The organism is Streptomyces sp. NBC_00631, assembly GCF_045206895.1.
Classification (GTDB): Bacteria; Actinomycetota; Actinomycetes; order Streptomycetales; family Streptomycetaceae; genus Streptomyces.
Genome location: NZ_CP107734.1, coordinates 6,333,317 through 6,560,347, shown reverse-complemented (window position 1 = coordinate 6,560,347; position 227,031 = coordinate 6,333,317). Strand labels below are relative to the sequence as shown.

General features: G+C 70.4%; 210 protein-coding genes, 3 rRNA genes and 5 pseudogenes (2 of these 218 only partly in view). 91 read left to right on the top strand and 127 right to left on the bottom strand.

Annotated features, from left to right (window positions below):
• The 3 genes in view from OHB00_RS30135 to OHB00_RS30125 are tightly spaced (at most 11 nt apart) and all read left to right on the top strand, a layout consistent with a single transcriptional unit that may run on beyond the window.
• On the top strand, positions 1-301 hold the 3' portion of the coding sequence (locus OHB00_RS30135) for an ABC transporter permease (RefSeq protein WP_406439339.1). 614 nt of this gene lie to the left of the window's left edge; 301 of the gene's 915 nt are visible here — the last part of the coding sequence; the start codon falls outside the window, past its left edge; its stop codon occupies positions 299-301.
• On the top strand, positions 285-1,055 hold the full coding sequence (locus OHB00_RS30130) for an ABC transporter ATP-binding protein (RefSeq protein ID WP_406439337.1): 771 nt from the start codon (positions 285-287) through the stop codon (positions 1,053-1,055). Before OHB00_RS30135 ends, OHB00_RS30130 begins: the two co-directional genes overlap by 17 nt.
• An 11-nt stretch (positions 1,056-1,066) precedes the next feature.
• Complete coding sequence (locus tag OHB00_RS30125) at positions 1,067-3,838, top strand: fumarate reductase/succinate dehydrogenase flavoprotein subunit (protein ID WP_406439335.1); 2,772 nt, start codon at positions 1,067-1,069, stop codon at positions 3,836-3,838.
• Between the two features lie 34 nt (positions 3,839-3,872).
• Here OHB00_RS30125 and recQ read toward each other — a convergent pair whose 3' ends face one another.
• Positions 3,873-5,888 carry a DNA helicase RecQ gene (gene recQ, locus OHB00_RS30120; RefSeq protein ID WP_406446045.1) on the bottom strand — a complete coding sequence of 672 codons (2,016 nt, stop codon included), beginning with the start codon at positions 5,886-5,888 and terminating at the stop codon, positions 3,873-3,875.
• 267 nt (positions 5,889-6,155) lie between these two features.
• Between recQ and OHB00_RS30115 the strand changes: the two genes are divergently transcribed.
• Positions 6,156-6,671, top strand: coding sequence for a hypothetical protein (locus tag OHB00_RS30115; protein ID WP_406439333.1), 516 nt, complete (start codon positions 6,156-6,158; stop codon positions 6,669-6,671).
• A 148-nt stretch (positions 6,672-6,819) separates the two neighbouring features.
• Here the strand turns inward: OHB00_RS30115 and nuoN are convergent, their stop codons facing one another.
• The 14 genes from nuoN to OHB00_RS30045 are packed head-to-tail and all read right to left on the bottom strand — an operon-like array spanning position 6,820 to position 22,809.
• On the bottom strand, positions 6,820-8,469 hold the full coding sequence (gene nuoN, locus OHB00_RS30110) for an NADH-quinone oxidoreductase subunit NuoN (protein ID WP_406439331.1): 1,650 nt from the start codon (positions 8,467-8,469) through the stop codon (positions 6,820-6,822).
• Entirely contained in the window at positions 8,466-10,037 is a 1,572-nt protein-coding gene (locus OHB00_RS30105) for an NADH-quinone oxidoreductase subunit M (RefSeq protein ID WP_406439329.1), read from the bottom strand. The genes nuoN and OHB00_RS30105 overlap by 4 nt, the downstream gene beginning before the upstream one ends.
• 5 nt (positions 10,038-10,042) lie before the next feature.
• Positions 10,043-11,989: an NADH-quinone oxidoreductase subunit L gene (gene nuoL, locus OHB00_RS30100; protein WP_406439327.1), complete on the bottom strand. Its 1,947-nt coding sequence runs from the start codon at positions 11,987-11,989 to the stop codon at positions 10,043-10,045.
• Positions 11,990-12,003: 14 nt separating this feature from the next.
• Positions 12,004-12,303 (bottom strand): NADH-quinone oxidoreductase subunit NuoK, encoded by a 300-nt coding sequence (nuoK, locus tag OHB00_RS30095; protein ID WP_046726439.1) that lies wholly within the window; start codon positions 12,301-12,303, stop codon positions 12,004-12,006.
• Positions 12,300-13,142, bottom strand: a complete 843-nt coding sequence (locus tag OHB00_RS30090; protein WP_406439325.1) for an NADH-quinone oxidoreductase subunit J — start codon at positions 13,140-13,142, stop codon at positions 12,300-12,302. Before OHB00_RS30090 ends, nuoK begins: the two co-directional genes overlap by 4 nt.
• Positions 13,139-13,747 carry an NADH-quinone oxidoreductase subunit NuoI gene (gene nuoI / locus OHB00_RS30085; RefSeq protein WP_406439323.1) on the bottom strand — a complete coding sequence of 203 codons (609 nt, stop codon included), beginning with the start codon at positions 13,745-13,747 and terminating at the stop codon, positions 13,139-13,141. The genes OHB00_RS30090 and nuoI overlap by 4 nt, the downstream gene beginning before the upstream one ends.
• Positions 13,740-15,104 carry an NADH-quinone oxidoreductase subunit NuoH gene (gene nuoH / locus OHB00_RS30080; protein ID WP_406439321.1) on the bottom strand — a complete coding sequence of 455 codons (1,365 nt, stop codon included), beginning with the start codon at positions 15,102-15,104 and terminating at the stop codon, positions 13,740-13,742. The genes nuoI and nuoH overlap by 8 nt, the downstream gene beginning before the upstream one ends.
• Entirely contained in the window at positions 15,101-17,605 is a 2,505-nt protein-coding gene (locus OHB00_RS30075) for an NADH-quinone oxidoreductase subunit G (RefSeq protein WP_406439320.1), read from the bottom strand. Before OHB00_RS30075 ends, nuoH begins: the two co-directional genes overlap by 4 nt.
• Positions 17,602-18,948 (bottom strand): NADH-quinone oxidoreductase subunit NuoF, encoded by a 1,347-nt coding sequence (nuoF, locus tag OHB00_RS30070; protein ID WP_406439318.1) that lies wholly within the window; start codon positions 18,946-18,948, stop codon positions 17,602-17,604. The genes OHB00_RS30075 and nuoF overlap by 4 nt, the downstream gene beginning before the upstream one ends.
• Positions 18,948-19,826, bottom strand: coding sequence for an NADH-quinone oxidoreductase subunit NuoE (nuoE, locus tag OHB00_RS30065; protein WP_406439317.1), 879 nt, complete (start codon positions 19,824-19,826; stop codon positions 18,948-18,950). The genes nuoF and nuoE overlap by 1 nt, the downstream gene beginning before the upstream one ends.
• Entirely contained in the window at positions 19,823-21,145 is a 1,323-nt protein-coding gene (locus OHB00_RS30060; RefSeq protein ID WP_406439315.1) for an NADH-quinone oxidoreductase subunit D, read from the bottom strand. Before OHB00_RS30060 ends, nuoE begins: the two co-directional genes overlap by 4 nt.
• On the bottom strand, positions 21,142-21,885 hold the full coding sequence (locus tag OHB00_RS30055) for an NADH-quinone oxidoreductase subunit C (RefSeq protein WP_234533923.1): 744 nt from the start codon (positions 21,883-21,885) through the stop codon (positions 21,142-21,144). The genes OHB00_RS30060 and OHB00_RS30055 overlap by 4 nt, the downstream gene beginning before the upstream one ends.
• Entirely contained in the window at positions 21,882-22,436 is a 555-nt protein-coding gene (locus OHB00_RS30050; protein ID WP_152885510.1) for an NADH-quinone oxidoreductase subunit B family protein, read from the bottom strand. Before OHB00_RS30050 ends, OHB00_RS30055 begins: the two co-directional genes overlap by 4 nt.
• 13 nt (positions 22,437-22,449) lie before the next feature.
• Positions 22,450-22,809 (bottom strand): NADH-quinone oxidoreductase subunit A, encoded by a 360-nt coding sequence (locus tag OHB00_RS30045; protein WP_007383963.1) that lies wholly within the window; start codon positions 22,807-22,809, stop codon positions 22,450-22,452.
• 769 nt (positions 22,810-23,578) lie between these two features.
• Between OHB00_RS30045 and OHB00_RS30040 the strand changes: the two genes are divergently transcribed.
• Both OHB00_RS30040 and def read left to right on the top strand, forming a co-directional pair.
• Positions 23,579-24,394 (top strand): C40 family peptidase, encoded by an 816-nt coding sequence (locus tag OHB00_RS30040; RefSeq protein ID WP_406439312.1) that lies wholly within the window; start codon positions 23,579-23,581, stop codon positions 24,392-24,394.
• A gap of 229 nt (positions 24,395-24,623) precedes the next feature.
• Positions 24,624-25,250: a peptide deformylase gene (def, locus tag OHB00_RS30035; RefSeq protein WP_406439310.1), complete on the top strand. Its 627-nt coding sequence runs from the start codon at positions 24,624-24,626 to the stop codon at positions 25,248-25,250.
• Positions 25,251-25,256: 6 nt separating this feature from the next.
• On the opposite strand, the gene OHB00_RS30030 is transcribed toward def, so the two are convergent.
• Positions 25,257-26,591 carry a geranylgeranyl reductase family protein gene (locus OHB00_RS30030; protein WP_406439308.1) on the bottom strand — a complete coding sequence of 445 codons (1,335 nt, stop codon included), beginning with the start codon at positions 26,589-26,591 and terminating at the stop codon, positions 25,257-25,259.
• Between the two features lie 48 nt (positions 26,592-26,639).
• Here OHB00_RS30030 and OHB00_RS30025 point away from each other — a divergent pair, with 48 nt between their 5' ends.
• Both OHB00_RS30025 and OHB00_RS30020 read left to right on the top strand, forming a co-directional pair.
• A complete protein-coding gene (locus OHB00_RS30025) occupies positions 26,640-27,176 on the top strand; it encodes a GNAT family N-acetyltransferase (RefSeq protein WP_406439306.1) in 537 nt (178 codons plus the stop codon).
• Between the two features lie 110 nt (positions 27,177-27,286).
• Complete coding sequence (locus OHB00_RS30020) at positions 27,287-27,595, top strand: PASTA domain-containing protein (protein ID WP_406439304.1); 309 nt, start codon at positions 27,287-27,289, stop codon at positions 27,593-27,595.
• Between the two features lie 15 nt (positions 27,596-27,610).
• Here the strand turns inward: OHB00_RS30020 and OHB00_RS30015 are convergent, their stop codons facing one another.
• From OHB00_RS30015 to OHB00_RS30000, 4 genes are read right to left on the bottom strand one after another with little or no spacing between them, the layout of a single operon-like run.
• Entirely contained in the window at positions 27,611-28,306 is a 696-nt protein-coding gene (locus OHB00_RS30015; protein ID WP_406439302.1) for a demethylmenaquinone methyltransferase, read from the bottom strand.
• A gap of 24 nt (positions 28,307-28,330) precedes the next feature.
• On the bottom strand, positions 28,331-29,710 hold the full coding sequence (locus tag OHB00_RS30010) for an acyltransferase (protein ID WP_406439300.1): 1,380 nt from the start codon (positions 29,708-29,710) through the stop codon (positions 28,331-28,333).
• Positions 29,710-32,109 (bottom strand): bifunctional polysaccharide deacetylase/glycosyltransferase family 2 protein, encoded by a 2,400-nt coding sequence (locus tag OHB00_RS30005; protein ID WP_406439298.1) that lies wholly within the window; start codon positions 32,107-32,109, stop codon positions 29,710-29,712. The genes OHB00_RS30010 and OHB00_RS30005 overlap by 1 nt, the downstream gene beginning before the upstream one ends.
• 21 nt (positions 32,110-32,130) lie before the next feature.
• A complete protein-coding gene (locus OHB00_RS30000) occupies positions 32,131-32,514 on the bottom strand; it encodes a hypothetical protein (RefSeq protein ID WP_406439296.1) in 384 nt (127 codons plus the stop codon).
• A gap of 305 nt (positions 32,515-32,819) precedes the next feature.
• Between OHB00_RS30000 and OHB00_RS29995 the strand changes: the two genes are divergently transcribed.
• On the top strand, positions 32,820-33,875 hold the full coding sequence (locus tag OHB00_RS29995; RefSeq protein WP_406439294.1) for a chitinase: 1,056 nt from the start codon (positions 32,820-32,822) through the stop codon (positions 33,873-33,875).
• A gap of 107 nt (positions 33,876-33,982) precedes the next feature.
• On the opposite strand, the gene OHB00_RS29990 is transcribed toward OHB00_RS29995, so the two are convergent.
• The 5 genes from OHB00_RS29990 to OHB00_RS29970 form a co-directional block, all read right to left on the bottom strand.
• Positions 33,983-34,432: an imidazolonepropionase-like domain-containing protein gene (locus tag OHB00_RS29990; RefSeq protein ID WP_406439293.1), complete on the bottom strand. Its 450-nt coding sequence runs from the start codon at positions 34,430-34,432 to the stop codon at positions 33,983-33,985.
• 7 nt (positions 34,433-34,439) lie between these two features.
• The gene (mqnC, locus tag OHB00_RS29985; RefSeq protein ID WP_406439291.1) at positions 34,440-35,639 is read right to left on the bottom strand and encodes a cyclic dehypoxanthinyl futalosine synthase; all 1,200 of its coding nucleotides are present in this window, start codon (positions 35,637-35,639) and stop codon (positions 34,440-34,442) included.
• 84 nt (positions 35,640-35,723) lie between these two features.
• Complete coding sequence (locus OHB00_RS29980) at positions 35,724-36,665, bottom strand: prepilin peptidase (protein ID WP_406439289.1); 942 nt, start codon at positions 36,663-36,665, stop codon at positions 35,724-35,726.
• Positions 36,662-39,631 (bottom strand): BTAD domain-containing putative transcriptional regulator, encoded by a 2,970-nt coding sequence (locus OHB00_RS29975; RefSeq protein WP_406439287.1) that lies wholly within the window; start codon positions 39,629-39,631, stop codon positions 36,662-36,664. The genes OHB00_RS29980 and OHB00_RS29975 overlap by 4 nt, the downstream gene beginning before the upstream one ends.
• A 267-nt stretch (positions 39,632-39,898) precedes the next feature.
• Positions 39,899-40,249 (bottom strand): SsgA family sporulation/cell division regulator, encoded by a 351-nt coding sequence (locus OHB00_RS29970; protein ID WP_406439285.1) that lies wholly within the window; start codon positions 40,247-40,249, stop codon positions 39,899-39,901.
• A 198-nt stretch (positions 40,250-40,447) separates the two neighbouring features.
• Here OHB00_RS29970 and OHB00_RS29965 point away from each other — a divergent pair, with 198 nt between their 5' ends.
• Positions 40,448-42,043, top strand: coding sequence for a sigma-70 family RNA polymerase sigma factor (locus OHB00_RS29965; RefSeq protein WP_406439284.1), 1,596 nt, complete (start codon positions 40,448-40,450; stop codon positions 42,041-42,043).
• On the opposite strand, the gene OHB00_RS29960 is transcribed toward OHB00_RS29965, so the two are convergent.
• Genes OHB00_RS29960 through OHB00_RS29920 form a run of 9 tightly spaced genes read right to left on the bottom strand, consistent with a single transcriptional unit; the run spans position 42,040 to position 48,535 of the window.
• Entirely contained in the window at positions 42,040-42,501 is a 462-nt protein-coding gene (locus OHB00_RS29960; RefSeq protein ID WP_406439282.1) for a TadE/TadG family type IV pilus assembly protein, read from the bottom strand. The two genes, OHB00_RS29965 and OHB00_RS29960, sit on opposite strands and share 4 nt — an antisense overlap.
• Positions 42,498-42,917, bottom strand: coding sequence for a TadE/TadG family type IV pilus assembly protein (locus OHB00_RS29955; RefSeq protein WP_406439281.1), 420 nt, complete (start codon positions 42,915-42,917; stop codon positions 42,498-42,500). The genes OHB00_RS29960 and OHB00_RS29955 overlap by 4 nt, the downstream gene beginning before the upstream one ends.
• Complete coding sequence (locus tag OHB00_RS29950) at positions 42,918-43,379, bottom strand: TadE family protein (protein WP_406439279.1); 462 nt, start codon at positions 43,377-43,379, stop codon at positions 42,918-42,920.
• Between the two features lie 43 nt (positions 43,380-43,422).
• Positions 43,423-43,674, bottom strand: a complete 252-nt coding sequence (locus OHB00_RS29945; RefSeq protein ID WP_406439277.1) for a hypothetical protein — start codon at positions 43,672-43,674, stop codon at positions 43,423-43,425.
• Positions 43,675-43,723: 49 nt separating this feature from the next.
• Entirely contained in the window at positions 43,724-44,644 is a 921-nt protein-coding gene (locus OHB00_RS29940; RefSeq protein ID WP_406439275.1) for a type II secretion system F family protein, read from the bottom strand.
• The gene (locus OHB00_RS29935) at positions 44,641-45,615 is read right to left on the bottom strand and encodes a type II secretion system F family protein (RefSeq protein ID WP_406446043.1); all 975 of its coding nucleotides are present in this window, start codon (positions 45,613-45,615) and stop codon (positions 44,641-44,643) included. Before OHB00_RS29935 ends, OHB00_RS29940 begins: the two co-directional genes overlap by 4 nt.
• 30 nt (positions 45,616-45,645) lie before the next feature.
• The gene (locus OHB00_RS29930) at positions 45,646-46,953 is read right to left on the bottom strand and encodes a CpaF family protein (protein WP_406439273.1); all 1,308 of its coding nucleotides are present in this window, start codon (positions 46,951-46,953) and stop codon (positions 45,646-45,648) included.
• The gene (locus OHB00_RS29925) at positions 46,950-47,789 is read right to left on the bottom strand and encodes a hypothetical protein (protein ID WP_406439271.1); all 840 of its coding nucleotides are present in this window, start codon (positions 47,787-47,789) and stop codon (positions 46,950-46,952) included. Before OHB00_RS29925 ends, OHB00_RS29930 begins: the two co-directional genes overlap by 4 nt.
• A 17-nt stretch (positions 47,790-47,806) precedes the next feature.
• Complete coding sequence (locus OHB00_RS29920) at positions 47,807-48,535, bottom strand: hypothetical protein (protein WP_406439269.1); 729 nt, start codon at positions 48,533-48,535, stop codon at positions 47,807-47,809.
• 518 nt (positions 48,536-49,053) lie between these two features.
• On the opposite strand from OHB00_RS29920, the gene OHB00_RS29915 reads away from it, so the two are divergent.
• A complete protein-coding gene (locus OHB00_RS29915) occupies positions 49,054-49,743 on the top strand; it encodes a hypothetical protein (RefSeq protein WP_406439268.1) in 690 nt (229 codons plus the stop codon).
• Here OHB00_RS29915 and OHB00_RS29910 read toward each other — a convergent pair.
• Genes OHB00_RS29910 through OHB00_RS29890 form a run of 5 tightly spaced genes read right to left on the bottom strand, consistent with a single transcriptional unit; the run spans position 49,733 to position 53,581 of the window.
• On the bottom strand, positions 49,733-50,329 hold the full coding sequence (locus OHB00_RS29910; RefSeq protein ID WP_406439267.1) for a hypothetical protein: 597 nt from the start codon (positions 50,327-50,329) through the stop codon (positions 49,733-49,735). The genes OHB00_RS29915 and OHB00_RS29910 overlap by 11 nt on opposite strands.
• The gene (locus OHB00_RS29905) at positions 50,329-50,946 is read right to left on the bottom strand and encodes a hypothetical protein (protein WP_406439265.1); all 618 of its coding nucleotides are present in this window, start codon (positions 50,944-50,946) and stop codon (positions 50,329-50,331) included. The genes OHB00_RS29910 and OHB00_RS29905 overlap by 1 nt, the downstream gene beginning before the upstream one ends.
• Positions 50,947-50,969: 23 nt before the next feature.
• Positions 50,970-51,809 (bottom strand): hypothetical protein, encoded by an 840-nt coding sequence (locus OHB00_RS29900; protein WP_406439264.1) that lies wholly within the window; start codon positions 51,807-51,809, stop codon positions 50,970-50,972.
• 60 nt (positions 51,810-51,869) lie between these two features.
• Positions 51,870-53,282, bottom strand: coding sequence for a hypothetical protein (locus tag OHB00_RS29895; RefSeq protein ID WP_406439262.1), 1,413 nt, complete (start codon positions 53,280-53,282; stop codon positions 51,870-51,872).
• Positions 53,279-53,581 carry a hypothetical protein gene (locus OHB00_RS29890; RefSeq protein WP_406439260.1) on the bottom strand — a complete coding sequence of 101 codons (303 nt, stop codon included), beginning with the start codon at positions 53,579-53,581 and terminating at the stop codon, positions 53,279-53,281. The genes OHB00_RS29895 and OHB00_RS29890 overlap by 4 nt, the downstream gene beginning before the upstream one ends.
• A 363-nt stretch (positions 53,582-53,944) precedes the next feature.
• On the opposite strand from OHB00_RS29890, the gene OHB00_RS29885 reads away from it, so the two are divergent.
• Positions 53,945-54,607: a hypothetical protein gene (locus OHB00_RS29885; RefSeq protein ID WP_406439259.1), complete on the top strand. Its 663-nt coding sequence runs from the start codon at positions 53,945-53,947 to the stop codon at positions 54,605-54,607.
• Positions 54,608-54,633: 26 nt separating this feature from the next.
• On the top strand, positions 54,634-55,635 hold the full coding sequence (locus tag OHB00_RS29880) for a hypothetical protein (protein WP_406439257.1): 1,002 nt from the start codon (positions 54,634-54,636) through the stop codon (positions 55,633-55,635).
• Positions 55,636-55,718: 83 nt separating this feature from the next.
• On the opposite strand, the gene OHB00_RS29875 is transcribed toward OHB00_RS29880, so the two are convergent.
• Positions 55,719-56,015, bottom strand: coding sequence for a GntR family transcriptional regulator (locus OHB00_RS29875; protein ID WP_406439255.1), 297 nt, complete (start codon positions 56,013-56,015; stop codon positions 55,719-55,721).
• A gap of 157 nt (positions 56,016-56,172) precedes the next feature.
• On the opposite strand from OHB00_RS29875, the gene OHB00_RS29870 reads away from it, so the two are divergent.
• Together OHB00_RS29870 and OHB00_RS29865 are read left to right on the top strand one after the other, a co-directional pair.
• Positions 56,173-56,520: a hypothetical protein gene (locus OHB00_RS29870; RefSeq protein ID WP_406439253.1), complete on the top strand. Its 348-nt coding sequence runs from the start codon at positions 56,173-56,175 to the stop codon at positions 56,518-56,520.
• Positions 56,517-56,924 (top strand): hypothetical protein, encoded by a 408-nt coding sequence (locus OHB00_RS29865; protein WP_406439251.1) that lies wholly within the window; start codon positions 56,517-56,519, stop codon positions 56,922-56,924. The genes OHB00_RS29870 and OHB00_RS29865 overlap by 4 nt, the downstream gene beginning before the upstream one ends.
• A 265-nt stretch (positions 56,925-57,189) precedes the next feature.
• Here the strand turns inward: OHB00_RS29865 and OHB00_RS29860 are convergent, their stop codons facing one another.
• Positions 57,190-57,624 carry a cupin domain-containing protein gene (locus OHB00_RS29860; RefSeq protein WP_406439249.1) on the bottom strand — a complete coding sequence of 145 codons (435 nt, stop codon included), beginning with the start codon at positions 57,622-57,624 and terminating at the stop codon, positions 57,190-57,192.
• 725 nt (positions 57,625-58,349) lie between these two features.
• On the opposite strand from OHB00_RS29860, the gene OHB00_RS29855 reads away from it, so the two are divergent.
• Both OHB00_RS29855 and OHB00_RS29850 read left to right on the top strand, forming a co-directional pair.
• Positions 58,350-58,676 (top strand): hypothetical protein, encoded by a 327-nt coding sequence (locus tag OHB00_RS29855; protein WP_406439247.1) that lies wholly within the window; start codon positions 58,350-58,352, stop codon positions 58,674-58,676.
• Between the two features lie 29 nt (positions 58,677-58,705).
• A complete protein-coding gene (locus OHB00_RS29850; RefSeq protein WP_406439246.1) occupies positions 58,706-59,158 on the top strand; it encodes a hypothetical protein in 453 nt (150 codons plus the stop codon).
• 89 nt (positions 59,159-59,247) lie between these two features.
• Here the strand turns inward: OHB00_RS29850 and OHB00_RS29845 are convergent, their stop codons facing one another.
• Genes OHB00_RS29845 through OHB00_RS29825 form a run of 5 tightly spaced genes read right to left on the bottom strand, consistent with a single transcriptional unit; the run spans position 59,248 to position 62,687 of the window.
• Positions 59,248-59,811 (bottom strand): hypothetical protein, encoded by a 564-nt coding sequence (locus OHB00_RS29845; RefSeq protein WP_406439244.1) that lies wholly within the window; start codon positions 59,809-59,811, stop codon positions 59,248-59,250.
• Positions 59,808-60,476 carry a hypothetical protein gene (locus OHB00_RS29840; RefSeq protein ID WP_406439242.1) on the bottom strand — a complete coding sequence of 223 codons (669 nt, stop codon included), beginning with the start codon at positions 60,474-60,476 and terminating at the stop codon, positions 59,808-59,810. The genes OHB00_RS29845 and OHB00_RS29840 overlap by 4 nt, the downstream gene beginning before the upstream one ends.
• Positions 60,473-61,051, bottom strand: coding sequence for a hypothetical protein (locus tag OHB00_RS29835; protein ID WP_406439240.1), 579 nt, complete (start codon positions 61,049-61,051; stop codon positions 60,473-60,475). Before OHB00_RS29835 ends, OHB00_RS29840 begins: the two co-directional genes overlap by 4 nt.
• A gap of 50 nt (positions 61,052-61,101) precedes the next feature.
• The gene (locus tag OHB00_RS29830) at positions 61,102-62,385 is read right to left on the bottom strand and encodes a putative T7SS-secreted protein (protein WP_406439238.1); all 1,284 of its coding nucleotides are present in this window, start codon (positions 62,383-62,385) and stop codon (positions 61,102-61,104) included.
• On the bottom strand, positions 62,382-62,687 hold the full coding sequence (locus OHB00_RS29825; RefSeq protein WP_406439236.1) for a type VII secretion target: 306 nt from the start codon (positions 62,685-62,687) through the stop codon (positions 62,382-62,384). Before OHB00_RS29825 ends, OHB00_RS29830 begins: the two co-directional genes overlap by 4 nt.
• A gap of 237 nt (positions 62,688-62,924) precedes the next feature.
• On the opposite strand from OHB00_RS29825, the gene OHB00_RS29820 reads away from it, so the two are divergent.
• Positions 62,925-63,458 (top strand): hypothetical protein, encoded by a 534-nt coding sequence (locus tag OHB00_RS29820; protein WP_406439234.1) that lies wholly within the window; start codon positions 62,925-62,927, stop codon positions 63,456-63,458.
• Positions 63,459-63,524: 66 nt separating this feature from the next.
• Here the strand turns inward: OHB00_RS29820 and OHB00_RS29815 are convergent, their stop codons facing one another.
• The gene (locus tag OHB00_RS29815) at positions 63,525-63,827 is read right to left on the bottom strand and encodes a WXG100 family type VII secretion target (protein WP_181801676.1); all 303 of its coding nucleotides are present in this window, start codon (positions 63,825-63,827) and stop codon (positions 63,525-63,527) included.
• 243 nt (positions 63,828-64,070) lie between these two features.
• Between OHB00_RS29815 and OHB00_RS29810 the strand changes: the two genes are divergently transcribed.
• Positions 64,071-68,645: an FtsK/SpoIIIE domain-containing protein gene (locus OHB00_RS29810; protein ID WP_406439231.1), complete on the top strand. Its 4,575-nt coding sequence runs from the start codon at positions 64,071-64,073 to the stop codon at positions 68,643-68,645.
• 55 nt (positions 68,646-68,700) lie between these two features.
• On the opposite strand, the gene OHB00_RS29805 is transcribed toward OHB00_RS29810, so the two are convergent.
• Both OHB00_RS29805 and OHB00_RS29800 read right to left on the bottom strand, forming a co-directional pair.
• Positions 68,701-70,410 (bottom strand): protein kinase domain-containing protein, encoded by a 1,710-nt coding sequence (locus OHB00_RS29805; RefSeq protein WP_406439229.1) that lies wholly within the window; start codon positions 70,408-70,410, stop codon positions 68,701-68,703.
• 44 nt (positions 70,411-70,454) lie between these two features.
• A complete protein-coding gene (locus tag OHB00_RS29800; protein WP_406439228.1) occupies positions 70,455-71,303 on the bottom strand; it encodes a menaquinone biosynthetic enzyme MqnA/MqnD family protein in 849 nt (282 codons plus the stop codon).
• A 317-nt stretch (positions 71,304-71,620) separates the two neighbouring features.
• Here OHB00_RS29800 and OHB00_RS29795 point away from each other — a divergent pair, with 317 nt between their 5' ends.
• Positions 71,621-71,824: a cold-shock protein gene (locus tag OHB00_RS29795; RefSeq protein ID WP_003992177.1), complete on the top strand. Its 204-nt coding sequence runs from the start codon at positions 71,621-71,623 to the stop codon at positions 71,822-71,824.
• Between the two features lie 107 nt (positions 71,825-71,931).
• Here OHB00_RS29795 and OHB00_RS29790 read toward each other — a convergent pair whose 3' ends face one another.
• A complete protein-coding gene (locus tag OHB00_RS29790; RefSeq protein WP_406439226.1) occupies positions 71,932-72,504 on the bottom strand; it encodes a helix-turn-helix domain-containing protein in 573 nt (190 codons plus the stop codon).
• A 71-nt stretch (positions 72,505-72,575) separates the two neighbouring features.
• Here OHB00_RS29790 and OHB00_RS29785 point away from each other — a divergent pair, with 71 nt between their 5' ends.
• The 3 genes from OHB00_RS29785 to OHB00_RS29775 are packed head-to-tail and all read left to right on the top strand — an operon-like array spanning position 72,576 to position 74,251.
• Positions 72,576-73,262, top strand: coding sequence for an AzlC family ABC transporter permease (locus tag OHB00_RS29785; protein ID WP_406439224.1), 687 nt, complete (start codon positions 72,576-72,578; stop codon positions 73,260-73,262).
• Positions 73,259-73,573, top strand: coding sequence for an AzlD domain-containing protein (locus OHB00_RS29780; RefSeq protein ID WP_406439222.1), 315 nt, complete (start codon positions 73,259-73,261; stop codon positions 73,571-73,573). The genes OHB00_RS29785 and OHB00_RS29780 overlap by 4 nt, the downstream gene beginning before the upstream one ends.
• A gap of 39 nt (positions 73,574-73,612) precedes the next feature.
• The gene (locus OHB00_RS29775; protein ID WP_406439220.1) at positions 73,613-74,251 is read left to right on the top strand and encodes a class I SAM-dependent methyltransferase; all 639 of its coding nucleotides are present in this window, start codon (positions 73,613-73,615) and stop codon (positions 74,249-74,251) included.
• A 123-nt stretch (positions 74,252-74,374) separates the two neighbouring features.
• On the opposite strand, the gene OHB00_RS29770 is transcribed toward OHB00_RS29775, so the two are convergent.
• On the bottom strand, positions 74,375-75,235 hold the full coding sequence (locus OHB00_RS29770; RefSeq protein WP_406439218.1) for an NAD(P)H-binding protein: 861 nt from the start codon (positions 75,233-75,235) through the stop codon (positions 74,375-74,377).
• Between the two features lie 89 nt (positions 75,236-75,324).
• On the opposite strand from OHB00_RS29770, the gene OHB00_RS29765 reads away from it, so the two are divergent.
• A complete protein-coding gene (locus tag OHB00_RS29765; RefSeq protein ID WP_406439216.1) occupies positions 75,325-76,044 on the top strand; it encodes a TetR/AcrR family transcriptional regulator in 720 nt (239 codons plus the stop codon).
• Positions 76,045-76,065: 21 nt separating this feature from the next.
• Here the strand turns inward: OHB00_RS29765 and OHB00_RS29760 are convergent, their stop codons facing one another.
• From OHB00_RS29760 to OHB00_RS29750, 3 genes are all read right to left on the bottom strand, one after another.
• Positions 76,066-77,274 (bottom strand): cytochrome P450, encoded by a 1,209-nt coding sequence (locus OHB00_RS29760; protein ID WP_406439214.1) that lies wholly within the window; start codon positions 77,272-77,274, stop codon positions 76,066-76,068.
• Entirely contained in the window at positions 77,274-78,272 is a 999-nt protein-coding gene (locus OHB00_RS29755; protein WP_406439212.1) for a DUF1259 domain-containing protein, read from the bottom strand. Before OHB00_RS29755 ends, OHB00_RS29760 begins: the two co-directional genes overlap by 1 nt.
• A gap of 119 nt (positions 78,273-78,391) precedes the next feature.
• Positions 78,392-80,296 carry an AMP-dependent synthetase/ligase gene (locus OHB00_RS29750; protein WP_406446042.1) on the bottom strand — a complete coding sequence of 635 codons (1,905 nt, stop codon included), beginning with the start codon at positions 80,294-80,296 and terminating at the stop codon, positions 78,392-78,394.
• Positions 80,297-80,657: 361 nt separating this feature from the next.
• On the opposite strand from OHB00_RS29750, the gene OHB00_RS29745 reads away from it, so the two are divergent.
• From OHB00_RS29745 to OHB00_RS29735, 3 genes are all read left to right on the top strand, one after another.
• Positions 80,658-81,962, top strand: coding sequence for a 3-oxoacyl-ACP reductase (locus tag OHB00_RS29745; protein WP_406439210.1), 1,305 nt, complete (start codon positions 80,658-80,660; stop codon positions 81,960-81,962).
• A 127-nt stretch (positions 81,963-82,089) separates the two neighbouring features.
• Positions 82,090-82,929: a MaoC family dehydratase gene (locus OHB00_RS29740; protein WP_406439208.1), complete on the top strand. Its 840-nt coding sequence runs from the start codon at positions 82,090-82,092 to the stop codon at positions 82,927-82,929.
• Positions 82,930-83,142: 213 nt separating this feature from the next.
• Positions 83,143-84,444 carry a DUF6716 putative glycosyltransferase gene (locus OHB00_RS29735; protein ID WP_406439206.1) on the top strand — a complete coding sequence of 434 codons (1,302 nt, stop codon included), beginning with the start codon at positions 83,143-83,145 and terminating at the stop codon, positions 84,442-84,444.
• A 13-nt stretch (positions 84,445-84,457) separates the two neighbouring features.
• Here the strand turns inward: OHB00_RS29735 and OHB00_RS29730 are convergent, their stop codons facing one another.
• The 9 genes from OHB00_RS29730 to OHB00_RS29690 form a co-directional block, all read right to left on the bottom strand.
• Entirely contained in the window at positions 84,458-85,132 is a 675-nt protein-coding gene (locus tag OHB00_RS29730) for a TetR/AcrR family transcriptional regulator (RefSeq protein WP_406439204.1), read from the bottom strand.
• Positions 85,133-85,171: 39 nt separating this feature from the next.
• On the bottom strand, positions 85,172-85,507 hold the full coding sequence (locus OHB00_RS29725) for a DUF4229 domain-containing protein (protein ID WP_406439202.1): 336 nt from the start codon (positions 85,505-85,507) through the stop codon (positions 85,172-85,174).
• Positions 85,508-85,587: 80 nt separating this feature from the next.
• On the bottom strand, positions 85,588-86,112 hold the full coding sequence (locus OHB00_RS29720) for a GNAT family N-acetyltransferase (protein ID WP_406439200.1): 525 nt from the start codon (positions 86,110-86,112) through the stop codon (positions 85,588-85,590).
• Positions 86,113-86,152: 40 nt separating this feature from the next.
• Positions 86,153-86,806 carry a UdgX family uracil-DNA binding protein gene (locus OHB00_RS29715; protein WP_406439198.1) on the bottom strand — a complete coding sequence of 218 codons (654 nt, stop codon included), beginning with the start codon at positions 86,804-86,806 and terminating at the stop codon, positions 86,153-86,155.
• 203 nt (positions 86,807-87,009) lie between these two features.
• Positions 87,010-88,173 (bottom strand): aminofutalosine synthase MqnE, encoded by a 1,164-nt coding sequence (gene mqnE / locus OHB00_RS29710; RefSeq protein WP_406439196.1) that lies wholly within the window; start codon positions 88,171-88,173, stop codon positions 87,010-87,012.
• A 38-nt stretch (positions 88,174-88,211) separates the two neighbouring features.
• Positions 88,212-88,667, bottom strand: a complete 456-nt coding sequence (locus OHB00_RS29705) for an Lrp/AsnC family transcriptional regulator (protein ID WP_073901832.1) — start codon at positions 88,665-88,667, stop codon at positions 88,212-88,214.
• A gap of 81 nt (positions 88,668-88,748) precedes the next feature.
• The gene (locus tag OHB00_RS29700; protein WP_406439194.1) at positions 88,749-89,399 is read right to left on the bottom strand and encodes a UbiX family flavin prenyltransferase; all 651 of its coding nucleotides are present in this window, start codon (positions 89,397-89,399) and stop codon (positions 88,749-88,751) included.
• Positions 89,400-89,534: 135 nt separating this feature from the next.
• Positions 89,535-90,437: a menaquinone biosynthesis prenyltransferase MqnP gene (gene mqnP, locus OHB00_RS29695; RefSeq protein WP_406439192.1), complete on the bottom strand. Its 903-nt coding sequence runs from the start codon at positions 90,435-90,437 to the stop codon at positions 89,535-89,537.
• Between the two features lie 97 nt (positions 90,438-90,534).
• Complete coding sequence (locus tag OHB00_RS29690) at positions 90,535-91,992, bottom strand: menaquinone biosynthesis decarboxylase (protein WP_406439190.1); 1,458 nt, start codon at positions 91,990-91,992, stop codon at positions 90,535-90,537.
• Between the two features lie 63 nt (positions 91,993-92,055).
• On the opposite strand from OHB00_RS29690, the gene OHB00_RS29685 reads away from it, so the two are divergent.
• Entirely contained in the window at positions 92,056-92,604 is a 549-nt protein-coding gene (locus OHB00_RS29685) for a TlpA family protein disulfide reductase (RefSeq protein ID WP_406439188.1), read from the top strand.
• A gap of 9 nt (positions 92,605-92,613) precedes the next feature.
• Here OHB00_RS29685 and OHB00_RS29680 read toward each other — a convergent pair whose 3' ends face one another.
• The gene (locus OHB00_RS29680) at positions 92,614-93,105 is read right to left on the bottom strand and encodes a DUF3515 family protein (RefSeq protein WP_406439186.1); all 492 of its coding nucleotides are present in this window, start codon (positions 93,103-93,105) and stop codon (positions 92,614-92,616) included.
• An 83-nt stretch (positions 93,106-93,188) separates the two neighbouring features.
• Between OHB00_RS29680 and OHB00_RS29675 the strand changes: the two genes are divergently transcribed.
• The gene (locus OHB00_RS29675; RefSeq protein WP_406439184.1) at positions 93,189-93,455 is read left to right on the top strand and encodes a PLD nuclease N-terminal domain-containing protein; all 267 of its coding nucleotides are present in this window, start codon (positions 93,189-93,191) and stop codon (positions 93,453-93,455) included.
• A gap of 44 nt (positions 93,456-93,499) precedes the next feature.
• On the opposite strand, the gene OHB00_RS29670 is transcribed toward OHB00_RS29675, so the two are convergent.
• Positions 93,500-94,096, bottom strand: a complete 597-nt coding sequence (locus OHB00_RS29670; RefSeq protein WP_406439182.1) for a LamG-like jellyroll fold domain-containing protein — start codon at positions 94,094-94,096, stop codon at positions 93,500-93,502.
• Between the two features lie 451 nt (positions 94,097-94,547).
• Between OHB00_RS29670 and OHB00_RS29665 the strand changes: the two genes are divergently transcribed.
• Positions 94,548-95,735 (top strand): hypothetical protein, encoded by a 1,188-nt coding sequence (locus OHB00_RS29665; protein WP_406439180.1) that lies wholly within the window; start codon positions 94,548-94,550, stop codon positions 95,733-95,735.
• Positions 95,736-95,784: 49 nt separating this feature from the next.
• Here the strand turns inward: OHB00_RS29665 and OHB00_RS29660 are convergent, their stop codons facing one another.
• A complete protein-coding gene (locus OHB00_RS29660; protein ID WP_406439178.1) occupies positions 95,785-96,135 on the bottom strand; it encodes a winged helix-turn-helix transcriptional regulator in 351 nt (116 codons plus the stop codon).
• 123 nt (positions 96,136-96,258) lie between these two features.
• On the opposite strand from OHB00_RS29660, the gene OHB00_RS29655 reads away from it, so the two are divergent.
• From OHB00_RS29655 to OHB00_RS29645, 3 genes are all read left to right on the top strand, one after another.
• The gene (locus OHB00_RS29655) at positions 96,259-96,909 is read left to right on the top strand and encodes an FMN-dependent NADH-azoreductase (protein ID WP_406439176.1); all 651 of its coding nucleotides are present in this window, start codon (positions 96,259-96,261) and stop codon (positions 96,907-96,909) included.
• A 130-nt stretch (positions 96,910-97,039) separates the two neighbouring features.
• Entirely contained in the window at positions 97,040-97,282 is a 243-nt protein-coding gene (locus tag OHB00_RS29650; RefSeq protein WP_406439174.1) for a chaplin, read from the top strand.
• A 152-nt stretch (positions 97,283-97,434) separates the two neighbouring features.
• Positions 97,435-98,823 carry a purine-cytosine permease family protein gene (locus OHB00_RS29645; RefSeq protein WP_406439172.1) on the top strand — a complete coding sequence of 463 codons (1,389 nt, stop codon included), beginning with the start codon at positions 97,435-97,437 and terminating at the stop codon, positions 98,821-98,823.
• A gap of 131 nt (positions 98,824-98,954) precedes the next feature.
• Here OHB00_RS29645 and OHB00_RS29640 read toward each other — a convergent pair whose 3' ends face one another.
• Positions 98,955-99,932: a CorA family divalent cation transporter gene (locus OHB00_RS29640; protein ID WP_406446040.1), complete on the bottom strand. Its 978-nt coding sequence runs from the start codon at positions 99,930-99,932 to the stop codon at positions 98,955-98,957.
• Positions 99,933-100,116: 184 nt separating this feature from the next.
• Between OHB00_RS29640 and OHB00_RS29635 the strand changes: the two genes are divergently transcribed.
• Positions 100,117-100,668 (top strand): hypothetical protein, encoded by a 552-nt coding sequence (locus tag OHB00_RS29635; protein WP_406439170.1) that lies wholly within the window; start codon positions 100,117-100,119, stop codon positions 100,666-100,668.
• Here the strand turns inward: OHB00_RS29635 and OHB00_RS29630 are convergent.
• Complete coding sequence (locus tag OHB00_RS29630) at positions 100,665-101,924, bottom strand: PucR family transcriptional regulator (RefSeq protein WP_406439168.1); 1,260 nt, start codon at positions 101,922-101,924, stop codon at positions 100,665-100,667. The two genes, OHB00_RS29635 and OHB00_RS29630, sit on opposite strands and share 4 nt — an antisense overlap.
• 111 nt (positions 101,925-102,035) lie before the next feature.
• Between OHB00_RS29630 and OHB00_RS29625 the strand changes: the two genes are divergently transcribed.
• The 4 genes from OHB00_RS29625 to OHB00_RS29610 all read left to right on the top strand — a co-directional run bounded on the left by OHB00_RS29625 (position 102,036) and on the right by OHB00_RS29610 (position 107,202).
• Positions 102,036-102,485: a nucleoside deaminase gene (locus OHB00_RS29625; protein WP_406439166.1), complete on the top strand. Its 450-nt coding sequence runs from the start codon at positions 102,036-102,038 to the stop codon at positions 102,483-102,485.
• A 1-nt stretch (position 102,486) separates the two neighbouring features.
• On the top strand, positions 102,487-103,452 hold the full coding sequence (locus OHB00_RS29620) for an isopenicillin N synthase family dioxygenase (protein ID WP_406439164.1): 966 nt from the start codon (positions 102,487-102,489) through the stop codon (positions 103,450-103,452).
• 151 nt (positions 103,453-103,603) lie between these two features.
• Positions 103,604-105,652, top strand: coding sequence for a hypothetical protein (locus tag OHB00_RS29615; protein ID WP_406446038.1), 2,049 nt, complete (start codon positions 103,604-103,606; stop codon positions 105,650-105,652).
• The gene (locus OHB00_RS29610) at positions 105,652-107,202 is read left to right on the top strand and encodes a hypothetical protein (protein ID WP_406439162.1); all 1,551 of its coding nucleotides are present in this window, start codon (positions 105,652-105,654) and stop codon (positions 107,200-107,202) included. The genes OHB00_RS29615 and OHB00_RS29610 overlap by 1 nt, the downstream gene beginning before the upstream one ends.
• 69 nt (positions 107,203-107,271) lie before the next feature.
• Here the strand turns inward: OHB00_RS29610 and OHB00_RS29605 are convergent, their stop codons facing one another.
• The 8 genes from OHB00_RS29605 to hemL form a co-directional block, all read right to left on the bottom strand.
• Entirely contained in the window at positions 107,272-107,670 is a 399-nt protein-coding gene (locus OHB00_RS29605; RefSeq protein WP_406439160.1) for a hypothetical protein, read from the bottom strand.
• A 25-nt stretch (positions 107,671-107,695) separates the two neighbouring features.
• Entirely contained in the window at positions 107,696-108,790 is a 1,095-nt protein-coding gene (gene ccsB, locus OHB00_RS29600; protein WP_406439158.1) for a c-type cytochrome biogenesis protein CcsB, read from the bottom strand.
• Positions 108,787-110,496: a cytochrome c biogenesis protein ResB gene (locus tag OHB00_RS29595; protein WP_406439156.1), complete on the bottom strand. Its 1,710-nt coding sequence runs from the start codon at positions 110,494-110,496 to the stop codon at positions 108,787-108,789. Before OHB00_RS29595 ends, ccsB begins: the two co-directional genes overlap by 4 nt.
• A 3-nt stretch (positions 110,497-110,499) precedes the next feature.
• On the bottom strand, positions 110,500-111,276 hold the full coding sequence (locus tag OHB00_RS29590; protein ID WP_351708595.1) for a cytochrome c biogenesis protein CcdA: 777 nt from the start codon (positions 111,274-111,276) through the stop codon (positions 110,500-110,502).
• A gap of 1 nt (position 111,277) precedes the next feature.
• Positions 111,278-111,868, bottom strand: a complete 591-nt coding sequence (locus tag OHB00_RS29585) for a TlpA family protein disulfide reductase (RefSeq protein ID WP_406439153.1) — start codon at positions 111,866-111,868, stop codon at positions 111,278-111,280.
• Positions 111,869-111,935: 67 nt separating this feature from the next.
• The gene (locus OHB00_RS29580) at positions 111,936-113,189 is read right to left on the bottom strand and encodes a hypothetical protein (RefSeq protein ID WP_406439151.1); all 1,254 of its coding nucleotides are present in this window, start codon (positions 113,187-113,189) and stop codon (positions 111,936-111,938) included.
• A 111-nt stretch (positions 113,190-113,300) separates the two neighbouring features.
• Positions 113,301-113,984 (bottom strand): histidine phosphatase family protein, encoded by a 684-nt coding sequence (locus OHB00_RS29575; RefSeq protein WP_406439149.1) that lies wholly within the window; start codon positions 113,982-113,984, stop codon positions 113,301-113,303.
• A complete protein-coding gene (gene hemL, locus OHB00_RS29570) occupies positions 113,981-115,309 on the bottom strand; it encodes a glutamate-1-semialdehyde 2,1-aminomutase (RefSeq protein ID WP_406439147.1) in 1,329 nt (442 codons plus the stop codon). The genes OHB00_RS29575 and hemL overlap by 4 nt, the downstream gene beginning before the upstream one ends.
• A 315-nt stretch (positions 115,310-115,624) precedes the next feature.
• On the opposite strand from hemL, the gene OHB00_RS29565 reads away from it, so the two are divergent.
• Positions 115,625-116,308, top strand: coding sequence for a hypothetical protein (locus tag OHB00_RS29565; RefSeq protein ID WP_406439145.1), 684 nt, complete (start codon positions 115,625-115,627; stop codon positions 116,306-116,308).
• Positions 116,309-116,375: 67 nt separating this feature from the next.
• Here the strand turns inward: OHB00_RS29565 and OHB00_RS29560 are convergent.
• From OHB00_RS29560 to OHB00_RS29550, 3 genes and pseudogenes are all read right to left on the bottom strand, one after another.
• A pseudogene (locus tag OHB00_RS29560) lies at positions 116,376-116,564 on the bottom strand (site-specific integrase); the annotation flags it as partial.
• Positions 116,565-116,815: 251 nt separating this feature from the next.
• A pseudogene (locus tag OHB00_RS29555) lies at positions 116,816-116,989 on the bottom strand (YdcF family protein); the annotation flags it as partial.
• Positions 116,990-117,096: 107 nt separating this feature from the next.
• Positions 117,097-117,714, bottom strand: a complete 618-nt coding sequence (locus tag OHB00_RS29550) for a TetR/AcrR family transcriptional regulator (protein WP_406439143.1) — start codon at positions 117,712-117,714, stop codon at positions 117,097-117,099.
• A 137-nt stretch (positions 117,715-117,851) separates the two neighbouring features.
• Between OHB00_RS29550 and OHB00_RS29545 the strand changes: the two genes are divergently transcribed.
• The 4 genes from OHB00_RS29545 to OHB00_RS29530 all read left to right on the top strand — a co-directional run bounded on the left by OHB00_RS29545 (position 117,852) and on the right by OHB00_RS29530 (position 121,140).
• Positions 117,852-118,775 carry an SDR family oxidoreductase gene (locus OHB00_RS29545; RefSeq protein WP_406439141.1) on the top strand — a complete coding sequence of 308 codons (924 nt, stop codon included), beginning with the start codon at positions 117,852-117,854 and terminating at the stop codon, positions 118,773-118,775.
• Between the two features lie 144 nt (positions 118,776-118,919).
• A complete protein-coding gene (locus OHB00_RS29540; protein ID WP_406439139.1) occupies positions 118,920-119,909 on the top strand; it encodes an alpha/beta hydrolase in 990 nt (329 codons plus the stop codon).
• Between the two features lie 171 nt (positions 119,910-120,080).
• The gene (locus OHB00_RS29535) at positions 120,081-120,566 is read left to right on the top strand and encodes a nuclear transport factor 2 family protein (RefSeq protein WP_406446036.1); all 486 of its coding nucleotides are present in this window, start codon (positions 120,081-120,083) and stop codon (positions 120,564-120,566) included.
• A gap of 25 nt (positions 120,567-120,591) precedes the next feature.
• Entirely contained in the window at positions 120,592-121,140 is a 549-nt protein-coding gene (locus tag OHB00_RS29530; protein WP_406439137.1) for a TetR/AcrR family transcriptional regulator, read from the top strand.
• Between the two features lie 617 nt (positions 121,141-121,757).
• On the opposite strand, the gene OHB00_RS29525 is transcribed toward OHB00_RS29530, so the two are convergent.
• Positions 121,758-122,492 (bottom strand): NADPH-dependent F420 reductase, encoded by a 735-nt coding sequence (locus tag OHB00_RS29525; protein WP_406439135.1) that lies wholly within the window; start codon positions 122,490-122,492, stop codon positions 121,758-121,760.
• 132 nt (positions 122,493-122,624) lie between these two features.
• Entirely contained in the window at positions 122,625-123,221 is a 597-nt protein-coding gene (locus OHB00_RS29520) for a TetR/AcrR family transcriptional regulator (RefSeq protein ID WP_406439133.1), read from the bottom strand.
• A 268-nt stretch (positions 123,222-123,489) separates the two neighbouring features.
• Here OHB00_RS29520 and OHB00_RS29515 point away from each other — a divergent pair, with 268 nt between their 5' ends.
• From OHB00_RS29515 to OHB00_RS29500, 4 genes and pseudogenes are all read left to right on the top strand, one after another.
• On the top strand, positions 123,490-124,191 hold the full coding sequence (locus OHB00_RS29515) for an SDR family oxidoreductase (protein ID WP_406439131.1): 702 nt from the start codon (positions 123,490-123,492) through the stop codon (positions 124,189-124,191).
• A gap of 28 nt (positions 124,192-124,219) precedes the next feature.
• The gene (locus tag OHB00_RS29510) at positions 124,220-125,098 is read left to right on the top strand and encodes an alpha/beta fold hydrolase (protein ID WP_406439129.1); all 879 of its coding nucleotides are present in this window, start codon (positions 124,220-124,222) and stop codon (positions 125,096-125,098) included.
• A 63-nt stretch (positions 125,099-125,161) separates the two neighbouring features.
• Positions 125,162-126,259, top strand: coding sequence for an NmrA family NAD(P)-binding protein (locus OHB00_RS29505; RefSeq protein ID WP_406439127.1), 1,098 nt, complete (start codon positions 125,162-125,164; stop codon positions 126,257-126,259).
• A gap of 176 nt (positions 126,260-126,435) precedes the next feature.
• Positions 126,436-126,735: pseudogene (locus OHB00_RS29500) on the top strand (nuclear transport factor 2 family protein); the annotation flags it as partial.
• Positions 126,736-127,334: 599 nt separating this feature from the next.
• Here the strand turns inward: OHB00_RS29500 and OHB00_RS29495 are convergent.
• Positions 127,335-128,210 (bottom strand): alpha/beta fold hydrolase, encoded by an 876-nt coding sequence (locus OHB00_RS29495; protein ID WP_406439125.1) that lies wholly within the window; start codon positions 128,208-128,210, stop codon positions 127,335-127,337.
• Between the two features lie 656 nt (positions 128,211-128,866).
• Between OHB00_RS29495 and OHB00_RS29490 the strand changes: the two genes are divergently transcribed.
• The 9 genes and pseudogenes from OHB00_RS29490 to OHB00_RS29450 all read left to right on the top strand — a co-directional run bounded on the left by OHB00_RS29490 (position 128,867) and on the right by OHB00_RS29450 (position 138,300).
• Positions 128,867-129,436, top strand: a complete 570-nt coding sequence (locus OHB00_RS29490; RefSeq protein ID WP_406439123.1) for a TetR/AcrR family transcriptional regulator — start codon at positions 128,867-128,869, stop codon at positions 129,434-129,436.
• Positions 129,437-129,958: 522 nt separating this feature from the next.
• Positions 129,959-131,256 (top strand): annotated as a pseudogene (locus tag OHB00_RS29485) (DUF3533 domain-containing protein).
• 190 nt (positions 131,257-131,446) lie between these two features.
• Positions 131,447-132,016, top strand: a complete 570-nt coding sequence (locus OHB00_RS29480) for a TetR/AcrR family transcriptional regulator (protein ID WP_406439121.1) — start codon at positions 131,447-131,449, stop codon at positions 132,014-132,016.
• Between the two features lie 779 nt (positions 132,017-132,795).
• The gene (locus OHB00_RS29475) at positions 132,796-133,443 is read left to right on the top strand and encodes a hypothetical protein (protein WP_406439119.1); all 648 of its coding nucleotides are present in this window, start codon (positions 132,796-132,798) and stop codon (positions 133,441-133,443) included.
• Positions 133,440-134,798 carry a copper resistance protein CopC gene (locus tag OHB00_RS29470; protein WP_406439117.1) on the top strand — a complete coding sequence of 453 codons (1,359 nt, stop codon included), beginning with the start codon at positions 133,440-133,442 and terminating at the stop codon, positions 134,796-134,798. The genes OHB00_RS29475 and OHB00_RS29470 overlap by 4 nt, the downstream gene beginning before the upstream one ends.
• Positions 134,799-134,859: 61 nt before the next feature.
• Positions 134,860-135,942, top strand: a complete 1,083-nt coding sequence (locus OHB00_RS29465) for a plastocyanin/azurin family copper-binding protein (RefSeq protein WP_406439115.1) — start codon at positions 134,860-134,862, stop codon at positions 135,940-135,942.
• A 104-nt stretch (positions 135,943-136,046) separates the two neighbouring features.
• Positions 136,047-136,571: a hypothetical protein gene (locus OHB00_RS29460; RefSeq protein ID WP_406439113.1), complete on the top strand. Its 525-nt coding sequence runs from the start codon at positions 136,047-136,049 to the stop codon at positions 136,569-136,571.
• Complete coding sequence (locus OHB00_RS29455; protein WP_406439111.1) at positions 136,559-137,293, top strand: plastocyanin/azurin family copper-binding protein; 735 nt, start codon at positions 136,559-136,561, stop codon at positions 137,291-137,293. The genes OHB00_RS29460 and OHB00_RS29455 overlap by 13 nt, the downstream gene beginning before the upstream one ends.
• A 284-nt stretch (positions 137,294-137,577) precedes the next feature.
• A complete protein-coding gene (locus OHB00_RS29450) occupies positions 137,578-138,300 on the top strand; it encodes a dienelactone hydrolase family protein (RefSeq protein WP_406439109.1) in 723 nt (240 codons plus the stop codon).
• Between the two features lie 15 nt (positions 138,301-138,315).
• Here the strand turns inward: OHB00_RS29450 and OHB00_RS29445 are convergent, their stop codons facing one another.
• Positions 138,316-138,438 carry a hypothetical protein gene (locus tag OHB00_RS29445; RefSeq protein ID WP_406439107.1) on the bottom strand — a complete coding sequence of 41 codons (123 nt, stop codon included), beginning with the start codon at positions 138,436-138,438 and terminating at the stop codon, positions 138,316-138,318.
• Positions 138,439-138,708: 270 nt separating this feature from the next.
• Here OHB00_RS29445 and OHB00_RS29440 point away from each other — a divergent pair, with 270 nt between their 5' ends.
• Entirely contained in the window at positions 138,709-139,131 is a 423-nt protein-coding gene (locus OHB00_RS29440; RefSeq protein WP_406439105.1) for a molybdopterin-binding protein, read from the top strand.
• A 27-nt stretch (positions 139,132-139,158) separates the two neighbouring features.
• Here the strand turns inward: OHB00_RS29440 and OHB00_RS29435 are convergent, their stop codons facing one another.
• Positions 139,159-140,196 (bottom strand): cytochrome c oxidase assembly protein, encoded by a 1,038-nt coding sequence (locus tag OHB00_RS29435; RefSeq protein ID WP_406439103.1) that lies wholly within the window; start codon positions 140,194-140,196, stop codon positions 139,159-139,161.
• Between the two features lie 149 nt (positions 140,197-140,345).
• Between OHB00_RS29435 and OHB00_RS29430 the strand changes: the two genes are divergently transcribed.
• The 11 genes from OHB00_RS29430 (at position 140,346) to OHB00_RS29380 (ending at position 155,435) form a co-directional block, all read left to right on the top strand.
• Positions 140,346-140,903 (top strand): hypothetical protein, encoded by a 558-nt coding sequence (locus OHB00_RS29430; protein WP_406439101.1) that lies wholly within the window; start codon positions 140,346-140,348, stop codon positions 140,901-140,903.
• Between the two features lie 171 nt (positions 140,904-141,074).
• Entirely contained in the window at positions 141,075-141,737 is a 663-nt protein-coding gene (locus OHB00_RS29425; protein WP_406439099.1) for a hypothetical protein, read from the top strand.
• Between the two features lie 367 nt (positions 141,738-142,104).
• Positions 142,105-143,079, top strand: a complete 975-nt coding sequence (gene pstC, locus OHB00_RS29420) for a phosphate ABC transporter permease subunit PstC (RefSeq protein WP_406439097.1) — start codon at positions 142,105-142,107, stop codon at positions 143,077-143,079.
• A 2-nt stretch (positions 143,080-143,081) separates the two neighbouring features.
• On the top strand, positions 143,082-144,593 hold the full coding sequence (pstA, locus tag OHB00_RS29415) for a phosphate ABC transporter permease PstA (RefSeq protein ID WP_406446035.1): 1,512 nt from the start codon (positions 143,082-143,084) through the stop codon (positions 144,591-144,593).
• Positions 144,593-146,308 (top strand): phosphate ABC transporter substrate-binding protein PstS, encoded by a 1,716-nt coding sequence (gene pstS, locus OHB00_RS29410; RefSeq protein ID WP_406439095.1) that lies wholly within the window; start codon positions 144,593-144,595, stop codon positions 146,306-146,308. Before pstA ends, pstS begins: the two co-directional genes overlap by 1 nt.
• A complete protein-coding gene (locus OHB00_RS29405) occupies positions 146,308-148,914 on the top strand; it encodes a hypothetical protein (protein WP_406439093.1) in 2,607 nt (868 codons plus the stop codon). The genes pstS and OHB00_RS29405 overlap by 1 nt, the downstream gene beginning before the upstream one ends.
• A 154-nt stretch (positions 148,915-149,068) precedes the next feature.
• Positions 149,069-151,063, top strand: coding sequence for an Ig-like domain repeat protein (locus tag OHB00_RS29400; RefSeq protein WP_406439091.1), 1,995 nt, complete (start codon positions 149,069-149,071; stop codon positions 151,061-151,063).
• A 77-nt stretch (positions 151,064-151,140) separates the two neighbouring features.
• On the top strand, positions 151,141-152,055 hold the full coding sequence (locus OHB00_RS29395; protein WP_406439089.1) for a sortase: 915 nt from the start codon (positions 151,141-151,143) through the stop codon (positions 152,053-152,055).
• A gap of 104 nt (positions 152,056-152,159) precedes the next feature.
• The gene (gene pstB, locus OHB00_RS29390) at positions 152,160-152,981 is read left to right on the top strand and encodes a phosphate ABC transporter ATP-binding protein PstB (protein WP_406446033.1); all 822 of its coding nucleotides are present in this window, start codon (positions 152,160-152,162) and stop codon (positions 152,979-152,981) included.
• 259 nt (positions 152,982-153,240) lie between these two features.
• A complete protein-coding gene (locus tag OHB00_RS29385) occupies positions 153,241-153,504 on the top strand; it encodes a hypothetical protein (RefSeq protein WP_406439087.1) in 264 nt (87 codons plus the stop codon).
• Between the two features lie 131 nt (positions 153,505-153,635).
• Complete coding sequence (locus OHB00_RS29380) at positions 153,636-155,435, top strand: phosphatidylglycerol lysyltransferase domain-containing protein (RefSeq protein ID WP_406439085.1); 1,800 nt, start codon at positions 153,636-153,638, stop codon at positions 155,433-155,435.
• Positions 155,436-155,660: 225 nt separating this feature from the next.
• Here OHB00_RS29380 and OHB00_RS29375 read toward each other — a convergent pair whose 3' ends face one another.
• From OHB00_RS29375 to OHB00_RS29355, 5 genes are all read right to left on the bottom strand, one after another.
• Positions 155,661-157,115, bottom strand: coding sequence for an ATP-binding protein (locus tag OHB00_RS29375; protein WP_406439083.1), 1,455 nt, complete (start codon positions 157,113-157,115; stop codon positions 155,661-155,663).
• Positions 157,116-157,865, bottom strand: a complete 750-nt coding sequence (locus OHB00_RS29370; protein WP_406439081.1) for a response regulator transcription factor — start codon at positions 157,863-157,865, stop codon at positions 157,116-157,118.
• Between the two features lie 370 nt (positions 157,866-158,235).
• Positions 158,236-158,826, bottom strand: a complete 591-nt coding sequence (locus tag OHB00_RS29365) for an FMN reductase (RefSeq protein ID WP_406439079.1) — start codon at positions 158,824-158,826, stop codon at positions 158,236-158,238.
• The gene (locus OHB00_RS29360; protein ID WP_406439077.1) at positions 158,823-159,968 is read right to left on the bottom strand and encodes an LLM class flavin-dependent oxidoreductase; all 1,146 of its coding nucleotides are present in this window, start codon (positions 159,966-159,968) and stop codon (positions 158,823-158,825) included. The genes OHB00_RS29365 and OHB00_RS29360 overlap by 4 nt, the downstream gene beginning before the upstream one ends.
• A 460-nt stretch (positions 159,969-160,428) precedes the next feature.
• Positions 160,429-160,899, bottom strand: a complete 471-nt coding sequence (locus tag OHB00_RS29355) for a hypothetical protein (protein WP_406439075.1) — start codon at positions 160,897-160,899, stop codon at positions 160,429-160,431.
• A gap of 125 nt (positions 160,900-161,024) precedes the next feature.
• On the opposite strand from OHB00_RS29355, the gene OHB00_RS29350 reads away from it, so the two are divergent.
• The 3 genes from OHB00_RS29350 to OHB00_RS29340 all read left to right on the top strand — a co-directional run bounded on the left by OHB00_RS29350 (position 161,025) and on the right by OHB00_RS29340 (position 162,461).
• Positions 161,025-161,357 (top strand): YnfA family protein, encoded by a 333-nt coding sequence (locus OHB00_RS29350; protein WP_234544523.1) that lies wholly within the window; start codon positions 161,025-161,027, stop codon positions 161,355-161,357.
• Positions 161,358-161,535: 178 nt separating this feature from the next.
• The gene (locus OHB00_RS29345) at positions 161,536-162,294 is read left to right on the top strand and encodes an SDR family NAD(P)-dependent oxidoreductase (protein WP_406439073.1); all 759 of its coding nucleotides are present in this window, start codon (positions 161,536-161,538) and stop codon (positions 162,292-162,294) included.
• The gene (locus OHB00_RS29340) at positions 162,294-162,461 is read left to right on the top strand and encodes a hypothetical protein (RefSeq protein WP_406439071.1); all 168 of its coding nucleotides are present in this window, start codon (positions 162,294-162,296) and stop codon (positions 162,459-162,461) included. Before OHB00_RS29345 ends, OHB00_RS29340 begins: the two co-directional genes overlap by 1 nt.
• A gap of 19 nt (positions 162,462-162,480) precedes the next feature.
• Here OHB00_RS29340 and OHB00_RS29335 read toward each other — a convergent pair whose 3' ends face one another.
• Positions 162,481-163,674, bottom strand: a complete 1,194-nt coding sequence (locus OHB00_RS29335) for an RtcB family protein (protein ID WP_406439069.1) — start codon at positions 163,672-163,674, stop codon at positions 162,481-162,483.
• Between the two features lie 228 nt (positions 163,675-163,902).
• Between OHB00_RS29335 and OHB00_RS29330 the strand changes: the two genes are divergently transcribed.
• From OHB00_RS29330 to OHB00_RS29320, 3 genes are all read left to right on the top strand, one after another.
• The gene (locus OHB00_RS29330; RefSeq protein WP_406439067.1) at positions 163,903-164,781 is read left to right on the top strand and encodes a DUF3558 domain-containing protein; all 879 of its coding nucleotides are present in this window, start codon (positions 163,903-163,905) and stop codon (positions 164,779-164,781) included.
• A gap of 132 nt (positions 164,782-164,913) precedes the next feature.
• The gene (locus OHB00_RS29325) at positions 164,914-165,798 is read left to right on the top strand and encodes a DUF3558 domain-containing protein (protein WP_406439065.1); all 885 of its coding nucleotides are present in this window, start codon (positions 164,914-164,916) and stop codon (positions 165,796-165,798) included.
• A gap of 99 nt (positions 165,799-165,897) precedes the next feature.
• Positions 165,898-167,238: a DUF2637 domain-containing protein gene (locus OHB00_RS29320; RefSeq protein ID WP_406446031.1), complete on the top strand. Its 1,341-nt coding sequence runs from the start codon at positions 165,898-165,900 to the stop codon at positions 167,236-167,238.
• A 67-nt stretch (positions 167,239-167,305) separates the two neighbouring features.
• On the opposite strand, the gene lysS is transcribed toward OHB00_RS29320, so the two are convergent.
• A complete protein-coding gene (lysS, locus tag OHB00_RS29315) occupies positions 167,306-169,039 on the bottom strand; it encodes a lysine--tRNA ligase (RefSeq protein ID WP_406439063.1) in 1,734 nt (577 codons plus the stop codon).
• A gap of 331 nt (positions 169,040-169,370) precedes the next feature.
• On the opposite strand from lysS, the gene argS reads away from it, so the two are divergent.
• Positions 169,371-171,128 carry an arginine--tRNA ligase gene (argS, locus tag OHB00_RS29310; RefSeq protein ID WP_406439060.1) on the top strand — a complete coding sequence of 586 codons (1,758 nt, stop codon included), beginning with the start codon at positions 169,371-169,373 and terminating at the stop codon, positions 171,126-171,128.
• A 46-nt stretch (positions 171,129-171,174) separates the two neighbouring features.
• Here argS and OHB00_RS29305 read toward each other — a convergent pair whose 3' ends face one another.
• Positions 171,175-171,966, bottom strand: a complete 792-nt coding sequence (locus tag OHB00_RS29305) for an SDR family NAD(P)-dependent oxidoreductase (RefSeq protein WP_406439058.1) — start codon at positions 171,964-171,966, stop codon at positions 171,175-171,177.
• Between the two features lie 86 nt (positions 171,967-172,052).
• Between OHB00_RS29305 and OHB00_RS29300 the strand changes: the two genes are divergently transcribed.
• Together OHB00_RS29300 and OHB00_RS29295 are read left to right on the top strand one after the other, a co-directional pair.
• Positions 172,053-172,904 (top strand): helix-turn-helix transcriptional regulator, encoded by an 852-nt coding sequence (locus tag OHB00_RS29300; protein ID WP_406439056.1) that lies wholly within the window; start codon positions 172,053-172,055, stop codon positions 172,902-172,904.
• A gap of 214 nt (positions 172,905-173,118) precedes the next feature.
• Entirely contained in the window at positions 173,119-173,892 is a 774-nt protein-coding gene (locus OHB00_RS29295) for a DUF4253 domain-containing protein (protein ID WP_406439054.1), read from the top strand.
• A 114-nt stretch (positions 173,893-174,006) separates the two neighbouring features.
• Here OHB00_RS29295 and OHB00_RS29290 read toward each other — a convergent pair whose 3' ends face one another.
• Positions 174,007-175,203 carry a PLP-dependent aminotransferase family protein gene (locus OHB00_RS29290; RefSeq protein ID WP_406439052.1) on the bottom strand — a complete coding sequence of 399 codons (1,197 nt, stop codon included), beginning with the start codon at positions 175,201-175,203 and terminating at the stop codon, positions 174,007-174,009.
• A 451-nt stretch (positions 175,204-175,654) separates the two neighbouring features.
• Here OHB00_RS29290 and OHB00_RS29285 point away from each other — a divergent pair, with 451 nt between their 5' ends.
• Positions 175,655-175,858 carry a hypothetical protein gene (locus OHB00_RS29285; protein WP_406439050.1) on the top strand — a complete coding sequence of 68 codons (204 nt, stop codon included), beginning with the start codon at positions 175,655-175,657 and terminating at the stop codon, positions 175,856-175,858.
• Here OHB00_RS29285 and OHB00_RS29280 read toward each other — a convergent pair.
• The 7 genes from OHB00_RS29280 to OHB00_RS29250 all read right to left on the bottom strand — a co-directional run bounded on the left by OHB00_RS29280 (position 175,831) and on the right by OHB00_RS29250 (position 183,751).
• On the bottom strand, positions 175,831-176,733 hold the full coding sequence (locus OHB00_RS29280; protein ID WP_406439048.1) for an SAM-dependent methyltransferase: 903 nt from the start codon (positions 176,731-176,733) through the stop codon (positions 175,831-175,833). The two genes, OHB00_RS29285 and OHB00_RS29280, sit on opposite strands and share 28 nt — an antisense overlap.
• Positions 176,734-176,852: 119 nt before the next feature.
• On the bottom strand, positions 176,853-177,845 hold the full coding sequence (gene hemB / locus OHB00_RS29275) for a porphobilinogen synthase (RefSeq protein ID WP_406439046.1): 993 nt from the start codon (positions 177,843-177,845) through the stop codon (positions 176,853-176,855).
• A 253-nt stretch (positions 177,846-178,098) separates the two neighbouring features.
• Positions 178,099-179,805: a uroporphyrinogen-III synthase gene (locus tag OHB00_RS29270; RefSeq protein ID WP_406439045.1), complete on the bottom strand. Its 1,707-nt coding sequence runs from the start codon at positions 179,803-179,805 to the stop codon at positions 178,099-178,101.
• Positions 179,802-180,761: a hydroxymethylbilane synthase gene (hemC, locus tag OHB00_RS29265; protein ID WP_406439043.1), complete on the bottom strand. Its 960-nt coding sequence runs from the start codon at positions 180,759-180,761 to the stop codon at positions 179,802-179,804. The genes OHB00_RS29270 and hemC overlap by 4 nt, the downstream gene beginning before the upstream one ends.
• Positions 180,758-182,443 (bottom strand): glutamyl-tRNA reductase, encoded by a 1,686-nt coding sequence (locus OHB00_RS29260; protein WP_406439041.1) that lies wholly within the window; start codon positions 182,441-182,443, stop codon positions 180,758-180,760. The genes hemC and OHB00_RS29260 overlap by 4 nt, the downstream gene beginning before the upstream one ends.
• Complete coding sequence (locus tag OHB00_RS29255; RefSeq protein ID WP_406439039.1) at positions 182,440-183,195, bottom strand: redox-sensing transcriptional repressor Rex; 756 nt, start codon at positions 183,193-183,195, stop codon at positions 182,440-182,442. The genes OHB00_RS29260 and OHB00_RS29255 overlap by 4 nt, the downstream gene beginning before the upstream one ends.
• Before the next feature lie 280 nt (positions 183,196-183,475).
• Positions 183,476-183,751, bottom strand: coding sequence for a glutaredoxin family protein (locus tag OHB00_RS29250; protein ID WP_406439037.1), 276 nt, complete (start codon positions 183,749-183,751; stop codon positions 183,476-183,478).
• A gap of 148 nt (positions 183,752-183,899) precedes the next feature.
• Between OHB00_RS29250 and OHB00_RS29245 the strand changes: the two genes are divergently transcribed.
• The 3 genes from OHB00_RS29245 (at position 183,900) to OHB00_RS29235 (ending at position 187,587) form a co-directional block, all read left to right on the top strand.
• Positions 183,900-184,823 carry an HAD family hydrolase gene (locus OHB00_RS29245; RefSeq protein ID WP_406439035.1) on the top strand — a complete coding sequence of 308 codons (924 nt, stop codon included), beginning with the start codon at positions 183,900-183,902 and terminating at the stop codon, positions 184,821-184,823.
• 442 nt (positions 184,824-185,265) lie between these two features.
• Positions 185,266-186,099, top strand: coding sequence for an ECF subfamily RNA polymerase sigma factor, BldN family (locus OHB00_RS29240; protein WP_406439033.1), 834 nt, complete (start codon positions 185,266-185,268; stop codon positions 186,097-186,099).
• Positions 186,100-186,333: 234 nt separating this feature from the next.
• The gene (locus tag OHB00_RS29235; protein WP_406439031.1) at positions 186,334-187,587 is read left to right on the top strand and encodes a DUF5667 domain-containing protein; all 1,254 of its coding nucleotides are present in this window, start codon (positions 186,334-186,336) and stop codon (positions 187,585-187,587) included.
• A 143-nt stretch (positions 187,588-187,730) separates the two neighbouring features.
• Here the strand turns inward: OHB00_RS29235 and OHB00_RS29230 are convergent, their stop codons facing one another.
• The 12 genes from OHB00_RS29230 to OHB00_RS29175 form a co-directional block, all read right to left on the bottom strand.
• Positions 187,731-188,834, bottom strand: coding sequence for a lysophospholipid acyltransferase family protein (locus tag OHB00_RS29230; protein WP_406439029.1), 1,104 nt, complete (start codon positions 188,832-188,834; stop codon positions 187,731-187,733).
• A 14-nt stretch (positions 188,835-188,848) separates the two neighbouring features.
• Positions 188,849-189,934: an NAD-dependent epimerase/dehydratase family protein gene (locus tag OHB00_RS29225; RefSeq protein ID WP_406439027.1), complete on the bottom strand. Its 1,086-nt coding sequence runs from the start codon at positions 189,932-189,934 to the stop codon at positions 188,849-188,851.
• Between the two features lie 170 nt (positions 189,935-190,104).
• Positions 190,105-190,203: a 30S ribosomal protein bS22 gene (locus OHB00_RS29220; RefSeq protein ID WP_003948845.1), complete on the bottom strand. Its 99-nt coding sequence runs from the start codon at positions 190,201-190,203 to the stop codon at positions 190,105-190,107.
• Positions 190,204-190,332: 129 nt separating this feature from the next.
• Positions 190,333-190,542: a helix-turn-helix domain-containing protein gene (locus tag OHB00_RS29215; protein ID WP_067299677.1), complete on the bottom strand. Its 210-nt coding sequence runs from the start codon at positions 190,540-190,542 to the stop codon at positions 190,333-190,335.
• A 130-nt stretch (positions 190,543-190,672) separates the two neighbouring features.
• A complete protein-coding gene (locus tag OHB00_RS29210; RefSeq protein WP_406446029.1) occupies positions 190,673-191,500 on the bottom strand; it encodes a phosphatase in 828 nt (275 codons plus the stop codon).
• Between the two features lie 544 nt (positions 191,501-192,044).
• Positions 192,045-193,217, bottom strand: a complete 1,173-nt coding sequence (locus OHB00_RS29205) for an acetoin utilization protein AcuC (protein ID WP_406439025.1) — start codon at positions 193,215-193,217, stop codon at positions 192,045-192,047.
• The gene (locus tag OHB00_RS29200; RefSeq protein WP_406439023.1) at positions 193,168-194,400 is read right to left on the bottom strand and encodes an MFS transporter; all 1,233 of its coding nucleotides are present in this window, start codon (positions 194,398-194,400) and stop codon (positions 193,168-193,170) included. The genes OHB00_RS29205 and OHB00_RS29200 overlap by 50 nt, the downstream gene beginning before the upstream one ends.
• An 81-nt stretch (positions 194,401-194,481) precedes the next feature.
• Complete coding sequence (locus OHB00_RS29195) at positions 194,482-195,225, bottom strand: VC0807 family protein (RefSeq protein ID WP_406439021.1); 744 nt, start codon at positions 195,223-195,225, stop codon at positions 194,482-194,484.
• Positions 195,226-195,318: 93 nt separating this feature from the next.
• Positions 195,319-195,963, bottom strand: coding sequence for an HAD family hydrolase (locus tag OHB00_RS29190; protein ID WP_406439019.1), 645 nt, complete (start codon positions 195,961-195,963; stop codon positions 195,319-195,321).
• A 73-nt stretch (positions 195,964-196,036) separates the two neighbouring features.
• Positions 196,037-196,153: ribosomal RNA gene (rrf, locus tag OHB00_RS29185) — 5S ribosomal RNA — on the bottom strand.
• Positions 196,154-196,245: 92 nt separating this feature from the next.
• Positions 196,246-199,351 (bottom strand): 23S ribosomal RNA (locus OHB00_RS29180).
• Positions 199,352-199,641: 290 nt separating this feature from the next.
• Positions 199,642-201,166 (bottom strand): 16S ribosomal RNA (locus tag OHB00_RS29175).
• The 16S, 23S and 5S rRNA genes sit together here, the layout of an rRNA operon.
• Before the next feature lie 814 nt (positions 201,167-201,980).
• Between OHB00_RS29175 and trpS the strand changes: the two genes are divergently transcribed.
• Positions 201,981-203,033 (top strand): tryptophan--tRNA ligase, encoded by a 1,053-nt coding sequence (trpS, locus tag OHB00_RS29170; protein WP_406439017.1) that lies wholly within the window; start codon positions 201,981-201,983, stop codon positions 203,031-203,033.
• 18 nt (positions 203,034-203,051) lie between these two features.
• On the opposite strand, the gene proC is transcribed toward trpS, so the two are convergent.
• From proC to OHB00_RS29135, 7 genes are all read right to left on the bottom strand, one after another.
• Positions 203,052-203,864, bottom strand: coding sequence for a pyrroline-5-carboxylate reductase (gene proC, locus OHB00_RS29165; protein WP_406439015.1), 813 nt, complete (start codon positions 203,862-203,864; stop codon positions 203,052-203,054).
• Between the two features lie 93 nt (positions 203,865-203,957).
• Positions 203,958-204,749, bottom strand: coding sequence for an ABC transporter permease (locus OHB00_RS29160; RefSeq protein ID WP_406439013.1), 792 nt, complete (start codon positions 204,747-204,749; stop codon positions 203,958-203,960).
• A complete protein-coding gene (locus OHB00_RS29155) occupies positions 204,746-205,555 on the bottom strand; it encodes an ABC transporter ATP-binding protein (protein WP_406439011.1) in 810 nt (269 codons plus the stop codon). Before OHB00_RS29155 ends, OHB00_RS29160 begins: the two co-directional genes overlap by 4 nt.
• A 157-nt stretch (positions 205,556-205,712) precedes the next feature.
• Positions 205,713-206,531 carry a class I SAM-dependent methyltransferase gene (locus tag OHB00_RS29150; RefSeq protein ID WP_406439009.1) on the bottom strand — a complete coding sequence of 273 codons (819 nt, stop codon included), beginning with the start codon at positions 206,529-206,531 and terminating at the stop codon, positions 205,713-205,715.
• Between the two features lie 88 nt (positions 206,532-206,619).
• Complete coding sequence (locus tag OHB00_RS29145; protein WP_406439007.1) at positions 206,620-207,126, bottom strand: EamA/RhaT family transporter; 507 nt, start codon at positions 207,124-207,126, stop codon at positions 206,620-206,622.
• A gap of 54 nt (positions 207,127-207,180) precedes the next feature.
• Entirely contained in the window at positions 207,181-207,471 is a 291-nt protein-coding gene (locus tag OHB00_RS29140) for a peptidase (RefSeq protein WP_406446027.1), read from the bottom strand.
• A gap of 104 nt (positions 207,472-207,575) precedes the next feature.
• Complete coding sequence (locus OHB00_RS29135) at positions 207,576-207,896, bottom strand: SH3 domain-containing protein (RefSeq protein ID WP_406439005.1); 321 nt, start codon at positions 207,894-207,896, stop codon at positions 207,576-207,578.
• A gap of 180 nt (positions 207,897-208,076) precedes the next feature.
• On the opposite strand from OHB00_RS29135, the gene OHB00_RS29130 reads away from it, so the two are divergent.
• Positions 208,077-210,215: a protein kinase domain-containing protein gene (locus OHB00_RS29130; protein ID WP_406439003.1), complete on the top strand. Its 2,139-nt coding sequence runs from the start codon at positions 208,077-208,079 to the stop codon at positions 210,213-210,215.
• Between the two features lie 67 nt (positions 210,216-210,282).
• Here OHB00_RS29130 and ilvD read toward each other — a convergent pair whose 3' ends face one another.
• From ilvD to OHB00_RS29110, 4 genes are all read right to left on the bottom strand, one after another.
• Positions 210,283-212,136: a dihydroxy-acid dehydratase gene (gene ilvD, locus OHB00_RS29125; protein ID WP_406439001.1), complete on the bottom strand. Its 1,854-nt coding sequence runs from the start codon at positions 212,134-212,136 to the stop codon at positions 210,283-210,285.
• A 108-nt stretch (positions 212,137-212,244) separates the two neighbouring features.
• On the bottom strand, positions 212,245-212,862 hold the full coding sequence (locus OHB00_RS29120) for a TetR family transcriptional regulator (protein WP_406438999.1): 618 nt from the start codon (positions 212,860-212,862) through the stop codon (positions 212,245-212,247).
• Entirely contained in the window at positions 212,859-213,683 is an 825-nt protein-coding gene (locus tag OHB00_RS29115; RefSeq protein ID WP_406446026.1) for a sugar phosphate isomerase/epimerase family protein, read from the bottom strand. Before OHB00_RS29115 ends, OHB00_RS29120 begins: the two co-directional genes overlap by 4 nt.
• Positions 213,684-213,773: 90 nt before the next feature.
• Positions 213,774-214,706 (bottom strand): Ppx/GppA family phosphatase, encoded by a 933-nt coding sequence (locus OHB00_RS29110; protein WP_406438997.1) that lies wholly within the window; start codon positions 214,704-214,706, stop codon positions 213,774-213,776.
• A gap of 143 nt (positions 214,707-214,849) precedes the next feature.
• Here OHB00_RS29110 and OHB00_RS29105 point away from each other — a divergent pair, with 143 nt between their 5' ends.
• Positions 214,850-215,653 (top strand): hypothetical protein, encoded by an 804-nt coding sequence (locus OHB00_RS29105; RefSeq protein WP_406446024.1) that lies wholly within the window; start codon positions 214,850-214,852, stop codon positions 215,651-215,653.
• A 402-nt stretch (positions 215,654-216,055) separates the two neighbouring features.
• On the opposite strand, the gene OHB00_RS29100 is transcribed toward OHB00_RS29105, so the two are convergent.
• Complete coding sequence (locus OHB00_RS29100; RefSeq protein WP_406438995.1) at positions 216,056-217,750, bottom strand: BACON domain-containing protein; 1,695 nt, start codon at positions 217,748-217,750, stop codon at positions 216,056-216,058.
• A gap of 207 nt (positions 217,751-217,957) precedes the next feature.
• On the opposite strand from OHB00_RS29100, the gene radA reads away from it, so the two are divergent.
• Together radA and disA are read left to right on the top strand one after the other, a co-directional pair.
• Entirely contained in the window at positions 217,958-219,367 is a 1,410-nt protein-coding gene (gene radA / locus OHB00_RS29095) for a DNA repair protein RadA (protein WP_406438993.1), read from the top strand.
• Positions 219,368-219,447: 80 nt separating this feature from the next.
• Positions 219,448-220,572 (top strand): DNA integrity scanning diadenylate cyclase DisA, encoded by a 1,125-nt coding sequence (disA, locus tag OHB00_RS29090; protein ID WP_406438991.1) that lies wholly within the window; start codon positions 219,448-219,450, stop codon positions 220,570-220,572.
• A gap of 218 nt (positions 220,573-220,790) precedes the next feature.
• Here the strand turns inward: disA and OHB00_RS29085 are convergent, their stop codons facing one another.
• The gene (locus OHB00_RS29085; protein WP_406438989.1) at positions 220,791-221,639 is read right to left on the bottom strand and encodes a hypothetical protein; all 849 of its coding nucleotides are present in this window, start codon (positions 221,637-221,639) and stop codon (positions 220,791-220,793) included.
• A 190-nt stretch (positions 221,640-221,829) separates the two neighbouring features.
• Between OHB00_RS29085 and OHB00_RS29080 the strand changes: the two genes are divergently transcribed.
• The 5 genes from OHB00_RS29080 (at position 221,830) to cseC (ending at position 226,280) form a co-directional block, all read left to right on the top strand.
• Entirely contained in the window at positions 221,830-222,705 is an 876-nt protein-coding gene (locus OHB00_RS29080; protein WP_406438987.1) for an A/G-specific adenine glycosylase, read from the top strand.
• Positions 222,706-222,984: 279 nt separating this feature from the next.
• Positions 222,985-223,524: a SigE family RNA polymerase sigma factor gene (locus OHB00_RS29075; protein ID WP_406438985.1), complete on the top strand. Its 540-nt coding sequence runs from the start codon at positions 222,985-222,987 to the stop codon at positions 223,522-223,524.
• The gene (locus OHB00_RS29070) at positions 223,512-224,180 is read left to right on the top strand and encodes a hypothetical protein (RefSeq protein ID WP_406438983.1); all 669 of its coding nucleotides are present in this window, start codon (positions 223,512-223,514) and stop codon (positions 224,178-224,180) included. Before OHB00_RS29075 ends, OHB00_RS29070 begins: the two co-directional genes overlap by 13 nt.
• Before the next feature lie 31 nt (positions 224,181-224,211).
• Positions 224,212-224,916: a two-component system response regulator CseB gene (cseB, locus tag OHB00_RS29065; protein ID WP_406438981.1), complete on the top strand. Its 705-nt coding sequence runs from the start codon at positions 224,212-224,214 to the stop codon at positions 224,914-224,916.
• Between the two features lie 11 nt (positions 224,917-224,927).
• Positions 224,928-226,280 (top strand): two-component system sensor histidine kinase CseC, encoded by a 1,353-nt coding sequence (gene cseC, locus OHB00_RS29060; protein ID WP_406438979.1) that lies wholly within the window; start codon positions 224,928-224,930, stop codon positions 226,278-226,280.
• Positions 226,281-226,478: 198 nt separating this feature from the next.
• Here cseC and OHB00_RS29055 read toward each other — a convergent pair.
• Positions 226,479-226,681: pseudogene (locus OHB00_RS29055) on the bottom strand (AraC family transcriptional regulator); the annotation flags it as partial.
• Between the two features lie 165 nt (positions 226,682-226,846).
• Positions 226,847-227,031, bottom strand: partial view of an MDR family MFS transporter gene (locus OHB00_RS29050; protein ID WP_406438977.1) — the 3' portion only. It continues 1,435 nt past the right edge of the window; only the last 185 of its 1,620 coding nucleotides appear in the window; its start codon lies off the right edge, out of view; its stop codon occupies positions 226,847-226,849.

Genomic DNA, 227,031 nt, shown 5'->3' with positions numbered 1-227,031 from the left:
TTACCGCACCTGGCAGGACTACACGGTCGTCAACTACCCGGGGGTTTTCGTCGGGATGGTCACGATCGGTGTGCTCGGCTGGGTCACTTCCACGGCGGTGGAACTCCTCGGCCGGTGGCTGACCCGCTGGCTGCCTCGCACGTCGTACGTCCCCGGTGGCCGGCCCCGCGCTGTGGTGCCCGCTGTCGCCGCCGCTGCGGTCGCAGTGCGGGCCGACGGCGAGTCCCAGAAGCAGTCCGATTCCCAGCAGCAGGGCCGCGATGACACCGGCCAGGAGGCGCGCGATGAGCACTACGTCTGAGGTCGCCGCACCAGCGGCGACACGCGGGGCCCGGCTCACGTTCAGTGCGGTCGTGCTCGGCCGTCCGGACGCACCGGTGCTGCACGATGTGGCGCTGGACGTCCGGCCCGGGGAGATCCTCACGGTGGTCGGGCCGTCGGGGTGCGGCAAGTCGACGTTGCTGCGGACGTTCGCGGGGCTGCTGTCCCCGCTGGCGGGGACGGTGTCGCAGGACGGCACGGTGGTGACCGGGCCGTCGGCCGACCGGGCGCTGGTCTTCCAGGAGGACGCGTTGCTGCCCTGGCGCACGCTGCGCGGCAATGTCGAACTGCCGCTGGCCATCAAGGGGGTCGCCCGTTCGGCGCGTCGTGCCCAGGCGGAGTCGTGGCTGGGCCGGGTCGGGCTGGCCGCGCAGGCCGGGCAGTTGCCGCACCGGGTGTCCGGCGGGCAGCGCCAGCGGGCGCAGCTGGCGCGGGCGCTGGCCGGTTCGCCGCGTGCCGTGCTGATGGACGAGCCGTTCGGGGCGCTGGACGCCCAGACCCGTTCCGGCATGCAGGACCTGCTGGTGGAGGTGTTGCGCGGCACGGGGGCGACTGTCGTCTTCGTCACCCATGACGTGGACGAGGCGCTGTTCCTCGGTGACCGGGTCGCCCTGCTCACCGCCGGCCGGGTGGCGTCCGTGCGGGACGTGCCGCGTCCGCGTGAGCGTGGCGCCCTCGACGACCCGGCCCGCGCGGCCTTGCGCCGTACCGTCCTCTCTTCGCTCGGCATCTGAAAGGCATCCCGGTGACCACCCCCGCTGACGCCCCCGCGCCCGCCCCTCTGGAGATTCCCGCCGTCACCGACGCCGAGGAGCTGATCTGTGACGTCCTGGTCATCGGCGGTGGCACCGCCGGCACCATGGCCGCCCTGACCGCCGCCGAGCACGGTGCGAACGTGCTGCTCCTGGAGAAGGCCCATGTCCGGCACTCCGGTGCGCTCGCCATGGGCATGGACGGTGTCAACAACGCGGTCGTCCCGGGCCGTGCCGAGCCCGACGACTACGTCGCCGAGATCACCCGTGCCAACGACGGGATCGTCGACCAGTCCACGGTCCGGCAGACGGCGACGCGCGGTTTCGCCATGGTCCAGCGCCTGGAGTCGTACGGGGTCAAGTTCGAGAAGGACGAGCATGGCGCGTACGCGGTTCGCCAGGTGCATCGCTCCGGTTCGTACGTACTGCCGATGCCGGAAGGCAAGGATGTCAAGAAGGTCCTGTACCGGCAGTTGCGGCGTCGTGAGATGCGGGAGCGGATCCGTATCGAGAACCGGGTGATGCCGGTTCGGGTGCTGACGGCGGACGGTCGTGCGGTGGGTGCGGCGGGGTTCAACACGCGTACGGGAGCTTTTGTCACCGTCCGCGCGGGCGCGGTGATCCTTGCGACCGGTGCAGCGGGGCGGCTCGGGCTGCCCGCCTCCGGGTACCTGTACGGGACGTACGAGAATCCGACCAATGCCGGTGACGGTTACGCCATGGCCTACCACGCCGGGGCGGAGCTGACGGGCATCGAGTGTTTCCAGATCAATCCCCTGATCAAGGACTACAACGGGCCTGCCTGCGCGTACGTCGCCAACCCGTTCGGGGGTTACCAGGTCAACCGGCACGGTGAGCGGTTCGTCGACTCCGACTACTGGTCGGGGCAGATGATGGCGGAGTTCGCCGCCGAGGTGGCCTCCGACCGTGGCCCGGTCTACCTGAAGCTGAGCCATCTCCCCGAGGAGTCGGTCTCCGCTCTGGAGTCGATCCTGCACTCCACCGAGCGGCCCACCCGGGGCACCTTCCATTCCGGGCGGGGGCACGACTACCGGACCCATGATGTCGAGATGCACATCTCCGAGATCGGGCTGTGCGGCGGTCACTCCGCCTCCGGGGTGCGGGTCGACGACCATGCCCGTACGACCGTCCCCCGGCTCTACGCCGCCGGTGACCTGGCCTGTGTCCCCCACAACTACATGATCGGCGCGTTCGTCTTCGGTGACCTCGCGGGTGCGGATGGCGCCCAGTACTCGGCGTACGAGGGGGAGTTGCCGGCCGGCCAGGTGCGTGAGGCGCACGAGTTGATCTATCGTCCGCTGCGCAATCCGGAGGGCCCGCCGCAGCCCCAGGTCGAGTACAAGCTGCGTCGTTTCGTCAACGACTACGTGGCGCCGCCGAAGTCCGGGGCGCGGCTGTCCCTCGCTCTGGAGTCCTTCGAGCGGATGCGGGACGACATCGCCGCCATGGGTGCCCGGACCCCGCATGAACTGATGCGCTGCGCCGAGGTGAGTTTCATCCGCGACTGTGCGGAGATGGCCGCGCGTGCCTCCCTGGCCCGTACCGAGTCCCGTTGGGGTCTCTACCACGACCGGCTGGATCACCCCGAGCGTGACGACGCCTCCTGGTTCCATCATCTCGATCTGCACAAGTCCCCCTCTGGTGCGATGGAGTTCACGGCTCGTCCCGTGGCTCCGTATCTGGTGCCGGTCGAGGAGTTCACCCCGGTCGGCGGTCCGTCCCGGTACATCGGCGAGGTGCGTCCGCTGGACGTGGCCACGGCGGGTGCCCGGGATGTGCCGCCGGTGGCCGCGGGGCCGGTGGCGGCCGCCGCCGCACGGTCGGTGAAGGTCGACCGGGCCGAGCCGGCCTCGCCCCGTCTTCTGGGGCTCCTCGCCCTCGCCGAGGAGGAGCCCGAACTTGCTGCTCTTGAGCCGTACTTGACCGACCTTGATGCTTCGGTGCGCCGTACCGCCGTGTCGGTTCTGACGGAGACGGCTCCGGCGGGGGTCGGGCTGGCGCTGGCGGGTGCGCTGGCGGATCCCGATGCCGGGGTCCGTTCGGTTGCCGCGGCCTCGCTGCGCGAGCTGGTCGAGACGCTTCCGTCCGAGCCGGCGCTGGGCGACGCGCTCGTCGACGCGCTCGGTGTGACCGACTGCGTGGTCCGGGCGGCGGCGCTCGATGTGCTGCGGGCGCTGCACCTGGGCGACGCAGGGCTGTTCGCCGGTTTCCTGGCCGACGTCGATCCGGCGGTGCGGATCGAGGCGGTGCGGGCGCTGGTCTCGGTGGACGCCGCCGATGCCCTCGCGGGTGCGGTCGCCGACCCGTCCCGTGAGGTGCGGGTGACGGTGGCGAAGGCCCTCGGGACGGTGGGGGCCGCCGGTGCCGCCCGGCAGGTGGACAGTGTGGTGGAGGCCCTGACCGCGCTCGTCGGCGACGCCGATGTGCTGGTCCGGGGGGCGGCTTACGAGGCCCTCGCCGGTGTCGGCTGTCCGCCGCCGCTGGCCGACGCCGCCGTGGCCGCGCTGGCCGACCCGGCCTGGCAGGTGCGTGTAGGTGCCGCCAGGGCGCTGGGCGCCGCCGGTGCCGCGGTGGCGGTGCCGGCCCTCGCCGAGTCCCTCGCCGACCGGAACGCCGACGTGCGCAAGGCTGCCGTCCTCGCTCTGACCCGGCATGCCGGTGCCGAGGAGGCCCGTGCGGCTCTGGCCACGGCGACGGCCGATCCGGACGCGGATGTCAGGGCGTATGCGGCGAGGGGGCTGTAGGCGGCTTTGCTACCGCAGGCCCTGTACCGCCGCCCTATATCCAGTCCTCCGGTTCCGGCTCCGCGTCCATCTCGGGCCAGTGGTCGTCCTCGTCCCTGGTCCCCGGCTCCGCGGGGGCCGGGGCGGCGGGTGTCTTCAGGGCGGCCAGCACCCCGAGTACGCCCTCTCCGTACGTCATGAGCTTCTTCTCGCCGACGCCGCCGACGGTGGCGAGTTCGGCGATGGACTCGGGCCACCGGCCGACGATCTCCCGCAGGGTGGCGTCGTGGAAGATCACGTACGCGGGTACGCCCTGATCGCGGGCCTGCTCGGCACGCCAGGCGCGCAGGGCCTCGAAGGCGGGGAGCAGTTCCTCGGGCAGCTCTGCCACAGCCGCCTTCGCCTTGCTCTTGCCGGAGGAACCGGAGGAACCGGACGCGCGTGTGGCCGCCGGCTTCTTCGGCTCCTTGCGCAGCGGGACCTCCCGCTCGCGCCGCAGTACCGTCCCGCTGGCTTCGGTGAGCACGAGGGTGCCGTACTCGCCCTCGACCGCGAGCAGCCCCTGGGCGAGCAGCTGCCGGACGACGCCTCGCCATTCGCCTTCGTCGAGGTCGGTGCCGATACCGAAGACGGACAGCTGGTCGTGGTCGAACTGTATGACCTTGGCGGTGCGCTTGCCGAGCAGGATGTCGACGATCTGGACGGCGCCGAACTTCTGCCCGCGTTCGCGCTGGAGTCGTACGACGGTGGAGAGGACCTTCTGGGCGGCGACGGTGCCGTCCCAGGTCTCGGGCGGGGTGAGGCAGGTGTCGCAGTTGCCGCAGCCCGCCGGGTCGGGTTCCTGGCCGAAGTAGTTGAGGAGTTGCCCGCGGCGGCACTGGGCGGTCTCGCACAGGGCGAGCATGGAGTCGAGGTGGGCCTGGGCGCGGCGTCGGAAGGCCTCGTCGCCCTCGCCGGACTGGATGAGTTTGCGCTGCTGTATGACGTCGTTGAGGCCGTAGGCCATCCAGGCGGTGGAGGGCAGGCTGTCGCGGCCGGCGCGGCCGGTCTCCTGGTAGTAGCCCTCGACTGATTTGGGCAGGTCGAGGTGGGCGACGAAGCGGACGTCGGGTTTGTCGATGCCCATACCGAAGGCGATGGTGGCGACGACGACCAGGCCGTCCTCGCGCAGGAAACGGGACTGGTGGGCGGCGCGGGTGCCCGCGTCGAGGCCGGCGTGGTAGGGGACGGCGTCGATGCCGTTGCGGGTCAGGAATTCGGCCGTGGCTTCGACGGACTTGCGGGAGAGGCAGTAGACGATGCCCGCGTCGCCTTCGTGTTCCTGGCGGAGGAAGGTGAGGAGCTGTTTCTTGGGGTCGGCCTTGGGGACGATCCGGTACTGGATGTTGGGCCGGTCGAAGCTGGCCACGAAGTGCCGGGCGGTCGGCATGTGCAGCCGCCCGGTGATCTCCTGGTGGGTGGCGTGGGTGGCGGTGGCCGTGAGCGCGATGCGCGGGACGTCGGGCCAGCGTTCGCCGAGGAGGGAGAGGGCGAGGTAGTCGGGGCGGAAGTCGTGGCCCCACTGGGAGACGCAGTGCGCCTCGTCGATGGCGAAGACGGCGATCTTGCCGCGGGCGAGCAGGTCGAGGGTGGAGTCCACGCGGAGCCGCTCGGGGGCGAGGTAGAGCAGGTCGAGCTCGCCCGCGAGGAACTGGGCCTCGACCACGCGCCGCTCGTCGAAGTCCTGGGTGGAGTTGATGAACCCGGCGTTGACGCCGAGGGCGCGCAGGGCGTCCACCTGGTCCTGCATGAGGGCGATGAGTGGTGATACCACGACGCCCGTACCAGGTCTGACCAGGGCGGGGATCTGGTAGCACAGCGATTTTCCGCCGCCGGTCGGCATGAGGACGACGGCGTCGCCGCCCGCCACCACGTGCTCGATGATCGCTTCCTGTTCGCCCCGGAAGGCGTCGTACCCGAAGACCCGGTGCAGCGTGGCCAGTGCCTCGCTGTCCGCCGGTCCGTGCGCCTGTGGCGCCCCCGGCGTCTCGGTCGTCCCTGGCATCTCGTCGGTTCCGCCTGTCCCGCCCATCGTCGTGTCCCCCGTACGTCGTCCTTCGACCACTGCCTCCACGATAGGGGTCCGGACCGACAGCGCCGGAGTTGTCCACAGGCTGGCCGCCTGAGAAGGGGGTGTGGGTGGGGGTTCCCCCGTCCGGCGGTGTCCTCAGTCCTTTGGCGGTCTTCGCGTGGCGGCCCGGAATCGGCGCGGGCCATGCTGCACGGGCGGGACCGGGGAGGCCCGCGTTGTACGGAGGCGTCGCGTTCGCGTGCCTCTTCCGCCCCAAGGAGCATCAGGATGTCTCTCAGGTCCCGCGCCGCCGGTGCCGCTCTGGCGCTGGCTGTGCCGTTCGCTCTGGCCGCGGTGCCCGCCGACGCGGCTCCGGTCCCCGAAGCCGACCCGTTCGTGTGGACGGATCTGACTCCTACGTACACGGCGACGGCGGACTACCAGTACGAGCCGTTCGCGGTCACGGACGGGTATGCCCGGACCGACACCTGCGACCGGACCAGTCGGGGAGGCGCGGGCTACCACTACGTCAAGGACGCGAGCGTCGGCAGTCTGGACCCGGCCGATCCCGCGGGTCTCCTCTACGAGACCGACGTCGACGGCGGGCGTGCCCTGGTCGGCGTGGAGTGGATCGTGCGGGCGGTGAGCGGCGGCACCCCGCCGACCTTGTTCGGGCAGTCGTTCGAGGGGCCGACGACGGTTCCCGGGGTCAAGGGGTCCGTGTACACGTTGCGGGCCTGGATCTGGAAGGACAATCCGAGTGGCCTGTTCGCGCTGGGGAACCCGACGGTGACGTGCCCGTAGTGTCCGTGCCCGTAGTGTCCGTGCTCGTAGTGTCCGTGCTCGTAGTGTCCGTGCTCCTGTGACGCGGACGCGCGCCCGCGGGGCCGCACGCGCGCGTGGGCCCCGGCTCCTGTGCGGGGAACCGGGGCCCGGGGCCGTACGGGATGTCTCAGCGCACGAACACGCCCGCCTGGCTGGCGAGGTTCAGGAAGTACTGCGGTGCCACACCGAGTACCAGGGTGACTGCCACGCCGAGGCCGATCGCCGCCATGGTGAGCGGTGACGGCACGGCGACTGTCGGTCCCTCGGGGCTCGGCTCGCTGAAGAACATCAGCACGATCACGCGGATGTAGAAGAACGCGGCGATCGCCGACGAGATCACACCGATCACGACCAGCGGGACCGCCCCGCCCTCGGCCGCCGCCTTGAACACGGCGAACTTCCCGGCGAAGCCCGAGGTCAGCGGGATGCCCGCGAAGGCCAGCAGGAACACGGCGAAGACGGCTGCGACCAGGGGCGAGCGGCGGCCGAGGCCTGCCCATTTGGACAGGTGGGTCGCCTCGCCGCCCGCGTCGCGGACCAGGGTGACCACGGCGAACGCGCCGATGGTCACGAAGGAGTACGCGGCCAGGTAGAAGAGGACCGACGACACGCCGTCCTTCGACGTCGCGATGACACCGGCGAGGATGAACCCGGCGTGTGCGATCGACGAGTACGCGAGGAGCCGCTTGATGTCCGTCTGGGTGATCGCGACGATCGCGCCGCCCAGCATGGTGATGATGGCGACGCCCCACATGACCGGCCGCCAGTCCCACCGCATGCCGGGCAGGACGACGTACAGCAGCCGCAGCAGGGCACCGAAGGCGGCGACCTTGGTGGCGGCCGCCATGAAGCCGGTGACCGGGGTGGGCGCGCCCTGGTAGACGTCGGGCGTCCACATGTGGAAGGGGACGGCGCCGACCTTGAAGAGGAGCCCCATGACGACCATGGCGGTGCCGATCAGGAGCAGCGCGTCGTTGCCCATGGTGTTGGCGAGGGCCGGGTCGACGTTGGTGACGGTGCCGTCGACGACCTGGGCGATGGTGGCGTACGACACCGAGCCGGCGTAGCCGTAGAGCATGGCGATGCCGAACAGGGTGAACGCGGAGGCGAAGGCGCCGAGCAGGAAGTACTTGACGGCGGCTTCCTGCGACATGAGGCGCTTGCGGCGGGCCAGGGCGCACATCAGGTAGAGCGGGAGGGAGAAGACCTCCAGGGCCACGAAGAGCGTCAGCAGGTCGTTGGCCGAGGGGAAGACCAGCATGCCTGCGATGGCGAAGAGCAGGAGCGGGAAGACCTCGGTGGTGGTGAAGCCGGCCTTCACGGCGGCCTGCTCGCTGTCGCTGCCGGGCACGGAGGCGGCCTGGGCGGCGAAGGAGTCGACTCGGTTGCCGTGGGCGGCGGGGTCGAGGCGGCGTTCGGCGAAGGTGAACAGGCCGACGAGGCCGGCGAGCAGGATTGTCCCCTGGAGGAACAGGGAGGGTCCGTCGACGGCGATGGCGCCCATGGCGGCGACGCGCGCCTTGGTGGTGCCGTATCCGTCGGCGGCGAGGGCGACGACTGCCGCGAAGGCGGCGCACAGGGCGACGGCGGAGACGAACACCTGCGCGTAGTAGCGGGACTTGCGCGGGAGGAACGCCTCGACCAGTACGCCGACGATCGCCGCGCCGATGACGATCAGGGTGGGCGACAACTGCCCGTATTCGATCTTCGGCGTGTCGATCTTCGAGATTGGTTCGGCCGCGGTTGTCCACAGGCTGTGGACGGCTGCTGCGCTCACTTGGCCGCCTCCACTGCTGGCTTGGGGTCGGTCTTGTGTACGTCCGACATGGTCTGCTTGACCGCCGGGTTGACGATGTCGGTGACGGGCTTCGGATAGACGCCCAGGAAGATCAGCAGGACGATCAGCGGGGCGACCACGACGAGCTCGCGTACCTTCAGGTCGGGCATCGTGGAGACCGCCGGTTTCACCGGGCCCGTCATCGTCCGCTGGTAGAGGACGAGGGTGTAGAGCGCGGCGAGGACGATGCCGAAGGTGGCGATGATCCCGATCGCCGGGTAGCGCGTGAACGTGCCGACCAGGACCAGGAACTCGCTCACGAAGGGGGCGAGGCCCGGCAGGGACAGGGTGGCCAGGCCGCCGATCAGGAAGGTGCCGGCGAGTACCGGGGCGACCTTCTGCACACCGCCGTAGTCGGCGATGAGCCGGGAGCCGCGCCGGGAGATCAGGAAGCCGGCGACCAGCATCAGTGCGGCGGTGGAGATGCCGTGGTTGACCATGTAGAGGGTGGCGCCGGACTGTCCCTGGCTGGTCATCGCGAAGATGCCGAGGATGATGAACCCGAAGTGGGAGATGGACGCGTAGGCGACCAGACGCTTGATGTCGCGCTGCCCGACGGCGAGCAGTGCGCCGTAGATGATGCTGATCAGGGCGAGGACGAGGATGGTGGGCGTCGCCCACTTCGACGCCTCCGGGAAGAGCTGGAGGCAGAAGCGGAGCATCGCGAACGTGCCCACCTTGTCGACGACCGCGGTGATGAGGACGGCGACGGGGGCGGTGGACTCCTGCATGGCGTTGGGCAGCCAGGTGTGCAGCGGCCACAGCGGCGCCTTCACCGCGAAGGCGAAGAAGAAGCCGAGGAACAGCCAGCGTTCGGTGCTGGTGGCCATGTGCAGGGTGCCGTTCGCGCGGGCCTGCGCGATCTCGGTGAGGGAGAAGTTCCCCGCGACCGTGTACAGGCCGATGACCGCGGCCAGCATGATCAGGCCGCCGACCAGGTTGTAGAGGAGGAACTTCACGGCGGCGTACGACCGTTGCGTCGACGCGGCTTCCTCGCCCTGTGCGTGGGCCCGGTCCCCGAAGCCGCCGATGAGGAAGTACATCGGGATGAGCATGGCTTCGAAGAAGATGTAGAAGAGGAAGACGTCGGTGGCTTCGAAGGAGATGATCACCATCGCCTCGACGGCCAGGATCAGGGCGAAGAAGCCCTGGGTGGGACGCCACCGCTTGCTGCCGGTCTCCAGCGGGTCGGCGTCGTGCCAGCCTGCCAGGATGATGAACGGCATCAGCAGGGCCGTCAGGCCGAGCAGGGCGACCGCGATGCCGTCGACACCCAGCTCGTACCTGACTCCGAAGTCGGCGATCCAGGCGTGGGATTCGGTGAGCTGGTAGCGGGCGCCGCCGGGGTCGAAGCGGACCATGACGACGGTCGCCAGGACGAGCGTGGCGAGCGAGACCAGCAGCGCGAGCCATTTGGCGGCGGTGCGCCGGGCGGCCGGTACGGCGGCCGTGGCGACCGCGCCGACGGCCGGGAGGACCGCCGTCGCTGTCAGCAGGGGAAAGGACATCGGTATCAGACCGCCCTCATCAGCAGGGTCGCGGCGACCAGGAGGGCAGCGCCGCCGAACATCGAGACCGCGTACGAGCGCGCGTAGCCGTTCTGCAGTTTGCGCAGCCGGCCGGAGAGGCCGCCGAAGCCGGCCGCCGTGCCGTTGACGACGCCGTCGACCAGGGTGTGATCGACATACACCAGGGAGCGGGTGAGGTGTTCGCCGCCGCGGACCAGGACGACGTGGTTGAAGTCGTCCTGGAGGAGGTCGCGGCGGGCCGCGCGGGTGAGCAGCGAACCGCGCGGGGCGATGGCGGGCACGGGCCGGTGGCCGTACTGCAGGTAGGCGATGCCGACTCCGATGATCAGGCAGACCATGGTGGCGCCGGTGACCGCGCCCGCGCTGAGCGGGGAGTCGCCCTCGCTGTGCCCGGTGATCGGCTCCAGCCAGTGCAGGAAGCGGTCGCCGATGCTGAAGAAGCCGCCCGCGAAGACCGAGCCGATCGCCAGAGCGATCATCGGGATGGTCATGATCTTCGGGGATTCGTGCGGGTGCGGTTCGGCGTGCTCGCCGTGGTGTTCTGCGGCGGGCTCGGCGCTCGGCGCCTCCGGGGAGCGGGTGGGCTGGTTGCGCCAGCGTTCCTCGCCGAAGAACGTCATCAGCATCACGCGCGTCATGTAGAAGGCGGTGATGGCCGCACCGAGCAGGGCGCAGGTGCCGAGGATCCAGCCCTCGGTGCCGCCCTTGGCGAACGCCGCCTCGATGATCTTGTCCTTGGAGAAGAAGCCGGACAGGCCCGGGAAGCCGATGATGGCGAGGTAGCCGAGGCCGAAGGTGATGAAGGTGACCGGCATGTACTTGCGGAGGCCGCCGTACTTGCGCATGTCGACCTCGTCGTTCATGCCGTGCATGACGGAACCGGCGCCGAGGAACAGACCGGCCTTGAAGAAGCCGTGCGTCACCAGGTGCATGATCGCGAAGACGTAGCCGATCGGGCCGAGGCCGGCCGCGAGCACCATGTAGCCGATCTGCGACATGGTCGAGCCGGCGAGAGCCTTCTTGATGTCGTCCTTGGCGCAACCGACGATCGCACCGAAGAGGAGGGTGACGGCACCGACGACGGTGACGACGAGCTGTGCGTCGGGGGCCGCGTTGAAGATGGCTCCGGAGCGGACGATGAGGTAGACGCCGGCGGTCACCATGGTCGCCGCGTGGATGAGGGCGGAGACCGGGGTGGGGCCTTCCATGGCGTCCCCGAGCCAGGACTGCAGCGGAACCTGGGCGGACTTGCCGCAGGCGGCGAGGAGCAGCATCAGGCCGATCGCGGTGAGCCTGCCCTCGGAGGCGTCGGTGGCGTGGCTGAGGACCGGGCCGAAGGCGAATGTGCCGAACGTGGTGAACATCAGCATGATCGCGATGGACAGGCCCATGTCGCCGACTCGGTTGACGAGGAAGGCCTTCTTGGCCGCCGTCGCCGCGCTGGGCTTGTGCTGCCAGAAGCCGATCAGCAGGTAGGAGGCGAGGCCGACGCCCTCCCAGCCGACGTACAGCAGCAGGTAGTTGTCGGCGAGGACGAGCAGCAGCATCGCCGCGAGGAACAGGTTGAGGTAGCCGAAGAAGCGGCGGCGGCGCTCGTCGTGCTCCATGTACCCGACCGAGTACAGGTGGATGAGCGAGCCGACGCCGGTGATCAGCAGGACGAACGTCATCGACAGCTGGTCGAGGCGGAAGGTGACGTCCGCCTGGAAGCCGGCCACCGGGACCCAGGTGAACAGGTGCTGCATCAGGGTGCGGTCGTCGGCGTTCCTGCCGAGCAGGTCGGCGAAGAGGATGACGCCGAACACGAAGGACGTCGTCGACAGGAGCGTGCCGATCCAGTGGCCTACGGCGTCCAGGCGGCGGCCGCCGACCAGGAGGACGGCCGCTCCGAGCAGAGGCGCCGCGATCAGCAGCGCGATCAGGTTCTCCACGATTCAGCGACCCCTTACAGCTTCATCAGGCTGGCGTCGTCGACCGAGGCCGAGTGGCGGGTACGGAACAGCGACACGATGATCGCGAGCCCGACCACGACCTCCGCGGCGGCGACGACCATCGTGAAGAAGGCGATGATCTGGCCGTCGAGATTGCCGTGCATCCGGGAGAAGACGACGAACGCGAGGTTGCAGGCATTCAGCATCAGCTCGATGCACATGAAGACGACGATCGCGTTGCGTCTGATCAGCACACCGGTGGCGCCGATCGTGAACAGCAGGGCGGCGAGGTAGAGGTAGTAGACGGGGTTCACTTCGACGCCTCCTCGCTGCGCTTGAAGTTCGCGGGCTCGGTCGGGGTCCGCTCCAGCCGTTCCTCGGAGCGCTGTTCCAGGGCCCGCAGATCGCCGAGCGCCTCCGCGGACACGTCACGGATCTGACCGCGGTCGCGGAGTGTCTTGCTGACGGTGAGCTCGGACGGGGTGCCGTCGGGGAGCAGGCCGGCGATGTCAACGGCGTTGTGCCGGGCGTAGACGCCGGGGGCGGGCAGGGGCGGCAGGTGCTTGCCCTCGCGGACGCGCTGTTCGGACTGCTCGCGCTGGGTCTTGGGGCGTTCGGTGCGCTCCCTGTGGGTGAGCACCATGGCTCCGACGGCGGCGGTGATGAGCAGGGCGCCGGTGATTTCGAAGGCGAAGACGTACTTGGTGAAGATGAGGGCGGCGAGACCCTCCACGTTGCCGTTGGCGTTGGCCTGGCCGGTGCCTTGGAAATTCTTCAGGGAGGCGTTGGCGATGCCTGCGAGGAGCAGCACGCCGAAGCCGACCCCGCAGAGAAGGGCCAGCCAGCGCTGACCCTTGATGGTCTCCTTCAGGGAATCGGCGGCGGTCACGCCGACCAGCATCACCACGAAGAGGAACAGCATCATGATCGCGCCGGTGTAGACGACGATCTGGACGATGCCGAGGAAGTAGGCGCCGTTGGCGAGGTAGAACACCGCCAGGATGATCATGGTTCCGGCGAGCGACAGCGCGCTGTGCACGGCCCGCTTCATGAAGACGGTGGACAGGGCGCCGATCACGGCGACGGTGCCGAGGACCCAGAACTGGAAGGCCTCGCCGGTGGAGGTGGCGTAGGCGGCGAGCTGCGGGCTCATACGTCCACCTCCCGCTCCTGCTCGTCGGGCTTCTCGCCCTTGGAGACGGCCACCTGGCGTACGGTCCCGGGCGCGGCCTCGGTGACCAGGCCCCGGTAGTAGTCCTGTTCGTCGGTCCCCGGGAAGATCGCGTGCGGTGAGTCGACCATGCCCTCTTCGAGGCCGGCGAGGAGCTGTTCCTTGGTGTAGATGAGGTTGGCGCGGCTGCTGTCGGCCAGTTCGAACTCGTTGGTCATCGTGAGCGCGCGCGTGGGGCACGCTTCGATGCACAGACCGCACAGGATGCAGCGGGCGTAGTTGATCTGGTAGACGCGGCCGTAGCGTTCGCCCGGCGAGTAGCGCTCCTCGTCGGTGTTGTCGGCGCCCTCCACGTAGATGGCGTCGGCGGGGCAGGCCCAGGCGCACAGCTCGCAGCCGACGCACTTCTCCAGGCCGTCCGGATGGCGGTTGAGCTGGTGCCGTCCGTGGAACCGCGGGGCCGTGGTCTTCTGCTGCTCCGGGTACTGCTCGGTCAGCCGCTTCTTGAACATGGCCTTGAAGGTCACGCCGAAGCCGGCCACGGGGTTCTGGAAACCGGGCTTGGTCTCCTTGGGCTCCTCAGCCATCGGACGCCTCCTTTCCATCCGTAGATCCGTCACTGACAGTGTCCGGTCCGCCACTGACAATCAGCTCCCGCTCCCGGCGGGGGCTGCGCCGGGGCACCGGCGGCAGTTCCTGTCCGGGCAGCGGCGGGACGGGGAAGCCGCCCGCCATCGGGTCGAACGCGGCCGGCTCGGCGGCGGGCTGCGCGGCCTCCTTGCCCTTGTCGCGGAAGATGTCCACGACGAAGGAGAGGAGCAGCAGGGCGAGGACTCCGCCGATGACGTAGAGGGCGATGTCGGCGAAGTCGTAGTTCTGGTTGCGCAGGGTCCGGACGGTCGCGACGAGCATCAGCCAGACGACGGAGACCGGGATGAGGACCTTCCAGCCGAGCTTCATCAGCTGGTCGTAGCGCACGCGCGGGAGTGTGCCGCGCACCCAGACGAAGCCGAACAGCAGCAGGACGACCTTGGCCATGAACCAGAGCATCGGCCACCAGCCGTGGTTGGCGCCCGCCCAGACGGTGCTGATCGGCCACGGGGCCCGCCAGCCGCCGAGGAACAGGGTGGTCGACACGGCGGAGACGGTCACCATGTTGACGTACTCGGCGAGCATGAACATCGCGAACTTGATCGACGAGTACTCGGTGTTGAAGCCGCCGACCAGGTCGCCCTCGGACTCGGGCATGTCGAACGGGGCGCGGTTGGTCTCGCCGATCATGGTGACGACGTAGAGGATGAACGAGACCGGCAGCAGCAGGATGTACCAGCGGTCCTGCTGCTGGGCGACGATCGTGGACGTCGACATCGAGCCGGAGTAGAGGAACACGGAGGCGAACGCGGCACCCATGGCGATCTCGTAGGAGATCATCTGGGCGCAGGAGCGCAGGCCGCCGAGGAGCGGGTAGGTGGAGCCGGAGCTCCAGCCGGCGAGGACGATGCCGTAGATGCCGACGGAGGCGACCGCGAGGATGTAGAGCATCGCGATCGGCAGGTCGGTGAGCTGCATCGTGGTGCGGTGGCCGAAGATGGAGATCTCGTTGTCGGCCGGGCCGAACGGGATGACCGCGATGGCCATGAACGCCGGGATCGCCGCGACGATCGGCGCGAGGATGTAGACGGCCTTGTCCGCGCGTTTGACGACGACGTCTTCCTTGAGCATCAGCTTGATGCCGTCGGCGAGCGACTGGAGCATGCCCCAGGGGCCGTGCCGGTTGGGGCCGACGCGCAGCTGCATCCAGGCGACGACCTTGCGCTCCATGACGATGGAGATCAGCACGGTCACCATCAGGAAGGCGAAGCAGAAGACCGCCTTGAGGACGACCAGCCACCAGGGGTCGCGGCCGAACATGGAGAGGTCTTCAGCGGCGAGGTACGGGCTCATGCCTCCACCTCCTTGGGTGCCTCACCGGCGGTGGCCGCCGGGCCGATGCGGACGAGGGAGCCGGGCAGGGCTCCGGTGTCGGAGGCGACGCCGCCGCCGACCGAGTTCAGCGGGAGCCAGACCACCCGGTCGGGCATCTCGGTGATCCGGAGCGGGAGTTCGACGGTGCCGGAACTCCCGGTGACGGCGATGAGTCCGCCGTTCTCGACGCCCGCCTCGGCGGCGGTCGCCGCGGACACGCGCGCGTGGGCGGCGTGCCGGGTGCCCGCCAGTGCCTCGTCGCCCTCCTGGAGGACGCCCTGGTCGAGGAGGAGCCGGTGCCCGGCGAGCACCGCCTCCCCGGCCGCCGGCCTGGGCAGCGGTGTCGACGTCTCCAGCGGTTCGGAGGCCTTCGCCCCGTCCCAGGCGCCGAGCCGGTCCAGCTCCGCCCGCGCGGTGCGCAGGTCGGGCAGGCCCAGGTGGACGTCCATGGCGTCGGCGAGCATCTGGAGCACGCGCGCGTCGGTGGGTGGGAGCCGCCGGGCCATCTGGTCGGGCTTGAGGGCGGCCTCGAAGAGACGCGCCCGGCCCTCCCAGTTGAGGAAGGTGCCGGCCTTCTCGGCGACCGCGGCGACCGGCAGGACGACGTCGGCGTGTTCGGTGACCTCACTGGGCCGCAGCTCCAGCGAGACCAGGAAGCCGACGGCTTCGAGTGCCGCACGCGCGCGTGCCGGGTCGGGCAGGTCGGCGACCTCGACGCCGGCGACCAGCAGGGCGGAGAGCTCGCCGCGGGCGGCGGCCTCGATGATCTGTCCGGTGTCGCGGCCGTAGCGGAGCGGGAGTTCGGAGACGCCCCAGGCGGCGGCGACCTCCGCACGCGCGCGTGGGTCGGTGGCCGGACGGCCGCCCGGCAGCAGCGACGGCAGCGCACCCGCCTCGATCGCACCGCGCTCACCGGCCCGGCGCGGGATCCACACCAGCCGGGCGCCGGTGGCGGTGGCGGCCCGTACGGCGGCGGTGAGGCCGCCGGCGACCGATGCCAGCCGCTCTCCTGCGACGATCACCGCGCCGTCGGCGCGCAGCGCCTCGGCGGCCCGGGTGCCGGGCTCTTCGAGGCCGACGCCGCTCGCGAGGGCGTCCAGCCACTCGGTCTCGGTGCCGGGAGCGGCCGGCAGCAGCGTGCCACCGGCTTTCTCCAGCCCGCGTGTGGGGTACGTGGCGACGGAGTACACCTGCTGCTTGCGTTTGCGCCAGGCCTTGCGCAGCCGCAGGAAGACGCCGGGCGCCTCCTCCTCCGACTCGAACCCGACGAGCAGGACGGCGGGCGCCTTCTCCAGGGAGGTGTAGGTGACGCCCGTGCCGTCGAGGTCGTGGCCGCGGCCGGCGATCCGGGCGGCCAGGAAGTCGGCCTCCTCGCTGCTGTGCACACGCGCGCGGAAGTCGATGTCGTTGGTGTCGAGGGCCACGCGCGCGAACTTGCTGTACGCGTAGGCGTCCTCGACGGTGAGCCGGCCGCCGGTCAGGACGCCGGCCCGGGAGCGGGCGGCGGCCAGTCCCCGCGCGGCCGCTTCGAGGGCCTCCGGCCAGGAGGCGGGTTCGAGCACGCCCTGGTCATTGCGGACCAGCGGGGTCTCCAGGCGGTCCTTGTGCTGCGTGTACCGGAACGCGAAGCGTCCCTTGTCGCACATCCACTCCTCGTTGACCTCGGGGTCGTTGGCGGCGAGCCGCCGCATGACCTTGCCGCGCCGGTGGTCGGTGCGGGTGGCGCAGCCGCCCGAGCAGTGCTCGCACACGGACGGCGAGGAGATCAGGTCGAAGGGGCGGGAACGGAAGCGATACGCCGCCGAGGTCAGCGCGCCGACCGGGCAGATCTGGATGGTGTTGCCGGAGAAGTACGACTCGAACGGGTCGCCCTCGCCGGTGCCGACCTGCTGCAGTGCGCCGCGCTCCAGGAGCTCGATCATCGGGTCGCCGGCGACCTGGTCGGAGAAGCGGGTGCAGCGCGCGCACAGCACGCAGCGCTCGCGGTCGAGGAGCACCTGGGTGGAGATGGGGACGGGCTTCTCGTAGGTGCGCTTCCTGCCGTCGAAGCGGGACTCCGCGTTGCCGTGCGACATCGCCTGGTTCTGCAGCGGGCACTCGCCGCCCTTGTCGCAGACGGGGCAGTCCAGCGGGTGGTTGATGAGCAGCAGCTCCATCACGCCGTGCTGGGCTTTCTCGGCCACGGGTGAGGTGAGGTGGGTCTTCACCACCATGCCGTCCGTGCACGTGATCGTGCAGGACGCCATGGGCTTGCGCTGGCCCTCGACCTCGACGATGCACTGCCGGCATGCGCCGACCGGGTCCAGCAGGGGGTGGTCGCAGAAGCGCGGGATCTCGATGCCGAGTTGCTCGGCGGCACGGATGACCAGGGTGCCCTTGGGCACGCTGATCTCGATGCCGTCGATCGTCAGCGTGACGAGGTCCTCCGGCGGGACCGCCGCCGTTCCCCCCGAGGAGGGGGAACTCGTGGTCACGGTCATGCGTTCACCTCCGGGCGGTCCGCCCAGGCCGTCGACTTGGCCGGGTCGAAGGGGCAGCCCCGGCCCGTGATGTGCTGCTCGTACTCCTCGCGGAAGTACTTCAGCGAGGAGAAGATCGGGGACGCTGCGCCGTCGCCGAGGGCGCAGAAGGACTTGCCGTTGATGTTGTCGGCGATGTCGTTCAGCTTGTCGAGGTCGGACATGACGCCCTTGCCGGCCTCGATGTCGCGCAGCAGCTGCACGAGCCAGTAGGTACCTTCGCGGCAGGGGGTGCACTTGCCGCAGGACTCGTGGGCGTAGAACTCGGTCCAGCGGGTGACGGCGCGCACCACGCAGGTGGTCTCGTCGAAGCACTGGAGTGCTTTCGTGCCGAGCATGGAACCGGCGGCGCCCACTCCTTCGTAGTCAAGAGGGACGTCGAGGTGCTCGTCGGTGAACATCGGCGTCGAGGAGCCGCCCGGGGTCCAGAACTTCAGGCGGTGGCCGGGGCGCATCCCGCCGCTCATGTCGAGGAGCTGGCGCAGGGTGATGCCGAGCGGTGCCTCGTACTGGCCGGGGCTCGCGACATGGCCGCTGAGGGAGTAGAGCGTGAAGCCGGGTGACTTCTCGCTCCCCATCGACCTGAACCATTCCTTGCCCTTGTGCAGGATGGCGGGAACCGAGGCGATGGACTCGACGTTGTTCACAACAGTCGGGCAGGCATAGAGCCCTTCGACAGCCGGGAAGGGGGGACGCAGCCGCGGTTGGCCGCGGCGGCCTTCGAGCGAGTCGAGCAGTGCGGTCTCCTCACCGCAGATGTACGCGCCGGCGCCGGCGTGCACGGTGAGTTGCAGGTCGAGTCCGCTGCCGAGGATGTTCTCGCCGAGGTAGCCGGCCGCGTAGGCCTCGCGCACGGCCTCGTGCAACCGCCGCAGGACGGGGACGACTTCTCCACGCAGATAGATGAAGGCATGCGACGACCGGATGGCGTGGCACGCGATCACGATGCCCTCGATGAGGCTGTGCGAGTTGGCGAAGAGGAGCGGGATGTCCTTGCAGGTCCCGGGCTCCGATTCGTCGGCGTTGACAACTAGATAGTGCGGTTTGCCGTCTCCCTGCGGAATGAACTGCCACTTCATCCCGGTGGGGAATCCAGCGCCGCCGCGGCCGCGCAGTCCGGACTCCTTGACGTACGCGATCAGGTCGTCCGGTGACATGGCGAGCGCCTTGCGGAGCCCCTCGTATCCTTCGTGCCTTCGGTAGACGTCGAGCGTCCAGGACCGGTCCTCGTCCCAGAAGGCCGACAGCACGGGTGCGAGCAGCTTCTCGGGGCTGGTGTCCTTGAGGTCGGGTACCACCGTCATCACTCCCCCTCCTCGGCGGCAGGCCCTGCCGGGTGCGACGGGTCGGAGGCCGAGGTCTCCTGCGGTGCGTCATGGGAACTGAGGTGCTCGGTCGGCGACGGCTCGTGCACCGGCCGGTCCTGCCGGCCCGGTGTCTGCTCCTGCGGGCCTCCGCGCGGATGGACCACGCGCGCGGGTGCGGCCTCACCCCTTGCCAGGCGGAGGCCGGCCAGCGACGCGGGTCCCGCACTGCCGCTCTCCTCGACGGCCCCGGGCCGCTCGTCGGGGAAACCGGCCAGGATCCGCGCGGTCTCCTTGAAGGTGCACAGCCGGGCGCCGCGCGTGGGCTCGACGTCCCGGCCCGCGCGCAGGTCGTCGACGAGGCGTTTGGCGCTGGCCGGGGTCTGGTTGTCGAAGAACTCCCAGTTGACCATCACGACGGGCGCGAAGTCGCAGGCCGCGTTGCACTCGATGTGCTCCAGGGTGACCTTGCCGTCGCCGGTGGTCTCGCCGTTGCCGACGCCGAGGTGCTCCTGGAGGGTCTCGAAGATCGCGTCGCCGCCCATGACCGCGCACAGGGTGTTGGTGCAGACGCCCACCTGGTAGTCGCCGGAGGGCTTGCGCCGGTACATGGTGTAGAAGGTGGCGACGGCGGTGACCTCGGCCGTGGTCAGCTTCAGGATGTCCGCGCAGAACTGCATCCCGGTGCGGGTGACGTGTCCCTCCTCCGCCTGTACGAGATGCAGCAGCGGCAGCAGGGCGGACCGGGAGTCGGGGTAGCGGGCGACGACGTCGCGCGCGTCCGCCTCCAGGCGGGCCCGGACGTCGTCCGGGTACGCGGGCGCGGGCAGCTCGGGCATGCCCAGGCTGACACCGCGCTCCGAGGAAGAGGTGGTCACCGGTCGACGCCTCCCATCACGGGGTCGATGGACGCGACGGCGACGATGACGTCGGCGACCTGGCCGCCCTCGCACATCGCCGCCATGGCCTGCAGGTTGGTGAAGGACGGGTCACGGAAGTGGACCCGGTAGGGGCGGGTGCCGCCGTCGGAGACGGCGTGCACGCCGAGTTCGCCCTTGGGTGACTCGACGGCCGCGTAGGCCTGCCCGGGCGGCACCCGGAACCCCTCGGTGACCAGCTTGAAGTGGTGGATCAGGGCCTCCATGGAGGTGCCCATGATCTTCTTGATGTGGTCGAGGGAGTTGCCGAGTCCGTCCGGCCCGAGGGCGAGCTGGGCGGGCCAGGCGATCTTCTTGTCGGCGACCATGACCGGTCCGGGCTGAAGCCGGTCCAGGCACTGCTCGACGATCCCGAGCGACTGGCGCATCTCCTCCAGGCGGACCAGGAAGCGGCCGTAGGCGTCGCAGGTGTCGGCGGTCGGGATCTCGAAGTCGTACGTCTCGTAGCCGCAGTACGGCTGGGCCTTGCGCAGGTCGTGCGGCAGGCCGGCGGAGCGCAGGATCGGGCCGGTGGCGCCGAGGGCCATGCAGCCCGCCAGGTCGAGGTAGCCGATGTCCTGCATGCGGGCCTTGAAGATGGGGTTCCCGGTGGCGAGCTTGTCGTACTCCGGGAGGTTCTTGCGCATCTTCTTCACGAACTCGCGGATCTGGTCGACCGCGCCGGGCGGCAGGTCCTGCGCGAGGCCGCCGGGGCGGATGTACGCGTGGTTCATCCGCAGGCCGGTGATGAGTTCGTAGAGATCGAGAATCATTTCACGATCACGGAAGCCGTAGATCATGATCGTGGTGGCGCCGAGTTCCATGCCGCCGGTGGCGATGCACACCAGGTGGGAGGAGAGCCGGTTCAGCTCCATCAGGAGCACCCGGATGATCGTGGCGCGCTCGGAGATCTGGTCCTCGATGCCGAGGAGTTTCTCGACGGCGAGACAGTAGGCGGTCTCGTTGAAGAAGGACGTCAGGTAGTCCATGCGCGTCACGAACGTGGTGCCCTGCGTCCACGTGCGGAATTCGAGGTTCTTCTCGATCCCGGTGTGGAGATAGCCGATGCCGCAGCGGGCCTCGGTGACCGTCTCGCCGTCGATCTCCAGGATGAGACGGAGCACTCCATGGGTGGACGGATGCTGGGGACCCATGTTGACGACGATGCGTTCGTCGTCGGCGCGGGCCGCGGACCGGACGACCTCGTCCCAGTCGCCGCCGGTGACCGTGTACACGGTGCCCTCGGTGGTCTCCCGCGGAGTTGCGTGCTGCGTGCTCATGAGTACGACCTCCGCTGGTCCGGAGCCGGGATCTGGGCGCCCTTGTACTCGACGGGGATGCCGCCGAGGGGGTAGTCCTTGCGCTGCGGATGGCCCTGCCAGTCGTCCGGCATCATGATCCGCGTCAGGGCCGGATGACCGTCGAAGACGATCCCGAAGAAGTCGTAGGTCTCGCGCTCGTGCCAGTCGTTGGTCGGGTAGACGGAGACCAGGGACGGGATGTGCGGGTCGGCGTCCGGGGCGCTGACCTCCAGGCGGATCAGCCGGTTGTGGGTGATCGAGCGCAGGTGGTAGACGGCGTGCAGCTCGCGGCCCTTGTCATGGAGGTAGTGGACGCCGCTGACGCCGGTGCACAGTTCGAAGCGCAGGGCCGGGTCGTCGCGCAGGGTGCGGGCGACGCGCGGCAGGTGCTCGCGTTCGATGTGGAAGGTGAGCTCGCCGCGGTCGACGACCGTCTTCTCGATGGCGTTCTCGGGGAGGAGGCCTTGTTCCTCAAGGGCGCCCTCCAGCTCGTCGGCGACCTCGTCGAACCAGCCGCCGTAGGGGCGGGCCGCCGGCCCCGGGAGTCGGACCGAGCGGACCAGGCCGCCGTAGCCGGAGGTGTCGCCGCCGTTGTTGGCGCCGAACATGCCGCGCTGGACGCGGATCTCCTCACCGCCCTGGCCGCGCTGGCCCGGAAGGTTGTCGGCGGCCAGGTCCTTCTCGGGGTTGACCCCGTTGTGGCCGTTCGCGTCGCTCACCGCAGCAGCCCCTTCATCTCGATCGTGGGCAGGGCCTTGAGCGCCGCCTCCTCCGCCTCCCGGGCCGCTTCCCTCGCGTTGACGCCGAGCTTGGAGGTCTGGATCTTCTGGTGGAGCTTGAGGATCGCGTCCATCAGCATCTCGGGGCGCGGCGGGCAGCCGGGCAGGTAGATGTCGACGGGGACGATGTGGTCGACGCCCTGGACGATCGCGTAGTTGTTGAACATGCCGCCCGAGGACGCGCAGACGCCCATGGAGATCACCCACTTGGGGTTGGGCATCTGGTCGTAGACCTGCCTGAGCACCGGCGCCATCTTCTGGCTGACCCGGCCGGCGACGATCATGAGGTCGGCCTGGCGGGGTGAGCCGCGGAAGACCTCCATGCCGAAGCGCGCCAGGTCGTAGCGGCCCGCACCCGTGGTCATCATCTCGATGGCGCAGCAGGCGAGGCCGAAGGTGGCGGGGAAGACGGACGCCTTGCGCACCCAGCCCGCGGCCTGCTCGACGGTGGTCAGCAGGAATCCGCTCGGCAGCTTTTCTTCGAGTCCCATGTCCAAAGACCCCTCAGTCCCATTCCAGGCCGCCGCGCCGCCACACGTACGCGTAGGCGACGAAGACGGTGAGCACGAAGAGCAGCATCTCCACGAGCCCGAAAACACCCAGGGCGTCGAAGGTGACGGCCCAGGGGTAGAGGAAGACGATCTCGATGTCGAAGACGATGAAGAGCATCGCCGTCAGGTAGTACTTGATCGGGAAACGCCCGCCGCCGGCCGGCGTGGGGGTCGGCTCGATTCCGCACTCGTAGGCTTCGAGCTTGGCGCGGTTGTACCGCTTCGGACCGATCAGCGTGGCCATGACCACGGAGAAGATCGCAAAGCCTGCCCCGAGGGCTCCCAGTACGAGGATGGGCGCATAGGCGTTCACCGCTCCTCGCTCCTCTCAGTCGGCACTGACTGGTGGCGGTTCGGATCGGGCTCCCCACCTGCCTCATCCGTCACGCGAACCTCGCGCGTCCCGGGCGAAGATCGCGAACATGTGAAGCAGGTCACAAGCCCAACTGCCTCGCATCTTATGCCCGCCGCTCTGTGATCTGCGACACGGGGTATTACACAAGCTTTGTGATCTCCACCACCTGACGATCGATCATGAAGTCGGATGAGTAGTGATCTTCGTACGCGAAGCGTTCACCTGATCACCAGAAGTGACATTTACGACCGTTGATGCAGACAGGAGGGGGTTTCGGGCGGGCGTCTCTATATCAAGAGAGTTCCTCTGCATGCAAATTGGTGATGGACAGGGCTCCTTGATAGAGGGCCGCATTCACACATCAGAGGGAGGCGCTGGACGCGATGTGGACGCGTGCACGCGTTCACGAACCCGGAGGGACTCACCACCGGCCCGGCCCCCGCGCGAGACGCACCCCTCCCGGTGACCGTTCCGTGACCTGCACCACATCGATGAGAGGCGTCTGAGAACCGGGCTTGGCCAACCATCGCAACCGATGGTAGGTCGCGGGCAATTCGGACGTAACAGCGAAAGAACGTGATCACGGGCTTGATCATGAGCGTCCGCTATGTCCGTTACGGCGTCAATAAAGAAAGACATTCGAGGGATTCACGGTCTCGATTGAGCAACTGTGGCGCAGCACACGTTTCTTGAAGATATGAAGGAGCCCCTGATACCGGTTGTTCCCATGTCCCACACCGCTCACATACGCAGCCACCGGAAGCCCCGCCGCAGCGCGACGACAAACATCGCCGTGCGCGCCGGAGTTGCCAGTGGCGTCCTCGGCATGGCAGCGGCGGGCGCGGCCTCGGCGAGTGCCGCCGAACCCGTGACGCAGACGCTCGAACTGCCCACGCTGACGGCCGATCTGGCCACCCAGGTGGCCCAGTCCGCCGACGCCACGCAGCAGGCCGCGGCGAACTACACCCTCCAGGCCGAGCGCGACACGGCCGCCGCAAATGCCGCGAAGCAGGCAAAGGCGGACCTCGCCCAGGCGAAGAAGAAGGCCGAGGCGAAGAAGAAGGCCGAGGAGGCCCGCAAGGCCGCCGCCGAGCGCGCCGCCTCCCGCAGCGCCGAGCGGACCACCCTCAGCGCCTCCACGGGCGCCAGCGCCGCCACGAGCACCTCCACGAGCACGTCCACGGCGACCGGTTCCGCCGCCGCGGTGGTCGCCTTCGTGAAGGCGCAGATCGGCGACGCCTACGTCTCCGGCGGCACGGGCCCCAACTCGTGGGACTGCTCGGGTCTCGTCCAGGCCGCCTTCAAGTCCGTGGGCGTCAGCCTGCCGCGCGTCTCCCAGGACCAGTCGACGCAGGGCACCCAGGTCTCGCTGAGCAACCTCCAGCCCGGCGACATCCTCTACTGGGGCAGCGCCGGCAGCGCGTACCACGTGGCGGTGTACGTGGGTGACGGCATGTTCGTCGGCGCGCAGAACCCCTCCAGCGGTGTCGGTGAGCACCCGCTGTCGTACGACCCGCCGACCGGTGCGGTGCGGGTGCTCTGACATCACCGGCAACAACGACAACTCGGGCATCGCACAAGCACGGTAGGGCCGCAGCCGCTCGGGGGCAGCGGCCCTTCCGGCGTGCCCGCCCTTCTCCCGGTTGTCCACAGGCCGCAGGGGAGCGCGAGGGTTTTCCACAGGCCCGCACGTGATCCGGTGACTCCTGGGATGCTCGACGCAGGCCGCTCGCACACGGCGGCGGCCCGAGATCCGAGAAGGAGACACCGCGATGCCACGCGTCTTCGTCCAGGGAAACCCCATGGACTACTACCCCCGGCACGCCCCCGAGGCCCGGCGCGGTTCGGTGCGCCGGATCACCGAGACCGGTGAGGACGTCCTGCACAAGCCGTGCCGGGACGTCACCGAGTTCGGCCCCGACCTCGCCGCGCTCATCGACGACATGTTCCTCACCATGTACATCGCCGACGGAGCCGGTCTCGCGGCCAACCAGGTCGGAGTCGACCTGCGGCTGTTCGTGTACGACTGCCCCGACGACGACGGTGTCCGGCATGTCGGACACATCATCAACCCCGTACTGGAGGCCCAGGGCCCGGCCGGGCGGCGACTGCTGGACGACAGCGAGGGATGCCTGTCGGTGCCGGGTGCCGTGATGGACGTACCGCGGCCGGACCGGGCGGTCGTGCGCGGGCAGGACAAGGACGGCAATCCGCTCACCGTTGAGGGAACGGGGTATTTCGCCCGCTGCCTGGCGCACGAGACCGACCATGTGAACGGGCGCGTGTATCTCGACCGGCTCTCCAAGCGGGAGCGGAAGGAAGCGCTGCGACAGGTGGCGGACCGGCGGGAGGACGTCTACGCCCGCCGGGCCGCCAACATCGAGGCGATCCGTTCGTAGGAGCGGTCAGGCCTTCGGGGCCACCTTGCTCAGGCCGTTGATGATGCGGTCCATCGCGTCGCCGCCGGTCGGGTCGGTGAGGTTCGCCAGGAGTTTCAGGGTGAACCTCATCAGCAGCGGGTGGGTCAGGCCGCGCTGGGCGGCGATCTGCATGACCTTCGGGTTGCCGATGAGCTTCACGAAGGCGCGGCCCAGCGTGTAGTAGCCGCCGTAGGTGTCCTTGAGGACGCGCGGGTAGCGCTGCAGGGCCAGCTCGCGCCCGCCGGCGGTGGCCCGCGCGTGGGCCTGGACGATGACGTCGGCGGCGATCTGGCCGGACTCCATGGCGTAGGCGATGCCCTCGCCGTTGAAGGGGTTCACCAGGCCGCCGGCGTCGCCGACGAGGAGGAGGCCGCGCGTGTAGTGGGGCTGGCGGTTGAAGGCCATGGGAAGGGCGGCGCCGCGGATCGGGCCGGTCATGTTCTCGGGGGTGTAGCCCCAGTCCTCGGGCATGGAGGCGCACCAGGCCTTGAGGACCTCGCGCCAGTCCAGTTCCTTGAAGGAGTCGGAGGTGTTCAGGACGCCCAGACCCACGTTGGAGGTGCCGTCGCCCATGCCGAAGATCCAGCCGTAGCCGGGCAGGAGGCGCTCCTGGGGGCCCCGGCGGTCCCAGAGTTCCAGCCAGGACTCCAGGTAGTCGTCGTCATGACGGGGGGAGGTGAAGTAGGTCCGCACGGCCACGCCCATCGGGCGGTCCTCGCGGCGGTGCAGGCCCATCGCGAGGGAGAGCCGGGTGGAGTTGCCGTCGGCGGCCACGACGAGCGGGGCGCGGAAGGTGACTTCGCGCTTCTCCTCGCCGAGCTTGGCGTGCACGCCGGTGATCCGGCCGGTGCGGTCGTCGACGATCGGGGCGCCGACGTTGCAGCGCTCGAAGAGGCGGGCGCCCGCCTTCTGCGCCTGGCGGGCGAGCTGTTCGTCGAAGTCGTCGCGCTTGCGGACCAGGCCGTAGTCGGGGAAGGAGGCGAGATCCGGCCAGTCCAGCTGGAGGCGGGTGCCGCCGCCGATGATGCGCAGGCCCTTGTTGCGCAGCCAGCCGGCCTCCTCGGAGATGTCGATGCCCATGGCGACCAGCTGCTTCACCGCGCGCGGGGTGAGTCCGTCGCCGCACACCTTCTCGCGCGGGAACTCGGTCTTCTCCAGGAGGAGGACGTCAAGGCCGGCCTTGGCGAGGTGGTAGGCGGTCGTGGAGCCGGCTGGCCCCGCGCCGACGACGATGACATCGGCGGTGTTTTCGGAGAGGGGCTCGGTCACGGCGGGGGCTCCCCAAGGCTCGAAATCTGCGTGCCGACCGGCACTGGACATGGGCAGTCTATTCAGCGGTACTGATCACCCTGCTGAAGGGCTGCCCCTGTGAACCGAGCTCTCCCCGCGGTACGGCTGCGTGTACCCACGCACGAGGACGCGTTCGCCTGGCATCGGGTCTTCGACCACCCGGAGGTCATGGAGTTCTACGGCGGGAGGTCCGCGGAGCTGTCCGTCTACGAGGAGCTCACCGCCCGCCAGCGCCGGCACGACGCGGAGCTCGGTTTCTGCCTGTGGACGATGACCGACGAGTCGGGCCAGGTCATCGGCTTCACCGGTGCCCAGCCGTGGGTGCCGGACTGGGGGCCCAGGGGTGAGATCGAGATCGGCTGGCGGCTCGGGCGGGACCACTGGGGCAAGGGGTACGTGACGGCGGCGGCGCACATGACGCTGGGGCGGCTGCGGGCGGTGGGTGTGCCGAAGGTGGTGGCGATGGTGCGGCCGGGGAACGAGCGGTCGGTCGCGGTCACCCGGCGCCTCGGGATGGAGCTGGCGGAGACGTTCCCGCACCCGCGGCTCCCGGAGGAGGCGCTCTGCTACCGGCTCGACCTGCAGGGCGTCGACGCCGATAGTTACAGAGAGTAGCGATCTGTTACAGAAAGACACCCGGTGCTTCCGGCCGCCATGTGCCGGGGGTTACCCTTCCAGTACCGCTGGGGGTGACATCTGTGCATATAACACCCAAAACACCCGAAGTGCGCGTGCCACGACTGGTCGGACTGATGGCCGTGGACGCGCGCGAGACCGCCCGGGCGCGGGGTCTGTTCCTCAACGCGCCGGACCGGCCGGAATTCCATCTCACAGTTGTCGACTACGTCGTACGCCAGTTCCCGCAGGCCGGTGCCGAGGTGCCGCGGGACTCGATGGTGTACGTGTGGTTCGACTTCGGTGAGGGGGAGGGCGGCGGGGGCGTGCGCGAGCCCCGCATCCCGCGGCCGCCGAAGGGCGGCCTGCAACGGGAGCTGGACCAGCCCGGGGACGCCTTCGAGGTGAGCAGCCTGTGAGTCACCGGCCGGGGCTCAGGCCTCCTTGAAGCCCCGGTGCAGGGCGACGATCCCGCCGGTGAGGTTGCGCCAGGCCACCTTCGACCAGCCCGCCTCACGCAGCCGTCCGGCCAGGGCCGGCTGGTCGGGCCAGGCGCGGATGGACTCGGCGAGGTAGACGTAGGCGTCCGGATTGGAGGAGACCGCGCGGGCGACCGGCGGCAGTGCGCGCATCAGGTACTCGGTGTAGACGGTCCGCAGGGGCGCCCAGGTCGGGTGCGAGAACTCGCAGATCACGACCCGGCCGCCGGGCCGCGTCACCCGGTACATCTCGCGCAGGGCCGCGTCGGTGTCCTGGACGTTGCGCAGCCCGAAGGAGATCGTCACGGCGTCGAAGGTGCCGTCCCCGAACGGCAGCCGGGTGGCGTCGCCCGCGGTGAAGGGCATCCAGGCGTTGCGCCGCTTGCCGACCTGGAGCATCCCCAGGGAGAAGTCGCAGGGCACGACGTAGGCACCGGCCCGGACGAACGGCTGGGAGGAGGTGCCCGTGCCGGCCGCCAGGTCCAGGATCTTCTGCGCGGGGCGCGCGTCGACCGCCTTGGCGACCTCCTTCCGCCACTGCCGGTCCTGACCGAGCGACAGGACGTCGTTGGTCAGGTCGTACCGTTCCGCCACGTCGTCGAACATCGAGGCGACTTCGTGCGGCTGCTTGTTCAGGGAAGCGCGGGTCACGCTCGCCATTCTTGCAGCACGCCCTCAGGGGACGAGCTTCGGCTTCTTCTTCGCGGCCACGTCCTCCACCCAGCCGCACGCCACGATGAACACCGCGATCAGGATCCAGCCGACTCCGAACATGAACCACTGGCTCTCCAGGGGGAGCCATTTCTCGAAGGCGGGCACGTTCCACATCTGGTCGATCAGCGGGACCGCCAGGACGAGGGCGATCTCGTGCCAGAGGTAGATCGTCACCGCCCGGGCGTTGAAGATCGTGACCGTCCGGTCGAGCTTCCTGAAGCGGCTCAGCCAGGCAAAGTCGATCTTGAAGTAGGCCTTCGCCCACATCAGCAGCATCACGAACCCGGCCGACCAGAAGGCCTGAGCGAGGGGGTTCTCGTCCAGGTCGTAGGTGCCGAAGTCGGCCTGGTGCGAGAAGGCGTACCAGCCGCCGTAGCCGACGGCGGCGAGCGAGCCCACGACCACCAGGGCCGGCTTCATCCGCTGGAGCACGCCGTCGCGGTGCGCGAAGCCCAGGATCCAGCAGAAGAGGTACGTCGACAGGTCCCACAGGGCGGAGCCGAACCGGTTGTCCGGGCCCGACCAGACGAAGTTCAGGACCAGGATCGGAGCAAGGGAGAGGAGGAGGACCGGGATCGGAGCCTTGCGGAAGATCCACAGCAGGGCCGGGGAGAGGAGGACGAACCAGAGGTAGGTGCGCAGGTACCAGAGGATCTCCCAGGCCTGCATGCCCCACGCGTTGCCCGGCGGGTCGCCGAGCGGCACGATCCAGTAGACGATCTGCCAGCCCGGCATCCAGTCGTGGATCAGCATCGCCAGGACGACGAAGAAGCCCCAGAACCAGAAGGGGGGCAGCAGGCGGCGGAGGCGGCTCTTGACCACCTTCGGCGCCGGGCGCTCCAGGGACTTCGCCATGAGGGTGCCGGCGAGGCCGAACATGATGCCCATGGAGGGGAACACCATGCCGCACCAGGCCCAGCCGAAGGTGTGGTAGGTGACGACGCGGATGAGGGCGACGGCGCGGAGGGTGTCGAAGTAGCGGTCCCTTGCAGGGGGCTTGGGCTGCGGGTTCGGGTCGGACTCGTGGGCGTCTGCTGGTTCGGCGCCGCCCGGACCTGTCGGCTGCGCCCGCCCTCCCCCACGCTCGGCTTCGCTCGCGCGGGGGGACTGCCATCGCCTTGCGGAACGACTGCCCACAGCAGTGGGCTCCGGTTCCGGTTCCGGTTCCGGTTCCACCAGGGGTAGGGGGGCCGTCTGCTCGGGCGCCGGGGGGTAGCCGTAGTCGACGTACTGCTGTTGCTGGGGGTACGGCTGCTGGGCGTACTGCTGCTGGTCGGCGTAGGGGCCGTAGTCGTAGCCGTTGTAGCCCTGCTGGTACGGATTCTGCTGGTCCCAGGTCATCAGCCGCTCACCCCCGCCGGGGTGCCGACCTCGCCGGTGCGCTTGAGTTTCTGCCAGCGCAGGCGGCCGCCGGTGAGGGCGGTGATGCAGGAGTGGATGAGGACGAGGTACATCATCTGGCGGTAGGCGAGTTGCTGCAGCGGCATCATCGCGAGGTAGCGGTACTTCTCCTTGTCGAGGCGGAACGCGTAGGCGGCGCAAGCCAGTTGGATGCCGAGGACGGCGAGCCAGGCCAACAGGGCCGCCCCGAAGTCGACGAAGATCATCGAGTAGACCGTGAAGACGTCGATGAGCGGGGCGAAGACCGGTGTGACGATCTGGAAGAGGACCACCAGGGGCATGCCGACGCGGCCGAAGCGGCCCGAAGCGCCCTTGTCCGTGAGGGACTTGCGGTGCTTCCACAGGGCCTGCATGGTGCCGTAGGACCAGCGGTAGCGCTGGGACCACAGCTGCTTGAACGAACCGGGCGCCTCGGTCCAGGCCTTGGCGTGCTCCTGGTAGACGACCCGCCAGCCCGCGCGGTGCATGGCGATGGTGATGTCGGTGTCCTCGGCGAGGGTGTCCTCGCTCATGCCGCCCACCTGGAGCACCGCGTCGCGGCGGAACGCGCCGATGGCGCCGGGGATGGTGGGCATGCAGCGCAGCAGGTCGTACATGCGCCGGTCGAGGTTGAAGCCCATCACGTACTCGATGTGCTGCCAGGCGCCGATGATCGTGTTGCGGTTGCCGACCTTGGCGTTGCCTGCGACCGCGCCGACCTCGGGGTCGGCGAACGGCTGCACGAGGTGCCGTACCGTCTCCGGTTCGAAGACCGTGTCGCCGTCCATCATCACGACGATGTCGTAACTGGCGTTGCGCACTCCGTTGTTGAGGGCGGCCGGCTTACCCGCGTTCTCCTGCCGGACGACCCGGACGTTGGTCATGCCGAGCTTGTCGGCGGCGGTGCGGGCGATCTCCGAGGTGCCGTCCGTGGAACCGTCGTCGACGACGATGATCTCGATCGGGTGGGTGCTCCGCGCCAGCGACTCCAGGGTGTTGGCGATGCACTCCTTCTCGTTGTACGCCGGGACGATCACGCTCACCGGCCGGGTGACCGTCGGGCCCCAGCTGAAGCGGCGTTTGTTGCGCTGTCTGTAGTGACGGCGGGCGACGAGCAGCATCATCCCGAAGCGGCCCATCACCGCGACGCCGACGACGAACAGCAGGCCGGAGAGGACGGGGAGGCCCCACTCGGCTATCGCGACCGCCACGATGAGCGCCTTGCCCTCGTAGAGGGTCATGCCGGTGGCCGTGCGGTGGGCGGCCTGGAGGCGGGAGACGGTGGTGGCTCCGGTGCCCGTCCCGGTGCCGGTGCCGCTGCTGGGCGCGCTGCCGCCCTCGCCGTTCAGGCCGGTGCCGCCGGGCTGGGAGCCGGTGCCCGTGCCGGCGGCGGTGCCCGTCACGCCGGCCTCGGTGAGCGTGGTGGAGGTCTGGCTGTCGGAGCCGGTGCTCGCGGCGGCGGCCTGCCGCTCGGCGGCGTTCCGCTTCTCGATGACACCGCTGACGGTGGTGAAGGTGTAGCCCTTCGCCTTCATCTTCTTGATGTACTGGGGCAGTGCCTTGATCGTCTGCGAGCGCTCACCACCCGCGTCGTGGAAGAGGACCGCCGCACCCTTGGTGCCGCTCGGCGTGGCCCACTTGACGATCTTCGAGACGCCCGGCTTCTTCCAGTCGTCGCTGTCGGTGTCGACGAAGACGCTGGTGTAGCCCTCGTCGCCGAGCTTCTTGTAGACCGGCCAGCTGTAGTTGTCGATGGCGTCGGTCTCGGAGGAGTACGGCGCGCGGAAGAGGGTCGTGGTGATCCCGGCCGCGCCCGCCAGCGCGAGTTGCGTCTGCTGCATCTCGCGGTTGATCCGGGCGTCGCTCTGGTACGACAGGTCGACGTGCGTGAACGTGTGGACGCCGACCTCGTTGCCCTGCTGGACCATCGTCTTCACGATGTTCGGGTAGCGCGACACCATCGAGCCGACCAGGAAGAACGTGGCGGGCACGTCGTACTGCTTGAGGATCTTGAGGACCTGCGGGGTGTACGTCGGGTTCGGACCGTCGTCGAAGGTGAGGGCGATGGTCTTGGAGGGGACCGAGACGGCGGTCGCCCGGCCGCCCCTGAAGGTGAGGATCGGGCCGCCGTCGAGGACCTTGTCCGGCACCTTGCTGGAGCTGGCGCCGCTGCGGACCCGCTGGTCGCCGCCGACCTCTGCGCGCAGATAGCCGTCGAGCAGCATCACGCAGGTCAGCGCCAGCAGGAGCAGCAGGGCGAGGATGACACGTGGTTTCTGCAGCGCCGCGGCCCTGCCCGCCGCCCGCTCGATGCGGGAGGGGGCGCGCCTGCGGCCGCGTGAGGACGTCGGTGTAGTCATGGGAAGGGCCTGCGTTTCCGGTCAGTCGGCAGTGGCGGAGGCGGACGCGGACGCGGACGGCGTGGCGGTGGTCGAGGGCGGCGCCGACGGGCGGCCGCTGGGCAGCCCGGCCTGACGGCCGACGCCGCCCTGCGGGCGCTCACCGCCGGGGGCGTTGCCGGCGCGTGCGAAGTTCGGGACCAGCGAGTCCGGGGTGAGCGAGGTTCCCCAGCCCATGAAGGCGGCGCCGAGCACTCCCGTGTAGGCGAGGCAGACGACGCCGAGGAGGAGGCCGACACGCCGCAGCACCTTGGACCGGCGCCCGGAGGAGTCGACGAAGACGGGCCCTTCGGCAGACCCGTTGCCTTGTTTGCGGCGGCGACCACGCCCCGCGGCGCGGCTTTCGATTGCAGGCTCGGATTGCATTCCCCGGATATTAGGGAGCCTTTATGTGATCGCCTTCGGGATTCTTGTGAAGCGCCCATGAGAAACCCCTTAACCTGTCTTTTTGCTGAGAGATTCTGTGAACACCTGCGGCGGCCACCAGGGAGGGGAAACCACCTGAACACCCCTTTTGCGCTGCACCTTTCGCCCTCTTCACACCCTTCATTCCATGAGGTTTCTATGTATTGATCGAACCGTTGAACACAATGAGCGTGTGAGACGTTTTCCTTTTGAATCAGGCTTTGTTTCGAGCCTGAGACACAAATCACGAGAGCGGGTGCATCTTAATGCGGAGTTTCCTCAGGCCGGCTGCCGGGCTTACCTGCCTGTTTGCCATGGCAGTGACGGGGTGCTCCTCGGGCTCCGACGGCACGTCGGACGCTGCGCCCGCGCCGTCGAAGAAGGCGTCGGCCTCGGCGAGCGACGCCGACGGGTCGGACAGCTCGAACAGCTCGGACGGATCCAGCACGGCGTACGCGCCCTACGTCAGCGCGACGGAGGCTGCCGGCACGGACGACGCGGGGTCACCCTCGACGTACAACCTGGCCTTCGTGATCGCCAGTGGCAGCAGCTGCACACCGGCCTGGAACGGAACGGACGCCATCGGCAGTTCGGCCGTGAAGTCGCGGATCTCCAAGCTGAAGGAGAACGGTGCGACGGTCCGGGTGTCCTTCGGCGGGGCCTCCGGGAAGGAGCTGGCGACGACATGCTCCAGCGCGTCGGAACTCGCCGCCGCGTACGGCGCCGCGCTGGACGCCGCGGGCTCCTCCCAGGCCGACTTCGACATCGAGGGCGACACGCTGACCGACTCGGACTCGGTCGCCCTGCGGTCGGAGGCGATCGCGCAGCTCCAGAAGGAACGGCCGGACCTCAAGGTCTCCTTCACGCTGCCCGTGATGCCGTCCGGGCTCGACTCCGACAGCCTCGCGCTGCTGGAGTCCGCGAACAAGTACGACGTGCAGGTCTCGACGGTCGACATCATGACCATGAACTACGGCGAGTCGTACGACGGTGACATGGGCGACTACGCGGTCACCTCGGCGAAGGCCACGCACACACAGCTGAAGAAGGTGTTCGGGCTGTCGGACGCGGGCGCGTGGGGCGGGATGGCGCTGACCTCGATGATCGGGGTGAACGACGTGGACGGGGAGACGTTCTCGCTGTCCGACGCGAAGGACGTGCGGGCGTTCGCGGAGGAGGAGGGGATCGCGTGGGTGTCGATGTGGTCGACGTTCCGGGATGTGCAGTGCGGGAGCGGGACTGCTTCACAGGATGACGCGGCGACCGATTGCAGTGGGGTGACTCAGAGTTCGGGGGCGTTCGGGGAGGCGTTCGCCGGCTGAGTGTCGTCTGCAGGACGGTGGGGGCTGGTCGCGCCCACGCGGCGGAGCCGCATAGTGACACAGCCCGGCGCCCCTGAAAGGGCGCGTTCCTGAAGGACGTTGAGAAATCACCTTCGCCGGTGAACCAGTCGGCCGGCGCATACCGTCGCGAGGCACTCCCCCGCAGCGTCGAAGACCGCCAGGTCCGCTCGGCCGGTCTGGACGAGCGCCGGTTCGCGCCACGAACTCGGCACGACCATGACGTCGTTGCGCTCCGCCGCCGCCCGCAGTTCGGGCGAGTCCGCGTACCGCTCCAGGACCGCCGCCGCCCCCCGCTTCAGCACGGCGTGCACGCGCTCCCGCGGGCTGGGAGCGGCCGGGAGGGGCCCGTCATGGAGGCGGGCGGGGCCCACTGCGCCTGGCCAGGTGCGGACCCGCGCCCGCGGGAAGCGCTCACGCAGGTCCTCGTACGCGCCCACGGCGGCGATCCGGTCCTGCACGACGGCCACGGCGCCGTTCTCGATCGGCTCGGCGTCCCAGGTGACGAAGACCCGGTCCGCCGTGTGAATCGTCTCCACCCGTGCCTCAGTTGGAGGCGAGCAGCTTCAGCTCGGGGTGCGCGGTGCCGCCCTCGATCGCCGTCGAGGAGATGTGGGACATCACCCGCTCGTCGACCGGGTCGTTCGCCGGGTCGTCGTGGACCACGAGGTGCTCGTACGTCGTGGCGCGCTGCGCCGGGACGCGGCCCGCCTTGCGGATCAGGTCGATGATCTCCAGCCGGTTGGAGCGGTGCTTGGCGCCGGCCGAGGAGACGACGTTCTCCTCCAGCATGATCGAGCCGAGGTCGTCCGCGCCGTAGTGGAGCGAGAGCTGACCGACCTCCTTGCCCGTGGTCAGCCAGGAGCCCTGGATGTGCGCGACGTTGTCCATGAACAGGCGCGCGATCGCGATCATCCGCAGGTACTCGAAGAGCGTGGCCTGGGTGCGGCCCTTCAGGTGGTTGTTCTCGGGCTGGTAGGTGTACGGGATGAAGGCCCGGAAGCCGCCCGTGCGGTCCTGGACGTCCCGGATCATGCGCAGGTGCTCGATGCGCTCGGCGTTGGTCTCGCCGGTGCCCATGAGCATCGTGGAGGTGGACTCCACGCCCAGCCGGTGCGCGGTCTCCATGATCTCCAGCCAGCGTTCGCCGCTCTCCTTGAGGGGCGCGATGGCCTTGCGGGGGCGCGCGGGAAGGAGCTCCGCGCCGGCGCCCGCGAAGGAGTCCAGGCCGGCCTCGTGGATACGGGTGATGGCCTCTTCGACCGGCACGCCGGAGATCCTCGCCATGTGCTCGACCTCGGAGGCGCCGAGGGAGTGGATCACCAGCTGCGGGAACGCGTCCTTGATCGCCTTGAAGTGCTTCTCGTAGTACTCGACGCCGAAGTCCGGGTGGTGGCCGCCCTGGAACATGATCTGGGTGCCGCCCAGCTCGACCGTCTCCGCGCAGCGGCGCAGGATGTCGTCGAGGTCGCGGGTCCAGCCCTTGGCGGTGTCCTTGGGGGCCGCGTAGAAGGCGCAGAACTTGCACGCCGTGACGCACACGTTGGTGTAGTTGATGTTCCGCTCGATGATGTACGTCGCGATGTGCTCGGTGCCCGCGTACCGGCGGCGGCGTACCGCGTCGGCGGCGGCGCCCAGCGCGTGCAGCGGTGCGTCGCGGTAGAGGTCGAGCGCCTCTTCCGGGGTGATCCGCCCACCGGCAGCGGCACGGTCGAGGACGGACTGAAGGTCGGCCTTCTCGGTCACCGGGCGCGTCCCTTTCGTAATGGCTTGTGGACGGACCGAACCAGCCTACGCCAGCCCCGCGTCCGCCTTTCGGACGGCCCGGCCTCAGGCCGTGTACGCGCCCACCAGCACTCCCGCGAACGCCCCGGCGATCAGGAACGGCCCGAACGCGATCGCCGTCTTGCGCCCGGCCCGCCGTGCGACGACGAGCGCGCCGCCGTACAGGGCGCCGAACAGGAATCCGGCGAAGGTGCCGAGCAGCACGGTGGGCCAGCCGTACCAGCCGAGGACGGCGCCCGTGCCGAGGGCCAGCTTCACGTCGCCGAAGCCCATGCCGCCGGGGTTGACGAGGAAGAGGACGAAGTAGCCGCCGCCGAGGGCGAGGGCCGCGTAGAGGGAGGTGAGCCAGTCGCCGGCGTGCTCGGGGAGCAGGGCGACGACCCCGAGGAGCGCGAGGGAGGCGGCCGCGAAGGGGAGCGTGAGCGGGTCGGGGAGCCGCTGCACCCGGAAGTCCACCCGCGCGAGCAGTACGGCGACCGGCGCCAGGAGCAGCCAGACGGCCAGCTCCGGACGGGTCCCGGTGGCCAGGGCGAGCGCCGCGCAGACGAGGGCGGTGGCGAGGCCGAGAAAGGATGCGCGGGGGGCAGGTGCGGGTGGCTCCGGCCGGCCGTCCTCGCCGTCGGCGGCAGCGTCTCCGCCGTCGGGTGCGGGCGCGGAGGCCTCGACCGGTTCGGACGCGGGAGCCGCGGAGTCGGTCCCGTGCGCCGGTGGAGCCGTCCCGCCGTCCGCCGGCAGGGCCCTCGCACCCCCCGCCGCCACACCGTCGGACGGCACCCCGCACGCGTTCTGTGGATCCGCGCCCCGCGCGCACCGCGCGCACACCTCGCGGCCCAGCCACCCCCTGACCGGATGCCCGGCGGGGCAGGCCGTCCGCCACTCCTCCCCCGCCGGCGCCGAGAAGCGGTACGCGGCGCGGGGCAGCAGGGCGCCGGCCGTCGCGCCCCAGAGGGCGGCGACGGCCGGGAGGGCGAGGTCCAGGGCGGTCATCCGGTCGCGGCGGCGTCGTCGCGCCAGGTCGGGAGGAGTTCGTCCAGGAGTGCCTCGGTACGCGGGGGCAGGCCGCGCGCCCCGCTGCGGGCGATGAGGTCGGCGGCGAGGGCGCGCAGCCGGTCCGGGTCGCCGGTGGCGTGCGTGGCGCGCAGCAGCTCGTGCCAGAGGCGCTCGTCCGCCGGGGCCGTCCTCAGCGCCGCGCCCAGCGCCTCGATCGCCTTCTCCGCGCGGTCCTTCTCCAGGTGGAACGCGGACAGCGCGAGGCCGATGTCGGCGACCAGGAGCGGGAGCTGGGCGTCGATGATCTCGTGGGTGAGCCATCGGTAGCGGCCCTCCGCGCGGTCGGCGAGCAGCGGGCCGCGGACCAGGACGAGCGCGTCGGTGAGCAGACGGCCGCGGACCGCGCGGCTGTCGACGCCCTTGCCCTGGGTGGCCTCGTGGTAGAGGGAGCGCAGCACGTCCAGGTCGGAGACGACCGACTTGGCGAGCGTGAGACGGCCGGCCGCGTCGGCGCGCAGCCGGGGGCTGCCGTCGGGGTCGGTGCCGAGCCAGCCGCGCAGCCGCTCCAGGAGGGCGTCGCGGACGTCCTCCGTCACGCCCCGCGGCCACAGCGCGGACGACAGCACGCGCGGGTGCACGCCCTCGCGGTGCAGCAGGAGAAGGGCAAGGGCCTCGTGGAGGAGGGGGCTGCGCTCCCCGTCGGGGGTCTCCAGGCCGATGATCTCGTACGGTCCGACGAGCCGCGCGTACACCGCCGGACGGCCCTGTTCGCTGATGTCGACGAGGAACGGCGGGGTGGTGGTGGGCCCGTCCGGGTCGCGCTCGGGGTCGGCCTCCACGAAGAGTTCGACGACCGCGCGCTGCTGGACGGCGGGCAGCAGCTGGGCCTGGAGTTCGAGGCCTAGGAGCGGGGCGAGGAGCCTGCCGTCCGGGGTGATCTCCATCGCCCAGGCGGCGCCGGGCAGGTCGCCGCTCTCGGTGCCGACCAGGTAGCCGATGCCCAGCCGGGCGGCGTCGGCGGCGAGTTCGGCGAGGCGCACCGCGTCCTCGGCGGACGGCTGGGTGGCGAGCAGGACGAGGTTCGGCGCCCAGCGGGTGTGCTGGGCGGGGCCGGTCCGGCCGGTGAGGACCGAGTGGTGGTCGGCGGCGCCGAGCGCGCCCCGGCGCTGCCGGGTCTCGGCCTCCATGGTCTCGAACAGCGCGTCCACGTCGTCGAGATGGCGCAGCCGGTTGGGTGCGAGCGGGGTGAGCTCCGCACCGAAGCCGACCAGGGTGATGGTCATACGGTCCGACCAGCCGTTGGTGGCGAGTTCGGCGGCGACCGAGGCGAAGACGGCGGCCCGGTCGGCCTCGCGGCCGCTCAGCGAGACGATACCGGGCACGGCCTCCAGGTTGAGCAGCAGCCGCGAGTCGTCCATCGTGCCGAGGCTGACGAGCCCCGGGTACGGCGCCGCGGCGTCGGTGTCCTCGTAGCGCTCGGCGTCCGCGCGGGACAGCGTCCAGAACGTCTGGTCCTGGCCGAGCTGCCAGGGCGCCGGGGGTTTGCCGGCCGGCTGGGCCAGCTGCAGATGCAGATCGCCGTGGCTGAGCCAGGCCGCGTAGACGACGGGCAGGGAGCGGGACTCGGCGGTGAGGGCGGCGGCGAGTCCGCGCAGCGACCGGTCGAGCAGGCGTACGCCGTCCGGGTCCGCGCCTACCAGCAGCGCGTCCTGCACGTCCTGGGCGTCACCGGTCGGGATCGGCGGCTCCATGCCGCGGCGGCCCCCGACGGCACCGAGCGCCGACTGCCACAGGGCCTGCCGGCGCCGGCGGCCGAGGGCGGCGAGCAGGCCCGCGGCAAGGAGGGGAGCGCCGAGGAGAGCCTCGGGGAGGCCGAAGGAGGAGTGGCCGGAGCTCTCCTGGGCGTGTGCGGCGGGGGTGGCGGGGCCGGCGGCGTCGCCGGTCTGCCGTGCGCTGGGCACGGTGATCTGGGCGGTGGCACCGTCCTCACCCGCGTGCCGACCGCCGCCCTGCTCCTGGTGCTGCTGGGCGTGGTCGCCGGTCTTCGCGTAGTCGCCGATCTGCTGCTGGACCTCCGGCGAGACATGCGCGTCGGGGTTCTCGACGAGTTCGCCGCCGTGCGCGTCGCCGGGCATCTCCATGATCCAGCCGGGCCGGATGAGGCTGGCCTCCGAGAGCCGGGAGCCGTCGGGCTGGATGCGGTCCTTGTTGAGCTCGTAGATCTCCTTGTACCGGCGGCCGTCGCCGAGGTGGCGCTGCGCTATCTCCCACAGGGAGTCGTGGTGGCGGCCCTCGGGCGGCTGGATCCGGTAGTACTTCGTCGCGCCGTGCGTGGCGGTGGAGCCGTGCTCGGCGTGGGCCGCGGCATGGCCGGCCTGTTCGGCGAGGGCGGCGGCGGTGCTCTTGGCCTGCTCCTGCTGCTGGGCGAGGATCCCGGGGGTGGCCTGCGCGGTGGCCACCGTGCCCTTCTGGTTGCCCTCAAGGCTGTGGCCGAGCTGCGAGAGGCCCGGGGTGAGGCTGGCGGCGGTGGCGCCCACCAGCAGCAGCGCGGCGACGAGCTGACGGGCCAGCAGCTGGCTGGGGCCGGCGCCGGGGACCCGGCCGGGCAGGCCGACGCCCGAGACGGCGGCCTTGACCTCCACGAGCACGCAGGCCGTGAACTGGGCCCAGGCCAGCCAGACGACGACCGTCAGCGCGTTCAGGAACGTCTCGACGTCGATCGGCTGCGACAGCCAGTCCATGCCGGGCGCGCTGCGCGGCAGAGGCCAGCCGACGGTCACGGCGAGGGCGCCGGGGACGCCGACGACGAGAACGACCAGCACCACGAAGGCGAGGAACGCCTTGACGACGTCCCCGAACGTGCGCCGGCGCAGCCGCACCGGCTGCGGGGTCCGGTTGCGCGGACCGGACGGACCGGTCCCCGTCGGTCTTCCCGTCGAGCTTGATGTGCTGCGTCGCGCCATGGCGGGTGCCCCGTGGTCGTGTGTGGAAGGAGTGGACCGGGGGCGCATCGAGCCTGCCGAGGTCCCCTTGCCGATCCTATTGACTGGCACCGACAGCGTCGAAGGGGGAGAACGGCGAACGACCGCCCGAATTCCGCCCTTTCGTCAAGCGGTTCCCGATTGGCCGGAGTTATCGCCGCCCGCGCCCGCACACGCCCTCTCCACACACCTCACACGACACCCTCGTTCTCAGTCGCACACGCTCCTGACGATTCGGCCGGCGCCCCGTCAACCGCCGACCCGCAGCGAGGACAGCAGGAAGCGGGTGAGGGCCGAGGTGGGGAAGGCGATCGCCGCCACGCCCTCCTGCGCCCGCAGTTCCACCACCGTGCGGGAGGGGCCGTACGGGCGTACGTGCACGTTGCCGACGGCGGCCGGGGTCGCCAGGCCCTCCTCAAGGAGGGCCCGCGCGAAGGTCCAGGTGACCTCCTCGCCGTCCAGGGAGATCCACGGCGGGAAGACGAAGTGCACGGCCCGCGGGTCGGCCGAGGTGTAGCGGAGCGTCGCGGGGACCGCGACCTCCTGTTCGTCGGCGGTGAGCAGGCGGGCGCCGGTGGGCTGTTCGAGCGTGATGGGCACGGGTCTTCTCCGGGGTGCGGTGGTGGGCCGTCGTGCTAGTGAGAGCGCCTGGCGCCGGGCCTGATTACGCGGGAAACACAAGCGACTTGAGTGACATGTGTCACTTTCCAATGCGCTTGAAACTTTGCTTGAAAGTTTCGTCATCTACTCTGACAAACCCTTCTCCCGCCCCTATGCCGGCAACTGGAGCGTTCCGCCATGCACGACGGTTCCTCTGCAGTGATCAGCACCACCGCCTACGCCCGGATCTACGAGGAACAGCAGCCGCGTCTCGTCGCGTACGCCCGCTCCCTCACCCGCAACGCCTGGGTGGCCGAAGACCTCGTCGCCGAGGCGCACTTCCGGGTCTGGCGGCGGCTGGCCGAGGGGCACGAGATCGACAACGTGTCGGCCTACCTGACCACGACCGTCCGGCATCTCGCGTACGCCGCGAACGGGGCCCCCCGCGAGACGCCCCGCGACCCGCACGACGACGAGCAGGCCGAGTCCGGCCGGCACGGCGACGACCCGGCCGAGCAGGTCTCCTCCGTCGATCTGCTCGTCCGCGTCCTGGCCCAGTTGCCCGAACGCTGGGTCAAGGCCCTCTGGCTGGCCGAGGCGGAGGGCCAGCCGCTGGCGCAGATCGGGCCCCAACTGGGCACCAAGGAGGGCGCCACCGCCGTACTGCTGCACCGCGCCCGGGAGGGGATGCGGCAGGCCTTCCTGCGCACCCAGACCGGCGCCCCGGACGACCCCGCCTGCCAGGTCCACTGGAGCCGGATGCCCGCGTACGTGCGCGGCGCCGCGACGGAACGTCAGTCCGACCGGCTGCTCGGCCACGTGGACGCCTGCGAGGACTGCCGGATCCGGCTCGCCGCCCTGATGAGCGCGAACGACCGGCTCCCGGCCCTGGTCGGCCCGGCCCTGCTGGTGTTCGCGGTGGGCGGTACGGCCGGCAGGTTCCTGCTGACCCTGACCGCCGCCGGGGCCTCGGCGGGCGGTCACGCGGGCGGCGGCGGAAGCGGGTTGCTGCACGGCGTACGGCGGGCCACCGGCGTCGGCGGCACGAAGGCGCCGGTGGTGGTCGCGGCGGGGGCGATGGCGGCCGGTGCGGCGGCGCTGGTGCTCATACTCGGCCCCGGCCGGTCCGACTCGGTCCCCGCCCAGCGGACACCCGTCGCCGACGCGCCGGTGGCGCAGGTACCGGTGGCCGAACAGCCGGGCACCCCGGCGGACACACCCGCCGCGCGGCCGACGGTGCCACCCGGACAGGACGGCGGGGAGCCGGTACGACGGCAGGGCGCGAGCAACGACGGCGCGGGCGACGGCAGTACCACGGCGGTCGTCCCCGGGCCCGGGACCACGACGCAGTCACCGTCGAACAGCGGCGGCGGCTCGACGGCGGACCCCGGTGGGACGACGCCAGGGAGCGGCGGGGACGGGGACGGCAACGGCGACAGGGGCAGCACTCCGCCGGTGACCACGGAGCCGACGCCGCCCACCGAACCCACGGACCCCGACCCCACTCCCCCGACCCAGCCGGCCGACCCCACTCCCCCGACGGACCCCGCGGACCCAACGGACCCGGCGGACCCGGACCCCGTGGGCACCCCGCCCGTCACCGACCCCGACCCGGCACCGGCCGACCCGGATCCGGTCACTCCGCCCGACGACGACTGCCCGCCCCGGCACGGCCATGGCAACGACGGCAACGACGGCAACGGCAGCTCCCACGGGAGCAGCGGCCACAAAAGCGACGCCGGTGACGACAGCGACGGCAACGGCCACCGCGGCCGCAGCGCCCCCGAGGCCTAGCCGACCTCGTTCTCGGCCGTCGCCTCGCCGTGCACCACGATCGCGCCGCCGTAGAACATGCCGGTGAAGACGGGGTCGTAGGTCAACTGGACCTCGACCTGGACCTGTTGTTCGTCGGCGGAGACGCAGTGGGTGCCGGCGATGTCGGCGGTGGACATGTCCATCTCGCGGGCGAAGGTCTTCACCCGGGCGTCGCAGTCCTGGAAGTTGATCGGAGCGCCGCCCTGGTTCTCGTACAGCTTGTCCAGGTCGATGTCCTGGGCCGCGTAACGGGCCGCCTGTTCCGCGATGTCGGCGGCGCGCTCGCGCTTGGAGATGGACAGGCCGCCGTCGATGACGAACGCGGACAGGGTGAGGAAGACCAGGGCGAAGATGATGACCGCCCCCGCGCCCGAGCCCCGGTCGTCGAGGCGGAGCCGGCGCGCGGTCCACCAACTGCGCAGCACCGCGAGGCTCATGCCGCCCTCCGGAACGGGTCCAGTGGTGAGGAGAAGCTCGCCGTGAGCCTCGTCGGGATGTCCAGGCCGAGCATGGCCAGGCCCCGCACCTGGCAGCTCACCTCGACCGTGAAGATGGAGTCGGGCGCGAAGCCCGCGCTGGTCTGGACGACGGAGACCGGCCCGGAGCAGACGTCCGAGAGGTCCGCCTCGGCGGCCTTCTGGGCCTCCGTCATGGCCGTGGCGTGGTCCTTCTGGATGGACCCGGCGCGGGCCGCGTCCCGCGCGGCGCCGTCCACCGCCCCTCGCCCGTCGACGAGTTGACCGAAGGCGACCAGGACCAGAATGAACAGGATCATGACCGGGGCGAGAATGACGACCTCGACGGTCGACAGCCCCCGGTCGTCGTACCGGACTCTTTCCGCTGCGGAGGACATCTAGTTCTGATCCTCCACGAAACGCTCCACCGGCCCCGCGGACCGTGCGTGCACCGTCAGGTCCAGGCCCGGGAACACCGTCGGGATGCGGGCCGTGATCTCGACGCCGACCGTGTGCTGTTCCGGCTGCACCGTCTGCACGTCGGGCGACAGGACCAGCTGCGGGCCGAGTTGCCTGATGTAGGAGTCGACCACGTCCCGGGCCTCGCCGCGCCAGGCGCCGGGTTCCGCGTCGGCGGTGGCGCGGGCCTTGCGGGCACCGGCCTGGGCGGCCGCCTGCGCCACGTGGTCGGCGAAGAAGTACAGCGCGAACTGCACCGTCGCGAAGATCATGAAGAAGAGAACGGGGGTGAGAAACACGAACTCGATCGCGGTCATGCCCGAGTCGGCCGAGTCGCCGCGCGCGGCGGCCGCCCGGCGGCGTACCCAGCCGCCCAGGCCTCTGCCCACGCCCACAGACATCCCCGTCACCCCCGTCACCCCGTAGCCGTACCCGTACGCCCGCTCAGCAGGTCCCGCTCGCGTTGGCACCCTTGATGCAGTTGCCGACCTTGTTGGCGCCGTCGCTCAACGCGGCGTTGATGATCGCGGCGACCACGCCGACGATCGCCACGACGACCGCGGAGATGATGACCCACTCGACGGCGGAGGCACCGCGGTCGAGTTCGCCGGAGCGGGCCCGCTCCACGCGGGCCTGCAGGAAGGTGACCAGGAAGTCCATCGCCGGGATCCCGGTGCTGAAGTTCCGTCCGTTCATGATGAATTGTCCTCTCGAAACAGCAGTTGGCGAAGGTTCACGCTTCAGTTCACACCTGGAACACCCGCATCGCCGCCGGGAAGATCAGGAAAACCAGGAAGCCGGCGCAGAGCAGCAGCTGGGCGACGAGCATCGACTGGGACTTCTCGCCCGCGCTGCCCTCGATCTCGGCGAGTTCGCGGTGGCGCATGGTCTCGGCGCGGGAGGCGAGGGACTCGCGGACCTTGGCGCCGTCGTCCGCGACCAGGGCGAGGGAGGCCGACAGGTCCTTCAGCTCCTCGACACCCAGCTCCTCACCGAGCGCGCCCAGCGCCTGCCACTGGCTGACGCCGGTGATCCGGGCGTCGGCGAGGGCGTTGCGGATGCGCTGGTTGGCCCAGCCGTCGGAGACCTCGGCGGCCGCCATCAGCGCCTCGGGGAGGCCACGGCCACCGGCGAGGCTCATCGACACCAGGTCGAGGTACGCCCCGATGACCCGCCTGAGGTCCCGGCGCTTCTCGGCCGCGTCCCGTCGTACCTCCAGGTCGGGCAGGAAGAAGAACAGGGCCGCGCAGGCCAGGGCCAGCCAGACCGGGACGACCGGGCTGCGCCCGAAGCCCATGGTGTAGACGACGGCGAAGAGGAAGGGGCCGAACATCAGCCCGGCCGCCGCGAGCAGCACCTTGGTCGCGAGGAACCTCTCCCAGCTGCGGTCGAGGACGGCGAGGTCGGCACGGAGCGAGCGCTGTTCCCAGCCCTGCTGCCGGTAGAACTCGGCGACGCGCTCGCCGACTTCGGCGCGCAGCGAGCCGAACCGGCCGGTGTCCTGCGTCGGCCGGGCCGACTCGTAGGCCGCGCCGCGCGCCCGCATCGCGTCGATCCGGGCGACCTGCGAGACCGCACTGCGCCGGGACGGCATCAGGGCGCGGATCAGGGCGTAGACGCCGAGCCCCAGGATCACGCCGACGAGGATCGGCATCGTGAGGTTCACCGGCGGACCCCTTCCTCGGTGGGGAGCTGCTGCTGGCCCGAAGCACCCGGGGCGCCCGGGGCGCCGGGAGCGGTGCGGGGCGGTCGTACGAACTGCACGGAGGACTGGTCGCGGACCAGGAACCGTTCCGGGGTCTCGATGGTGGACAGCTTGCGCAGCCACCAGAAGCCGAGCGCGAACAGGCCGCAGACCAGGGCGAGTACGAGCTGGCCGACAGCGGTGCCGTACGGCGCCACGAAGTCGCGGTTGAAGACGGCGAGGCCGAGGACGAACGCGACCGACACGGCGACGACGATCTGGACGGAGCGCCGCGTGGACGCCCGCTGGGCCATCACGCGCTGCCGCATGTCGACCTCCTCGCGGGCCGACTTCGCGAGCGCGCCCAGCACTTGGCGCAGACCGGGCCCGCGCAGTCGCGCGTTCAGGATGAGAGCCGCCACGATGATGTCCGCCGACGCGTCGTCGATCTCGTCGGCGAGGTGCTGGAGCGCTTCCGGCAGCGGGGTGCGGGCGCGCAGCCGGTCGACGAGGGCGTCGAGGTGCGGCCGCAGGATCGGCGCGGCGGCGCGGGCCGAGGCCGGGATGGCCTGCTCCAGGCCGACCGCGCCGGCGATGGTGTCGCGCAGCGACTCGGTCCAGGAGGCGAGGGCCTCCACACGCTTCATCGCGGCCCGCTCCTCGGCGGCGCCGCCGAACAGCTTGTCCCAGAAGAAGACGAGGACGCCGGCGGCGATACCGGCCACCGCCCAGCGGGTCAGCAGCAGGACGACGAGGCCGATGATGGCGGCGAGGGAGCCGCGCTGCCCGGCGAACCGGATGAGCTCGGCGGCCCGTTCGTTGGCCTTCTGCTTCTCGTGGTCGGGCTTGGCGGGCAGGCCGCGGATCGCCAGGATCAGCAGCGCGAGTCCGCCGCCGACCGCGACGCCGCTGCCGAGCGCGTAGAGGACCGAGGTGGAGAAGAGGCCGCCCATGGAGCCCAGGGAATCCAGGTTCACGTCACGTCACCCCCACGCCCCGTGCGGCTGGTAGCCGTAGGCCATCAGGTCCTCCAGGCAGGCTATGGGCGCATGCGGCACGATCCGGCCGTCGGGGGCCTCCGCGAACACCTCGCTGGACAGCACCCGGCCGTCGACGCCGTTGACCTCACGGACCGAGGTGACCATGCGCTGGAGACGGCCGCCGGTCTGGTAGTTGTTGCGCCGCTGGATGAAGACGACGAAGTTCACCGCGCCCGCGATCAGCATCTGGCTGGCCTCGATGGGCAGCCGCTCGGAGGCCTGGAGCGCGTAGGTCGAGATGCGGTTGAAGACCTCGCTGGAGCTGTTGGCGTGGATCGTGGAGAGGGAGCCGTCGTTACCCTGCGACATGGCGTTCAGCATGGTGACGATCTCGTCGCCGAGGACCTCACCGACGATGACGCGGGAGGGGTTCATACGGAGGGAGCGCCGGACCAGCTCCGCCATGCTGATGGTGCCCTGCCCCTCGGAGTTGGGCAGCCGCTCCTCGAACGCCACGACGTTCGGATGCAGGTCGGGGAAGGTGTCGAGCCCCAGTTCCAGGGCGCGTTCGACGGTGATGAGCCGCTCGTGCGGCGGGATCTCGTTGGCGAGGGCACGCAGCAGGGTCGTCTTGCCCGCGTTCGTCGCCCCCGCGATCATGATGTTCTTGCGGGCGCGGACGGCGCACGCCATGAAGTGCGCGACCTCGGGTGTCAGCGTGCCGTTGCCGACGAGATCGGAGATGAAGACCTTGCCCATGCGGGCGCGCCGGATGGACAGCGCGGGCCGCCGGGTGACGTCCATGACGGCGGAGAGCCGGGAGCCGTCGGGAAGCCGTAGGTCGAGCTGCGGGTTGGCGGAGTCGAAGGGCCGGGACGACAGACCGGAGTAGGCGCCGAGCACCTGGATGAGCTCGATGAGCTCCTCGTCCGTCTCCGCGACGGGATCCCCGACGGCCTCCCGCCCGTCGCTGTACCCGACGAAGACCTGGTCGCACCCGTTGATGTCGATGTTCTCGACGTCCGGATCGTCGAGCAGCGGCTGCAGCCGCCCCACGCCGAACAGTGCCGCGTGCACGGCGGCCGCGTACTGCTCCTCGGTCTCCGCGTCCAGCGGGGTGCGTCCGGCGTTGATCTCCGCGCGGGCGTACTCCTCCAGGATCTGGGCTATGACCGCGCGGGCGTACTGGCGTTCGTCCTCGGTGGACATCGGCGTCACGCCGGACGCCTGGTCCTGGCGGCGCTGCTCGGCGATGCGGTCGCCGGCGTCCTGCCGGAACCGCTTGACCAACTGGTGGTCGACAGCGGTCATCGGCCGGCCCCCGCGTGGGGCGGCTGCGCCGGTACGGACCAGGCGGCGCCGTACTGCTGGTGGAGGTCGGCGGTGACCTTGCGGGCGGAGCGGATGAGCAGGGACTTGTCGAGACGCCCGCGCTTGCGGCCGGCCAGCTGGTCGGCGCCGGCCGGGTCGTCGGCGATGGTGCCCACGACCCGGGCGCCGGTCTGGGCGTGCACGAGCATGTCGTTGACCTGGTTGACCAGCTTGCCGGCGCCGGCCGGGTCGGCGACCAGGACGACACCGATCAGCGGGGTGGCGAGGGCGGCGGCACCGCGCGGGCCGCCGTGCAGCTTCTGCGCGAGGGCGGCGGCCCGGTCCCGGACCCGGGCCAGCGCCTCGGGTTCGGTCCGCGAGACGAGCAGGACGAGGGCCGCGTGCGGGAACATCTCCACGGCCGGGGTGTCGCCGCTGATCCGTCCGCAGTCGGCGATGACGTCGGCCGGCGCGTTCGGGGAGTCGGCGAGGGCGGCGAAGGCGTGACCGAGGGTGGGCCACAGCCCGGCGAGCCCGGCGGCGTGCTCGGCTATCCCGAGCCCGACGAGCACCTCCAGGCCGCCGCTCAACGGCTGCACGTGATCCCAGAGTTGGTCCGGTACGAGCCCGCGTCGCGCGGTGGCGGCGATGGACAGCATGCCGGTGTTGGGGTTGAGCGGTCCGCCGTGCGCGGCGGCGCTGCGGTAGACGAGGTCACCGCCGGCCGGGTCGGCCTCGGCGAGCAGGACCCGGCGCGGCCAGACCGCGGCCAGCGCGACGGCCGCGGTGGTGACGCCGGGGGAACCCTTGTCGGCGGCGATTGCGATGAGCGCCATGGGGTGGGAGCCGCCTTCTAGTTGCCGTTGCCGGGTACGAGGACGAGGGCGACCTCGCCGTTGGACGCGGCCTCGGCCAGCTCGGCGGCCTTGTCGCTGTCGACGGTGAGCGTGATGGCGTAGTTGGTGCTGCTGACCAGCTCCGAGCTGCTCTTGTCGTCCGGTACGGCACTGACCTTGGCGCTGCCCGTGATGAGCGAGTCGCCGCCGGAGGAGGACGAACCGCCGGAGGAAGAGCCGCCGGAGGAGGAGGAGCTGCTGACGCGGTAGGCGGCGACGGTGTCGCCCACCTCGATACCGCTCGGGTACTGCCCCTCCTTGAGGGCCAGACCGACGGTGGACTTGCCGGCGGGAAGCTTGCTGCCGCTGCCGAACATCTCGCCGACGGCGACGGCACCGGCCGGGATGGTGCTGATGGCCTTCAGCCGCTTCAGGCTTTCCAGCTGGGACCACCTGACGTAGTGGATGCTGGAGTCGTCGGCGACCATGACGGAGGTCACGTTGCTTCCGGTCACGGACGAGCCGGCCGGGATCTCCTGCGTGATCTTTATGACCTCGATCCGCTTGCCGGCCTGCAGCACGAGCGTCGTCGCGCCCAGCGCACCCAGCAGGATCAGCAGCACCGCGAGCGCGGCCAGCGCGGGCTTGCGCTCACGAGGCGCGGTGGGAAGCCGGTCACCGACCGAAGGCTGAGCCGGACCCGCGGAACGACCGGCGCCCGCCCCCGTACGCTCTTGGATCTTCACGCAACCGCTCCCCGTTACAGCCAAGACAGTCTCTGTCGAGAACTCTGAAAACCTGTCAACGCCTGTCGCCGTGCCTGCCGGTACAGCGAAAGCGGACACTCCACACGAAACACCCCGACCCGGCCAAATACTCGGCCGCGGGGTGAGTGTCAAGCGATCGCACCGTATCAGCCACACATAAGCCCCTCAAGGCGCGCCCGGACTCCTTGACCTCACTGAAATCGTCGTTGCGATCTGCAACGTCGGTGGCCTGCACGGCGGTTGGGAGAGGGGACGGGCAGGGGCCCCGAACCGCGCACCGGCGAATCCGGAACACCCCGCTCGCGGCCGGCCCGCCCCCGACACCCTCACCGCGCACCCATGAGGCCTGCACGAAGCGCTCACGTCGGCCCGGCCGCCCACCGGTTCCCGGACGGCGCCCCGAGTAGGATCACGGATCACCCGGCCGGGCGAAGGATTCGCCGCCGTGAACGACCGCCACGACCAACCGTGATGACCGACCGTGAGGGGGGCGGACCGTGACCGTGCCGCAGCGCCGTTCCTGGCAGCCCCCGGCGGGTGAGGAGCTCGTGGCGCGTGCCCCGGTGTCCTTCGCCACCGGCGCGGCACACCGGGTGCAGGGCAGGCGCTGGTTCCGGGACACCGAACGGCGTGACATACAGGGTGATTTGGCGGGCTGGCCGACAGGCCCGGCCTACCGGCTCAGATCACGGGTCGGCCCCGTGGTGTGGACGGTACTGACGGCCGCGTTCCTCCTCGGCCTCTTCGTCCTGACCGTGATCTCCGGAGGCAACGGCCCGACGGGGGGCGGCCCCAACGGCGGGGACCCCCTGGGCAGGAGCGAGGACCCGGAGAACGAGGAGACCGACTTCCCGGTGCTGTGGGCCGCCCCGGGCACGATCGCCCGTACCCTCCCCTGGGAGCTCGACCCGGCCCGCCGCCCCGACACGGACCTCACGCACCTGGTCCTGACCGACCGCCGGCTCCTGGTCCTCGGCGGACTGCGGGACCCCAGGGAACCCTGGGAGGAAGTCCTCTGGGAGACGGACCTGAGCACGGTCGCCGCAGTGGCGCGACGCCCGTTCAGTGTCGGCAGGCGGGACTTCAGGATCACCTTCACGGACGGCTCCTGGTGCCGGCTGACGTCGCTGGAGGGTGAGCCCCTCGTCCGGCACCTGACCGCGGGCGGCCCGCCGGCTAAGCCGTGACCCGGACGGTCCCCGCCAACTCGTCCGTCAGCGCGCACAGTTCATCTGTCCGGGCCAGCGCCTTCCAGGACGTGAGCAGGACGAGCCCCCAAGTCTCGTCGGCCCGGATGCCGTACGCGCACGTCTCCAGCACCGTCCCCAGCCCGTCCCGCCCGACGTCCTGCACGTACGCGTGCCGCACACGCACCGCCGGGCCCGCGGGAAGGGTCCGCAGCTCGGCCTCGGGCGGCCGGTAGGAGACCGGGGTCGGCGCGGCGAGGTAGCGCTGGAGGAGTTCGACGGTCAGCACCGGATGGGTGTCGTCGGCGACCAGCGCGGACAACTCGATCCGAGCGAGCTCCCCGAGGCGCGGCTCGGGAACGTACGACAGCGCGGTGATCGGGCCACGCTCACGGGAGTCGAGGGCGGCTTCGCGGAGTTCGGTGGCGAGGGCGTCGAGCAGCTTCGGCTCGTCGTCGTCCGATTCGACGAGCCGCCGGGCGGCCTCCCCGGCCCAGGCGCCCAGCTCGACGGCGCCGCGCACGGGCAGCGCGACGGCGTCCTCCGGCGTCCGCAGGTGGACCGTGGCGGCGGCGAACTCGGGCATCAGGCCATCCATTGCAGAGTGCGGGCGACGGAGTCGAACAGCGTGACCAGGGCCTCCACCAGTGGCTCCAGCGGCGGCGCGGTCGGCGTCGAGAAGGAGAGCAGCAGCCGCTGGTCGCTGTGCGGGACGGCGAGGTAGACGTCCAGGTGGGCGACGGCGAGCTTGTTGCCGTCCGGGTCGTCGGCTGCGGGTCGGCGGAGGTAGCGGTGGCGTACGGCGGGGCCGGCGGGGAGGTCCACGAGGGTGACGTCGTCGGCCGCGGCGTCGGCGCGCAGGGCGAGAGAGCGGGCGATGTCGCCGAGGTCGCCGGCCTCGGTGCCGGGCGAGGGCCGCAGGACGGTCACGACGAGACCGGCGGAGACCGGCACCTGGCCGAGTACCTGGTTGACGACGTACATCTCCACGCCACCGTTGGCCTGCGCGGCCTCTGCCTGCGCCCGCATGCGCTCCGCGAGCGCGGCCTCCAGCTGCGGGGTGGCCTGCGTCCGCCGCAGCCCCCGCTTGACCAGCTTGTCGATGCGGTGGGCCCAGCGCTCCGGACTGTCCAGCACGATCCGGTCCCAGCCGTCGGGGACGGCCAGGCGGTAGTCGGAGGGGGGCGGGACGGGGGCTGCCACAACGGGGGATTCCGTACGGTCCGTCATACGTCGGTTCCGCTCACAAGGCCGCCCGTCTCGCCCTGCCGACCGAACCGCTCGTTCGACCGGCTCATCACCGCGGCGGTCAGGGGCGCGAGGACGAGGACGGCGGCGGCACCGAGACAGCCGTACGCGGCGGCGATCCCGCCGATGGCGGACTTGCCTCCGAGGACCGGCCGGTAGTGATCCGACGGGTCGACGACCGCGAGAGTCCTGGCGCCGGCCGAGCTCTCGTCCGTGCACCGCGTGTCGTTCCTGAACACACGCCGGACAGTTCCGTCCGGGAGCGTGACACGGCAGTACGTGACACGAACACCGTGCGACGCCTGCTCGTGCAGTGGCTTCGCGTAAGTGACCGTGGTCTCCTGCCCGCGCATGTGCAGGTACCACTCGTCGGCGGCGTACGAGCCGATCCAGATCAGGGCGACATAGGCGACCGCGACGAGGCCGCAGGCCACGAGACCTCCGAAGGACCTGCGGGTCCTGAACCCCGCCCAGGCCACGGCCACGCCGCAGGCCGCACCGACGAAGAGCGCCGAGGAGTTGAGGACATACGTGGACAGCAGGCACAGGACCACGCCGATGACGGCTGCCAGAAGCAGCCGCATCCACGGCCATACCGCTCTGCTCTCGTCCGTGCGCCGATCGCCGTCGAAATCCCACCCGCTGGACGGGCGGGCGTGCTCCGCGAGGATGTGCCGCACGGCCTGCTCACCGCCCTCCTCAAGGGCGATCTCGCGCAGCCTCGACAGGCCGAGCCCTTTCGCTTCGAGTTCGCGCTGTCTGCTTCTCGGGAGCCGGGCGAACTGTTCGTCGACGGTCTGTCCGTCTCCAGGTGCCACTTTCCTCGTTCTCTCCTCGCCCTTGCGGGCCTCGCCGTGATCCGGTGCCGACGTACGCAGTCAGCCCCCGGTGACCTTCCAGTTCCAGTTGTAGAAGGGAATGCCGTTCGCCCCGGCGGGGGCGGTGTGCTTGAGACCGTCGAACTGGTTGCGTTCGATGGAGGTCGGTTCCCAGCCCGCCGCGGGTGCCAGGTTCACGATGCCCGCGCCCAGGGGCAGTACCTGACTCGCGGCGTACAGGCCGCCGGCCGACCATGCCTTGCCCTTGAACACCGAGTCGGAGAGACCGCGCCACTTGGGCAGGTCCTTGGTGAGGATCGGGTCCTCGGCTCCTCGTTCGGCGACGGCCGTGCGGATGTCGCTGAAGTACGCCTTGAAGTTGACGGACTCCTTCACGATCGACTTCATCCTGGGCAGGACGCTGTCCGGCCCCTTCGCGAGGGCTTCGGCGATCTTGCCCGCCTTGACCCCCGAGTTCGCCTGGGCGATCTCCCCGGCCAGTTTCTCGCCCACACCCAGCCCCCGCAGATTCAGGAACTCCCGGAGTGCCGACGAGCCTCGTGCGGCGGTTGCCGCCTCCTTGAACGTCGTCCCGAGGACCCGGCCGGCGCCGAAGGACAGCACGCCGACCACGTCGATGGCGACGTCCAGCCAGGTGCCCTTGCCGTCCAGGGCGGAGACGGTGTCGCAGACGAGGGCGACGACGGAAGCGATCAGAGCAAGAGCCCCCAGCACCTCGCCGAGGATGGGGACCCAGCTCAGCACCAGCGCCAGTAGGCAGAGCACGCCGGCGATGGCCCCCGCCCAGTGGCCGATCGTGGCGACCCAGTCCTTCCAGTCGTCCCACCAGTGGTGCTTGGGATCCTTCAACCCGTCGTGGTCGATGGCGTCCCGTATCGCCTTGGCGGCGTAACCGGCCTGCGTGTCCCGGTAGTCGAGCGCGGCCCGGAGCTCCCGCTTGGCGGCGTCGAGCTCCCCGTCGGAGGCCTCTTTCTGCCGCTTGAGTTTCTGTTTGTCCGGGTGGTTGTCGTCACCGGACGGATGCTGATCGATCTGCTTCTGGTAGTTGCTGCTGTCGGTATCGGCGGCGGCGGCCTTCTTCAGCGCCGCCCGCACCCGGTTCTGCGCGTGGTTGAGGGCGGTCGCCCAGTTCTCCCGCACCTGGTCGGCGATGGGCTCGTACGGCACGGAGGAACCGAGCGCCGCCCCCGCCGCCGCGTACCGCTGATGAGACTGACCGAGCAGCTTGACGGTGTCCCCGGTCTTCGCGGTGAACGCCTTCCCGGCGTCCGAGTCCCACCCGTTCCCGTCGACGAGATTGCGCAGCTTCCCGGCCTGCTCCTCGATCAGCTTGGCGGTGTCGGAGATCCGCTTGCCGAGCCGGGCCACCTCATACGGATCGCCCGGCGTGAACTCCTTGTCGTCGTACCGAGCCGTCTGCCAGTCGACGCCGGAGAAATCGTGATCGCTCACTTGTCCCCCGACTGCGCCTTGAGCAGCGCGTCGGCGAGATGCTGATCGACCCCGTCGTACGCCTTGGCCGCCTCACCCGCGGTCTTCCCGAGAAACTCCAGCCCGTCACAGAGCTGCTTGCGCTTCTTCCTCCAGTCGTCCGCGAAATCCCCGAGCGCGCCGGCCACATCACCGGACCCGATCTCGGAGCCGTACGAGTCGACGAGATCCTTCGCATGCTCAAAGCTGGACTTCAGCTTCGCGACAGACCGGCTGATCTCCCGCAACTCGCTCGTGGACACCCTGACGTGATCCGCCACCACTAACCCCCGTGAACACCTGCCTACCCAGCCACCCCACGAGACGCAGAGGGCCAGGGTCACTGTGTGTCGAGGGTTTTGGGGGCCACAACCAACGGACCGCAAAGGGAGACCAAAGGAGGGGCTGGCGCCCAGCAGGCGATCCAGGCGTCCACCTTATGCCCCCGCAACCTTCACAATGCCCATGCGACTGGCCCGGAGCCGGGGCAAGGCCGTGCCACCACCATGGAGCCCCAGCCCCGAAGGACACCTGGAATGTCCCCGAGCATCACATTTACAGCGAAGTTCGCGGTGGCGAAACCCGTGATCTCACGGATACGGTTTGCAGTCTTGCCGAACTTCATTCTCACGGGGGAGTCCACAGTGAAGCGCCGTACCTTGCCCGTTGCCGCCGCGCTCACCGCGACAGCAGCTCTGCTGCTGACGGCGTGCGGAGGCGGGGACGACAGCTCCAAGGGCAACGACAAGATCGCGGGGGCCGGTACGGGAGGGGCGGGCTCTCCGTCACCTTCGACTTCTGCCTCAGCCTCGGCCGACAAGAACGCGCCGAGCTTCGCCTTTCCGTCCGACATCAAGGTGACGGTCGACAAGGAGCCGACAGGGGACGCGACAAAGGACGCCGTTCTGCGAGACCTGGCGTACGCGGCGCAGGCACGGCTGGAGGGCTTGGTCAAGGGAGACGGACAGACGGCGAACATGAGTCGGTACTACGCCGCGGACGCCCTGGTCTACTTCGACAAGCAGATCACCGAGACCCGGCAGAAGGGGCTCACCAGTACCGGCACCTACCGCTACTACGACTTCAAGGTGCTCGATCTCAACGGCTCGGTCGCGACGGCTCGTTATTGCGAGGACCAACGGCAGGCGTTCGCCAAGGAGATCAAGTCCAACACGGTGCACCGCACAACACCGAGCAACAACGACTTCATCCAGGTCTCGGTCCAGACGGCGAAGGACTCACGCGGTGACTGGCAGGTGCGGCGCGTGAGCTGGAAGAAGGCTACGGCGGAATGCGTACAGGGATGAGGCCCGTACGCCTACCCCTGGCAACCGTGACGGCCGTCGGCCTCGTGCTGGCTCTGGGCACACTCTCTCCGGCACGAGCCGGTGACGGCTCGTGGGGCGGCAGCGGAGGCAACTCCGACACCCCTTCCTCCGGCTCGCCCTCCGGTTCACCGACCGACTCCGGCGGCGATTCCGGCCCCGGCTCCATCGGCGCCCATATCCGCGTCAAACAGAGCAAAGCGGCTTCGAGTGATTCCACCACCGCGACCTCTTCCAACGCCAACTGGAAGCCCCCGGTCTGCTGGTACGAGCCGATGTACACGCCGGACGAGTACGAGGAATTCATCAAGTCCTCGTACAAGGGCGCGCAGGAACCTGCGGCCAGCTATGCCAAGAAGCGCGCCGACGAGGACTACCACAAGGGCGACAAGGGATTGTGGTGGCAGGTGCAGTTCCGGAACGACGACTACACCGAGGCCTGCCCCGTCACCACCGACAACTGGGAGATCTGGGTTCCGCCGGCCCAGCCGAAAGCGGATCCCAACCAGCTGACCCCGGAGATCCTCTCCGAACTCGCCTACAACTCGACGAAGTTGCCGAAGCCACAGGTGGTGCTGAGCCCAAGCGGTGACCGGCTCAAGGTGAACCTCGGTACTCGCGTGAAACTGGACAGCGACTTCGACCGGGTCTGGACGACGGCCAGCATCAACTACAAGGGTGTCGAGATGGCCGCGACAACCGTCGCGACTCCCATGGCCCTCAAGGTCGACGCGGGCACCACGGACGCCGACCCGCAAACGTGCACATACAACCTGGTGAAGAGCGACAGCGGCTACGCAGTCGACAGCAAGGACGCGGCCTGCAACGTCACGTACCGCCGCTCGTCGGGAGCTGGCACCTACCCCTTCAAGGCGTCGATCACCTGGAAAGTCACGTGGACGAACTCGGCCGACCCGGACGGGCCCGCCCAGCAGCCCGGCCTGCCCGACGGCCTGTCGACGTACGAACAGGACGTGACCGTGAAGGAAATCCAGGCGGTCAACCGCTGACGAGACGCGAACGGCCCGCGGAGTTGTAGCCGCCGAGTCTCAAAGACAGCCGAAGAGGCCGCGCGACACGACGCACGGCCTCTTCAGGTGTTCGATTCGTTCTCCGCCGGTGCGTCAACAGCTGGCTGTTCGACGACGAAGGACCCCTTGCCGCGCACCGTGACGATCAGGCCACGCTCTCGCAGTTCCTGTGCGGCGCGGCGTGCGGTGAGGCGTGCCACGCCGTACTCGTCGGCGAGGTGGTTTTCGGAGGGGATGGGCCTGTCCGGCGCCAGATCTCCAGACGCGATCTTCCCGGCGATGACGTCAGCCAACTGTACGTAGAGCGGTCTGGCGCTCATCGGGTCCAGTGGGGTCGTCGGTTCTTCCGTATCGCTCATACGTCCAACGTAGAGCGGTGTTGACCTACACAATCGTGTGGATCCCTCTCTACTTGTATGCAGAGGGATATAGCCAGGTATAGCGTCGAAGACGACAGACCCCGGCGAGGTGGCTAGACCTCCCGGGGCATGGCCAACGCTTTCAAGGAGCGTCGACATGTACGACCTTATCCCCCGCGCCCTCCACTGGCTGCGCCTCCTCTTCACCCCCGGCACCGGGAAGCGGCGGCGCCGTCCTCACCGCCCTCCCTCTCCCCACGTCCACCTCACCCTCGTACGCTGCCCCCTCACCACCGAGCCTCCGCGCCTCCCACGCCACCGGTCGCCGTACGGCCTGGCCACCTTTCTCGACGGCGCCGACTCCGCCACGGTCCGCCCGTACCTCACCGCGCACGAACACGAGGCCGCCCTCCAGCAGCGCCGCCGTCTCGCCCTCGTACTCGCCGCCGACTTCGGGATCGCCCTCGACCAGCACGTGATCGGCGCGCCGGAGGTGGCCGCGTGACGGGGCAGCCAAGCAGCAACGCACCCACCCCCGCCTGCCCACGCCTCCTCCCCTGGCCCACCCCCGAAGGCAAGCCCTGCTACCTGGTCACGGACAACAACGGCGGCTATCTCTCCCGTCTCGCCGACGACCTGGAGTCCGCCCAGCTCGCCACCGGCACCGACGTACTCGGCCGTGCCCGCCAGGTACTGGGCGACCCGATGTCGCCGTACACCGAGATCCGCTACGCAGGCATCCGTCTCGCCGAGTGCCTCACCGACGTACTGCGCGTCGCAGAGTCTCGGGGCATGCGCTTGGTCGTACCGGACGATGCGGAGGAATGCGAAGGGCAGGCCCCCTCTGAAATGCGATCCCGGTCCGACAAGTACCGCCGGCCAGCCGGCCCAGTGGGAGGTGGCGCGTAGGGACATGGCTGAAGGGTGTCCCACGGGCGACCGGCGTGGACGGTTCGGCAGACGGCAGATCAGTCAGTCAGGGACTCGTGGGGTAGAGCACCCGAACGGGAGCTGCGACGAACAGCTCTACCCGACATCGACCACCTCGGACCGGCTGGGCGGGACGACACCGAGACATGGAGAGCCTGGCTGGACGCATGCGGAGCCGACTCGGCGGCCTCGCCGAGTCGGCCGCCTGATACAGAATCGGCAGGATCCCGCGCCTCCGCTGCGGTCAGGCGCGAGGCGCTCGACGATCCTTACGCTCTTCCAGTTCCTCAGCGCTGACCGGGATGAGCATCGGCTGGCCGGGGGCGCAGAACATCGTCACGACGAACTGGGACTCAGCGTCGGTGAGGGCGTTGCCGTCCTGGTAGTGGATGACGTCGCCGCCCGGCTCCCAGAACGTCTCGCCCGCCTTGAGGACGCGTGCCGGCTCGCCCTCCAGCTCGAATACCATCGACCCCTTGATGACATAGCCATAGGCCGGCCCGGAGTGACGGTGCGGCGGGGCACCCTCGCAGCCCGGCGGGAGGGTGACCAGGAGCGTCATCGCCTCGGCGCCCTCGGGTATCTGCGGTGCGCCGGGTACAGAGCCGATCATGTCGATCTGGGGCGGCGGCGTGGTCGAGTTGGGGTTCTCGATGTGGTGCGAGTGTTCGGCGCTCATGGGCGACCTCACCTTGTGTTGGCAATCAAGAAGTTCTTTCGGTGTAGAGACAAGCTGGAGTCGCGATATGTGACAGCCCTCGGCTCCCTCGGCTGGAGACGACGGTCCGTGGCCCGGATACCAGCCGTCGAACCCGACGCCGGACTCCTCGGCGACAGAACCCCGATCACGGGTAGGAACAGCGCGTTCGCGGGACGAGGAGACATCGCAGTGCGACCAGCGCGTTGGAACGACGTGTCCGAGCGTTCATCCAGGGGACGGCGCACACTTCCAGCTTCCCGATCCGGACGCCTTGAACACTCGTGGGTGACCCGCGCTTCGGCGTCGTGCTCTCACCACGAGGACAACGTGAGTTCATCGCCGTGCAGCCCAAGCACCCGCCGCTCACCAGCGGACGCCCGAACGGAGTGGACGAAGCCTCTTGCGGCAGGCGCAGACGGCTGGAATCGCCCGCTGACCGTCTCGCGGCAAACGGTTCGGAGAACCCGATGACAACAAGGTGATTGAGCCGACATTGCACACGTCACTTTTGCAATGCGGCTGTCGGATCCTACTGCTCATGGCTGGCGAGATCACCGCCGGTCGTTCCGTTGCAGCGGACCCGTTACAAGCGGTTGACATGTCGCCTCGGCTTCCCGGCGAGGGGCACATCTGCCGTGCCGACGTCGGCCCAACACTCTCGTGAGCAGTTGCACTTCCCGTAATACGCGTCATACGCTCTAGGCGTGGCCAAGACCAGGATCAGCATCAGCCTCGACCAGGATCAGGCCGAGCGGATCAGGCAGCATGCGGTGCGGGCGGGGATGGACATCTCGGCCTACCTGGTGCACGCCGCCACCCGGCAGATGACGGAGACCGAGGCCATAGAGGAACAGTTCTCGGGAGTCGATGCCCTGATCGCGCGGGCGGAGGCCGAAGCGGAGGGGCTGCCGGCCGAGGCCCATGAGGCGACGCAGGAGCTGTCCGAGCAGGAGCGACGGGACGTCGAAGCCGCGTTGAACCTCGTGTACGGCGAAGACCGCAAGGCGGCCCGCCCCGGGCAGGTCGCGTGACCGTGCGCGTCCCGGTCTACGACTCGGGCATGCTGATCGCCCTGGCAGACCGCAAGGCCAAGGCCGTGGCCCTGCACAACGGCCTAAGGAACACACCGCATCGCGCACTCGTCCTCGGTCCCGTGCTGGCCCAGGTGTGGCGCCCGCGTCCGTGGGTCATCCATGCGCTGGCCGGTGTCCTGAAGGACTGCACCGTGCCGCAGGCCCGGGCATCGGAGCCTCCCATGCGGGACACGTCGGCGGGGCGACCGGAATGCATCGCGTGCGCCACCGGCCCTGACCTCATCGACTGGCGCCGGATCGGTGCGGCACTCGGCGAAGCGGGGCTTCCTGCCAAAAAGAGGGCGGACGCGGTGGACGCCTGGGTGACCCTGTCCGCTGTCAAACACGGCAGTGCGGTGATCTTCACGAGTGATCCGGCTGACATCGAGGCGTATCTGGCCGTGCTCAACCCGGCCGACGTTCACATCGAAGCTGTGTGACGGGGCGCGGCAGGCAGGTCAAACGGTGTTCCGCACGGCATGAGCAGGACGAAGCCTGCCATGGCGGGGAGCGCAGAGAGCCAGTTCCTTCACACGATCCACCGCAACGACTCCGCGATCGAGTCACAGAGCCTGCGCATGGGACCAGTCACTCCGCTGAGCGGTACCGAGAACGACAGGGCCAGATAACCGACGGCACCGGGCATCTGGACGTACAGATCCAGCGTCGTCGGACCTATAACTCGCACCGCCTCCCCCGCCGGAAGTACGACGGTCGAGACCTCCGCCGCGGCCGGGTTCTGCGATTGCTTCGCTCGAAGCAACTCCCGAAGGTCCTGGGGAGTCAGCCGGCCAGGTCGGGGAATCAGGGAGACGATGAGCGAAGCAGGCAGGATGCCGCCGCCTTCCAGCTCCGGTCTGAGGAAGAACTCCAGCGCCCCGGTCCTGACTCCGGCCTCAGCGGTGTTACGCAGGGTCGCCCAGGTCTCCTGCTTGACCTCGGCCGGAACGGTCTTCCCCTCGGCCTGGTGGTCCACGAACGTCTTCAGCTGTGCGCGCCAGCGTTCCTGGGTGAGATCGATACGGAACCAGTCCCGCGGGACCAGAAGCCGGTAGTCCTTGGGCGGTGCCGTGGCGTCGGGCTCCGTAGTCATCGCGGCATCACCATCGGTTTGCCCGACTCGTTGAACAGACGGACGCTCTTCACGACGCCGGCGAACATGGCCGAGAAGACGTCCCAGGCCTGGGGCGTAGGTGTGCCCATCTCCAGGACCAGGACTGTTCCATTGCTCAGCGGTATCTGGACCTGGATGAAGGAGGTCACCACCGGCTCGTCTGTACCGGACGCGGTAAGACTGCCCGGCAGGCTCCCCTTCCGGGTCCCGATGCAGGACACGGCCGGACCGCAGGGCAGCTCGATCTCGCTGACCTGTCCCATGTCGAGGTGACGCATCGTCGAGCCGAGGAAACCGACGGGACGGGTGCCTGCCCTCTCGTCCAAGTCGGTCATGCTCACGGCGACCGTGGCCGTGCAGCGCGCGCCGTCCACCTCGGTCATGACGAACCCGGAGTACTGGATCCCGGCCTCGGCGAACGAGTCATAATGCGCCGCGACCATGACCGCCCACTCCAGTTGCACTTCGAAGGTGGCCTCGGGCATCACGGCACGGGCCAGCTCGACGAGTTGCTCGGCAGTCTCGTCCAGGCTCTCCGCGTCCATCGGGATCTCGAAGAATCCCTCCGGCATGATCCAGCGGACATCGATGCCCGGGCCGCCGACAGCCCCCTGAACGTTCTGCTCTGCTGCTACGGCGCTCACGACAAGCCTTCTCCATCGGTGGTTTCTGCTCGGTCCGCTTCGGGGCGGAAGGTGGCGGCGAACGGGTAAGGGCCGTAGTGCGGATAGTGAGCGGGAATGTCTGCCCCTTCCTCCCGTGCGAGATGCGCCAGTTCGCGGTATCCCCTTGCGCGGGCCCGTAGGTTCTGGCGAACCGGATCGCCCCATTGCACCGCGGCGGTTCGCACGTATACGGCGAACAGGGCCAGTACGACGACGACCGCCGCGCCAGCGAAGGTGAGACGGGAGGCTCCCGATGCCCAGTACTGGGCCACGCCGCCCCAGTACACCGCTGCGCCGAAGCCGACGAGTGCCAGGGGGACGCCGGTTCTGAACCCCGCGTTGAACATCGCGACCTCGTCCTGATGACGGCGCCGAAGCATCCGCAGAACCGAGCGGTCGTCCAGAAAGTCGAAACGCAGTTCCTCGCCCAGCCGCTGCGCTTCCGTCCTGGCTCGGGGAACTTCGGCGATCACGTCACCGGGGACCAGGCGCACGGGGTCCGTACCTCGGCGGCCGACGAATTCCCATTCGCCGAGGTCGGTCGTGTCATCCACTTGTGTCGCCCTCCTTTCCCGGGGTGTCCGTCACTGGCACAGCGCTGCGGTCAGGCGGCCAGAGCCGCGTGGAACGGCTTCGGCGAGGGCTGCGGCGACGGTGAGGGAGTCGGCGAAGGGGCCGGCGTTGACTTGGCGGGCTCCGGCTCCTGGTAACCGGTGGTCCCGCCGTTCTCACCACTGAACATCCGGTGCAGCGCGCTAGCCAGGCCATTGCCCTTGATGACCCCGGTGATCTGCTTTCCCCCGATGGGCGCGAATCTCTCCGGCAGACCTGCGATGTTGAGCCGCTGTCCCAGTTTGAGGCCCTGGGAGAGGACCTTGTTCGTCAAGCTCACGCTCATACCGTTGAGGAAGTTGTGACCGACGCCGTCGAGCCCGCGAAGGCTGGCTTCGCCCCAGGTACCGACCTTGCCGAAAGCCTTGAGCTTGGCCAGCCCCTTGAGCTTGCTTACGGCCTTGAAACCCTTGAGTGCGCCGAGCCCGGGCAGGACTCCGAGAAAGTCGGTCCCCAACTTCAGCCAGTTGACCTTCGCTCCGCGCACCGACATGTCGTAGGCATGTCCGGCCAGGGCCGCCGCGCTGGAGAGCACCGCGAGGGTGGCGAAGATGGGAACCAGGAACTGCAGCGGGGGGATGAATGCGCAGACGACCGCCAGAACAGAGAGGATCGCGGAGATGTTGGAGAACATGTCCGCCCAGTCGGCGAGCCAGTTCATGAATCCGCCCGGGTCGCGCACCGCGTCGTGGTGGACCACGTCCTTGATACGGCGGGCGGCGCGGTCCCCGGCGTCGTCGAAGATGTCCCGGGCGTCCTTGACTTCCTTGCGTGCCTGGCCGATACGGTGCAGCGCCTCGTCGCGCTTCCTCTCCCAGCGTTCATACTCGGGCTTGTCTGCCTCGGGTATCTCGCTGACGAGGTACTTGTCCGTGAACTTCTTCACTTCCCGTTCGGCCAGGTCGTGATCGGACTTGGCCTCCCGGTAATCCGCCAAAGCCTTGTCGGCCTTCTTCTGGGCTCGGTGCAACTCGCCTGCAAATTCACTCGATTCGCCTTCGGCCACCTTGGTACCCACAGCCTTGGACGCCTCGTCGTACCGCTCGAACGCCTTCTTGAGCCGGTCTCCCGCACCGTCGGCGATCTCGTTGAAGGCGCGACCGGCCTCGCTGTCCCAGCCCTCGACCGATGACAGTGCCTTGATGACGCGCGCCTGCTCGTCGATCATGTCCGCCATCTGCCGCAGCTTCCGCCCAAGGGCCGCGACTTCGTCAGGATCGCCCGGAGTGGGATCCCCGTCCCACAGCGGCGGCCAATCACTGGAGCGCCTGCTCACTTCTTGCCTCTCCCCGTGTTCTCGGCAATTGCCTTGGCCAACTCGTGGTCGACCTCTTCGTACTTCTGGGCCGCGGCTCCGGTGTAGTCGGCCAGCTTCTTGAGTTCCTTCGACAGTTTCTTGCGCGTCTTCTTCCAAGTGGTACTGAACTCGTCGAAAGCGTCCTTCAGGCCGCCGTGCCCCAGTTCGTCCTCATAGCCGTCTGCAGGGTTCCCGTGCTGATCAAACTCATTGTGGAGCTTGCCCAGCTTGCGCGAGCACCCCTTGATCATGTCGAGGTCGTACCTGATTCTGTCCGCCATTGAAAAATCCCCCATCATGGACATGAGACACTGCCGCGAGACTTCCTTCGGCAAACGACTTGGAAGGTAGGACGGGTTTTGTCCACGAGCACCGACCGCACCATACGGGACCGACTCGGCGTCACGCCCGACGCAGCAGCCTGGTGCACGATCGGCAAGATTCCCGAGCCACCCGCCGATGTCCACCGGACAGCCGGATCGGGGCCCTTGCGCCCGGCCACCATGAGGCCGCTCGGCATGCTCGGTGTCGCTCTCGGGACACCCCTGCTGTGGATCGGAAAGGTGCTGAGTCTCATCGGCCGCGCCGAAGAGGCCGTCAAACGAGCGCTGTCGACCACCGGAGAACAAGAACGTCACCGTGCCGCGCAGCTCGACAGGAAGCGGCGGGACGAGGCCGTCGTCGAACTCGGCCTGGACAAGGCCTTCGACGGCGACTGGAACGGGGCGGCCGGCCGCCTCCTCCTGCAGTGGTACAGCCATTCCTCCCACCACCAACGCCTGGTCGCACTCGCCGGGAACCGCATTCTGCTCGCCGCTCCGCCCAAGCGCGTCTCCGTCCGACGGGACGCCCTCATGCAGGTCGTCGCCGAGATTCCGGCCGGGGACGCCGTCCTTGCGGACCCGCTCCCCGAGTTCGAGAACGACAGGCTGCTCCTGCGGTTCCAGGACGGCTCATGGCTCACGCTGACGACCGAGGAGTGGCGCAGCGAGCTGCACACGTACCTGGCGCGCCAACAGCAGCCGGGCGACGCCAGAGCCGCCGAGGCCTGACAGCCGGGTGCGACGGAGCACTGCCGCGCTCCGTCGCACCCGATCGTTCAATGACCTCGGACTTTACTAACCCTTGGCCTGCTTCGCCAGCTGCTCGTCCAGCTGCTCGTACGCTTCCTTGGCCTTCTTCAGGAAGTCCGAGAGGCCGTGCAGGCCCTGGATCGTCTTGGTCGCGCCCTTGGTGAAGTCCTTCATGGAGTCGTCGTACGCTCCCGAGGCCTTCTGGGTGGTGAAGCCGTTCTCCACCAGGGCGCTGACCCGCTTCTCCACGTTCTTGATCTTGTCCTCAAGCTCGTGCATGTCCTTGATCAGGTCGCCCGCGACCTTCTCCATCTCGGCATATGTGAGATCCGTGTCTTTGCCGGCCATGACGGCTCCCTCCCGTTGATGCGGCCGCAGGGCCTTCCCCCGTGGCACCGTTCGCGCGGATCCTTGGCCATGGCATGGCCGTCCGCACGAGCAAAGATCCTACGGGGGTGACGCGTGCGACCGCACGGTCCTTCTGCGGCGGAATCGTGAACCGTGCACATCCCGTTGCACCCGGGAAAGAGCGGGCGGCTAAGGTCACTTCCACTGTGTTGGGTGTTCTCGGTGTGTGTGGGGGGACGGAACGTGCGCCTGAGTCTGACCGTCGTGGATCCGGTCGGCGGTGCCACCGCCGACGTGGTGCTCGACGCAGATCCCGAGTCGACCGTCGGTGACGTCGCCAGGGAGCTGGCACGGCAAGTCGGTCCGGGGTACGCGGACGGCGGCGGGAACGGCGGCGCCCAGGTCATCCCCATCGGCGCGCACCGTCAACAGGCCCCCGCCGTCCAGTTCTCCGGCCCGCACGCCTACGTCGACGGCTACGCCCTCGACCCCGCCGCCACCGTCGTCGGCTCGCCCCTGCGGGACGGTGTCGTCGTCAGCCTGCACGACCCCGCCGGGTGCCTGCTCGGCGAGCCCACCGGTGTCGTGGAGTTCCGGGTCGCCGGCGGCCCCGCCGCCGGCGCCGTGCACCGGCTCGGAGTCGGGCGGTACGACATCGGCACCGGCCCCGCCTCCCACCTCCGCGTCGAGGACCCCGAGCTGCCCGCCCGCGCCGCCACCCTCACCATCGCCATCGACGGCACCTGCAAAGCCGAGATACACACCGAAGGAGCCCGGCTGGACGGGGAGGAGGCGCCGAGCGGCGGGGAGTGGCCGCTGAACTCCCAACTCGCCCTCGGGAACACCCTCCTGGAAATCACCGGGTACGCCCCGCCCAACGCCGCTCTCAAGTGGTCCGACGACGGTGCCGGGCTCGACTACAACCGGCCCCCGCGGCTGCGCCCCGCCGACCGGCAGACGCACTTCTCGCTGCCCAACCCGCCCGGCGACTACGAGGCGCGGCCGCTGCCCTGGCTGATGGCGCTGCTGCCGCTCGTCGGCGCCGTCGTCTCCGTGCTGATGTTCGGGCGCTGGTACTACCTGATCATGGCGCTGATGAGCCCCCTCATGCTCTTCGGCAACTACTTCATGGACAAGAAGCACGGGCGCAAGTCCCATGCCAAGCAGCTCAAGGAGTACAAGGAGCACAAGGCGCGGATCGAGGGGGAGGCGCAGGAGGCGCTGGTCGCGGAGAGAACGGAGCGGCGGGCGGCGGTGCCGGATCCGGCCGCCGTACTGACGTACGGCACCGGGCCGCGTACCCGCCTGTGGGAACGGCGGCGCACCGACGCCGACCACCTGCTGATCCGCTTCGGCACCGGGCGCGTGCCCTCCGAGGTCGAACTCGACGACCCCGAGCAGGACGAGCACAAGCGCAAGGTCCGCTGGTACATCGAGGACGCCCCGGTGGGGCTTTCGCTGCGCGACCTCGGGGTGATCGGGGTCGCCGGGCCGGGGGATTCGGCGCATGCGCTGGGGCGTTGGGCCGTCGCTCAGACCGCCGTACTGCACAGCCCCATGGACGTGCAGTTCTACGTGCTCACCGACAACGACGCCGGTGCCCGCTGGGACTGGGTGCGCTGGCTGCCGCACGCCCGCCCGAGCGGCGGCCAGGACGTGAACGTCCTCATCGGCACCGACTCCGAGACCGTCGGTGCCCGGGTCGGCGAGCTCACCCAGCTCCTCGACGGCCGCCAGAAGGCGCTGCAGCAGGGCGGCCGCAGCAAGATCGACGGGCCTGCCTTCTCCGACCCGGACATCGTGGTGGTGTGGGACGGCTCGCGGCGGCTGCGGTCCATGCCGGGTGTCGTACGGCTGCTGAAGGAAGGGCCGGGCGTCGCCATCCGCTCCATCTGCCTCGACGAGGAGGAGCGTTTCCTGCCGGGTGAGTGCCAGGGCGTGGTCGTCGCCGAACCGCGAGCCACCAAGGACGCCCCCGCCGCACAGGTACCGCAGCAGGCGGCCGGCGGCTTCCCGTCCTTCCAGGCCTGGCATCCCCAGCAGGGCGGCGGCGAGGAACAGGCCCCGCAGGACCTGGAGTTGCGGCTGCGCGTCGAGCAGAGCGGGGCGCTGCGCAAGCGGGACGTACGGCCCGACTTCGTCTCCGCCGCCTGGTGCGGGCGGCTCGCCCGCTCGCTCTCCCCGCTCCGGGACATCAGCGGCGAGAGCGAGGACTCCGCCCTGCCCGCCGCGAGCCGGCTGCTCGACGTGCTCCAGCTGGAGCCGCCCACGCGCGATGCCATCGCCGCGCGCTGGCGGATGGGCGGGCAGTCGACGACGGCCGTCATCGGGGAGTCGTACGACGGACCGTTCGGCATCGACCTGCGGCGGGACGGCCCGCACGGGCTCATCGCCGGTACCACCGGTTCCGGTAAGTCCGAGCTGCTCCAGACCATCGTGGCCGCGCTGGCCGTCGCCAACACCCCCGAGAACATGACCTTCGTCCTCGTCGACTACAAGGGCGGCTCGGCGTTCAAGGACTGTGTGAAGCTGCCGCACACGGTGGGTATGGTCACCGACCTCGACGCCCACCTCGTGGAGCGGGCCCTGGAGTCGCTGGGTGCGGAGCTGAAGCGGCGCGAGCACATCCTCGCCGCCGCCGACGCCAAGGACATCGAGGACTACCAGGACCTCGTCAGAAGGGACCCCTCCCGCGCCCCGGTTCCCCGACTGCTCATCGTCATCGACGAGTTCGCGTCCATGGTGCGTGATCTGCCGGACTTCGTCACGGGACTTGTGAACATCGCCCAGCGCGGCCGGTCCCTCGGGATTCACCTGCTGCTCGCCACGCAGCGGCCCTCCGGTGTCGTGTCTCCCGAGATCCGCGCCAACACCAACCTGCGGATCGCGCTGCGGGTGACCGACGCCGGTGAGTCGACCGACGTCATCGACGCGCCCGACGCCGGGCACATCGCGAAGAGCACGCCGGGACGGGCCTACGTCCGGCTCGGGCATGCCTCGCTGGTCCCCTTCCAGTCGGGGCGGGTCGGAGGGCGGCGGCCGGGGGCCGCGGACCCGGCCACGCTCGCGCCCTGGGCCGGGGCGCTGTCCTGGCAGGACCTCGGGCGGGCCGCGCTGCGCAAGCCGAAGTCCGAGGTGAAGGAGGACGACGAGATCACCGACCTGAAGGTGCTGGTCGACGCCGTCCGCGAGGCCAACACCGCGCTGCGGATCCCGGCCCAGCACTCGCCGTGGCTGCCCGCCCTCGACGACATGCTGCTCCTCGACGACGTGCCGGCCGTCCAGGCGCAGGGCGCACTGCCCGCCGCCCCGTACGGTGTCGAGGACCTGCCCGCCGACCAGGCCCGGCGCGCGGTCGCCGTCGACTTCGCGACCTTCGGGCACCTCATCGTCGCCGGTGCCCCGCGCACCGGCCGGTCCCAGGTGCTGCGCACCATCGCCGGTTCGCTGGCCCGCACCAACTCCTGTGCCGACGTGCACCTGTACGGCATCGACTGCGGCAACGGCGCGCTGAACGCGCTGACCCGGCTGCCGCACTGCGGTGCCGTCGTCGGCCGTAACCAGACCGAGCGGGTGGAGCGGCTCATGGCCCGCCTCTCCGGCGAACTGAGCCGTCGCCAGGAGCTGCTCGCCGACCGGGGGTTCGCGGACATCGGCGAGCAGCGTGCGGCCGTTCCGGAGGCGGAGCGGCTGCCGCACATCGTGCTGCTGCTGGACCGCTGGGAGGGCTGGCTGCCCACCCTCGGCGAGCTCAACCACGGTGACCTCACCGACCAGATCATGGTGATGATGCGGGAGGGCGCCAGCGTCGGCATCCATCTCGTGCTCACCGGTGACCGGCAGATCCTGGCCGGCCGGATCTCCTCGCTGACCGAGGACAAGTACGGTCTGCGGCTCGCCGACCGCGCCGACTTCTCGATGCTGGACATCAACTCCCGCAAGGTGCCCGAGGAGATCCCGCCCGGCCGCGCCTTCCGCAGTGAGACGGCCGCCGAGACGCAGTTCGCGCTGCTCGCCGCGGACACCACAGGGCAGGGTCAGGCCGCGGCGATCGTCGCGATCGGCGAGGCGGCCGAGGCCAGGGACGCCGGGGTGGAGCGCTCCCGGCGGCCGTTCCGGGTGGACGTGCTCCCCAGCCGGATCTCCTTCGAGGAGGCCTGGGCGATGCGGGATCCGGCTGCGGCGGCCTCTCCGCTGTGGGCGCTTGTCGGTGTCGGCGGCGACGAACTCAGCGCCTTCGGGCCCGACCTGGCGCAGGGCGTGCCCGCCTTCGTGATCGGCGGGCCCGCCAAGTCCGGCCGTTCCACGGCCCTGTTGGGCTTCGCCCGCTCCTACCTCGCCAACGGCGTGCGGATCGTCGTCGCCGCGCCCCGGCAGTCGCCGCTGCGTGCACTCGACGGCCAGGAAGGCGTGCTGAAGGTCTTCACCGGCCGGGACGTGGACGAGGACGAGCTGACGGAGGTCCTCGCGTCGGCGTCCGTGGCCGAGCCGATCGTCGTCCTGGTCGACGACGCCGAGGTGCTCGACGACTGCGACGCCGAGGACGTCTTCAAGCGGATCGTGGAGCGCGGCGGCGAGGAGGGGCTCGCCGTCGTCATCGCCGGTGACGAGGACGAGATCTGCGACGGCTTCTCCGGCTGGCAGGTGGACGCCAAGAAGGCCCGCCGGGGCATCCTGCTCTCCCCGCAGGAGTCCGGCTCCGGCGAGCTGATCGGCATCCGGACCACCCGGGCCATGGTGGGCGGACCGATCCAGCCCGGCAAGGGCATGCTGCACCTGGGCAGCGGGGAGCACGTCACGGTGACGACCCCGCAGTAGCGCACCGGCCGGAGCGCCCCGGTAGGAGCGGAAGGAGGCAGGGGGCCTGAGGTCCTCAGTCTCCCGACCTCGACATCACCGCCACCGGGTTCCCTTCCGCCGAGCTGTCCGACGTGTAGACGAGGTCGTCGTGGCTCGGGGTCAGGTAGACCGTGTTGGTGCCGGGGTCGCAGCCGTCGTGGTTGCCCTGGTCGCCCGTCGAGGAGGCGACGAGCCTGGTGGCCGTCACCGACCTCAGGGTCAGGATGTCCGTGCAGACCCCGCCCAGCTGGTCGGTCTGCCGCAGGCGGCCCAGCTCCTGGCCGACGGCGGCCTGTTCGACGGTGACCCGGAAGGTGCCGATGGGCAGGTTGCCGGACAGGGCGGTCGCCGAGCCCTGCCAGGTGCCGAGATAGGCGGCCGGGATCCTTCCGCCGCCGGAAGCGGCGGACACCGAGGGCGACTTGGGTGCGGCGCCCGCGTCACTGCTCGGCCCGTCACCGTCGGTCCCGAGGAACGGCTTCACCAGGAAGCCCACCCCGACGGTGACCACCGCCAGCGCCGTGGCCACCGCGAGCACGACCGTGCAGCTCACCCGGCGCCCGCGTCCGCCCTCTCCCGGTACGGCGGTCGCGGCGACGCTCACCGACACCTTCCCGGGCGACGCCGGCACGGCGTCACGCGGCTCCGGCAGGACCGCGGGCGGCTCCGGTACGGCCACGGGCGGCACCGTCGGCGGCGGCCCGAACTCCCCGGCCACGGCGGGGGTGCTGAACTCCACCGGCCCGGACGCCGGTACGGACGCCGGCCCGGACGCCGGTACGGACGCCGGCCCGGACGCCGGTACGGACGGTGGCGTGGACGGCGGCCCGGACGCCGGTACGGCCTCCGTCGCCTCCAGGTTCAGCACCTCCACCGCGCTCCGGCTCACCCGCTCCACCAGCGCCCCCGGCAGCCACCCGCCCGTCACCATCCGCGCCGCTCCCTGGGGCGCCAGCCGCCGGGCCACCTCCGCAGGGCCGGGCCGCCGCCCCGCCTCCTTCGCGAGACACGCCTCCGCCACCTCCCGCAACTCGCCGCTCAGCGTGCCGAGTTCGGGCTCCTCGTGGACGACCTTGTAGAGCAGGGCGGCCGAGGAGTCACCCGGGAACGGCGGCTCCCCGTTCGCCGCGTACGCCAGCACCGCGCCCAGCGAGAAGACGTCCGCCGCGCCGGTGACGCCCTTGCTGAGGATCTGCTCCGGGGACATGTATCCGGGCGAGCCGATCGACACCCCGGACGACGTCAGCGAGGCCGTGCCGTCCGTGGCCCGGGCGATGCCGAAGTCGATGAGGAGCGGGCCGTCGAGGGTCAGGAGCACGTTCGACGGCTTCACGTCCCGGTGCACCAGCCCCAGTTCGTGGACCGCCGCCAGCGCCTCGGCCAACCCAGCGCCCAGCGCCCGTACCGTGTGCGCGGGCAGTGGGCCGCCGTCGGTCACGGCGGCGGTCAGGGAGGGACCGGCCGCGTAGGCCGTGGCGACCCAGGGCACGGGCGCGTCCGGGTCGGCGTCCAGGACGGGTGCCGTCCAGGCACCACCCACCCGCCGGGCGGCCGCCACCTCGCGGCGGAAGCGGCTGCGGAACTCCTCGTCCAGCGCGAGATGCGGGTGCACGATCTTCACGGCGACCGTCCGGCCGCCGGCCGAACGGCCCAGATAGACGCGGCCCATGCCGCCGGAGCCGAGCCGGCCGAGCAGCCGGTACGGCCCGACGGCCGCAGGTTCGTCGCCCGCGAGCGGCTGCATGCGCCCCCACCCCCCAGTCAGTCCGGGCAGCAGCCTATTGCCTGTCAGGCCTCCAGAAGGTCGACCTTCACGTCCGCCGCGAACCCGGTCGTCGGGCCGACCCGGCGGGCGAACTCCGCCACGGCCGCCAGCTGCGGCGCGCCGAAGCTGAAGTCGAGGGTGGTGAAGTACTGGGCGAGGGTGGCCTCGTCGAAGGACTCCCAGCGGGCGGCCTGTTCGGCGACCTTGGCGACCTCCTCCAGGGAGAGGTTGCGGGAGTCGAGGAAGGCGCTGTGCACCTCGCGGGTGATGCGGGGTTCGCGCTCCAGGTAGTCCCGGCGCGCCGCCCACACCGCGAAGACGAACGGCAGACCCGTCCACTCCTTCCACAGGGCACCGAGGTCGTGGACCTGGAGGCCGTAGCGCGGGCCGTCCAGCAGGTTGGCGCGCAGGGCCGCGTCGCCGATCAGCACCGCCGCCTCCGCCTCCTGCATCATCAGGCTGAGGTCCGGCGGGCAGGTGTAGTAGTCGGGCTGGACGCCGTAGCGGTCGGCGAGCAGCAGCTGGGCGAGGCGGACCGAGGTGCGCGAGGTGGAGCCGAGGGCGACCCGGCGGCCGTCCAGCTGGTCCAGCGGCACCTGCGAGACGATCACGCAGGACATCACCGGGCCGTCGCAGCCGACGGCGATGTCCGGGAAGGCGACCAGGTCGCCGGCGTTGCGCAGGAACTCGACGAGGGTGATGGGCCCGATGTCGAGGTCGCCGCGCACCAGCTGCTCGCTGAGCTTCTCAGGGGTGTCCTTGGTCAGCTCGAAGTCGAGGAGGGTGCCGGTTCTCGCGAGCCCCCAGTAGAGGGGGAGGCAGTTCAGGAACTGGATGTGTCCGACGCGCGGCCGGGTGCGAGAATTGTCCACATCGCGAGACTAGACCCCATGGGGTACGGTGCTGGGACCGCCCCCACCCTCGGTGTCCCGATCGTCCGTAGGGTCAACCCACCCGCGAAGTCATTCAAACGTCCGGGTGACGTGATCTTGGCCTCTGTTGCATTCGGCTGCCCACATGCTAGGCTCGCCGCAAGTTGCAGTTTGGTTTCCCTTGCAGTACAGAGCCTGCGGAGCATGTAACCGCGGGCTCTCGTCGTTTTCAGACGAATGCAGTTGTGCGGCACTTAGTTTGTTTTCACACTTGCAGGTTCTGGAGCAGGGCGACCCTTTGAGCCCAAGGAGGGCTTATGGCTACCGGAACCGTGAAGTGGTTCAACGCCGAAAAGGGCTTTGGTTTCATCGCCCAGGAAGGCGGCGGCCCCGACGTGTTCGTTCACTACTCCGCGATCAACGCCAGCGGGTTCCGCTCCCTGGAGGAGAACCAGCAGGTGAGCTTCGACGTCACGCAGGGCCCGAAGGGTCCGCAGGCGGAGAACGTCACCCCCGTCTGATCCCAGACAAACCAAGTCTGATCGCAGACTGAGTGCAGTACCCAAGGAGCCCCGCGCCGTCAGGCGACGGGGCTCCTGCCTTTTCCGCCCCGGCTCCTGCGCCCCGCTCACACGTGCTGCATCACCAGCACGAACGTGGTGCCGGGCACCAGCGCCTCGTACATATGCGGAACATCGCCGCGACAGGTCAGATAATCCCCGGGGTTCAATTCGACGGTTTCTCCGCGTGGCCCCGCCTTAACCTTCCCGCCGCATACGACGAGGTGCTCGACCGTTCCGGGAATGTGCGGCTCGGACTCGCGCGGCGCGCCCGGCTCCATCCGCAGGTGGTAGATGTCCCGCCGGGCGCCGGGCGGGCAGGACGACAGCAGGGTGGCGGCGAAGTCGGCCCGCTCCGACGCGACCGTGGGGCCCTCCCCCGCCCGGATCACCTGGACTCCGGACACCGGCGGCTCGACCAGCGCGCTGAACGGCACGCCCAGCGCCACCCCCAGCGACCACAGCGTCTCCACGCTCGGGTTCCCGCCGCCCGCCTCCAGCTGGGACAGCGTGGACTTCGCGACTCCGGCCCGCTTGGCCAGCTCGGACAGGGAGAGCCCGACCCGGGACCGCTCACGCTTCAACGCCCCGGCGATCCACTCCATCGGAAGCCGGCCGGGCCGGTCGGGTGTCTCGGACATCTGCTCGTTCGCTCCATCGGTACGACCGTTCACCTTGACGAACACCACTCTAGTCGTTCACTGTAAAGAACATGCGTTCGCCAAACCGAACAACCGCGTCGGGGAGGACCGCCTCCCTGGTCCGGGACAGTTCACTCGTCTGGCTGGCCGGCGGGATCGTCGGCGTCTCCTTCGGCGCGGTCAGCGTGGCCGGCGGTCTGCCGGTGTGGGTCCCGGTCCTGATGTCGCTCGTGGTCTACGCGGGCTCGGCCCAGTTCAGCGCGGTCGGCGTGCTGCTCGCCGGCGGCGGCCCGCTGGCGGCGGCAGCCACCGGCCTGCTCCTCAACACCCGCACGGCGGCCTTCAGTCTCGCCGTCGCCGGCCTCCTCGGCCCCGGCCGCGCCACCCGCCTGCTCGGCGCCCACCTGGTCACCGACGAGACGGTCGCCTTCGCCCTGGCCCAGCCGGACCCGGCCCGCCGCCGTGCCGCGTTCTGGATCTCGGGTCTCGGCCTGTTCGCCGCCTGGAACCTCGGGGTGTCGGCCGGCGCCCTCGCGGGCACCGCCCTCGGCGACACCGGCCGCTACGGCCTGGACGCGGCGTTCCCGGCGGTACTGGCCGCCCTGGTCCTGCCCGCCCTCCGCGCGGAGCGGCGCGTACGGCGCGCGGCCCTGCTCGGCGCGGCGATCGCCCTCGCGGTGACCCCCGCCGTCCCGGCCGGGATCCCGGTCCTCCTCGCCCTCCTGGGCCTGTGCACGCTGCCGGGGGTACGACGATGAACGCGACGGTCGTCATGGTCCTGGCGCTCGCCCTCGGCACGTACGCCTTCCGCCTGGTGGGCCCGGCGCTGCACGGCCGGGTGGAGATCCCGGCGCGGGTCCAGGAGCTGGCGGCCGCGGGAGCGATGGTGCTCCTGGTGGCCCTGCTGGCCACCGGCGCGCTGACCGAGAACGGCGGCTTCGCGGGCTGGGCCCGCCCGGCCGGAGTGCTGGCGGCGGGCGTACTCGCCTGGCTCCGGGCCCCGTTCGTGGCCGTGGTCCTGGCGGCCGCGACGGTGACGGCGCTGCTGCGGGCGGCGGGAGTCGCGTAGCTCGGGCGTTGTCAGTGCCGCCCACTAGGGTCCGCGGGCATGACCGCCGACTTCCTCACCGCCACCCGTACCTTCTACGACGCGATCGCCGACGACTACGCCGAGCGCTTCCGCGAAGACGTCTCCAACCGGCCTTTGGACCGTGCCCTGTTGGCCACCTACGCCGAGCTCGTCGGCCCGGGCGGCGAGGTGGCCGACCTCGGTTGCGGCCCCGGCCGCGTCACGGGCCGCCTGGCCGGGCTCGGACTGTCCGTCTTCGGGCTGGACCTGTCCGCGTCGATGCTCGCCATCGCCCGCCGCGAGAACCCCGGCCTGCGTTTCGTCCAGGGCTCGATGCTGGAACTCGCCGTGGCGGACCGCTCGTTGGACGGGGTGGTGTGCTGGTACTCGTCCATCCACACCCCGGACGACCACCTGCCGTCCCTGTTCGGGGAGTTCCGCAGGGTGCTGCGGCCGGGAGGTCACCTGCTCCTCGCCTTCCAGGTGGGGGACGTGGCACGCCGGTTCGAGGAGCCCTGGGGGCATCCGGTGACACTGGACTTCCAGCGGCGGCGACCGGAGGAGATGGCGAGGCTGCTGGCCGAGACCGGCTTCCGGCTCCACTCCAGCACGGTCCGGGAGGCCGACGCGTGGCTGGAGGAGACGAGTCCGCAGGCGTATCTGATCGCCACCTCCTGACCGACCGACGCCGCCCGCCGGTCCAGGGGCTGTCGGCGGACCGTGCAGACGCGAGGGCCGCGCACGCCCACGTCGGCTGACCGCCGCCGCCGCTTTCCTGCGACCTGATCCGCCGGACAGCCCCTAGGCCTGCCGCTCGCGCAGCAGCGTGCGCGCGGAGACGGGTTGACGGCCGAGCAGCCGGGCCAGCGTGGGGTCGGCGGTCGCGAACTCCCCCGCGCGGGCCGCGGTGAAGATGGACAGCAGGTGGCCGGCCGTCTCGGTGCGGACGCCGGTGGCGACCAGGTGGGCGCGGAAGGTGTCGTCCGGGGCGGTGGTCCGGGTGATGGTGCGGCCGGTGAGCTCGCCCGCGAGGGCGGCGAGGTCGGCGAAGGTGAGCGCCTCGGTGCCGGTGAGCGGGGGCGTCGGCCCCTCGAAGCGGGGGCTCTCGTCCGCGAGGATCACCGCCGCCGCCTCCGCCAGGTCGGCGTGGGCAGTCCAGCAGACCGGGCCGTCGGCCGGCAGGGCCACCTCGCCGGAGGCCAGGCCCGGGGCGAGGAAGTCGAGGCCGCTGGAGGCGTGGAAGCCGTTGCGCAGGGAGGTCCAGGGGACGCCCGAGGCGGCGAGGGCCGACTCCGTGGCCGCGTGGTCGCGGCAGGCCTGGAAGCGGGAGGTGGGGCTCGCGCCCATCTGGGCCGTGTAGAGGATGCGGCGGGCGCCGGCGGCGGCGGCCGCGTCGATGGCGGTGCGGTGCTGCCGTACGGTCTCCTCGCCCATCCGGTCGACGGAGACGATCAGTATCCGGGTGGCGCCCTCGAAGGCGTGCGCCAGGCTGTCCGGCTCGGTGAAGCTGCCCCGCCGCACCCGGACGCCCCGGTCCGCGAGGGCCTGTGCCTTCTTCGGGTCGCGGACGCTGACGCCGACGCGGTCCGCCGGCACGCGGGTCAGCAGGGACTCCACGATCCGGCCGCCGAGCTGTCCGGTGGCTCCGGTCACGACGATCACGATGTACCCCCACGGTTGATATCGATGGAAACAGCAGAACAGTAACACCGATACTAACGGTGGAATCAAGTGCGCGGTATCGTTGATACATGCCATCGGGACCACGTGACACGACCGCCTCCGCGGCCTCCGCCGACACCCGGCAGCGCGTCATCGACGCCGCCATCGGGCTGCTGGAGCGGGACGGACGGGATGCCGTCACCACCCGCGCGGTCGCCGTCGCCGCGGGGCTGCAACCCCCCGCCATCTACCGGCTGTTCGGGGACAAGGAGGGACTGCTGGAGGCCGTGGCGGAGTACGGGTTCGCCACGTTTCTCGCGAGCAAGCGGATCGTTCCGGATCCCGAGGACCCGATCCAGGACCTGCGGGACGGCTGGGACCTCGCCGTGCAGTTCGGCCTGGAGAACCCCGCGCTCTACGCGCTGATGTACGGCGACACCTCGCGCAGCGACTCGGCCGCCTTCCGGACCGGGCTCGGGATCCTGCGGGGCCGGGTGCGGCGGCTGGCCGCCGGGGGCCGGCTGCGGGTCGGCGAGGCCCTCGCGGCCAACGTCATCCACGCCACGGCCCGCGGCGCGGTCCTCACCTGGCTCTCCATGCCGGGCGCCGACCGCGACCCGGCCCTGCTGACCACCCTCCGCGAGGCGATGGTCACGGCCGTCACCACCGAGAGTCCGGCCGTACAGACCCCGGGCCCGGCCGGGTCGGCCCGGGCGCTGCGCGCCGCCCTCCCCGACCAGACGGTTCTCAGCGGCGCGGAGCAGCGCCTGCTGCGCGAGTGGCTGGACCGTCTGGCCGACGAGAGCTGAGGCGAGCGGGAGTTCCGGCGCCTACCAGGCGACCGGCAGCTCCAGCGGGAAGCGGCGGATGGTCTTGGTGTCCCAGCGGACCTCCTCGGGCGGTACCGCGAGGCGCAGTGCCGGGAAGCGGTCCAGGAGGCGGCCCACGGCGACCTCCAGTTCGGCCATCGCCAGCGGCACCGCGATGCACCGGTGGCCGCCCCAGCCGAACGTCATGTGGTGGGCGCCGAGACGGCCGGGCACGATCTCGTGGGGATCCGGGAAGCGGGCCGGGTCACGGTTGGCCGCCAGGTACGACACGTGGACGAAGTCGCCGCGCCGGATGAGCACCCCGTCCATCTCGACGTCCTCCAGCGCCACCCGGGGAATGCCCACCCCCTTGCGGAAGGGGATGTAGCGGAGCAGCTCGTGCAGGAAGTCCGTCAGGTTCTCGCGGTGCGCGCGGGCGTACCCCGCCAGTTCCGGCCGGGTCAGCAGCAGATACACGATGTTGCTGATCTGGCAGGTCGCGGTGTCCTGACCGCTGAGTGTGAACGTCAGGGCGAGGACGGCCAGTTCCCTGTCGTCGAGCTGGTCCTCGCCGTCCCGTGCCTCGGCGAGCACGCTGATGAGGTCCGTGCCGGGGCTGTCGCGGCGTTCGGCGACCAGCTCCATGAAGTAGTCCGTCAGGTCCTCCTTCGCCGCGCGCGCGACGTCCCGGTTGCCCGCGCCCAGCACCAGCAGGCGGTGCACACCCTCCTGCATCCGCGGCCACTCGGCGCGTTCGATGCCGAGCAGGTCCAGGATCGTGTGCTGGGGAAGGGTGTCGGACAGGTGGCGGACCAGGTCGGCCGGCGGGCCCTCGGACTCCATCTCGTCGAGCAGCCGGTCCGCGAGGAGGGTGATCCGCTCGCGCATGTGGTCCACATGGCGCTGGGTGAAGGCCTGGGTGGCCAGATGCCGGATCCGGCTGCTGTGCGGCGGGTCCATCACGTTGATGGACTCGGGGGAGACGATCGGCTCCGCCGTGAGGCGCGGATAGTCGTGCCGGATGATCCCGGCCCGGCTGAAGCGGTGGTCGGTGGTCACCTGCTGCACCGACTCGAATCCGGTGACCAGCCAGGCGTCCGGCCGGCCGTACGGCAGCCGGATCCTGGTGAGGGACTCGCGCTCCATCAGGTCGGCGAGCACCGGGTCGAAGTCGAGGGCCTCGCTGAACTGGAAGGGGCAGGTGACCGTCTGGTCGCGGTGAGCCGTCATCAGCCGGTCACCCCCGCCATCGGGACCACGCCGGTGGCGTGCACGGCGTCGCGCAGGACCTTCGCGAGCCGTACGGCGTCGCCCTTGCCCCAGTAGTGCAGGAAGAACAGGCGCGGCTCGTCGGTCAGGTTGTGGTGGTGCAGTTCCACGAGCTCGATCCCGCCCTTGCGCAGGATCCTCAGGACCGCCTGGACCTCGCTCGCGGTCATCACGAAGTCCCCGTTGGTCACGGCCCTCCCGCCGCCCACCGGCTGGAAGTTGACCGTGGTGGTCGCGCCGAGGCCGGGCGGCAGGATCATGTCGCCGTCGAGGATCTGCTCGGCGCGGACCCAGGTGCTCTTGTAGATGCCCTCGTCCTGGAAGCCGGCGGCGCCGAACACGCCGTCGATGGCCTTGGTGTCCAGGTCCAGGCGCGGCAGGGTGGTGGACGGCCGGTCGGGCGGGGTGCCGGTGCGGTCGAAGGCGGCGCGCAGCCCCTTGGCGACCGGTACCGGGTCGTGGGCGTGGGCGTGCAGGTGCAGCCACCAGACGGCGGGTCTGTGGGCGAGCAGATGCTTGTGCAGGGCGGTGATCCCGATGCCGTGGTCCAGGAGGGCGTCGCTGAAGCTCTGCAGCTCCTGCTCGGTGATCACGGCGTCGCCCATCAGCAGATGGGCGCCGTCCTCGTACCGCACGAAGGACACGTGGGTGCCGAGGGCCAGTGCGGTGTCGATCCGCACCCCCTGGGAGACCACGTCGAGGTCCCGGCGGGGCAGGCCGGTGTGGTACATGTACCGCTTCATGTCACCCGGCCGGCCCAGTGCCTTGGTGACCTCGGTCCAGTCGGAGAGCTTGGTCATCGCCGGTTTGATCAGGGCGCGCGGGCGTTCCCGGGGCAGCGCGCGGGCGGCCGGGGTCGCCGCGCCCGCGAGCACGGGGGCCGCGGCGCCCGCGGCGAGCAGGCCGCGCCTGGTGGCGGTGGGGCGGGTGAGGATGGTCCGCTGTCGGTTGTCAGCCATGGTGTACCTCCATCCGCGATGGAAGCACGGGGGATATCCGGGACCTGTGATTCCGCCCGTCAGTGAGGCCAGCTGGCCTAACCACAGCCGACGCCGTGTCACCTGCGCGGCCGTGCGCCCTACTTCGGGTAGAGGCTCGCGATCTCGGCCGCGAAGTCCTTCATGACCGCCTCGCGGCGCAGCTTCATCGAGGGGGTCAGGTGCCCGGCCTCCTCGGTGAAGTCGACGGGGAGCATCTCGAAGCGGCGGATGGACTCGGGGCGGGACACCAGTTTGTTGGCCTCGTCCACGGCGCGTTGCAGGACGGCCCGCAACTCGGCGTCGTCCAGGAGGAGTTCCGGCGGCACCGGATGCTTGCCGTTCATCTGACGCCAGTGGGTGAGGCCGTCCCGGTCGAGGGTGATCAGGGCGCTGACGTAGGGCAGCCCGTCGCCGACCAGCATCACCTGGGAGATGAGGGGGTGCGAGCGCAGCCAGTTCTCCAGCGGGGCGGGGGCGACGGACTTGCCGCCGGCCGTGATGAGCATCTCCTTCTTGCGGCCGGTGATGGTGAGGTAGCCCTCGTCGTCCAGTTCGCCGAGGTCGCCGGTGGCCAGCCAGCCGTCCCGGGTCGCCGGGACGACCCCGCCGGCCTGCGGGTCCCAGTAACCGCGCAGGACATGGTCACCGGCGATCAGGATCTCGCCGTCGGCGGCGATCCGGACCTTGGTGCCGGGCATCGGCCAGCCCACCGTGCCGAGGCGGGGCTTGAGGGGCGGGGTGCAGGTGGTGGCCGCGGTGGTCTCGGTCAGGCCGTAGCCCTCGTAGATCTCGATGCCGGCCCCGGCGTAGAACGCGGCGAGGCGGCGGCCCAGCGGGGAGCCGCCGCAGATGATGTGACGGACGCGGCCGCCCATGGCGGTGCGGATACGGCGGTAGACGAGCGGGTCGTAGAAGGTGCGGGCCGTCTTCAGGGCGCGGCCGGGGCCGCCGCCGGTGCCGGTCTGTTTCGCCTCCAGCGCCTCGCCGTAGCGCTGTGCGACCCCGGTGGCCCGGTCGAAGACCGAGACCCGGCCGCCCGCCTCCGCCTTGGCGCGGGCGGTGTTGAAGACCTTCTCCAGCATGTAGGGGATGGTGAGCAGACAGGTCGGTCTGAAGGCGGCGAGGTCCGGGAGCAGGTCCTCGGCCTTGAGGCTGGGGGCGTGGCCGAGGCGGACCCCGGCACGGATACAGGCGATCGCCACCATGCGGCCGAAGACGTGGGACATGGGGAGGAAGAGGAGGATGGAGACCTCCTCGTCGTTGCGCGCCTTGAAGATCGGGTAGAGGAGTTCGATCGCGTTGTCGACCTCGGCGAAGAAGTTGCCGTGCGACAGGGCGCAGCCCTTGGGGCGGCCGGTGGTGCCCGAGGTGTAGATGAGGGTGGCGAGGGTGTCGGGGCCCAGCATGCCCCGCCGTACGCCCACCTCGGCGTCGGGCACCTGGGCCCCCGCCTCGGCGAGCCGGTCCACGTGCCCCTTCTCCATGACCCACAGATGCCTGAGGTCGGGCAGCCGGTCGAGTTCGGGGCCGAGCGCGGCGGCCTGTGCGGAGCTCTCCGTGACCAGGGCGACGGCACCCGAGTCGTGCATGATCCAGCGGGTCTGGAAGACCGAGGAGGTCGGGTAGATCGGCACGGTCACCAGGCCGGCCGCCCAGGCGCCGAAGTCGAGCAGCGTCCACTCGTACGTCGTCCGGGCCATGATCGCGATCCGGTCGCCCGGCATCAGCCCCTCGGCGATCAGGCCCTTGGCCACCGCCAGCACCTGCTCGGCGAACTCCGCCGCCGTCACATGCTCCCAGTGCCCGTCGCTCTCGGCCTGCTTGCGGCTGAGCACCACGGCACCCGGCTCCGCCTCCGCGTTCTCGAACGGCAGGTCGGCCAGCGACCCGTGCCGCACCGGCGGCGCGAACGGCGGTACGTACGCCTCCCGCACCGCCCCGTCCAGCCGCTGCACGAAGGGCTCGACCAGGATCGGGTTCCCGTCGTAGTCCGTGGCCTGGATCGCCGCGCCGGAGGAGACGGGGACGGCGTTCGGATAAGAGGACGTGGACACGGGGCGGCTCCTCAGGCGTGCAGCGGTGAACTGCTTGCTGCATGACGTACGTGCCTCGCGCACCGAGGCGTTCACCGGCACCGGCCCTCGGAAAGGGGTTACCGGCGGTTCAGGCTGGAGATCGTACGGGGCCGCTGTGGCGGGCTTGTGGGTATTCGGGGGTTGTCCGGGGACGGGCCTGTGCAATCCCGGAGGTTACGTGAGGGTCCTTCACGTTAGGCCCGTTTCCCGATACTTGACAGCTGTGACATAGCCTTACCTACGGTAACCTTACTCCAGAGTCAGGAATCGGGCGACATGGGGGACGCACATGACGGACCGCTATCTGAGCTTCACCGGCACGGCACCCGGCCGTCTCCTCACCCGCCGGCTCGGGCTGCCGCAGCCGGCCCGGCTGGTGCGGCCCGGACAAGCGCCCTCCCCGGCCGGTGAGTTGCTGCACCTCACCGCCGGCAAGTCCGACCTCGACCTGGCGCCGGTCCTGGCCCGGACCGGGCTCACCCCGGACGAGTCGGGCACCCCGGCCGCCGTCGTCCTCGACGCCACCGGGGTACGGGACGTCGACTCACTGGCCGAGGTGCACGCCGCCCTCCATCCCGTCGTACGGTCCGTCGCCGCGAGCGGCCGGGTGGTCGTGCTGGGCGCGCCGCCGGATCCCGCCGACCATCACCAGTGCGCCGCGCAGCAGGCGTTGGAGGGGTTCACCCGGTCCCTGGGCAAGGAGATCGGGCGCGGCAGGACCGTCAACCTGGTCCGGCTCGCCGGGGACCCGGCGGCCGCCGAGTCCACGCTCCGCTTTCTCCTCTCCCCCCGGTCGGCGTACGTCAGCGGGCAGGTCGTCGAGGTCGGGGCGGGCGCCTTCGCCGCACCGGACGACCCGGCCCAGCCCCTCGCCGGACGCACCGCGCTGGTCACCGGGGCCGCGCGCGGGATCGGCGCCGCCGTCGCCGGGACGCTGGCACGCGGCGGGGCGCGGGTCGTCGTCCTCGACGTACCGGCCGCGGCGGCCGACGCGCGCGCGGTGGCGGAGCGGCTTGACGGGAGTGCGCTCACGCTCGACATCACCGACGCGGACGCGGGGGCTCGGATCGCGGACGCGCTGCCGCAGGGGCTGGACGTCCTCGTCCACAACGCGGGGATCACCCGCGACCGGCGGCTGGTCAACATGGCTGCCGAGCGGTGGAGTTCGGTGCTGGAGGTGAACCTCGGGAGTGTGCTGCGCACCACGGACGCGCTGCTGGAGCGGGGGGTTTTGAAGCCCGGCGGGCGGATCGTGGGCACCGCGTCCATCGCGGGCATCGCCGGGAACGCGGGGCAGACGAACTACGCGGCGAGCAAGGCCGGGATCGTGGGGCTGGTGCGGAGCCTTGCGCCGCGGGCGCTCGCGGAGTTCGGGGTGACCGTGAACGCGGTGGCGCCCGGGTTCATCGAGACGCGGATGACGGCCACGGTTCCCTTCCTCATCCGGGAGGCGGGGCGGCGGATGAACTCGCTGGCGCAGGGCGGGGTGCCGGGGGATGTGGCGGAGACGGTGGGGTGGTTGGCGGAGCCGGGGTCGGGGGCGGTGAACGGGCAGGTGGTGCGGGTGTGTGGGCAGAGCTTTTTGGGGGCGTGACGGTTGCGGGGCACGTGCGGGTGCGTTGTGGCTGGTCGCGCCCGCGCGGCGGCAGCCGCACATCAGGCAGCGCCCCGCGCCCCCAAATGCAGGGCACTTCCACCACCGGCATGGAAAGGCAAACCTCGTGATTGTCCTTGACAGCGCACCCTCCCTCGGGCCTCTGCTCGCCCGTGGTGCATTGCGGTCTCCCTTCAAGCGGCCCGCCCCCGACGCCGAATTCCCACGCACCCGTCTCCTCCTCCCCCACCTCCGCCCCGACCTCGAAAAGCTCGCCGCCTACGAGCGGGTCTGCGGATTCGGCACCGGAGACGACGGGTTGCCGGTCACGTACCCTCACGTGCTCGGGTTTCCGCTGGCGATGCGGCTGTTGAGTGCGCGGGAGTTCCCGTTGCCGTTGCTGGGGCTGGTGCACACCTCCATCGAGATCGAGCGGTACGCCGAACTTCCCGGGGACGGGACGTACGACGTCTCCGTGCACGTCGAGAAGCTGAGTCCGCATCGGCGGGGCACCGAGGCCACCGTCGTGACCGGGGTGCGGATCGGTGAGGACGTCGTATGGGAGTCGCGGAGCACGTACCTGGCGCGGCACCGGACGCCGCACTCCGGTGAGACGGCCCGGACCGAGCCCGGCCCCCCGCTGCCCGTCGTCGAGGAGTGGCGGATCGCCGGGGATGTCGGCCGGCGCTACGGGGCCGCCTCCGGGGACCGCAACCCGATCCACCTGCACCCGCTGACCGCCCGCCTCTTCGGCTTCCCCCGGGCCATCGCGCACGGCATGTGGACGGTGGCCCGGTGTCTCGCCGCGCACGGGGTGCCGGCCGCGGCGGACGTGCGGGCCGAGTTCCGGGCGCCGGTACTGCTGCCGGGAACGGTCGGGTACGCCGCCGAGAACGGCCGCTTTCAGCTGCGGAGCGGGGACCGGGTGCATGTGGAGGGCAGTGTGCGCCCGCGCGTTGCCCGTTGATCTGCCAACGCCGTACAAAAAGTGTGTTTCGCCTTTCTGTGCGGATCCTGTCATGCCGGGAGGAATCCGCAGGTGACAGGGTCGGCCGCAGCTCTCCACACACGGGGCGCCCAGCCTGTCCAAGGCTCCGCGCAGGAATCACCCATGCGGTCCTAAGAATGCGTCCTTAGCCTCTGCTCAATTGTGTGAACCATGGCACGAAGGGCACTGAGCATGCCTCCCAGACGCGTCGCAGTAGTCGCCGACTCGGACACCCGTTGGAAATGGGGGGCGTCGGTGGCCCGGCAGATCGCCCCGGAGCACGCGCTGGACGCGTACTTCCTGCGGGGCCGGTCCACGCCCACCGAACGGCAGCTCGCCGAGGTCGGCATCGAACCCGACACCCGGCGCGAGGTACGCGCCGCCGAACTGGTCGACGACGAGGAGCTGGCCGACGCCGACATCGTCGTGTTCGCGGTCCTCGGCGGCACGGTCCTGGCGCTCACCCACAGCCTGGGGCTCGCCTGGGAGGGGCGGCGGCGCCGGCCGATCACGGTCAGCGGATACGTCGGCGTGGTCTACGAGAAGATGGTCGACGGTCTCATGACCCGCGCCGGCACGGATCTCGTGCTCGCCAACTCCGGCCATGACGCGCGGCGTTTCCGCTCCGTCCTCGCGAGTGTGGACGTCGCCCCCGACTCGGTGGTCGAGTGCGCCCTGCCCTTCCTCGGCGGCGCCCCCTACCGGCCCTCCGCCGACCGGCCGTTCACCGTCACCTTCGCGGCCCAGCCGTCCGTGCCCAAGGACCGCGTGTCCCGGCTCGGACTCCTGGAGCGCGCCGCCGGCCACGCCCGCCTGCATCCGGAACGGCTCGTGCTGATCAAGCTGCGCAGCCTGCCCGGCGAGCAGACCACCCACGTGGAGTCGGACCTGTACCAGGTGCTGGTCGAGACCCTCGCCGACCCCGTGCCCGCGAACCTGCAGCTCGTCCACGGCAACATGGCCGACGTGCTGGACGGCACCGACCTGCTGGTCACGGTCAGTTCGACGGCCGCCCTGGAGTCGATGCACCGGCGGATACCCACCGTGATCCTCACCGACTTCGGTGTCCGCGAGGCCCACGGCAACCACTACTTCGTGCACTCCGGCTGCCTCGCCTCCTGGGACGACATCGACGCGGGCGCGCTCCCGCGGCCCGACCCGGAATGGGCGGCGGCACACGGCATCGGCAAGAGCGACCCGTACACCGCGGCCCGGACCCGCATCGCCGAACTGCGCGCCGCCGATCCGCTGCAGCCGTTGCCACCGCTGCGCCCCTACTACACATCGCACAACGCCGGCGTCTACCTCGCCGGTATCCTCCGCAACAACGGTTTCGACGAACAGGGCCGCCCGCTGCCCGTGCCGCTGGGCGCCGACGGCACGGGGCGGGTGAAGAACGCCGTACGGGCGGTCACCAGGCGCGGTGCCAAGAAGCTGTACCGGGTGGGCCACCAGCGACTCGCGCCCGCCCTGCGCCGCTGGGGCGCCGTGTGACGGACCGGGCCGGTCACGGCGCGGACCACGGCCGGCCCTCCATCAGGTTGCCCAGGCCCGCCCAGGCGAAGTTCATCAGGGTCGCCGCCGTCTGCCGGGCCGTTACTCCCGGGGTGGCGTTGGCCCAGGCCGCGAGGGACTCGGCGGCGCCCACCAGGGCCTCGGCGAGGCCGGCGACCTCGCCCTCGCCCAGGTCGGGGTCGCTGGGGGTCCCCCCGCGCGAGCACGTTCGAGAGTGGGGGTGTGCCGCACGGGCGGCGGCGACGATGAGCTGGGTCACGAACGCGACGATCTCCTCGCGCATCGCCGCGACCTCGGCGGCGAACCGCTCGCCGTGCGTACGGGCCTGGATGTGCAGCACCGACCAGCCGTCGGGGTGTTCGGCGGTGTACGTGAAGAACGCCCGCAGCCCGTCCCACAGTTGCCGGTCGGCCGGCAGTTCGCGGTCGACGCCGGTGCGGACCGCGTCGGTCAGCGCGCCGGCCTCACGGCGGATGCAGGCCGTGAACAGGTCTTCCTTCGAGTTGAGGTACAGATACACCAACGGCTTGGAGACACCGGCGAGTTCGGCGATCTCGTCCATCGACGCGGCCATGTAGCCGCGCTGGCCGAAGGTCCGCACGGCGGCGTCGAGCATCTGCTGCTCACGTACCGCGCGCGGCATCCGCTTGGTCCTGACGGTCCCCATGAGGCCAAGCCTAGTTGGGGCCGGAGGCGAGGGAGTCGCTCAGGAAGAGGCCGGGGCCTGCTCGGGTGCCTGGGTCTGCTCCGGGGCCTGGGCCTGCGCCGCCTGGTCGACCGCCTCGTCCTCCTGGCTGCGGTTGGCCTCGATGTTGGCCTTCATCCGGTCCACCCGCTGCGAGACCTGCACCGAGGCACGGTCCCGCTCCTTGCGCAGCACGACGAAGCTGATCGGCGCCGACAGGACGAGGGAGAGCAGCAGGACCCACAGAAGGTTGGAGTCGCCGAAGCCACGCGGGAACGCGCCGGCGTAGACGAGGCCCCAGACGACGAGGAGGCAGCCCGCGAAGATACCGAGGCGCATCAGCGTGTAGCGGAGCATCTCAATCCAGTCTTCCGATGACGAAAAGGGGCACCGTCCAGTGAAGCACGCCGTGGGGCCGATCTTGCAGCGGGGTCCGGTCAGGCCAGGGGGAGCAGCATGGTGATGTCGTCGCGGTCGTCGCCGGGTGCGACACGGACCGCGGCGGGGACCCGGCCGACCTCCTTGTATCCGCAGGAGCCGTAGAAGTTCTCCAGGCCGAGGCCGCCGCGGCAGCTGAGCCGTACGGCGTCGATGCCCTCGAAGCCGCGGGCGGCGTCGGCGGCGGCCGAGAGCAGGTCACGGCCGTGTCCCCGCCCCTGGTGCCTCGGGTGCACCATCACCGTGTACAGCCACACCCAGTGCGTCATCAGCCGGTGCGTGTTGAAGGAGAAGAAGGCGGTGGCGGCGACCTCCCCGGTCTCGTCGTGCCCGACGAGGAGGCGGTGGCGCCCCTCGGCCATCGCGACGAAGTGCCTGACCAGCTCCGGCCGGATGTCCTCCGCGGTCACGGGGGCGACGAAACCGACGGCGCCACCGGCGTTGGACACGTCCGTCCACAGGCCGAGGACACCGTCGCGGAGCGCGGGGGTGACGGCGGGGTCGAGGGTGAAGGTAAGGGGCATGGCCGCATCGTATCTATTACGACCACGATGACGGCAGCGATTACGACAGTTCTTGTGCGGCCACTTCCAGATCCGCGACGAGGCCCCGGTAGGCCTGCTCCCGGTCGTCCGCGCGCAGGACGGAGGAGGGGTGCACGGTGGGCACGAGCCGCTCCGGCCGCCCGTGGATCTCCCGCTCCAGCACGGTCCCGCGCACCTCGCCCACCCGGAACGACGACCCGAGCAGCGCCTTTCCGGCGGTGGCGCCGAGGACGACGATCAGCTCCGGCGCGACGACGCTCAGCTCGGCGGCGAGCCAGGGTCCGCAGGCCGACATCTCGCGCAGGGTGGGGGGCTTGTGGATGCGCCGCTTACGGGTCTCGGCCCAGGTGAACTTGAAGTGCTTGACGGCGTTGGTCACGTAGGCGTCGGCCGGGTCGAGACCGGCCTCTTCCAGAGCCTTGCCGAGCAGCCGCCCGGCGGGCCCGACGAAGGGCTCGCCCTGCCGGTCCTCCTGGTCGCCGGGCTGCTCACCGACGAGCATGAGCCGCGCGTGCGCCTTGCCCTTCCCGAAGACGGTCTGGGTGGCGTCGCGGTGCAGGGGGCAGCCACGGCAGCCGGCGGCGGCCCGCCGGAGGGCGCCGAGGCTCGGCCGGCCGCCGGGGAGGAAGGGGGCCGCGGTGTACGCCTCCTCCGGAGCGCCGGTGGTGGACATGGTTGGCGGGTACCCACCGTGGGGCTGCGGACCCGTCCCGGCCGCGGGCGGGTGGGGGCTGATCGCGCAGTTCCCCGCGCCCCCAAAGGGGCGCACTGCAGCGCCCCTTCCTTTAGGGGCGCGGGGAACTGCGCGACAACCCACGCCGCACCCGCACCCGAAAACGCACCGCCGGCCCGCTCACACCCGCACCGCCGGCCCGCTCACACCCGCATCGGCTGCGGGGACTCCCTGCGCGCCGGGTCCGGGCCGTCGTACTCGCGGATGATCTCGTACCGCGTGTTCCGTTCCACCGGGCGGAAGCCCGCGTCGCGGATGAGGTCCAGCAGGTCCTCGCGGGTGAGCTTGTTCGGCGTGCCGTAGTTGTCCGCGTCGTGGGTGATCTTGTACTCGACCACCGAGCCGTCCATGTCGTCGGCGCCGTGCTGGAGGGCGAGCTGGGCGGTCTGGACGCCGTGCATCACCCAGAAGACCTTGACGTGCGGCACGTTGTCGAACAGCAGCCGCGACACCGCGAAGGTCTTCAGGGCCTCCGCGCCGGTCGCCATCTGGGTGCGGGCCTGGAGCCGGTTCCGTACCTTGCCGTCCTTCATGTCCACGAAGTCGTGCTGGTAGCGGAGCGGGATGAAGACCTGGAAGCCGCCGGTCTCGTCCTGGAGCTCACGCAGCCGCAGGACGTGGTCCACCCTGTGCTTCGGCTCCTCGATGTGGCCGTACAGCATGGTGCACGGGGTCTTGAGCCCCTTCTCGTGCGCCAGGCGGTGGATCCGGGACCAGTCCTCCCAGTGGGTGCGGTGGTCCACGATGTGCTGCCGGACCTCCCAGTCGAAGATCTCCGCGCCGCCGCCGGTCAGGGACTCAAGCCCCGCGTCGATCAGCTCGTCGAGGATCTCGGAGGCCGACAGACCGGAGATCGTCTCGAAGTGGTGGATCTCCGTCGCCGTGAAGGCCTTGAGGGAGACGTGCGGGAGGGCCGCCTTCAGTTCGCGGAGCGAGCGCGGGTAGTACCGCCACGGCAGGTTGGGGTGCAGGCCGTTGACGATGTGCAGCTCGGTGAGGTTCTCCCCCTCCATCGCCCTGGCGAGCTTCACCGCCTCCTCGATGCGCATCGTGTACGCGTCCTTCTCGCCCGGCTTGCGCTGGAACGAGCAGTACGCGCAGGACGCGGTGCACACGTTCGTCATGTTGAGGTGGCGGTTGACGTTGAAGTGGACGACGTCACCGTTCTTGCGGGTGCGCACCTCGTGGGCGAGGCCGCCCAGCCAGGCCAGGTCGTCCGACTCGTACAGCGCGATACCGTCCTCGCGGGTCAGCCGCTCACCGGCCCTGACCTTCTCCTCCAGCTCACGCTTGAGCCCGACGTCCATTCCGACACCTTTCTCCGAAGACTTCGACAACCGTACGGCTAGACCTCTTCGGGCAGTTCCCCGACCCGGTTCTCCCACTTCGTGGACAGCACGATCGTGGTACGGGTCCGGGAGACGCCCTTCGTCCCGGAGAGCCGCCGGATGGTCTTCTCCAGCCCGTCCACGTCCGTCGAACGCACCTTGAGCATGAACGAGTCGTCACCGGCGATGAACCAGCAGTCCTCGATCTCCGGCAGGTCCCGCAGCCGCTGTGCCACGTCCTCGTGGTCGGCCGCGTCGGACAGGGAGATGCCGATCAGGGCGATGACGCCGAGGCCGAGCGAGGCCGCGTTGACGGTGGCGCGGTAGCCGGTGATGACGCCGGCCGCCTCCAGCCGGTTGATGCGGTCGGTGACACTGGGTCCCGACAGTCCGACGAGACGGCCCAGCTCAGCGTACGAGGCCCGGCCGTTCTCCCTCAGGGCCTGGATGAGCTGCCTGTCCACGGCGTCCATGCGATCGAAGCCTTCCGCTGAAGATTCCCGAAGTAGATGAGAGGTGGTGCTCAGGTGGTGCTCAGGTGGTGCCCCAGGGTGCTACCTGTTCGCGCTCGCGCCGCCGAGATCCCCTTCCCAGCGGCGGTAGAGCCGGTGTCCCACACCGGCCGCGTCCAGCACCCGCCCGGCGACGAAGTCGACGAGGTCCTGGATATGGGTCGCGCCCGCGTAGAAGGCGGGTGAGGCGGGTACGACGACCGCCCCCAGGTCGTCCAGGGCCACCAGGTGGCGCAGGGTCTGGCCGTTCAGCGGGGTCTCGCGGACGGCGACGACGAGCGGCCGGCGCTCCTTCAGGGTGACACTGGCGGCCCGCTGGAGCAGGTCCTTGGAGAGGCCGAGCGCGACCCCGGCGACGGCGGCGGTGGACGCCGGCACGACCAGCATGCCCTTCGCCGGATACGACCCGGAGGACGGCCCGGCGGCCAGGTCCCCGGCACTCCAGTACCGCACCCGGGCGAGGTCCGCCTCGAAGGTCCCCGGCTTGCCGTCGGCCCCCCGTGCCAGCCATTCCCCCAGGTCGTCCCGCCAGTGCGCGTCCCGGAAGGAGATCCCGGTCTCGTCCAGCAGGGTGAGCCGCGAGGCCCGGCTGACCACCAGGTCCACGCTCTCCCCCGCGTCCAGCAGGGCACGCAGCACAGCAGCGGCATACGGCGTTCCGGACGCCCCGGACACCCCCACGATCCAAGGCACGCGCTGCGTTTCTCCTGCGTTCACATCTTGAGCGTACCGGCGCGCCGACCGAGGTTCAGGCCGGGTGGGGGGCCTTCGGGCCGACGACGATCAGCTCGGGGCCGTACGACAGCCCCCGGCCGCGGAACTCGTTGTTCAGACGGAGAGCCCCCGAACCAGAAGGTCCAGCAGCGCGCACCCGAACAGGGCAATCCCGATGAAGCCGTTGACGGAGAAGAAGGCCCTGTTCAGACGGGAGAGGTCGTGCGGGCGGACGATGTTGTGCTCGTAGACGAACGCGCCCGCCACGATCACCAGCCCCAGCCAGAAGAACGCGCCCGCGCCGGTGACGACCGCGTACCAGACGAACAACCCCGTCGTCACCGCGTGGCAGACCCGCGCTCCCCAGATCGCCGCCGGGATGCCGAAGCGGGCCGGGACCGACAGGACGCCGATCTCGCGGTCGGTCTCGACGTCCTGGCAGGCGTAGATCAGGTCGAAGCCGCCGATCCAGATGCCGACGGCGAGGCCGAGGATCACCGCGTCCCAGGACCACTCGCCGGTGATCGCCAGCCAGCCGCCGATCGGGCCCATGGCCTGGGCGAGGCCCAGGATGGCCTGGGGGAAGTTCGTGAACCGCTTGCCGTAGGGGTAGACCACCATCGGGATCACGGCGATCGGGGCGAGCGCCAGACAGAGCGGGTTGAGCAGGGCCGCCGAGCCCAGGAAGACCGCCACCGCGATCAGCGCGCCCGTCCAGGCGTGCTTCACGCTCATCGCGCCGGTGACCAGCTCACGGTGGGCGGTGCGCGGGTTCCGGGCGTCGATCTCGCGGTCGATGATCCGGTTGACGGCCATGGCGAACGTGCGCAGGCCGACCATGCAGACGGTGACCAGGAGCAGCCGCCCCCAGTGGATGTTCTTGTCCAGCTCGAACATCGCGGTCAGCGCGGCGATGTAGGCGAAGGGCAGCGCGAAGACCGAGTGCTCGATCATCACCAGGCGCAGGAAGGCGCGGGCCCTGCCGGGCTGGGGCACCGCGGCGGCGGAGGCGCTCACAGGCCGGACTCCGTCCGCCGGCGACCGACCGGACCACCTCCGCCGCGGCGGAGAAGCCCCGCCGCCGCGCTGCCGCGTACCCTCATCGTCCTGGCCCTCACAGTCCGTATTCCTTCCAACGCCGCGTCACCCGTTCGGCCGTGTCCGGGTCCGACAGGACCATGTCCGGCCAGCCCCCGTCGCGTGTGTAGCCCTCCTCGGGCCACTTCTTCGTCGCGTCGATGCCCGCCTTGCCGCCCCAGAACTGCTGGTAGGAGGCGTGGTCGAGGTGGTCGACGGGACCTTCGACGACCGTGAGGTCACGGGCGTAGTCGGTGTTGCCGAGGGCCCGCCAGGCGACCTCGTGCAGGTCGTGGACGTCGCAGTCGGAGTCCACGACCACGATCAGCTTGGTGAGGGACATCATGTGCGCCCCCCAGACCGCGTGCATGACCTTCTGCGCGTGCTTCGGGTACTTCTTGTCGATCGAGACGATCGCGCAGTTGTGGAAGCCGCCGGCCTCGGGGAGGTGGTAGTCCACGATGTCCGGGACGATGATCTTCAGCAGCGGGAGGAAGAAGCGTTCCGTGGCCCGGCCGAGCGGGCCGTCCTCCGTCGGGGGGCGGCCGACGACGATCGACTGGAGCAGGGGGCGGCGGCGCATCGTCACGCAGTCGATGGTCAGCGCCGGGAACGGCTCCTGGGGGGTGTAGAAGCCGGTGTGGTCGCCGAACGGGCCCTCGGGCAGCATCTCGCCCGGCTCCAGCCAGCCCTCCAGGACGACCTCGGCGTTCGCCGGGACCTGGAGCGGGACGGTCTTGCAGTCGACCATCTCGATCCGCCTGCCCGCGATGAACCCGGCGAACAGGTACTCGTCGATGTCGCCGGGGAGCGGGGCCGTGGAGGCGTAGGTGACAGCCGGCGGGCAGCCGAAGGCGATCGCGACCGGGAGGCGCTCGCCGCGCCGGGCGGCCACCTGGTAGTGGTTGCGGCTGTCCTTGTGGATCTGCCAGTGCATGCCGATGGTGCGTCGGTCGTGGCGCTGCAGGCGGTACAGGCCGAGGTTGCGGATGCCGGTCTCGGGGTCCTTGGTGTGGGTGAGGCCCAGGTTGAAGAAGGAGCCGCCGTCCTGCGGCCAGGTGAACAGCGCCGGGAGCTGGCCGAGGTCGACGTCGTCGCCGGTGAGGACCACCTCCTGGACCGGCGCGTGGTCGGACTTCACCTTCTTCGGCGGTACGTGCGTCATCGCGCCGAGCTTCCCGAACGCCTCGCGCACGCCGACGAAGCCGTGCGGCAGTTCGGGGCGGAGCAGTCCGCCGATCTTCTCGGAGATCTCGCCGTACGACTTCAGGCCCAGGGCCTTCAGCAGCCGCCGGTCGGTGCCGAACACGTTCATCGCGAGGGGCATGCTCGACCCCTTCACGTTCTCGAAGAGCAGGGCCGGTCCGCCGGACTTCTGCACCCGGTCGACGATCTCCCCGACCTCCAGATACGGGTCGACCTCGGCCTTGACACGCTTGAGGTCTCCCTCGCGCTCCAGTGCCCGGAGCAGGGAGCGAAGATCGTCGTAAGCCATGTGTCCCAGTATCGGCCACCCGGGGTCCGGGGCCGGTCACCGCCCCCTGCATACTCGTCGGCCGTGAGAAGTCATCGCTGGTTACTGCCGCTCGTCCCGCTGCTCGTGCTCGCCGCGGCCTGTGCGCCGCCGCGGGAGGCCGGCGCCTCGCCCGTCTCCCCGCTGACCCGGGTGCCGGCCGCCGACCGGAAGACGGCACCCGACCTCGCGGGCAGCAGCCTCGACGGCAAGGCGGTCAGTCTCGCCGGCTACCGGGGCAAGGTCGTCGTCCTGAACGTCTGGGCGTCCTGGTGCGGGCCCTGCCGGGCCGAGGCGCCCGAACTGTCCAAGGCGCAGCAGGCGCTGGCGGCGCAGGGCGTTCAGGTGCTCGGGGTGGACACGGACGCCCGGCAGGAGAAGGGGCGGGCGTTCCAGGACGAGCACCACCTGGTGTATCCGAGCCTGCACGACGCCGGCAGCCGCAAGCTCGTCCGGCTGCCCAAGGGGTACATGCCGCAGGCGCTGCCGTACACCCTCTTCATCGACCGGGACGGGAAGATCGCCGCGAAGTACCTGAGCCCCCTGACGGAGGCCGACGTCCGCACCATCACCCGACCGCTGCTGGCGGAGTAGCAGGTCTCGTCAACTCCCGCTGCCGGCCAGGCACTTGTCCCGTTCCGGGATGGGCGACACCAGATGGCTCAGGTCCACCAGGACCGCGTCCGGGCTCGCCACGGAGCCGGCGATCGAGACCTCCACGGCAGGGCTGCGGCCGTAGGTGACCAGCTTCTTGCGGCCGTCCCCCGCCGTCTGGCGCCACACCCAGTCGGTCCCGTCCACGCTGACGCACGCGTCCGTGGTCGGTGCCGGCGGATTCACGCCGCAGCGCAGATCCACCGCTCCGTGCCCCCACACCGCGAGCCCCTGGAAGGTGACCCGGTCCCGCGTGGCGCCCCCGAGCCGGTCGGGGTACCGGTCGGCTAGCCGCGCACACGCCGGGTCCTGCGCGAACGGCCCCTGCGTCAGCCCGAACACCGGCGAGCCCAGTTCACCGGCCACCAGCCCGCCGCCGGCCACCAGCCCCACCCCGGCCAGCCCGGCCGCCACCCGGCTCCTGCGAGACCACCCGCGCATCCCCACCGCTCCCCTCCCGTCAGCGGGAACCATGATGCCCGGGTGCCGATCCGGGGCGTCGGTCACCCGCTAGTCTGGCCGCCATGCTCAGGTATCTGCCCTACTTGCTGGTCCTCGCGCTGTGGATCTACGCCTTCGTGGACTGCCTGAACACCCCCGAGGACGAGGTCCGTGCCCTGCCGAAGCTGGCGTGGGTGTTCGTCATCCTGCTCTTCGGCGAGGTTCTGGTCGGCCCGGTCGCCTGGCTGATCGCGGGCAGGACCCGGCAACCGCGCGAACGATGGGTCGCACCGGACGACAACCCGGAGTTTTTGAAGTCCCTGAAACCGGACGATCCACGCACCGACTGATGGCCAGAACGTCTCCTGGAGAAGTGATGTGACCTGCGCCGCCGTCAGGGCCCGTTGGAACACCTGGACCTGCTTGATGGAGCCGGGGAACCAGTCGGTGGGACCGGTGGTGCCGGTGGCGCGGCCGATGGTGAGGGGCCGTGGGCGGCGGTGGGGGCGGTGTCGTTGATGCCGGCCTCCTGGGTGCCGCCGACGTGGAGGACGAGCTGGTTGCGCAGGTCCTCGTAGACGCCGACCAGGTGGGCCCAGGTCCCGGGCTCGGGGACGCTGTACGACAGGGCGCGCCGGCCGGGGCGGGCGAAGGCCCAGCGGTTCTCGGCGGGCGAGTACGGGAGGTAGAAGCCGCTGGCGTCGCCCGCGTCCTGCGCGACGGCGGTGGCGAAGGACGCCGGCCGTCGGGTCAGGCACACCCATGCCGAGACGGTGAAGCCATGCCCCTTGCCGGTCCTGAGCACGGGTCCCTCGGTCACGATCTGGCTGGAACCGCCGTCGGAGAGCGCGGTCCCGTCCTTGCCCTGTCCCCAGCCGACCGAGGTCGCGGTGGCGTCGTAGTGGCCGGTGTCGTCGGCGGCGACCGTCCCGGAGGTCTCGTCCAGCGGCCACGCGGCGAGCGGCGAGCGGCGAAGGCACGGATACGGCACCGGCACCGGCACCGGCGGAGCGCTGCGTGGACTTCCGGCTCCCGGTCCGGTTGAGGACGTGCGCGACCGGTACGGCGCCGAGCGCGGCGACCGCGAGGACCCCGCCGGAGAGGAGCAGTGCGCGGCGGCGCACACCCCCCGGCGGAACCGGCTGAAGCGGCGGAGCCCAGGGTGCCGGGTCGAGCCAGGAACGCGGTGGCGTCTGCTCCCAGGACGCGGTCAGCACAGGACCGGGACGCGCGGCGGATGACCAGATCCCGCCCCTGTACGGCAAGTTGCCCCCTCGTCTGCCCTTCAGGACCCCTTCCGGACACCGCAGCCCACCGCAGCCCGCCGCGACCCACAAATCGCACCATTTAACACACATTGGTGAAAACATGGCGAAAGCGCGTGGTGTCGGGTCCGCTCGCGAAAGATCCTCCCTGAACCGTTGCCGGCAGCGTGGAGAGGGATGTCTGTGGCCGACAGCATGGTCGAGAAGGCGAAGCGGGCCGCCGGGTCGTTCGGACTGGTGACCCCGGTGGACGAGGAGTGGGAACTGCCCGGCGGCAGAGCCCGGGTGTACTACGGGGCGGGCCCCAAGGGCATGGTCCGGCCGGTCGTCCTGGCCGACGGGTTCGGCCTCGGGCCGACCGACTTCGACCGGCTCTGGAACGGCATGGAGACCGGCCCGTTCCCGTTCGTCAGCGAACTGCGCCGCCGTGGACGCACGCTGGTCCTCGTCGGGTTCGCCGAACGCGGCGCGTCGATCCTCGGGAACGCCGAGACGATGACCTCGGCGCTCCTGCGGACCGTCTCCGTTCAACCAGGCGAAGCCCAGCTGCTGGTCGGCGGGTTCGGCGTGGGCGGCCTGGTCGCCCGGTACGCGCTGGCCAGGATGGAGACGCAGCGCGTGGACCACCGGACCGGTGTCTACCTGTCCTTCGACAGCCCGCACCGGGGCGCCTGGCTGCCGATCGGCCTCCAGGCACTCGCGCACCACCTCGCCCCGTACGACGACACCTGCCTCCGGCAGATCGACAGTCCCGCGGCCCGGCAGTTCCTCTGGCGCCATCTCGACAGCGTCGAGGGCACCCCCGGGGAGAGCCCGCTGCGGACCGAGTTCAAGCAGCGGCTCCGGGACGTCGGCGACTGGCCACGCCTCCCGCGCCTCCTCGCCGTGTCCAGCGGCCGCGGTGACGGGACCGGCAACGGCGTCCGCGCCGGGGCCAAGGCGCTGAGCTGCGCCGGACCGCTCTTCGACGGCACCCGCTTCCTCGCCCAGGCGCAGGGCCGGAAGACGGAGGTGGCCGCCCTGAACGGCGTCCTCGGCGGCCCCCGCACCATCACCACGGACGGCTTCCCCGAACTCGACGGGGCACCGGGCAGCACCCTGGGGTCCTTCGGCCTCCTCGCCGACGCGCTCGCCGCCGCCGGCGAGAACACCGGCGTCACCCACCGCCGCGTGTGCTTCGTCCCGTCCGTCAGCGCGGTCGCCATCGGCGACCTCGACCAGCAGGCCGACCTCTACGCCGACATCGCGGAACTCCCGCCGGAGCAGTCGGAGTTCGACGACTTCCGGCTCTCCTCGGACAACAACGCGCACGGGCTGATGACCGAGGAACTCGGCTTCTGGATCCTCGACCGGCTCCCCGACTGACCGGAGGAGCGCCCCGAAGGGGCATGGGACGCCCTGCCGAGCGCCACGGCTAGCAGGGCGAGTCCGGCAGGTGGTCCCGCGCCCACTCGCCGAGCGTCTTCAGTGCCGGCTCCAGCGCGGCACCCGCCGCGGTCAACCGGTACGAGACCCGCAGCGGCGGGCCCTCGTCGACCTCGCGCACCACGAGCCCCGCCGCACCGAGTTCGGCGAGCCGGTCGGACAGCATGCGTTCGCTGATGCCGGGGATGGCCCGGCGCAGGGTGGTGAAGTGCGCGGGCCGGTCCATCAGGACCGACAGGATCGGGCCGTTCCAGCGTTTGCCGAGCACTTGGAAGACGCGCGTGATGCCGACGTCGACACCTTTGCACGCTTCCGGGTCATGGGCCTGCTCCACCGCCATGGGATCAGGGTACAGCCCCCCGGGAAGGGGCTAAAAAAAAGTAAGCACCTGTGTTATCTATAGCTGGGTACGAATCCTTAGCCCTGCGGCCCGGCCTCGGGCCCGTGTATCCGGAGACCTCTCATGGCCACCCTGCTTCACATCGACTCGTCCCTCCTCCCCGGCGGGGCCTCCTCCTCCCGTACCGTCACCGGCGCCTTCCGTACCGCCTGGCTGGCCCAGCACCCCGCGGGCACGGTGATCTACCGGGACCTGGCGGCCGACCCGGTACCGCACCTCACCGCGGCCGCCCACACCGCCGGTTTCACCGACCCCGCCACGCGCACCCCCGAGCAGGCGGACGCCTTCGCGGCCCGGCTGAAGCTGATCGAGGAGCTGGAGCAGGCGGACGCGGTGCTCATAGGCGCCCCGATGTACAACTACACGATCCCGTCGACGCTCAAGGCGTGGCTGGACAACGTGGTCCTGTTCAACCGCACGATGGGCGAGAACCCCTCCGCCAAGGGCACCCCCGTCACCGTGGTGGCCAGCCGCGGCGGCTCGTACGCGCCGGGCACCCCCCGGGAGCCGTTCGAGTACGTCCAGAACTACCTGACCGCGCTGCTCTCCAACGGTCTCGGCCTGGACGTCGACTTCATCGTGCCGGAGCTGACCCTGGCCCCGCAGAACCCGGCCATGGCCGAGCTCGTGCCGCTCTACGAGGCCTCCCGTGACCGCGCCCTCCAGGACGCGGCCGGCAAGGCGAAGGAACTGGCGGACCGTCTCGCCGCGTGACGTGAGCGCCGGCCGCCGGTCCTCCGGGAGGCGGGGCCGGTTGCGCCGATCGGCCCAGCAGCACATGCGGGTCCGGTGGCGACCGGTTGTGATGGACGCGTTCTGACATCCCGACATCTCGGAGGCCGTCATGCGCATTCGTTCCCTCGCCGTCACCGGCGCACTCGCCGCCACCCTCGCCCTCACCGGCACCACCGCCGCGTTCGCCGACAACGGCGCCGAGGCGAACGGTCAGGCGATCGGCAGCCCCGGTCTGCTGTCGGGCAACGTCGTCCAGGTCCCGATCAACATCCCGATCAACGTGTGCGGCAACACCATCAGCGTGATCGGTCTGCTGAACCCGGCGATCGGCAACACCTGCAAGAACGGCTGACCCAGGCCCGCCCGCAGGATTCTTCCGAGGCTTCCGGAGGCTCCACGCCTCCCGGAAGCCTCGCCTGCGTGCAGGTTGTACGCCGGTGAGCCGACCGAAGCGGACAGTGCGCCCCTGGGCCGCACCGGGAGCGATCCCGACACTTACCTCGTATGACGACTGCTCCCGCCGGATCCACCACCAGTATCGCGCCCGAGTACGGCGACCGGGTCATCGCCGTGGAGGCGGCGGGCTCGGAACCGATCCCCGACGCCGAACGCCACGGCAGCCCGCTCCAGTTGCTGTGGACCTGGGCGTCCCCCAACATCGAGTTCGCGACCGTCTACATCGGCGTGATCGCGGTCCTCTTCTTCGGCCTGGACTTCTGGACGGCGACCGCCGCGATCCTGCTGGGCACCGCGATCGGCGCGGTCACCCAGGGCGTGCTGTCGCTGGACGGGCCGCGGTTCGGCGTCCCGCAGATGGTGATCGGCCGCTTCTCCTTCGGCTTCCTCGGCAACATCCTGCCCTCCGCCGCCAACGGCCTGCTGGCGGGCGTCGGCTGGTTCGCGGTGAACAGCGTGAGCGCCGCCTTCGCCCTGAACACGCTGACCGGCCTGCGGCCGCTGCCCTCCCTCCTCCTCGTGGTCGTCGCCGAGATCCTGATCGGCTTCATCGGCCACAACTTCGTGCACACCTTCGAGAAGTACGCGTTCCCGGCGCTCGCGGTGATCTTCCTGCTGGCCGGGGCGTGGACCTTCAAGGACGCGGACCTCGGCGGGGGCGGCTCGGGCGGCGGTGTCGGCGGCTTCCTGCTCGCGTTCAGCGCGGCCTGGGGCTACGCGGCCGGCTGGAACCCGTACGCCACCGACTACTCCCGCTATCTGCCGCGCACCGCGAACAAGGTGAAGACGGTCCTGTGGCCGGCCGTGGGCCTGTTCGTGTCCGTCTCGATCGTCGCGGTCATCGGCGCGGCCTCGGCGACGATCGTCGCCCCGAAGGACGCCACCCCGACGGCCGCCTTCACCGGCCACCTGCCCGGCTGGCTCGGTGACCTCGTCCTGCTCGCCATCATGCTCGGCGGGGTCTCGGCGAACGCCCTCAACGTGTACTCCGGCGCGATCTCCATCGCCTCCTTCGGCCTGAAGCTCCCCACCTGGCTCAGCCGCAGCGCCCTGGTCGTGGTGTCGGGCATCGCCGGTACGGCGGCGGCCTGGGCCTCGCTGGACGACGCGGGCGCGGCCTACGAGGCGTTCCTGCTGGTCATCGCGTACTGGGTGGCGCCCTGGCTGGGGGTCGTAGTGGTGGAGCGGTGGCTCCAGGGCCGTACCGCCACGGACGAGGAGCTGGCCGCCCGCCTCACCGACCGCTCCTTCACCAACTGGCCCGGTCTCGCCGCCCTGTTGACCGGCGTCGCGGTCTCCGTCCCGCTCTTCTCCAACCAGGAGGACTTCGTGGGCTGGGTACCCAAGCACCACCCCGCCTTCGGCGACATCACCCCCCTGGCCGGCTTCGCGGTCAGTGCCCTGCTGTACGCGGCCCTGCGCAAGCGCACTCGCTGACAGCGCCCTCTCTGGAAGCGCCCAAAGGGGCGCGGGGCTGTGTCAATATGCGGCTCCGCGGCGTGGGCGCGACCAGCCCCGACGGAGCCGCAGACAACCGACGGCCCGGCGCGGCCCTTCCAGCGGAGCGCTCAGTCGTCGTCCCGCAGCCGCCGCCAGATCCGGCTGCGGTGCAGCAGGAACAGCGAGCCGACCACCGCGACCAGCTGGAGCCCCACGGCGAGCAGCCAGAACTCGTCCTTGGTCTCCAGTCTGTTCGTCAGGAACTCGAAGTTCATGCCGAAGAAGCCGGTCAGGAACGACAGCGGCAGGAAGATCACCGACACGATGGCCAGCCGGTTGATCACGCCGTTCTGTTCGCCCGCGACCAGGGAGCCGTAACTGGCGAAGGCCCGGCGGGTGGCGTCCTGGAGGGACTCGATGTCCGCGAGGACCAGGCGCGCCGCCCGCTGGAACTCCTGGGCGAGCCGCTGCCGCTCCAGCGGGAAGTCGCTGCTCATCATCCTGCGGGTGATCACCTCGTCGACCCCCTGGAGGTAGGGCAGCAGCGCGTGGTGCAGGACGGCGGAGTGGCGGCGCAGCTGGGACAGCCGGTAGATCTGCTCGGGGCGCCGCTCCTCGAACATGTCGTCCTCCAGCTCCTCCACCTGGAGCAGCGCGTCCACCGCGGCCCGGCGGAACGTCGAGAGCGCCTCCTGGAGCACCAGGAACAGCGCGGCCACGGCGTCGCGCGGCCGCTCCCGCCGTACCAGTGCCGTGATGCCACCCGCCAGGCCGGCCCGGCGGCCCCAGTGGACGACCACCAGGAAGCGCTCGGAGGCCAGGGCGTGCACCTCGGCGACCCGGCCGTCACGGACCACCGGCACGACGAACCCGGCGGTCTCGCCCAGGAACTCGGCCCGCGGGCCCGCGTCCGGTCTGGCGAACCACTCCAGGTCCTCGTCGTCCAGCCCGAGCTGCCGGACCACCGGCTCCTCCGCAGGGCACTCCTCCTCGGGCAGTTCGACACCGAGGAGCAGGAACGGATCCGTGGCGAGCCGCCGACGCGCCTCCGGCACGGACACCGTCGTCGTGCCCCCGTCCGGCACCGACACCACCGTCACGATCATCACCACGCTCCCAGCGTGCGTGCGGACCGCCGGGCGCGCACCCGCTGCCGCCGACCAGGTGCGGGCCGTCCGGGCGAGGCGACGGCCCGGTACGGCATGGTGGCCGAGGGCGCGCCGTCCGGTACCGGATGCTGAGGTCTCCCCCTCGCAGGAGAGGCCGCCCGTGACTCGTCCCAGCCCTCGCGTGACCACGAGGCCGGCCCCCGGCACGGCGGGCGCCGACCTTCCCGCCCCCGGGGTCATCGGCATCGGGCTCGCCGCGGTGCTGACGTTCGCGCTCGCCCAGGGCTCGTGGCAGTGGTTCGCCACGTTCATCGGGGTGACCCTCCTCGCCGTGCTGGCCGCCTTCCAGCGCCGGGCGGCCTGGTCGCCGGACCTCCGCTCGCCCTACCTGCGCGGACTGGTCGCGTACGCGCTGGTCGTCGGCCTGTGCGTGGCGATCGCACTCGCCCCCCTGCTGCAACGGCAGGCCTGGCTCTTCCCGATGCCCGCAACCCGCGACGACTGCGAACTGACGGGCCGGTACCAGGCCCTGCAGGTGAAGGCCGCCCTCGGGAACCTGGCCGGCGCCGACAGCACCGCCCTCTCGTTCACCCAGCAGCTCCAGGCCCGCAAGGCCGTCGCCGAGTGCCTCGCGGCCACGACCACCCTGTGGCTGCCGCTGTACGGAGTGGCCGCGGCCCTGCTGCTGGGAACGGCCTCCTGGTTCCGCGACCGGGCCCGGACCCGCGGCTAGGCCACCGTCCGCAGCCCCCGCACCCGGGTCGCCCCCGTCCCCCGCACCACCCGGTGCGCGCAGGCCGCCGTCAGCAGTTCGCCGAGCAGGTCCGGGTCGTCGATCTCCAGGCCGAGGAGGGACTCGATGCGCTCCAGGCGCTGGTAGAGGGACTGGCGGCCGATGTGCAGGAGGGCGGCGGTGCGGGTCGGGGAGCAGCCGTGCCGCAGGTGCACCTCCAGGGTGCGGACCAGGTCGCTGGAGTGGGCCGCCTCCCAGGCGAGCAGCGCGCCGAGGGTGTGCTGGACGAGGGCGGCGAGGCGTTCGCGGTTGGCGGCGACCCCGCCCCGGGTCAGCTCGCGCTCCAGGGCGAGGGCGCGGGCGGAGGTCACCAGCGGGCCCTCGGGCACGGCCGGTTCGGCCGACGGCACGGTCAGCGCGAGTTCGAGGGTGGTCCGGGCCGCTCGCAGCGTCTCGCTCCAGTGCAGCCAGCCGCCGGGGCCGACCGCGTGGCCGACGGCGACCGTGGCCCCCGGCTCGGCGGCACCCCGGAACGCCTCCTGCACGGCTCGCACGGGATCGCCGGGGACCGCGGCCGGCACCGCGAGCAGCGCGAGGACGTCCCCCGGGAACGCGGCCCGCAGCACCCCGGCCCCGCCCAGCGCCCGTACCGCCCGGTCCACCGCGCCCACGCCCCGGCTGCCGTGCAGCGAGACGCCGAGGAGCCGGGCGCCGGGGCCGGGGTGGAAACCGGCGAGGGCGGCCCGCGCCTCCACCTCGGGCTGGTTGAGCGCCTGCCCGTCGGCCAGGTCGGCGAGCAGCGCCGCCGCGTGGTCGTCGCCCCAGGGCCGGACGACCGTACGGCGGCCGGACAGGCCCCGGGCCACGATCGCCCGGTTGGCGGCCTCGGCGATCCGCACGAAGGGCACCACCCGGTGCAGGGCGAGGAGGGGCAGGCCGAGGCGGCAGGCCTCGTCGGTCACCTCGGGCGGCATGCCGGGCAGGGCGCGCCCCACCTCCACCGCGAGCCCGGCCGCGCCGCGCGCCGCCAGTTCCCGTACGTACCGGCGGCGGACCTCGTCGCCGGCGTCGGTCAGCCCGAAGCCGTTGGTGAGGAGCAGTTCGCCGCCGTCGAGGAAGTTGGCGCCCTCGTAGACCTCGCTGGAGTGAACCCAGCGGACGGGGCGGTCCAGGGCGCCTTCGCCCGCGAGCAGTTCGGGGCGGGCCGCCCGCACCGGGTCGAGGGCAAGGACTTCGCGGAGGGTGAGTGCGGGCACGGTGACCTCCAGGGGACGGGCACGGCCGCTGACATTTCGTCCGGCCGGGGGTTGCCCGGAGGGTACTTTCCGCACGTTGCCCTCGTGTTTCGGCCACAGGAGAGTGAAGACATGGATCAGTCGCAAGCGCGGGCCCGGCTCGCCACCGCCGTCGCCGAGGCCCGTGCCGGACTCGCCGAGGGGGGCATCCCGATCGGCGCCGCGCTCTACGGCGCCGACGGCGTACTGCTCGGCAGCGGGCACAACCGGCGGGTGCAGGACGACGACCCCTCCATGCACGCGGAGACGGCCGCCTTCCGCGCGGCGGGCCGGCAGCGGACGTACCGCGGCACCACCATGGTGACGACCCTGTCGCCGTGCTGGTACTGCTCCGGCCTGGTCCGGCAGTTCGGCATCTCCCGGGTCGTGATCGGCGAGGCGGCCACCTTCCACGGCGGCCACGACTGGCTCGCCGAGCACGGCGTGGAGATCGTCCTGCTGGACGACGCGGAGTGCGTCGCGATGATGCGCGACTTCATCAGGAACAACCCGGCCCTGTGGAACGAGGACATCGGTGAATGACATGAGCAGCCCGCGTATCCCCACCGTAGACCTGCGCCCCTGGCTCGACGGTGCCGAGGGCGAGCGGCGGGCGGTCGCCAGGACCGTCGACGGCGCCCTGCAGACCGCCGGCTTCCTGCTCGTCACCGGGCACGGGGTCGACGCGGAGCTGCGCACCGCCGTACGGGAGGCCGCGCGCCGTTTCTTCGCCCTCCCCACCGAGGTCAAGCAGGCGTACGAGGTGAAGGTCGGCGGGCGTGGCTGGCTGGGGCCCGGCGCGGAGGCCAACGGCTACTCGGAGGGCACCGAGACCCCGCCCGACCTGAAGGAGTCGCTGACCTTCGCGACCCACGAGCCGTTCGACGACCCGGTGGTCGACGCGGAGTGGTACGCGCCCAACGTGTGGCCGGCGGAAGTGCCGGAGCTGCGCACCCTGTGCGAGGAGTACCTGGCGCGGATGGCCGATCTGGAGAAGGAGCTGCTGTCCCTCCTCGGGTACGCGCTCGGGCTCGAACGGGACTTCTTCTCCCGGCACATGGACCATCCGACGTACGGCTTCAACATCAACTGGTATCCCGGGACCGAGGTGCTCGGCGAGCCCGAGCCAGGCCAGTTCCGGATCGGGCCGCACACCGACTTCGGGACGGTGACCATCCTGGACCGGCAGGCCGGCAAGGGCGGGCTGCAGGTGTACACGGACGACGGCGGCTGGGAGGACGCGCCCTTCGACCCGGCCGCGTTCACCATCAACATCGGTGATCTGATGGCCCGTTGGACCGGCGACCGGTGGCGCTCCGGCCGGCACCGGGTGCTGCCGCCGCCCACGGACGCGCCCGCCGAGGAGCTGATGTCCCTGGTCTACTTCGGCGAGTGCACCCCGGGCACGACCGTCGAGTCCGTCCCGGCACCGGTCGGCAGGGTCGCGTATCCGCCGGTCGACTCGCACGTCTACCTGCGGGAGAAACTGGACTCCATCACCGTCGGCTGATCTCACAGAGTCAGGATTCGTAACGCAACAGTCATCACTCGATCTGGCCTGAAGCAACTTCCCCTTCCTACACTTGTGTTGAGGGGGGACTGCCTTGCACAGACGGTTGCACGGGCGTGGGGCGCTGTTCGACGTCGAGCCGGCCGGGCTCATGCCGAGAATCGTCGGATTACGGCCGTACCAGCATCGTTCCCTTCCCCTCGAACACCCCGGTGAGCTGCCGTTCGTCGTGCTGACCGGGGCCCGGGGACTCGGCAAGAGCGCGGTGCTCGGCGAGTTGCGGGACGCCTACAAGGGGCACACGCCGGTGGCGCTCGTCGACTGTGCGGAGGCGCAGTTCGCGGCCCCGCCGCCCGAGCGGCCCGCCGAGTCCTGGTCGCCGGTCGCGCAGGCGCTGCTGGTCGTCGCCGAGCAGCTCGCCGAACCGGTCACCGGCGCCGGGCGGATCACCTTCCCGCGGCTGATGTCGGGCCTGGTCGCGGTGGCCGCGGGCGGCTGGGGCGACGCGGACTCGGAGCGGATCCGGCGCGAGGTGGAGCGGATCCTGCTGCTGAACGAGAGCGGTTCGTGGATCAGCGGGTTCGCCGGGCGGTGGGCCGGGAAGGTGGCGGCGAAGGTGGTCGCCGCCGCGACCGGCACCGGACCGCTGGTCTCCGGGGCCATCGAGGCCACGCTGGAGTCGATCGCCGAGGGCTTCACCAGCCGCCGGCACCAGAAGGCGTCGATCTGGTACCGGACCTATCCCAACGCGGGCGGGCACGCCCAGCGCGGGCTGATCCTGCTCTCCGGGCACTTCCGCGCGGGCGGCACCTCCCGTGAGCACGCCGAGCGGTACCTCGTGCGGGCCCTGCTCACCGACCTGACCGAGGCGTACGCGGGTGTGCTGCCGCGGATGCAGCGGCTCGGCCGGCCGCTGGTGCTGGCCGACAACGTGCAGACCGGGCCGGGACCCGGCCTGGTGGACGCGGTGCTCAGGGACCGCGCCGAGGGCATCGCCGACCAGGTGGCGTTCGTCGCCGGGCTGCGCGGCGACGGGCGCGAGCTGCTGCGCGGCGGGGTGCGGCGGGAGCTGGCCGGGGTCGCCCGGCGCAGCGAGTGGACGCCGGACCCGGCCGTACCCTCCTCACGGGCGCTGCTGGTCGCGCTCCCGCCGCTGACCCCCGACGACACCCTGCACCTGGTCGGCGCCCCGGCCGCCCCCCAGCTTCCGCACGCGGTCCACCGGCTGACCGGCGGCAACCCGCTGGGCATCGCCCTGCTCGCCGAGTCGGCGGCGCAGCATCCGGAGCGGGCCGGCTCACTGGGCACCCTGCTCACCGCCGACGTCCGGCCGGCCGAGGACGGCCCCGCCGCACCCGCCTACCTCCGGCTCCTCGACCGGCTGGTGCCCGCCGACCGCCTCGACGAGCTGACCGTCCTGGCCGCCGCCCACGACCACGACTCGGCGTGCGCCCTGGCCGCCGCGCTCCTCCCGGACGACTTCGGCCCGGCCGACGTACGCGCCCTGCAGAACCGGCTCGCCCAGGAGGGGCTGCCCGTCGTGCCCGGCCAGTTCGTCGGGGATCCCTTCGTACGGACCCTGCTGCTGCTCCGGCTGCATCTGCGGGACGCCGACCACAGCGGCTGGCGCACCGCGCACGAGACGCTGATCTCGTACTACACGCGGGACCGGCCGGACGGGCAGGCCCGCTTCCGGCTGCACCACCAGCTGGCCCTGGGCCGGACCGGACCGGCCGTCGCCCACCTGCGCGACAGCTTCCCGGTCCTGGACACCCGCGGCTGGCTGCACACCCTGCGGTTCATCGCCGCCGCGCCCTACTTCCACGCCCACGACGCCGAGGGCCGCGACTTCGGCGGCCACGGCGACCGGCGGGCGGCGGTGGCGCTCGGCCGCACGGACGCGCAGCAGCGGGTGCCGGACGGCGTGGACGCCGTACTGCATCTGCGGATACGGCGGTTGCTGCACGCGGTGTGGCTGCTGACCGACCCGCTGGTGCTGCCCGACCCGAAGGTGGGCGACCGGCTGCGCTTCGAGCTGGAGCAGCTGTCCAACCTGCGGCCGGCCGGCAACGCGCTGCTGTGGCGGGCCTCCCGGGACTGGCCGGCCGCCGCGCTGGCCGGCCGCCCGCCGGCGGACCCGGAGGACGACGAGAGCGACGAGAGCGACGAGGGCGACGACGAGCGGAGCGGGGTGGCGTGATGGCGGCGGGGCGGGGCGTGGGCACGTGGTTGCGTGAGGGCGTCTGGGAGATTCCGCTGCGCCGTTACATCGCCCTGCTGGTGACGGCCGCGGTGATCGCCGGGGTGGTCGTCGGGGTGCGGGCGGCCGTCCATGACGACCGGTCCTGCGCGCCGGGGGTGGCCCGGCCCGAGGGCAGCGACGAGTGCGTGGGCGTGGCGACGACGGCGTTCGACTTCGGGCATCCGCAGTTGCGGAACACCGTCCGGGCGATCGCCCGGGAGAACGCCCGCCTGAAAGCCGGGAGTTATGTGACGGTCGCGGTGATGCTGCCCTACACCTCGACGGCGGCGGCCAGCCTCGCCGACATCCAGCACGAGCTCCAGGGCGCCTACCTCGCCCAGTACCAGGCCAACCACGACTCCAACGGGCAGTCCCCCGCGATCCGGCTGGTCCTGGCCAACCCCGGTGCGACCAGCCAGTACTGGCAGCGGATGGTCACGCAGCTGGCGGGCATGACCGGCGGCACGGACCGGCTGCGGGCGGTCGCCGGAGTCGGGCAGAGCACCGACGACAACAAGAAGGCCGTCAAGGAGCTGACCCGGCTGGGCATTCCGGTGGTGGGGTCGTCGATCACCGCCGACGACCTCGCCAACGGGCAGCACGGCAAGGACCCCTTCCCCGGCCTGGCCCGGGTCTCCCCCACCAACACCGACGAGGCCCGCGCCCTCGCCTCCTTCGCGAAGGTCGGCGCGGGCCGGGCGCTGCTGGTCTACGACAAGCCGGGCGACCCGTACACGCGGACCCTCCAGACGTCGTTCGCCGCGCTGATCAAGGGCTCACCGTACGAGCCGCAGCCGTTCACGCCGCCGGCCGACCGCAGCCAGGAGGGGACGACGGCGAACACGTTCCGGCAGATCACCAACCTGGTCTGCGACACCTCGCGGTCGACCGACACGATTCTCTTCGCCGGCCGCCACACCCAGTTGCGGCAGTTCATCAACGCGCTGGGCGCACGGGGCTGCCAGGAGCGGAAGTTCACGGTGCTGACCGGGGACGAGGGGTCGTATCTGACCGGCGAGAAGAAGCTCGACCGCAGCGCCCTGCGGCACAACCTCTCCGTCCGCTACACCGCCCTCGCCCATCCGGACGCGTGGGGCGAGGGCAGTCCGAGAACGGGCGGTTCGGCGGCGGACATGGCGACGCTGACCGGGCTGCTGGCGAGCGCGCGGAAGGCACCGGTGGGACCGATCGGGTCGGTGGCCCTGGAGGACGGGCAGCTGATCATCTCCTACGACGCGATGCGGCTCGCGGTGCACGGGATCCGCGAGGCGGTGCCGGAGGGGAAGTCCGTGCCGGCGCCGGCCGACGTGGGGCTGCAGTGGCCGCAGGTGAAGGGGTCGCTGCGGGTGGACGGGGCGAGCGGGTGGATCTGCCTGGACGCGCACGGGAATCCGTACGACAAGGCGGTGCCGATCGTGGAGCTGCGGCCGGAGGGTGGGTCCAGGTTCGTGACCATTGCGTGGCCGGAGGGGAAACCGCCGAGTGGGGAGTGTCTGCCGCCTTCGTAGGCGGGTGCGGATGGGTGGGGCTGAGCGTAGTTCCCCGCGCTCCTTTCGGGGCGCCTCAGCCTGAGCTCCTCAAGAGCTCAGGGAGTCGATCAGACGCTCGAATCTGGCCCGCCACGCCGGCTCCGTCTCGCCCTCGCCCTTGAACTCGTGCGTGAAGCGCAGCGTGCTGCCGGTGGTCCCGTCCCGCTCCAGGTGGAAGCGGATCCGGCCGCCGGCCTCCACCGTGTACTCCGCGATGCGGTCGACGTCCCAGGCGGTCACCGTGCCCGTGCCCAGGTCACCCAGGGTGACCGTGCCGCCGAGTCTCGGTTGCAGGACGTCGACGGGGATGAACCAGGCGGCCAGGCCCTCCGGGGTGGAGAGACTCGGCCAGACCTGGTCCGTCGGTTTCGTGAGCCGCACCAGGAAGTGGAGGATGTGCGTTCTCCCGTGGGTCTGACTGGTGCCCTGTTCTATGGAACCGGCCATGGCACCAGTGTCGCCCCTTGCCGGCTCAGACGCCCGCGTAGGAGTGCTTGCCGGTCACGAAGATGTTGACGCCGTAGTAGTTGAAGAGCCAGCAGCCGAAGGCGATCATCGCCAGGTAGGCGGCCTTGCGGCCCTTCCAGCCGGCGGTGGCGCGGGCGTGCAGGTAGCAGGCGTAGGCGACCCAGGTGATGAAGGACCAGGTCTCCTTGGGGTCCCAGTTCCAGTAGCGGCCCCAGGCGCTGCCCGCCCAGATCGCGCCCGCGATGATCGTGAAGGTCCACAGCGGGAAGACCGCCGCGTTGACGCGGTAGGCGAACTTGTCGAGCGACGCCGAGGCGGGCAGGCGCTCCAGGACCGAGGTGGCGAAGCTGCCGGGCCTGCCGCCGTTCTCCAGCTTGCTCTCGTACGCGTCCTTGAAGAGGTAGAGGATGGTCGCCACCGCGCCGACGTAGAAGACCGCGCCGCAGAAGATCGCCGTCGAGACGTGGATGTACAGCCAGTACGAGTGCAGGGCCGGGACCAGCGGCTCGCTCGCCGTGTAGAGGACCGTGACCGCGAGACCGAGGTCGAGCAGGACCGTGGTGATCAGGAAGAGGCCGAGCCAGCGGACGTTCTTCTTCAGGGCCAGCAGGGTCAGGTAGACGGCGACCGCGACCGTGGAGAACGTGATGTTGAACTCGTACATGTTGCCCCACGGCGCCCGCTGCACGGAGGCCGCGCGGGTGACCACGCCCGCCAGCTCCACGAGGAAGGCGAGGACCGTGAGGGAGATCGCGATCCGGCCGTAGAGGTCGCCCTGCTCGTCGCCGCCGTGGGCGCCGGGGCCGTCCGGCACGTCACGCGCGCCCGCCGCGGAGCGGACGACGACCTGCGGGCGCTCCAGTACGGCGGTGCCGCCGGCCTTCTTGACCGTGACGGCGGGCGCCTTCTTCGCCGCGCCGTCCGTGGTGAGCGCGTTGGCGGTGCGCGCCACCCGGCTGCGGCTGCCGAGCAGCCACTCGAAGATGTAGGCGAAGAACGCCAGCGTGTAGACGGCCATCGAGGAGTAGACGAGCGTGTTGCTCATGCTCGCCAGATGCTCGTTGGTCGCGGCGAGGGTCGTTGCGGCGGCGGAAGTCATCGCTTCTCAGCCCCTTCGGCAGGTACGACTTCGGGGTCGGGGGATTCTGCGGGGTCGTCGGTGGTGTCGCCCGGGTCGGGGGCGCCCGGCGCCCGGTCGTAGATGATGCTCGCGAGGTCGCCGAGTTCCTCCGGCACCTTCGCGGACTCGCTGCGGCCCAGCCCGGCCATCTCGACCACCGTGACGCCGTCGGCGCCCTGCACCGCGCGCACCCAGACGCGGCGGCGCTGGATGAACAGCGAGGCGGCCAGGCCGAAGATCGCGGCGAAGGCGCCGCCCAGCGCCCAGCCGCTGCCGGGCTCCTGGACGATCTCGAAGCCGGCCCATTCCTTGACGTCCTTCTCGAACGTCACGGACCCGGCGCCGTTCGGCAGCTGCATGGTCTGGCCGGGCTTCAGGTTGTCCCGGAACTGCTGGCCCTTGGAGTCCTTGAACTCCTTCATGTGGGTCTTGTCGAGCTGGTAGACGCTCTGCGGGATGCCCGAGTCGACCCCCAGGTCACCGTGGTACGGCGTCAGGTTCAGCACCGGGTTGTCCAGCGCCGGGAAGCTGGAGAGCACCGAGGAACCGCCGGCGTACGTCGGCAGGAAGAACAGCGAGATGCCGAGCTGTTCGCTGACGCCCTTGGCGTTCGCGTAGCCGTCCATCACCTTCACCACGCCCTGGGACGTGACGTTGCTGTCGAGCGGGAGCAGCGGGACGGCGTCGTGGTAGACGACCTTGCCCTTGCTGTCGCGAACGGTGATGACGGGCGCGTAGCCGTGGCTGACGAGGTAGACCTTGGCGTCGTCGATCTTCAGCGGCTCGTTCACCTTGATGGTGGTCCGCTTCGACTTGCCGTAGGCCCCCTCGCTGTAGTCGATGTCCGCGGTGAAGGTGACCGGGGTGCCCTTGCTGGGGCCGCTGGTCTGGTAGGTGGCGTGGAAGTTCTTCAGGTCGAAGCTGAACGGCACCAGGTCGTCGGTGCTGAACATGGAGCCGGACTTGAAGTCGTCGTACTGGAGGATCGAGTTGGCGAACCCGTCGCCCTCGACGACCAGCTTGGTGCCGTCCGACTTGTACATCTGGCCGGAGGCGAAGGCGATCAGCAGCACGATCAGCGCGATGTGGAAGGCGAGGTTGCCGAACTCGCGGACGTAGCCCTTCTCGGCGGCGACCGCGTCCCCGGCGAGGTGCGCGCGGAAGTGCCGCTTCTTCAGCAGCTTCAGCGCCGCCTCGCGGACCTCCTCCGGCTCGGCCGTCGTCCGCCAGGTCGTGTACGCGGGGAGCCGGTCCAGGCGCTTGGGGGCGCCCGGCGGACGGCCGCGCAGCTGACCCACGAACTGCCAGGCGCGCGGGATGATGCAGCCGACGAGCGAGACGAAGAGCAGGATGTAGATCGCCGAGAACCACACCGAGCTGTAGACGTGGAACAGGCCGAGCTTGTCGTAGATCGGCGACAGCGTCTTGTGGGCCTTCTGGAAGTCGGCGACCTTGTTGATGTCGGCGCCGGACTGCGGGATCAGCGAGCCGGGGATCGCGCCCAGCGACAGCAGCAGGAGCAGCAGCAGCGCGACCCGCATCGAGGTGAGCTGCCGCCAGAACCAGCGGGCCCAGCCGATCACGCCGAGCCCGGGGGCGATCGGCGGCTCGGCGGGCGCGGTGGAGAGCTGGGAGCCCGCCGCGCCGAGGTCCTGCTCGGTGTTCTCGGTTTCGGTCTTGCTCATTGATCAGATCCCCACAGTGAAGCCGGCGGACCAGGACTGCATGTCCTGCACGAGACGGTCCCAGGCACCCGTCAGCAGCAGCAGACCGGTCACGATCATCATCGTGCCGCCGATCCGCATCACCCACACGTAATGACGCTTGACCCAGCCGAAGGCGCCGAGCGCTTTGCGGAAGGCGATCGCAGTGAGCACGAAGGGCACACCGAGGCCCAGGCAGTAGGCGACGGTCAGTATGGCACCGCGGCCCGCGCTGCCCTGCTGGGAGGAGAGGCTCAGCACGGCGGCGAGCGTGGGGCCGATGCACGGGGTCCAGCCGATCCCGAAGAGCGCGCCGAGCAGGGGCGCCCCGACCAGACCTGCCACCGGCCGCCTGTGGAAGCGGAACTCGCGCTGGGTGAACCAGGGCATGAGGCCCATGAAGAACAGGCCCATGGCGATCATCAGGACGCCGAGAACCTTGTTGAGAGTGCCGGACTGCTCCTGGAGGTCCTGGCCGAAGTAGCCGAAGAGGGCCCCGCTCGACACGAAGACGACGGTGAAGCCGAGCACGAAGAGCGCGGCGCCGGTGGCCATCCGGCCGCGCCGGGCCTCGGCCAGGTCGGTGCCGGCGACGCCCGTGACGTACGAGAGGTAGCCGGGGACCAAGGGCAACACGCACGGGGAGAAGAAGGAGACGAGCCCGCCGAGCAGGGCGATCGGCAGGGCGAGCAGCAGCGCGCCGTTCATGACGGTCGCGTTCGGTCCGTCTGTCGCGGCCGCGACCGTGAGGAGTGCGCTCACGTCACTTCTCCGCGACAACCGGCTTGATCATCTTCAGCAGGTTCTCCTCGCTGAGCGCCGCCAGCGAGCGCGCCGCGATCTTCCCCTGCCGGTCGAGTACCAGGGTGGAGGGGATGGCCTGCGGGTTGAGCGTGCCCTTCTTGAAGCGGAGCATCAGCTTGCCCGTCGGGTCGTACAGGCTCGGATAGTCGATGCCGTTCTGCTTCTCGAAGGCGACCGCGGAACCGGTGCTGGTGTCACGGGTGTTGATGCCGATGAACTGGACGCCCTTGCCCGCGTACTCCTTGGCGACGGAGGCGAAGTTGGGCGCCTCGGCCCGGCAGGGGCTGCACCAGGAGCCCCAGACGTTGATGACCACGACCTTGCCCTTGTAGTCCGCGATGTCCAGGGTGCCGCCGTCGATGGTCTTGCCGGACAGGTCGGGGGCCGCCGCGCGATGGCCCTGAGCGACCGTGTCGATGCCGTCCTTGCCGGAGACGAAGTTGGTGTTGCCGCCTCCGCCGGAGGTGCCGCCGTTGCCGCACGCGGACAGGGTCAGGGCCGCCGCGGCGGCCGTGGCGCCGAGCAGGAGGGCGCGGCTACGGGTACTCATGTGAAAAGTTTCGCATGCCCGTTCTGAGGATCTTGCGCACCCCCCTCCGTCCGGGATGCGCCCGTTTTCAGGCCGCCGCGCCCTGCTTGAGGAAGGTCTTCCAGCCGGCGGCGGGCCGCTGTCCCACGTCCAGGGTGCGCAGCTTCGCCAGGACCTCCGGCTTCTGTACGTCCATCCAGTCCACGAACTGCCGGAAGGAGACCAGCCGGACGTCGGCGCCCTTCTCCTTCTCACGGGCGATGTGCTTGAAGGCCTGCTCGACGGCGTCCATGTAGATACCGCCGTTCCACTGCTCGAAGTGGTTGCCTATGAAGAACGGCGCCCGGTTTGTCGTGTATGCCCGCTCGAATCCCGCTATGTATGCCTGGGCCGACTGGGTCCGCCAGCCCGGGTAGTTGTAGGCGGGGGCCTTGGTCGAGTTGACGGACTGGTTGGCGAGCATGTTGTAGTCCATGGACAGGACCTCGAAGGAGCGGCCGGGGAATGGCACCTGCTGCAGCGGCAGGTCCCAGATGCCGAGCCTCTTCCCGGGCCAGACCTGACGGCCGCCGGGTGAGGAGGCGTCGTAACGCCAGCCGAGCTCGCGGGCGGTGGGCAGCAGGTGGTTCTGGCCGAGGAGGCAGGGCGTGCGGCCGCCGACCAGTTCCTTGTCGTAGTCGAAGGGGAGCGCGGGCAGGTCGGTCCAGCCGGTGTTGGTCCGCCACTCCTTCACGAACGCCTTCGCCTGCTGTATCTCGCTGAGCCACTGCTTGGGCGTCCAGTTGCCGACGGTGCCGTAGCCGCCGCAGAAGTGGCCGTTGAAGTGGGTGCCTATCTCGTGGCCTTCGAGCCAGGCCCGGCGGACGTTGGTGAGCGTCGCCTTGATGTGCTCGTCGGTGAGGTAGCCGATGTCGGAGGCGCCACGGGGGTTGTTCGGGGGGTTGTAGAGCCGCTTCTTCGACTCGGGCAGGAGGTAGAGCCCCGAGAGGAAGAAGGTCATGGACGCGCCGTGCTCCTTGGCGAGGTCCAGGAAGCGCGGGAAGAGACCGGTGCCGACCTCGCCGGCGCCGTCCCAGGAGAAGATCACGAACTGCGGCGGGGTCTGGCCGGGCTCCAGGGGCTCGGGGGCGGCGGGCTGGTGGGGCTGCCTGCCGGTGCGGGAGGTGGAGCCGTCACCGAGGGGGCGGGCGCTCGCGGTCGGCTTCTTGGAGGGCTGCTTGCCGGAACCGCCGGCATGGTTCGTACCGTCCGACGGTGTGTGCGTGCCGCAGCCGGCGAGGCCGATTCCGGCCGCGGCGCCCGCGCCGGCGCCGAGTAGTCCCCTTCGGGTGAAGGTCCGCATGGTTCCCCGATTCGTCACGTCCTCTGGTGGTCACCCACTGAGAGGGCGGGACGAACGGGGAGGTTCCGCAAGGAACCGCATATTTTCAGATGAATCTCATGAAGCAGGGGTTTACGCGCCGAAGGCCTTGCCCTGCCCCTGCCCCGGCTGGGCACCGGCCCGCAGATGCACCGGCACCAGATCGATCGCGGGCTCGCTGTACCCGACGGAGATGATCCTGTCGCCCTCGTACGTGAAAGTCGTCAGGGACGCCAGGGTGCACTGCCGCTTGCGCGGGTCGTGCCACAGCCGGCGCTTCTCCACGTACGACCGCAGGATCCAGATCGGCAGCTGATGGCTGACCAGCACGGCCTCGTGGCCGCGCGCCTGGTCCCTGGCCGCGTCCAGCGCACCCTTCATCCGCACGACCTGCTCGACGTAGGGCTCACCCCAGGACGGCTTGAACGGGTTGACCAGGTACTTCCAGTTGGCGGGCTTCTTCAGCGCCCCGTCGCCGACCCCGAAGGTCTTGCCCTGGAAGATGTTCTCCGCCTCGATGAGCCGCTCGTCGGTGGCGAGGTCGAGTCCGTGCGCCTTGGCGATCGGGGTCGCGGTCTCCTGCGCGCGCTCCAGCGGGGAGGCGACCACGTGGGTGACGTCCCGGGACGAGAGGTGCTCGGCGACCCGGTCGGCCATCTGCCGCCCCAGCTCGGAGAGGTGGTAACCGGGAAGTCTCCCGTACAGCACCCCCTCCGGATTGGCCACTTCCCCGTGCCGCATCACATGGACGACGGTGATGTCCTGCTGCTCGCTCATGCTGCCGTGGCCTCCGCGGCCGCTCGGGCCGCCGCCGGGAGGGCGTCGGCGATCTTCTGGATGGCCCGCTCGTCGTGGGCCGTGGACACGAACCAGGACTCGAAGGACGACGGCGGCAGGTAGACGCCGTCGGAGAGGAGGGAGTGGAAGAAGGCGGTGAACCGGAAGGACTCCTGGCCCCGCGCGCCCTCGTAGTTCCGCACCGGGCGGTTGGTGAAGAAGACGGAGAACATGTTGGAGGCGGTCTGCACCTGGTGCGCGACGCCCTCCTTGTTCAGCGCCTCGCTGACGAGCCCCTGGATCTGCGCGGAGACGGCGTCGACCTTGTCGTACGCCGCGTCGTCGAGCAGCCGCAGCTGGGCGAGTCCGGCGGCGGTGGCGACGGGGTTACCGGAGAGGGTGCCGGCCTGGTAGACGGGCCCGGCCGGGGCGAGGTGCGCCATGACGTCCGCCCGTCCGCCGAACGCGGCCGCGGGGAACCCGCCCCCCATCACCTTGCCGAAGGTCATCAGGTCGGGCACCACCCCGTCGATGCCGAACCAGCCGGCCCGGCTGGTCCGGAACCCGGTCATGACCTCGTCGGAGATGTACAGGGCGCCGTTCTCGCGGCAGGCGTTCTTGAGCCCCTGGTTGAACCCGGGGCCGGGCGGCACCACGCCCATGTTGCCCGGCACGGCCTCGGTGATCACGCAGGCGATCTCCCCGGGATGCCGGTGGAAGGCCTCCTGCACGGCTTCGAGGTCGTTGTACGGGAGCACGATCGTGTCGCCGGCCTGGGCGCCGGTGACACCGGGGGTGTCGGGCAGCGCGAAGGTGGCGACCCCGGACCCGGCGGCGGCCAGGAGGCTGTCGACATGCCCGTGGTAGCACCCGGCGAACTTGATCACCTTGGTGCGCCGGGTGAACCCGCGGGCGAGCCGGATGGCGGACATGGTCGCCTCCGTCCCGCTGCTGACGAGCCGGACCTGCTCCAGCGGCTCGATCCGGGCGACCATCTCCTCCGCGAGGGCGACCTCGCCCTCACCGGGGGTGCCGAAGGAGGTACCGCGCGAGACGGCTTCCTGGACGGCGGCGATGACCTCGGGGTGCGAGTGCCCGAGGATCATGGGGCCCCAGGAGCAGACGAGGTCGACGTACTCGCGCCCGTCCGCGTCCGTCAGGTAGGCCCCCTTGCCGGAGACCATGAAACGGGGGGTGCCGCCGACGGCGCGGAAGGCGCGCACCGGGGAGTTCACACCGCCGGGCGTGACAGCGGAGGCGCGGTCGAAGAGCGCCTGGGAGGCGGGCGCGTCGTAGGGATAGGGCGTTTCGCTCTGGGCGCTCATGACGTGCGGCTTCTCCGACTTCTCGGACTCCGGTTGCTTGGTGACCTTCTCAGGGTAGGGCCTGCCTTCGGGCGCAGGGCGGCGGTGTCCTCGCGGTGGAGGACGGCGGTCCCGGCGCGGCGGCCGGGTCATCTGCGAGACTGTGACCCGATACACGCAGCTCATCCGGCAGGTAGCCGGCCGGAGGCTGTAAAGATCCTGCGGACTGATGTTTCGACGCACGTTTCGGCGGGCGGCCGTGGGGGAGGTCACTGACACGATGATCGGGTTGCGCGGCGGGGGCCACGCGTCCTAGAAAAGCAGTCGGGTGGAGATATGCATCGCGGTGGCGGGCTGGGCGAGGGGACCGATGACCTGGGTCCTCGGCGTGCCCATCGGGGAAGGCACCGGCGCGACGCGGAGGAAGCGACCGAAGCAGCACGTCAGGAACAGGGCGTACCGAGTGAGTCGGAGCGGCGCGACCGACGTATCGATCAGCGGGACCGCGATCAGACGGATCGGGACCAGCGGAGCGATCGGCGGATCGACCGTCTTCAGACCGGGAGCAGGAATGGTGGTCGGGTGGGGGTGACGTACAAATACTTCGGCGCACCGGACGGCGCGACGGCGGCCCGCGTCCCGATCTCGATGCGCCCCGAGGAACTCGGCGGCGACGAGCTCGGCATGAACGGCATGTTCACGAAGATCAAGCCGGAGACGATGGCCGCGATGGTGCTGACGGGCATCGAAGGCGTGCCTCTGCACAAGGTGCCGCCGCTGGAGCTGGTGGTGCTGCACCCCGACTACGCGGTCGTGAAGCTCCCCATGACGGTGGTCGACCCCCTGCGCGGCGTAGGCGAGGAAGCGGTCGGCGCGGCCGCCTTCATCTGGTCGACGGTCCCGGACCGAGGCGGCCCGAGGGACGCGTTCAACGTCTACCAACTGCTGCACGAGTGGCAGGACTTCAGCCATCGCTTGCATGAGGCCGGGCATCAGCCGTACTGCTTGGTGTGGCCCTGACCTGGGATTTCGTTTGGTGTGGGCGGGGCTTCCGGGTCCCGCCTTTGTCATGTGCCGGAAGGGGCCGTCAGGCGGCCAGGGCACATTGAGGGCACATGGGTTTCGCTGGGGGCGCTGATGTGCCCTGGGCTTCGCCGGTTTCCTGGGTCTCCGGTTCCGTGAAGGCATCATCGATCGCCTTACGGGTGCGGGTCTCACGGGACGGCAGCAGGCTCGTGTACGTCCGCAGCGTGAACCCCGGGTCCGAGTGGCCGAGGTCGGGTCGGAATCGCGCTGCTGTCCAGTACCTCGCCGCTCCAGCCCAACGCGGTGAGCGGGGCGACCGTCGACGCCTCGTCCAGGGCCGCCGGACGAGCCCGGTGCCGCTAGTCGCGTCGGGCGAACTGGGCGTCGTCGAGGACGATGTACCGGTCGGCGGCGTACATCTTGGCAAGCGTGGAAAGCCGCGGGAACAGGTTCGGTTGGTGGATCGCGCACACCCCGCCCGGCGGCCCGACGTGGAGTGGTTCAGCTGCTGATGAGGCGGCTGTCGAAACCGGCGCCCAGGAGGCGCTCGTAAGCGTCATACACCTCCCCCGGTACGTCCTGCTCGACAGCGAACCCGAGCTTCGGGTACTCGATCACCCGTTGCAGATCACCGACGAGCATGTCGACAACGAGCTTCTCGTCGCCGATCGACTGGCTCTGTTTGAGTATCCCGCCACGGCGGACGTGGTGGGTGCGTGAGGCCCTCGGGAGTATCGGAACGCTGATAGCCCGCGGGCCCCTTGCTCAGGGGGGGCACGCCTTTACGCCGCTCCCTCCTGGCCCGTGAAGCTCACGTCGTCGGTCGCGGCGACATGTTCGGCAGGTGCGGTGAGGTGCCTGACGGTGTCCAGGGTTTCCCGGATGCGCTGAGCGAGGGGGTGTCGGTCGGGGTCGTTGACCCAGCGTTCGTAGGCGACCTTGAACGTGGCGATCCCGATTTCGGCCGCGAGTGTTGCGGTGGTGGTCTCCAAACCGCGTTCACGCAGCGCGTGGGTGAGCGTGGAAGCGAGTGCGGCGAGTTTGGCCAGTTCGCGTTCCTGGAGTTCGGGGTTGGCAGAGATGACGGCGTGGCGTTGTCGTGCCAGGTCCCCGCGATCTTCGAAAACGGGAGCCGCTTCGGTCAGGGCATGGGTGATCACCTGGAGCGGCGGGAGCGCGACAGGGGCGGCGGCCGCGGCGGTCGCGAGGATGTCGGCGAGGGGGTTGGCGAGGAAGAGGACTTCCCGTTTGTCGGCGAAGTGCCGGTAGAAGGTCCGTTCGGTGACGCCGGCGCGGGTGGCGATCTCCGCCACGGTGGTGGCGTCGAAGCCCTGGTGGTTGTAGAGCTCCAGCGCCGCCTTCTCCAGACGGCCTCGTGCGTCGGGTTTCCATCGGCTCATACTCCGACCCTACACATCGACGACAGAAGCTGACATCAGAGTGATGACAGTGCCTGACATCGATGCTACGGTGATGTCACGAACTGACATCAGGTGCCCCGCCCCGGGCGGGGATGCCGCAGCAGGAAGGGCGCACCATGCGCGTATTCGTCACCGGAGCCTCCGGACACGTCGGCTCCGCCGTCATCCCCGAACTCCTCGAAGCGGGACACGAGGTCGTCGGCCTGGCCCGCTCGGACAAGTCCGCCAACGCGTTGACGGCCGCCGGTGCCCAGGTGCACCGAGGCGACCTCGACGATCTCGACGGCCTCGCCTCGGCCGCCGCCGCGGCCGACGGCGTCATCCACCTGGCCTTCAAGCACGACGCCATGTTCGCCGGCGACTTCGACAGCGCGGTCACAGCGGACCTGCGCGCCATCGACACGCTCGGAAACACGCTCGCCGGCACCGGCAAGCCTCTGGTGACCACGTCGGGAACCATGCTGCTCGCCTTCGCGGGGCTGGAAGACGCCGCCACCGAAGCCGACGTGATCGACGCGGGGCCCCGGATCGACGCCGAGAACGCGGTGGTCAAACTCGCGGAACGCGGCATCCGCTCGTCCGTCGTCCGGCTCGCTCCGACCGTGCACAGCACGCTCGACCACAACGGCTTCGTCCCGACCCTGATCTCCCTCGCCCGCGCCAAGGGCGTCGCCGCCTACGTCGGCGACGGGGACAACCGCTGGCCCGCCGTGCACACGCTCGACGCGGCACGCCTGTACCGGCTGGCGCTGGAATCCGCGCCGGCGGGATCCCGGCTGCACGCCGTCGACGACCAGGGGATTTCCTTCCGGGAGATCACGGAGGCCATAGGCCGCGGGCTGAACGTGCCCGTGGTCAGCATCCCGGCGGCGCAGGCCGACGCCCACTTCGGCTTCCTCAGCGCCCACGCCACGGCCGACAACCTGTCCTCAAGCACTCTGACCCAGGAGCTCCTCGGCTGGAAGCCCGTCCAGCCCGGCCTCATCGACGACCTCCGCCAGGGTCACTACTTCGACGTCCCGGCAACCCTCACACCCTGAGGCCGCTCCAGTTCCATCCCGCTCGTTCCCCGCACCGCATCCAGGCGGCGCGGCCGAAGGGGTCCTCACGACCACCATCACACCCACGCGACCTGCTGCTGTGCACACCGCCGTGCCGCATCGCGGCGCAAGGAGACGAATGACATGAACGTAAAAGAGGCACGCGAGCGGATCGATCCCGAACTCGCCGAGGCCCTGAAGTCGGTGCCGATGACGCCGGCGGGGGTGTTCGATCTCAGCGACCTGGAGGGCACGCGAGCCGGCGTCCGCGCTTTCGCCGAGGCGATCGCGGCTCAGATGCCTGATGAGCCGTCCGTGTCGGTCGAACAGGCCGAGGTGCCCCGCCCGGACGGATCCACCCTCTCCATCCGGCTGCTGCGGCCCACCGCGGAAGCCGGGCCCCTCCCAGTGCTGCTCTGGTTCCACGGCGGCGGCCAGGTCCTCGGGTACGCGGCCCAAGACGATCCCAACCTCAAGCGCCTGTGCCTGGAGGTCGGCTGTGTCGTCGCCTCGGTCGACTACCGGCTCGCGCCGGAGGCTCCCGCCCCGGCCGCCGCGGAGGACGGACTGCTCGCCTACCGCTGGCTTCGCCGCGAGGCAGCCGCGCTCGACATCGACGACAGCCGCGTCGCCCTGGCAGGACAGAGCGGCGGCGGGGGCATCACCGCAGCCACAGCGCTCATGATCCGCGACCAGGGCGAGCCGGCGCCCCTCTTCCAGGCGCTGAGCTACCCGATGCTCGATGACCGCAACACAACCGCTTCGAGCCACGAGATCACCGACATCGGCATCTGGGACCGCGCGACCAACATCCTGGCCTGGACCTCGATCCTCGGAGACCGCGCAGGCACCGACGACGTGCCGCCGTACTGCGCACCCGCACGCGCGACGGAACTCACCGGGTTGCCACCGACGTTCATGGCAGTCGCCGAACTCGACGTCTTCCGCGACGAGGACCTGAGCTATGCGACGCGGCTCCAGGCAAACGGCGTCCCCGTCGAACTGCACCTGTACCCCGGTGCTTATCACGCCTGGGACCTCTTCGCTCCCGAAGCCGCGTTGAGCGCCGCATACTTCCATGCCTGGTTCGGATACCTGCGTCGCCAGTTCAGAAGCTGTGGCACGACCCGATGATCCGTGACGCTGCGTGACGGGTGCCGATGGTGCCGGGCCGTCGCCAGCCGCCTGTGGGGCGTTTTCTGGACGCCGTCCTCCAGGTGAACCGGATCCGGATCTCCTGGCGTCCCTCCTGCTCGACTACCCGCAACGGCTGTCGGCGCGGTAGGTTATAGGTCGACCACTAACATAGGAGTCGCGATTACGGTCAATGAAGACGATGCCAACCGCCGCGCCGCTGCCCAGCACGCCCTGGCCGAGCACCTGCGCCTTACCGCGGCAGGACGCGTCGACGAATGGGTGGAGCTGTTCGCCCCGGACGCGGTGCTTGAGTTCCCGTACGCGCCGGCCGGCGTGCCCCAGCGGGTGACGGGGCGAGACGCGCTGGTCGCGCACATGAGCAACTTTCCCGAGACCTTCGACGTGGAGTTCGTCGACCTGGTGTTCCACGACACGGTCGATCCGAGTCTGGTGATCGCTGAATTCCGTTCGAAGGGCACGGCGCTGCCGACCGGCAAGCCGTACGAGCAGACGTGCATCTCCGTCGTCCGGACCGACGACGACGCGCGCATCACCCACTACCTGGACTACTGGAACCCGCTGGTGGCGATCGAGGCGCTCACGCCCTCCGACGTGCCGTCCGGCTCTGAGCGCAGCGTGACTTTTGGGGGCTGAGGGGAGCCGTGTTTGACTGACGCCCATGCCTGCCGCCGGTACCAGCACGAAGAGCGACGAACGCCGTCGGGCCATCATGGCCGCCGCGGTCGACTGCTTCGCGCAAAAGGGTTTCTACGGTACGACGACGCACGAGATCGCAGAGTGGGTCGGTATCTCTCAGCCGTATCTCTACCGCCTGTACCCGAACAAGGAAGCACTGTTCGCGGCCGCGGTGGACCACGTGTCCGTCGTCATGACCGAGACCCTGCTCGCGCACTCGCCGGCGTCGGGTGGGGCGGGTTTGGCTCCCGAGGCGGCGTTGGATGCCGCGCGCGGCGCCTACGCCGCGCTCGTCGCGGACCGGAGCATCCTGCGTTTCCTCATGCACGCGAACTGTGCCGTCGGCGAACCGCTGGTGGCACAGGCCGTGCGCCGGTGCTACGCCAAGCAGGTCGACACCGTGCGGCAGCTGCTGGGCGACGACGACGCCGTGCGGCGATGGTTCGGCGCCGGAATGCTCGACAACGTGGTCGCCGTGCTGGGTCTGGCCGACATCGATGAACCGTGGGCGCGCGTCCTCACCGCTCGATGACCCGCCACCGGCGGTCGCAGGAATGGGGCGGCAGCGTGCCCGGCCGCGCGAGTGCCGTGCCCGGACCGCTCCGCGCTGCTGCCAGCGAGCGAAAGGTAACCCGAGGTCAGCGCAAGGTGGCGGGGGCCAGCCGGATCGTCAGTGGCTGCTGCATCCGGATGCGTATGGGCTTGGGCTTGTCGGCTGCTTTCAGCGGCTCGACAGGATGCGGTGACGTGCGGGGTGACCGGGGAGGGCGGGTGATTCGGCGGACCATGAGGGTGATGAAGGTGAGCCAGGGAAACGGCGTTGACCTGTGAGAACCACCGAGAGGAGTTTCCCCAGGTCAACACGCATTCTCCTGCGAAACCCCAGGTCAGCGCGCTCCCGCCACCAATCACTGCACGAGTGGTAGGACTTCAGCCACGGCTGCATGAGGCGGTGCACCAGCCCTGTTGCTTGGTATGCGGGGTTTTCGGACCCCGCCCCTGTCATGTGCCGGGATGGGCCGTCAGGGGGCCAGGGCACATCGGTCGAGAGCCGGCGTGCCGTGGAACCCGGCCCCGGCGCTCCGTGCGAGAGGAGTTGTCGGGGGCTTCTCGTACGGGGTGTGCGCCGCGGGCCGACGAAAGGCGTGGTCACCTGTGGGCGGCGCGGTTCATCTCGACGACGTCCTCCAGAGTGGGATCGGCACCGAGGGCGGCGAAGCGCTCCGCCATGCTCTCCCGGACAGCCGCGTCCTTGACGCGATCGGCCGCGGCCAGGGCTGCCGGCAGCTCATCCAGGGTCAGCTCCGTGCAGTAGGCGGGGCCCATCGGCTGCTGACGCCAGGAGTCGGCCAGTGCTCCCGCGTCGTAGGGGTCGAATCCGGTGTCGTCCACCAGACGCATGGCCACGCGCTTCGCTTCCTCGGAATCGCCGGCGACCGGGATGGCGATGCGGCCAGGAGTGCCCGCCGGGACACCCTTCGTTCGCTGGGTTTCGGCCAGGGCGGCGTTCCATGCCTTGACCACGGGGCGCCCCAGGAGTTCGGAGGTGTACACGCTCTCCACCACACCGTCCTCCACTGCCTCGATCCACCCGTTGAGGTGCGGGTAGTAGTTGGAGGTGTCGATGACCACCGTCTCGGCGGGGACGGAAGCGAACAGATCGGCCAGCTGTCCCGCCACTCCGAAGGGAATGGCCAGGATTACGGCGTTCCTGTCCTTGACGGCGTCCTCAAGCGCCACGGCGCGGGCGCCGGTTCCCAGCACGTCGGGCGCGACGGCCTCGGGCCCGCGGGCGTCGGCCACCTGGACGTCGTGACCGGCTTCGCCGAGCTTGCGAGCGAGGTTGCCGCCGATTGCTCCGGCACCGATAACAGAGATTTTCATGAATTGTCCTTTCGGAAGAAGCACCGCCCCAGGGCGGCGGGATGTGATCACTGTGGGACGGTGGAAGAAGGGCGCGGGACTCCGTCCGGAGTCCGCAGATCCCTGGACGCTCCGTGATCGCCCAGCAGGGGCTTACGCCTCGGTGTTCCGTTCGCGGTAGCCGGCGACGACGAGCGCGCGAACGCGGTCCAGCGACTCCTCCTCCGCGGCACCGGCGCCCTTGAGCCAGGCGACGGAGATGGCCGCGAGGAACAGGTCGTACCCCTGCACCGACTCGCGCACACGCCCCGCCCGCTGGGCGGCACGCACGTACTCCTCGGTGGCGGTGATGACGGTGTCGCAGGGGAGCGTGAGCGGGTTGTCCGGATCATGCGCCCTGGCCGCGGCCATGAGCGGCTCCGGCAGTCCGCTGAACGCGCTGAAGTACTCCTCCAGCGCGCGCAACCACTGCTCCAGCGCCTCGTCGGCGTCGCCGAGCCGCGCGATCTCCTCCTGGCGCGCCACCAGTTCTTCGGAGCGCGTCTGCAGCACGGCCGCCAGCAGCGCTTCCCGGGTGGGGAAGTGCCGGTACAGGGTGCCGGGGCCCACACCCGCCTCCTTGGCCACCGCCTCCAGGGACGTACCGACCCCGTACTTCAGGAAGTGACACTGCGCCGCTTCCAGGAGGGCGGCACGGTTGCGCTGGACATCCGCACGAGGCCTGCGCCCCTGCTGTCCACTGGCACCCATACGCTCTCCTGGCTCGCGCGACCCTGGCACCCCGATAAAACGGAGGCCACCTCCGCAGTGATCCCACCGTAAAGCGGAGGCAGCATCCGGTCAAGCGACTTCACTCCCGTCGCAGCGTCGGCCCCGCCGGCGTTGCAGCGGCTTGCCGGACGGCGGCAGCGCGCACCCATTGAGACCCGCGAGTCGTCCCCGCTTGGACTTGCACCTTGAAACCGATCGGTTTACCGTTGGGGAAAACCGATCGGTTTACCATTCTGTGGAGGCAGTCATGACCGCATTGAAGGGCGCACACGTCTTCGTCACCGGCGGCAGCCGTGGCATCGGCAAGGCGCTGGTGGAGGAGCTCTACGCGCGCGGTGCCGGGAAGGTCTACGCCACGGCCCGTGATCCGCGCAGCGTGACGCACCCCGACGCCGTCCCGGTGGCCCTGGAGGTCACCGACCCGGCCTCCGTGGCCGCGGCCGCCGCACGGGCACAGGACGTCACGGTGCTGATCAACAACGCCGGCGCCTCGGTCGGCGCGTCCTTCCTCGGCTCCCCGGTCGACGACGTCCGCCGCGAATTCGAGACCAACTTCTACGGCCCGCTGCTTCTCACCCGGGCCTTCGTGCCGGTCATCGAGCGCAACGGCGGCGGCCACCTCCTCAACGTGCACTCCGTGCTCTCCTGGATCGCGCTCGGCGGCTCCTACAGCGCGTCCAAGGCCGCCCTGTGGTCACAGACCAACTCCCTGCGCCTGGAACTTGAGCCGCGCGGCATCACCGTCACCGGACTGCACGTCGGCTACGTCGACACCGACCTGACCGCAGGCGTCGACGCACCCAAGTCCGATGCCCGTGACGTCGCCGCACTCGCACTCGACGGCATCGAGACCGGCGCGTACGAGGTCCTCGCCGACGACGTCTCCCGCCAGGTCAAGGCGGGCCTCGCCGGCGAACTGGCCGACCTCTACGCCCAGTTGGCCAAGTAAGCCGCTGTACACAGAGAGAGACGGCGACATGCCCGCCCAGGACCCGCGTCCCACGATTCGCATTCCGGGGACCACCAGCCACACCCTCGCCCCCCGCGCGGGGCGCCGCGGCCGCGAGGGGACGCTGCGCCATCTCAAGGCGGGCAATGGTGCCCCCCTGGTCCTGCTGCACACTCTGCGCACCCAGGCCGAGCACTTCCGTCTCCTCGTCCCACTGATCGCGGACCACTACACCGTCTACGCCCTCGACCTGCCGGGCATGGGCTACTCCGAGATCGTGCCCGGCGCGTCCTACGACGAGCCGGCGCTGCGCGCGGGCGTCGAGCGGCTCCTCACCGAACTCGACCTCCACGACGTGACGTTGGTCGGGGAATCCCTGGGGGGAGTGCTCGCCCTGACCACCGCGGCCGATCTGCCGGAGCGGGTACGGCGCGTCGTCGCGGTGAACCCGTACGACTACCGCGACGGGATCGCCCGCTCCAGTCTCCTCGCCCGCGTGGTGATCGGCGGGATCATCGCTCCGGGGGTGGGCAAGTTGATCGCCGCGCAGGAGCCCAGGCCCGTCCTGCGCAGGATCCTCCAGGGCGGTGTCGGCGACAAGGCCGCTTTCCGGGAGGACTATCTGGACGAACTCCTCCAGTCGGGCAGGCGCCCCGGCTTCCCCACCGTCGCCCGAGCTCTGTACCGGAACATGCCCAGTCTCATCGCGGCCCGCTCGCGCTACCCCGAGGTCAAGGCGCCCGTCCACCTCGTCTACGGCGAGAACGACTGGTCCCGCCCCTCCGACCGGGAAGCCAACAAGAGGTTGCTTCCCGCCGCCGACTTCACGCAGGTGCCGGGAGCGGACCACTTCATCGCACTGGAGCGGCCCGAGGTGGTGGCCGACCTGGTGCACGCGACGGTCTGACTCGAGCGCCTCTGTGGAGCGCGGGCTCCGCGCCACCCTCATTCAACCCTGGAGTCGAAAACCATGCCTTCTCACGACACCTCCACCATCTTCGTCATAGGCGGCACGGGGGCCCAAGGAATACCCATCGTCCGCGCTCTCGTCGCCGACAAGAAGTATTCCGTCCGGGTCCTCACCCGGGATGCCACCTCCGCCCGGGCCCAGGCCCTCCTCGCCCTCGGCAACGTCTCCGTCCTCGAAGGGTCATTCGCCGACGAGGACGTGCTGCGCGAGGGTTTTCGCGGCTGTGACGGGGCGTTCATCAACATCGACGGATTCAACACCGGCGAGAAGACCGAGACGTACTGGGCTATCCGCAGTTACGAGCTGGCGATCGAAGAGGGAATCAAGTTCTTCGTCTACGGAAACCTCGACTATGCCCTGAAGAAGTCAGGCTACGACTCCCGGTTCCGTACCGGCCACTACGACGGCAAGGGGCGCATGGCCGAATGGGTACTGTTCCAGAACAACGAGAACAGGGACCGGATGGGAGCGGCGGTCTTCACGTCGGGCCCCTACATCGAGATGGTGATCTCGCCGCTCACGCCTATGACGCCCGGCATTGAGGACGGTGTCGTCACCTGGCGAGTCCCGCTCGGCGAGGGATCCGTACCGCATGTCGCCCTCGAAGACTGCGGATTCTATGTCCGCTGGCTCTTCGACCATCCGGAACGGGCCAACGGCATGGACCTCGAAGTCGCCATCGAGCACATGACCTACACAGATATGGCTGCGGCGTTCGAGAAGGTCACCGGACATCCGGCACAGTACATCGACACCGATCTGGACACGTATTGGAACAGTCCGGACCTGAAGGGGATCGCTGATCACCCCGCCGGATACAACGCTGATCCCGACGACAAGAGCACCATGAGCTTCCGAGACAACTTCACGGGCTTCTGGAACGTGTGGAAACACGGAATCATCACGAGGGACTACGCTCTGCTCGACGAAATTCACCCCACCAGGATCAGAAGCGCGGAGGAGTGGTTCCGCCGAGAAGACCGGCTGGGCAGGGAACTCGGCAAGGGGAGTCTCTGGGAGCGAGTCCAGCCGGAGAACTGGAGTATGGACTCCGCCGTCCTCAAGAGCAGCGCGGATTTCAGGACGGGCAAGTTGTAAACGCTGGCCGCCAACGGCCGACGGGCTACAGCCCATTGATCCGGATCACTCGTGCTCCCTCCATTAGTTCATTTGAAGCAACTGGTTCCGTCAGGGCCCTGTTGCTGGAACAGCCCACGCCACGTACCACGGAGGACCTCATACCTGCGTTCAGTACGGCCAACACCGCGAGCGAGATGGTGCGCTCCGCCACGACCACCGCGTTGCGGGTCGCCGCGCGCGAGCTGGAGCTCTACGACACCGGCGACGTCGCCGGGGCGGACGAGGTGTTCGCCCCGGCCGTGATCGACCACAACCCCGCCGCCGGCGCCCCTTCGGGCATCGACGGGATGCGAGCACTGATCGCCGCGGTCCGCGACGGATTCACCGGCACGCAGCACCGGATCCTGTTCCAGCAGGAGCTTCCCGGCGGCTGGGTGGTCCTCCACTGGCGGATGACCACGACCCACACGGAGATGCCTTCGGGTTCGCCGCCAGCGGCAACCCGGTCGATATCGACGGCCAGGACATCATGCGCGTCGTGGACGGCAAGATCACCGAGATCTACCACGTCGAAGAAATGCTCAAGCTCATCCAGCAGATCGGCACCGGCGCGCAGTCGGCGTGAAGATCGAGATCTTCCCGAACAACGCCGGCCTCCGAGCGGCTCACCGCGGGGCCGTCACTGATGACGATCCGGAAGGTGAGCCGCCGCGGGCGGAGACTCGGACGCGGCCTGCCCCGAGCTGAACCCGTCCAGCCGGAGGTCCCCCGCGCGGAGCCTGAACCCTCTGCGCGTCGCTGTTCACTGGGGTCGCTGTGGGGGGTGCTGCTTGAGCTGAGCAGCCCGCTTGACGGTGATGGCGGACGCACGCACCGCCGGCTCAGCAGCACCGGCCACGGCTCCGTACCGCCGGGGCGACAGACGTCCGCGCACAGCACGGTGCCGTCACGCATCTCCGCCGGAACAACGAACTCGATCCGCATCTCCGGCATGTGCTGCTGCGCGCCACGGCGCTGTCACGCGACATGGTCGAACCTGGTCCCCGGGACGCACCACACCCGAGCGGGGGTGGCCACGGCTCTCTCGGGGCGGTCAGGCCGCCGCGTTCAACAGGCCGGCCAGTACGTCGGGCCGTTCCAGTGCGATGAAGTGGCCGGCCTTCGGGACCTGCGTGAAGTCGGCGGCGGGCAGCAGTTGCTTGTTGGCTTCCCGGTCGGAGGGGCGGGACCAGTCGTTCTCGCCGTAGACGAGGTGGACGGGCGCCTTGACCTCGGGGTAGCGCGAGCGGGCCGCGATGAGACTGGGCAGGGCCTGGTACACGGCTCGGGCGACGGCCGGGTAGCCGGGGCGCCTGCCCACCTGGAGGAGTTCGTCCACGTAGTCCGCCCGCAAAGCGCTCTTGTCGCCGAGTCCGCCGTGCAGGATCGCGCGGAGGGCGGGCTTGGGTTCCACACCGGCGATCAACTTGCCCACTCCGGGCATCAGGGCGCCGCTGACCACGACGCGGGCGAGGAGGCTGGAGCGGGCGATCCCGTCGCGGAAGTCGTACGCGTTGACCGCGACGACGCGCCGTACCCGCTCCGGCAGATCGGCGGCGGTGGTCAGGGCCAGCACCGCCCCCATCGACTCACCGACCAACGTCACGTCGTGGAGGTCGAGTTCGGTGAGGAGCCGCTCGACGCCCGCACGCATGGCCGGCTCGTCGTAGGACGCGCCGGGCACGATCTCGGAGTAGCCCATGCCCGGCAGGTCGAGGGCGTGGACGGTGTAGTGGTCCGCGATCAGTGGGACGAGGAGACGGAAGTGCTCGGCCTGGGTGCGCACGGTGTGCAGCAGGACCAGGGGGGCACCTGTGCCGGCCTTGAGATAGCGCAGCGTCCCCTCGCCGCCGCGGCCTGCACGAGGGGCGAGGGTGTGGCTGGTGGTCCCCGGAATGCGAATCGTGGGACGTGAGTGCTGGGTGGGCATGTCGCCGTCTCTCTCTGTGTGCAGGGGCTTACTCGGCCAACTGGGCGTAGCGGCCGACCAGGTCGCCGACGAGGACCATGGCGGCCTCCGCACAACGAGGGAACCGATCGGTTTCCACCACGGTAAACCGATCGGTTTCCAGGCGCAAGCCCACCGCGCGAGTTCGACGCGCCCCGACTGACTCCCGGCTTCACCGGGGCTTTCCTCGCACAAGCCGGGCGCACCGACCGCGGCGCAGGCCGGGGTCGAGGGCTACACGGCCACCCTGGCATGGGGCGCCGGGTTCTTCGTGGTCGGTGCGGTGCTCGCAGCGATCCTGATACCGAACGCGCCTCTGGCGCCGTCGGAGGGCGAACCCGTGATCGCCCACTGAACCCGAGTCCACCGAGGACATGCGGTCGATCCCCACGAGTGGACAGCGAGAAATGCCCTGCTGCCTGCGGTGGTTGGTGTTCTCAAGGCACAAATCGGCGAAGGGAGCCAGGAGCATCTCCAGGATGGGGCCCACCTCGTACCGCGCGATCTTCAGCAAACTGATCACCGCAGGTAGCGGGCACCCGCGGTGTGGGCTGAATGTGGGCGGCTCGAAGAGCGCCCCGGCAAGCACCGTAAACCGATCGGTTTTCAATCGGCCGGAATCGAGTTAACCTCGGAATATGACCACCGAGGCGAAGCCAAGTCCCCGAGAGCGGCTGCTGGAGGCGGCGGCCACACTCACCTACCGAGACGGCGTCGGCATCGGCGTCGACGCGCTGTGCAAGGCGGCGGGGGTTTCGAAGCGTTCCATGTACCAGCTGTTCGAGAGCAAAGGCGAACTGCTGGCGGCGAGCCTGGAGGAACGCACCTCCGCCTACGTGGCGACACTCCTGCCCGCAGCGGACGACGGCCGGTCACCCCGCGAGCGGATCCTGCACGTCTTCGACCAGCTGGCGTCGCAGGCGGGTGCGCCCGACTTCCAGGGCTGTCGATACCTGGCCGTGCAGATCGAGCTCAAGGATCAGAGCCACCCCGCAAGCCGGGTGGCGCACCGGGTCAAGGCGAACCTGACAGCCTTCTTCCGTGCCGAGGCCGAACAAGGCGGGGCGAGCGACCCAGATCTGCTGGCCCGGCAGCTGATCCTGGTCTTCGACGGCGCCAGTGCCCGTGCGGGGATCAAAGCCGACACGCCGACAGGGCTCGTCACCCCCACTGTGACCGTCCTGCTCGATGCGGCGGGCATGCGCTGAAGCATCGCGTTTTACGACCAGTCCCGGCGACGGATGTGCTCGGCAAGCCGCTACTGACCTCCGGTGACCGGAGCACCTCCATGGCGTCACGCCCTTCACCTCCCGGCACCCGACGGGGGAGCCCGATGGCCGCAGGGGTGTTCATGAGCATGCCGTGAGCCAGGAGGAGCCATGGTCTCGTTGACATCGGCGCCCGGCGGCAGGCGCACAGCCTCCCAGACACCCTGCCGGCCGGACGAACTCGCTGGACCGGGCCCTGGTCGCCGGGTGATCGATCGCCACCATCGGCGAGGAAGTTGGCCGACATCCCGAAGGAGAGGCACGCCGCTCGGACTTGCGCGTGGAAACCGATCGGTTTACGGTGGTGAAACCGACCGGTTTCCCGCAGGGAGGCCGTCCGAGTGCGATCTGGGTGCCGTCACCTCGGCAGCCGGGGCCTCGATGGAGCTGTGAGCGCTCGCCAGGCAGCGCCCGCCGAGTCAGGAGGCCCGCCGTTCTGTGTTGTCGAGACCGGAGTGAATCATGAGCGGGCTTCATCCCTTCCGCATAGTGCGCGCCAAACCCCTGTGGATCGCCAACGGCCTCATCACGGGCATCCTGGCGCTGCTGTTCACCGTGTTCTACGTCGGCGCCAACATCGACCCGGTCGGCCACATGAAGCACCTGCCCGTCGGCCTGGTCAACGCCGACAAGGGGGCCACTGTCGCCGGCAAGCAGGTCAACCTGGGGGCGCAGATCACCGGGTCGATCAAGAAGTCCACCGCGGGCGGGGACAGGATCGACTGGAAGGTGATGGACGCGGCGAAGGCGAAGGAGGAGCTCGGCAAGGGCAAGCTGTTCGGCGCGCTCGTGGTACCCGCCGACTTCACCTCCTCCGTCACCGCGCTGACCGGCACCACGGCCGACCAGAATCCGCTCCGCCCGACGCTGACGGTGCTGACCAACCAGTCCGCCGGCAGCATCGGCTCCAGCCTGGCCCGGACGGCGACGACGACGGCGGCCGAGAACGCCTCGCTCCAGGTGGGCAAGGAGCTGACCGCGCAGGGCGGTGCAGGGCAGGCGAAGCTGCCCGTCGCAGCGCGCGTCCTGCTGGCCGACCCTGCCGCCGTCACCGTCGAGGACGGCCACCCCCTCGACTCGCACAGCGGCCTGGGCCTGACGGCGTTCTACTACGCGCTCACCCTCGTGGTCGTCGGCATGCTCTCCGCCAACGTCCTCAGCGGCCAGGTCGACCACGCCCTCGGCTACACCCACAACGACATGGGCCCCCTGCGCCTGCACCGCCCGCTGATCCGGGCGACCCGCGTCCAGACCCTCGCCATCAGCACCACCCTCATGGCCGGGCTGTCCCTGCTGTTGGGCACCCTGGTCATGGCCGGCGCGGTCGGCATCATGGGCATGGACGCCGCCCACCTGCCCCTGCTGTGGCTGTACTCGGTGTGCGCCATCGCGGTTTCCGGGTCGGTGCGCTCACCCTCCTCGCCGTGTTCGGCACACCCGGCATGCTGGTGGTCACGCTCGTCTTCATCGGGATGGCGGTGCCGACAGCCGGTGCCACCACCCCCATCGCGGCACTGCCCGCCTTCTACCGCTTCCTCGCCGAGTTCGAGCCCCTGCGGCAGATCACCGGCGGCATCCGCTCGATCCTCTACTACGACGCCCAGGGCGACGCGGGTCTGACGCGGGGCTGGGTCATGATGGCGGCCGGACTCGCGGCGGCCGCACTGTTCGGCTTCGGCGTACTTAGGTGGTACGACCGCAGGGGACTGCACCGCATCCCGGCGGAGACGACGCCCGACAAGACCGCCGTCCCGGCGTAGCGGCAGGTCACCCAGGACGGGGCCATCACTCGGAGTGGCCCCGGTGTGTGTCGCCGTGCCGGGGACGACAGGTGCGCACACCACATGGCTCGGCGACGGTCCTTCCCCCAGGCTGTCGCCGAGCCTCTGCCCGGAACCAGCTGAAAACCGATCGGTTTTTATTTCGTCCACTCCGGGTTAACCTCGCGGTATGACCACCGAAGTGAAGCTGAGCCCCAGGCAACGGCTGCTGGAGGCGGCGGCCACCCTCACCTACCGGGACGGCGTCAACATCGGCGTCGAGGCCCTGTGCAAGGCGGCGGGGGTGTCCAAGCGCTCCATGTACCAGCTGTTCGAGAGCAAGGACGAACTCCTGGCAGCAAGCCTGAAGGAGCGCGCCTCCGCCTATGTGGCAACCCTCCTGCCTGTGGCGGACGACGGCCGGTCACCCCGCGAGCGGATCCTGCACATCTTCGCGCAGGTGGAATCACAGGCCGGCGCCCCCGAGTTCCGCGGCTGCCGGTACCTGGCCGTGCAGGTCGAACTCAAGGACCAGAGTCACCCCGCGAGCCGGGTCGCCCATCAGGTCAAGGCGGACCTGACCGCCTTCTTCCGCACCGAGGCCGCGCAGGGCGGGGCGGGCGATCCCGAGCTGCTGGCCCGGCAGCTCAGCCTGGTCTTCGATGGCGCCAGTGCCCGCGCGGGAATCCAGGCCGACAACCTCACCGGGCTCATCGCACCCACCGTGATCACCCTGCTCGACGCGGCAGGCGTGCGCTGACGCATCACACGCCCAGAGCACTCCCCCACCTCCCGGCACCCGAGGGAAGCCCGATGGGCAGGGAACAGCCGCAGAACGGTGGCCCGGTTCGGCGTTGTGATGACGTAGTGCCGCGCCAGGCAGGAGAGATCTCCCCACCTTTCTCGGGTGCGCGCATCAGCCACGTCGAACATATTTAGGGCGTAAAAATTCTTCCCTGTGAATTTCACTCATTGCCAATACCCTCTCCGGTCTCAGTGGTGTTCGCGGCTCCAGGCGGGCGCAGGGCACTGGCAGCAGATGCTTGATCTCGAATTCGAACCGGAAGCGTCCGACGGGCGAACCATGGAAACCGCCCCGGCCCGGCCAAGTGATCGAGGCCGTCCGGCAGCTGCGTGAGGCCGGCGACGACGTCACCCTCCACCCGTCCGTCGCCCGAGCAGGGTCGCCCTCCGGCCGCCGGCATGGTGTTCCTCGGCATCCTTGGCGCCCGGCAGCGGCGAGTGCGCAGACCTTCGCGAGGGACCCGGCCGGACCGCCACCCGCCTTCTACGGCAGATGCGCCGGAGTCCCGTTCGGCGAAGGAAAGAAATGCCAAGCGTGTTCGCATTCACGGTGTCTTCGCTTTCTTCACGGAATGCAATGCGCACATTGAGGCGGGAACGTCCGTCCTCACAGGTCACACCTGATCGAATGAGAGGCATGGAAACGAGTGATTAACTGACGCGTAGCCGACGGGAATCGTCGACTCTGGTGCACTCCTGGTCACTGCCGTACACACACAGCGTCAGGAGGGGCTCATGCCCTTGTTCGCCAGAGCGGCCTGGCCGGGAGACCATCGCGACGAGATCGTCGCAGGGACGCTCGTCGCCGCGGTGATCGTCGTCCTCGGGTACGCCTCCGGCATCGGCACACCTCAGCCCACAACCGTCGACACCGCCGCGCCGCCGTCGGCCGGTCCCTCGGGGGGATCCGCGGCGAGCGGCTCCGGTCCGGTGGACAGCGGCTCCGGTTCCGGTGCGGACTCGGGCGCAGCCTCGGGAGGCAACAGCCTGCCAGGAGGCGGCGGTTACGTCCTTCCGGTGAGCGACGGCACCAGCTCCACCGGCGCTCACGACGGTCCCGGCACCGGCGGTGCGGGCACCACCGGCACCACCGGCGGCATGCCGATGCCCACCCCTGCCCCCTCCGGGTCGGCCTCGGCCTCCCCCACGCCCGCCCCGTCCCCGGTTCCGTCCTCGTCCAACGGCTGCACGACGGGCGAGGTGCGGCTGTTGCAGCCATTGTTGACCGGCACCGTCGGCCAGGTCACCGGCCTGCTGGACGGCCTGCTCGGCACGGCCGCCTCACCATCGCCGTCGCCGTCGTCGCCCTCGACCAGGGATCCGTCGTCGGTGTGCGTGGGCCTGGCGCCGTCACCCTCGGTGCTGTCGGAGGTGCTCCCGTGAGAGGCCGACGCGGTCCCCGACTCGCCCTCGCCGCTCTCCTGGCGTTCGCGGCCCTGCTGTTCGCCGCCCCCGCCGCCTCCGCCCACACCGAACTGACGTCCTCCGCACCGAAGAACGGCGCCCGGATCACGCACACTCCCGCCACGGTCCGGCTGACCTTCAGCGAGCAGGTCGACCTCGCCGACGTCCGCATCACCGCGGACCGGAAGCAGCTGACCCTGTCCCGGCCGGCCCACGGCGACGCCGAGGGCAATGTCGTCGAGGTGACCGTCCCGAGGACCACCGGTGAGGACCGGCTCACCCTTATATGGCAGGTGCATGACATGGAGGACGGTCATCCCACGTCGGGGAGCCTGTCCTTCCCGCTCGTGGCGAAGCCCGGGAACTCCGCCGCGTCCGGAGCCGACAAGGCCGACGCAACCGGCGTCCAGACCGCTCCGCGCCCCTCGGAGGCCGTGTACACCGCCTGGACCGTGACCCGCTGGGTCGGCTACCTCTCGCTCGCCCTCTACGTCGGCGGCCTCGCCTTCTGCGCGCTGCTGTGGCCCCAGGGCGCGCAGGACCGCCGTACCCGCCGGCTCCTCACCCTCTCCTGGGCGGCCGGACTCGCGGCGGGCCTGCTCGGGCCGGGGCTGCAGGGCGCCTACGGGGCCATGGGCACGCTCGGTGACGTGCTCAGGTCGGCCACCTACACCGACCTGCTGGGCTCCGAGATCGGCATCGTGGCCGCCTGCCGGGTCCTGATGTGGGTGCTGGCCGCGATCGTCCTGGCCGCCCTGCTCCAGGGCGGTGAGCGGGCCGCCCGTTCCCCGGGCTGGCGCGTCGGATTCCTCGCCGTCGCCCTGGGCCTGCTGCGCACGACGGGCATGACCGGGCACAACGCCGAGGGCACGCACCCGGGTTGGGGGGAGGTCGCCGACCTGATCCATCTGCTCGGCGTCTCGCTCTGGCTGGGCGGCCTGGCCCTCCTGGTGTTCGGCGTGCTGCCCCGCCGCCGCCCGGAGGAGCTGTCCGCCGCCGTCTCCGGCTACTCCACGCTGGCAGGCGTGTCGGTCGCCGCGATCCTGGCGGCCGGGTCGGTGCTGACCTGGCAGATCGTCGGTTCCTTCGGCGCACTCGTCGACACCGGGTACGGGCGCCTGCTGCTGCTGAAACTCGCCGTCCTGGCCGTGGTGCTGCTGATCGCCCAGAGCAGCCGCGCCTGGGTGCGAACCCGGCTGGACGTCGCCGTCCTGCTGCGTGGCGACCGCGCCACCGTACGGCCCTTCGTCTACTCGGTCGTGGCCGAGACGGGGCTCGTCCTCGTCGTCCTCGCCGCGACGAGTGTGCTGGTCACATCCGCCCCCGGGCGCTGATCGGCATTCCCCCGCACAACCCGCTGTTTCCGCCCCTCATCTCGCAAGGAGACGCACCACCATGGGCACTGACACCACTGACAGCACTGACAGCACCACCACTGCTCCCCCGCCGCGTCACCGGCGCTCCCGGGTCGGCAGCCGGGTACTGCTGGCCACCGGCGTGGGCGCGGGCGTAGCCGCGGTCGCCTGCCTCGGCCTGCTACAGGCATCCGCCAGGGCCGCGGCTCCGCAGACCGCCGCGCCCGCGGCCGAGGCACACTCGATGGCGATGGACCAGTCCACCACGGCCAAGACCACGGCGGCCAAGGCCGCGGACTACACCATCAAGATCACGGGCTACAAGTTCGCCCAGCCGTCCCTGACCGTCAAGGTCGGCCAGACCGTGGAGTGGATCAACGAGGACTCCGTTCCGCACACGGTCACCACCACCAGTGGCCCGGCGAAGTTCGACTCCGGCACGCTGAACAAGGGCGACAGCTGGTCGTACACCTTCACCAAGGCGGGCACCTACGAGTACTACTGCGCCGTCCACCCCGACATGACCGCCTCCATCACCGTGGTCGCCGACAACGGGGGCAGCACGGGGGGCTCCACCGGAGGTTCGACCGGCGGCTCCACGGGCGGCTCCACGGGCGGCTCCACCGGGGGCTCGACCGGCGGTTCCACAGGGGGCAGTACGGGCGGCTCGACCTCCGGCGGTTCCAGCAGCGGTTCCAGCGGCGGAAGCAGCAGCTCGGGCGGCTCCAGCGGCGGGAGCAGCGGCGGAAGCGGTGACGGCGGCTCCGAGCAGTGCGTCAGCATCCAGCAGGTCCTGCTGCCGATCCTCCAGCACATCGACAAAGCACACCTGGAGGAGTCGCCGGGCCAGCAGGTCCAGGACGCACTCCAGCTCGACAGCTACCTCAAGATGCACACCGTGTGGGTCGAATCCATCCTCACTCCGGCCGTCAACGGAGTGGGTTCCGTCGGCGACGACACCCTCACCGTGCTCCTGCAGCACATCAACTCCGCCCATCTGGAGGAGTCGCTGGGCCAGCAGGTCACGGACCTCCTCAACCCGGACGCCTACGTGAAGATGCACACCGTGTGGGCCGAGCACCTGCTCGCCCCGACCGAGGACTACGTCACCAACTCCTGCTGACCCCGGTCGGCAGGGCGTGGCGGGCCGGCCGAGTCGCAGTCGGCCGGCCCGCCACCCCTCCATTGTCCTTCCCGTCGCTCCGCCCGCCCACCGAGGTGCCCGAGATGACCACCAAAGCCCTGCCCGCCGCCGCTCTGCCCCCGCCCCCGCCACCGGCCGGCCCCGACTGGTTGCCGCGCCCCGGCGCCTACACCGCCGCACCCGACCGCTGCATCGTCGAACTGACCGGCAGGATCGGCCCGCTGGTCACCCTGCGCCGCCGGCTCGTCGCCGCGGACGCCTCCCTCACCGTCACGCCGGAGCCCGAACACTGCGCGCTGAGCCTGGAGCTGACCGGGCGCCCGCTGCACGGAGCGCGGTTCACCTTCGTCAGCACGGCCATCGCGTCGGAGGACCACGGTTCCCGGCTGACAGCGGCCGGCGATCTCGCCCTGCGCGACGGGCCGCCCACCCCGGCCGTGCTGGCCCTGCGCGTCGTCGAGCGCACGGACGACGAGCTCCTCGTCCTCGGCGTCCTCCGCCTGCCGTACCGTCCGCTGCACCGCGCGACCGGCCTGACCCTCCCCCGCACCCGCCCCGCAGACCGCGTCCGTCTGCTCGTCGCCGCGGAGTTCACATGCCCCGCCTGACCGCCTCGACCGCCCGGAACGCCCTGCGCGCCGTCCTGACCGGCCTGCTCCTCACGGCAGCGGGCGTCGTTCTGCCCGCCGCCACGGCGCAGGCGGCCACGACGCACCGGATCGTCATGTCCGGCTACGCCTTCAGCCCCCGCTCCCTCACCATCACCGCAGGGGACACCGTCACCTGGGTCAACCAGGACCAGGCCCCGCACGACGTGAAGACCGACTCCGGCCCCGCCTCGTTCCAGTCCTCGATGCTGAACAAGGGCGGCGTCTTCAGCCACACGTTCAGCACACCGGGGACGTACGACTACGAATGCACGGTGCACCCCGGCATGACCGCCGTGCTCGTCGTCAAGCCCGCGGCTGCCCCCGCCCCCGCCCCCAGGGTCCACCCCACCACCCATCAGCACACCGCCTCCGCCCCGGCCGCCGGGCGCACCGTGCCCCGGTCCACGGCCCCCGCCGCACCGGCCACTCACGCCGGCCACAGCGGCAAGGCCGCCGCGCCCGCCACGGACGACCGGTCCTCCCCCTCGTCCTCTCCCGCCACCGCCGCCACCGGAGCACCGACCACCGTGGACACACAGGCCACCGCCGCCACGGCCCGTCCCCTCAATCCGTTGCTCATCCTCACAGGCGTCGTCGCCGGGGTCGCGGTGCTGTGCCTGCTCCTGGTCGGCTCCCGCTCCGCCGCCCTACCCCGCCGCGACGAGTCGGACCTGAGCTGACACCGCCAGTGACAGCAAGTCGCTGCACGCGTGGCCGGGCTCCAGCCGTCGGTTGCATGAGGCGGGGCGTCAGCCGTGCTGCCTGGTGTGGCCGTGACCCGTGTCGCGGGGAAAAGCCGTTGGCGGTCCGCGGCGGCCACTGTTACTTTTCCGGTGGCCGTGCGGAGCATGAGGAGGTGGTACCCGTGAACGCAGTATCGACATGGGTGCTCCCCTCCGGGGTCGCGGTCGGGCGATAGGTCGTCCGGGAGCGCCGTTCACGCGCACTCCCGAAAGGCACGACCATGGACTTCACTTCCGAACAGCGTCTCGACGACGGCGTCCTCGAACGCGAGTTCACCCTCGGCGAGATCCCCGGCACCCTGTGGACGCCGGAATCCGCCGCCCCGGCCCCGCTGATCCTGATGGCACACAACAACGGCCTGCCCAGGAGGGAGGCCCGGCTGGTGGCCCGGGCTCGGAAAACCGCGGCGTACGGCTACGCGGTGGCCACCATCGACGCCGCCGGGTGCGGTGACCGGCCCCGTTCCGCCGCCGACGAGCAGGCCCGCGCCGACCTCCGCCGGGCGATGCGGGCCGGCGAGCCGGTCGACGAGATCTTCGAGTCGTTCATCGGCCCGCTGGTCGAGAACGCGGCCCCGGAGTGGCGGACCACCCTGGACGCCCTCCTTGCGCTGCCCGGGATCGGCGGCCCGGTCGGCTACTCCGGGTGGACCGCCCTCGGCGTCCGGCTGGCGATGCTCGAACCGCGCATCTCCGCCGCCGGCTTCTTCGCCGGGGGCTACGTGCCCCGCGCCCAGCGCGAGGAGGCCCGGCAGGTCACCGTTCCGCTGCTGCTCCTGCTGCAGTGGGACGACGAGGGCAATCCCCGGCAGCGGGCCCTGGACCTGTTCGACGCCTTCGGCAGCAAGGAGAAGACGCTGCACGCCAACCTGGGCGGGCACACCGGCACCCCGTGGTTCGAGCTGGACGACGGGAACCGGTTCTTCGGCCGGCACCTGAGGTGAGGCCGGGCGGACGGTTCAGCGAAGGCGGGCCACTCCCGCGTGGATACCTCTGCCCTCCGGGGCGCTGAGGGTGTGGACGAGGGCGCGCACGACGTCGTGGGCGCCCTCGTCGCCGCTGATGAAGTGCACCCGAGCCATGAGGGAGAGCGTGGCCGGGCCGTCGGAGGGTGAGGAGTTCCTCGTGGAAGCCGCCGAACCGCCGTTGCGGGCTGAGGAGATGGAACTCCAGGATCCAACCGACTCGTCCGCGTCGAACAGGACCTGGGCCCGCAGGCCCGCTACGCCGGTACCGAGGCACTGGGCCTGCGCCGCTGAGCCGATCCGGCGCCGAAGCCGCTAACTTGGAGAAACGGAGTCGTCGCAAACTCTGACAATCCATACCTTTCCCCTCCCCTGAGGCGGCCTTTCATGAGCCTGAGCATGCGCAACCAGATCCCCGGCACCGTCACCGCCGTCACCCCGGGCGAGGTGATGGCGACCGTGAAGGTCCGTCTCGAGGGCGGTCAGGAACTCACGGCCGCGATCACCCTGGAGGCGGTCCGGGAGCTGGGGCTCGCCGAGGGTTCGGCGGTTCGGGCGATGGTGAAGTCCACCGAGGTCGCGCTCGCCACCGGCCGCCTGCCGGGCGTGTCCATCCGCAACCAGCTGCCCGGCACGGTCAGCGACGTGGCCACCGGCGGGGCGATGGCCACGGTCAAGGTCGCCGTGGACGGGGGTCAGGACCTCACCGCGGCGATCACCAAGGACGCGGTCGGCGACCTCGGCCTGACGACCGGCGTGCCGGTCGTGGCGCTGATCAAGGCGACCGAGGTGTCCCTCGCCACCGCGTGACGTGGCAACCGTCGCCGAGGGCCCCGGTCACTTCTCGCCGTGCTGCCGGCGGATCCGCGCGGCCACCTCGTTCTCCTCCGTCTCCCACCAGGGGCGGACCCGCTCGGCGACGGGGGCGGGCGCGGACGCGGGGATGGGCGCGGACGCTGCGGCGGAGACCGGGGCGGACGCGGGTACCGGGGCGGAGGCGGGGGCGGCCTCGGAGGCCGCGGCGAGCTGCTCGTCCAGGTGGCGGTCGAGGGCCGCCGTCTGGACGCGTTCCGCGCGCGCCCACTGGAACAGGATCGCCAGCAGGAACGGCAGGGCGACCAGCTCGGCGATGCTCAGCATCGCGCCGCCGCCGATCTGCTGGTCCTGCTGGACGTCGGGGGCCCAGGACGGATGGTGGTGCAGGTACCACGCGCCGGCGATCAGCGTGCCGTGCGTCAGCACGACGACCCCGGGGACCGCGTCGATCACGCCGTCCAGGAAGACCAGGGCCGCCCGCACCGGATGGGTGCACCAGGCCGGCAGGGTCTCCTCACGGGTCAGGACCGGTACGACGAAGAGGCAGCCCGCCACCAGCAGGTGCAGGTACATCAGCTCGTGCAGCCAGCCCACCCGCAGGGCGGTGGCGAAGTACGGGGTGAAGTAGATCGTCAGCTCGGTGGCCAGCACCAGCGCCGTGCTGACCAGGGGGAAGGTCAGCAGGCGTACCAGGCGGCCGGTCATCGCGCGGCGCAGCCGAGCCGCCGCGGGCTCCGGCAGCGCCTCCGCCGCCAGCCGCAGCGGGTCGCCCAGGGCCAGGCCGAGCGGGACCACCAGGTCGAGCAGGATGTTCTGTACGGCCGCGGGCCAGAACAGCACGTGGTCGTAGACGGCCAGTCCCGACATCGTCGCGGCGACGAGCCCGCCCAGGCCCAGCACCGCGAAGACGGCGCTCCTGCCCGTCGACCAGGACCCGCCCCGGCCGCGCACGCGCCGCACGCCCCAGCCGTACAGCCCGCCCAGGGCCACGACCAGCAGCAACGCCGGCACGTCCAGCTGCCACGACGTCAACAGCCGGCCCACGGTCAGCTCGGCCATCCGGCTCGCCCTCCTTCGTCCACTCCGCGACGCTATACCCGGCCTGCCCCGCCCCCGCATCGGGGTTCCGTGCAGAATCGGCGGGATCACCGACCGGTGGTCGAACGATGATCGGCCGGACATCGGCACGGTTCTCAGGGTGGGGATACATGTTCGGAAAGCGACTGTTGGTGAGCGGAGCCATCGCGATTCTGATCGGCACGCTCGGTGCGTGCTCCGGGGGCGGCGACAGCGTCGACAACGGCGTCAGTCACGGACAGGACGACACCGGCACAGCGACAGCCAGGGAGACCGGCTCCGGTGGGGCCTCCTCCGCTCAGGACGACACCGTGCGCGGGCTGAAGGACACCGTCCGGCACGTCACGGCGAAGACCACCCGGGCCACCCGGCCCCGCCTGGTCCGGAGATGCTCCAGCACCACGCACCGGGTCCGGCACACCTCCAGCAGCGGTACCGGCAGCAGACGCAGGACCCGTACCTGGTACACGACCGAGCGGTACCGGTCCTGCACCAAGGTCCGCAGCGGCACCGAGATCTACCGGAAGACCGTCCGCACCGAGAAGTGGTGCGTGGAACTGGACGACGTGAACGGCGACGAGCGGCGGGACGACGTCTGGTACCAGGTCAGCAGCTCGGTCTACGGCGACGCCCGCACCGCGGACGACCATGCCCGGCTGGAGTTCGCCCCGGTCGCCGAGGGCTGCTGAGCCACTCGTCCCGCGTCACAGTTCTGTGCCGGGCCAAGGTGATCCTTGTTCGCTTTCGTTCGATCGTACTTAAAGTGATCAACGCGGCCTGCGGATCATGACCACCTCCGCCGCCGCATCGGGGAGACGGGAAACACGGGGGGCTTCGTCATCATGGGGGAACGATTCGCCATGCCTCGGCGCGTGCCGGCACGGCCGGTCGCCGCGCTGCTGGCCGCCGTCGGGGTCGTCGCCGGGGTGCTGGTCGGCAGGCCGGGGCTGGAGTCGGTGGCGGGGTGCGGGACCTCGGCGGACCTGTATCCGTCGCAGACCGCCAAGGACTGGGTGTCGTACGCGGACCACGTCGTCGTCGCCAGTCCGACCGGGGAGCGGGAGACGAACCGGCGGACCTACGCCAAGGGGGCCGTGGCGTACGCGACGGACCGGCTGGTGAGCTTCCGCACCGACAGCAGGCTGTGGTCGCGCACCTCGCCCCGGCACGCCCTGGGCTCCGCCTTCGACATGGTCGCCCCCGGCTGGGAGGTCTACCGGTCCAGCGGCACCCGGGTCGCCGAGACGGCCACCGACGCGCCCCGCCTCCAGGTCGGCCACACCTATCTGCTCGCCCTGCGCTGGCACGAGGGCGGCTGGGCGGTCCTCGGCGAGGGCGCGGCCGTGCCCTTCGACGACCACACCGGCGATCAGGGCGAGTGGTGCGGACGCGTGCTGAGCAAGGAGGACGTCGCGGAGGGCGAGCGGTTCTCCCGGCACGACGACCACAGCCTGGAGAAGGCGCTGCTGGGACAGGACGAGCAGGCCGCCAGGAGCGCCCTGGACCGCGCGGGCGGCGGCTGAACCCCGCCCCCACCCGTTGACATCCGGCCAGGTCCGGCCGGGTGGTTGCATGATCGTCCACGTCCCGTCCGGCCGCGCGCGAGCCGGCCGAACTCGCCCCGCCCGCCCGCCTCCTGAGCGCTGCGCGGTGCGTGGGACTCGCCCCGCCCGACCCTCCAGTACACAGGCACCCACATCTCCCCCACCGAAATGGCATGGGCTGTTCACACGTTCTCCACTTTCGACGCGTCGAGACGCAAGGAACCGGCCATTGACTCTGCGGCGCGGCACCCCGATTCGGAGCCGCTTGGGGAGAACTGTTTCCGTATAGGGGGGCACAGTGGTGTCCGCGCTAGAGGGTTCCGCCGGAGCGGAATCCGAAAGACCCGTGCCCAGGCGGCTGTCGGCCGCCCGAGGACTCGGGGACCGGGTCTTCCGGGTCCAGTTGACGGCCTCCGGGGTCATCGTCCTCGCCATCATGGCCGCCGTGGGGCTGTTCCTGCTGCTCCGGGCCGGGCAGGCCCTGCGGACCAGAGGAGTCTGGGGCTTCCTCAGCACCGCCGAATGGCAGCCGGACGTGCACCGCTTCGGCATCGCGGCCGTGCTCACCGGCACCCTGCTCATCGCCGCCGTGGCCGTCACGATCAGCGTGCCGCTGGCCCTCGGGACCGCGCTGTTCATCTCTGACATCGCCCCTCGCCCGCTGCGCCGCACCCTCGTCTCCATGGTCGACCTGATGGCCGCCGTGCCGTCCGTGGTCTACGGCCTGTGGGGCCTCTTCTTCCTCCAGCAGCACGTCATCGGGCTGTCCCGGTGGCTGTCGGACTGGTTCGGGTGGATCCCCTTCCTGCATGTCGACGGCACCCAGCCGGGCGAGCCGCTCGCCTCCCAGAGCGTCTACACCGCCTCCACCTTCGTCGCCGGCATCGTCGTGGCGCTGATGGTCGCGCCGATCCAGTGCTCGGTGATGCGCGAGGTGTTCGCGCAGGCGCCGGCCGGTGAACGGGAGGGCGCCTACGCGCTCGGCGCCACCCGCTGGGGCATGATCCGCGCGGTCGTGCTGCCGTACGGCATGGGCGGGATCATCGGCGGCACCATGCTGGGCCTGGGCCGCGCCCTCGGCGAGACCATCGCGGTCTACCTGATCATCTCCCCGGTCTTCACCATCCAGCCGCACATCCTGCAGACCGGCGCGAACTCCGTCTCCTCCCTCATCGCCCTGCACTACGGCGATGCCTCCACCTTCGGCATGTCGGCGCTGATGGCCGCGGGCCTGGCGCTGTTCCTGCTCACCCTGGCGGTCAACTTCACCGCCTCCTCGATCGTGGCGCGGTCACGGTCCGGCGCACAGAGCGAGGCGTGACGATGACCGTCGTGGACCTTGAGAAGGGCGCCCCGCAGGACGCCCCGGGGAAGGCCGCCGAGGGCACTCCCGCAGACACCGCCACTCGCACCGCCACTGACACCGTGCCCGCCGCGGTCCCCGACGTGCCGCGCCGGATCGGCGGGCTCACCCGCTCCGGTGTGCTGTCGGTGTTCGGCGCAGCCGCGTCCGGGTTGTGCGTCGCCGTCCTCCTCTTCGGCGAACTCGCCCCGTTCTCCGGCGCATTGGGATTCTTCGTCACCGCGTACCTCTCGTTCCTCGGCATCTACGCGGTGTTGACAGGGCTTGAGGAGGACGGGCAGGCGGTACGGGACCGGGTGATGACCGTCGTCCTGTGGTCGGCGGGCGGGCTGATGTTCGCCGCGCTCACCATGGTCGTGGGCTTCACCGCCTGGCGCGGCCGGGAGGCCCTGCCGCACGCCAACTTCTTCACCCAGGACATGCAGGCGGCGGGCCCGCTCGACCCGCTGACCCACGGCGGCATCGCGCACGCCATGCTCGGCACGCTCATCATGATCGCCATCGCGCTGGCGATCACGGTCCCGCTGGGCCTGGCCTGCGCGGTGTACCTGAACCAGATACCGGGCCGCTTCTCCCGGTTCGTCCGCACGATCGTCGAGGCGATGACCGCGCTGCCCTCCATCGTGGCCGGCCTGATGGTGTACGCCGTCTGGATCCTCAACCTCGGGATGCAGAAGTCGGGACTGGCGGCCGGCTTCGCGATCAGCGTGATGATGCTGCCGATCGTGATCCGCGCGGCGGACGTCGTGCTGCGCCTGGTCCCCGGCAACCTCACGGAGGCGTCCGAGGCGCTCGGCGCGCCGCGCTGGCGGACGGTCTGGCACGTGGTCCTGCCGACGGCCCGCTCGGGCCTCGCCACCGCCGTCATCCTCGGCACCGCCCGCGGCATCGGCGAGACCTCCCCGGTCCTGCTCACGGCGGGCTTCACGGCAGCGCTCAACGCCGACCCGACCAGCGGCCCGATGATCTCCCTCCCGCTGGCCGTCTTCAACTTCGTCAAGTCCCCCGAGCCCACGATGATCGCCCGCGGCTTCGGCGCGGCGGCGGTCCTGATGGCGCTGGTCCTGGTCCTCTTCGTGATCGCCCGCGTGATCGGCGGCCGCGGCCCGGGCCACCAGAACAAGCGCCAGGCGAGGCGGGCGGCGAGAGCGTCCCGTCGCGACGCGACGAGATTCACCGAACTCCACACATCGGGGCCGGAGTTGTTCGACACCGGTTCCTCGGAAGGCAGCGACGAGGCCGAGCGCCCCGAAAGGGGCGCGGGGAACTGCGCGACCAGCCACGAAGCCGAAAACGGCGAAGGCGCCCCCGAAGACAACGCACCCGCGCGCGAACCCGGCGAAGGCGCCCCGCAGGGGCCCCCAGCCGCCGACGGCGATTACGCCCCACAGGGGCCACCCGCACCCGACGACGAAATCCGCACGGGTGGTGCGGGTGGGAACACCGACCCCGCTACAGGAGACAGTCACTGATGTCCAGCCAAGTCATCAACGCCCTCCGACGGCTGGGCATCCTGGCCGCGCTCATAGGCATCCTCGGCACCATCGCCGGCACCCCGGCCGTGGCCGACAGCTACACCCCCATCGCCGGCGCCGGCTCCACCTGGGCCGAGAACGCCGTCGACCAGTGGCGGCGTGACGTCAACAAGAACGGCATGCGCATCAGCTACGCCGGTACCGGTTCGTCGGACGGCCGCCGCCAGTTCCTCTCCGGCACCGTCGACTTCGCCGTCTCCGACATCCCGTTCCAGACGAACCCCACCGACGGCAGCGCGGCCGAACGCCCCGCGAAGGGCTCGTACGCCTACATGCCGATCGTCGCCGGCGGCACGGTGTTCATGTACCACCTCACGGTCAACGGCAAGAAGGTCACCAACCTCCGTCTCTCCGGCGACGTGGTCACCAAGATCTTCACCGGGGTCATCAAGAGCTGGGACGACCCGGCGATCAAGGCCGACAACCCGGGGCTGCAGCTCCCCCACCGCACCGTCGTCCCCGTCGTCCGCTCCGACGGCTCCGGCTCCACCGCCCAGTTCACGATGTGGATGGCGAACCAGCACAAGGCCCTGTGGAACGCCTACTGCGCCAAGGTCGGCCGCTCGGGATCGTGCGGGCAGACGTCGTACTACCCCACCGTCTCCGGCATGATCGCCCAGTCCGGTGACCTCGGTGTCGCGGGCTACGTCGCCCAGAACTACGGCGAGGGCGCGATCGGGTACGTCAACTACTCGTACGCGCTCAACGCGCACTACCCGGTCGCCAAGGTCCTGAACCACGCGGGCTACTACACCGAGCCGACCCCGCAGAACGTGGCGGTCTCCCTTCTCAAGGCGAAGATCAACACCGACAAGAACTCGGCGGACTACCTCACCCAGCAGCTCGACGGCGTCTACAACGACTCCGACAGGCGCAACTACCCGCTGTCCAGCTACTCGTACATGATCCTGCCCCTGAAGGTGCAGGGCACCTTCACCGAGGCCAAGGGCAAGACGCTCGGCGCGTTCTCGTACTACTTCATGTGCCAGGGCCAGCAACAGGCGCCGAACCTCGGCTACTCGCCGCTCCCGATCAACCTCGTGCAGGCCGGTTTCGCCCAGATCCGCCGGATCCCGGGCGTGCAGACGCAGAACATCAACATCAGGAACTGCAACAACCCGACCTTCACGGCCAACGGCCAGAACAGGCTCGCGCAGACCGCGCCCTACCCGGCCGCCTGTGACAAGAAGGGTGCGGCGCCCTGCACCAGCGGCAGCGGCGGCGCCACCGGTTCCAGCAACGGCGGCGGCGGTTCCTCCGGCGGTTCGACCGGCTCCACCGGCACCGGCACCGCCGGCGGCTCCACCGGCGGCGGCTCCGGCTCGGCCGGCGGGAACAGCGCCCAGCCCTCCGTCGATCCCGACACCGGCCAGACCATCTCCCCCGGCGGCACCACGGGTACGGCCTCCGGCGGCACCGGCGCGGGCGCCGACGGCACGGTGGCCCTGGCCCAGCCCGTCGCCGTGGCCACCGCACACGGCTGGACCGGCACCCAGACGCTGATGCTGCTGGCCGCGGTCCTGGTCTTCGGCCTGCTCCTGCTGCCTTCGCTGGTCTCCCGCCTGGTCGGCAGCAGGGCGGGCGGCAACGGCGGCACCGGCACCGGCACCGGTGGTAACGGCACCAGCCGCTCCGACGACGGGACTTCGTGATGAGACGCACCCGGATACGCAACGCGCTGATACGCCTGCTGGCCGGCGCCACCGTAGGCGCCCTCGCCGGGCTCGCCGTCGCTCAGACCGCCCCGCCGGCCGCCGCGGCCACCGACTCCGCCGTGACCGTCTCCGGCCGCGGTGAGTTCAGGGACATGAAGTTCACGGTCTCGCAGACCAAGGACCTCACCAGCCAGGCCGTCACGGTCAGCTGGACCGGCGGTACCCCGACCACCTTCGCGGGCACGCAGTTCGACACCGACTTCGTGCAGATCATGCAGTGCTGGGGCGACGACGACGGCACGGTCCCGTCCGACCCGGGCCCGTCGCGCACCCAGTGCCAGTACGGCGCCTCCCCGACCACCAACCGCACCAGCTGGCCGGGCAACGGCCAGGACGACACCCGGCAGATCTTCTACAGCGCCGACCCGACCAACTACGGCCAGGACAACCGGTACGGCGCCGCCAACCCGAACGCCCCGGGCGAGGTCCCCTTCAAGTCGGTGGACGGCACCACGATCACCACCAACACCCAGAACAACGCGCTGTTCAACTACAACACCACCAACGAGATCGACTTCGCCCGCACCAGCACCAACGGCACCGGCAAGGAGTTCTTCGAGGTCCAGACCGCCAACGAGGCACCCCACCTCGGCTGCGGCGTCCCGGTCACCACCGACGGCGTGGCCAAGCCCCGCTCCTGCTGGCTGGTGATCGTCCCGCAGGGCCACCTCGACCTGGACGGCAAGCCGTACGCCGACCAGAGCCAGGTCAACGCGGGCTCGCCGGTCTCCTCCACCAACTGGAAGAACCGGATCGCGGTCAAGCTGGACTTCAACAGCGTCGGCAGCAACTGCGCCCTCGGCGCCGACGAACGCCCCACCACCGGCAGCGAGCTGGCGGCGGACGCGATGACCAGCTGGCAGGCCCAGCTCTGCTCGGTCGGCAAGGTCTACGGCTACACCGAGCTCGGTGAGCCCGACACCCGATCCCGGCTGATCTCCGACGCCTCCTCCACGGGCCTGGCCTTCACCACCCGGAAACTGGGCGCGGACGCCGGCACCACCGCACCGTCGGGGACGACGACCTACGCACCGGTCGCGCTCTCCGGAGCCGTCATCGGATTCACGATCGAGCGCAGACCCAAGTCCGGGGCGCCGGACGACATCAGGAAACTCGCCGGCACCAAGGTCGAATCCATCAAGCTCGACCAGCGCCTGGTCGCCAAGCTGCTCACCGAGTCGTACCGCAACTCCACCTGGGGTTCGGTCATCAACGGCACGGCGGCCAAGGGGTACGGCTGGACGAAGAACAACCCGGCCGGTATCGCCTCCGACCCCGAGTTCATCGCCCTGAACCCGGAGTTCCAGTACCTCTCCGTGGCCGAGACGCCGGCCACCGACACCGACCTGATCACCTCGCTCGGCCACTCCGACACCGCCCGCGCGATCTGGCAGTGGATTCTCGCCGACAAGGACGCCCGGCAGTTCCTCGCCGGTGTCCCCGACGACGACGGCATGCGGGTCAACCCGTACTACAGCACCAACGCCGACCTGAACCCGACCGGTATCGCCTTCGACCCGTCGAGCACCGACGACTACCCGAAGAGCGACCCGTGGTGCACGGTGCCGCCCGGCTCGGACGCGCCGTCCACGGCCACCCAGTGCATGACCGACTTCCACCCCTACGTGGACGACATGCACTCCGGCGCCCTGCACACCCGGCGCGCGGACACCTTGTGGAAGTCCAGCTGGGACGCGCTGTCCAGCCCGCAGGCGTACAAGAGCCCGGGCCCGCAGACGGTCGGCTCGCGCTTCATCATCACGATCACGGACACGGCCTCCGCGGCCCGGTACGGCCTGCAGACCGCCGAGCTGAAGAACACCGCCGGCACGTACGTGGCCCCGAGCGCGGCCGGCCTGACCGCGGCCGCCGCGACCGCCACCGGCTCCGGCGTCGCCGAGATCACCCCGGCCAACGCCACGGCGAAGGGCGCCTACCCGCTCGCCGAGCTGGTCTACGCGGCGGTCCGGCCCGGCAAGGTGAGCAAGGCGGCCCGCCAGGACTACGCGGCCCTGCTGCACTACGCCGCCGCGACCGGCCAGACCCCGGGCGCCGACCCGGGCAAGCTGCCCGACGGCTACGCCCCGCTCTCCTCGAAGCTGCGCGCCCAGACCGTCAAGGCGGCGAACGCACTGCTCGACTACACCGGACCGACCTCCACCGGCAGCGGCTCGGCCGACGGCGGCGGCACCGATACGGGCGGGGGCGGCGCCCCCAGCGACACCGGGGTCACCGGAGGCACTGCCGGCGGCGCCGGCACGGGTACGGCGGCCGATGGCGCCAGTGCCACGCCCAGCGCGAAGGCGTCGTTCGGCGGCGGTACGGCGCTGGAGACGACCGCGGCCGGCGACACCCCGGCAGACCCGGCCAACCCGCTGCGGTACGCCGTTCCGGCGGGGGCCGCGCTCGGGGCGGTCGCCGGGGTCGGGGCGCCCTTCGCGGGCGGGCGGCGGCTGTCGATGGCTTCCGTGACGACGGCGGTACGTCGGCTGCGGGCTCGTCGTGGCTGGTCGCGCCCACGCGGCGGAGCCGCAAATCGATAACGCCCCGCGCCCCTGAAGGAGCGCTCAACGGGAGCCCAGTGCTCCCCCACAGACGGCCGCCCGCCCCGAAAGGCAGTCGGGGCGGACGGTTCGCACCACCCTGCCAGATCCTCTGGCAACACCCAGCTAGCTAGCTCTTGTCAGGAGACTCTCGATGCGCAGAATGCGCTCTTCGGCGGCGTTCGTCGCCGCTGCCGTGGTGGCCGGCGGCCTCGCCCTCGCCACCCCGGCGGTCGCCGACCCGGATGCCGGTGCCTTCCGCCAGCTGGTCGGCGTGGGCTCGGACACCACCCAGGACGTGCTCAACGCCCTGGCCGGTGACACCGTCAACGGCACCAGCTACTCCGCCACCGCGGTGAAGTCGGCGAACGGCGCGGGCATCGCGTCGTACGACGCGATCGAGCCCGGCACCGGCTCCACCACCTCGAACATCAAGACCCGCACCGACGGTCCGTCGTTCCTGCGCCCGAACGGCTCCGGAAACGGCCGTCTCGCCCTGAGCGAGGCGCTGACCGGCGACAAGTTCCCGACCAGCGCCGGCGTCTCCATCAGCGGCCAGGTCGACTTCGCCCGTTCCTCCGGCGGCCCGTCCGTCTTCGGCAGCGCGCTGACCTACATCCCGATGGCGCGTGACGCGGTCGGTGTCGCGGTCAAGGGCTCGGCCCTGGACACGCTGACCGCGGACCAGCTGCACGACATCTACTCGGGCACGCTCACCACGGTGAACGGCCAGACCGTGCACCCGAAGATCCCGCAGGCCGGCTCCGGCACCCGCAAGTTCTTCCTCGCGGCGATCGGCCTGAGCGACGCGACGCTCTCCCCGAACGTCACCACCGTCCAGGAGAACCAGGCCAACGCGGCCCTCACCGAGGACGGCGCCCTCGTCCCGTTCTCGGTCGGTTCCTGGATCGCCCAGATCAACGGCGTCTCCCCCGACTACAGCAAGACGGCGGCCGCGGCCGGCGGCCACCTGGCCTCCGTCCAGCTGCCCGGCGACACCGGCGGCGCCACCAGCCCGGTCACGACCGTCAACGGCAAGCTGGCCCCGGTCACCGCCTACTACGACAACTCCACCTTCGGCCGTGACGTCTACAACGTCGTCCCCAGCCGCGCGATCGACACCAACAGCATCTTCTTCGACAAGGACCTGTACGACGTCTTCGTCACCAGCGGCAGCCACACCGCCGAGCTGGCGTCGGACGCCGCCGAGGCGGTCATCGCCAAGTTCGGCTTCGTCAACGAGTCCTACAACGGCTCCATCTTGCAGACCAAGCACGCCAAGGTCGGCGGCCTGGAGGAGTCCGGCGTCGACGCCTCGGTGCCCGGCGCCCCCACGGTGAAGGCCACCGTCGGCGACGCGAGCCTGAAGCTGTCCTGGACCGCCCCGGCCGCCACCGCGCTGCCGGTCACCGACTACCGGATCACGCTGACCGACGCGGACGGCGGCGTCGTCGCGGTCAAGGACGTCGCGGCCTCCGCCACGTCGTACTCCTTCACCGGCCTGACCAACGGCACCTACAGCGCCACGGTCACCGCCAACAACCTCAACGGCACCGGTGCCGCGGCCACCTGGACCGGCGCGGTCAAGTACACGAGCAAGACGGTCGCCACCACCGCCACCACCGCCTACGGCAAGACCCCGAAGGTCGCCGTCACCGTCACCGGCTCGCACGGCGTGAAGCCGACCGGCAAGGTCACCATCAAGGACGGCACCACCGTCCTCGGCACCGGCACCCTGGACTCGTCCGGCAAGGTCACCATCGGCCTGTCGAACCACCTCAAGGTCGCCACGCACTCCCTGTCGGTCTCCTACGCGGGCAGCTCCAGCCTGAACGCGTCGTCGACGACGGTCTCCCTGAAGATCACCAAGGCGACGGCGTCGGTCTCCACCTCGCACCCGACCTCGGTGAGCCACACCGCCAAGGCCAAGGTCACCGTCAAGGTCACCGCGACCGGCACCACCCCGACCGGCACCGTCCGCATCTACCAGGGCTCCAAGGTCATCGCGACCGGCACCCTGAGCAGCGGCAAGGTCACCATCACCCTGCCGAAGCTGGCCAAGGGCAAGCACACCCTGCACGCCTTCTACGTCGGTTCCTCGACCGTGAACTCGAAGACCGGCGCCAGCTTCACCATCACCAGCAAGTGACCGTCTGACGGGCCCGCCGGGAGCCTCGTCGGGCTCCCGGCGGCCCCTCACTCACTCCTCGAAGGAGGCGGGCCGCCATGACCGTCGCCGTACCGACACCGAAAGCTCTGACTCCGGCCGTGCCCCGCAGGCCCGTCCGCAGCCTCACCTTCGTCCGCCACCTCTCCCGCGGCGGACTGCTCAGCCTCGCCGCCCTGCTGCTCGGCATCACCGCCCAGCTGCTGGTGTTCAGCGGCGCCCAGGAACACTCCGCCCAGCATTCCGACTTCGACCAGCTCCGCGAGCAACTCGCCCTCGGTACCGCCCCGGTGGCGCAGACCGGGCAGGACGGCAGGCTGCTCGCACCCGGCACGCCGGTCGCGATCGTCGACGTACCGAAGCTGGGTCTGAGCCAGGTCGTCCTGGAGGGCACCGACTCGTCCGTGATGACGGACGGCCCCGGGCACCGCCGGGACACCCCGATGCCCGGCCAGGCCGGCACCAGCGTGCTGATGGGCCGGGCGGCGGCGTACGGCGGCCCGTTCGGCAGGCTCTCCCAGCTCGCCACCGGCGACACGTTCACCGTCACCACCGGCCAGGGCAGGGCGAAGTTCCAGGTCATCGACGTACGGCGGGCCGGTGACCCGGCGCCGACGGCGCTGGCCTCGGGCAAGAGCCGGATCGTGCTCATCACCGCCACCGGTCCGAAGTACATGCCCTCCGGGGTCCTGCGCGTCGACGCCGACCTGGTCTCGGCGCCGTTCCAGACCCCGTCGGCCGTGATCCGGGCCGGCACCCTGCCGGGCTCGGAGGAACCGCTGGCCCGCCCCTCCGGGGTGCCGTGGCCGCTGGTGATGTGGCTGCAGGCGCTGCTCCTCACCGCCGTGGCCGCCGTCTGGACCTGGCACCGCTGGGGCCGCCACCAGACGTGGATCGTCTTCGCCCCGGTCGTCGCGGTGCTCGGCCTCCAGGTCGCGACGCGGACCACCGAACTGCTGCCGAACCTGCTGTGACCGAGGTGAGTGGAGTGTCTGAAGTGACCCAAGCGACCGAAGTGACCGTAGCAACCGATGTGACTGAACCGACCGAGACTGCCGGGACCGCCATGACCGCCGTGATGACCGACACCGCCGTACTCCCCGCCGCCGTGGTGGACGGTCCCGCACCGGCCGTGCTCGAAGCCCGGGCCGTCTCCGCCTGGTTCGGCTCCCACCAGGTGCTGAGCCAGGTGTCGCTGACCATGCCCGCGGGCGAGGTGACCGCGCTGATCGGCCCGTCCGGCTGCGGCAAGTCGACGTTCCTGCGCACCCTCAACCGGATGCACGAGCTGATCCCCTCCGCCCAGTTCGGCGGCGAGGTGCTCTTCGAGGGCGAGGACATCTACGACCCGTCGTGGCGGCTGACCGACGCCCGCCGCAGGATCGGCATGGTCTTCCAGAAGCCCAACCCGTTCCCGGCGATGTCGATCTACGACAACGTGGTGGCGGGCCTGAAGCTGACCGGCACCAAGGCGAACCGCCGGGAGAAGGACGTGCTGGTCGAGGAGTCCCTGACCCGCGCCGGCCTGTGGAAGGAGGTCCGCGACCGGCTCCGCCAGCCCGGCGGCGCCCTGTCCGGCGGCCAGCAGCAGCGCCTGTGCATCGCGCGGGCCCTCGCGGTCCGCCCCCGGGTCCTGCTCATGGACGAGCCGTGCTCGGCCCTTGACCCCACCTCCACCCGCCGGGTCGAGGAGACCATCCAGGACCTGGCCGGCCAGGTGACCATCGTGATCGTCACCCACAACATGCAGCAGGCGGCCCGCGTCTCCCAGCAGTGCGCCTTCTTCCTGGCCGAGCAGGGCACCCCCGGCGGCATCGTCGAGCACGGCGACACGACGGCCGTCTTCAACTCCCCGCAGGACCAGCGCACGGCCGACTACGTGGCGGGCCGGTTCGGCTGAGCCCGGCCACGGGAACGGGCAGGGCACGGCGACGACCGGGGCCAGGCCCTGCCGTCACCCGTCACCCCGGCGCACGCCACGTCGTCACCCGTGCGGGCCACGGCAAAGACCGCCGAACGCGGCGCCGAACCCCCTGCCGCCCCGGTGTCGACACCGGTGTCCCCGCGGACGTGAACACGCACGTCCTGAGGCTGTCCGGACCCTACGTATTGTAGGTTCCCCATCGGCCACGGCGGCTCGTCAGCTCACGGGGGTACTCATGCAGGGCACGGACACACAGGAGGCACGGCGCAGCCTCGCCCCCACGGTGGCGGTGCTGGTGGCGAGTCTGCTGGTCGCCGCGGTGGGCGTGTACGAGCTGTCCGGCTTCGGGCTGCACAGCCTCGACCGGCGCCCGCACCTGTTCAGCGACGGGCTGGCGACCGGCGGGGTGATCGTGGCGGCGGTGGCGGCCGGGGCGGCGATCGGCAACCTGGCGTGGATGCTGGCGGCCCGGCGCCGGGCGGAGCGCGAGCGGCCGTAAGAAGCGGCGGTGCTTTCACACCGTATTCCGTACCGCGGCGGATCGTCCGCCTGTCTCCCACAGTTACCCTACGGACTGTAGGGTCAGCCCTCCGTCAACCCGCTCCCCGTCCCCCAAGGTGACCGGTCCCCATGCCCGCACAGCTGTCGACCCTGATCCCGCCCCGCATGTCCGCCGCCCTCCGCGCCCCCGCCGGCGCCTCCGGCGGCGCCCTGCGCAGGCGGGCCGCCGACTTCACCGTCTGGTATCTGCGCGTGATCGCCGTACTGAACATAGTGGCGGTGATGTCGCTCCCCTTCCGCCAGGAGGTCGACGAACACAACAACGGCCGCCTCACCCTGCACCTGCACCGGCAGCACGCGCACCACTCCGGCCAGTTCTTCACTCCGTACCTGGCCACGGCGGGCCTGGTCTCGGCCGCCCTCGCCATCTTCTTCGTCCTGGTGATGCGCCGCCGCAAGCGCGCGGCCTGGGTGGTCAACCTGCTCCTGTCCGCCCCGCTCTTCGCCCTCTACGTCCTCGCTCTCACCCAGCACGAGTACCGGGCCCACGCCTTCAACTGGGTCTCGGCCGCCGTCACCGGCCTCTTCGTGGCCGCGCTGCTGATCAGCCGCCGGGAGTTCAACGCGGTCGGCGACCCGTCGAACCCGAAGACGGCACTGGCGGTGGCGGCCGGCGGCATCCTGGTCACCGGCGGGCTGGGCACCCTCCTCGTGCACGCCACGAACAAGCTGCCCGGCGCCACCCTGCCCGACGAGATCGCCTACACCCTCCTGCGAGGCGTCAGCGTCGGTCCGCTCGCCGACCACGTCACCGCGGTCCACGCTCCCCGCTGGACCGACATCATCGTCAACGTCCTCCTCGCGGCCGCCTTCTGCCTGGTCCTGTACGCCGGGTTCCGCTCCCCGCGCGGCCGCCGCCTGCTCAGCGCGGAGGACGAGTCACGGCTGCGCGGCCTGCTGGACAAGCACGGCGCCCGCGACTCCCTCGGCTACTTCGCGCTGCGCCGCGACAAGATGGCGATCTTCTCCCCCACCGGGAAGTCCGCGGTCACCTACCGCGTCGTCGGCGGCGTCAGCCTCGCCTCCGGCGATCCGATCGGCGACCCGGAGGCGTGGCCCGGCGCGATCGACGCGTGGCTGACGGAGGCGCGGCGCCACGCGTGGACGCCGGCCGTCATGGGCGCGAGCGAGGAGGCGGGCACCGTCTACGCCCGGCACGGCCTGGACGCCCTGGAACTGGGCGACGAGGCGCTCGTCGACATCGCCGACTTCACCCTGGAGGGCCGCGCGATGCGCGTCGTCCGCCAGGCCCACAACCGGGTCCGCAGGGCCGGTTACACGGTCCGCATCCGCCGCCACGAGGACATTCCGGCCGACGAGATGGCCATGCTCATGGAACGGGCCGACCACTGGCGCGACGGCGCCACCGAACGCGGCTTCTCCATGGCCCTCGGCCGCCTCGGCGACCCTGCGGACGGCCGCTGCGTGATGCTGGAGTGCCGGGACGCGAACGACACCCCCCGCGCCCTCCTCAGCTTCGTCCCCTGGGGCGAGCAGGGCCTCTCCCTGGACCTGATGCGCCGCGACCGCGACTCCGAGAACGGCCTGATGGAGTTCATGGTCGTCGAACTCCTCCTCCGCGCCGCCGAGTTGCAGGTCGACCGGGTCTCCCTGAACTTCGCGATGTTCCGCTCGGTCTTCGAACGCGGCTCCCGCCTCGGCGCGGGCCCGGTCCTGCGCCTCTGGCACACCACCCTCACCTTCTTCTCCCGCTGGTGGCAGATCGAGTCCCTGTACCGCGCGAACGCGAAGTACCGCCCGGTGTGGGAGCCGCGCTACATCCTCTTCGCGAAGTCCAGCGACCTCCCGAGGATCGGATTGGCAAGTGCTCGGGCGGAGGGGTTCCTCACGGTTCCCTGGGGGTCTTGACACCGGGCATCAGTGACCGACGAACGGCGCACCACGATGTCGCCGGTCTCCCCTGGCGCCTGAAAACTGATCACCGGACACCCCTCACTGCTCCGGGTGGACTGTCTCGGCCTGACCGTTCATCACCCGTACCGCGATGTTGTACAGGGGTTTGTCGTCCGCGTCGTGACCGACCGGATGAACGCTGTTGACCGGAAGCGGTCGGCCGGGGCCCGCCCTGCGGGTTCAGCCTCGGGGTGTGCCGCCCGCGAGACCACCGCCCACCGTGAAGCCGATCACCGCGCCGCCGCCCTCCCGGCGGAAGGCGAAGGGGGCGCCGCCGTGGGCCATGGCCACCTCGCGGACGATGGAGAGGCCGAGGCCGGAGCCGGGCAGGGAGCGGGCGTCGGCGGCGCGGTAGAAGCGGTCGAAGATACGGATCAGGTCGCCTTCGGCGATACCGGGCCCGCGGTCGAGGACCTCGACGCGGACGGTGCCCGGCCGGGCGGGGCCGGTGACGCTGATCTCGATGGGCGCCTTGCCGTCCCGGTCGAACTTGGCCGCGTTCTCGACGAGGTTGGAGACGGCCCGCTGGAGCATCCCCGGGCGGCCGTCGGTGGTCGTGTCCCCGGCGACGCGCAGGACGATCTCGCGGCCGGTACGGCGCCGGGCCAGCCCCGCCACGTCCTCCGCGATGTCGGCCAGGTCCACGTGCTGCGGCGGCTCGCTGTCGGACTGCCCGGCGGCGAGGTCGACCAGCTCGTTGACCAGGTCGGTCAGCTCGCGCGCCTCCTGCCCGAGGTCGGCGACGAGCTCGTCACGGCTCGCGGGCGGGAGCTCGTCGATCCGGCGGAGCAGGGAGATGTTCGTACGGAGGGAGGTCAGCGGGGTGCGCAGCTCGTGGCCCGCGTCCTGGACCAGGCGCCGCTGGTCCTCCTCCGACTGCGCGAGCCGGCCGAGCATCCGGTCGAACGCGCGGCCCAGCCGGCCCACCTCGTCCAGTCCGGTCACCGGGACCTGGATGCCGAGCTGCCGGGTGCGGGCCACGTCCTCCGCCGCCGACGTCAGGATCACCAGCCGGCGGGTGATCCGCCTCGCCAGCCACCAGCCGAACAGCCCGGCGGCCACCACCACGGCCGACATCAGCAGCAGCGTCCGCTGCTGGAGCGCCTGCAGCAGGTCCTCGGTGTCGCTGAACTCCTGCGCCACCTGCACCGCGCCCCGGCCGCCGCCGAGCGCGACCGTGGCGATCCGGAACAGGTCCTCGCCGGCCGGGACGTCCTTGTGCTGGACCGTCTTCCCGGCCTGCGCGGCGGTGGCGGCCGCCCGGTCCGCCGCGGTGACGGGCAGCACCGGGCTGCCGCGGTCGACGATCTCGCCCTGTGCGCCGAGCACCTGGACGTCGGTGCGCGCGGGCCGGACCAGATCATGGCCGGGCTGGGAGGAGGAGAAGTCCTCCGGCGCCATCCTGTGCTGCTTGACCTCGTCCTGGACGTCGGAGACGACCTGCGTGAACACCGACTGCTGGTCGACGCGGACCAGCCGGGCGGCGGCGTTGTACGACAGGATGCCGACGACGATGGTGACGGCGGCCGTGACCGCCGCGAAGGAGACGACGAAGGTGGTGCGCAGGGAGACCAGGCCCGGCCGGCGCCGGGCCAGGACCCGCGTGAACCGCTCCAGCCGCTGGAGAGGGCCCACTCAGTCCTCCCGCAGCACGTAACCCACGCCACGGACGGTGTGGATCAGCTGCGGGGCGCCGGGCTCGTCGAGCTTGCGGCGCAGGTAGCCGACGTAGACGGCGAGGTTCTTGGAACCGGGGCCGAAGTCGTAACCCCAGATGCGGTCGTAGATCGTGGAGTGGTCGAGGACGATGCCCGCGTTGCGCGCGAGCAGCTCCAGCAGTTCGAACTCGGTGCGGGTCAGCTCCAGCTCGCGCCTGCCCCGCCAGGCCCGGCGGGCCTGGAGGTCCATCCGCAGTCCGGCCGCCTCGATCTGCCGGTCGGAGACCAGCGGCTCCCGGCCGGGCTCGACGGCCGTGGCAGCGCCGGGGGCGGTGGCGCTGCCGCCGCCGGTGGTCACCGGCAAGGTACGGCGCAGCAGTGCCCGCAGCCGGGCGAAGACCTCTTCGACGTCGAAGGGCTTGACGACGTAGTCGTCGGCGCCGGCGTCCAGGCCCGCGATCCGGTCGGCGGTCTCGACCAGCGCGGTCAGCATCAGGATCGGGGTGCGGTCCCCTTCCGCGCGCAGGACGCGGCAGACCTGGAGGCCGTCGATGCCGGGCATCATCACGTCGAGGAGGAGGACGTCGGGGGCGGTGCGGTGGGCGTGCGCCAGGGCTTCCACACCGTCCGCGACCGCCGTCACCTCATAACCCTCCAGGGTGAGGGCCCGCTCCAGGGCGTGGCGGATGGCGCGGTCGTCTTCGGCGAGCAGCACAGTCTGGGGCACGTCCCCAGTCTGCCAAGGCCTCCGGCGGTTCTGCCGTGGTGAGCGGGCCTACGATCACCCTTTTTACCTGCCTCTCACCGTCACAGAGGCAACCGGGCGCCGAGATCCGGCTGCGGGTGGGTGGAGCGCCGAAGAGTGCCGGGCGCGGACCGGTGGGGGCCGGCCGCGCCCACGCGGCGGAGCCGCGTATCGGATACAGCCCCGCGCCCCTTACGGGGCGCTCCGCCCGCCGCCTCTTCTCAGCCGCGGGCAGTCGTGCCGCTGGGGCGGCACGGGTGGGCGCTGGGGGTCCCCCCTCTGAGGGTCCCCCCTCTGAGGGAGGCACCCTGCGGGCGCCGGTAAGCGTCCCCACCCCCCGCCCCGGCCCACCTCAGCTCGCGGCCAACCTCGCCAGCTGCTCCGCGAAGGGGACCACCGGCAACTCCTCCGGCTTGCCCCGGCCGACCGAGCTCAGCCCCTGCATCAGCCCCGCCAGCTCCCCCGCCGCCCGCTCGACCCGGCTCTCCAGGCCCTCCGCGCCCCAGTCCTCCGACGCCGCGTACACCCCCGTCGGCACGACCACCGCCCGCAGGTACGCGAACATCGGCCGCAGCGCGTGCTCCAGCACCAGCGAGTGCCGTGCCGTACCGCCGGTCGCCGCGATCAGCACCGGCTTGCCCGCCAGCGCGTCCTTGTCGAGCACGTCGAAGAACGACTTGAACAGCCCGCTGTAGGAGGCCGTGAACACCGGGGTGACCGCGATCAGGCCGTCCGCCTCGGTCACCGCCTCCAGGGCCGCCGCGAGCCTGCGCCCGGGGAAACCGTTCGTGAAGTTGTGCGCGATCTCGACCGCGAGGTCACGCAGCTCCACCACCTCAAGCTCGACCTGGGCCTGCCGGCCCACGGCCGCTGCCAGCCGGTCCGCCAGCAGCCGCGTGGACGACGGCACGCTCAGCCCCGCCGAGACGACGACGAGCTTCATACCTCGGCCTCCTCCTTCTCCGTGGCCTTCTCCAGAGCCTTCTCCGCAGCCTTCTCCGCAGCCTTCTCCGCAGGGGCGGCGGCCAGCAGCGACGCGTGCGTCGGCGCCTCGGGAACGTCCGCCGGACGGCCCTTCGCGAACTCCTTGCGCAGGACGGGGACGACCTCCTCGCCGAGCATGTCGAGCTGCTCCAGGACCGTCTTCAGCGGCAGCCCCGCGTGGTCCATCAGGAACAGCTGGCGCTGGTAGTCGCCCGCGTACTCGCGGAAGCTCAGCGTCTTCTCGATCACCTGCTGCGGCGAGCCCACCGTCAGCGGGGTCTGGTCGGTGAAGTCCTCCAGGGAGGGCCCGTGCCCGTAGACCGGCGCGTTGTCGAAGTACGGCCGGAACTCACGCACCGCGTCCTGCGAGTTCTTCCGCATGAACACCTGGCCGCCGAGGCCGACGATCGCCTGCTCGGGCGTGCCGTGCCCGTAGTGCGCGAACCGCTTCCGGTAGAACTCGACCATCCGCTTGGTGTGGTCGGCGGGCCAGAAGATGTTGTTGTGGAAGAAGCCGTCGCCGTAGTAGGCGGCCTGCTCGGCTATCTCGGGCGAGCGGATCGAGCCGTGCCAGACGAACGGCGGCACGTCGTCCATCGGCCGCGGGGTGGAGGTGAAGCCCTGCAGCGGCGTGCGGAACTTGCCCTCCCAGTCGACGACGTCCTCGCGCCACAGCCGGCGCAGCAGGGCGTAGTTCTCGATGGCGAGGTTGATGCCCTCGCGGATGTCCTGCCCGAACCACGGGTAGACCGGCCCGGTGTTGCCGCGGCCCATCATCAGGTCCACCCGGCCGTCGGCCAGGTGCTGGAGCATCGCGAAGTCCTCGGCGATCTTCACCGGGTCGTTGGTGGTGATGAGGGTGGTGGAGGTGGAGAGGATCAGCTTCTCCGTCCGCGCGGCGACGTAGCCGAGCATGGTGGTCGGCGACGACGGCACGAACGGCGGGTTGTGGTGCTCACCGGTCGCGAAGACGTCCAGGCCGACCTCCTCGGCCTTCAGCGCGATCGCGACCATCGCCTTGATGCGCTCCCGCTCGCTCGGCGTCCGGCCCGTGGTGGGGTCCGGCGTGACGTCGCCGACCGTGAAGATCCCGAACTGCATGCTCGCTCACCCTCCAGGTTGTTTACGATTCAACTATACCTGCAGAACGAGACTCCACCACCACCTATTCCCCGACGTCCGACGCCCCCCTTCTGACTCCGCCGCGGTGTGCAAAGGGGCGCGTCAAGGCCCGGCCCGCCACCGGGGCCGTCGTACCGTTCGTGAACCGCCCCCTGCTCGGCTTCGCCGGACCGCACCGAGACCCCTGCCCGAAGTCGATCAGCGCGTGACCCGGCCCCCCTTCCCCGCCACCCCCGACATGAACGGTCAGCTCCGCGGCCGGCCAAAGGTCACCCGCACCACTGAGGCACGCCGCGCACCGCGCCCCTGCCGCCCCTGCGCCTGGGCAGGCCGCGACAACCGCGCCCCCTCCGAACGACCGGTCGACCGCACCCGGCTACCCCTACGCCCCCGACGACCATCGGCGCCACAAACGGCGCACCGGCGCCCCCGCCGCCCGTCAGAACGCGTACGGATCCCCCGTCGCCAGCACCAGCACCTGCTGCCTGTCGTTCGTACGGTCCTGGTCCACCGCGCCCCCGCCCCACACCACGTCCACCTTCAGCGTCACCTCCGCCGGCTGCTCCCGCAGCCGTACCGGAATCACCAGCTGCTCGCCGGGCGCCTCGACCGGCAGCGGTCCGGTGTCGCACACCACCTCCCGGTCGCCGGTGCGCGCGCATCCGCCCGGCAGCTGCTGCGTGTCCGCCAGCGCCGCCGACGACACCAGCCGCACGCCGGCGCCCGTCACGGCGTCCGGTCCGTGGTTGCGCGGGGCCACCCGGACCTCCACCAGGTCCCCGCTCAGCACGGCGGACCCGTGTACCTCAAGGTCTGCGTCCCCGGCCCAGGCCGTACCGCCGCCGCCCACGACCAGCACTCCCACCGCCACCGCGCCGGCCACCGCCGGCCCACCACGACGCATCGCCATGCCACCCGTCCCGTCCGTCCCTGCATCCCGGCCGTCTCCGGCATTCGTACGGATGTATGCCACTCCAGCCCCGCCACAGGCGCCCCCCATCAGGTGACACCCGCCCGGCGTGCCACGCTGCAGGCATGCTGATCCTCCGCTCCGCCGCGCTGTTCGTCGTCGCCGCGTTCTTCGAGATCGGCGGCGCCTGGCTGGTCTGGCAGGGCGTGCGCGAGCACCGCGGCTGGCTCTGGGTGGCCGGCGGCATCCTCTCCCTCGGCGCCTACGGCTTCGTCGCCACCTTCCAGCCCGACGCCCACTTCGGCCGCATCCTGGCGGCGTACGGCGGCATCTTCGTGGCCGGCTCGATCCTGTGGGGCGTGGTGGCGGACGGCTACCGCCCGGACCGCTGGGACCTCACGGGGGCGGCGGTGTGCCTGGCCGGAATGGCCCTGATCATGTGGGCCCCGAGAAACTGAACCCAGACTCCCCACTCGATGCGCAGCACCCCGTCAGGAGCGCGGGGCTGTATCCGATATGCGGCTCCGCCGCGCGGGCGCGAACGACCCCCACCGGCCGCCGGCCGCCCCGCCCCCACCACGGCGCCTAGACTCTCCAAGGCAACCCGCACCAGCACACCCCGCCGAGGAGCAACCCATGCCTCCCTCCCGCATAGCGGTAGTCACCGGCGCCAGCAGCGGCATCGGCGCCGCCACGGCCCGACGGCTCGCCGAGGCCGGCTACCGCGTGGTCCTCACCGCCCGCCGCGAGGACCGCATCGAGGCGCTGGCCAAGGAGATCAACGAGGCGGGCCACCAGGCCACCGCCTACCCGCTGGACGTGACGGACCGCGCGGCCGTCGACGAGTTCGCGACCGCCTTCCAGACCGTCGCCGTCCTCGTGAACAACGCCGGCGGAGCCCTCGGCGCCGACCCGGTGGCCACCGGCGACCCGGCCGACTGGCGCACGATGTACGAGACGAACGTCATCGGCACCCTGAACCTCACCCAGGCCCTGCTCCCCAAGCTGGAGGCGAGCGGCGACGGCACGGTGGTCGTGGTCTCCTCCACCGCCGGCCACGGCACCTACGAGGGCGGCGCCGGCTATGTCGCCGCCAAGCACGGCGCGCACGTCCTCGCCGAGACCCTCCGCCTGGAGATCGTCGGCCGGCCGGTCCGGGTCATCGAGATCGCCCCCGGCATGGTCAGGACGGACGAGTTCGCGCTGACCCGCTTCGGCGGCGACGAGGAGAAGGCGGCCAAGGTCTACCAGGGCGTCGCCGAGCCCCTGACCGCGGACGACGTGGCGGACACCATCGCCTGGACGGTGACCCGCCCCAGCCACGTCAACATCGACCTCCTGGTCGTCCGCCCCCGCGCCCAGGCCTCCAACACCAAGGTCCACCGGGAGCTGTGATGCCGGAGGAGGACGCCGCGAAAGCTCTGGAGACGGAGCTGGAGAAGTCCCGCCTGGCGCAGGAGACGAGGAACGAACGCCAGGTCTGGTACTTCCTGGGCTACTTCCTCTTCGGCATCCACGTCATCGCCTTCGTGATGATCTACGCGGTACGGCACGCGAAGTGACCCTTCGCGTGCCCCCGTCTCAGCCCTTCACGCAGACAACCTGCTTCAGCTTCGCGACGACCTCCACCAAGTCGCGCTGCTGGTCGATGACCTGGTCGATCGACTTGTAGGCGCCGGGGATCTCGTCCACGACACCGGAGTCCTTGCGGCACTCCACGCCCCGGGTCTGGTCCTCCAGGTCCTTGGTCGAGAAACGGCGCTTGGCCGCGTTCCGGCTCATGCGCCGACCCGCGCCGTGCGAAGCCGAGTTGAAGGCCTTCTCGTTTCCGAGACCCTTCACGATGTACGAACCGGTGCCCATGGAGCCCGGGATGATCCCGTAGTCCCCGGAGCCGGCCCGGATCGCGCCCTTGCGGGTCACGAGGAGGTCCATGCCCTCGTACCGCTCCTCCGCCACGTAGTTGTGGTGACAGGAGATCTCCGGCTCGAAGACCGGCTTCGCCTTCTTGAACTCCTTGCGGATCACGTCCTTCAGGAGCGCCATCATCAGCGTGCGGTTGTACTTCGCGTACTCCTGCGCCCAGAACAGGTCGTTGCGGTACGCCGCCATCTGCGGGGTGTCCGCGACGAAGACGGCGAGGTCCCTGTCGACCAGCCCCTGGTTGTGCGGGAGCTTCTGGGCCACACCGATGTGGTGCTCTGCGAGTTCCTTGCCGATGTTGCGGGAGCCGGAGTGCAGCATCAGCCACACAGAGCCGGTCGTGTCCGTGCAGACTTCGACGAAGTGGTTGCCGGACCCGAGCGTTCCCATCTGCTGATGCGCCCGCTCCTGACGGAACTTCACCGCATCCGCGACCCCGTCGAACCGCCCCCAGAACTCCCCCCACCCGGCCGTGGCCAGTCCATGGAAGTCCCCCGGCTCCACGGGTTCCGCGTGCATCCCCCGGCCCACCGGAATCGCCGCCTCGATCTTCGACCGCAGCCGCGACAGGTCCCCGGGCAGGTCGTTGGCCGTGAGCGACGTCCTCACCGCGGACATCCCGCACCCGATGTCGACCCCGACCGCCGCCGGGCAGACCGCACCGCTCATGGCGATGACCGACCCGACCGTCGCACCCTTCCCGTAGTGGACGTCCGGCATGACCGCCAGGCCCTTGATCCACGGCAGGGTCGCGACGTTGCGCAGCTGCTGGAGTGCCACGTCCTCGACCGTCGCCGGGTCGGTCCACATCCGGATCGGCACCTTCGCGCCCGGCATCTCCACGTACGACATGTCTTCCTCATTCCCCCGGGAACAGCGCATCAAAAAGGACAAAAAGCCTTAAATCAAACAAAACGCAAATACGGCGCCAGAGATCCACGAACCAGACAAGGGACCGGCGTTCACGGCAGTGCGTGCGGTAGACATTGTCTCCAGCGGGCGCCCCACTGCGGCAAGCGATTAACCAGCGGGGACGCTGGAGCAGGACCGAGCGGACCAGTGAACGGAAGGAGCCTGACCGTGCAGCGGAAGGCGTACGTAACCGGCATCGCCGCCCTTCTCGCGGCCCTGCTGGCCGGCTGCACGAGCGGTTCCAGCGGTGGCGACGACACCAGCGACAAGAACGCGGACACCGGCACCTCCACCGTCGCCGCGCAGCCCGGCAAGTACCGCACTCTCCCGGAGGCCTGCGGCGCGGTCAGCCACGACACCCTCGACTCCCTGCTCCCCGGCATCGCCCAGATCACCGACGAGGAGCAGCGCGAGAAGGCGTACGAGGGCGAGGCCACGCTCACCTACGACACCGATCGCAAGGTCGGCTGCCACTGGAAGATCGAGTCCACCGACGCCACGGACCGGCTGTCCGTCGACTTCGAGCGCGTGGTGTCGTACGACAACGCGGTCAGCGACGACAGCGAGGCGCAGACGATCTACACGCAGCTGGAGTCGGCGGCCGACATCCCCGAGTCCGCGCCCCCGAGCCCCGCCGAGACGGAGTCGCCGTCGGCGTCGGAGTCGGAGTCGGCGACGGCCTCACCGTCACCGTCCGCGTCCACCTCCACCTCCGCCTCCGGATCCGCCGACCCGTCCTCCTCTGCTTCCTCCACCTCCACCTCCACCTCCACCTCCTCCGCCTCTCCCTCCACCACTCCGGCCGGTCTCCAGCCCCGTACTCTCTCCGACCTCGGCGACGAGGCGTATCTCGACGACCAGCTCAGCGGCTCCGGTTCGACGGCCGAGCAGCGGACGGTGACTGTGGTGTTCCGCACGTCCAACGTCGTCGTGACCATCGTGTACGAGGAGCAGCCGATGGCCACCGGTACGGTTCCGGACAGCAAGGAAATGCAGGACAGCGCGCAGAATCTGGCCGCCCAACTGGCCGAGGCCCTCAACGGCTGAGGCCCCCGGCACGCCTTCCGCACCCCGCCCGCAAAGCCCGCGAACCGAAACCGCACAGCTTCCTCACCGCGTACCGTGGCCCCTCGGACCCGATCCGACCGCAGGAACCCCGAACGTATGAGTGAAGGAACCATGCAGCGAGTAGCAGTCCAGCGAGACGACCAGCGTGCCCGGAACGAGCGGAACGTACAGCGGCGGGCAGGGCGCCTGCGCCGCGGCCTCGTCTGCGCGACCGCCGTCCCCGCCGTGGCGCTGTTCGCGGCGGCCTGCTCCTCGGACTCGGACAGCGGGGCGCAGCAGACGGGCGGCGCCTCGAACTCCGTCACCGCTCCGGGCGGCTCGGCGGCCCCTTCCGCCACCGTGCAGGCGGCCAAGTACCAGAAGCTGCCCGAGCCGTGCGCGGTGCTGTCGAAGAAGACGCTCACCGCGCTCGTGCCGAAGGGCGTGAAGTCGGGCAAGGAGGGCACGTCGAACGACGTGGCCACGCGGGGCAGCTGCTCCTGGAGCAGCCTGGACAACAACGGTGTGAAGGGTTCTCAGTTCCGCTGGCTCAACATCTCCTTCCTCCGCTTCGACTCGGATGCCGGCCGCGGCTCCGGCGACCAGCAGGCCCAGGCGTACTACACGAGCCAGGTGCAGGAGGCCCGGTCCGTGGCCGGCGCCAAGAACACCAAGTCGGTGCCGGTGTCGGGGGAGGGCGACCAGGCGACGGCCGTGCGCTACGACCTGAAGAAGAAGGAGGGGTCCTTCAAGCAGCAGACGGTCGTGGCACGCGTCGCGAACGTCGTCGTCACCGTCGACTACAACGGCGCGGGTCTCGCGGGTGAGAAAACTCCGGACGCGGACACCCTGACGAAGGCGGCGGAGAACGCGGCCGCGGAGGCGGTGGCGTCGGTCTCGACCGCCAACGGCTCGGGTGCGGCGCCGAGTTCACCTGCCGCGACGCCCTCGCAGTCGGCCTCCAAGTCGGCCTCGCCCTCCGCTTCGCCGTCCAAGTCGTCAGCCAAGAAGAGCTGACCGGCCGTACGTGCGCCGCACTGATGTGCCACCCTGTTGCGCGCAACAACACGCAAGGGGAGGGGAGTACCGGTGGCCGCGCCAATGCAGCTGACCCGGATGCACCGCGTTCTCATCGGCGTGGTCGTGACCGGCGCGATGATCATCGCCGGCATCGGCTTCGCCGGTTCGTACGCGGCCGTCCGTGAGCTGGCCATCAAGAAGGGCTTCGGGAACTTCTCCTATGTGTTCCCGATCGGCATCGACGCGGGCATCTGCGTCCTGCTCGCCCTGGACCTGCTGCTGACCTGGATCCGCATCCCCTTCCCGCTGCTGCGGCAGACGGCCTGGCTGCTGACCGTCGCGACGATCGCCTTCAACGGCGCGGCGGCCTGGCCGGACCCGCTGGGTGTGGGCATGCACGCGGTGATCCCGGTCCTGTTCGTCGTGGCCGTCGAAGCCGCCCGCCACGCGATCGGCCGGATCGCCGACATCACGGCGGACAAGCACATGGAGGGAGTCCGCCTCACCCGCTGGCTGCTCTCCCCGGTCCCGACCTTCCTTCTCTGGCGCCGGATGAAGCTGTGGGAGCTGCGCTCCTACGACCAGGTCATCAAGCTGGAGCAGGAACGTCTCGTCTACCAGGCGAGGCTGCGTTCCCGTTTCGGCCGGGCCTGGCGCAGGAAGGCTCCCGTGGAGTCCCTGATGCCCCTGCGGCTCGCCAAGTACGGCGTCCCCCTGGCGGACACGGCCCCGGAGGGCCTGGCGGCGGCGGGCATCGACCTTCCGGCACTGCTGCCGCCACCCTCCATGGCCGTGGGCAGTCGTGCCGCTGCGGCGGCGCCCGTCCCGCAGCAGGCGGCGCCTCTCAGCGAGCAGCGCCCCCAACTCGCCCCCGGCCCCGACGAGGGGCAGCTGGAGACCCCGGCCAGGCGGCCCGAGCCGGAACCCGATGCGAACGTCAACCCCTGGTTGCACTCCCGGGACCCTCAGCAGATCGAGTACCACGGCGACTACGACCCGACGTACGAGCCCCAGTACACCGAGGAGCAGTACGCGGCCTGGCAGTACCAGCAGGAGCAGGAGCAGTACCAGCGGCAGCAGGAGCAGTACGACCGGCTCCGGTTCCAGCAGCAGTTCCCGGCGGACCAGTTCCCCCCGGAGCAGCAGCCCGTCCCGGCGGAGTCCCCGTCGGAGACGACCGGCAGCTTCCCCATCCCGTCCGGCCCGGGCCGCACCCGCGAGCTGGGCGAGGGCGGGGGCCCGCCGGAGCCGACCGAGGAGGACTTCTACCTGGTCTTCAAGAAGTCGATAGACGGCAGCTACCCCACCTCCGGTCAGCTCAGGGACGACGTGGAGGCGACCTACGGCATCACGCTCGCGCAGCGCGACGCGGACCGCATGGTCAACCGCTTCACCAACCGCCACACGGCGGAGCTCCAGGAAGACCACATCGCGTAAGTGACGCAGGCACATGGCACGCAGAAGGGGGCCCTCCGCGAGGAGGGCCCCCTTCTGCGTATCAGCGCTACGCCCCGAGCAGGGCCCGCACCCGCTCCTGCCCGACGGCAAGGAGCAGCGTGGGCAGCCGCGGTCCCGTGTCCCGCCCGACCAGCAGGTGGTACAGCAGCGCGAAGAACGAACGCTGGGCGGTCTTGATCTCCGGCGGCAGTTCCTTCGGCGTCGCGTCCGCGGAGAACCCGGCCTGCACCTTGGGCACGCCGTAGACGAGGTGGGTCAGCCCGTCCAGCGACCAGTGCTCGGCAAGCCCGTCGAGCAGCAGTCGGACCGACTGCAGGGACGCCTCGTCGAGCGACTTCAGCAGCTCGGCGTCCGGCTCCTCGCGGACGATGGTCCGCTGGTCGGCCGGCACCTGGGTGTTGATCCAGGCCTCGGCCTTGTCGAGCCGGGGCCGCACCTCGTCCAGCGAGCCCAGCGGCTGCTCCGGGTCCAGCTCGCTCAGGATGCGCAGCGCCTGGTCCGCGTGCCCGGCGGTGATGTCGGCGACGGAGGCGAGAGTCCGGTACGGCAGCGGCCGCGGCGTCCGGGGCAGCTCGCCGCCGGCCGTACGGACGGCACGCGAGTGCGCGGCGATGTCGCCGGGCAGTGCGGACCCCTCGGCCACCTTGCCGTCCAGCTTGTCCCACTCGTCGTAGAGACGCTGGATCTCCTGGTCGAAGGCGATCTTGAAGGACTGGTTGGGCCTGCGCCGGGCGTACAGCCAGCGCAGGAGCTGCGGCTCCATGATCTTCAGCGCGTCGGCGGGCGTGGGCACGCCACCGCGCGAGGAGGACATCTTCGCCATCCCGCTGATGCCCACGAAGGCGTACATGGGCCCGATGGGCCGCTTCCCGCCGAAGATCCCGACGATCTGCCCGCCGACCTGGAAGCTCGACCCCGGGGAGGAGTGGTCGACCCCGCTCGGCTCGAAGACGACGCCCTCGTAGGCCCAGCGCATCGGCCAGTCGACCTTCCAGACCAGCTTGCCGCGGTTGAACTCGCTGAGCCGGACCGTCTCGGAGAACCCGCACTCGGTGCAGGTGTACGTCAGCTCGGTGCTGTCGTCGTCGTACGCCGTGACGGTCGTCAGGTCCTTGCCGCAGCCGCCGCAGTACGGCTTGTACGGGAAGTACCCGGCGGAGCCGGACGACCCGTCGTCCTCGCTCGCCGCGCCCGAGCCCTCCTCGGCCTCCAGCTCGGCCTCGTCCACGGCCTTCTGCTGGGGCTTCTTGCCGGTCTTCGGCTTGGTCCGGTACTGGGCGAGGACGGCGTCGATGTCGCCGCGGTGCTTCATGGCGTGCAGGACCTGCTCGCGGTACACCCCGGAGGTGTACTGCGCGGTCTGGCTGATCCCGTCGAACTCGACGCCGAGCTCGGCCAGCGACTCGACCATCGCGGCCTTGAAGTGCTCGGCCCAGTTCGGGTACGCGGAGCCCTTCGGGGCGGGCACGGAGGTGAGCGGCCTGCCGATGTGCTCCGCCCAGGAGTCGTCGACGCCGGCGATGCCCTGGGGCACCTTGCGGTAGCGGTCGTAGTCGTCCCACGAGATCAGGTGCCGGACCTGGTACCCACGCCGCCGGATCTCGTCGGCGACCAGGTGCGGGGTCATGACCTCGCGGAGGTTGCCGAGGTGGATGGGGCCCGAGGGCGAGAGTCCGGACGCGACGACGACCGGTTTGCCCGGGGCCCGACGCTCCGACTCCTCGATGACCTCATCCGCGAAACGGGAGACCCAGTCGGTGGTCTCGGTGCTCTGAGCCACGTCGGCACGTCCTTCTTTCTGACACGGGGCAGCCGGTACGGTCGCACGGCTGGCGGCTCCATTGTCCCAGGGACCACCCCTTCCATGAAAACGCCATAACACAAGAGCCCCGTAAGGGCCCCGAGGTTGCCCCTGTCCGGCGACGCAGCCGCCGCCTGGGGCGGCGCAGCCGCCGCCTGGGGGCGCGGGGAACTGCGCGACCAGCCCCCACGGCGCCGCACCCGGCCGCTCATCGCACACCACCCGAGCTCGTAGCCGCAAAAACCCCTTTACCCCCCGTGAAATACTGGACCCGTCTACCACGCCCCCCGAGGAGAACGGCTCCCACCCCATGGCCCCGGTCACGTCCCTCAGCGACTCCGTCAACCAGCAGCTCACCGACGCCCTCTCGGCAACCCTGCCGGAGGCCTCCGTCGATCCGCTGCTGCGACGCAGCGACCGGGCCGACTACCAGGCGAACGGCATCCTCGCCCTCGCCAAGAAGGCCAAGGCGAACCCGCGGGAGCTGGCGACGCAGGTCGTCTCCCGGATCACCACCGGCGCGGACCTGATCCAGGACGTCGAGGTCTCCGGCCCCGGCTTCCTCAACATCACCCTCTCCGACAGGGCGATCACCGAGAACCTGGCCGCGCGGTACGCGGACGGCGACCGGCTCGGCGTACCCGCGAAGGCGGACCCGGGCATCACGGTCATCGACTACGCCCAGCCGAACGTGGCGAAGGAGATGCACGTCGGCCACCTGCGCTCCGCGGTGATCGGCGACGCCCTGCGCGGCATGCTCGACTTCACCGGCGAGCGGACGATCGGCCGGCACCACATCGGCGACTGGGGCACCCAGTTCGGCATGCTCATCCAGTACCTGATCGAGAACCCGGACGAGCTGTCCGCGGAGACCGACACGGACGGCGAGCAGGCCATGTCGAACCTGAACCGGGTCTACAAGGCGTCCCGGGCGGTCTTCGACGCGGACGAGGAGTTCAAGGAGCGGGCCCGGAAGCGGGTGGTCGCCCTCCAGTCCGGCGACAAGGAGACCCTCGACCTGTGGCAGCGGTTCGTGGACGAGTCGAAGGTCTACTTCTACTCGGTCTTCGAGAAGCTGGACATGGAGATCCGGGACGACGAGATCGTGGGCGAGTCGGCGTACAACGACGGCATGCCCGAGACCGCCCGGCTCCTGGAGGAGATGGGCGTAGCGGTCCGCTCCGAAGGCGCACTCGTGGTCTTCTTCGACGACATCCGGGGCAAGGACGACCAGCCGGTCCCGCTGATCGTGCAGAAGGCCGACGGCGGCTTCGGCTACGCGGCCTCCGACCTGACCGCGATCCGCAACCGGGTCCAGGACCTGCACGCCGCGTCCCTGATCTACGTCGTGGACGTGCGTCAGTCCCTGCACTTCAAGATGGTCTTCGAGGCGGCCCGCCGCGCCGGCTGGCTCACCGACGACGTCACCGCGCACAACATGGGCTACGGCACGGTGCTGGGCGCGGACGGCAAGCCGTTCAAGACGCGTGAGGGCGAGACCGTACGGCTGGAGGACCTGCTGGACGAGGCGGTGCAGCGGGCCGCCGAGGTCGTCCGGGAGAAGGCGCAGGACCTGACCGAGGACGAGATCAAGGAGCGGGCCCAGCAGGTCGGCATCGGTGCCGTGAAGTACGCGGACCTGTCGACTTCGCCCAGCCGGGACTACAAGTTCGACCTGGACCAGATGGTCTCGCTGAACGGCGACACCTCCGTCTACCTCCAGTACGCGTACGCCCGTATCCAGTCGATCCTCCGCAAGGCGGGAGGGGTACGGCCCGCCGCGCACCCGGAGCTGGAACTGCACGCGGCGGAGCGGGCGTTGGGCCTGCACCTGGACGCCTTCGGCGACACCGTCTTCGAGGCGGCCGCGGAGTACGCCCCGCACAAGCTGGCCGCGTACCTGTACCAGCTGGCGTCCCTGTACACGTCGTTCTACGACAAGTGCCCGGTCCTGAAGGCCGACACCCCGGAGCAGGTGGAGAACCGCCTCCTGCTGTGCGACCTGACGGCCCGCACCCTCCACCAGGGCATGGCCCTGCTGGGCATCAGGACGCCCGAGCGCCTCTGACCGGTCCGTGATCGGGACCGGGCCGCTTCCTGCCGCCCGGTCCTGCTCAGGCGCCGGCGCCGCCGTCGACCGGGACGATCGCGCCGGTCACGTACGAGGCACGGTCGCTGAGCAGCCAGGCGGCCGCCTCGGCGATCTCCCGGGGCTCGCCCATCCGGCCCAGCGGGATCCTCGCGCTCATCCCCTCCTTGATGCCGGGAGTCGCCGCTTCCCATTCGTCGATCATTTCGGTGGCGGTGCCGCCGGGGGTGATGCCGTTCACCCGGATGCCGGCGGGGGCCAGGTCGACCGCGGCGGTCTCGGTGAGGCTGTTGAGCGCGCGCTTCATGGCCCCGTAGGCGGGCAGGCTGGGATTGGCACGGCGGCTGCCGATGCTGGAGGTGTTGACGATGGCCCCGCCGCCGCCCCTCCGCATGAGTGCGGCCTCGGCGTTCATGGCGGTCCAGTGAGCGCGGAAGTTCACGGTGAACTGCCTGTCGATGTCCTCGTCGCTGGTGGCGTCGAACGGGCCGGGCCGCTGGATCACCGCGCCGTTGTTGAAGGCGCCGTCCAGGCGGCCGTGCAGTTCCTCGACCCGGTCGACGGCGGCGCGGATGCTCGCGCTGTCGGCGAGGTCCAGAGTGACCGCGTCGGCGGTGCCGCCGTCGGCACGGATCTCCTTCACGATCCGCTCCAGGGCGCCGGTGCTGCGGGCGGCGAGCACGACGGCGGCGCCCTCGGCGGCGAAGAGCCGGGCCGCGGCCTCGCCGATGCCGCGGCTGGCGCCGGTGATGAACATGACCTTGCCGGTGAGCAGGCCGACAGGTGCAATGTCAGTGGTGTTCGTGTGGTTCGTCATGCCAGACAGCCTCCGGCCGCACGCGGACCGGATACAGGCACAGGCTGTACCAGGATCCGCCGCCGCGCCGCGCGCACACTGGCCGTATGGACAAACAGGAGCTCGGGGCGTTCCTCCGCAGCCGCCGCGAGCGGCTCCGCCCCCAGGACGTCGGCCTCCCCCGCGGCCCACGACGGCGCACCCCTGGTCTGCGCCGCGAGGAAGTGGCGGTCCTCGCGCACATCTCCACCGAGTACTACATCCGCCTGGAGCAGGGCAGGGCGCCCCGCCCCTCGGGCGACGTCCTGGCCGCGATCGCGGGAGCGCTGCGGCTCACCGACGCGGAGTCCGACCACCTCCACGTCCTGGCGGGCACCGCGCCGAACCGGACCGGAGTGCACCGGCGCGACGTCCGCCCCAGCATCCTCGCGCTCCTGGAGCGGCTGCCGCAGACCGCCGGCTTCGTGATGTCCGCCGCGTGCGAGGTCCTCGCCTGGAACGACCTCGCCGCCGCGCTCATGGAGGACTTCGCCCCGCTCACCCCCGCGGACCGCAATCTCGCCCGCCGGGCCTTCCCCGGACCACAGCACACCGACGGGACCCTCTACGGAGTCTCGGACGCCGCCGACTTCCGGCTGAGCGTCGTGACCCAGCTCCGCACCACCCTCGCCCGCTACCCCACCGATCCCGCGGTGACCGGCCTCGTCGAGGAACTCCGCGCCACCAGCCCCGACTTCGCCCGGCTCTGGGAACAACACGACGTACAGGCGGCGCCGATGCTCACCAAGACCTTCCACCACCCGGCCGTCGGCGAGGTCACCGTCGACTGCGACACCCTCGCCCTCACCGACTGCGACCAGCACCTCGTGCTCTACACCGCCCCGCCGGGATCCCCCGGCGCCGAGGCCCTGGCCCTGCTGAACGTCCTGGGAGCAGGAGCCAGCCACTACCTGCCCTAGCGCCCGCACCCGTCCCGACCGAGCGCTCGAACTCGGCCCACACCACCTTGCCGAGCGCCCGCTCCGCCCACCCCCGATTGCCGGCGAGCGCCGCGACCAGCAGCAGCCCGCAGGAGAGCATTCGTGGCCAGCTCGCTCACCGGTCCCGCCTTCACCGCCTCTGTGGGACAACCGCGTCCGGCGTTGTCAGTGCCGCCCCTTACAGTTCACTGCCATGGCGACTCTTCCCAACCCGCTGCCCAAGCTGGCGACCGACCCGAGTGGTCGGTCCCTGGGGCTTCAACTCCCGCCCGGGACGCTGCTCGACGACACGCTCGACGGCCCGTGGCACGAGCCGTTGCTGTGGTACGCCGGGCAGCCCGCCGGGCCCGGGACGTGGACCGCGCTGGGCGCGCCGGCCGCCCGCGCGGGGCTGCTGCCGGTGCTCATCGACGTGTCCGAGGTCGACGACTGGGACTTCGCTCCCGGTGAGACGTCGTACCCGGGGGATCACGAAGCCGACGAGGTGCTGGAGGACTTCTGGGAGGAGGACGCGCCGGACGGCGAGGAGTGGCCGGGGCTCGCCGCCGCCCCGGCGCTGATAGCCGACCCCGACGCGCGGGCGGCCGATGTCGCCGACGCGCTGAGCCAGGGGCGGCCCTGGCTCAAGGAGCCGCATCTGGCGCTGGTGTCCGCCCGGCGCAGCGCGGACATACCTGCGGCCATCGGCTGGAGCGGCCCGGTGAACTACGAGGAGGACGTGGCCCGGCTGTGCGCGGTGCTGCGCTCCTGGGAGGACCGCTTCGGCATCCGGGTGGTGGCCCTCGGCTTCGACCACCTCGCGCTCTCCGTCGCCGCCCCGCCCGCCGACCTCGACGAGGCGGAGGCGGTCGCCGCCGAGCACTTCGCGTTCTGCCCGTACACCGTACTGCCCGGCGCCGACGACACCCTCTCGTCGTACGCCGAGCAACTGGTCGGCGAACGGCTGTGGCACTTCTGGTGGGACTGAGACGAAGTCCACTGCGGTTCGGCAGCGCCCCGAAGGGGCGCGGGGAACTGCGCGACCAGCCACGACAGCGCCGCAGACGATCGACGGCACATCGCAGCGCTTCCAGCAGAGTGCTCAGCCGCCCAGCCCCTTCGCCAGCCTGCGCAGCCCCTCCCCGATCTCCTCCGGTGTCTGCGTCACGAAGCACAGGCGCAGGGTCGAGCGGTCCGGGTCGGCGGCGTAGAACGGCTCGCCGGGGACGTAGGCGACGTTGTGGTCCACCGCCCGGCGGAGCAGCGCGGTGGTGTCGTACGGCTCCGGGAGCCGGGCCCAGAGGAACATGCCGCCCTCGGGCCGGTCCCAGGCGGAGCCGGCCGGGAGGGCGTCGGCCAGTCCGGCGAGCATGGCGTCCCGGCGTTCGCCGTACACCGCGCGCACCTTGGCGACATGGGCGTCCAGGACATCCAGGTAGCGGGCCGCGGCAAGCTGGTTGAGGGTCGGGGTGTGCAGGTCGGCGGCTTGTTTGGCGACCGCGCAGGCGCGCCGCAGGGCGTCCGGGGCGCGGAGCCAGCCGAGGCGCAGGCCGGGGGCCATGACCTTGGAGAGGGAGCCGAGCAGGACCGTCCGGTCCTCGGCGCCGGGGAAGGAGGCGATCCAGGGGACGTGGTCGCCGTCGTAGCGCAGTTCGCCGTAGGGGTCGTCCTCGACGATCCACAGGCCGTGCCGGGCGGCGGCCGTGGCGAGGGCGGCGCGGCGGGCGGCGGGCATGGTGCGGCCGGTGGGGTTCTGGAAGGTCGGGACGAGGTAGAGGAGTTTGGGCCGCTCGGCGCGGATCAGCTCCTCCAGGGCGGCGGGGTCCACGCCGTCCGCGTCGCAGGGCACTGGCAGCACCCGCGCTCCGGCCAGCCCGAACACCTGAAGTGCGGCCAGGTAGCAGGGGCTTTCGACGAGGATCGTGTCCCCGGGGTCGATGAGCGCGCTCGCGAGAAGGGAGAGCGCCTGCTGGGAGCCGGTGGTGACGAGCAGGTCGGCGGGGTCGGTGGGCAGGCCCCGCCCGGAGACGCGCGCCGCCAGCCGCTGCCGCAGGGCCGGCTCGCCCTCGGTCGTCGAGTACTGCAACGCCCGCTCCGGCTCCTCCTCCAGCACCGCGCGGAAGGCGGCGGCGATGCCCTCCCGGTCGAAAAGTTCGGGGGCGGGCAGCCCGCCCGCGAAGTTGATGACCTCGGGGCGGGCGGTCACCGCGAGTATCTCCCGCACGGGCGATCCGCCGACGGCGCGGGCCCGGGCCGCGAGCGGGGGCAGCGGGGCGGCGGGGGCAGTGCTGAGGGTCATGGACGGCTCCTTGGGCTGATCCTCGTCTTGGCGGGAGCGTAGAGAAGTACGTGCCGCCTACACCGGTAATTCCGCGATCCGGACGGACGGTGCGGGGTCTGACGTCGACCGCCGCGGGGTCGCCGCAGCACCGACGCAGCACCGACGCAGCACCGACGCGGAGTCGCCGCAGCACCGACGCAGGGTCGGCGCGGCGTCGCCGCAGGGTCGCCAGCCCCTGCCGCCGGGCCCTGTCGCCAGGCCGGACCGTCCCGTGCCGTCGTCCCACGGGATGGGATCCGCACAGGTCACAGGGGTGGACCGGGACCAGGCGTCCCGGATCTCCTGACAGGTCTGGTGGGACGGGCGGGCCCGCCCGCAGGCTGAGGGCACCTCAAGACCGTCGCACCCCGCCCCCGCCCCCTTCCCCCACCGCCGCCGACCGCGCCGAGATCGTCAAGGGAGCCCTCGTATGTCCGTCACGCACCGCACCCCGGCCGCCGGCCGCCGCCGTCTCCTGGCGGCGGCCGCCCTGGCGCTGGTCGCCGCGACCGTGCTCAGCGGGTGCCGGGACGGCGAGGGCGTACGCGACGAGGGCCCCTCCGCCGCCCGTTCCCAGCCCGCCGCCGGACCGGCCGGTGGCACGGCTCAGGCCTTGACGCCGACGCCCGCGTAGACGTTGATGTCGGCGTCGGTGACGTCGTTGATGCCGGCGTACCGGACCTTCTCGATGTCGTCGAGGGACTCCAGGTAGGCGGCCTCCGGCTGCTCGGGGACCGGGGCCGCGTTGTCCGCGTGCCAGTGGTGGACGGGGACCACACCCGGGTCGGCCTGCTCCAGACCGTTCTCCGTGAAGAAGCGCTCGACCTCGGCCCGGGAACGCAGCACGAAGGTGAAGCCCCGCTCGGTGTAGGTCCGCTGGACCGCGCGGACGTTCTCCGGGTTGAGGTCCTCGGTGAGGTGGCTGAGCACCAGCCGGCTGCCCGACGGCAGGGCGTCGAGGAGCTCGCGCACGATCGGGTACGCCTGCTCGTCCTCCACGAAGTGCAGGATCGCGACCAGGCACAGGGCGACGGGCCGGTCGAAGTCCAGTGTCTTCGCGGCCTGTTCGAGGATCTCCGCCGGGTTCATGAAGTCGGCGTCGATGTAGTCGGTGCGGCCCTCGGGCCCGCTGGTGAGCAGGGCGCGGGCGTGGGCGAGGACGACCGGGTCGTTGTCGACGTAGACGACCCGCGAGTCGGGGCTGATCCGCTGGGCGATCTGGTGGACGTTCTGCGCGGTGGGCAGACCGCTGCCGATGTCGAGGAACTGGCGGATGCCGTCCCCGCCGACGAGTCTGGTCACCGCCCTGCGCAGGAAGTCGCGGTTGTGCCGGACATCGAGGTAGCCGCGAGGGTTGGCGGCGAGCGCGGCCGCCGCGGCGGCGCGGTCCACGGGGTAGTGGTCCTTGCCGCAGAGGAAGACGTCGTACACCCGGGCCGGGTGGGCCCTGGTGTTGTCGATCCTCCTGCGCGACTCGGCGGGGTCCTGGCTGAGGGCGTCACCGGACATCGGCGTCTCCTGGACGGTCGGCGGAGGAAGAGCGGCGGAAGTCGTCCTCAAACGATCAACCACCGCTGCTCAACAACCTAACGCCGAAGGCGACTTGATCGTGCGCCTCGGGTGTCGGCTCAGTCCAGCATCCGGGCGGCCTCCACCGCCCAGTAGGTGAGGATGTTCTGCGCGCCGGCCCGCCTGATGCCGGTGAGGGTCTCCAGGATCGCCCGGTCGCGGTCGATCCAGCCCTTCTCCGCGGCGGCCTCGATCATCGAGTACTCGCCGGAGATCTGGTAGGCGGCGACCGGGACGTCCACGGAGTCCGCGACCCGGGCGAGGATGTCGAGGTAGGGCCCGGCCGGCTTGACCATCACCATGTCGGCGCCCTCCTCCAGGTCGAGGGCCAGCTCCCGCAGCGACTCCCGCGCGTTGGCGGGGTCCTGCTGGTAGGTCTTGCGGTCGCCCTTCAGCGAGGACCCGACGGCCTCGCGGAAGGGGCCGTAGAAGGCGGAGGCGTACTTCGCGGTGTAGGCGAGGATCGCGACGTCCTCGCGCCCGATCTGGTCGAGCGCGTCGCGGACGACGCCGATCTGCCCGTCCATCATCCCGCTGGGTCCGACGACATGCGCTCCGGCGTCGGCCTGTACCTGGGCCATCTCGGCGTACCGCTCCAGGGTGGCGTCGTTGTCGACGCGCCCCTGGGCGTCGAGCACACCGCAGTGGCCGTGGTCGATCGTCTCGTCGAGGCACAGGTCGGACATCACGAGCAGGTCGTCCCCGACCTCGGCCCGTACATCGCGCAACGCGACCTGCAGGATCCCGTCGGGGTCGGTGCCGGGCGTGCCGAGGGCGTCCTTCTTGCTCTCCTCGGGCACCCCGAACAGCATGATTCCGGAGATGCCCGCCTCGACGGCCTCCGCGGCCGCCTTCTTCAGGCTGTCCCGGGTGTGCTGCACGACGCCGGGCATGGCGGCGATCGGCACGGGCTCGCTCACGCCCTCGCGGACGAACGCCGGGAGGATGAAGTCCGCGGGATGCAGCCGGGTCTCGGCGACCATGCGCCGCATGACGGGGGTGGTCCGCAGCCGCCGCGGCCGCGTTCCGGGGAAGGAGCCGTACTTCGTCATGCCCTCTACGCTACGCCCGCCACATGGGCGCGCTTACCGACTCGGCGTCGGCGCCGGCAGGTCAGACCTCCAGCTCGGACTCCAGCTTCTTCAGGCTGTGCCGGCCCTGGAGTTGGTCGCCCATGACACCGCGTGAGCAAAGGCACCCCGTGAGGGGCGTGGGGAACTGCGCGACAGGCCCCCACCGGCCCGCGGCGCCCACCCACGGCAAGGGGGCCCTGGGCGCAGCCCCGGACCCCCCTCTCGCCTCACCTCACGTAGTGGTACGCCTCCGTCGCGCCCCCGGCCGCCGCTCGCTCGGCCGCGTCACCGGATCCCCGGCCTCCAGCGCGCTCGCGCGCCTGCGCAGGCCGAACTCCGCCAGCGCCTCCGCCAGCTTCGCGGCCGACGGCTCCGGCGCCATCACGTCCACCCGCAGCCCGTGCTCCTCGGCCGTCTTGGCCGTGGCGGGCCCGATACAGGCGATCACCGTCACGTTGTGCGGCTTCCCGGCGATACCCACCAGGTTCCGCACGGTGGACGACGACGTGAAGAGCACCGCGTCGAAGCCGCCGCCCTTGATCGCCTCCCGGGTCTCGGCCGGCGGCGGCGACGCCCGCACCGTCCGGTAGGCGGTCACGTCGTCCACCTCCCACCCGAGCTCGATCAGCCCGGCGACCAGCGTCTCCGTGGCGATGTCGGCGCGCGGCAGGAACACCCGGTCGATCGGGTCGAAGACGGGGTCGTAGGGCGGCCAGTCCTCAAGGAGCCCGGCGGCCGACTGCTCACCCGACGGCACCAGATCCGGCTTCACGCCGAAGGCGACCAGCGCCCTGGCGGTCTGCTCCCCGACCGCCGCGACCTTGATGCCCGCGAAGGCGCGCGCGTCGAGCCCGTACTCCTCGAACTTCTCCCGGACCGCCTTCACCGCGTTGACCGACGTGAAGGCGATCCACTCGTACCGCCCGGTGACGAGCCCCTTCACGGCCCGCTCCATCTGCTGGGGCGTGCGCGGCGGCTCGACGGCGATCGTCGGCACCTCGTGCGGCACGGCCCCGTAGGAGCGCAGCTGGTCGGAGAGGGACGCCGCCTGCTCCTTCGTACGCGGCACGAGCACCTTCCAGCCGAACAGCGGCTTGGACTCGAACCACGACAGCTGGTCGCGCTGGGCGGCGGCGGACCGCTCACCGACCACGGCTATCACCGGCCGGCCGCCGTCCGGCGAGGGCAGCACCTTCGCCTGCTTCAGCGTCTGCGCGATGGTGCCGAGGGTGGCGGTCCAGGTCCGCTGCCGGGTCGTCGTACCGGCGACGGTGACCGTCAGCGGGGTGTCCGGTTTGCGGCCGGCGGCGACCAGCTCGCCGGCGGCCGCGGCCACCGAGTCGAGCGACGTCGACACGACGACCGTGCCGTCCGAGGCACCGACCTCGGTCCAGCACCGGTCCGAGGCGGTACGGGCGTCCACGAACCGGACGTCCGCGCCCTGCGCGTCCCGCAGCGGCACACCGGCATACGCCGGCACCCCGACCGCGGCCGCCACACCCGGCACGACCTCGAAGGGCACACCCGCGGCGACGCAGGCGAGCATTTCCTCGGTCGCGTACGTATCAAGTCCCGGGTCCCCGGACACCGCACGGACGACCCGCCTGCCACCCCGCGCGGCCTCCATGACAAGATGAGCCGCATCCCGCACGGGCGGGAGGGAAGCGGTTGTTGACGCGCCGTCAACAACCGTGAGTTGAGGCGTGCCTGTGCCCGGATACGGGTCCGACGAGGGATCCGGATTCGTGGTCACGACGGAGACGCCCTGCCTGGCGTGGGTTCTGATCACGTCGAGCACGTCGTGCTCGGCGACCAGGACGTCCGCGCTGGACAGTGCCTCCACGGCACGCAAGGTCAGCAGTCCCGGATCCCCGGGTCCGGCACCCAGGAAGGTGACGTGCCCGTGATCGAGGCCGGCGGGAAGGTTGGTGGGGCTCACTGTGCTCGCTCCCCCATCAGACCGGCCGCGCCCTGGGCAAGCATCTCGGTGGCGAGTTCGCGACCGAGCGCCGTCGCCTGGTCGTATGTCTCGGGCACGGGACCGGTGGTGGACAACTGCACCATCCGGGTGCCGTCGGTGGTGCCGACGACTGCCCGCAGGCGCATTTCCTTGACAATCTGCCCGTCGGCCAGCAGGTCGGCAAGCGCGCCCACAGGGGCGGAGCAGCCGGCCTCCAGGGCGGCGAGCAGTGAGCGCTCGGCGGTCACGGCGACCCGCGTGAACGGGTCGTCGAGTTCCCCGAGCAGGGCGATCAGCTCCGCGTGGTCCGCGGCGCACTCGATCGCCAGTGCCCCCTGGCCGGGGGCGGGCAGAACCGTGTCGACCGACAGGAAGTCGGTCACCTCGTCGATGCGGCCGATCCGGCTGAGGCCGGCCGCCGCCAGTATGACGGCGTCCAGCTCGCCGTCCCGGACGTACCCGATGCGGGTGTCGACGTTTCCGCGTATCGGCACCGTCTCGATGTCCAGGCCGTGGGTCCGCGCGTACGCGTTCAGCTGCGCCGTCCGGCGCGGCGAACCGGTGCCGATGCGGGCCCCGCGCGGCAGGTCGGTGAACTTCAGCGCGTCCCGGGCGACGATCACGTCCCGCGGGTCCTCGCGTACCGGTACGGCGGCCAGCACCAGCTCTTCGGGCTGGGTGGTCGGGAGGTCCTTGAGCGAGTGAACCGCGAAGTCGACCTCGCCGCGCAGCAGCGCGTCCCGCAGGGCGGTCACGAAGACGCCCGTGCCGCCGATCTGGGCGAGATGCTCGCGGGAGGTGTCGCCGTAGGTGGTGATCTCCACCAGCTCGACGGGCCGCCCGGTCACCCGGCTCACGGCTTCCGCCACCTGCCCGGACTGGGCCATGGCGAGTCTGGATCGCCTGGTCCCCAGTCGCAGTGGATTGTCACTCATGCCGGTCGGTCCTTCGTGTCTGTGCTGTCCACGGCCCGGGAGACGGCGGCCACCGTCTCGGGGTCGAGGTCGAACAGGGTCCGCAGCGCGTCCGCGTACCCGGCGCCGCCGGGCTCGGCCGCGAGCTGCTTGACCCGTACGGTCGGCGCGTGCAGCAGCTTGTCGACGACCCGGTGCACGGCCTGCCGGATCTCTCCGCGCTGCCGTTCGTCCAGGTCGGGCAGGCGCCCGTCGAGGCGGGCGATCTCGCCCGCGACGACGTCGGCGGCCATCGTCCGCAGGGCCACCACGGTGGGCGTGATGTGCGCCGCCCGCTGGGCCGCGCCGAAGGCGGCCACCTCGTCAGAAACGATCCGCCGCACCTGGTCCACGTCGGCCGCCATCGGGGCGTCCGCGGACGCCTCCGCCAGCGACTCGATGTCCACCAGCCGCACCCCGGGCAGCCGGTGCACGCCCGCGTCGATGTCACGGGGCATGGCGAGGTCGAGGAGGAAGAGCGCGGGGGCGGGCCGCCCGAACCCGGCGACCGGCTCCGGCCTGCGCCGCTCCGGGATCCGCCCGACCCGGGCGGCCGCCGCGGCGAGCGCCCCGATCAGCTCGGCCTCGGCCTCGGGGGTACGACGGCCGGCCTCCCGGCGATCCACGGTCCCGTTGTCCACCCAGGCCGCGTGCTGCTCCAGCTCGGCGGCGGCCATCCCGGCGACGGCGGCCTCCCCCATCACGGAGAAACCGCTCTGCGCGGCGGTGAGGTCGAGCGGGCAGTTCTCCTCGGTGCCGAAGCCGGCCGCGGAAGACGGCCTGGTCACCGGCGGTACGTCGATCTCGGCGACGGGCTCACCGGTCCGGCCCTCGACCGCCGCGGCGACCGCGTCGGCGGTGAGCACCAGCCCTGTCGCCCCGGTACAGGAGATGGCGACGTCTGCACGTGTCAGCTCGCCCGGCACCGCATCCATCGGTACCGCGCGGGCCACCACGTGCGTGTCATCGCCCTCGTTGAGGATCTGGGCGAGCCGCTCGGCGCGGTCGAACGTCCGGTTCGCCACGACGATCTCCGTGACCCCCGTCCGCGCGAGCGTGGCCGCGGCCAGCGAGGACATCGAACCGGCACCGATGACCAGCGCCTTCTTGCCCCGGGCCCAGGTCTGCACATCGCCACCGGCGGCCAGCTGTTCGAGCCCGAAGGTGACCAGGGACTGTCCGGCCCGGTCGATCCCGGTCTCGGAGTGCGCCCGCTTGCCGACCCGGAGCCCCTGCTGGAACAGGTCGTTCATCAGCCGCCCGGCGCTGTGCAGCTCCTGCGCGCGGGCCAGGGAGTCCTTGAGCTGCGCGAGGATCTGCCCCTCGCCGACGACCATCGAGTCGAGCCCGCAGGCCACCGAGAACAGGTGGTGGACCGCGCGGTCCTCGTAGTGCACGTAGAGATAAGGGGTGAGCTCGTCCAGCCCGACCCCGCTGTGCTGGGCGAGCAGCGTGGAAAGCTCGGCGACCCCGGCGTGGAACTTGTCGACGTCGGCGTAGAGCTCGATGCGGTTGCAGGTGGCGAGCACCGCCGCCTCGGTGGCCGGCTCGGCGGCGACCGTGTCCTGGACCAGCTTGACCTGGGCGTCCGCGGTCAGTGCGGCCCGCTCCAGGACGCTGACCGGGGCACTGCGGTGGCTCAGCCCGACGACGAGGAGACTCATGCCGGCATCACGGCGGGTACGTCCCCGTCGGGCCCCTGCTCACTGGCGTCCTGGTGCGGGGCGACGGGCGCGGCCGTGCCCTCGTGCTCCTCGCCGGCCTTGCGCTGCTCGTGGAAGGCGAGGATCTGCAGCTCGATGGAGAGGTCGACCTTGCGCACGTCGACGCCGTCCGGGACGGACAGCACGGTCGGCGCGAAGTTCAGGATGGAGGTGACCCCGGCGGCCACCAGCCGGTCGCAGACCTGCTGGGCGACGCCCGGCGGGGTGGTGATCACGCCGATGGAGACGCCGTTGCCGGAGATGATCTTCTCCAGGTCGTCGCTGTGCTGCACGACGATCCCGGCGACCTGCCGGCCGGCCATCGCCGGATCGGCGTCGATGAGCGCCGCGACCCGGAAGCCACGGGAGGCGAACCCGCCGTAGTTGGCGAGGGCTGCTCCCAGATTTCCGATACCGACGATCACAACCGGCCAGTCCTGGGTCAGGCCCAGCTCGCGGGAGATCTGGTAGACGAGATACTCGACGTCGTAGCCGACACCGCGCGTTCCGTACGAACCCAGGTACGAGAAGTCCTTGCGCAGCTTCGCGGAGTTGACCCCCGCGGCCGCGGCCAGCTCCTCGGAGGAGACCGTGGGGACCGAGCGCTCCGACAGTGCGGTCAGGGCACGGAGGTACAGCGGAAGCCGGGCGACGGTGGCCTCGGGGATCCCTCGGCTGCGGGTCGCCGGTCGATGAGTTCGGCCAGTTGCCACGGTGCTCCAACGGGTTGAGCGGGGCTGCGGACGGTCACACGTACCCAGACCGCCCCGTCGACAGCAGGCTATGTCTTTGTGAACGCGTGCACAAAGATGGTGTCCGATTTGCCCGGCCAACGTGACCGGGGTCACGCGCCCCCGGCGCAGCCGTGCGGAGCCGGCGCACAAGCGCCCGCGCTCCCTCTCCGATGGGGGCAAAACCGTACACGCTCCTTACGAATCCCGCCCCCGAGACCAAGCCGCCGTCGATCCTAAGCGACTTTCCAGCCGGTTTGGACTAGTCGGTCAGTGCCTTGCGGAGCCGTTCCTCGTTCACGCGCCAGAAGGTGTGCTGCGCACCGTCGACGAGTACCACCGGGATCTGCTCCCAGTACAGATCGTGCAGTTGTGAATCCTGGGTGATGTCCTTCTGCTCCCAGGACACTCCGAGGTCGCCGCACACCTTCTCGACCACGACCTGTGCGTCATCACACAGATGGCAGCCGGGTTTACGGATGAGGGTGACCGATCGCGCACTCGGCGCGGGCGCCTTCCGGCCAAAGAGGGGACTCATGACGCCCATTGTCCCGCCCCTGGCAGGGCATGTCCGCCGCCTTCTGCACGGGTTCTTCGCTTTGTTTAACGACCCGGTCGCGGAGAGTTCACACCCATCCAACTCACGTGACTCCGGAACCCCCGAACAGACTGGCTATGCTCACGACATGGCCGCTCTCGGATGGCTCACTCCCCGTAGGCGCTCCGCCACGGCGCGGAGCGTGTTGGCAGGCGAGGCCTCGGCGGAGGCAGCGCGCAAGAACCAGGAAGTGACGGCGCCGCTTGAGGACGCCGCGGAACCGGACTTCCCGGTGCTCGGCGACGACAAGGCCGCCGCGTTCTTCGACCTGGACAACACCGTCATGCAGGGCGCCGCCATCTTCCACTTCGGCCGGGGCCTGTACAAACGGAAGTTCTTCGAGACCCGCGACCTCGCCAGGTTCGCCTGGCAGCAGGCGTGGTTCCGGCTGGCCGGCGTCGAGGACCCCGAGCACATGCAGGACGCCCGCGACTCGGCCCTCTCCATCGTCAAGGGCCACCGCGTCGCGGAGCTCCAGACCATCGGCGAGGAGATCTACGACGAGTACATGGCCGAGCGCATCTGGCCCGGCACCCGCGCCCTCGCCCAGGCCCACCTGGACGCGGGCCAGAAGGTGTGGCTCGTCACGGCCGCCCCGGTGGAGATCGCCGGCGTGATCGCCCGCAGGCTCGGCCTGACGGGCGCGCTGGGCACGGTCGCCGAGTCGGTGGACGGCGTCTACACGGGCAAGCTGGTCGGCGAGCCCCTGCACGGCCCGGCCAAGGCGGAGGCGGTACGCGCCCTGGCCGCCGCGGAGGGCCTCGACCTCTCCCGCTGCGCCGCCTACAGCGACTCCCACAACGACATCCCGATGCTCTCCCTGGTCGGCCACCCCTACGCCATCAACCCGGACACGAAGCTGCGCAAGCACGCCCGCGAACTGGACTGGCGCCTGCGCGACTACCGCACGGGGCGCAAGGCGGCGAAGGTGGGCATCCCGGCGGCGGCGGGCGTGGGGGCGGTTGCCGGTGGCACTGCGGCCGCGATCGCGTTGAGCCGACGGCGCCGGTAGCCCTTCGGGCCTTGACCGACGGGGCGGCGCCGTATGGCTGCGGACCGGATTCCGGCTGCGGGTCCGATGCGGCTGACCGCGCAGTTCCCCGCGCCCCTGACGGGGCGCTCCTCAGCCGTTTCTCCTCAGCCGCGGGCAGCCGTGCCTCCCCCAGTGCCCTACACCACCCTCCGTGCGCCCCGAATTATCGCTCCGTCACCCCAACACGCCCCGCACTTCGCCGAAACCCGCACGTTTCCGTTCAACAACCGGTCAGGCTAAGGCTCTTGAGACGCCGCCAAACGGTTACAGAAGCGACGCAACCGATGATTTGAGCAACTCGGTGTAGCAGTGCCTGTACGAAGCGTTATTCTCCTCAGACGCAAACCGGTACCCCTCCGTCGCTACGACGGGTGAAAGGTTCCGTACTGCACGTGATGGAAGCTCTGCCTCTGGGAGTCCCGTGTACCCACACGTCGGGGTTGACGCCTCGGGCCTGGCTACGCTGCGCGCAACAGTCGCGACGGTCAAAGAGACGCTGCGCGGCCTTGTCCCGACCGCGTACGCCGTCCCCGCCTTCGCCACCGCCCCCGTCGGCCCGTGCTACGCACTGGCCGACGGCATGGAACAGGTGCCGGCGCGCGGCGCCGTCGCCGAGGGCCGCCGATCCGGCGACGGACGGGGCGTGGGCAGACGCGGCCGCGCCACCGGCGCCGCCACCACCGCCCGTCGCCCGGCCGCGGACAGCGACAGCGCCCGGATGATGGACCTCGTGGAGCGCGCCCAGGCCGGCGAGGCCGACGCCTTCGGCCGCCTCTACGACCAGTACAGCGACACCGTGTACCGCTACATCTACTACCGCGTCGGCGGCAGAGCGACCGCCGAGGACCTGACCAGCGAGACGTTCCTGCGCGCCCTCAGAAGGATCGGCACCTTCACCTGGCAGGGCCGGGACTTCGGGGCCTGGCTGGTCACCATCGCCCGCAACCTGGTCGCCGACCACTTCAAGTCGAGCCGCTTCCGCCTGGAGGTCACCACCGGCGAGATGCTCGACGCCAACGAGGTCGAGCGCTCTCCCGAGGACTCCGTCCTGGAGTCCCTCTCCAACGCGGCCCTGCTCGACGCCGTGCGACGCCTCAATCCCCAGCAGCAGGAGTGTGTGACACTCCGCTTCCTCCAGGGCCTCTCGGTCGCCGAGACCGCCCGCGTGATGGGAAAGAACGAGGGCGCCATCAAGACCCTCCAGTACCGGGCCGTGCGCACGCTCGCCCGGCTCCTCCCGGACGACGTCCGCTGAACCGGCCACCCTGGGCGACAGTCAACTCACGCTCTGTCAAAGCGTGTTGCCTTTCTCAGCCGATCACCGGCCGTCCGTAACCCAAGTGCCGAGCCGCTCGTTGTGCGGGATACAGGCTCCCTGTGGTCACGTCCGACCAGACCCCGATCACACGATCGTGTGGTTTGGTCGACGGCGTGCAACCCTCAGGACCCCCTGGGGAGTCGACCGTCATGACGAGAGGAGGTGCCGCCAGTGATCGCGAACGTATCGGCCCACCGGCGGGCGGACGCCTTCGCCCAGGCCCTGGAGGAGCAGCCCGACCGGGAACCGGCGGCCGAGCGGTCCGGAGAACCGGCGGGCGATCCACCGGCCGCCCCGGACCGTGCCGAACGGACCGGGCAGGGCACGCTGTTGGCCCTGGCGACAGGGCTGGCCGCACTGCCCAAGCCCGAGCTCGACCCTGAGGTCAAGGTCGTCCAGCGGGCCCAGCTGGTGGCCGCGATGGAGGCCATGCTGGCGGAGGGCACCCTGGGCGGGGCGGCGGAGGCTTCGGTACCCGAGCAACGCGCATCCCGTGCCAAGGGTGCGCATCGGGCGAGCCCACTGGGCAAGTTGCGACCGCGTTCCCGGCTCACCAAGGGGCTCGCCGCGGGCGGCCTGAGCGTCGGCGTGGCCGCCGGAGCCTTCGGCGGGGTCGCAGCCGCCAGCTCCGACGCCCTGCCAGGCGACTCGCTGTACGGCCTCAAACGCGGCATCGAGGACTTCAAGCTCAACTACCTGACCGACGGCGACGACCAGCGCGGTCAGACCTACCTCGACCAGGCCTCGACCCGGCTGATGGAGGCCCGCCGGCTGATGGAGCGGGGCCGCGGCGGCCACCTCGACCACGAGTCGATCGGTGAGATCCGGCGCACCCTGTCCGGGATGCAACAGGACGTCACCGAGGGCCATCGCCTGCTCCACGAGGCGTACGAGCGCGACCCGAACTCACTGGGCCCCATCCAGGCCCTGTCCGCCTTCGCCCAGTCCCACCGCCAGGCCTGGGGCGCCCTGCGCGAGAAGCTCCCGGTCCAGCTCGGGGACGTCAGCCAGCAGGTGTCGTCGGTCTTCGACGCCATAGACCAGGAGGTCGGCCCGCTGCAGTCCCTGCTCCCCCAGCCGTCCCAGAACACCGGCGGCGGCACCGGCAGACAGGGCTCCAGCACGGCATCCACCGGCTCCTCCGGCAGCCACCGCGCGACGGCCCCGTCGTCGTCCTCCGGCAGCTCCTCCTCGGGCCACGAGTCCGGCACCGGCAGCCCCAGCGGCTCCGCCTCCGGCAGCGCGGACAACGGCCTGATCGGCGGCACCGCGGGCGGCCTGCTGGATCCGCCGAAGACGGGAGGCTCGGGCACCAGCGAGTCCCCGTCGAAGAGCCCCTCCAGCGAACCGGACGTCACCCTGCCCCCGCTCCTGCCAGGCCTGCTACCGGGCCTGGGCATCGACAGCGAGGACAGCAGCAACTAGCCAGCGCAACCAAGGGCGCCCTTCATCCGAGGGGCGCCCTCAGCGCCCCTGAAGGGGCGCGGGGCTCTGTCGATGTGCGGCTCCGCCGCGTGGGCGCGACCAGCCCCCCACCGGCCCGCACGCGACACTCAACGCATCGCGACTCAGAAAAACACCGACCTCCGCTGCACAAGCAACTTGTACAGCGTGTGCTGAATCTGCTCCCGCACCTGATCCGTCAGGTTGAACATCAGCATCGGATCCTCGGCCGCCTCCGGCGGATAGCCATCCGTCAGGATCGGCTCCCCGAACTGGATCGTCCACTTCGTCGGCAACGGCACCGCTCCCAGCGGCCCCAGCCACGGAAACGTCGGCGTCAGCGGAAAATACGGAATCCCCAGCACCCGGGCCAGCGTCTTCGCGTTGCCGATCATCGGGTAGATCTCCTCGGCCCCCACGATCGAGCACGGAATGATCGGCACCCCCTGCCGCAGCGCCGTGGACACGAACCCGCCCCGCCCGAACCGCTGGAGCTTGTACCGCTCGCTGAAGGGCTTCCCGATGCCCTTGAACCCCTCCGGCATCACCCCCACCAGCTCCCCCTGCCCCAGCAGCCGCTCGGCGTCCTCCGCGCACGCGAGCGTGTGCCCGAGCTTCCGCGCCAGCTCGTTCACCACCGGCAGCACGAACACCAGGTCCGCCGCGAGCAGCCTGAGGTGACGATTCGCCGGATGCCGGTCGTGCACGGCGACCTGCATCATCAGCCCGTCCAGCGGCAGCGTCCCGGAGTGGTTGGCGACGATCAGCGCACCACCCTCGGCCGGGATGTTCTCCATGCCCTTCACATCGACGCGGAAGTACTTCTCGTACACCGGCCGCAGCAGTGACATCAGGACCTGGTCGGTCAGCTCCTCGTCGTACCCGAAGTCGTCGACCTCGTACTCTCCGGTCAGCCGCCGCCGCAGAAACGCGAGTCCGCGCGCCACACGCTGCTCCAGGCCGGCCTCGTCGTGCGGCGGCTGCTTCACGCCCGTCTCAGGGTTCTCCCGGGTCACATGCACATCTTCCTGCGCGGGGATCCGCCCGGCGAGAGGCTGGACCTCACGCACCACGGCGGATTCACGTACCGCCGCCGCGGGCTCGCGCACCGCCGCCTGCTCGCCGCCGCCCTTGCGCCGGCTCCCCGCGGCCCGGCGCCGGGCCGGCCGCTGCACGGCAGCCCCGCGGGAGCGGTCGTCGTCGAACGGAATGACCTTGGCGTCCGCCATCGTTGCTGCGCTCCTCAGTTGGCGCTCTGGGTCGGGTTCTGCGTCGGGGTCCTCGTCGACGTGTGCCCGCCGCTCAGGGCCGGCAACGCGGCGATCCGGTCGACGGCCGCGGCCACGGCCTGGGGCGGCAGCAGCCCCGGGACCTGGGCGCGCACGAAGTCCGCGAAGGTCTCCGCCGTCGTGTACTTCGGCCGGAATCCCAGCGTCTCGCGCATCTGGACGGTGTCCACCACCCGGCCGTGCGTCAGCAGCCGGATCTGCTCGGGCGAGAAGTCGCTCATGCCGAGCGTCCGCATCAGGGACCCGGCCCAGGTGACCGCCGGCAGCAGCAACGGCACGATGGGCCGCCCCAGCCTTCGCGAACACTGCGAGAGCAGCAACAACCCGTCGCCCGCGATGTTGAACGTGCCGCTGTTCAGCGTCCCCCGTTCCGGCTCGCGCGAGGCGATCCGCAGGACCTCGATGACATCGTCCTCGTGCACGAACTGGAGCCGCGGGTCGTACCCGAAGACGGTGGGCAGCACAGGCAGCGCGAAATAGGAGGCGAGCGGAGTGTCCGCGGTCGGCCCGAGGATATTGGCGAACCGCAGCACGCACACCGCCACGTCGGGCCGCCTCCTGGCGAACCCGCGCACATACCCCTCCACCTCCACCGTGTCTTTCGCGAACCCGCCACTGGGCAGGGACTTCGGCGGGGTGGTCTCGGTGAAGACGGCCGGGTCCTTCGGCGCGGAGCCGTACACGTTCGTACTGGACTTGATCACCAGCCGCTTGACGTTCGGCGACTTCTGGCAGGCACCGAGCAGCTGCATCGTCCCGATGACATTGGTCTCTTTGACGGTGGTCCGGCTCCCGCTCCCCAGCGGTGTGCCGGTCACGTCCATGTGGACGACGGTGTCGGCGCCGCTCTCGGCGAGGACCCGGGCGATGGACGGCTGCCGGATGTCGGTCTGGATGAAGTCCGCCCCGCCCAGATGATGCTCGGGCGGCACCGCGTCCACGGCGACCACCCGCTCCACTTCGGGATCACGCTGGATCCGCCGTACGAAACGGCCTCCGAGTTGACGGGCGACTCCGGTCACGAGCACGACCTTCCCCAAGATCAGCGCCTTTCTTCCGTGTTCCCGTATGCGGGCCAACTTAGCGGGTCGATGTTGCGCCGGCATGACCCCCGGCGGGCCACGGCAAGCCGCAACGGCCGGAAAACGCAGTGGCCCCCCACCGTACTGGTGGGGGGCCACACACAAGCTCTCGCGGCTCGGCGCCGTAATTACTTCTTGTTACGGCGCTGAACGCGCGTGCGCTTGAGCAGCTTGCGGTGCTTCTTCTTGGCCATCCGCTTGCGCCGCTTCTTGATAACAGAGCCCACGACTACCCTCGCTCACTTCTCATCACTCGGTGCTGGGCATCATGGGCCCATACGACCTACGAGGGGCTAGCCTACCCGCCCGAGCGCCGAGCTCGTAATCGAGGTGCTCCGGCTATCCCGAAACCGTCGTCAGGCGGTCTCCACCCCCACATAGCTCTCGCGAAGGTACTCGTGTACCGCTTGCTCGGGGACGCGGAAGGACCGCCCCACCCGAATCGCGGGCAGATGACCGCTGTGCACCAGCCGGTACACGGTCATCTTCGACACTCGCATCACCGCGGCGACCTCCGCCACGGTCAGGAACACGACCTCGTTCAGAGGCCTCTCGCCAGCTGCCATGACACACCTGAACCTTCCGCACTCGACGGGCCACCGGCTTCCCCTTCCGGTGACTCTTCGTCGTTGCGTGCTCACTCCCCAATGTAGGGGCGGGTGATGCGAGTGGGGAAGAGGTGCACCCATCGGCGGCCTACTGTGACAGACACGCTCGATTGAGTACGTAGCGGGTGAGCGGCGTGTAGTAACCAGACCGCACGCCGTCATCAACCGGAACGGCGACGGCCACCACCCCCTCGGCCTCCCCCACGAAGAGCGCAGGGTCATCCGTATCCGCCAGCCCGATGGCCTCAAACCCCAGCTGACCTGCACCGCAGACCCACCCATGGTCTCCGACCACCAGCTCGGGCAAGGGCCCTCCACCCTCCGCCGCCGCAGCCAGCGCCACCCGAACCGGCAGCGGCGAATGCGTATGCGCACCCGGCGCACAACCGGGGCGTTCACGGCCCACTTCTCGCACGTAGCCGACTCCTCGTACGTAATCGAGACTGCACGTACGTAGGCCGAACCGGGTCGTTATGTCGACACAGCGACCCTGCGCGGGGGTGAGAATCTCACATCCCACCGCCGACAGGGCGTCCGCGAGACCGGCGTAGAACCCGATCAGCCGGTGCGGATGCCCGGTACCGAACAACACGGGAGCCCGCCGCCGGGCCACGGCCCCCACCCGCTCGGCAAACGCGTCCAGCCGGGCGACCGTCAAGTCAGGATCGATCACATCATGCCCTGAAACACACCGAGGATCGTCCGAAACCCCGCACTTGGCAGCCATCAACCGAACCAACTCCTGCTCGCTCCACCCCCCTTGCGGATCAATCCCGATCAACACCCGAGGATCCCGAGCAGCGAACAGCCGATAACTCCGAAGACTCCGCTCCCGCGACGTCCCCACCACCCCCGCCAGCCCGGCCCCCACCAAATAACCCCGAAGCCCACCACCACTACTGCCCACCCCAAAAATTCTGCCGCCCCCCACCCCACCATCCCCCCCGAACCCCCAAACACCCCACAATCGGCCTAACCCCCAGCCCACCCCCGCAGCGCCCGAGGCCAAAGCCCGGCCCACACCACCCCCTAGCCCTCCCAGCGCCCAAAGCCGAAGACCAACCCGCACCCCCACCCGCCCATCCGGCTCCTGAAGCCGAAGACCGGTGCACACCCCACCCTCCAGCCCGCCCAGCGCCCGAAGACGAAGGCCGACCCGCACCCCCCACCCTCCCGCCCATCCAGCGCATGAAGACGAAGGCCGGCCCGCACCCCCCACCCTCCCGCCCATCCAGCGCATGAAGACGAAGGCCGGCCCGCACCCCCACTCTCCAGCCCGTCCGGCGTTTGAGGACGAGGCCGGCCCCGCACCCCCACTCTCCAGCCCGTCCGGCGTTTGAGGACGAGGCCGTTCAGGCCGGTGCGGGGGTCCGGGGGCGGCAGCCCCCGATGCGGGCGGTCGAAGGGGGGGCACCCCCTGGAGGATGGGACGGGTAGGGGCGGCGGGGGCGAGAAAACCCCTACGCCAGCAACCCCCGCAGCGGAAACACCGCCCGCCGCGTAGCCAGCACGGCCTGATCCAAGCGATCAGCGGGGTCGTACCCCGCCTCCCACCTGGCCCACCCCACCGGCCACCGCCCATCCGTCATCCGCCCAGGCCCCAACTGCCGAGTCCGGGCAAACACTTCCTGCCGCCACCCCTCCGGCACCAACGCCTCAGGCGCAACCTCCCGCCCCGCCGCAACCCCCACCAGATGCGTCCACGACCGAGGCACGACATCCACCACCTCGTAGCCACCCCCACCCAACGCGACCCACTTCCCCCCGGCGTACTCGTGCGCCAGCTCATGACACGCGACCTGCACCGCCCGCTGCGCATCCAGCGAAACGGCCAGATGAGCCAGCGGATCCTCGAAATGCGTATCGGCGCCGTGCTGCGTCACCAGCACCTGCGGCCGAAAGTCGGCGATCAGCTCCGGCACGACGGCGTGAAACGCCCGCAGCCACCCCGCGTCCCCGGTCCCCGCCGGCAACGCCACATTCACCGCGGCCCCCTCCCCCGCCCCGGCGCCGACCTCCTCCGGCCACCCGGTCTGCGGGAACAACGTACGAGGATGCTCGTGCAGCGAGATCGTCAGAACCCGCGGATCCTCCCAGAACGCGGCCTGCACCCCGTCCCCGTGATGCACGTCCACATCCACATAGGCGACCCGCTCGGCACCCAGCTCCAGCAGCCGCGCAATGGCCAGCGAGGCATCGTTGTAGATGCAGAACCCCGACGCGGCCCCCGGCATCGCATGGTGCAACCCACCCGCGAAGTTCACGGCGTGATCGACGTCCCCCCGCCACACCGCCTCCGCCGCCCCCACCGACTGCCCGGCGATCAGCGCGGACACCTCGTGCATCCCGGCGAAGGCGGGATCGTCCATCGTCCCCAGCCCGTACGACTGGTCGGCCGCCCCCGGATCCGCCGAGGCCGCCTTCACGGCCTCGATGTAGTCCTCCCGGTGCACCAGCCGCAGCGTCGACTCCCCGGCGGGCTTGGCCGCGACGACATCCACCACCCGGTCCAGCCCGAAGGCGTCGACCAGACTCCGGGTCAACGCCAGCCGGACCGGATCCATCGGATGGCCCGGACCGAAGTCATAGCCCGTTACTGCCTCGTCCCACATCAGCTGTGCGCGGCCGCTCATGCCCGCCACCGTATCGGTCCGACCTGGTCGCGAACGAACGGGCATACACCAACGTCACCAGCACCAACACCATCGGCACCAGCATCGCCCCGCGATAACTCCACGCGTCACCCAGCGCCCCGACCAACGGCGAACCGATCAGAAACCCGACGTAGTTGAAGATGTTCAGCCGGGCGATGGCCGCGTCCGAAGCCCCGGGGAACAGCCTCCCCGCCGCCGCGAAGGTCTGCGGCACCAGTACACACAGCCCCAGCCCCAGCAGCGTGAACCCGGCCATACCGATCCAGGCCCCCGGCGCCGCCGCCACCACCGCGAACCCGGCGGCGGCCACCACTGCTCCCAGCCGTACGACCGGCACGGCACCGAACCGCCGTACCCCGAAGTCCCCGATGGCCCGCCCGACCAGCGTGGTCACCATGTAGACGTTGTACGGCACGGTGGCGAGCTGCTCGCTGCTGCCCAGCACGTCCTTCAGGTACTTCGCACTCCAGTTGGAGACGGTGGAGTCCCCGATGTAGGCGAAGGTCATCACCAGACACAGCGGCAGCAGCATCTTGAAGACGACGCCACCGGCGCCCCCGCCCCCACTGGACGCCCCGTCCGCCCCGTCCTCCACCGGCGCGGGATCACCGTCCACGTACCACCGGCTCCCCACCAGCGCCGCAGGCAGCAGCACCGCGACCACCGGCAGGTACGACACCCACAGCGCGAGATGCCAGTGCGCCCCCACCCAGGCCAGCGACGCCCCGAGGATCCCGCCCAGGCTGTACGCGGCATGGAAGCTGAGCATGATGCTGCGCCCGTACGTCCGCTGCAGGCTCACCCCGAGCATGTTCATCGAGGCGTCCAGCGCACCCACGGCCAGCCCGAACGCGGCCAGCGCCACCGCCAGCTCGGCCATCACCCCGCCGGACCCGACCCCGAGCAGCGCCAGCATCACCACCGGCTGGGTCCAGCGCAGCAGCCGACTGGGCCGTATCCGCTTCACCAGCTGCTCGGTGGTGACACTGCCGACGCCGGCCAGGATGGGCACGGCGGCCAGAAAGGCCGGCAGCAGCGCGTCGGAGACGCCGTACCGGTCCTGGATGGCGGGGATGCGCGTCACCAGCAGCGCGAAGGTGGCACCCTGAGTGAAGAAGCTGAACGCCAGCGAGGCCCTACCGCGCCGCAGCACATCTGTCATGGCGGCGAGCGTAGGGCCCCGGCGTACTCGTGGGTAGATCCAGCCAAAGATGAATTTCCTTCAGCTTTACTTTGGTGTCGCTCAGGCGGCGACCGCCAACTCCTGCTCCGGCTTCTGCTCCTGCGTCTGTGCGGCTTCCTGACGCTTCACCTCGTCGGTGATCAGGCACGCCATCGGCTCGGCGGCCGCTCCTCCGCAGAGCACCATTCCGAGGCCGATCGCGACGACCAGGAGGAGCGAGCTCAGCCAGACCATGGTGGCCACGGGGATCGTGTAGGCGCCGACGACCCGGGCGACGCACTCCACCACCAGCACCAGACCCCAGATCACGGAGAAGACCCGCTCCTTGCGCAGGAACTCCGCGGACCGGACCGCGGTCCCGGACGCCAGCCGCTCCCAGGCGGCCTCGCGGGCCGCGTCGCCCTTCAGCAGGAAGGGCTTCAGACCCGCGGTCATCATCGGCCTGCCCAGCGCCACCGACACCAGGATCCCGATCCCGACGGTGCTGCTGACCGCGCCGTCCTTGGCGAGCATGAGCCGCGGGTCACCGGAGACGAAACTGAGCGCCAGCCCGACCACGTTCACGACCAGGATCAGCGCCGCCAGCCCGTTGACCCGGCGCTCCTTCACCACGCTCCAGACCGTCCGCACGGCCGGCACCACGCTGCTCCAGGCGAGCGCCGCGAAGGTGCTCATCCCGAAGGCCCCCTTGAAGAAGTAGTACGACCCGAGGGGCACCGCCACATCCACGACCAGCGGCCGGAGGTTCTTCAGCACGCTGGGCTGCTGCTTGCTCTGGGACCCGGTGTTCGTCGTCTTCGTCATGCCCTCAGCTTCGCGCGCGGAGCGGGTCCCCCAGTAGAAACGATCGTCCGGAGCTCGGCATGACAATTGTCAGCCCCACCGTCATGCTCCCGGTCATTCCAGCAGGTCAGCCAACTGCCCCAGGTCAGAGAAGAGTTGGGTGGCCCCCTGCAGTCTGTCGGCTGGTGTCATCGCGGTGAACCCGTACACGTCCATGCCGGCCGCCACAGCCGCCTGCACCCCCAGCGGACTGTCCTCGACGACGGCACACCGCCCCGGCACGACCCCCATCCGCTCTGCCGCGTACAGGAAGAGATCCGGCGCCGGCTTCCCGCGCCCCACGTCCTGCGAGCTGAAGATCCGCGACTCGTCGAACCACCGGTCGAGCCCGGTCGTCCGATGCCCCACCCGAATCCGCTCATGGCTCCCCGACGACGCCACGCAGTACGGCACCCCGGCCGCCGCCAACTGCTCCAGCACCCCGGCCGCACCCGCCACGGGCTTCAGCTCCTCCTCGAAAGCGGCGAAGACACGCGCATGGAAGACATCGTCGAAGTCCTCCGGCAGCCGCTGCCCCGTACGTTCCAGGACGAGCTCATGGACCCGGTGCATCGCGGATCCCATGTAGTCCCGTATGGAGTCCTCGTAGGAGGTCCGGTGACCCAGCTCGGTGAGATAGGCCGCCAGGAGCCGGTTGGAGATGGGCTCACTGTCGACGAGGACGCCGTCGTTGTCGAAGATAACCAGGTCGTAGCGCATGCCACAGAGCTTAAACGCCGCCTCGAACGCAGAAAGGCCCACGCCATGTCGGCGTGGGCCTTTCTCAATATTTGTTCGGCGGCGTCCTACTCTCCCACAGGGTCCCCCCTGCAGTACCATCGGCGCTGTAAGGCTTAGCTTCCGGGTTCGGAATGTAACCGGGCGTTTCCCTCACGCTATGACCACCGAAACACTATGAAACTCTCAGCCGCACCACACCCCAAAAAAAGGGGCATGGGGCTGTTCGTGGTTTCAGAACCAACACAGTGGACGCGAGCAACTGAGGACAAGCCCTCGGCCTATTAGTACCGGTCACCTCCACCAGTTACCTGGCTTCCAGATCCGGCCTATCAACCCAGTCGTCTACTGGGAGCCTTACCCCATCAAGTGGGTGGGAGTCCTCATCTCGAAGCAGGCTTCCCGCTTAGATGCTTTCAGCGGTTATCCCTCCCGAACGTAGCCAACCAGCCATGCCCTTGGCAGAACAACTGGCACACCAGAGGTTCGTCCGTCCCGGTCCTCTCGTACTAGGGACAGCCCTTCTCAAGACTCCTACGCGCACAGCGGATAGGGACCGAACTGTCTCACGACGTTCTAAACCCAGCTCGCGTACCGCTTTAATGGGCGAACAGCCCAACCCTTGGGACCGACTCCAGCCCCAGGATGCGACGAGCCGACATCGAGGTGCCAAACCATCCCGTCGATATGGACTCTTGGGGAAGATCAGCCTGTTATCCCCGGGGTACCTTTTATCCGTTGAGCGACGGCGCTTCCACAAGCCACCGCCGGATCACTAGTCCCGACTTTCGTCCCTGCTCGACCCGTCGGTCTCACAGTCAAGCTCCCTTGTGCACTTACACTCAACACCTGATTGCCAACCAGGCTGAGGGAACCTTTGGGCGCCTCCGTTACTCTTTAGGAGGCAACCGCCCCAGTTAAACTACCCATCAGACACTGTCCCTGATCCGGATCACGGACCCAGGTTAGACATCCAGCACGACCAGACTGGTATTTCAACGACGACTCCACACGAACTGGCGTCCGCGTTTCAAAGTCTCCCAGCTATCCTACACAAGCCGAACCGAACACCAATATCAAACTGTAGTAAAGGTCCCGGGGTCTTTCCGTCCTGCTGCGCGAAACGAGCATCTTTACTCGTAGTGCAATTTCACCGGGCCTATGGTTGAGACAGTCGAGAAGTCGTTACGCCATTCGTGCAGGTCGGAACTTACCCGACAAGGAATTTCGCTACCTTAGGATGGTTATAGTTACCACCGCCGTTTACTGGCGCTTAAGTTCTCAGCTTCGCCCCACCGAAATGGAGCTAACCGGTCCCCTTAACGTTCCAGCACCGGGCAGGCGTCAGTCCGTATACATCGCCTTACGGCTTCGCACGGACCTGTGTTTTTAGTAAACAGTCGCTTCTCGCTGGTCTCTGCGGCCACCCCCAGCTCGAACAGCAAGTGTTCTCACCAGGTGTGGCCCCCCTTCTCCCGAAGTTACGGGGGCATTTTGCCGAGTTCCTTAACCATAGTTCACCCGAACGCCTCGGTATTCTCTACCTGACCACCTGAGTCGGTTTAGGGTACGGGCCGCCATGAAACTCGCTAGAGGCTTTTCTCGACAGCATAGGATCATCCACTTCACCACAATCGGCTCGGCATCAGGTCTCAGCCTTGATGTGCGACGGATTTACCTACCGCACGGCCTACACCCTTACCCCGGGACAACCACCGCCCGGGCTGGACTACCTTCCTGCGTCACCCCATCACTCACCTACTGCAAGTCTGGTTCGCCGGCTCCACCACTCCCCTTTGCCCGAAGGCTCCGGGGCGGCTTCACGGACTTAGCATCGCCTGGTTCGATGTTTGACGCTTCACAGCGGGTACCGGAATATCAACCGGTTATCCATCGACTACGCCTGTCGGCCTCGCCTTAGGTCCCGACTTACCCTGGGCAGATCAGCTTGACCCAGGAACCCTTAGTCAATCGGCGCACACGTTTCCCACGTGTGAATCGCTACTCATGCCTGCATTCTCACTCGTCAACCGTCCACAACTCGCTTACGCGGCTGCTTCACCCGGCAGACGACGCTCCCCTACCCATCACAGCCTCCGTTGGGAGTATTGCTGCAATGACACGACTTCGGCGGTACGCTTGAGCCCCGCTACATTGTCGGCGCGGAATCACTAGACCAGTGAGCTATTACGCACTCTTTCAAGGGTGGCTGCTTCTAAGCCAACCTCCTGGTTGTCTGTGCGACTCCACATCCTTTCCCACTTAGCGTACGCTTAGGGGCCTTAGTCGATGCTCTGGGCTGTTTCCCTCTCGACCATGGAGCTTATCCCCCACAGTCTCACTGCCGCGCTCTCACTTACCGGCATTCGGAGTTTGGCTAAGGTCAGTAACCCGGTAGGGCCCATCGCCTATCCAGTGCTCTACCTCCGGCAAGAAACACACGACGCTGCACCTAAATGCATTTCGGGGAGAACCAGCTATCACGGAGTTTGATTGGCCTTTCACCCCTAACCACAGGTCATCCCCCAGGTTTTCAACCCTGGTGGGTTCGGTCCTCCACGAAGTCTTACCTCCGCTTCAACCTGCCCATGGCTAGATCACTCCGCTTCGGGTCTTGAGCGTGCTACTGAAACGCCCTGTTCGGACTCGCTTTCGCTACGGCTACCCCACACGGGTTAACCTCGCAACACACCGCAAACTCGCAGGCTCATTCTTCAAAAGGCACGCAGTCACACCACAAGGATGCTCCCACGGCTTGTAGGCACACGGTTTCAGGTACTATTTCACTCCCCTCCCGGGGTACTTTTCACCATTCCCTCACGGTACTATCCGCTATCGGTCACCAGGGAATATTTAGGCTTAGCGGGTGGTCCCGCCAGATTCACACGGGATTTCTCGGGCCCCGTGCTACTTGGGTGTCTCTCAAACGAGCCGTTGATATTTCAGCTACGGGGGTCTTACCCTCTACGCCGGACCTTTCGCATGTCCTTCGCCTACATCAACGGTTTCTGACTCGCCCTGCCGCCGGCAGACGACAGAAGAGAGATCCCACAACCCCGTATACGCAACCCCTGCCGGGTCTCACACGCATACGGTTTGGCCTCATCCGGTTTCGCTCGCCACTACTCCCGGAATCACGGTTGTTTTCTCTTCCTGAGGGTACTGAGATGTTTCACTTCCCCTCGTTCCCTCCACACTGCCTATGTGTTCAGCAGCGGGTGACAGCCCATGACGACTGCCGGGTTTCCCCATTCGGAAACCCCCGGATCAAAGCCTGGTTGACGACTCCCCGGGGACTATCGTGGCCTCCCACGTCCTTCATCGGTTCCTGGTGCCAAGGCATCCACCGTGCGCCCTTAAAAACTTGGCCACAGATGCTCGCGTCCACTGTGCAGTTCTCAAACAACGACCAGCCACCCATCACCCCGCCACACTCGGCGAGTTCACTGGGGCCGGCATCGAGGGAATTCATTCCCTCAGACACCCAACAGCGTGCCCGACACTCTCTCACCGTCCACCCGTGTTCCACGCCGAAGCAGTACTAACAGGAGATATTGAGAGTGTGCCGAGTAGTCAACGTTCCACCCATGAGCTGACCACCGTCGATCATTCGCCGACGTAGTGGCTCTGACTGCCTTACGGCAGCTAGATGCTCCTTAGAAAGGAGGTGATCCAGCCGCACCTTCCGGTACGGCTACCTTGTTACGACTTCGTCCCAATCGCCAGTCCCACCTTCGACAGCTCCCTCCCACAAGGGGTTGGGCCACCGGCTTCGGGTGTTACCGACTTTCGTGACGTGACGGGCGGTGTGTACAAGGCCCGGGAACGTATTCACCGCAGCAATGCTGATCTGCGATTACTAGCGACTCCGACTTCATGGGGTCGAGTTGCAGACCCCAATCCGAACTGAGACCGGCTTTTTGAGATTCGCTCCACCTCACGGTATCGCAGCTCATTGTACCGGCCATTGTAGCACGTGTGCAGCCCAAGACATAAGGGGCATGATGACTTGACGTCGTCCCCACCTTCCTCCGAGTTGACCCCGGCGGTCTCCCGTGAGTCCCCAGCACCACAAGGGCCTGCTGGCAACACGGGACAAGGGTTGCGCTCGTTGCGGGACTTAACCCAACATCTCACGACACGAGCTGACGACAGCCATGCACCACCTGTACACCGACCACAAGGGGGCGCCCATCTCTGAACGTTTCCGGTGTATGTCAAGCCTTGGTAAGGTTCTTCGCGTTGCGTCGAATTAAGCCACATGCTCCGCCGCTTGTGCGGGCCCCCGTCAATTCCTTTGAGTTTTAGCCTTGCGGCCGTACTCCCCAGGCGGGGAACTTAATGCGTTAGCTGCGGCACCGACGACGTGGAATGTCGCCAACACCTAGTTCCCACCGTTTACGGCGTGGACTACCAGGGTATCTAATCCTGTTCGCTCCCCACGCTTTCGCTCCTCAGCGTCAGTAATGGCCCAGAGATCCGCCTTCGCCACCGGTGTTCCTCCTGATATCTGCGCATTTCACCGCTACACCAGGAATTCCGATCTCCCCTACCACACTCTAGCTAGCCCGTATCGACTGCAGACCCGAGGTTAAGCCTCGGGCTTTCACAATCGACGTGACAAGCCGCCTACGAGCTCTTTACGCCCAATAATTCCGGACAACGCTTGCGCCCTACGTATTACCGCGGCTGCTGGCACGTAGTTAGCCGGCGCTTCTTCTGCAGGTACCGTCACTTTCGCTTCTTCCCTGCTGAAAGAGGTTTACAACCCGAAGGCCGTCATCCCTCACGCGGCGTCGCTGCATCAGGCTTTCGCCCATTGTGCAATATTCCCCACTGCTGCCTCCCGTAGGAGTCTGGGCCGTGTCTCAGTCCCAGTGTGGCCGGTCGCCCTCTCAGGCCGGCTACCCGTCGTCGCCTTGGTGAGCCACTACCTCACCAACAAGCTGATAGGCCGCGGGCTCATCCTGCACCGCCGGAGCTTTACAACCCGGGAGATGCCTCCCAGGCTCATATCCGGTATTAGACCCCGTTTCCAGGGCTTGTCCCAGAGTGCAGGGCAGATTGCCCACGTGTTACTCACCCGTTCGCCACTAATCCCCACCGAAGTGGTTCATCGTTCGACTTGCATGTGTTAAGCACGCCGCCAGCGTTCGTCCTGAGCCAGGATCAAACTCTCCGTGAATGCTTCTCACGGGAGCGGAACAGGCCGGAGGAATAATCCGACCGTTCACAGCGTCCTCGCTGTATTTTTCTTCAAAGGAACCTCGACCATCGGACAGTGTCCGACGGACGGGGTATCAACATATCTGGCGTTGACTTTTGGCACGCTGTTGAGTTCTCAAGGAACGGTCGCTTCCTTTGTACTCACCCTCTCGGGCTTTCCTCCGGGCTTCCCTTCGGTCTTGCGTTTCCGACTCTATCAGATCTTTTCTCGACCCGATTTCCTCGGTGCTTTCCAGGTTCCCGCTCTCGCGTTTCCCTTTCCGGCGGCTCCGACTCTACCAGATCCTTCTCGGTGTCTGATTCCCAGTCAGCGGGAGTTGCCTTCCCGGCCGTTGGGCCGTTCCAGCGAGTGAGACTTTAGCGGATTCCCGGCCTCCGAGCTAATCGGGGGCCGCGTCCTTTCGAACGTGGATTCCTCATTCCGTGAATACGCACACCAAAGCCCTCGACGACGTGTCGCCGATTGCTGGCAGGTACTTGCGGAATGGCTGCCCGGGGACCGACCGAGGTCGGCGCTCACGTCGGACAACCCGGAGAACAGTACGTATGCCGTCGGGGCGTGTCAACTCGCAGCGGTACGGCCCCGCGGAGGCGTATGGTGGACCGCATGACTACGCGTACGTGTACCCATCAGTGGTGGCCCGCCTGACGGCGGCCGCGCTCACGTACGTATTCAACGGCCGCCGCTTCGGCGGCCGTTCGCGTATCTCCCTCCGGAACCTCCGAGGGCCGGCCGCCGGGGACGGCGGCCTCGGCCAGGGGACGGAGAGGGAATGACACGGGTCTTCAGCGGCATCAAGCCGACCGGGCACCTGACACTGGGGAACTACCTGGGAGCGATGCGGCAGTGGGCCGCCGTCGACCAGCATCGGTCCGACGCCCTGTTCTGCGTCGTCGATCTGCACGGGATGACCGTGGACCACGATCCCGCCCGGCTGTGCAGACTCACCCGGCAGGCGGCGACGCTGCTGCTGGCGGCGGGACTGGATCCGGAGCTGTGCACCGTGTTCGTGCAGAGCCATGTCGACGAGCACACCCGGCTGTCGTACGTCATGGAGTGCGTGGCGACCGACGGTGAGATGCGGCGGATGATCCAGTACAGGGAGAAGGTCGCGAGCGAGGGCGCGCGGGGGCGGGGTGTGCGGCTGTCCTTGCTGACGTACCCGGCGCTGATGGCGGCGGACATCCTGGCCTACGGGGCGGACGAGGTACCGGTCGGGGACGATCAGGCACAGCACGTGGAGCTGACGCGCGATCTCGCGGTGCGGTTCAACCAGCGGTACGGGCACACCTTCGTGGTGCCGAAGGCGACCGTGCCGACGGTGGCGGCCCGGGTGATGAACCTGCAGGACCCGACGTCGAAGATGGGGAAGTCGGACGACTCCGGGCCGGGGATCGTCTACCTCCTCGACGAGCCGGACGTGATCCGGAAGAAGATCATGCGGGCCGTCACCGACAGCGGGCGGGAGGTCGTGTACGACCCGGAGGAGCGCCCCGGGGTCGCGAACCTGCTGGAAATTCTCGCTGCGTGCACTGGCGGGAACCCTGAGTCACTGGCAGCCGTTCACGATTCGTACGGCGCTCTGAAGCAGGCCACCGCGGAGGCGGTGCTGGAGACGCTCAGGCCCGTGCGGGCCAGGCACAAGGAGTTGTGTGCCGATCCGGGATATGTGGAGGGGGTGCTGCGGCATGGGGCGGAGAAGGCTCGGGCGATCGCCCGGCCGATCGTCGATACCGCCTACCGGGCGATCGGGCTGTTGCCGCCCGGCGCCTTCGCCGGCTCGGGGCCGGTGACGGCCGAGCCGGCGTTCGAGGCGGCGCGGTGACCACCCCCGGGCGGTTCGTCAGTCCTTCTTGCCGGAGGCGAGTTCCCGGCTGCGGTCACGGGCGGCTTCGAGAGCGGCGATGAGGGCGGCGCGGACGCCGTGGTTCTCCAGTTCGCGGATGGCGTTGATGGTGGTGCCGGCGGGCGAGGTGACGTTCTCGCGAAGCTTGACGGGATGTTCGCCGCTGTCGCGGAGCATCACGGCGGCGCCGATCGCGGACTGGACGATGAGGTCGTGGGCCTTGTCGCGAGGCAGGCCGAGCAGGATGCCTGCGTCCGTCATGGCCTCGACCAGGTAGAAGAAGTACGCCGGGCCCGAACCGGAGAGGGCGGTGCAGGCGTCCTGCTGGGACTCGGGAACCCGGAGGGTCTTGCCGACGGCGCCGAAGATCTCCTCGGCGTGGGCGAGGTGGCCGGCGGTCGCGTGGCTGCCGGCGGAGATGACGGACATCGCCTCGTCGACAAGCGCGGGGGTGTTCGTCATGACACGGACGACCGGGGTGCCGGTGGCGAGGCGCTCCTCGAAGAAGGAGGTGGGGATGCCCGCGGCGCCGCTGATGACGAGGCGGTCGGCCGGGAGGTGCGGGGCGAGTTCGTCGAGGAGGGTGCCCATGTCCTGGGGTTTGACCGTGAGGATCAGGGTGTCGGCGGTCTTCGCGGCCTCGGGGTTGGTGACCGGGGTGACTCCGTAGCGGGCCCGGAGTTCTTCGGCTCGTTCGGGGCGGCGGGCGGTGACCAGGAGGTCGGCAGGGGCCCAGCCGGCGCGGATCATTCCGCTGAGCAGGGCTTCGCCGATCTTGCCGGTGCCGAGGACTGCGACTTTCTGGCTCATGCGGTTCAGTCTGGCACCGGGCGGTGAGGGCGGGGTCCGGTTGTCCGCTGGGCGGACGTCGGCGGTGGATCAGGGGGTGGACCAGCCGGTGGATCAGGCGGTCCGTCGCCTCAGGGTGGCCGCTCCGAGGCCCAGGACCAGCAGGGCGCAGCCGGCGACGATCAGGACGTCCCGGACGAAGGTGGCGGTCATGGCGGTGTGGTGGAGGACCTCGTTCATGCCGTCGACGGCGTAGGACATGGGGAGGACGTCGGAGATGGCTTCGAGGGCGGGGTGCATCTCGGAGCGCGGGGTGAAGAGTCCGCAGAGGAGGAGCTGGGGGAAGATCACCGCGGGCATGAACTGGACCGCCTGGAATTCCGAGGCCGCGAAGGCCGACACGAAGAGACCGAGGGCCGTGCCGAGCAGGGCGTCGAGCAGGGCGACCAGGAGCAGCAGCCAGGGCGAGCCGGTGACGTCGAGGCCCAGGAACCAGACGGCGAGGCCGGTGGCGAGGGCGGACTGGATGATCGCGAGGATGCCGAAGGCGAGGGCGTAGCCGGCGATGAGGTCGGCTTTGCCCAGGGGCATGGCGAGGAGGCGTTCGAGGGTGCCGGAGGTGCGTTCGCGGAGGGTGGCGATGGAGGTCACCAGGAACATCGTGATGAGCGGGAAGATGCCGAGGAGTGAGGCGCCGATGTTGTCGAAGGTCTGCGGGCTGCCGTCGAAGACGTAGCGGAGCAGGACCAGCATCAGGCAGGGGATGAGGATCAGCAGCGCGATGGTGCGGGGGTCGTGCCGGAGCTGGCGCAGGACACGGGCGGCGGTGGCGGTGGTGCGGGAGAGGTTCAGGGCGCTGACGGGGATGGCCGCGGTGGTTCCCGTGGTGGCCGGCTGAGTGGTCATCGTGCCGTTTCCTTCGTGCGGGAGTTGGCGTCGGCTTCGTCGACGAGGTGGAGGAAGGCGGCCTCGACGGTGTCGGAGCCGGTGCGGGTGCGCAGCGCCTCGGGGGTGTCGTCGGCGAGGATCTCGCCCTCGCGCATGAGGAGGAGGCGGTGGCAGCGCTCGGCCTCGTCCATGACGTGGGAGGAGATGAGGAGGGTGGCGCCGCGGGTGGCGGCGATGGAGTGGAAGAGGTTCCAGAGGTCGCGGCGCAGAACGGGGTCGAGGCCGACGGTTGGCTCGTCGAGGACGAGCAGTTCGGGGCTGCCGAGCAGGGCGACGGCGAGGGAGACGCGGCTGCGCTGGCCGCCGGAGAGGTTGCCGGCGAGGGCGTCGGCGTGGCTGGTGAGGTCGACTTCGCCGAGGACCCGGTCGGTGTCGGCGCGGCGGTCGGCGGTGGTGCGGGTGGGGTCGAGGATCGATCCGAAGTAGTCGAGGTTCTGGCGGATGGTCAGGTCGTTGTAGACGGAGGCGGCTTGGGTGACGTAGCCGATGCGGCTGCGCAGGGAGGGGTGGCCGGCGGGGCGGCCGAGGACGTTCAGAGTGCCGGTGACCTTGGCCTGGGTGCCGACGATGGAGCGCATCAGGGTGGACTTGCCGCATCCGGAGGGGCCGAGGAGGCCGGTGATCTGACCGGGCGGGACGGTGAAGTCGAGGCCGCGGAGGACGGTGCGGGGGCCGCGGACCGCGGTGAGTCCGGCGGCCTGGATGGCGGGGGGCAGGGCTGAGTTGCCGGGGGCCTGGGCGGGCTCCGGCGAGTAATTCACCATGTGATGAATAATGCGCCGGAGCGGGTGAGGGCGTCAAGGGGAGGAGGACTGGGGCGCGGGGCTGTATCGATGTGCGGCTGCCGCCGCGTGGGCGCGAGCAATCCCCACCGGCCCGCGGCCGAGTCACGGCCGCAGGCCGGTGCTTCCGGGCGCGCGCTCAGGCGTTGAGGGCGACGAGCAGCAGGACGTCGTACGTCTCCTCGACGACGCCGTCGGGGAAGGTCCTGAGGAGGTGGGCGCGTTCCTCGGCGAGAAAGGCGGTGCGGCGGGCCTCGGGGGTGACGAGGAACGCCGAGTGGCTGCCGATGTTGGCGACGTGGGTGTCGACCGGGACCCGGCGGCTCCAGCGGACCTCGCGGCGGGCGAACCGGAGTCGGCCGCTGGGGTCGGCGAGGTCGGTGCGGTCGGCGGACTTGCTCTGCTCCGCTCTGACGTCGATGCCGAAGAACCTGCTGATGCGGTCGGCGGAGTCGGCGATCCAGTCGACGTCGAGCGCGTCGGTGTTCCACCACAGCGCCAGCGCCCCGCCGGGACGCAGCACGCGGAGCGCCTCCGGCACGGAACGGGCCGGGTCGGTCCAGTGCCATGCCTGGGCGTAGGTGAGGAAGTCGGCGGTGGCGGTGGCGAGCGGGAGGGCGTTGCCGTTGCCGCGGACGATCGGGACGGCCGGGAGGGTGGCGTGGAACTGCGCCGCCATGCCCTCCCCCGGTTCCACCGCGACCACGTCGGCGCCGCGCGCGTGCAGGAGGGCGGTCGCGATGCCGGTGCCGGCACCGACGTCGACCACCCGGGCCCCGGTGAGGGGGCGTCCGGCTTCCTCCTCGACGGCGTCGAGGAGGGCGGGCGGGTAGGAGGGGCGGTTCGCGGCGTACTGGGCCGCGGCGGCGTCGAAGGAGCGGGCGCGTACGGCGTGGGAGGGATGAGCGGGGGTCGGGGGTGAGTTCCGGTGCTGCGACTGCGACTGGCCTGTGGTCATGCGGCCATGGTCCCGGGGGGTGGGGCGGGGGCGACAGGGATTTCCGCGGGCAGGCCGGATATGACGGCCCTCTGCCCGCGCCTCGGCCTCAGCGCCTGCGCTTCTTCTTGGAAGGGTTGCCCGAGCGGCGGGTGGTGCGGTGTTCGTGTTCCTGGACGGCGGTGTCGTACTCGGCGCGGTGGAGTTTCTCGCCGGGGGCCTCGGTGAGGGAGCGGAAGAAGTACGCGAGGAGCGAGCCGACGAAGCCGATGGCGAGGAGGCCGCGCAGGGAGGCCTGGCGTTCGGGGTCGGGGCGCTTGCCGAAGGACTCCCAGGTGTGGCGGAAGGCCAGGGCACTGCAGATCGCGAACATCGCGACGACGAGGACGGTCACGAAGGCGCCGGTGTCGGCGAGCTGCACGCCCTCGTAGGCGAGGCGCAGGATCAGGCAGGAGACGACGGCGGCGGCGAGCGAGCCCGCGGCCACGCCGATCCGGCGGACGGTGTAGCCGTCGTCGTGGTTCACCCAGGACGTGCCGAAGAAACGGAGGGACTCGGGGCGGGGCTCGCCGGTGGAGCCCGCGGGGGTGTCCGGGGTGCCTGGTTCGTCGCTCACGGGACGATTATGGCGCCGGGGGCCGCGGGCTCCGGGTCGGGGTGGTGTACGGGGTCAGGCGCAGCGGTCGGCCACGTAGCCGTCGCTGCCCGTGTGGACGTAGGCGTCCGAGACGAATTCGCCGTTGCTGATGTTGTCCCAGATGTTCGAGGTGCCGTAGTAGCCGGACACCGTTGAACCCGGGGTCTGGCAGTAGATGGGCACCTGGGCGCCCTCAGGCAGGACACGGGTGATGCTGTAGCTGGTGCCCGGACCGTCGTGGACGTTCAGACGGACGCCCGGGGCGACAGCGTAGTAGCGGACACTGGCGGCGGCGTTCGCCGTGGCGGCGGAGCCGAGGAGCATGAGGAAGGCGCTGCCGGTGGTTGCCGCCAACAAGAGGGTGGATCTGCGTCTGAGCGATGTCATACGAGTCCTCCGGAGTCCGAAGAGCGGGTCGCGAAACCGGATCAGGCGCAGCGGTCGGCCACGTAGCCGTCGCTGCCGGTGTGGACGTAGGCGTCCGAGACGAATTCGCCGTTGTCGATGTTGTCCCAGATGTTGGACGTGCCGTAATAGCCGGACACCGTCGTGCCGGGTGTCTGGCAGAAGATCGGGACGCGGGTGCCCTCGGGGAGGGTCCGCGTGATGCCGTAGCTGGTGCCCGGGCCGCTGCGGACGTTGAGGCGGACGCCCGGGGCGACCGCGTACGTCTTCACGGATGCCGCCAGCGTCGAGACGGCCTGCTCCTCGCCGCTGCTCTCGGCTTCCTGTGCGTGATCGACAGACATGTGGTGCTCCCCCCACTGGACCCATGAGTGCCATGGAGTCCCGTTGATTCCCCTCATTCGAGCCACGAAACACATGTACGTAACTCGCACGCGGAGGCTAGCAAGCCGCCTCTGTCCCGAACGAGTCATCGACTAGGCTCCGTGAGTCGCGCGCCGCGGAAACAGCACGGGGGTGGTCCCTTGACGCCACAGCGCAACACCGGAGCGGGCGCGGAAGCGGAACTTCCCGAGTACGCCGGGCACTACCGCCTGGAGTCCTGCCTAGGCTCCGGTGGCATGGGCGTGGTGCACCTGGCCCGCAGCACCTCGGGGCTGAAGCTCGCGGTGAAGGTCGTGCACGCCGAGTACGCCAAGGACCGTGAGTTCAGGGGCCGTTTCCGGCAGGAGGTGGCCGCCGCACGCAAGGTCAGCGGCGCCTTCACCGCACCCGTCGTGGACGCCGATCCCGAGGCCGAACGGCCCTGGATGGCCACTCTCTTCATCCCTGGCCCAACCCTCTCCGAGCACGTGAAGCGGAACGGGCCCATGCCTCCCGCCCAGTTGCGCCGGCTGATGGCCGGACTGGCGGAGGCGCTGCGCGACATTCACAGGGTCGGCGTGGTGCATCGGGATCTGAAGCCGAGCAATGTGCTGCTCGCCGAGGACGGTCCCAAGGTCATCGACTTCGGGATCTCCCGGCCGAAAGACAGCGAACTGCGGACCGAGACGGGAAAGTTGATCGGAACCCCGCCGTTCATGGCGCCGGAGCAGTTCCGGCGGCCGCGTGAAGTGGGGCCCGCCGCCGACATCTTCGCGCTCGGGTCGGTACTGGTGCACGCGTCGACGGGGCGGGGGCCGTTCGACTCCGACAGTCCCTATGTCGTCGCCTATCAGGTCGTCCATGACGAGCCCGACCTCACCGGCGTACCGGAGGAGGTCGCTCCGCTGGTGCTGCGCTGCCTCGCCAAGGAACCCGAGGACCGGCCGACGCCCGACGAACTGATGCGCGGGCTGCGGTCGTTGGCGGCGTCGTACGACACGCAGGCATTCATACCGGCGCAGCGGGTCATGGTCGACGGCGGCAACGGCGACGGCCCTCCGCAGGAAGAGGAGTCGCCTACCGCCGTACCGGAGCGGCAGGCGCAGAAGGCGAGGAAGACGCGGGCGACGACGCGGCGGCGCGTCGTCGTGGCGGCCGGGGCGGGCGTCCTGGTCCTGGGTGGCGTGCTCACGTCGGCGCTGTGGCTCGGGAGTGGCGATCCGACGCCGGTGGGCAGCACGGTGCACGGCTCCGCGGCCGTGTTCGAGGCGTGGCAGACGGAAGCGGTGGCGAAGGGCGGTTCGGGGATGGCCCAATGCGTCGCCGGCACGGGGAAGTTGCTGTGCTTCCGGTCCGGCCTGGCCTTCGCCCTTGATCCGGCGGACGGCCGTGTGCTGTGGCGGCACAGGGTCGCGGACGAACGTACGAGCGGCTCCCCGTACCTGTCCGGCGGCCTCCTGCTGTTGCCGACGCACGGCGGTCGGAAGGTGGAGGCACTCGACCCCGCCTCGGGTGGGTCACGCTGGCAGCAGGACATGCCCGCGAACCAGGTCATGGAGGTCACCAAGAGCATGCTGCTGGCCGTGGGGGCCAACGGGATGATCACCGGCATGGACAGCAAGTCCGGCCACACCAGGTGGACCGTGCCCGGCTCGGGGGGCGGCACGCCGTCCCTGAGTTCGTTCGCCGGGGATCCCTTGGTGTACACGGCCAGCACCGCCGCCGACGGGACGGGCACCCTGGTCACTGCGCTGGATCCGGTCACCGGTGCCAAGCGCTGGAGAGTCGGGCTGACGGGGGATCTGCGGCCGGTCGGGAGCGCGGGCGGGTCCCTCTTCCTGCTGTCCGTGGACACCACCGCCGGGGAGACGGACGCGGTGGTGCGCTACACACCGGACGCGAGGGCGACCCGGCGGGTGGCGCTGCCCGTCCCCCGGGTGGCTCCGGGTGCCACCGTGCGCGGCGATGTCGTCTATCTGCTGTCCGCCGGCGGCTCGCTGGAGGCCGTCGACCTGGAGAGCGGCACACAGCTCTGGGAGCTCCAGACGTCGGTGAGCCGGGGCTCGGCGCCCGTGGCCGACGACCGGCACGTCTACTTCACCGCCGCCGACGGACGCCTGCTCGCCGTCGACAGACGTAAGGGAATCCTCGTCGGCCAGACCTCGGCGCGCCTCGGCACGAACGCGGGCCAGGTCACTGCCGCCCTGCCCGCCCCCCTGCTCCTCGGCGGCCACCTCTACGCCGCAGCCCCCGACGGCACCGTCTTCGCCGTGGACGCGGAGGATCCCGCTCGCTGGTGATGGCTGGCGACGACGAAGGGGCCGCCTCCGTGCGGGAGGCGGCCCCTTCGGGGGTTGCGCGGGCGGCTCAGCCGAGTTTGGACACGTCGCGCACCGCGCCCTTGTCGGCGCTGGTGGCCATCGCGGCGTAGGCGCGCAGTGCGGCCGAGACCTTGCGCTCGCGGTTCTCCGGGGCGTACACGCCGTTCAGGGCCTGCGCGCGGCGGGACAGCTCGGCCTCGTCGACGAGGAGCTCGATGGTGCGGTTCGGGATGTCGATGCGGATGCGGTCGCCGTTCTCGACGAGGGCGATGGTGCCGCCGGAGGCCGCCTCCGGGGAGGCGTGGCCGATGGAGAGCCCGGACGTGCCGCCGGAGAAGCGGCCGTCGGTGATCAGGGCGCAGGACTTGCCGAGGCCGCGGCCCTTGAGGAAGGACGTGGGGTAGAGCATCTCCTGCATGCCGGGGCCGCCCTTGGGGCCCTCGTAGCGGATGACGACCACGTCGCCGTCCGTGACCTGCTTGTTGAGGATCTTCTCGACGGCCTCTTCCTGCGACTCGCAGACGACCGCGGGGCCTTCGAAGGTCCAGATGGACTCGTCGACGCCGGCCGTCTTCACCACGCAGCCGTCGACGGCGAGGTTGCCCTTGAGGACCGCGAGGCCGCCGTCCTTGGAGTAGGCGTGCTCGACGCTGCGGATGCAGCCCTCCGCCGCGTCCTCGTCCAGGGCCTCCCAGCGCTCGGACTGGGAGAAGGCCTCGGCGGAGCGGACGCAGCCGGGGGCGGCGTGCCAGAGTTCCACGGCCTCGGGGGACGGGGAGCCGCCGCGCACGTCCCACGTCTTCAGCCAGTCGGCCAGGGACGGGCTGTGGACGGAGTGGACGTCCTCGTTGAGGAGGCCGCCGCGGTGCAGTTCGCCGAGGAGGGCGGGGATGCCGCCGGCGCGGTGCACGTCCTCCATGTAGTACGTGCGGGTCTTGGCGACGTTCGGGGCGACCTTGGCCAGGCAGGGGACGCGACGGGAGACCGCGTCGATCTCGGGGAGGCCGAAGGGGACGCCCGCCTCCTGGGCCGCGGCCAGCAGGTGCAGGATCGTGTTGGTGGAGCCACCCATCGCGATGTCCAGCGCCATCGCGTTCTCGAACGCGGCGAAGGTCGCGATGTTCAGCGGCAGGACCGTCTCGTCGTCCTGCTCGTAGTAGCGGCGGGTGATGTCCATGACCGTGGTGGCGGCGTCGACGTAGAGCTGCTTACGGGCCGTGTGCGTGGCGAGGACCGAGCCGTTGCCGGGGAGGGAGAGGCCGATCGCCTCCGTCAGGCAGTTCATCGAGTTGGCGGTGAACATGCCGGAACAGGAGCCGCAGGTCGGACAGGCGTTCTCCTCGATCTTGAGGACGTCCTCGTCGGAGACGTTCTCGTTCGCCGCGTCGACCATGGCGTCGATCAGGTCGAGGGTGCGGACCGTGCCGTCCACGAGGGTCGCCCGGCCGGCCTCCATGGGGCCGCCGGAGACGAAGACCGTCGGGATGTTCAGGCGCAGGGCGGCCATGAGCATGCCGGGGGTGATCTTGTCGCAGTTGGAGATGCAGACCAGGGCGTCGGCGCAGTGCGCCTCGACCATGTACTCGACCGAGTCCGCGATCAGGTCGCGGGAGGGCAGGGAGTACAGCATGCCGCCGTGGCCCATCGCGATGCCGTCGTCCACGGCGATCGTGTTGAACTCGCGCGGGATGCCGCCGGCCTCCTTGATCGCCTCGGAGACGATCCGGCCGACCGGCTGCAGGTGGGTGTGGCCCGGCACGAACTCCGTGAAGGAGTTCGCGACGGCGATGATCGGCTTGCGGCCGATGTCCGCACCGGGTACACCGGAGGCGCGCATAAGGGCGCGGGCGCCCGCCATGTTGCGGCCGTGGGTGACTGTGCGGGACCTCAGCTCGGGCATCGTCGCTCGCTCCTTCAGACAGATAGGGCTGCTATTGAGCGTACGCCCGTTGTTCAGGCCTCGGGACGGGGTGTCCGGAATGCGGGACGTATGTCTCAGTGGGGCTGGTCAGGGCCCGGTCAGGTGCCCCTGCACCACCGGGGAGACCCGGGTGATGATCTGCTCCAGGTCCGCCGAGGCCAGCGGCTCCACCTTGATCACATAGCGCAGCATCGCGCAGCCGATCAGCTGCGCCGCCGCCAGTTCGGCGCGCAGCTCCGCGTCCGGGAGGTCCAGCTGTCCCGCGATCCGGCGCAGCAGCTGCGAGGAGATCAGGCGGCGGAAGACGGCTGCGGCCGTGTCGTTGTTGACGGCGGAGCGGACGATCGCGAGGAGGGGCGTACGGGTGGTGGGGTTCTCCCAGATGCCGAAGATGAACCGGGTCAGACGCTCGCCGACACCGTCCAGCGGGCCCTCGGCGATCGCGGCGGGCGCGTTCAGCGCGGGGGCGAAGGCGACCGAGATGGCGGCCTCGAAGACCTGCTCCTTGGTGCCGAAGTAGTGGTGGATCAGGGCGGAGTCGACCCCGGCGGCCTTGGCGATCCCCCGCACGGACGTCTTCTCGTACCCGCGTTCGGAGAACTCCTCGCGGGCGGCGACGAGGATACGGTCCCGGGTGTCGGCGGCCTCGGTACGCGGCGGCCGGCCGCGGCGCCGGGTGCCCGCGCTGTGGTCGGCGTCCGTCATCGGCGGGGCACCCGCACCGCCGAGGCCAGGTGGAGGCGGGTGAAGGCGAGGGCCTCCGCGAGGTCGGCCTCGCGCTCCGCGCCGGACATCGCGCGCCGGGTGTTGACCTCGATGACGACATGGCCGTCGAACCCGGTGACCGCGAGCCGCTCCAGCAGCTCGGCGCACGGCTGGGTGCCGCGGCCGGGCACCAGGTGCTCGTCCTTGGCGGAGCCGCGGCCGTCGGCGAGGTGGACATGGCCGAGCCGGTCGCCCATCCGGTCGAGCATGGCGAGCGCGTCGACGCGGGACGTCGAGGCGTGGCTGAGGTCGATCGTGAAGTGCCGGTAGTCGTCCTTGGTGACGTCCCAGTCGGGGGCGTAGGCGAGCATCTCGCGGTCGCGGTAGCGCCAGGGGTACATGTTCTCCACCGCGAACCGCACATCCGTCTCGTTCGCCATGCGCCAGATCCCCTCGACGAAGTCGCGGGCGTACTGGCGCTGCCAGCGGAACGGGGGGTGCACGACGACCGTGCTCGCGCCCAGCTTCTCGGCGGCGGACCGGGCCCGCTGGAGCTTGACCCATGGGTCGGTGGACCAGACCCGCTGGGTGATCAGCAGACAAGGCGCGTGGACGGCGAGGATCGGGATGCGGTGGTAGTCGCTCAGCCGCCGCAGGGCCTCGATGTCCTGGCTGACCGGGTCGGTCCACACCATGACCTCGACACCGTCGTAACCGAGGCGCGCGGCGATCTCGAAGGCCGTCGCCGTCGACTCCGGATAGACGGAGGCCGTGGAGAGCGCGACCTTCGCATCCGGGATGCGGACGACGTCCCTTGGAATTGCCACGAGGGACAGGTTACGGGGTGGGGTCGGGTGAACAGTGGGCGCCTGCCCGTCGGTGTGACCGGGGTCGCGCCGGCGACGGGGCGCTCAGGCCGAACCCATGTGATCGAGGCGCCGCAGGATGACTCCCTCCCTGAGCGCCCACGGGCACACCTCCAGGTTCTCCACCTCGAAGAGGTCCATCGCGGCCTCCGCCACCAGGGCACCCGCCACCAGCTGGCCCGACCGGCCCTCCGACACTCCCGGCAGTGCGGAGCGCTGGGCCGTGGTCATGGCGCCCAGCCTGGGAACCCAGGCCTCCAGGGAGTCCCGTTTGAGTTCGCGCTGGACATAGAGACCGTCGGCGGAGCGGGCCGCGCCGGCGATGCGGGCCAGCTGCTTGAAGGTCTTGGACGTGGCGACCACGTGGTCGGGGGCGCCGAAGCGGCTGAACTCGCCGACCGTACGGGCGATCTCGGCGCGTACATGGCGACGCAGCGCCCGTATGTCCTCGGCGGACGGCGGGTCGCCTGGGAGCCATCCCGCGGTGAGCCGGCCGGCGCCGAGCGGCAGCGAGACGGCCGTGTCCGGCTCCTCGTCGATGCCGTACGCGATCTCCAGAGAGCCGCCCCCGATGTCCAGGACCAGCAGCTTTCCGGCGGACCAGCCGAACCAGCGGCGGACCGCGAGGAAGGTCAGCCGGGCCTCCTCGGCGCCGCTGAGGACCTGGAGCTCGACACCGGTGTCGGCCTTCACACGCGCGAGGACGTCGTCGGCGTTGCTTGCCTCACGCACGGCGGAGGTGGCGAACGGCACCAGGTCCTCGACGCCCTTGTCCTCCGCGGCCTGGAGGGCGTCCTTGACGACACCGACCAGTTTCTCGACGCCGTCGGGGCCGATCGCGCCGTTGCCGTCGAGGAGTTGGGCGAGGCGCAACTCCGCCTTGTGCGAGTGCGCCGGCAGCGGGCGCGCGCCGGGGTGCGCATCCACCACCAGCAGATGCACCGTGTTGGATCCCACGTCGAGGACACCGAGTCTCATGTACGGAACTGTACGGAACACTGCTGACGGCGGGCCCTGAGCGGTCCCCGGAGCCGCCCTCGGCGACTTACCCTGGACGCGTGCCAAAGACGAAGAAGACGAAGGACCACAAGGCCGCCACATCAGCCGAAGGTTCTTCGCGCGTGAAGCCGCCCAAGCAGCCGAAGGCGGCGACGCTGTCGAAGAAGGCTCTGGCTGCGGACGAGAAGGGCCTCGACTTCGCACGCGCATGGGTGGAATTCCCGGATCCGGCGGACGACGAGCAGGTGTTCCGCTGTGATCTGACATGGCTGACCTCCCGCTGGAACTGCATCTTCGGCAGCGGCTGCCAGGGCATCCAGGCGGGCCGCGCGGACGACGGCTGCTGCACGCTGGGCGCGCACTTCTCCGACGAGGACGACGAGAAGCGGGTCGCGGAGCATGTGGCGCGGCTCACGCCGGACATCTGGCAGCACCACGCCGAGGGCACCGAGCACGGCTGGATCTCGGAGGACGAGGAGGGCTCCCGTCAGACCCGCCCCTTCAACGGCTCGTGCATCTTCCAGAACCGGCCGGGTTTCGCGGGCGGCGCGGGCTGCTCGCTGCACATCCTGGCGCTGCGGGAGGGCCGCGAGCCGCTGGAGACCAAGCCGGACGTCTGCTGGCAGCTCCCGATCCGGCGCACGTACGACTGGATCGACCGCCCCGACGACACGCGCGTCCTGCAGATCTCGATCGGCGAGTACGACCGCAGGGGCTGGGGCCCGGGCGGCCACGACCTGCACTGGTGGTGCACCTCGGCGACCTCCGCACACGGCGCGGGCGACCCGGTGTACATCTCCTACCGGCCCGAACTGACCGAACTGATGGGCAAGGCCGGCTACGACCGCCTGGTGGAACTGTGTGAGGAGCGCCTCGCCTCCCAGCTGCCGCTGCTGGCACCGCATCCGGCGGACCCTCACAACTGACGCGCACGGCAGCGCCCCTCAGGGGCGCGGGGCTGTAGGTGCTTTGCGGCTTCCGCCGCGTGGGCGCGACCAGCCACAACGCGGCCGCATCCGCAGGGCGGGTACCGCCCGGCTCGGCACCGCCGAACTCCACCGTCGTGGCCGAGCACCGTCGCGGCGGAAAGAGGAGACCGGCGGCAGGAATGGCTGACGGAAACGCGCGACCGGCAGGCGGAAGAACTGCCAGCAGCAAGAGACCGGCAGACGAACGCGACCGGTAGACCCACGAGACCCGCGGCAGGAAGAGGCCTGCGGGCGGGACAGACCGGTGAGCGCGACAGACCGGGAGCGGGGAGACCGGCAGGCGGGACAGACCGGTGAGCGGGGAGGCGTCCGCGGAACAAGGTCGGCCGGTGACGGGGCTCACGGGGGCGGTGGTGGGCCCTCGCTGCCGGGGTCTGTCGGCGAAGGTGACCCCGTCGGGCTCGCGGTATCCGATTCGGTGGGCGTGGGCGTGGGCGACGTCGGCGGGTCGCTGGCCGGCGGTGTCGGCTCGGTGGACGCCGAGTCGGTCGCTGTCGGCGTCGGTCTCCCCGCAGGGGGTGGTTTCGGTCCCCGGCGGGACGGCGGAGCCGTCCCGTACCCGCCGATCGACACCACCGCCCCCGCCGGCGCCACCGCCACCCGTGCGCTCCAGTGTCCGGCCGGTTCCCGCAGATGATCGACATACACCTTGATCGTGACCGACTCTCCCGGCCGCAACGTCCCCGTCGGCCGGGAGAAGTACAGCCAGCTCGCCGGGGTGGTCACCGACCACCGCACCGCCGCGTCCCCGGACGCCGCGAGCGTGATCAGCGTCGTGTCGCCGTCGTTCGCGGCCGTCACCGCGAGGTGTCCCGCGCCGACCGCCTTCCGGTCGGCTCCGCTCACGCTGATCACCTCCACCGACACGTCGGCCTTGCCGTCCTTGCCGACGCGCGGTCCGGGTCTGGTCCCGGCGTTGCCGGCGTTCTCGTAACCCCCGGGTGTGTCGCCGCCGAGCGCGTCGGGGCCGGCGGCCTCCCGCGCGCTCGCGGCGGACGTCCCGTCGCGGCCCTCCCCCGCCGGCGAGCCCCGGTATGCCGCCCACAGGGCCAGCACCGGCGCCGCCACCACCGTGGCGACGACGGTCGTCGTGACGGCACGCGCGCGTAGCCGGTCGCGGCGGGCCGCGTGGTCCTTGGGGTCCATCGGGAAGCCGCGCCGGTCGAAGCGCGGGGCGGCGGCACCACGCGCGCGTGGCTGGTGCGCCATGGCCATGTGCAGGGCCGCGCGGGGCGCCTCCAGGACAGGCAGCTCGGCGGGCGTGGTCATCGCGCCGGGCCACCGGCCGGGAGCCGCGCGCTCGGCGGTACGGCGGCAGCGCGGGCAGTCGTCGACGTGCCGGACCAGTTCCCGGCGCAGGGCGCTGCTGAGCACCAGCTGGCTGTCGCCGGTGAGGTGGGACACGCTCGGGCAGCCGCCGGTCTCGACGACGGCGAGGGCCGCGCGGGTGCGTTCGACCTCGCAGGCGGCGGAGGCGAGCAGTTCCCGGGCGCCGGCCAGGTCCATGCCGAGGACGGCGGCGACCTCGTGGGCGGCGAGGTGGTGGCGGACGGCGAGTTCGAGCGCCTCGCGCTGCTCGGGGGTGGTGCCGGCGGCCTCGGGCCAGGCGAGCTGGGCGAGTTCGTGGCGCCGCTGCTCCTGGATGTCGGCGGGGACCACGGGGTCGGGGGCGGTGTGCCGGCCTGCCGCGTGGGTGGCCTGACGTTTCTGCTTGGCCTGGGCCAGGCCGCGCAGACAGGCCCAGCGGGCCAGCGCGTACAGCCAGGCCCTGCGGTCCCCGGCGGCCTCCGGGACGCGCTGGCCGCGCCGCTCGGCGAGGGCGAGGACGTCCCCGAGCGCGGCGGTGGCCGCGTCGTGGTCGCACAGCACCGAGAGGCAGTAGGTGAACAGCCCGTCCAGGTACGGTTCGTAGCGAGCCGGCGGTCGCTGCGCCAGCGCACGCGCCGCCGCTCGATCACGCGCCACGCGCGCCTCCCGGTGTGCCCGGTGCGCGCCGGTCGTTCGGGCCGAGGTCTCCGCACTGCTGCTCATCACCCGTGCGACCGTAGGCGGCCCTGTATGGCCCCTTCCTGAGGCTTGAGCACTTTTAATCCGTACGGGTGAAACGATCCCTCAATAGGGGACAGGAACCTGTTCTTCCGTGGCTCGTTCCCGTCTCCGGGTGGCCGGGACCGGTCCACCCACACCTGTCACACAGGCCACCGTCGACCCACTGTCAGTGGCGGCGGCTACGGTTTCCGCATGGCTGCCCGTACCAAGACCTCGAAGGACCGTCCGTCCTACCGCTGCACCGAGTGCGGCTGGCAGACGGCCAAGTGGCTCGGCCGGTGCGCCGAGTGCCAGGCGTGGGGGACGATCGAGGAGTACGGCACGCCCGCCGTCCGGACGACGGCACCCGGCCGTGTCACCACCTCCGCGGTGCCCATCGGCCAGGTCGACGGCCGTCAGGCCACCGCCCGCACCACCGGCGTGCCCGAGCTGGACCGGGTCCTCGGCGGTGGCCTGGTCCCCGGCGCGGTGGTGCTGCTCGCCGGCGAGCCCGGCGTCGGCAAGTCCACCCTCCTCCTCGACGTGGCGGCCAAGTCGGCCAGTGACGAGCACCGCACGCTCTATGTCACCGGCGAGGAGTCGGCGAGCCAGGTCCGGCTGCGCGCCGACCGCATCGGCGCCATCGACGACCACCTCTACCTCGCCGCCGAGACCGATCTGGCCGCCGTCCTCGGCCACCTGGACGCGGTGAAGCCGTCGCTGCTGATCCTGGACTCCGTGCAGACGGTCGCCTCCCCCGAGATCGACGGCGCCCCCGGCGGCATGGCCCAGGTCCGCGAGGTGGCCGGGGCGCTCATCCGCGCGTCCAAGGATCGGGGCATGTCCACCCTCCTCGTGGGCCATGTCACCAAGGACGGCACGATCGCCGGCCCCCGCCTGCTGGAACACCTGGTGGACGTCGTCCTCCACTTCGAGGGCGACCGGCACGCGCGCCTGCGCCTGGTCCGGGGCGTCAAGAACCGCTACGGCGCCACCGACGAGGTCGGCTGCTTCGAACTGCACGACGAGGGCATCACGGGGCTCGCCGACCCGAGCGGGCTCTTCCTGACCCGACGTGCCGAGCCGGTCCCGGGCACCTGCCTGACCGTCACCCTGGAGGGCCGCCGCCCCCTGGTCGCCGAGGTGCAGGCGCTGACGGTCGACTCCCAGATCCCCTCGCCGCGCCGCACCACGTCCGGCCTGGAGACCTCCCGGGTCTCGATGATGCTGGCCGTCCTGGAGCAGCGGGGCCGGATCAGCGCGCTCGGCAAGCGGGACATCTACTCGGCGACCGTCGGCGGCGTGAAGCTCTCCGAGCCCGCGGCCGACCTGGCCATCGCCCTCGCCCTGGCCTCCGCCGCCAGCGACACCCCGCTCCCGAAGAACCTGGTCGCCATCGGTGAGGTCGGCCTCGCGGGCGAGGTCAGACGGGTCACCGGGGTCCAGCGCAGGCTCGCGGAGGCGCACCGGCTCGGCTTCACGCACGCGCTCGTACCGGGCGATCCCGGCAAGGTCCCGGCGGGCATGAAGGTCCTCGAAGTCGCCGACATGGGGGACGCGCTGCGGGTGCTGCCGCGCTCCCGTCGCCGAGAGGCCCCACGGGAGGCGGAGGAGCGCCGGTAGACTTTGCCCTGGTCTCGCCCGTCCGTACGAACCGAGTGCGGGGACGGCAGCGCCTCAGAACCTGCGACCGGAGGAGTGCAGTGGCAGCCAACGACCGGGCAGGAGCTCCCGGGAAGTCCGGTGGGAGTGCCGGTTCCGATGGCCTGATGCGCGCCTCGCTGAGCGCCGTGGCTCCGGGCACGTCCATGCGGGACGGCCTGGAGCGGGTCCTCCGCGGCAACACCGGCGGGCTCATCGTCCTCGGCTTCGACAAGACGGTCGAGGCGATGTGCACGGGCGGTTTCGTGCTGGATGTCGAGTTCACGGCGACGCGGCTGCGGGAGCTGTGCAAACTCGACGGCGGCATCGTGATCTCCTCCGACCTGTCGAAGATCCTGCGGGCGGGCGTGCAGTTCGTGCCCGACGCGACGATCCCCACGGAGGAGACGGGCACCCGCCACCGCACGGCGGACCGCGTCTCCAAGCAGGTCGGGTTCCCGGTGGTCTCGGTCTCCCAGTCGATGCGGCTGATCGCGCTGTACGTCGACGGTCAGCGCCGCGTCCTGGAGGACTCGGCGGCGATCCTCTCCCGCGCGAACCAGGCGCTGGCGACGCTGGAGCGGTACAAGCTCCGCCTGGACGAGGTCGCGGGAACGTTGTCGGCGCTGGAGATCGAGGACCTGGTGACGGTGCGTGACGTGTCGGCGGTCGCCCAGCGCCTGGAGATGGTCCGCCGGATCGCCACGGAGATCGCCGAGTACGTGGTCGAACTGGGCACCGACGGGCGGCTTCTCGCCCTCCAGCTGGACGAGCTGATCGCCGGGGTCGAGCCGGAGCGCGAGCTCGCGGTCCGGGACTACGTGCCCGAGCCGACGGCGAAACGCTCCCGTACGGTCGACGAGGCGCTGTCCGAGCTGGACGCCCTCAGCCACGCGGAGCTGCTGGAACTGTCGACGGTGGCGCGGGCGTTGGGGTACACGGGGTCGCCTGAGGCGCTGGACTCCGCGGTGTCGCCGCGCGGGTTCCGGCTGCTGGCGAAGGTGCCGAGGCTGCCGGGGGCGATCATCGACCGGCTGGTGGAGCACTTCGGGGGCCTGCAGAAGCTGCTCGCCGCGAGCGTCGATGACCTCCAGACCGTGGACGGGGTCGGCGAGGCGCGGGCACGCAGTGTGCGCGAGGGTCTGTCGCGGCTGGCCGAGTCTTCGATTCTTGAGCGGTATGTCTGATTTCGCCTAGTAGCTCGGGTTGCCACGTTGTACGGCGGCTGCGGGCGAGTGGGGGCCGATCGCGCAGTTCCCCGCGCCCCTTACGGGGCGCTGCCCAGCCGTGCCTCATCTAGCGGCGGGCAGTCGTGCCGCTGGGCGGCACGGGTGGGCGCTGGGGGTCCCCCCTCTGGGGGAGGCACCCTGCCGGCGCCGGGTGAGCGTCCCCACCCCCGCCCCGGCTAGTCCGCCGCCAGTACGAAAGACGCCTGGGCCTTGGTGTACCCCGGGGCCTCCGCCTCCAGCAGGTACGTGCCCGCCCCGGCCGAGCCCGCCGCAGGCGTCGCGCACTGGGGAGCGCTCGGCTTCCGGTCCCACTTCAGGGTGTATGTGATGCTGCTGCCGGCCGGCACCCGGTACCAGCGGCTGCCCGACACCTTCGGGCAGTCCGCCGACGACCAGTAGCTGTCGTCCGAACTGGCCTGCGTGATGGTCAACACCGCGGTCTTCGGCCCGAGGTCGATCTTGCAGTCGCTCGACGACGTGTTCTTCGCGGTGAGTTCGAAGGTCGGCGTCTGCTCCGGCGAGTACGAGTTGTGCAGGCTCTTCAGGCTCAACGCCACCGACCCGGCGGTGCAGTCGGGCAGCGTGGAGGACCCCGGCAGCGAGGCGACCGTACCGCCGGAACCCGACGTGACGTCGTCACCGCCCGAGCCGGACGAGGAACCCGAGGAGCCCGAGGAGCCCGCCGAACCGGCGGATCCGGACGACGAGTCACCGCCCGTCCCGCTCGAACTGCCGCCGGTGGAGCCGGAACCGGAGCTCGAACCCGAACCGCCGCCGCTCGACTCGTCCCGGCCGCCCGGTGCCTGGCTGATCGCCGGCCCGCTCTCGGAGGGCCCCGGCGTGATGGTGGACACGGGATTCTTGCCGTCCGACCCGCCGTCGTTCTTCTTGCCGCCTCCGCCGTTCGACGTCACGATCCACGCGATCAGCAGCGCCAGGACGACGAGCGCCGACAGCATGAGGACCCTCCGTCGCCAGTAGATGGAGGAGGGAAGCGGCCCGACCGGATTGCGCAGAGATCCCACGGCGCAAACTGTACGAGAGATCCGTGCAGTTCCTCGCCCCACCCGCCGCCCAAACCTCAACTTTTCCTGATCATCATTCCGGTAACTCCCGTCGGCCCGGCCCCCCTTCGTCGCGGGGGCGTCAACCCCGGCCTCGCCGCGAACCACGTCCACCCGAGCCGCCGCCGGACGTGGCAGGATCGGAAGGGCCATGACTGAGAAGCTCCACACCCCCGTGATCGCCTGGTTCGACGCCCATGCCCGTGACCTCCCCTGGCGCCGCCCGGAGGCGGGCCCGTGGGGGGTGATGGTCAGCGAGTTCATGCTGCAGCAGACCCCGGTGAGCCGGGTGCAGCCCGTCTACGAGCAGTGGCTGGCCCGCTGGCCACGCCCCGCCGACCTCGCCGCCGAGGCGCCCGGCGAGGCGGTCCGCGCCTGGGGCCGGCTCGGCTACCCGCGCCGCGCCCTGCGGCTGCACGGCGCCGCCGTCGCCATAACGGAACGGCACGACGGCGACGTACCGACGGATCACGCGCAGCTGCTCGCGCTGCCGGGTATCGGTGAGTACACCGCCGCGGCCGTCGCCTCGTTCGCGTACGGGCAGCGCCACGCCGTGCTCGACACCAATGTGCGGCGGGTGTTCGCGCGGGCCGTGAGCGGCGTGCGGTACCCGCCGAACGCCACCACCGCCGCCGAGCGCAAACTCGCCCGCGAGCTGCTGCCGGCGGACGAGAAGACCGCCGCCCGCTGGGCCGCCGCCTCCATGGAGCTGGGCGCGCTGGTGTGCACGGCGAAGAACGAGACGTGCCAGCGGTGTCCGATCGCGGGGGAGTGCGCCTGGCGGCTGGCCGGCAAGCCGGAGCACGAGGGACCGCCCCGGCGGGGGCAGACGTACGCCGGTACCGACCGCCAGGTGCGCGGCAAGCTGCTCGCCGTCCTGCGCGAGGCGCACGCCCCGGTGCCGCAGACGGCGCTCGACCGGGTGTGGCACGAGCCGGTGCAGCGGGCCCGCGCGCTGGACGGGCTGGTCTCGGACGGGCTGGTGGAGCCGCTCGCGGGCGGCCTGTACCGGCTTCCGCTGGGCTGAATCCACCGCGGACGCACAGCCGCATCACAGTGCCAGGGGCTCTGTTACGGACCCGACCGCGCGTCAAATCGCCGCACAACCAGGCATAAGCGTGTGCCTGCTTACCCCGCGCCTACTTCCGTTACACAACCGACGGACAGCCGATTGCTACCCGCAGGCTGCTCCGCACAGCCCCGTGACAACGGGTCCGTAGCTTCGTTTCTGTGCCCGCCACGACCGCGGGACGGCAGTAACTCAGGCACAGGGCCGGGGAAAACGGGGATCGGGAGGCGGTTGATCATGGCGCAGGGCGAGGTGCTCGAATTCGAGGAGTACGTCCGCACCCGGCAGGACGCGCTGCTGCGCAGCGCCCGCCGGCTGGTCCCGGACCCGACCGACGCCCAGGACCTGCTGCAGACCGCGCTGGTACGGACGTACGGCCGCTGGGAGGGCATCGCCGACAAGAAGCTCGCGGACGCCTACCTGCGCCGGGTCATGATCAACACGCGGACCGAGTGGTGGCGGGCCCGGAAGCTGGAGGAGGTCCCCACCGAGCAGCTGCCCGACGCCTGTGTGGAGGACTCCACCGAGCAGCACGCGGACCGCGCTCTCCTTATGGACATCATGAAGGTTCTGGCTCCGAAACAGCGCAGTGTCGTGGTGCTGCGACACTGGGAGCAGATGTCCACGGAGGAGACGGCCGCCGCCCTCGGCATGTCGGCCGGAACGGTCAAGAGCACGCTGCACCGGGCGCTCGCCCGGCTCCGCGAGGAGCTGGAGTCACGCGACCTCGACGCACGCGCGCTGGAGCGTGAGGAGCGGGAGCGTTGCGCGGCCTGACCGGCACGGGGCCCAGCAGGGGCCCGGCGAGTGCACAGGCGGTGATCACGGCGACGGCCGTGCTCGCCGCCCTCGCCCTTTTCGCCGCGGCCTGCGGCACCGGCGGCACCGGAGCCCGGGACGAGGGCCCGGCGCACGCAGACTCGGTCGGGAACGCCCCGGCCGCCAAGGCCCCCTCGCCCAACCCGTCCCAGACCTACGAGAAGGTCGACGCGGTCGCCCTGGTGAAGGCCGACCCGGTGGTCTCGGCCACGGTGAAGCGGGACCTCAAGCCGTGCTCGGGCGACGAGTACCCCGTCGACGTGACGTACGGCGATCTGACCGGGGGCCCGGCCGAGGACATCGTCGTCAACGTGCTGACCTGCGGGGACGCGGTCGGGGTCGGGGCGTACGTGTACCGCAGGGAGAGCGGCGCGTACAAGAATGTCTTCAAGGCCGAGGAGTCCCCGGTCTACGCGGAGATAGACCGGGGCGACCTGAGCGTGACCAAGCAGGTGTACGAGAAGGGCGACCCGGTGTCGAGTCCGTCGGGTGAGAACGTGATCACCTACAGCTGGACCGCGGGACGCTTCGTCCAGGAGGACTTCCACCACACCGACTACGGCAACGCGGCCGGCAGCGGCGACGCCACGCCGGAGCCCTCCGTCGCCAACTGAACCCACCCCACCGACCACCGAGAGAGCCGGGATGGCAGACCAGACCCACGTCCTGTTCGTCGAGGACGACGACGTCATCCGCGAGGCCACCCAGCTCGCCCTGGAGCGGGACGGCTTCGCGGTGACCGCCATGCCCGACGGCGTGTCGGGACTGGAGGCCTTCCGCGCGGACCGGCCCGACATCGCCCTGCTGGACGTGATGGTCCCGGGCCTGGACGGGGTGAGCCTGTGCCGGCGCATCCGTGACGAGTCGACCGTCCCGGTGATCATGCTTTCGGCGCGCGCCGACTCGATCGACGTGGTGCTGGGCCTGGAGGCGGGCGCCGACGACTACGTCACCAAGCCGTTCGACGGCGCCGTGCTGGTCGCCAGGATCCGGGCTGTGCTGCGCCGCTTCGGGCACGCGAGCGGCGGCGAAAAGCCGCACGGGGACACGGCGGAGGTGACCGGCTCCATGCTCACCTTCGGCGAACTGGAGATCGACACCGAGGGCATGGAGGTGCGCCGGTCCGGGCAGCCGGTCGCGCTCACCCCTACCGAGATGCGGCTGCTGCTTGAGTTCTCCTCGGCGCCGGGGACCGTGCTCTCCCGCGACAAGCTGCTCGAACGCGTCTGGGACTACGGCTGGGGCGGGGACACCCGGGTCGTCGACGTCCATGTGCAGCGGCTGCGCACCAAGATCGGCCAGGACCGGATCGAGACGGTCCGCGGTTTCGGCTACAAGTTGAAGGCCTGAGCGAGGCGGTCATGCGGGGGTTCTTCGTCAGGTACCGGAGTCCGGGACTGCGCACCGGGCTGAGATGGAAGCTGAGCGCGGCGATCGCGCTGGTCGGCGCACTGGTCGCGATCGCGCTGAGCCTGGTGGTGCACAACGCCGCCCGGGTCTCGATGCTGGACAACGCGCGCGACCTGGCCAACGAGCGGCTGCAGATCGCGCAGCGCAACTACGAGCTGTACGGGAGGGCGAACTTCCCCGACGTCAAGGTCGACGACCCCCGGCTGCCGCCGGCCCTGCGCGAGCGGGTCGACGCGGGCCGCCGGGCGACCGACGTCATCGACCACGGCACCGGCGCGCCGGACATCTGGGCGGCGGTGCAGGCCAAGGACGGGCGGGTGCTGTCCCTGCACAGCACCTTCGCGAACCGCAGCAGCGATGTCCTGAAGGACCTGGACCAGGCCCTCGTCATCGGCTCCATCGCGGTCGTCCTCGGTGGCAGCGCTCTCGGGGTGCTGATCGGCGGGCAGCTCTCGCGGCGGCTGCGCAAGGCGGCGGCCGCGGCCAACCAGGTCGCCCAGGGCGAGCCGAACGTACGGGTGCGGGAGGCGATCGGCGGGGTCGTACGGGACGAGACCGACGACCTGGCGCGGGCGGTGGACGCCATGGCGGACGCGTTGCAGCAGCGCCTTGAGGCCGAACGGCGGGTGACGGCGGACATCGCGCACGAGCTGCGTACGCCGGTGACCGGCCTGCTCACGGCGGCCGAGCTGCTGCCGCCCGGCCGGCCGACCGAGCTGGTCCTCGACCGGGCGAAGGCGATGCGCACCCTCGTCGAGGACGTGCTGGAGGTCGCCCGTCTCGACAGTGCCTCGGAGCGGGCCGAGCTGCAGGACATCATGCTGGGCGAGTTCGTCGCCCGGCGGGTGGCCGCGAAGGACCCGCGGATCGAGGTGCGGGTGGTGCACGAGTCGGAGGTCACCACGGATCCGCGCCGGCTGGAACGGGTGCTGTTCAACCTGCTCGCCAACGCGGCCCGGCACGGCAGGCCGCCGATCGAGGTGACCGTCGAGGGCCGGGTCATCCGGGTCCGCGACCACGGTCCCGGCTTCCCGGAGGAACTCCTCGCCGAGGGTCCCAGCCGCTTCCGCACCGGCAGCGCGGACCGGGCCGGCCAGGGCCACGGTCTGGGCCTGACCATCGCGGCGGGCCAGGCACGTGTCCTGGGCGCCCGCCTGACCTTCCGCAACGTCCGCGCGGCGGGCGCGCCCGAGCACATCCCGGCGGAGGGCGCGGTGGCCGTCCTCTGGCTCCCGGAGCATGCCCCGACGGCCACCGGCAGCTATCCGATGCTGCCGGGCCCGGCCCAGGCGGGCAGCCGCTGAGCTGCTCTGCGGTGGGCGCCCAGGCGGGCAGCCGCTGAGCTGCTCTGCGGTGGGCGCCCCGTCAGGGGCGCGGGGCTGTACGCGATGTGCGGCTATCGCCGCGTGGGCGCGACAAGCCCCACCGGCCCGCAGATCACCATGCCACCCAGCCCTGCCGTCCGAGACCCCGCCGGGCACGAACCGGTGAGCCACTCTCCGGTGGGCCTTCGGGTCAACGGTGAGGTCGGCGCCGCGGAGCATCTCCTCCGCCCGCTCGATCCTGCGGTGCGTCAGTTACTGGCCGGGGGTCTCGCCGTACGCCTCCTTGAAGGCGCGCAGGAAGTGACACCGCGGGTAGCAGTCGTGCGCGGCGACCGCGTCGAGGTCCAGGGCCGGGTCGGCCCGGTCCAGTCCCGGTCCATGGCGTCCCTGGCGAGGCGTGGCTGCCGCAGTCTGCCCACGCCGACGATCTTCGGCCCGAAACGCCGAAGCGGGAGCTCCGGGAGCGGTACTCCCCAGAACTCCCGCACGGTGCTCAGCCGGCCTCGGCGACCTTGCTCACCCGGCCCCGGCCACCACGGCCTCGCTCAGACGGCCTCGACCACCGGCATCGGCGCCGCCTCGTCGGACTCGCCCGTCTTCTGCGGACCGCCCCGCAGCGGGACCTCCTTCACGAAGACCGCCGCCGCCAGCACCAGCACGGCGATCACGGCGCCGAGCAGGAAGGCGGAGTGGGTACCGGCCGACACCGCGTGCTGGTACGCCTCGCGCG

Bases quoted from the DNA above. Each gene is read 5' to 3' on its own strand.
- OHB00_RS30130 (WP_406439337.1), top strand. From the start codon at position 285: ATGAGCACTACGTCTGAGGTCGCCGCACCAGCGGCGACACGCGGGGCC.
- recQ (WP_406446045.1), bottom strand. From the start codon at position 5,888: ATGGGCGGGACAGGCGGAACCGACGAGATGCCAGGGACGACCGAGACG.
- OHB00_RS30115 (WP_406439333.1), top strand. From the start codon at position 6,156: ATGTCTCTCAGGTCCCGCGCCGCCGGTGCCGCTCTGGCGCTGGCTGTG.
- OHB00_RS30105 (WP_406439329.1), bottom strand. From the start codon at position 10,037: ATGTCCTTTCCCCTGCTGACAGCGACGGCGGTCCTCCCGGCCGTCGGC.
- OHB00_RS30090 (WP_406439325.1), bottom strand. From the start codon at position 13,142: ATGAGCCCGCAGCTCGCCGCCTACGCCACCTCCACCGGCGAGGCCTTC.
- nuoI (WP_406439323.1), bottom strand. From the start codon at position 13,747: ATGGCTGAGGAGCCCAAGGAGACCAAGCCCGGTTTCCAGAACCCCGTG.
- nuoH (WP_406439321.1), bottom strand. From the start codon at position 15,104: ATGAGCCCGTACCTCGCCGCTGAAGACCTCTCCATGTTCGGCCGCGAC.
- OHB00_RS30075 (WP_406439320.1), bottom strand. From the start codon at position 17,605: ATGACCGTGACCACGAGTTCCCCCTCCTCGGGGGGAACGGCGGCGGTC.
- nuoF (WP_406439318.1), bottom strand. From the start codon at position 18,948: ATGACGGTGGTACCCGACCTCAAGGACACCAGCCCCGAGAAGCTGCTC.
- OHB00_RS30060 (WP_406439315.1), bottom strand. From the start codon at position 21,145: ATGAGCACGCAGCACGCAACTCCGCGGGAGACCACCGAGGGCACCGTG.
- OHB00_RS30050 (WP_152885510.1), bottom strand. From the start codon at position 22,436: ATGGGACTCGAAGAAAAGCTGCCGAGCGGATTCCTGCTGACCACCGTC.
- OHB00_RS30040 (WP_406439312.1), top strand. From the start codon at position 23,579: ATGTCCCACACCGCTCACATACGCAGCCACCGGAAGCCCCGCCGCAGC.
- def (WP_406439310.1), top strand. From the start codon at position 24,624: ATGCCACGCGTCTTCGTCCAGGGAAACCCCATGGACTACTACCCCCGG.
- OHB00_RS30030 (WP_406439308.1), bottom strand. From the start codon at position 26,591: ATGTCCAGTGCCGGTCGGCACGCAGATTTCGAGCCTTGGGGAGCCCCC.
- OHB00_RS30010 (WP_406439300.1), bottom strand. From the start codon at position 29,710: ATGACCTGGGACCAGCAGAATCCGTACCAGCAGGGCTACAACGGCTAC.
- OHB00_RS30005 (WP_406439298.1), bottom strand. From the start codon at position 32,109: ATGACTACACCGACGTCCTCACGCGGCCGCAGGCGCGCCCCCTCCCGC.
- OHB00_RS30000 (WP_406439296.1), bottom strand. From the start codon at position 32,514: ATGCAATCCGAGCCTGCAATCGAAAGCCGCGCCGCGGGGCGTGGTCGC.
- OHB00_RS29995 (WP_406439294.1), top strand. From the start codon at position 32,820: ATGCGGAGTTTCCTCAGGCCGGCTGCCGGGCTTACCTGCCTGTTTGCC.
- OHB00_RS29980 (WP_406439289.1), bottom strand. From the start codon at position 36,665: ATGACCGCCCTGGACCTCGCCCTCCCGGCCGTCGCCGCCCTCTGGGGC.
- OHB00_RS29975 (WP_406439287.1), bottom strand. From the start codon at position 39,631: ATGGCGCGACGCAGCACATCAAGCTCGACGGGAAGACCGACGGGGACC.
- OHB00_RS29965 (WP_406439284.1), top strand. From the start codon at position 40,448: ATGCACGACGGTTCCTCTGCAGTGATCAGCACCACCGCCTACGCCCGG.
- OHB00_RS29960 (WP_406439282.1), bottom strand. From the start codon at position 42,501: ATGAGCCTCGCGGTGCTGCGCAGTTGGTGGACCGCGCGCCGGCTCCGC.
- OHB00_RS29955 (WP_406439281.1), bottom strand. From the start codon at position 42,917: ATGTCCTCCGCAGCGGAAAGAGTCCGGTACGACGACCGGGGGCTGTCG.
- OHB00_RS29950 (WP_406439279.1), bottom strand. From the start codon at position 43,379: ATGTCTGTGGGCGTGGGCAGAGGCCTGGGCGGCTGGGTACGCCGCCGG.
- OHB00_RS29945 (WP_406439277.1), bottom strand. From the start codon at position 43,674: ATGAACGGACGGAACTTCAGCACCGGGATCCCGGCGATGGACTTCCTG.
- OHB00_RS29935 (WP_406446043.1), bottom strand. From the start codon at position 45,615: ATGGGCGGCCTCTTCTCCACCTCGGTCCTCTACGCGCTCGGCAGCGGC.
- OHB00_RS29930 (WP_406439273.1), bottom strand. From the start codon at position 46,953: ATGACCGCTGTCGACCACCAGTTGGTCAAGCGGTTCCGGCAGGACGCC.
- OHB00_RS29925 (WP_406439271.1), bottom strand. From the start codon at position 47,789: ATGGCGCTCATCGCAATCGCCGCCGACAAGGGTTCCCCCGGCGTCACC.
- OHB00_RS29910 (WP_406439267.1), bottom strand. From the start codon at position 50,329: ATGCCCGAGTTCGCCGCCGCCACGGTCCACCTGCGGACGCCGGAGGAC.
- OHB00_RS29875 (WP_406439255.1), bottom strand. From the start codon at position 56,015: ATGAGCGATACGGAAGAACCGACGACCCCACTGGACCCGATGAGCGCC.
- OHB00_RS29870 (WP_406439253.1), top strand. From the start codon at position 56,173: ATGTACGACCTTATCCCCCGCGCCCTCCACTGGCTGCGCCTCCTCTTC.
- OHB00_RS29860 (WP_406439249.1), bottom strand. From the start codon at position 57,624: ATGAGCGCCGAACACTCGCACCACATCGAGAACCCCAACTCGACCACG.
- OHB00_RS29850 (WP_406439246.1), top strand. From the start codon at position 58,706: ATGCTGATCGCCCTGGCAGACCGCAAGGCCAAGGCCGTGGCCCTGCAC.
- OHB00_RS29845 (WP_406439244.1), bottom strand. From the start codon at position 59,811: ATGACTACGGAGCCCGACGCCACGGCACCGCCCAAGGACTACCGGCTT.
- OHB00_RS29825 (WP_406439236.1), bottom strand. From the start codon at position 62,687: ATGGCGGACAGAATCAGGTACGACCTCGACATGATCAAGGGGTGCTCG.
- OHB00_RS29820 (WP_406439234.1), top strand. From the start codon at position 62,925: ATGCTCGGTGTCGCTCTCGGGACACCCCTGCTGTGGATCGGAAAGGTG.
- OHB00_RS29815 (WP_181801676.1), bottom strand. From the start codon at position 63,827: ATGGCCGGCAAAGACACGGATCTCACATATGCCGAGATGGAGAAGGTC.
- OHB00_RS29805 (WP_406439229.1), bottom strand. From the start codon at position 70,410: ATGCAGCCGCTCGCGGGCGACGAACCTGCGGCCGTCGGGCCGTACCGG.
- OHB00_RS29795 (WP_003992177.1), top strand. From the start codon at position 71,621: ATGGCTACCGGAACCGTGAAGTGGTTCAACGCCGAAAAGGGCTTTGGT.
- OHB00_RS29790 (WP_406439226.1), bottom strand. From the start codon at position 72,504: ATGTCCGAGACACCCGACCGGCCCGGCCGGCTTCCGATGGAGTGGATC.
- OHB00_RS29785 (WP_406439224.1), top strand. From the start codon at position 72,576: ATGCGTTCGCCAAACCGAACAACCGCGTCGGGGAGGACCGCCTCCCTG.
- OHB00_RS29780 (WP_406439222.1), top strand. From the start codon at position 73,259: ATGAACGCGACGGTCGTCATGGTCCTGGCGCTCGCCCTCGGCACGTAC.
- OHB00_RS29775 (WP_406439220.1), top strand. From the start codon at position 73,613: ATGACCGCCGACTTCCTCACCGCCACCCGTACCTTCTACGACGCGATC.
- OHB00_RS29765 (WP_406439216.1), top strand. From the start codon at position 75,325: ATGCCATCGGGACCACGTGACACGACCGCCTCCGCGGCCTCCGCCGAC.
- OHB00_RS29760 (WP_406439214.1), bottom strand. From the start codon at position 77,274: ATGACGGCTCACCGCGACCAGACGGTCACCTGCCCCTTCCAGTTCAGC.
- OHB00_RS29755 (WP_406439212.1), bottom strand. From the start codon at position 78,272: ATGGCTGACAACCGACAGCGGACCATCCTCACCCGCCCCACCGCCACC.
- OHB00_RS29745 (WP_406439210.1), top strand. From the start codon at position 80,658: ATGACGGACCGCTATCTGAGCTTCACCGGCACGGCACCCGGCCGTCTC.
- OHB00_RS29735 (WP_406439206.1), top strand. From the start codon at position 83,143: ATGCCTCCCAGACGCGTCGCAGTAGTCGCCGACTCGGACACCCGTTGG.
- OHB00_RS29730 (WP_406439204.1), bottom strand. From the start codon at position 85,132: ATGGGGACCGTCAGGACCAAGCGGATGCCGCGCGCGGTACGTGAGCAG.
- OHB00_RS29725 (WP_406439202.1), bottom strand. From the start codon at position 85,507: ATGCTCCGCTACACGCTGATGCGCCTCGGTATCTTCGCGGGCTGCCTC.
- OHB00_RS29720 (WP_406439200.1), bottom strand. From the start codon at position 86,112: ATGCCCCTTACCTTCACCCTCGACCCCGCCGTCACCCCCGCGCTCCGC.
- OHB00_RS29715 (WP_406439198.1), bottom strand. From the start codon at position 86,806: ATGTCCACCACCGGCGCTCCGGAGGAGGCGTACACCGCGGCCCCCTTC.
- mqnE (WP_406439196.1), bottom strand. From the start codon at position 88,173: ATGGACGTCGGGCTCAAGCGTGAGCTGGAGGAGAAGGTCAGGGCCGGT.
- OHB00_RS29705 (WP_073901832.1), bottom strand. From the start codon at position 88,667: ATGGACGCCGTGGACAGGCAGCTCATCCAGGCCCTGAGGGAGAACGGC.
- OHB00_RS29690 (WP_406439190.1), bottom strand. From the start codon at position 91,992: ATGGCTTACGACGATCTTCGCTCCCTGCTCCGGGCACTGGAGCGCGAG.
- OHB00_RS29680 (WP_406439186.1), bottom strand. From the start codon at position 93,105: ATGCGCGGGTGGTCTCGCAGGAGCCGGGTGGCGGCCGGGCTGGCCGGG.
- OHB00_RS29675 (WP_406439184.1), top strand. From the start codon at position 93,189: ATGCTCAGGTATCTGCCCTACTTGCTGGTCCTCGCGCTGTGGATCTAC.
- OHB00_RS29665 (WP_406439180.1), top strand. From the start codon at position 94,548: ATGTCTGTGGCCGACAGCATGGTCGAGAAGGCGAAGCGGGCCGCCGGG.
- OHB00_RS29660 (WP_406439178.1), bottom strand. From the start codon at position 96,135: ATGGCGGTGGAGCAGGCCCATGACCCGGAAGCGTGCAAAGGTGTCGAC.
- OHB00_RS29655 (WP_406439176.1), top strand. From the start codon at position 96,259: ATGGCCACCCTGCTTCACATCGACTCGTCCCTCCTCCCCGGCGGGGCC.
- OHB00_RS29650 (WP_406439174.1), top strand. From the start codon at position 97,040: ATGCGCATTCGTTCCCTCGCCGTCACCGGCGCACTCGCCGCCACCCTC.
- OHB00_RS29645 (WP_406439172.1), top strand. From the start codon at position 97,435: ATGACGACTGCTCCCGCCGGATCCACCACCAGTATCGCGCCCGAGTAC.
- OHB00_RS29640 (WP_406446040.1), bottom strand. From the start codon at position 99,932: ATGATCGTGACGGTGGTGTCGGTGCCGGACGGGGGCACGACGACGGTG.
- OHB00_RS29625 (WP_406439166.1), top strand. From the start codon at position 102,036: ATGGATCAGTCGCAAGCGCGGGCCCGGCTCGCCACCGCCGTCGCCGAG.
- OHB00_RS29620 (WP_406439164.1), top strand. From the start codon at position 102,487: ATGAGCAGCCCGCGTATCCCCACCGTAGACCTGCGCCCCTGGCTCGAC.
- OHB00_RS29615 (WP_406446038.1), top strand. From the start codon at position 103,604: ATGCCGAGAATCGTCGGATTACGGCCGTACCAGCATCGTTCCCTTCCC.
- OHB00_RS29610 (WP_406439162.1), top strand. From the start codon at position 105,652: ATGGCGGCGGGGCGGGGCGTGGGCACGTGGTTGCGTGAGGGCGTCTGG.
- OHB00_RS29605 (WP_406439160.1), bottom strand. From the start codon at position 107,670: ATGGCCGGTTCCATAGAACAGGGCACCAGTCAGACCCACGGGAGAACG.
- ccsB (WP_406439158.1), bottom strand. From the start codon at position 108,790: ATGACTTCCGCCGCCGCAACGACCCTCGCCGCGACCAACGAGCATCTG.
- OHB00_RS29595 (WP_406439156.1), bottom strand. From the start codon at position 110,496: ATGAGCAAGACCGAAACCGAGAACACCGAGCAGGACCTCGGCGCGGCG.
- OHB00_RS29585 (WP_406439153.1), bottom strand. From the start codon at position 111,868: ATGAGTACCCGTAGCCGCGCCCTCCTGCTCGGCGCCACGGCCGCCGCG.
- OHB00_RS29580 (WP_406439151.1), bottom strand. From the start codon at position 113,189: ATGCGGACCTTCACCCGAAGGGGACTACTCGGCGCCGGCGCGGGCGCC.
- OHB00_RS29575 (WP_406439149.1), bottom strand. From the start codon at position 113,984: ATGAGCGAGCAGCAGGACATCACCGTCGTCCATGTGATGCGGCACGGG.
- hemL (WP_406439147.1), bottom strand. From the start codon at position 115,309: ATGAGCGCCCAGAGCGAAACGCCCTATCCCTACGACGCGCCCGCCTCC.
- OHB00_RS29565 (WP_406439145.1), top strand. From the start codon at position 115,625: ATGCATCGCGGTGGCGGGCTGGGCGAGGGGACCGATGACCTGGGTCCT.
- OHB00_RS29550 (WP_406439143.1), bottom strand. From the start codon at position 117,714: ATGAGCCGATGGAAACCCGACGCACGAGGCCGTCTGGAGAAGGCGGCG.
- OHB00_RS29545 (WP_406439141.1), top strand. From the start codon at position 117,852: ATGCGCGTATTCGTCACCGGAGCCTCCGGACACGTCGGCTCCGCCGTC.
- OHB00_RS29540 (WP_406439139.1), top strand. From the start codon at position 118,920: ATGAACGTAAAAGAGGCACGCGAGCGGATCGATCCCGAACTCGCCGAG.
- OHB00_RS29530 (WP_406439137.1), top strand. From the start codon at position 120,592: ATGCCTGCCGCCGGTACCAGCACGAAGAGCGACGAACGCCGTCGGGCC.
- OHB00_RS29525 (WP_406439135.1), bottom strand. From the start codon at position 122,492: ATGAAAATCTCTGTTATCGGTGCCGGAGCAATCGGCGGCAACCTCGCT.
- OHB00_RS29520 (WP_406439133.1), bottom strand. From the start codon at position 123,221: ATGGGTGCCAGTGGACAGCAGGGGCGCAGGCCTCGTGCGGATGTCCAG.
- OHB00_RS29515 (WP_406439131.1), top strand. From the start codon at position 123,490: ATGACCGCATTGAAGGGCGCACACGTCTTCGTCACCGGCGGCAGCCGT.
- OHB00_RS29510 (WP_406439129.1), top strand. From the start codon at position 124,220: ATGCCCGCCCAGGACCCGCGTCCCACGATTCGCATTCCGGGGACCACC.
- OHB00_RS29505 (WP_406439127.1), top strand. From the start codon at position 125,162: ATGCCTTCTCACGACACCTCCACCATCTTCGTCATAGGCGGCACGGGG.
- OHB00_RS29495 (WP_406439125.1), bottom strand. From the start codon at position 128,210: ATGCCCACCCAGCACTCACGTCCCACGATTCGCATTCCGGGGACCACC.
- OHB00_RS29490 (WP_406439123.1), top strand. From the start codon at position 128,867: ATGACCACCGAGGCGAAGCCAAGTCCCCGAGAGCGGCTGCTGGAGGCG.
- OHB00_RS29480 (WP_406439121.1), top strand. From the start codon at position 131,447: ATGACCACCGAAGTGAAGCTGAGCCCCAGGCAACGGCTGCTGGAGGCG.
- OHB00_RS29475 (WP_406439119.1), top strand. From the start codon at position 132,796: ATGCCCTTGTTCGCCAGAGCGGCCTGGCCGGGAGACCATCGCGACGAG.
- OHB00_RS29465 (WP_406439115.1), top strand. From the start codon at position 134,860: ATGGGCACTGACACCACTGACAGCACTGACAGCACCACCACTGCTCCC.
- OHB00_RS29460 (WP_406439113.1), top strand. From the start codon at position 136,047: ATGACCACCAAAGCCCTGCCCGCCGCCGCTCTGCCCCCGCCCCCGCCA.
- OHB00_RS29455 (WP_406439111.1), top strand. From the start codon at position 136,559: ATGCCCCGCCTGACCGCCTCGACCGCCCGGAACGCCCTGCGCGCCGTC.
- OHB00_RS29450 (WP_406439109.1), top strand. From the start codon at position 137,578: ATGGACTTCACTTCCGAACAGCGTCTCGACGACGGCGTCCTCGAACGC.
- OHB00_RS29445 (WP_406439107.1), bottom strand. From the start codon at position 138,438: ATGGCTCGGGTGCACTTCATCAGCGGCGACGAGGGCGCCCACGACGTC.
- OHB00_RS29440 (WP_406439105.1), top strand. From the start codon at position 138,709: ATGAGCCTGAGCATGCGCAACCAGATCCCCGGCACCGTCACCGCCGTC.
- OHB00_RS29435 (WP_406439103.1), bottom strand. From the start codon at position 140,196: ATGGCCGAGCTGACCGTGGGCCGGCTGTTGACGTCGTGGCAGCTGGAC.
- OHB00_RS29430 (WP_406439101.1), top strand. From the start codon at position 140,346: ATGTTCGGAAAGCGACTGTTGGTGAGCGGAGCCATCGCGATTCTGATC.
- OHB00_RS29425 (WP_406439099.1), top strand. From the start codon at position 141,075: ATGCCTCGGCGCGTGCCGGCACGGCCGGTCGCCGCGCTGCTGGCCGCC.
- pstA (WP_406446035.1), top strand. From the start codon at position 143,082: ATGACCGTCGTGGACCTTGAGAAGGGCGCCCCGCAGGACGCCCCGGGG.
- pstS (WP_406439095.1), top strand. From the start codon at position 144,593: ATGTCCAGCCAAGTCATCAACGCCCTCCGACGGCTGGGCATCCTGGCC.
- OHB00_RS29405 (WP_406439093.1), top strand. From the start codon at position 146,308: ATGAGACGCACCCGGATACGCAACGCGCTGATACGCCTGCTGGCCGGC.
- OHB00_RS29400 (WP_406439091.1), top strand. From the start codon at position 149,069: ATGCGCAGAATGCGCTCTTCGGCGGCGTTCGTCGCCGCTGCCGTGGTG.
- OHB00_RS29395 (WP_406439089.1), top strand. From the start codon at position 151,141: ATGACCGTCGCCGTACCGACACCGAAAGCTCTGACTCCGGCCGTGCCC.
- pstB (WP_406446033.1), top strand. From the start codon at position 152,160: ATGACCGACACCGCCGTACTCCCCGCCGCCGTGGTGGACGGTCCCGCA.
- OHB00_RS29385 (WP_406439087.1), top strand. From the start codon at position 153,241: ATGCAGGGCACGGACACACAGGAGGCACGGCGCAGCCTCGCCCCCACG.
- OHB00_RS29380 (WP_406439085.1), top strand. From the start codon at position 153,636: ATGCCCGCACAGCTGTCGACCCTGATCCCGCCCCGCATGTCCGCCGCC.
- OHB00_RS29365 (WP_406439079.1), bottom strand. From the start codon at position 158,826: ATGAAGCTCGTCGTCGTCTCGGCGGGGCTGAGCGTGCCGTCGTCCACG.
- OHB00_RS29360 (WP_406439077.1), bottom strand. From the start codon at position 159,968: ATGCAGTTCGGGATCTTCACGGTCGGCGACGTCACGCCGGACCCCACC.
- OHB00_RS29355 (WP_406439075.1), bottom strand. From the start codon at position 160,899: ATGGCGATGCGTCGTGGTGGGCCGGCGGTGGCCGGCGCGGTGGCGGTG.
- OHB00_RS29350 (WP_234544523.1), top strand. From the start codon at position 161,025: ATGCTGATCCTCCGCTCCGCCGCGCTGTTCGTCGTCGCCGCGTTCTTC.
- OHB00_RS29345 (WP_406439073.1), top strand. From the start codon at position 161,536: ATGCCTCCCTCCCGCATAGCGGTAGTCACCGGCGCCAGCAGCGGCATC.
- OHB00_RS29340 (WP_406439071.1), top strand. From the start codon at position 162,294: ATGCCGGAGGAGGACGCCGCGAAAGCTCTGGAGACGGAGCTGGAGAAG.
- OHB00_RS29335 (WP_406439069.1), bottom strand. From the start codon at position 163,674: ATGTCGTACGTGGAGATGCCGGGCGCGAAGGTGCCGATCCGGATGTGG.
- OHB00_RS29325 (WP_406439065.1), top strand. From the start codon at position 164,914: ATGCAGCGAGTAGCAGTCCAGCGAGACGACCAGCGTGCCCGGAACGAG.
- OHB00_RS29320 (WP_406446031.1), top strand. From the start codon at position 165,898: ATGCACCGCGTTCTCATCGGCGTGGTCGTGACCGGCGCGATGATCATC.
- argS (WP_406439060.1), top strand. From the start codon at position 169,371: ATGGCCCCGGTCACGTCCCTCAGCGACTCCGTCAACCAGCAGCTCACC.
- OHB00_RS29305 (WP_406439058.1), bottom strand. From the start codon at position 171,966: ATGACGAACCACACGAACACCACTGACATTGCACCTGTCGGCCTGCTC.
- OHB00_RS29300 (WP_406439056.1), top strand. From the start codon at position 172,053: ATGGACAAACAGGAGCTCGGGGCGTTCCTCCGCAGCCGCCGCGAGCGG.
- OHB00_RS29295 (WP_406439054.1), top strand. From the start codon at position 173,119: ATGGCGACTCTTCCCAACCCGCTGCCCAAGCTGGCGACCGACCCGAGT.
- OHB00_RS29290 (WP_406439052.1), bottom strand. From the start codon at position 175,203: ATGACCCTCAGCACTGCCCCCGCCGCCCCGCTGCCCCCGCTCGCGGCC.
- OHB00_RS29285 (WP_406439050.1), top strand. From the start codon at position 175,655: ATGTCCGTCACGCACCGCACCCCGGCCGCCGGCCGCCGCCGTCTCCTG.
- OHB00_RS29280 (WP_406439048.1), bottom strand. From the start codon at position 176,733: ATGTCCGGTGACGCCCTCAGCCAGGACCCCGCCGAGTCGCGCAGGAGG.
- hemB (WP_406439046.1), bottom strand. From the start codon at position 177,845: ATGACGAAGTACGGCTCCTTCCCCGGAACGCGGCCGCGGCGGCTGCGG.
- hemC (WP_406439043.1), bottom strand. From the start codon at position 180,761: ATGAGTGACAATCCACTGCGACTGGGGACCAGGCGATCCAGACTCGCC.
- OHB00_RS29260 (WP_406439041.1), bottom strand. From the start codon at position 182,443: ATGAGTCTCCTCGTCGTCGGGCTGAGCCACCGCAGTGCCCCGGTCAGC.
- OHB00_RS29250 (WP_406439037.1), bottom strand. From the start codon at position 183,751: ATGAGTCCCCTCTTTGGCCGGAAGGCGCCCGCGCCGAGTGCGCGATCG.
- OHB00_RS29245 (WP_406439035.1), top strand. From the start codon at position 183,900: ATGGCCGCTCTCGGATGGCTCACTCCCCGTAGGCGCTCCGCCACGGCG.
- OHB00_RS29230 (WP_406439029.1), bottom strand. From the start codon at position 188,834: ATGGCGGACGCCAAGGTCATTCCGTTCGACGACGACCGCTCCCGCGGG.
- OHB00_RS29215 (WP_067299677.1), bottom strand. From the start codon at position 190,542: ATGGCAGCTGGCGAGAGGCCTCTGAACGAGGTCGTGTTCCTGACCGTG.
- OHB00_RS29205 (WP_406439025.1), bottom strand. From the start codon at position 193,217: ATGAGCGGCCGCGCACAGCTGATGTGGGACGAGGCAGTAACGGGCTAT.
- OHB00_RS29200 (WP_406439023.1), bottom strand. From the start codon at position 194,400: ATGACAGATGTGCTGCGGCGCGGTAGGGCCTCGCTGGCGTTCAGCTTC.
- OHB00_RS29195 (WP_406439021.1), bottom strand. From the start codon at position 195,225: ATGACGAAGACGACGAACACCGGGTCCCAGAGCAAGCAGCAGCCCAGC.
- OHB00_RS29190 (WP_406439019.1), bottom strand. From the start codon at position 195,963: ATGCGCTACGACCTGGTTATCTTCGACAACGACGGCGTCCTCGTCGAC.
- trpS (WP_406439017.1), top strand. From the start codon at position 201,981: ATGACACGGGTCTTCAGCGGCATCAAGCCGACCGGGCACCTGACACTG.
- proC (WP_406439015.1), bottom strand. From the start codon at position 203,864: ATGAGCCAGAAAGTCGCAGTCCTCGGCACCGGCAAGATCGGCGAAGCC.
- OHB00_RS29160 (WP_406439013.1), bottom strand. From the start codon at position 204,749: ATGACCACTCAGCCGGCCACCACGGGAACCACCGCGGCCATCCCCGTC.
- OHB00_RS29155 (WP_406439011.1), bottom strand. From the start codon at position 205,555: ATGGTGAATTACTCGCCGGAGCCCGCCCAGGCCCCCGGCAACTCAGCC.
- OHB00_RS29150 (WP_406439009.1), bottom strand. From the start codon at position 206,531: ATGACCACAGGCCAGTCGCAGTCGCAGCACCGGAACTCACCCCCGACC.
- OHB00_RS29140 (WP_406446027.1), bottom strand. From the start codon at position 207,471: ATGCTCCTCGGCTCCGCCGCCACGGCGAACGCCGCCGCCAGTGTCCGC.
- OHB00_RS29135 (WP_406439005.1), bottom strand. From the start codon at position 207,896: ATGTCTGTCGATCACGCACAGGAAGCCGAGAGCAGCGGCGAGGAGCAG.
- ilvD (WP_406439001.1), bottom strand. From the start codon at position 212,136: ATGCCCGAGCTGAGGTCCCGCACAGTCACCCACGGCCGCAACATGGCG.
- OHB00_RS29120 (WP_406438999.1), bottom strand. From the start codon at position 212,862: ATGACGGACGCCGACCACAGCGCGGGCACCCGGCGCCGCGGCCGGCCG.
- OHB00_RS29110 (WP_406438997.1), bottom strand. From the start codon at position 214,706: ATGAGACTCGGTGTCCTCGACGTGGGATCCAACACGGTGCATCTGCTG.
- radA (WP_406438993.1), top strand. From the start codon at position 217,958: ATGGCTGCCCGTACCAAGACCTCGAAGGACCGTCCGTCCTACCGCTGC.
- OHB00_RS29080 (WP_406438987.1), top strand. From the start codon at position 221,830: ATGACTGAGAAGCTCCACACCCCCGTGATCGCCTGGTTCGACGCCCAT.
- OHB00_RS29075 (WP_406438985.1), top strand. From the start codon at position 222,985: ATGGCGCAGGGCGAGGTGCTCGAATTCGAGGAGTACGTCCGCACCCGG.
- cseB (WP_406438981.1), top strand. From the start codon at position 224,212: ATGGCAGACCAGACCCACGTCCTGTTCGTCGAGGACGACGACGTCATC.
- cseC (WP_406438979.1), top strand. From the start codon at position 224,928: ATGCGGGGGTTCTTCGTCAGGTACCGGAGTCCGGGACTGCGCACCGGG.